The following is a 222,810-nucleotide window of genomic DNA, read 5'->3' as shown; positions in this document are numbered from 1 at the left end:
AAACCTCGATCTGGGTGCGTTCGACCGTCGGTTGCCGCCGATCGGAGGGCGCGTGGCTGATCACGCACGAGCACATCTCGCTGCCGATCGACATGGAGACCCTGCAGGCCTGGTTCCCGCCGGAGACGTGAGCGGCGCCAGGCCGGATCGGGCGGGGCGGCACGTGTCCCGCCCGATCCCGACGCCGTGGTGGTCACCGCCGGATCAAGACGACGTCGAGTTCCAGCCGCACCTTGGCGCCGACCATGACGCCGGTCGCGGCGTTCCAGTTCACGCCCCAGTCCCCGCGGCTGATCGTGACGCCGCCCCGGAGGCCGACCCGCCGGTCGTTCTCGGCGCCGGTCAGCTCGAAGCCCACCGTCACCGGCTTGGTCACGCCGCGGATGGTCAGGTCACCGGCGACGTCGAAGCCGGTCTCTCCGACCTGGTCCACCGCGGTCGAGGTGAACGTGATGACCGGGTGGTCGCCGGTACCCAGGAACTTGGCGCTCAGTTGTTCGTCGCGTCGTTCGTTCCGGGTCTGGATGCTCTTCGCCTGGATCACGAGCCGTGCACTGGATTTCGACGGGTCGTCACCGTCCAGGCGCGCACTTCCTTCGAACAGGTCGAACCGGCCGTGCACCCTGGTGCCCATCGTGTGCCGGGCGACGAACCCGATCCGCGTACCGGCGGTGTCGAGGACGTAGTCGCCGGTCAGCTCGCTCAACGTGGTCGTGGTCATGTCTGGTCGCTCCTCGCCGGTACGGTGTTCGGTTCGGTGGTACGACGAGGCACCCTCACCGGATGTGAGGAGGTTCCCGGAAGCGTCACAGTTCGTCGAAGGTCGTTCCGGCGCCGTGCTCGAACGCGGCGGCGAAGTCCTGCTCTCCCAGCGCTTGCCGGGTGGCCGCCGTGATCCGCTCGACGTCGCCTCGTTCGGCAGAGGGCAGGGGCGCTCCCGCGGATCCGCGCAACGCGGCGGCCATGCCGAGCAAGTGCGCGGCGTGGCCGTGGTGTCCCGCGAGGGCTTGCGCGCCGGCCAGGCCTTCCAGCGCGAGCGCGATCGCGCGCGGGTCCACTGTGGAGCGGGCGGCGCGGAAAGCGTCCAGGTGCAGGGCGAGCGCTTGCGCGGTGTCGCCGCGTTGCTCGGCGATGAAGCCGAGCTCGGCGAGAATAAGCGCGACGCCGGCGTCGCCGTCCCAGCGGCGGCACCAGTCGAGCCAGTTCCGCAGATGCTTCTCCGCCGCGTCGAGCCTGCCCTGCCTTCGGGCACCGAGACCGAGACCGACCTCGGCGTACTGGATACCCCGATGGTGCGACTGCTCGATGGCGAGCCGCATCGACCGGTGGTGCCAGTCGTCGGCGGCGGCGTAGTCGCCGTCCAGCAGGGCGATCCTGCCGAGCCCGGACAGCTCCCACGCGGCTTCGGTCCGCAGGCCGAGCTCCTCGGCGGTGCGCAGCCCGTCGCGGTGCAACCGGGCCGCCGTGCCGTAGTCACCGACGACTTCGGCCAGCACGGCGAGCACCTGGCCGGCCTTGAGGCGGCCCCAGTGGTCACCGAGTTCGCCGAAGACGGCCAGGCTCTCCCCGCCGAGCCGTTCGGCCACGCCGAGGTCACCCCGGGCGAGCGCGAGTGCCGCCCGCGTGCTCGACACCGCCGCGATCCCCCACCGGTCCTCGGTGGCGCGGAAGGCCGACAGCGACCGGTCGGCCAAGTCCTCGCTGGTGGCCGGGGCGCCGAAACCCGCCTGCGCGAACCCGAGGAACCATTCCATTCTGGCCAGGGTGGCCGGGTCGTCGATGCCGTCGCACAGCCGTCGCAGCTCCTCGGGTGACGGCGCCGGTGTGCCGGTGTCCCGGATCATCAGGGAGATTCCCGCGTGCCATACCCGAGCGATGGCCGAGGCGGCGCCACGGTCGACGTCGAGTCCCAGGACGAGTTCGAACGATCGGCGGGCTTCGCCGAGCCTGCCGCGGAGGAACCAGTACCAGCCCAGCGCGCCGACCAGCCGCAGGCCGAGCGCGACGTCGCCCTCGTCGACGACGGCGTCGAGCGCGCGGCGGAGGTTGGCGGTCTCGGCGTCCAGCGATGCCAGCCACCGTCGCTGTTGCCCGCCGCGCAAGTGCGGTTCTGCCTGTTCGGCCAGCTCCGTGTAGTAGCGGCTGTGCCACCGCCGCATTCGCGCCGCCTCGCCGCTTTCGCCGAGGCGTTCCCGGCAATACGCCGCGATCGATTCGAGCAGCCGGTACCTGGCACCCGAAGGAGTGTCGACCACGACGACCAGCGACCGGTCGACCAACCTCGCCAGCAGGTCCAGGACATCGTCCGGCCGCACGCCGTCTCCCGCGCACAAGGTTTCGGCGGCGGCGAGGGAACAGCTGTCGGCGTGGACGGCCAGGCGGCGCAACACGATCCGTTCCGCCTGGGTCAGCAGCTGCCAGCTCCAGTCGATCATCGCTTCGAGGGTGCGGTGGCGGGCCGGGCCGCGACGCCGTCCACCGGTCAGCAAGCGGAACCGGTCGTTCAGCCGGGTGGCGACTTCCCGCACGTCCAGTGCCCGTACACGAGTGGCGGCCAGCTCGATGGCGAGAGGGATGCCGTCGAGGTGGCGGCAGACGGCGGCGACCGCGTCGGCGTTGCCCGCGTCCAGCTCGAAACCCGGCGCGGCGGCGGAGGCGCGCGCCACGAACAACTCGACCGCGCTGGATCGCCGCAGGACGGACGGCGGCGTGCCGGGTTCGGGTAGTTCCAGCGGCGGCACGGGCCAGACCTGCTCCCCCTCGACGGCCAGCGGTTCCCTGCTGGTGGCCAGGATGTGCAGCCCCGGCGCGGCCGCCAGCAGCCGGCCTGCCAGGTCGGCGACCGGCTCGACGACGTGCTCGCAGTTGTCGAGCACCAGCAGCGATCGCCGGGTGCGCAGCGACGACGTGAGCCGGTCGATCAGCGGAAGCCGCTCACCCGTGGGCAATGGACCCGCCGGGGTGTCGTCGCGGAGATCGAGGACCCTCGCCACCAGATCGACCACCGCGGTGCCCGGGTCGCCGTCGTCGGCCCGGTCCAGTGCGCTCAGTTCGACCAGCCAGGTGCCGTCCGGGAAGGTGGCGGCCTGCCGCCGGGCGGTCTCCACCGCCAGCCGGGTCTTGCCGACGCCACCCGGCCCGGTGAGGGTCACCAGCCGGCCCGTGTCGAGCATCGATCGCACTACCGGCAGGGCTTCCGCGCGGCCGATCAAGGGCGTCAGCGGAGCCGGCAGGTTCGTCCGCGGTCTGGCCGGGTTCGCCGCGGGGACCAACGTGGGCGACTGCGCCAAGATCGCCTGGTGAAGCTCCGCCAGCTCAGGGCTGGGATCCACTCCGAGCTCCTCGGCCAGCCGCCGCCGCAGCGTGCGATAACCGGCCAGCGCCTCGCTCTGGCGGCCGGCGAGGTAGAGCGCGCGCATCTGCGCCGCCCGTAACCGTTCCCGCAAGGGGTGCGCCGTCACGAGGTCGCCCAGCTCGCTCGCCACCGCGGCGCCGTCACGATCGTCGGCGTCCAGCCTCGCCTCGGCCTGCTCCTCGATCGCGTACAGCCGCTGTTCCTCGAGACGTTGCGCGAGAGGGCCGGCGAAGTCGGTGTCCTCGAAGCCGGCGAAGGCGCGTCCCCGCCACAAACCCAGTGCCTCGGTCAGGACCGCCGCCCGGTCCGCCGGATCGCGGACGGTCCGCGCGCGGGCGAGCAGCGCCTGGAACCGGTGCATGTCCAGCGCGTCCTGGCCGGCACGCAGCAGATACCCGGGACGGCGCGACACCACGAGATCCCGGCCGCCCGGCTCGGCCTCCGCGAGCGCCCGCCGCAGCTGCCACACCCTGGTCTGCAGCGTGTTGGCGGGGTTGCCGGGAAGCGTGTCGCCCCACAGATCCGCGATGAGCCGGTCGGCCGACACCAGGCGGCCCTCGTTGGCCAGCAGGTCGGCGAGCAGAGCGCGGACCTTCGATTCCCGGATCGTGACCGGTGTCCCGTCCGCCGTCCACACCTCGAGCGGACCGAGCACCCCGAAACGCACGTCACCACAGTAACCCCGCCGGACCTAGACCAGACCTTGACCGGATCCAGTGCGGCTCACTTCAGGGTGCGAAGCGGAAGAACGAAGAAACAGAACGGAGTTTTCGTGAGTGAGCAAGATGCCCTCACCCCGGTGACGGTCGTCGGCCTCGGCGCCATGGGCAAAGCGCTCGCGGCGGCGTTGCTGAAGGCGGGCCACCGGACGACGGTGTGGAACCGGTCCGACGCCAAAGCCGACACCCTCGTCGCCGACGGAGCCGTGCGAGCGGGCTCGATCACCGACGCGATCACCGCCAGCCCGGTGGTCATCGTCTGCCTGCTCGACTACGGGGTCATGCACGAGGTGCTCGCCCCCGCCGCCGATGCCCTTTCCGGCCGCCTCTTGGTGAACCTCAGCAACGGGACCCCTGAGCAGGGCCGCGAGACCGCGGTCTGGGCTGCCGGGCACGGTGCCGAATACCTCGACGGCGGCATCATGGCCGTGCCGCCGATGATCGGCCACCCCGAGGCCCTCGTGCTCTACAGCGGCTCCAAACCCGCCTTCGAGCAGCACGAAGGCCTGCTCTGCCGGCTCGGCGACAGCCGGTACCTCGGCACCGATGCCGGGCTGGCGGCGCTTTACGACCTCGCCCTGCTCAGCGCGATGTACGGACAGGCCGCGGGCGCCCGGCACGCGCTCGCCCTCGTCGGCACGGAGCGGGCCGACCTGCCGGAATTCACCTCGTCACTGCTCATCCCCTGGCTCACCTCGATGACCATTGGACTGCCCGCGCTCGCCGAGCAGACCGACGCCGTCCGGGAAGCCGAGGACCCGGTGTCCCCGGAAAGCATGCAGGCGGTCGCCATCGCCAACATCGCCGAGGCCAGCGCCGGCCAGGGCGTCGACGGCGAACTGCTCTCCCACCTGCTCGTCCCGCTCCGTGACCTCATCGGCCACCGCGGCGCCGGGCACGATCTGCCGGGTCTGATCGAGCTGGCCAGGAAGGCGGCGCTGTGATGCCGGCGGGGAAATACGCGGGCAAGAAGGCCGTCGTCACCGGTGGGACACACGGTATGGGGCAGGCGGTCGTCACGGCGCTGCTCGACGGCGGTGCGGAGGTCGTGCTGACCGGACGCGACGAGCGGAACATCGAAACGGCGCGGACCGGACTCACGTCCCGCCCCGCCCACGTGGTCCGCTCCGACGCCACCAGCATGGCCGACATCGACGCCCTCGGCGCCTTCGTCGAGGAGAAGCTCGGCCGGGTCGACCTTCTGTTCGTCAATGTCGGCATCGCCAGGATGGAACCCTTCGAGCAGGTGACCGAAGCGTCCTACGACGAGAGCTTCGCCACCAACACCAAGGGCGCCTTCTTCACCACGCAACGGCTGGCCCCGCTGATCCGTGACGGCGGTTCGATCGTGTTCACCACCTCGATCGCCGACGAGGGCGGCGCCCCCGCCATGACCGTCTACTCCGGAGCGAAAGCCGCGGTCAGGGCGTTCGCCAAAGGGATCGCGAGCGAACTGCTGCCCAGGGGTATCCGGGTGAACACGCTCAGCCCCGGATTCATCGACACCCCGAGCATGGGCATCACCGGAGTGTCCGACCAGGACCGGGAAGGTTTCATGGCCGCGGGGGACGCGGCGACGCCCATGAAACGGCACGGAACGGTCGACGAGATCGCCGCGGCGGTGCTGTTCCTGGCCTTCGACGCGACCTTCACCACCGGCGCCCGATTGACCGTCGACGGCGGACTCGGGCAGGGCATCTCCGCCCCGCGGTGATCCACGGCGTGTGAAACCGGTGGCGCGGCCCGCCCGTAGGTTCCTATGGGCGGGCCGCGCCACCGGAGAAGTGTTTGTGTCCTTTGTGGAGGGTGGCGATCGTGTCGCCGGGCACGACACCGTGACGACTTTCCCCGAAAGCGAAAAACCACGCGTCCTCTCAGCCCTCTGAGCTGCGGCTTTCCGCCCCACTGAGGATCAACCGCCTCCGCCGGGGAGCTGGGTCATGACCAGCGTCCGCCGAGACCGCTCCCTCTGGATTCAATGCGGCTGCACCGGCTTGGTCGCCCTCCGTGTGGCCTACGCCGCCTACATCCACGGACGCCAATTCGCCCTTCGCTTCGGCGCCGACACGATGACCGCCTCTATCTGGCCGTTTATCGTCGACGGCCTTCTCACCACCGCGATCGTCGAACTCTGGAAACCCAGTCGCGACGGCTCCAACCGGTGCTCGGCCGTCGCCGCCTGCCCACCCCTTGCCCTGCTGGTGGACCATGCGCGCTCCGGGGGCGAGCAGGTCGAACGCGGCACGGCCCGCCTTCCCGCCGACACCATCGAGGACCGCTGTCACCGGGCCGCCCACGATGGTCGCCCCGTCGGTCAGGGCCACGGTGGCGCGGACGTTGTGGGCCGACTGCGCGAGCAAAGGCCCGAGCCCCTCGCCGAGCTTGTCGACGACTCCGGCCACCGCTTGCCCGGGAATCGCCGCGTCACCACGGTCCACGACGCACGCCTTCACGGCGATCCGGACCTGCCCTCGTCCCGGGCTGGGCGCGGGAACCCGCTCATAGACCGGTTTTCCCGGCTTGTATTGCCGTATCGCGTGCATGTTTCTCCTGAGAGCGGGCCCGTGCCGCCACATCGGCGTCGGAGCAGAAACCAAGACCGGTGCGCTTGAGGCACAGCAGACCGAGCAGACCGCCGTCGCCGTCCACCACGGCCAGCCTCCGCCGGCGGCCGCGCATCGCCAGCCACGTCGCGAGCAGATCGGCATCGGGGCCGACCACCCGGCCGGTCAGCCGTCCCGCGCGCCACGCGGGCATCCCACCGGGGAGGCCCGTGAGGTCCGGCCGTTCGACGACGCTCACCAGTACCGCGCCCGCGACGACCAGCGCCACGTGCACGTGGTCGTCGCGGAACAGTTCGCGTACCTGGGCGACGGTCGCCGTGTGATCGAGCAGCTTCGGCGCGCGGAGCATCGCCTCGGCCACGGTCGCGCCACCGAACCGGGTCACTCGGTGTCGTTCCATTCGGTGTCGGCGCGATCGGCCGCGGCGGTGCGTTCCCGGGCGATCTCCAGCGCCCTGCGAGCGGTTTCCTCGTCGGGGTACGGGCCGAGCAGGTCCACGCCACGCGACCGGCGGCCTCGTTCGACCTCACCGGTCCTCGTGTTGAAGTACCAGTCCTGCTCGGGTCCGGTTTCCTGGATCCAGTTCATCGATGCCTCTCAGCTGATTCAGGTGCCTGGCAGCCACGGCGGCTGCCAGGCGGGATAGCCCTCCACCAACGTGTCCGCCGTGGGCGGGCCCCACGTGCCGATCGCGTACGGTCGCGCGGGCGGCGGGTAGGCGAGGAGACTCCTGGCGGAAAGCCGTTCCACGACCGGCGCGAACAACGACGGTGGCAGCGCGAGGTAGTACAGCGGCCGCCGGACGTTCGCCAATTCCTCGGCAAGCGCCTCGTACAGGTCCGGGTCGTTCGCGTCACCGCCCACGTACGTCAGGCGGCGCACCAGGCGCGCGAAGACCGTTTCGTCGAAATATTCTCCGGATTTCTCGATCGCCTGCCGCGCCAGATCCCTCAGGTCCGAAGTGGACAACCCGCCGGAAGCGACACCTACCACGGGGCAGCGCAGCACTCCCCGACGTTCCAGCCGGTACAGCGCGGGTAACGTCATCTTCGCCGCGAGGTCGCCGGTGATCCCGAAGATCACGAGCGCTCCGGCCTTCCAGTCCCCCATCGCTTCAGTCCCGGCCGGCTGGAAGCGCGGGAGGGTCGGCCAGGAAACCGGCCGGTGGAACGAAGTACAGGCCGCCCGTGACCGCGGTGGACACGTCGAGGAGCTGATCCGGTTGCTCGGCGAGGAACATCCTGGTGAGCATCCGCTCCGTCACTCCCGGGTCGGCGGCGTATCCGCAGAAGTAGGTGCCGTACTCGTCGCGGGCGATGGACCCGAACGGCATGTTGTCCCGAAGGATCTTGCGTTCGGTCCCGTCGGGGCCTTCGATCGTGGTGAGCGCGACGTGGGAATCGACGGCCTTCTCCGCGTCCGCGATCTCGACATCGTCGGCCAGCTGCCTGCCCACCGCCCGGTCGCGTTCCTCGACCGGCTTGGCGGTCCACTTCGCCAGATCGTGCAGGTACTTCTGCACGATCAGATAGGAGCCGCCGGTGAAGCCGGGATCCTCGTCGGCGACGAGCGCGGCCACACCGGCGGCGTGGCCGACCGGGTTCTCCGTGCCGTCGACGTAGCCGAGCAGATCCCGGCGGTCGAAGTAGCGGAACCCGACCGTGTCGTCCTGGACCGAGACCGCGGTGTCGAGGCGGGCCACCACCCGGCGAGCAAGTTCGAAACACGGGTACAGCCGCGTCGCCCTGATGTGCAGGAAGAGGTCGCCGGGTGTGGATGGCGCCTGGTGCCTGGATCCGGACAGGGCGCGGAACGGATGAAGCAAGGCCGGGCGCTCACCGGTGAAGAGCCGGTCCCACGCCGCCGAGCCGATGCCCGCGACGCAGGTCAGATGTTCGTCCGGCAACGGGAACCCGACCGACCGGACCATCCCCGCCAGATCCGGTAGCAGGTCGTGTACGGCCGCCTCTCCCCCTGCCCCGATCGTCAGGGTGAGGAAGAGCGCGCTTTCGGTCAGCGGCGCGAGAACGGGTTGGGCCAGGTCTTCCGGTGTGCTCACAGCAGTCCCGCGTCTTCGGGGGTCACTTCGCAGGTGCGCTCGCGCTGCGTGGAATCGGAGACCTGGACCACCGTGCCGGTCCCGCAGCCGCGCCACGCGACCGCGACCCCTTGCGGCAGTTCGTAATCGGTGCCGATCGCGCCACGGGACGCGGTTTCGGCCGGGCCGACGTGGTAGGTCCGGATGTTCCCGGTGCTTTCCCCGTCGACCTTCGTCACCTCGTAGACGAAGATCGCGACCCGCTGGCCGACGGCGGGGAAATCGGGAGGCCACGGATTGTCGAACAGCCCGCCCTGCGGCGTGCCGATGGTCTTGGCGGTGATCGTGCGCTGCTCGCTCATGAGACTTCCCAGGATTCGATGAAAGGTTCGGGGTACGACAGGGGATCAGCGCTCGCCGAGCAGCACCGTGCCGGACCGGCGCGGCGAGCTCAGGCTCAGCGCTTGCAGGGCGGTCACCAGTTCGGCGACCTGCCGGGGCTCGGTCAGCGACCGATCGGTCAGCTCGCGGATCCGGCGCAGCCGGTACCGGACTGTGTTGGCGTGGCAGTGCAGAACCTGCGCCGCCCGTTCGGACGAGCCACCGACGGAGAAGTAGGCCTCCAGCGTCTCCAGCAGTACATCGCGTTCCTCCGCGGACAGGTCGAGTACCGCCCCGAAGACCTCGTCCGCGAGCCGTCGCCCTTCGTCCGGGTCGTAGGCGACGAACGCGGCGAGCGGGCTGGCGCTGAACGCGCGGGCCTCGCGCCGTTCCGGCTGGATGCCGGCGAGGGCCGCGCGGGCGAGATGGAGTGCGCGCGGGGTGTCGGTCAGCGACCGGTACAGCGGGCTGATACCGGTCCGGGCCCTGGCCACGTCCTGCAGTAGCGCCAGCAGCGCGTCGTACTGCTCCTCGCGCAGCGACACGACACCGGCCTGCTGCGTGGGCGTGAGGTGCCACGCCGAGACGATGCCGAGCCGCGCCAGTCGCCGCTCGATGCCGACCAGGCTCTCCTGAGCAAGGCTCAGTGTTTCGGCGGTGACCACCGCGAGCTTGCCGTCTAGCGAAAAGCCCAGTAGCCGTCCCGCTTCCCACGGCCCGGCGTCGAAGACCCGCTGGCCGGTGAACAATGCTTCGGCCAGCGCCGAACGCCGTCGTTGCTGGGCCGCGAGCAGCTCGGCACTCGTCGCCCGATAGGCCTCGGTGACCCGGACCGCGTGGCCGTCGGTGACCTGCCACAGCAGGCTCGCGACGTCGGCCAGCTCGTCCATGGCGCCTTCCGAGGCGGACGCGCGGGCGTGCCGCACCAGCAAGTCCCACAGCATCCCGCAGGCGACCCGGTACACCTGCAGTACTTCGGGCAGTGGGGCGCCCTGGTGTGCCCTGCGGGCACCGGTGTCCTCCGGAGCGGTCTGGTCGGGGTCTCCGGTCCCGGCCAGCGCGTCGACCATGAACCGCAGGTTCACCGCGATCGACCGGCGCAGGTCGGCGCGCGGCACGATCCTTTCGTCGCGGTAGAGCTCGATACGCTCGCGAACGGCCGCGCACACGTCGTCCACGAGCCGCGGCAGCCGGGCTTCGATCCAGTCGACGAGCGCGGCCGCGACGACGGACGATCCTTCGCGTACGGGATCGACCGGTGAATCGGCGTCGGTCACGCCGCTTCCTCGGTGTCGGGGTTCCTGCAGGTCACGGTGAGCTTGCCGTCGGCGAGGCCGAGCTGGATCACGGCGCCGTCCCCGACCTCCCCGCCGAGCAGTGCCCGTCCGATCCGGGTCTCCACTTCGCGGGCGAGGAACCGGCGCAACGGGCGCGCGCCGTAGACCGGGTCGAAACCCTGCTCCGCGATGTAGCGCAGGGTGTCCAGGGGCGCGGCCAGTGTCATCCGCCGCGCCGCCAGCCGCCCGCGCAGGTCGGCCAGCATCAGCTCCACGATCCGCTCGATCTCCGGTTCGGTGAGCGGGGTGAACAGCACGATGTCGTCGATCCGGTTCAGGAACTCCGGACGGAAGTGCCCGCGCAAGGCGGCCATGACGGCGTCACGCGCGTCGGGCTTGATCTCCCCGCCGGCGTCGACACCGTCCACGAGGAAGTGGGCGCCGATGTTGGAGGTCATGATGATGACCGTGTTGCGGAAGTCGACCGTGCGGCCCTGCGAGTCGGTGAGCCGTCCGTCGTCGAGGACCTGCAACAGCGTGTTGAACACGTCCGCGTGCGCCTTCTCGATCTCGTCGAGCAGGACGACCGAGTACGGCTTGCGGCGGACGGCTTCGGTGAGCTGGCCGCCCTCGTCGTGGCCGACGTACCCGGGCGGCGCGCCGATGAGCCGGGAGACCGTGTGCCGCTCCTGGTACTCGCTCATGTCGACGCGGACGATGTTGTCGTCGGTGTCGAACAGGCTCGCCGCGAGCGCCTTGGCCAGTTCGGTCTTCCCGACCCCGGTCGGGCCGAGGAACAGGAACGAGCCGATCGGGCGGCGCGGATCCTTGATCCCCGAGCGGGCGCGGATGATGGCGTCGGCGACCGCCCGCACCGCCTCGTCCTGCCCGATGACGCGTTCGTGGAGGAGGTCGTCCAGCCGCAGCAGTTTTTCCCGCTCGCCCTCCTGCAGCCTGCTGACCGGGATGCCGGTCCACCGTGACACCACGGCGGCGATCTCCTCCTCGGTCACGACCTCACGCAGCAGCCGCGTACCCGCCTGCCGGGCCGCCAGCAGCTCTTCTTCACCCACGAGCCGTCGTTCGAGCTCGGGCAGCTTGCCGTGCCGCAGTTGCGCGGCCAGGTCGAGGTCGTAGGCGCGTTCGGCGGCTTCGGCGTCGTGGCGGACTCGTTCGATCTCCTCACGCAAGGTCTGGACCTTGTTCAGGGCGGCGCGTTCGGCCTCCCATTGCGTGCGCATCCCGCCGGCTTCGGCGCGCAGATCGACCAGCTCGCGGCGCAGTTCTTCCAGCCGTGCCCCGCTCGCCGCGTCGTTTTCCTTGGCCAGTGCGGCTTCCTCGATCTCGCCGCGGGTCAGGCGGCGGCTCAGCTCGTCGAGTTCCGCGGGCATCGAATCGATTTCCGTGCGCAGCATCGCGCACGCCTCGTCCACCAGATCGATCGCCTTGTCCGGCAGGAACCGGTCCGAGATGTACCGGTGGGACAGCACGACAGCGGCGACCAGAGCGCTGTCCTGGATCTTGACGCCGTGGAACACCTCGAGTCGTTCCCTGAGCCCCCGGAGGATGGAGATGGCGTCTTCGACCGACGGCTCGTCCACCAGCACGGGCTGGAACCGGCGTTCGAGAGCCGCGTCCTTTTCGATGTACTTGCGGTACTCGTCGGCCGTCGTGGCGCCGATGAGGTGCAGTTCGCCGCGGGCGAGCATCGGCTTGAGCATGTTGCCCGCGTCCATCGCGCCTTCGGTGGCCCCGGCGCCGACGACCGTGTGCAGTTCGTCGACGAACAGCAGGATCCGGCCCTCGGCGGCCTTCACCTCGTTGAGCACCGCCTTGAAACGCTCTTCGAACTCGCCCCGGTACTTCGCCCCGGCCACCAGTGCGCCGAGGTCGAGGGAGAAGACCGTCTTGCCCTTCAGCCCCTCCGGCACGTCGCCGCGGTCGATCCGCTGCGCCAGTCCCTCGGCGATCGCGGTCTTGCCGACCCCCGGTTCACCGGTGAGCACGGGGTTGTTCTTCGTCTTGCGCGAGAGGATCTGGATCACGCGGCGGATCTCGGCGTCACGGCCGATGACCGGGTCGAGTTTGCCCGCCGCGGCGTCGGCCACGAGGTCGCGGCCGTACTTTTCCAAGGCCTCATAAGCGGATTCGGGCGTCGCGGAGGTGACGCGCTGGTTGCCGCGCACCTTCCGCAGCACCTCGAGAAACTTGTCCCGGGTCAGCCCGGCGGACCGCAACAGCCGTCCGGCGGCGCTCGTGGCGCCTTCCTCCACCAAGGCCGCGACGAGGTGCTCGACCGAGACGTAGTCGTCCTTGAGCCGTCCGGCCTCACGGTCGGCGGCGTCGAGCGCACGAGCGAGCCGGGCGGTCACGCGCGTCTCACCAGGGGCGGAGGCCTGCCCGGTGACCTTGGGACGGCGCGCGAGTTCGGCCTCGACTTCGCCGCGCAGCAGGGCCGGGTCCGCGCCTGCCTCGGTCAGCAACCGCGGGACGAGTCCGTCGGGCTGGTCGAGCAGGGCCAGCAGCAGATGCTCGCCGTCGACATCGGGGTGGCCGAGCCGCAGCGCGGCGGTCTGGGCGTCGTGCAGCGCTTCCTGGGATTTCTGGGTGAGCCTGTTCGGGTCCATGATCAGTCTCCGCTGCGTCGAGATCGGGTACGAAGGGCCGCCTCGAGTTCCGCGATGCGGTCGAGCAGGTCGGCGACGAGGCCGACGGCGGCGTAGTTGAGCGGCAATCCGGCACGCAGACGCCGGATCCGGGCCGCGGCCACGAGTTCTCCGGCCCGGAACCACAGTTCTCCGTCGCTGTCCGTGACGGGTTCGAACAGGCCGAGCGCGGTCAAGCGGCGGACCAGTTCCTCGGACAGCCCGGTCGCGTGCGCGAAGGTCTTCAGGTCGAGGTAGGCGGCGCCGGGGTGGCGCACCAGCGCGTAGGTGGTCATCGCCGGTCGGAGCTCCTCGGGTTGAATGCGGACACCGCGGCCAGCCGTTCGAACTGTTCCCGTTCCTCGTCGGTCAGCTCGGCCGGGACGACCACGGAGGCCTTGGCGTAGAGATCGCCCGCCGCGCCGCGGGGATGGGGAAGCCCGCGGCCGCGCAGCCGGAGCCTCCGCCCGGTCGACGTGCCCGGCGGCACCTTCAACTTCGCTTCCCCGCCGGGGATTTCGAGCGTCACGGTGGTTCCCAGTGCCGCTTCCCACGGCGACAGCGGGAGATCGACCGTCAGGTCCCGGCCGTCGACGCGGTACCGCCGATGCGGCGCGAGGTGCACGATCAGGTACAGGTCACCCGGCGGCGCGCCGTCCGTGCCGCGCCCACCCTGGCCGGCGAGCCGGATCCGCTGGCCGTCGGTGACACCGGCAGGGATGTCGACCTCGATCGTGCGCGGGCCCAGGGTGATCGACCGTTTGCCACCGTGGTGCGCGTCTTCGACGGTGAGTTCGATCGAGGCTTCCTGGTCCGCGCCGGGCATCGGACCGTGCCGCCGGGTCCGGCCGCCGAAGATCCCGCCGAGCAGGTCTTCGAGGTCGATGTCCTCGGCGCTCCCGAACGGGCTCCCCGTGGTGAACGGGCCACCGGACCTTGCCCGTGCCCACGTTTCCGGGTCCATCCCTTCGGGGACCTGCCGGAAATCCGGGCCGAACGCGTCGTAACGGCGGCGGGTCTCCGGCTCCGACAGCACGTCGTAGGCCTCGGAGATCTCCTTGAACCGGTCTTCGGCTCCGGGGTCCTTGTTGATGTCCGGGTGGTACTGCCGGGCCAGTTTCCGGTACGCACGCTGGATTTCCGCCTGGTCCGCGGTCCGGCCCACGCCCAGGACGGTGTAGAAGTCCTGCGCCATCAGTCCTGCCTCGCCACCACGACCGCGGCCGGGCGCAATTGGTTCGGCCCTTCGCCGTAGCCCGGCCGCACCACCTCGATGATCGTGCCCGCAGGCGCATCCCCCGCCTGGACGGTGCTCACCGCTTCGTGAGCGGACGGATCGAACGGCGTCCCGGCCTCGTCGGCGCGGCGGGAGAAGCCCAGCCGTGTCATGACGGCGTCGGCCAGCTCCCGGACGGCCCTGACCCCTTCGACGATCGAGGCTGGGTCGGCGTCCGCGTGCGCCAGCGCGATGTCCAGGTTGTCGAGTACCGGCAGCCACGCGGCCGCAGTCCGGATCCGCTCGATGTCGGCGAGCTGTTCGGCCTCGCGCGCCGTGCGTTTGCGGTAGTTGTCGAAATCCGCCGAGACACGCCGCACGTGGTCTTCCAGGCCCTTGATCTGTTCGCGCAGCGCCGTCTCGTCGACCTGGTCGTCGTGCGCGGTGTCCTCTGTCGTCATCGCGATCAGGACGTCGTGAACTCGGCGTCGACGACGTCGTCGTCACCGTCGGCGGGCGGCTTGGCTTCCCCGGGGGTGACCGCGGCGAGACCGTGGTACAGCTGCTGCAGTTCGGCGGTCAGCGACCGGAGCCGGTCGAGGCCGGCTTCCTGCTCGTTCTTCAGCAGCTCTCGCGCGTCCCCGACCAGCATCTCGGCGCGTGCCTTGTCGTGCACGGCCACGCTCTCGCCGAGCTCGGTCAGCCGTCGTTCGACCTGATAGGCGGCCTGGTCGAGCGTGTTGCGCGCGTCGACCAGCTCACGGAGCCGCGCGTCTTCGGCCCGGTGCTCCTCGGCGTCGGCCACCATCCGCTCGACTTCGGCACCGTCGAGATTGGAGCTCTCGCTGATGGTGATGCGCTGTTCGGCGCCGGTTTCCTTGTCCTGCGCGGAAACGTTGAGGATACCGTTGGCGTCGATGTCGTAGACGACCTCGATCTGCGGGACACCGCGCGGGGCGGGACGGATGTTCTCCAGCCGGAACCGGCCCAGCACCCGGTTGTCCGCGGCCTTCTCGCGTTCACCCTGCAGCACCACGACGTCCACGGCGGACTGGTCGTCCTCGGCGGTGCTGAACGTTTCCTTGCGCCGGGCCGGGATCGTGGTGTTGCGCTCGATGACCTTGGTCATCATGCCGCCGAGGGTCTCGATACCGAGCGACAGCGGCGTGACGTCGAGCAGCAGGACGTCCTTCGCCTCACCCTTGATGATCGCCGCCTGGACCGCCGCGCCCAGCGCGACCACCTCGTCCGGGTTCACCGTCATGTTCGGGTCCTTGCCGCCGGCCAGGCGGCGCACCAGTTCCTGCACCGCCGGGATCCGCGTGGATCCGCCGACCAGGATGACCTCGTCGATGTCGCTCGGCGAGAGCTTCGCGTCGGAGATCGCCTGCTCGACCGGGCCGCGGCACCGTTCGACTAGGTCCGCGGTGATCTGGTCGAACGTCGACCGCATGAGCGTGGTGTTGAGGTGTTTCGGCCCGGAGGCGTCCGCGGTGATGAACGGCAGGTTGATCGTCGTGCGGGTGACCGACGACAGCTCCTCCTTGGCCTTCGCCGCCGCTTCGAACAACCGCTGCAGGGCCTGGGGGTCCTTGCGCAGGTCGATCCCGTTGTCCCGCTCGAACTCGTCCGCGAGGTGGTCCACGACGCGCCGGTCGAAGTCGTCACCGCCCAGATGGGTGTCCCCCGCGGTGGACCGCACCTCCACGACACCGTCGCCGATGTCGAGCACGCTCACGTCGAACGTGCCGCCGCCGAGATCGAAGACCAGCACGGTCTCCTGCTGCTTCTTGTCCAGACCGTAGGCCAGCGCGGCGGCGGTGGGCTCGTTGATGATCCGCAGCACCTCGAGCCCGGCGATCCGGCCGGCGTCCTTGGTCGCCTGACGCTGTGCGTCGTTGAAGTACGCGGGCACGGTGATGACGGCCTCGGTCACCTTCTCACCGAGGAACTTCGATGCCTCGTCGACGAGCTTGCGAAGGACCAGCGCCGACACCTCTTCAGGGGCGTACCGCTTGCCGTGCACGTCGAAGCGGACCGCCCCGTCCGAGCCGGGGACGACGTCGAAGGCGACGGCGTCCAGCTCGCTCGAGACCTCGTCGTGGCGGCGCCCGACGAACCGCTTCGCCGAGGAGATCGTGCCCTTCGGGTTCAAGATCGCCTGACGGCGCGCCAGCTGGCCGACGAGCCGTTCACCCGAGTCGGTGTAGGCGACGACCGACGGCGTCGTCCGCGCGCCGTCGGCGTTGGCGATCACCACCGGCTGGCCGCCCTCCAGCACCGCGATCACCGAGTTGGTCGTCCCCAGGTCGATGCCTACCGCTTTCGCCACGGCGTGTTCCTTCCAGCGCAGTCGCTCACACGAATTCCCGTGTCGGGAACAGTGAATTCGTGACCGGTCTACTTGAGCCCCGATAAGGGCGTCAAGACGGAAAGATGTGCGCCTGAATTGCGACCAGGCATTTCCCGCCAGCGTTGTGGGACGCCACCAAAAAGTTTGTCATCCGGTCACAACGGGCCGTTCACAATTGTGCTCGGTGATGCCCGAATGCGCCTCTCGTGCTTGAATCAGAACCGGAACGAAGGCATGCCGAGAGGATGACGGTGACAGAGCGACAAGGGGACGGGCCGGACGGACGCGAGCCGGAGTTCAAGCCCTACCACCATCCGGCCGCGGGCTGGGGCGCGGCGAAGAGCGTGACGAAGTTACTCGTGCAGGAAAAGGAGCTGGTGGCGGGTCCGCAGGCGATCCTGCGGATGAATCACGAGAACGGCGGCTTCGACTGTCCCGGCTGCGCGTGGCCCGACGACACCAAGGGCCTCCATCTGGACATCTGCGAGAACGGGATCAAGCACGTCGCCTGGGAGATGACCCGGAAACGAGTCGGCCCGGAATTGTTCGCCGAGCACACGGTGTCCGAACTCCGGAAATGGAGTGACACCGAACTCGAGGCACACGGCAGACTGACCGAACCGATGCGCTATGACGCCGGAATCGATCGGTATGTCCCAATTTCCTGGCAGGAAGCGTTCGACCTCGTCGGCCGCACACTGCGCGATCTGGATTCACCGGATCAGGCGGCGTTCTACACCTCCGGAAGGCTCGGCAACGAGGCCACGTTCCTGTACCAGCTGTGGGTGCGGGAGTACGGCACGAACAACCTCCCCGACTGCTCGAACATGTGTCACGAGGCGAGCGGGAGGGCACTGCAGGCCGCGATCGGCACGGGTAAAGGGACGGTCGACATCCACGACTGGGAGGAGGCCGACGCGCTCTTCATCCTCGGGGTCAACGCCGCCTCGAACGCGCCGCGCATGCTCACCGCGCTGGCCGAGGCCTACCGCCGGGGCGCGCAGATCGTGCACGTCAATCCCCTGGTCGAGGCGGGAGCGACCCGCACGATCATCCCGCACGACTTCGCGAGGATGGCCACCTTCCGCGCCACCCCGACCTCGACCCTGAACCTGCAGCCGCGGATCGGCGGCGACATGGCCCTCCTGCGCGGGATGGCGAAGGCCCTGCTGAAGATGGCCGAGACCGACCCGGAGGCACTCGACACCGGGTTCCTCGCGGCGTATACGTCCGGTTTCGAGGAGTACCGCGCCGCCTGCCAGGAGATCTCGTGGGCCGAACTCGAGCGGCAGTCGGGCCTGACCGAGTCCCAGATCCGCGCCGCGGCCGGGGTCTACCGCTCGGCCGAGCGCTCGATCATCAGCTGGTGCCTCGGCGTGACCCAGCACGAACACGGCGTGGACACCGTGCGCGAGATCGTGAACCTGCTGCTGTTGCGCGGCAACCTCGGCCGCCCGGGCGCCGGGCCCTCGCCGGTACGGGGGCACAGCAACGTCCAGGGCAACCGGACGTGCGGCATCGACCATCGGCCGTCCGCCGACTTCCTCGACCGGCTCGCCGAGGTCTGCGGGATCACGCCGCCACGGCACCACGGGCTCGACACCGTGAACACGATCGAGGCGATGCACCGCGGTGACGTGAAGGTGTTCGTCGGCATGGGCGGCAACTTCGTGCTCGCCGCCCCGGACACGCCCTACACCGCGGCCGGGCTGGCGAAGTGCGAGCTGACCGTGCAAGTCAGCACGAAGCTCAACCGCAGCCATCTCGAACACGGGAAGCAGGCCCTCATCCTGCCCTGCCTCGGCCGCACGGAACGAGACCTCCAGGCGGCGGGGCCGCAGGCCACGTCGGTCGAGGACGCGATGAGCATGGTGCACCTCTCGGTCGGCAAGCGGACGCCGGCCTCGCCGTATCTCCTGTCCGAGCCCGCGATCATCGGCGGGATGGCGCGCGCGACGCTGCCGGACAGCGCGACACCGTGGGAGGACTACGTCGGCGACTACGACCGCATCCGCGACACGATGTCGCGAGCGCTGGACGGGTTCGAAGACTTCAACGAACGGGTGCGGCAGCCCCTCGGGTTCCGGCTCCACCAGGCGGCACGCGAACGGGTCTTCCACACGCCGTCGGGCAGGGCGGAGTTCTCCACCGCGGACGTTCCCGACGTGGTCCCCGCCCCGGGGACGCTCGCACTCGGCACGATGCGGTCGCACGATCAGTGGAACACCACGATCTACTCCGACAACGACCGCTACCGCGGTATCAAGAACCTGCGCACGCTGATCTTCCTGAACTCCGCGGACATGCGCGAGCGCGGTCTGTCCGAGTTCGACCCGGTCGACATCACGAGCACCGCCAAGGACGGCACCACCCGCTCGCTCAAGGGCTACCTCGCGGTGCCGTACGACATCCCGCCCGGCTGCGCCGCCGGGTACATGCCGGAGATGAACGTGTTGTGCGCGATCGGTGACTACAGCACCCAGAGCGATCAGCCGCTGATGAAGCATCTGAAGGTGACGGTCGAGCGTTCCCGATGAGACCCGATCCGCTCCGCCTGGACGACATCCGCCAGTACGAGGTCAGCGCGCGAGCCCACTCGGGATTCCCGTTGAGCAGCAAGGAGTTCGCGGGCGAGGCGAACGAGCAGGAGTGGAAGTTCTACGTCCACAGCACCGACACCGCGGTCGCGCTACGGGCGCGGCTGGCGATGGAAACCCCGGACGCGAGCTACGTCGTGGACGCCGTCGTGCGACACCGTTCACCGCTGAACCGTCCGTCCTGCAGGACTTCCTGAACGGCGAAGCGATGCCGACGCTGTACCCGTTCATCCGCGAGGAAGCGATCTGCTGGGCACCTACGACCCTCGCACCTCGCCGATCATCGTGGGCGCCGATGAACTCGACCCAGCCCCTCAGCCGACGAATCGAGGTTTCCCAGGACATGAACGACGACGAACCACCGCAGAGACAAATCGAAATACTGTCCACCTGGACCAGGTCTCTGCGCAGCGAGCTGGACCGGATGCGAGATATCAACTTGCGCTTGCGCCGGCAACTCTCCACCAGTATTACGGGATTGCAAGCCGACGAGGAAGAGAACAGACACAAGCATCTGTCTCTTCGGTTCGCGAACCTCTTGCAACAGTCCTGCCGTCGGCTGGTCGCGATCTCGCTCGCCGGCACAGGCGAACCCGCCGACGCCGAGCGGATCGCCATCGAACTGAGCCGGGTGGCCAGGATCCTGCTCTCCGAATCGGCATCACCTGCCGGATTGTGCCGTCACCTTGGCCTGGACCCCGGCACCTATGGGCCCGAGATCGGTGAACTCCTCGTTCGGATCGCCGCCGTCGCCGGCAGGCTGCCGAACGCACAGTGGGACTTCCAAGCGACCATCGGCGCACCACTCGACGCCCGACGGCAAGCACCCTGGGAAACCTGCGACCCCGGAGCACCGGTGAAGTTCGTCGTGACCCCTTCCTGGCGATCCGGCCACCGCGTTCACATCAGGCAGACCGTATACACCGACTGACCCTGTCATCGGAAACAAACATTTTTGTAGACGATATTCATCCCTGTGGATTTTCCTATACTGACACCATGTCCAACAAAACACCGCACGAAGAAGAAATCGAAAAAGAGGAAGAGCGAAGCGAGGAAGAGAAGCACCGGCTCGAAGAGGACGAGGAACGACGGCTCCGCTGACAGTCCTTCCCGGCATCCCCGAAGGAGAAGCACGATATCGCCTCGGTCGGCTCTCGCACGCATGTCGGCGCACCTGGGCCCCGCACCGGATGACTGGTCACACGCGTGCCGGGTCGCGATCGGCTTGCTCGTCCCCGGACTGGCCCTGGTTGTCCTCGGATATCCGGAGCTGATCATCTATGCCGTGTTCGGCTCCTTCACCGGGATGTACGGCCGGACCGGCACTCGCCGTTCCCGGCTGCGTCACCAGGCGCAAGCCGGAGCGGTCCTGTCGACCGCGGTGGGGATCGGGTCGTTCCTGTCCGGGAACCAGGCACAGCCATGGATCCTGGTCTCCACCGTGACCGCTTTCGCCTTCGCCGGTGCCCTCGTGACGACCCGCCTCGGCCTCACCCCGCGCGGTCCCTTCTTCGGCATCTTCGCGCTCGGCGCCACGGCCACGGTTCCGGCTCGGGTCCCACCCTTGGCCGCGCTGTCGATCTGCGCGGGCACCGTGGTGTTCTCCGTCCTCATCGGACTCACCGTGGCCGGACGTGCCCAGGGACCGATCGCCGCGCGCTGCCTCCGCGGCTGGTGCGGCCGGGGACGGCGACTGTCGTGCTCGTTCGTCCACGCCGTCCGGTACGCCCTCGCCGTCCTGACCGCGGGCGCCGCCGGCCTGTTGCTGGGTGTCGACCATGCCAACTGGGCCATGGCTTCCGCCGCGGTGCCGCTGGCGGTGGCGGACACCCGCAGCCTTCTTCACCCCGGCATCGGCAGCGTCGTCCACCGAAGCCTGCATCGCGTCGGAGGGACACTGGCCGGGCTGGTCGTCACCGCCGGGCTGCTCCAACTGCATCTCGGCACCACGTCACTCGCCGTCGTCGTGATGGTGCTGCTGTTCCCGACCGAGCTGTTCATGGCGCGGCACTACGGCCTGGCGTTGGGGTTCTTCACCCCGCTGATCATGGTGATGACCGAATTGGCCTCCCCCGCCGAGCCGGCGACGCTGCTCACCGCACGGCTCGTGGACACCTTGATCGGCGTCACCGCCGGGATCGCGGCCTCGGTCGTCGTCCGCGGGCCATGCCGATCGGCCGACGACGAGCTAAGGCTCACCGGTTTCCGCCGACGCCCCGTCGGCTGAGCCACCACGGGCGGGATCGAGGCTCAGAGCCTGCACCGCGGTCACCAGTTCCGCCACATCACGAGGGTCGGTCAACGACTTGCCGGTCAGCTCCCGGATCCGGCGCAACCGATACCGGACGGTGTTGGCGTGACAGTGCAGGACACCCCCGGCCCCGTCCGTCGAGCCGCCCTGATCGAAGTAGGCACGCAACGTCTCGAGCAGGACGTCGCGCTCCTCCGATGGCAGGTCGAGCACCACGCCGAAGACCTCGGCGGCCAGGCGGCGTCCCTCGTCGGGGTCGTAAGCGACGAACGCGGCGAGAGGACTGGAGCCAAAGGCTCGCACAGCGGGCTGTCCAGGCGGCAGACCGGCGAGCGCGGTCCGGGCGAGATGCAGCGCCCGCGGGGTCTCGGTCAACGACCGGTACAGCGGACTCACCCCGGTGCGAGCCACCGCGACGTCCTTCACGATCGACATCATCGTGTCGCGTTGCTCATCACGGAGCGAGATCACTCCTGCCTGCATCGTGGGAGTGAGCTGCCAGGCCGAGACCATCCCGGCCTCGGCGAGCCGCTGCTCGACACCGAGCAGGCTCTCCTCGGCCAGGCCCCGGGTCTCCGCGGCCACCACGGCCAGCTGCCCGTCCACAGCCAGGCCGAGCAACCGCCCGGCCTCCCACGCGCCGGCGTCGAACACCCGCTGACCGGTGAACAGGGCCGCGGCCAAAGCAGACCGACGCCGATGCTGCGCGATCAGCAACTCCGCGCTGGCCGCCCGATACGCCTCGGTCAGCCGCACGGCGTGCTCGTCGGCGACCCGCCACAAGAGGCTCGCCACGTCGACGAGACCGTCGGCCGCGTCCGGCCGGGTCATGTCCCTGACATGCTCGACCAGCAGGTCCCAGAGCATCGCGCAGCCGATCCGGTACACCTGCAGCACCTCCGGCAACGGCGCCCCCTGGCGCGCGCGACGGCGACCCGTCTCGCCCGGCGCCGCCTCCTCGATCGACCTGGCGGAGTCGCCCAGCGCGCCGACCATGAACCGCAGGTTGACCGCGATCGACCGATGCAGGTCGGCACGCGGCACGATTTTCTCGTCCCCATACAGGTCGATGCGCTCGCACACCGCGGCGAACACCTCGTCGATCAGCCGGGACAACCGGCTCTCGGCCCAGGCGACGAGTTCAGCGAACGCCGGGTCACTCATCGAAGCTTCCCGTCACCATCGCCAACCCCTCATCACCGAGCCTGTCATCACCGTGAGGGCAACCGTATTGCGCTATCCGAACGCGCGCCTCCCGGCATCCTGCCGACTCACCCACGCCGAGCCGGAAGGCGGAACCCGAGTTCGAGACTCGCGAGATGGTCCGTCACCCCGGTCGCCAGGCGCACGGCCGCGTAGTTGAGCGAGAACCCGGCGCGCAGCCGCTCGAAGCGAGCGACCGCGTACGACCTCGGCGACAGGAACCAGCGCCGCGCCAAGGCATCGTCCGCGAACGAATCCAGCCCCGGCAAGGGTGGGTCCGTCGGCCGTCGAACGAGATAGCGCGTCATGCGGACCTCCTCACCCGCATTTCGCCACACACGATTCTCGGAGGTCAAGACCGATCTTGGTCAGGTCGCGAGTTCCCTTTGCTTTTTGTGGCACAGCATCAACAATTCTGTTCACGGTGACATCGCGAACAGGATGGTGCACCACCGAACTCGATCACGTCAGATTGCCGCCACAGCGCTCATCGTCGCTCAGGAGAGACATCCGCTCGTGCGTTCCAGGCGAGAGCGGTCTCTGCCGAGACGACCTGACCTGCTGTCGGCGGCGGGAAATGGGTGCCGAGCACCAGGGTGCCGGTGTCGGCGAGTGAGGCGAGCAGTGAACGCCGGGTGGCCTCGGCGCGGACGGGATCGATGTCCACGCAGCTGCCGATGTCCGGCCGGGGGATCTGGACCGGATGGTGGAGGCTGTCGCCGGTGATCAAAGCGGTTTCGCCACCGCTGGCGAGCCGGACCGCAACGTGCCCAGGCGTATGACCGGGCGTCGGCACGAGCCGCACGCCGGGGGCCACGTCCACCCCGTCGGCGGGCACGTCGATCAGGTCCAGCAGCCCCGCGTCCTCGACGGGATGCACGGAGTCCCGGAACATCTGCCGCCGGGGCTCGTCCATGTCGTAGCCAGCCCAGAACTCCCGTTCCACGCGGGAGGTGAGGTACCGGGCGTTGGGGAAGGTCGGCACCCAGTCATCCGCCTCCAGCCGCGTGTTCCAGCCCACGTGGTCGGCGTGCAGATGGGTCAGCACCACCAAATCGACCGACTCCGGCGAAAACCCCGCGGCGGTGAGCTCGTCGAGGTAGCCGGTCCGCAGGTCGTGCCAAGCGGGGTTGGCTCGGCGCTTCCCGTTCCCGATCCCGGTGTCCACCAGGATCTTCAGGCCGCCCGCCGAGATCGCGAAGCTGTGGGTGGCCAAGCGCAGCGTGCCGTCGTCGTCGGCGAAATCGGGGCGTAGCCACCCGTACCCGGCCACGACCTCGGGCGTCGCGGTGGGCAGCAGCCAGGGGCCGGTCGCCGGCGGCAGCACCACCTCGTCCACGCGCCGCACGGTGAAGTCCCCCACGGTCCAGCAGGATCCGCCCATCTCTCCTCCATCTAAAAGCAACATATTTGCTTTAGCTGACTGTATGCCCTACTGTCGCTTAAAGCAAATATTTGGCTTTTGGAGTTGACATGCCCGAACTCGACCCTTCCGACGCGGCGAGCTTGGCCGCCCGCGCGGGGCTACCCCTGCCCGCCGACCGGCACGCCGACGTGGCCACCACCGCCAACCACATCCATTCCGTCATCTCGGTCCTGCGCGAGCTGGACTTCGAGGACACCGCGCCATACCGAAGGGAAGACCACGATGGAGCCGTATGAGCTGACCCTCGACGCCGCCGCGCACGCGATACGGAGACTGGAGCTGTCGCCGGTCGAACTCGTCGATTCGGTGCTGGAACGCCTGGCGCGGGCCGACCCTCGCCTCGGCGCCTACGTCACCGTGACCGCGGACTCCGCGCGCGAGTCGGCGCGCCGCGCCGAACAGGAGATCGCCGCCGGGATCCTGCACGGCCCCCTTCATGGGATCCCGATGGCGCTGAAAGATCTCATCGACGTCGCGGGGCTGCCGACCACGGGCAGTTCGCGCGTGCGGGCCGGGCACCGTGCCACCGCCGACAGCGCGGTCGCGGCCCGGCTCGCGGCGGCGGGCGCGGTGGTCGTCGGCAAGACCCACACCCACGAGTTCGCCTACGGCCTCGTCACGCCGCAGACGGTCAACGCCTGGGATCCCGGCCGCGTCGCGGGCGGGTCCAGCGGCGGATCGGCCGTCGCGGTCGCGTCGGGCACGGCGACGTTCGCACTGGGCACCGACACGGGTGGCTCGATTCGGACACCCGCGGCGCTGAACGGCGTGGTCGGGCTCAAACCGACGTTCGGCCTGGTGCCGCGCGACGGTGTGGTCTCGCTGTCGTGGTCGCTGGACCACGTCGGCCCGCTCACCCGCACGGTGACGGACGCGGGGCTCGTGCTGTCCGCGCTGACGGGCGGCAGACCGTACACAGTGGACACTGAGATCGCCGGTCTGCGCATCGGTGTTCCACGCAACCACTATTTCGACCGCGTCGACCCCGAGGTCGAGTCCACCGTGCGCGCGGCGATAACCCGGCTGGAGTCACTCGGAGCCCAGCTGGTCGAGGTCGAGATCCCCATGGCGCGCTACATCCAGGCGACCCAGTGGGGACTGATGGTCCCGGAGGCCACCGCCTACCACGAACGGACGCTGCGCACGACGCCGGAGCTGTACGGACCCGACGTGCGGATACTTCTCGAGGCGGGAGAACTCGTGTCCGCCGGCGACTACCTGCGTGCCCAGCGGGCGCAAACCCTGATGCGGCGGGAATGGCTGCGCCTGATGGAGTCCGTCGACATGATCGCCGCACCGGCCGTGCCGGTGACCGCGGTACCCATCGGGCAGCAAAGCGTGACTTGGCCGGACGGCGGCACGGAAAGCGTGGCCGACGCCTACGTACGACTGTCGGCTCCCGCCAACATCACCGGACTGCCTTCGCTGACGGTGCCTGCCGGCCGCGATAGCGCCCGGATGCCCATCGGCCTTCAGCTCATGGGCCGTCCGTACGCGGAGGACGTGCTGCTGCGCGCCGGCCGGGCCTACGAACGGTCAGCCCAGTTGGCGGAAGACCTGAGCACGTGCTCGACGGCTTAAGCTGGACGGCATGAGCCGCAGGTCGATGGTGCGTCCCGGAGGTCGCAGCGCCAGGGTCCAGGAATCGGTCCACGCGGCCGTGCGTGAGCTCGAGGCCGAGGCCGGGCGCGACGCGTTGTCCGTGCCTCAGATCGCCGCCAGGGCAGGGGTCACGCCCTCGACGATCTACCGCCGGTGGGGCGATCTCCGCGAGCTGCTTTCCGACGTCGCCGTGGCCCGCCTGAGGCCGGAGGCACCACCGGAGGACCGAGGCGCGCTCGTCGCGGACCTGGAGGCCTGGGCCGAACAGTTCCTCGACGAAATGTCCTCGCCGCCGGGACGCGCCTACATCCGCGACGCCCTGCTCGGTGACCCGGACGGCACCAACGCCGGCCAGTGCTCGGCATACGCGGCCGAGCAGATCGAAGTGATCCTCGCAAGGGCCGCCGAACGGGGCGAACAGGCGCCGGACGTGGAGACGGTGCTCGACCGCGCGGTCGCGCCGATGATGTACCGCATCCTGTTCCGACCGGGCGAACTCGGCCCCGAATACGCCCGGAAACTGGTGGCGACACTCTTCGGCGGGGCCACTGAGCGGACCTGACCAAGGATTTCGACCCGACGTGTGGCGACCGAACTCAATGAAATTCGCCAGTGTGATCTTCAAACAACCAGGTCGATCAGTGTCATCCCGGATCGTGAAGACGAGCTGCTGGACGCCGTCGGACGGTTCTTCGCCGACCCGCATCTTCGGACCTGACCGCACGTCCATTCTGGAAACCGACCTGGCCACAGTGGACGACACCGCCGTCCGGACACGCGCGGCAGGGCGTGCGCGGTCGTTCGGCGACGCGGCAGCAGCGCACGATCGAGGTGCCCGGCGCGGGGGCGAGATCGAACACGAGCCGATCCGGCGGGCGGCCCCCGTCGCCGTCGACGGTCCATTGTGGAACGCGCCGCCCACACCACGACGGCGAGCTCGTCCAGCAACAGAGCACGGTATTCGACCGGCATCGCCAGATGCGGCACCGGCCCGATCCCCTCGGCGCGCTGCACGCCACGGCAGAACCGGGGCCGAGCGGCCGTACTTCGGGTACACCGGCACCGGCGGCCTCAACCCCTACCGCGGTCTGCCCAGCACCACCCCGGCCCCGGCGGGATGGACTTCTTCCAGGCGGCCGACGGCCAGTGCCACGCGGTCTACCACTGGTGGAACCCATCCGGCTTGTAATGGCCCCGCCGCAGCGCGCGGCGGGGCCGCTGGAGTGTCACAGTCCTGAAAGTCGCGCTCGATGACATCACCTGCCTTTCACGCAGCCGTGCCGGACTCACGAACCGGGTACCGGAGGTGAACGCTGCCGCATCCAGCGCTCACCAACGTGGATCGCCGGACACGGACGCGCTGTCGGTGAACGCGCCGGCCGTGCGATCCGAGCGGCCCGTGATCGCTCGGACGGAGCTACGCCCCGCGAACGCCGAGGGGGAATGCGTGAGACATCGGCGAAAGAGGCCGCGATGATCGACTCGAACTCGGTGCGCAGCCACACCCGGTCCGCGTACACCAGCTCGGCGAACGCTTCGTTCACCGCTGTACGGCGGATACCGTGCCGCATGTCGATCACCCCCCGGAACGTCGTAGGGACCGAAGCCAGGTCAAGTCATCTCTGAAAAACTATGTAACCCGCCTTGCCGAGGATGTCAAGCCCGCATACTTGCGGCCCCGCGCGCGACGTGCTATGAGAGAATTAGCACTCGGGGGTCGAGAGTGCTAACGAACCACGCCTCTCCACAAGGACGGAAAGCATGACAGCTGTGATCGTTTTCAGCACCGTGGTCACGGGCATCGTCGCGATGGTCGCCGTCGCCGCCCGCAGACACCACCTGGACGATCTCACCCGCGACTGACACGGACTCCGCTCACGAACCGATGGAGCATTCATGGGGTTGAACAAAGTCTGGATACGCACTCTCAGCGATGGTCTTCTCCGTGCCGACCAGGTCATCGGGCTGACCGCGCACGCCACCCCGTCCATTCCCGGCAAATCCCCGCGCTGGCTGTTCGACGCCACCGTCGCGGTCCCCGCGGGCAGCGGCAACACCAGCGGCTGGGACGTCGGCATCCTGCATCGCACACTGATCCAGACACCCGTCGAACCGGTCGAGGCACCCGACGAACTCGCCCGCCTGCTGGCCCGCCTCGACGAGCCGGGCACGGCCGGGATCATCGAACCGATGGCCGACCGCATCGCGGACGGAGCCGGCCGGATTCGTTTCCGCTTCAGCTCCTTCGGCGATTCCTCGCCGGACACCACGGCGGCCGGACAGGAACACGAAGCGGCGAGCCGCCGTTGAAAAGAACGAAGGCACACGCTTTCGCCACGAAGAAGTGGCGATACGAGGAAGGAGGCAATTGTGATGTTGATGCGAACCGATCCGTTCCGTGAGCTGGACAGGCTCACCCAGCAGTTCCTGGGCGCCAACGGCACCGCTTCCCGCCAAGTGATGATGCCGATGGACGCCTACCGGTCCGGCAACGAATACGTGGTGGCGTTCGACCTGCCCGGCGTCTCGCCGGATTCGATCGAAATCGACGTGGAACGCAACGTACTGACGGTCAAGGCCGAACGCACCCTCGAACCGGGCGGGGACGCCGAGGTCCAGGTGGCCGAGAGGCCTCGCGGGGTGTTCAGCCGTCAACTGTTCCTGGGAGACACGCTGACGACCGACGACATCAGCGCGGATTACGACGTCGGGGTGCTTACCCTGCGCATCCCGATCGCCGAACAGGCCAAGCCACGCAAGATCGCCGTCACCAGTGGCGAAAAGGCCAAGCAGATCAAGCCCTGACCGTTCCCGAGTTCCACTCGACGCGGAGCGGCCCGCCCTTCCGCGGTGCGGGCCGCGCCCCCTCAGCGCAGGAGTACCGCGATGCTCGACGACGAAAAGCCCGTGGCGGACTTGGCCGACCAGCACCGGCTCGCCCACGCGGTGGACGGTGAGCCCGGCGAACACTTCGACGAGGAAATGGCCACGGCGTTCGACGCGAACCGGATACCGGAGGCCGATCCCGCCGACGTGGCCGACCAGCGACGTGGTGTTCCCGCGCTCGCGGACCGGGAACCCTGGCACTGACAGGGATTCAGGGGCAGGTGATGGATCATGACGGCCGATCCGTACACGGTGCTCGGGGTGGCTCGCGACGCGACCTCGGCCGATATCGCGACGGCGTATCGCCGTCTCGTTCGCAGGCTGCACCCCGATGGCCGGTTCCCGGATCCCGAGCGCCTCGCCGCCGTCCTGGCGGCCTACCGGACGCTTCGCGCCCAAGCGCCGCGGACGACCGGGTCGCGCGGCGTCGCCATTCCCGTCCGTGTCCACAAGCGACGGAGCGCGTCGCCCTACCTCCGATGGCGTCCAGGCTCCGATGACGGCGAGAAGCCGTGATCGAGCCTACGGTCGTCAGCCGGAGGGCAATGGAGTGCGTCGGCCACGGATCTTCCCCGATCTCGGCGTGAACGACCGTCGCCGTCGCCAGGACTGTCACCTCACCGGCGCGTCGGGCACCTCGGACCGAGGCGATCCGAAACGCCGGTCATGGCGCGGAAACGCAGCTCCACGTAGCGGGCACCCATGGGGACGCCGGGCCGTGCGAACCGGCGAGCTGGTCGTCGTCGGTGACTGCGGAGATCCTGCTGGCGGGGGCGAAGTCGCCGAGGAAGGCCCGATTCCGCCAGATGCCGAGTGTGTGCGAGCCGCCGTCGTTGAAATACCACGCCGCGAGCAGGCCGTTCGCGTTGATGCCCATCGCGGTGGTCCCCGGCGTCTTGCCAAGGACGGCACCGGTGTTCACGTCCCACTCGATGAGCTGCTCACCATGGGCCCATGACAAGCCGACGATCCGCTCGCCCTGGTATCGCTGGATGACGAGATCGCCGTACCCGGCCAGTTTCCGGCTGGAGCCGTCGGGCGACCACACCAGCCCTGGCTCGGTCACCACCCGGCCCGCGTCGTCGATGCCGACAGCTCGGCCGTCGGCGATGATCCGGTAGCTGCCGGGAGCATTCGCCGGCCAGAGGATGACCTGGTAGGGCACTCGTCCATCGCCGACGTACCCCACGATGTCACCGGACTCGTTGATGGCGGTGGCCGTGGCCCGCACCCCGGGCGGGCTCGGCAGGGTCTCGTAAACGCCGTCGTGGTAACGGAACCCCGTGCCGGCGCCGGCCGAGGACTGGTATCCCACGATCTCGCCGCGGCCGCTGATGGCGGAGAACTGGACCACCGCACCGTTCGGCGGCGGCGGCATTTCGGCGACCTCGCGGTGGTGCCACAGCACATTCACCCGCTTGTTCTCCTTCCACACCACCCCTGCCAGGTACCCGTTCGGCCCGGCGACGGCCACCGAGCCACCGCTGGCTCCGGCGGGGACCGGCAGGTCGGAGGCGACCCAGGTACAAGACGCGGCCGAGGGTGTGGCCGCCGAGGTGGCGGGGAGGGCGGTGGTGACGGCGAACGCGAGCGACGCACCGAGTACGGCGCTTAGTACGGCCTTACGCATGGAATACCCCTTGGAACACGGGAAGCGGTCTTCCGGAGCACGCGCGACTGGTCGCTGTGGTTGCCTTGGCGGACCGACGAGCGTGCGGGATGTTTCCGGTTCCCCCTCTCCGGCATCGTCCAGGCCGCCCGTCGAGTACAGATGCCCGGTGTTCTTCCTTCGAGCGCCGGGTCGTTCAGGACATTTTTCGTCCTGAACGACCCTTTCATGACACCTCGGAGATGGTGCGCGAGACGTGCGCGGCCGCGGCTCCGGGCACGCGGTGGCGCACGCCTACCACCACTGAAATATCCACGTATCGCGCTACGCGTTCTCCCTCGATTCTGGCCCCCTTGTGCTTCCGCACGAGGGGTGGCCTTTGCCGTAGCAGCCTCGTCCCCTCGGCCGAGCGGCATGGCCAGGACCGTCCACTGAGGACAAGAGGATCAGCGCCGCACGACAAAGAGGCGCTCGCGCGGCCCCGAAAGTGCCGTGCGAGCGCCTCGAATCGAACGAGCGTCAGCTCGCCGTGCGACGGAATCCCTTGAGCCGCAGGCTGTTCGTCACCACGAAGACCGAGCTGAACGCCATCGCGGCGCCGGCGATCATCGGGTTGAGCAGCCCCGCCGCGGCCAGTGGCAATGCCGCGACGTTGTAGGCGAAGGCCCAGAACAGGTTGCCCTTGATGGTGCGCAGGGTCCGCCGCGAGAGCCGGATCGCGTCCACCGCCGCCCGCAGGTCGCCGCGGACGAGGGTGAGGTCCGACGCCTCGATGGCGACGTCCGTCCCGGTGCCCATGGCCAGTCCGAGGTCGGCCTGTGCCAGCGCGGCCGCGTCGTTGACGCCGTCACCGACCATCGCGACCACCTTGCCCTCGCCCTGGAGCCGCTTGACGACGTCGACCTTGTCCTTGGGCAGGACCTCCGCGATCACCTCGGTGATCCCCACCTCCGCCGCCACCGCACGGGCCACGGCCTCGTTGTCCCCGGTCAGCAGGACCGGCGTGAGCCCGAGCGCCCGCAGCTGGGTGATGGCCTCGGCGGAAGTCGGCTTGACCGTGTCGGCGACGACGAGGACCGCGCGGGCCTTCCCGTCCCAGCCGACGACGATCGCGGTCCGGCCCGCCTTCTCTTCGGCGGCCTTCGCCTCGGCGAGAGCCTCCGGCAGATGGTGCGCCCATTCCTCCAGCAGCGCGCTGCGTCCGGCCAGCACCGCCTTGCCGTCGACGATCCCTTGCACACCAAGGCCCTCGACGTTCGTGAAGTCATCGACGGCTGGGAGTTCGCCGACCCGATCCCGCGCGCCTGCCACGATGGCCTGCGCGATCGGGTGTTCGGAAGCGTTCTCCAGCGCACCCGCGAGCCTCAACGCCTCGCCGGCATCGACGCCGTCGGCGACGTGGACCTCGACGAGCGCCATCCGTCCGGTGGTGACCGTGCCCGTCTTGTCGAGGACGACCGTGTCGACCGACCGGGTGGACTCCAGCACTTCCGGTCCCTTGATCAGGATACCGAGCTGCGCGCCCCGTCCGGTGCCGACCAGCAACGCGGTCGGGGTGGCCAGGCCGAGGGCGCACGGGCAGGCGATGATCAGCACGGCGACCGCCGCGGTGAACGCCGCCGCGACCGAACCACCGGCTCCGAGCCAGAACATCAAGGTGCCGACGGCGAGCGCGATCACGATCGGCACGAACACGCCCGACACCCGGTCGGCCAGCCGCTGGACCTGCGCCTTGCCGGTCTGTGCGTCTTCGACGAGCTTCGCCATCTGCGCCAGCTGCGTGTCCGCGCCGACCCGGGTCGCACGGACGACGAGCCTGCCGCCCGCGTTGACCGTCGCGCCGACCACGGCGTCACCGGGCCCGACCTCGACCGGGACGCTCTCCCCGGTCAGCATGCTCGCGTCGACGGCGGAACTGCCTTCGGTGATGACGCCGTCGGTGGCGATCTTCTCCCCCGGCCGCACGATGAACAGGTCGCCGACAGTCAGCCGATCGACCGGGACGCGTTCTTCCTTGCCGTTCCGGAGGACGGCGACGTCCTTCGCACCCAGCTCCAGCAGCGCCCGCAGGGCGGCACCGGCCCGGCGCTTGGACCGCGCCTCGAAGTACCGTCCGGCGAGGATGAACGTCGTCACCCCGGCGGCGACCTCGAGGTAGATGTTGCCGTCACCGGCCATCCGCTCCACGGTCAGCTCGAAGGCGTGCGTCATCCCCGGCGTTCCCGCGCTGCCGAACAGCAAGGCGTACAGCGACCACAGGAACGCCGCCAGCGTGCCCATCGAGATCAGCGTGTCCATGGTGGCGGCGCCGTGGCGCAGGTTCGCCCACGCCGCCTTGTGGAACGGCCACGCCGCCCACACCAGCACCGGCGCGGCCAGCGTCAGCGAAATCCATTGCCAGTAGGTGAACTGGAACGCGGGCACCATCGCCAGCAGGATCACCGGCACCGACAGCACCGCCGAACCGATCAGCCGCTGCCGCAACGGCGCGATCGGATCGGCCTCCTCGGCGGGCCCGTCCGCCTGCTCCTGCTTCGGCGGAGCGGGCAGGGCGGCCGCGTATCCGGCCGCCTCCACCTGCTCGATCAGCCGCTGGGGTTCGATGTCCCCGCTGTAGGTGACCTTCGCCTTCTCCGTGGCGTAATTGACCGTGGCGGTGACGCCGTCCAGCTTGTTCAGCTTCTTCTCGATGCGCATCGCGCACGACGCGCAGGTCATCCCGGTGATCGCGAGTTCGACCTCGGCCGTGGTGGCCTGGTCCAGATCGGAAGTCATCGTGGTCACTCCTTTCCGGCTCGCGGTCAGCCGTGTCCGCCGTGGCCGTCGTCGGCCGCCGGGGGTGGGGTCTGGTTCTGGGGCGCCGAAGCAGGTGTGCCGGCGGTGGCGACGGTGAACTCCGCGGTGCGGACCTTGCCTTGGTGCTGGAAGTCGAGGAACAGCCGGTACGTCCCCGCCGAGGGGACTTCGGCGAAGAAGGTCACCGTCGGGCCGGGCTTCGTGCGGCCATCTCCGGGTTCGCCGTCCGGGTGGACGTGCAGATACGCGAGGTCGCCACCGCGCAGCGCCACCAGGTGCCCGTAAGCGCCCAGGTACGGCTGCAGATCGGTCACCTCACGGCCGTCCTTGGTCACCGTCAAGGTCACCTTCGACGACTTGCCCGGTGCCAGGTCGCCGTCCAGGCGGACCTGGTAGCCATCGACGTCCGCGACGCGCGACGGCTGATATTCGGCGGGGGTGAAATCGCCGGCCACCGCGACGTCGGCACCGAGTGTCGTGGCCGAACCGCCCGCCGGCTTGAAATCGGCGAAAACGCGGTAGCTGCCCGCCTGAGGCAGGGCCAGCGGGACACTCCACACGCCGTCGGGCGCGAGTTCGGGATGCACGTGCTGGAAACCGGCGGTGTCACGGCGGACGACGATCAGGTGCATCCGCTTCTCGTGCTCGACGTCGTAAGCGGTGACCGGCGTGCCGCCAGGGCCGAGAATCGTGAAGGAGAAGGGTTGGGTCGTGCCCGCGGTGAGCGTCGTGGTGGTGGGCGTGAGGGTGTAGCCGCCCCTGGACGACGCGAGCCCGCCGGGCTCGTCGGTCGGCGCCGCCTCCGCGACGGTGCCGCTGTGAGCGTCCCCATGCCCGGTGTCCTCGCCACCGGGCAGGCCGGCAGCGCCGGCGAAAGGACCGACAGCGGTGCCTGCGCCCCAGGCGCCACCGGCGACCAGGGCGAGCGCCACACCGTAGGCGGAGAGCTTCGCAACTGTGTTCATCGTGAAGTCCTTAGTGCGGGGGCGATCCCCCGCGATCGGGAGCCGGGCCGCGGATCAGGCGGTCAGCTCGTATCCGGCTTCTTCGACGGCCGCACGGACATCCGCGACCTCGGGTTCCTGCGAGCTGGTCACGGTCACCGCGCCGGTGGGCAGATCCACCCGGACGCCGGTGACACCGTTGATCTTGCCGACCTCTTCGGTGACGGAACGGACGCAGTGGTCGCAGGTCATGCCGGTGACGGTGTAGGTGGTCTCGCTCATCGTGGTTCTCCTCCGATTTCGGTACGTGGTCTCAGGAACGAACCAGGCGGGCGATGACGTCGCTCGCCTCCTGGATCTTTTCGTCGGCCTCGGTGCCACCCTTGGCGATGGCGTCGGAAACGCAGTGCCTGAGGTGTTCGTCCATCAACCCCAGCGACACCGACTGCAACGCCTTCGTGGCCGCGGACACCTGCGTCAGGATGTCGATGCAGTACTTGTCCTCTTCGACCATCTTCTGCAGGCCCCGGATCTGACCCTCGATCCGCCGCAGCCGGGTCACGTATTCGTCCTTGCCTTGCGTGTATCCGTGCATCTCTCGTCCTCCTGGAACCGACTTTACATACCCTAGGGGGGTAGGGCAACTAACATACCCCCGTGACGTATGCCACCCCGTCTTGACCACATCCACCGCTACGAAGCCCCGAAACCCGCCTGCGAGTGCGGCTCCCGGCCGGGCATGATTGGGGCGTACGCGGAATCCCGACTCGAGGAGTGAGCGTGGTCGATCACGGCGACGACAAGGCGAGCCAGCTCAAACGCCTGCGACGCGTCGAGGGGCAGATCCGGGGCCTGCAGAAGATGGTCGAGGAAGACAAGTACTGCATCGACATCCTCACCCAGGTATCCGCGGCCACCCGCGCCCTGCAGTCGTTCTCCCTGGAACTCCTCGAGCGGCACATGGCAGGCTGCGTCGTCGAAGCCGCCGCGAAAGGCGGCGCCGAGGCGGACAGGAAGATCCGCGAAGCCTCCGAAGCGATCGCACGCCTGGTGCGCTCCTGACCCCTTCGACACAGCGAGCGGGCGGGTGACATCACGTCACCCGCCCGCTTCTCATTCCGCCCTGGTCGCCGTGAACCCGGTCCGGACATGGGCGCCGTCACAGAACGGTTTCTTCGCCGAATGCCCGCACCGACACAGCAGCTGGGTGCGTCCGGCCGGTTCGTATTCCCCGCCATCGTGGTCGACCAGCCGAATGGGCCCTTTCACCTGATACGGCCCATTGTTCACGACCTTGACGACGACAGCCGGTTCACCTTCGTTCTCGGCCATCGCCTTCAGCCGACCACCTCGTAGCCCGCCTCTTCGACCGCGGATCGCACCAGTTCCGCGTCGACCGGCCCCTCGCTCACGACGGTCACCTCGCCGGTCGCGATGTCCGCGTCCACCTCGCTGACCCCGGTGACACCGTTCACCGCCGTCGTCACCTTGGTCATGCAGCCCGAGCAGGTCATTCCCTTGACCGTGTACACGGTGGTGTCCATCAGCTCTCACCCTTCGGTTCGACAACTTCGTTCCGCGGCGATCCGATCGCCGTCACGTCACCACGATACATTACCCCCCTAGGGTATTAAAGTAGCTGTCGACTTTGCCCCACAACGAGGATTGACTTCGCTGATTGCGCACCGACGGTGGACAATGCCTCGGTCGCACGGGTTCTCAGGCCATGACGAACTGCCGGATCGAGGAGTTCTGGCAGATCGCGGCCCGCAGCGGTTCACTTCGTCCCACGGAACGAACTCCTGTCCGTCAAGGACGCGTTGCCGCGGCAAGGAACAGCGGACTGGCCACGAACAGGCGTCCGGCCTCGGCCCGTCGAGTTCGGCCGGCGATCCAGGTGTCGGCTCGGCCGCGATCGAGAGCGCCGACAGGACGGGCCGGGTCGGCGAACCGGGTCAGCATCGGCAGCATCGGTCCGTCGGCGAAGATCGCTCCGCACGTCGATCGTGACGTCGGCGAACCCACTGTCCAGCAAGAGATTGCGGTACCGACGAGCGGCCCGCATTGACCACGAACGGGGCCCGTGGGGCGACGTTCACAGAACGTTCTGAAGCGAAGGGGGTGCGTGGAAATGGGGCGCTCGCCTCCCCTGTTTCCACACACCCCTCACTCAAATCACCCAGGCCACCTTTTTGCTTACCCCACAATCCGCGCTACCGGGACGGCAGCCTCAGACAGTGCGGACGCAGGCGCACTGGCCCGCCGCGAGCGTGCCCACCGCGACCTTCGCGGCTTGCCGCGTGGCCATTTCGGTCCCGCCGGAAGCGACAGCCGTCGCGGCGCGACCTCGGGACTCGGCCTTCGTGGCGTCTGGCTGGACCGGCACCGCCGTACGTTCCCCGCTCTCGGCCTTCACCTCGCGCCGCCAGACCGCCAGTGCGGTGACCGCTCCGATCGCCGCGAGGCCCGCCAGCACGGTCCAGGTGGTCGTGAAGCCCGCGTTCGTGGCGACCCAGCCGGCGATGGGATAGGTGACCAGCCAGGCCAGATGGGACAGCGAGAACTGGGCGGCGAAGACCTCGGGAATGCCGGCGGGATCGACCGTCCGGCGAAGCACCCGGCCGGTCGGCGTGATGATCAGCGCCATCCCGCCGCCGATCGCCACCCAGATCACCCCGGTCGGAAGCGTCGCGGCGACGCCCGCCGCGGACATCGTCACCGCCGCGCCTGCCGCGAGCACCAGCACCGCGGCACCGGTGAGCATCACGGACCGGTCCGCCACCCGGTCCAGGACACGCGGGAGGACGACGGCGACCAGCAGCGTCCCCGTACCGGACGCGGCCAGCATCCAGGCTACGTCGGATTGGGTTCCGTCGAGCACGTCGCGGACGTAGTTCACGGTGTTGACGACCACGATGGAGCCGGCCGCGGCGACCACGAGGTTCAGTGCCATGACGCCGCGCAGACTCGGGGTGGCCGCGAACGTGCGGATCCCGGCCATGGCCCGATCCCAGGCGTTCGTGTGCGAGCTGGGGCGCGCGTTGGGGATGCGCGTGGACAGGACCAGCAGCGCGGACACCGCGAACCCGACGGAGGTGCCGAGGAACAGCAGGTTGAACGACATGAAGGTCAGCGCCACAGCCGCGAGCACGGGGCTCAACAGGCTCTCCATGGTGGAGGCCACCTGTGATGCCGACAGGGCGCGGGTGTAGTCGGCCTCCTTGGTCACGATGTCGGGGATGACCGCCTGAAAAGTCGGGGTGAAGGCCGCTGACGCGGTCTGGAGCACCCCGATGAGGACATAGATGTGCCACACCTCGGTGACGAACGGCAGCGCGATCACCACCAGCGCGCGCACCGCGTCGAGGATCGTGAGGAACAAGCGTCTGGGCAGCCGATCGACGTAGGCGGCCGCGAGCGGTGCGACGACGACGTAGGCGACCATCTTGATCGTCAGCGCGGTAGCGAGAACCGCACCGGCACGCGGACCCGCGAGCCCGTACGCGAGCAGCCCCAGCGCGACGGTGGCCAAGCCAGTACCGAACAATGCGATGATCTGCGCGCCGAACAGCCGCCGGTAGTCGCGAATCGCGAACAATCCCATGTCCGCCTCCTTCCAGACAGCTCCCCTAGATACCCCCCACGGGTATCTGATCGCACTTTTATATACAGGCACGGCGTATGAGTCAAGAGATGATCGACGCTCGGCCTCTATACCCCCAGGGGGTAGTGAGGGCTAGAACACATTGATCTCCGGCCGCGTCGGTGGCACTGTTCCTGACATCAGGCAAGACACCCCCTAGGGGTATATGGAAGGGGACAGCGATGAACACGGGAACGCACCACACTCACCACGCACACGGCCACCACGGACACGGCGGTGCGGGAGCCGTCGCCGAGGGGTTGCAGATCGCCAAGGACGGCTACGTCCTCGTTCCGGAAACACTGCGGCTGACGGCCGGGGAGGAGGTCGACTACCGATTCCGGATTCTCGGGAAGGACGGCGCTCCGCTGACCGCCTTCGCCGAGACCCACGAGAAGAAGATCCATCTGATCGTCGCCCGCCGGGACCTCACCGGGTTCTGGCACCTGCACCCCGCCGAGCTGGGCGACGGTGTTTGGACGGTCCGGCTGCACTTGCCGGAGGCGGGCGAGTACCGGGTGTTCGCGGACTTCTGGCCGGACGGGGCGGAAAAGGGACTCACACTCGGCGCGGACCTGGCCGTGGCGGGTGCCTACGAGCCGCGCCCGGTGCCCCAGCCGGCCGACGTGTTCGAGATCGACGGCTACGAGGTCGGCATCAAGGGCGAAGTGCGGCCCGAGGAAACCAGCCAGCTGGTGCTCGCGGTGCACCGCGACGGTGAACCGGTCACGGATCTGCAGCCCTACCTCGGCGCCTACGGGCACCTTGTCACGCTGCGGCTGGGAGACCTCGCATACGTCCACGTCCACCCGGACGGTGCCCCCGGCGACGGCGAAACGCGGCCGGGCCCGGAGATCGCCTTCCAGGCCCACGTTCCCGGCCCGGGAACCTACCGGCTGTTCCTGGACTTCAAACACGAGGACGTGGTCCGCACCGCCCAGTTCACCGTCGTCGCCGAGTAGCCCGGGGGCACGGCAGGTACTGAACCGCACCCGGACACCGACCGCGGGACGAACTACTCGAAGCCGACCTGGCCACAGTGGACGGCAGCGCCGCCCAAGAGCGTCGAGCCGGGCGATAACGCCAACTGGCCGAAGTGGCCCGGCGGCAGGACTCGGTTCCGCGACAAGCGCAAGACGGTGCCTGAACTGTCTCGAAGCGCTTCCGCATCTCCAGCTCGACTTGGCCAAGGCACCTCAGGCCCCGCTCCGCAGCCTCTTCGAGATCACCCAGCTCACCGTCGAGGTGCATGGCGTGGGTGACCACGTGAGCATCACCATCGAACTGCCGGTCGATCAGGTACCGGAAACAGCTGTAACAGCAGAAAGGATCACCGAAGCGGTGACTTCCACCGAAACGCCAAAAAGTCCCGACCGAATCGGTCGAGACTTTTTGGGTGGAAGCTGTACGTACCCCCGACGAGGTACGAGCAGCTTCCACCCAGGCTGATCTAGCCCCTGAGCTGCGACTTTCCGCCACCGTCGATGTTCCACGGCTCGGCCGCCGCCGTTCCGGAGGCCCCGCATGAGCACGCCTCGCCGGGATCTCTCCCTTTGGATCCAATGCGGCTGCACCGCACTGGTCGCCCTCGGCGCCGCATACGCCTCCTACATTCATGGACGCCAGTTCGCGCTCCGCTTCGGCGCCGACACGACGACCGCCTCCATCTGGCCACTCATCGTCGACGGCCTTCTCACCACCGCGACTGTCGAACTCTGGAAACCCAGTCCTGAAGGCTCCAATCGACGAGCTGCGTGGTCCGCGTTCGTCTTCGGCATCTCACTGTCCCTCTGTGCGAACATCGCTTCGGCTCCGGTGACGAGCAGCTTCGGTGTCGCCGTCGCCGCCTGCCCACCGCTCGCCCTGCTACTAGCCGTCGAACTTCTCAACCGCGCCCTCAAACGCCACCGCAGCAAACTCATCGATCCGATGTCCTCCCCTGGGGACTGCTTTCAAGCGAAGACTGAGATCACCGATACCCTCACGTCGGCGCCGGTCAGCCCCCTGCCGACGGCACCAGCTCAGAGAGAACACCTAGCCAAGCCCACTGCCGAACAACTGATGTGGGCCCATTACCAGCGCGAGCACTCCCTGGGCCGAACACCGACCGGCGCCGATCTGGACCGCATAGCCGGAACTCACAACTACGGACGCCGCATCCTCCGAAAATGGCGCCACGAAGGCACACTCCCGCACACCACTCCAGTCGAAGCCGAACCACATCGTCCGCGCGAAACACCCCACAGGGCCCAAACGACGACATCGCACAACCAACGTCCACACGCCGACGCTCCAGAACGAAAACTCGCCGAATCGGCGCGCTGAAGCCCGGCCTACGATCACCAGGGCATGACGACAACCAGACAGAACAAACCCACCAGTATGACCGCAAAGATCAGGTCAGGTCAGGTAGTGCCGTCCGCTCGCAAGTAGCAATGGTCGGGTTTGGCCCCACGAGAACGTGGTCGTCACCTTGCCGGGAGACTGCAGCTCTCGGAAGACGTCGGGTCTGGGTAACCGTCCGGAGCGCCTACCACCCGTTCACCGATGACGTGGACTTCGAAACGCCCGAGGTCGTAGCCTCCAGCTTCCCACGCCATGTCACTTGTCTCGACGCGCCACTCACGCCCGGTGACACGCTCCCGCACCAGCCAGCCCAGCCCGCCCACCTCCTTGACCTGCACGTCACGCGCGCTTGACCACGAACCTAGCACGACAGTAGAACACATGTTCGGATCCGGGTTCGGAAGGGCGGACCAACTGACGAACCCGGGTTGGGTGTGACGACAGGCGATAGTTGTCACTTGCCGGCGCTGATTGACACCAAGAGCGTCGGAGGTGCAGCTGGCTTGTCGATCGGGTTGGCGATGCTCGCGCGGGACGACGAGACCGTGTTCGTGCGGGTTATGACAACGGGGAGCCGGCTACCGCAGCTCGTTCGATCGCTTGGGTGTATCAGCGTGGGTCCAGCGTTCGGAGAGGAGCTCCTTGGCCGGCGGCTTGCCGGGCAGGGGCTCGGCGTGGTCTGCGCGGAGACCGTTCAGGGCGATCGCGATGATCCGTTTGCGTGCGTCGGTGGCCGCGGGGAGCAGATCGTCGCGGCCTTGTCGGCGAAGTTGATCAATCAGTGGTGATCTGCCTAGTTGCTCGACCAGGAGCGTGAGGTCAACGGCGGTGACTTCAGGGCGGAGCGCCCCGGACTCGTGTGCGCGGGCGACCAGCGCGTCCAGGCTCTGGTCGGCCTTGCGGGAGATGGCTCGCATCCGCTCGGTGATCTCGATGGTGCCGGCGATGGGCCCGAGCGAGCCCTGCCCGAACTCCACGCACGCGGAAACGAACTCCGCCAGCCCGGCCCATGGGTCGTCGTGGGCCAACCCCCGGTCGAGCGCCTCGGCCCACTGCTCCACGGCCAGCACGCTCAACTGCTGGAAGAGTTGTTCCTTGGTTGGGTACCTGCGGTAGAGGCTGCCGATGCCGACCCTCGCACGGGCGGCGATCGCGGCGACGGTGGCGTGTGCTCCGTCGGAGGCTAGTACCTCCCGCGCGGCTTCGAGCAGCACCCGGTCGTTGCGCTCGGCCTCCGCCTGCCGCGGGGCGCGCCGCTGACGTGACGTGCTCATGGCCACAGCCTAACCCAATTGCGGAGTGGTTCGCTCCGTTATAGTTTCAATCGGAGCGAATCACTCCGATTGAAGCTGGAAGGGAACCATGAGCAACGGGAAGATCGTTCTTGTCACCGGCGCGACCGGCCACCAGGGCGGCGCCACCGCGCGACACCTGCTCGGTCAAGGTTGGCAGGTGCACGCGTTCGTCCGGGATCCCGCCAAGCCGGCCGCGCGCCGGCTCCGGGACCAAGGTGCCGTCCTCGTCCCGGGAAACCTGGAGGACGCGGACTCACTGCGCACGGCAATGCGTGGCGTGTACGGCGTCTTCAGCGTCCAGGCGCTCGCCTACGAACCGAACACCCTCGCCGCCGAGGTCCGACAGGGCAAGACCGTGGCCGACATGGCCAAGGAGACCGGCGTGAAACACTTGGTCTACAGCTCCGTGGGAGGCGCCGAACGCGAGACCGGTATCGACCACTTCGAGAGCAAGGCCGAGGTCGAACGACACATCGAGAAGCTGGGGCTGCCCGCGACCATCCTGCGCCCGGTGTTCTTCATGGACAACCTGCTCCACTACGCCGACGCCGACGGCGAACGCGTCCTGCGACTGCCAGTGCTCCCTGACCGCCCGATGCAGATGATCGCCTCGGACGACATCGGCCGCATCGCCGCCCATGCCTTCGCCCACCCCAACGACTACCTCGGCGAACGGCTGGAGATCGCCGGCGACGAGCTGTCCTTCGAGCAAGTCGCCGGGATCTACCAACGGATCACCGGAATCCGCACCCGCCTCGACCCACAACCCATCGAGGAGCGCATGTTCGAATGGTTCGCCGACAGCGGCTACCAGGCCAACCTCGCCGACCTCCGCACCCGCTTCCCAGAACTGATCAGGTTCGAAACCTTCCTGTCAGGCAGCCTCGCCGACCGCCGCCTGCCAAACCGCGATCGAGTCGGCGACAACTAACGCCAGCAACCCACGTTTGGTGACAAGAAAGATCGGTATCGAGTGACAGCTACCGCCTGTTCTCTGCGACAGAATCCAAGGCCCATCAACTCGCTGGCGCCAACTATCGTCTGTTGTCACATCGGGTAGCGGGGACGCGGTGCTGGGTTCCCGCTACCCCACCACCGACGATTGCGAGGTCGCCATTGGATCGACGTCCGTGAGCCAGAGCATCTGCAGCTCACCCGCACCCAGCAATGGCGCCCACCAGGCAGCGGCCATCCCAAACGGTGAAGCCAACCTGCTAACTTTCCACCTCAGATACCAGCACCAGACACAGGGTGGCGAGTCGCTATGGCCGAGGACGAGCTGACCAGTCTGGCCGACCACCGCCGGCAGCGCTACGCGGTGCACACCGTGGCGCTGGACGATGGTGCCGTTCCGGGCGCAGCTTCGTTGTTCGACACTGCGTTGACGAATGGGTTGCTGGCAATCGTGGAGGCAGAGTGGCCCGGCGAGACCGCCAACGCACGTGGGTTCACGAAGCCAGCGAGCCAGCTCCTGACGTTGATCCGAGACAAGATCGGTTCGAACCGGTGGATTGTTACCACCCTGCCCGCGATGCCCTTCCCACCCGATGACCGCCCGACGCCGATAGAGGTAGACCTTGCGGTGCTAGAGCAAGCTGTGACCGACACGCAGAGTGTGCGCCACGGCAAAGCCGGCGGGGCCACAACCGTCCCGCTCGACGTGGTACGTGCCTTGCAGGAGCTGGACTTCCACGACGCCCTCAGCGTTCTCAGTGATGCCCGCATCGACCAAGTCGAGCTAGCCGAGGCCACCGCGGCCGCAGTCGAGTACGACCGCGTTGCGACTTACATCGAGCTCATCGGAGATGAGGAGCTTGCCCGACGTGCAGACCAAGCTTCGGACGCGCTGCCGTTCGACCCGAAAGAGCGCCACGACAGCGCCGGGATTGGCCTGTGCCCGATGTGCGGCCACGAAGCCCTGGTCATCTCGCATGTGCTCGAGTACGGCTCCGAGATCGGCACTTGCTTCGCGTGCTCTCATACTGTCACCGAAGCTTCCGTATCCGAAGAGGAATTCAGCGCCATGCTGCGATCGCACGGTCACGAATGATCCCCCGGCCGCAGATCCGGTATCGGTCCTGGAACTGCCGAAGGTCGCGGGATCACCATCAGCATGCGTTACGGCTGAAACCACTGCCTCAAACGCAGCTGACTACCAGACCGGCCGACCGTCGCTTTTCAACTCAAAACACCTTGGCTTGCGTCGTCATCTTCAGCCATGGTGACGTGCCATTCCGCACGGGCGAGGAGCTCGTCAAAGGTCACGACTTCGGGTTCGTGGAGCTGTCGCCGATACAGCTCGAAGGAGCGGATGCGGTCGCGATGATGCCCGCCGTCTTGTCCAAGAAGTTGGTCAAGGCTGCCGATGACCAGGAAAGCCCGGGGTTTGAGCATGTAGGTGAACCCACCTGGCACGTCCGAGCCATCGGGCGCGACGTCTTGGAGGCGTTCACCGATCTCATTCACCGCTCGATGCACCGTGCCCTGCACCTGTGCCACTCCACCGGCCAGCTCGTCGGAGGGCGGCCAGCACCCCGACCTGTACTCGCTGGCGGCCAACAATGCGGTGCGATGGGTCTTGATCTCGGCGAACACCATCGACTTGATCCGGCCGGACGTACGGAGCAGCGCGTCGGCCCGCTTGCCCACGCTGACGACCGATGCGCCGGCGACGACCTGTTCCAGCTTCTGGTCACTCCATGACGTGAGCAACTGGCTGGTGAGCGGCACTCCGAGTATCCACGGGTTGTCCTCGAAGAACCTTTGCCACACCGCCTCCCGCCGCCTCCCGGGTGTCTGCTCGACCTCGGCGTCGAAATAAGCGTCATCACTCAGCAGGCGCCGGAACTTCTGCAGCTGACCGCGGCGATGCGTCAATGCGATCACATCGCGTGCCGACTCATCGTCGGAGATCAACTGCCGCAGCCGCGACGGGTCTTCACGATAGACTCTCGCCAACGACTCCGGATTGGCGAACAGCTCCCGCACCAGGGAGTCATCAACCCGTACGGTCTGCTCGCCGTCGACCGGAATGCACTCAAGGGTGCGTAGCAACTCCACCAGCCGTCCCGCTTCCGGCTGCCTCAGGTTCAGCCTCGTCTCCACCTTTCCCTGACCTTTGGCCGGTACCCGCTGCACCCAGAGCTCACGGACGTTGCCCGCTTCCCGCGCGATCAGCAGCTTGACTTGGTACCGGCCGGCCGGAGACTCGGAGACCAGCCACTGCTCTCCAGCAAGTTCCGCGGTTGTCTCCGCCTCGGGATCGAACACCTTGTACACGAACCGGGCGGGTTGGCCGTTGTCTGCGGAGTTCGGCCGCAAGATCGGGAAGCTGGCCGACGCGTAGGTCCTACTGGGAAGCCTGCCCTGCGCGTATGTCGTCGCGTCGACGCCTTCGCCCCATGGGTCTCCATTCACGGTTCACACCCCGCTCCCTGCCCGGTCTCGAGTGACCTCTGGCGACCGCTAGACCGTCGCCCTCAGTGGTCGGCGGCCCACTACCCGCCGTTACGGCGGTTACCACACCGAGACCGAATAGCCGACAGCGGAGACCGGAGCTGCCACCGTCCGTGACGCGGCGAACAAGGGCCGTCACAGCCTTCGCTGCCGACCACACGGTCTCAGTCGAGTTACGAACTTGGATAGTAGCCACCCTTGTGTCGCAACCGGACACGACAGCCGTTCCTCAGCGCAGGGCTTACCACGATTCCCCCCGGCAGCAGCATAAATCAGCTTCCGAAAGTCCTACTAAGACACTTCGTTGCCCAGTGATCGATCGGGTTTCCTTCGGTAGCTTGGCTTGTTGCGAGGAGGTTACTTAGCCGTGCGCTTACCCATGCCGTGTTGACCTATACCCTATGGGGGCATACAGTCCCACTCACTCGAGTGACGCGTAAGTGCACCACCACAGGGCCGCGCTTGACGCTCGGCGGCATCTCCGGACGCTGCCGGACGGCACGCCGTGCGGCAGCGCCGCAGGCCCTCGTTCGTGAGGGAGACGCTATGCGAAAGTCACCAATCCACCTATCCCGAAGGACGTTCCTGTCCGCCGCCATCATCGCTTCGGTCGGCTCCGCGGCGGCGTGTTCAAGTACTGCGTCTGGCGACGTACTCCAAAAGCTGCGAAGCGGTGGCAAGATCCGGGTCGCACACACACAGGCGAATCCACCATGGAACTTCGTCGACGGATCGGGTGCCCCGGCGGGGTACGACGTCGACGTGGCGCACGACTTGGCTCGGCGACTAGGCGCCAGTGGCGTCGAGTTCGTGCAAGCCAGCTTTCAGACCTTCATCGAGGGTGTGAAGGCCGACCGGTTCGACATGGTCATCTCCGGGCAGACCATCACCGCCGAACGCAAACAGCAAGTCGACTTCTCGCGTCCCTACGCGGTCAACGGCATCTCGATCTTCGTCGCCGCCGGGAACACTTCGATCAGTTCACTTGCCGACCTGACGGGGAAAGCGGTCGCGGTGTCGGCGGGAACCACCCAGCACAAGTACGCCACGGAGAAGATCCAGGACGTACGCGTGAAGACCTACGACAACGCCACGCTCGGCCTCACGGACCTGTCCCGCGGCAACGCCGACGCCATGCTGGTCTCCCGCTTCCAGGGTGTCTACCTGGCGGGCAAGAACGGTCTGAACGTCCAGCCGGTCGGCCCTCTGCTCGAAAGCGAGGTCAACGGGATGTCCTTCCGGAAGGATTCCGCGGCCCTGAAGCAGGCTGTCGACAAGGTGATCGACGAGATGATCGCGGATGGGACGCTCACGCGGTTTTCCCAGCAGTGGCTGGGCGGTTTGGACATGGCGACCGAACTGAAGGCGCTGCCCGCAGGCTGAGGAGTTCGTCAACACGTGTGGTGAGGAGGAAATCGTGGACCTGCTGGCCGGCGCGTTCCCGATGTTGTTGCAGGGGCTGGGTGTCACTGTCCTGCTCGGCGTGGCATCTTTCGTTTTCGGATCCATTCTTGGCGCTCTGATCGCTCTCGCCCGGATTTCCGGTTTCCGGGCTCTAAGGGCTGTGGCGATCTCCTACGTCTCGGTGTTCAGGGGAACTCCTCTGCTGATCCAGATCATGTTGCTCTACTTCGGACTTCCGCAGCTCGGGATCCAGTTGGCACCGATCCCCTCCGCGATCCTGGCATTGACGTTGTTCTCCGCTGCCTACCTGAGTGAGAACTTCCGCGGCGGGATCCTTGGTGTCGACAAGGGACAGTGGGAAGCGTCGTCGTCGATCGGCATGCCGTACTGGCGGACGTTCCGGCGGATCGTCTTCCCACAGGCGATCAGGATCGCGACCCCTGCCGTGGGTAGCCGGTTCATCGCACTGATGAAGGACACGTCACTGGCATCCGCGGTCACCGTGGTCGAGCTGACGCGGGTCGCGGAAAGCGTAGGCAACGCCAGTTTCCGCTACATGGAAGCATTTCTGGTCGCGGCCTTGATGTACTGGATGATCAACACGGTGTTGTCCATCGGGCAGGGGATGCTCGAAAGGCGGCTGGGAAGGGCGTATTGAGCATGAGCGACTTCACGATCGAACTGACGGGCATCCGGAAGAGCTTCGGCGAACTCGACGTACTGCGCGACGTGAATCTCACCGTCGAACGAGGTGAGGTGATCGTGCTGATGGGCCCGTCCGGCTCGGGCAAGACCACACTGGTGCGGTGTATGAATCTCTTGGAGGAGCCCGATGCAGGCCACATACGGATCTGCGGATGCGAGTTCGAGTGCGGAACGCGCCGTGACCGGGGACGCAAGCGGCTGGAGCAACGGGCTCGCACGCACGCGGGGATGGTGTTCCAGCAGTTCAATCTCTTCCCGCACATGACGGCGCTGGGCAACGTGATCGAGGGGCCACGGCAGGTGCGGAAATTGTCCGAGGCTCAAGCGAAAGAACTAGGGGAAAGACTTCTGGATCGCGTGGGGCTGGCGGACAAGAGCGGCGAGTACCCGTCGCGACTTTCCGGCGGGCAGAAGCAGCGCGTCGCGATCGCCCGCGCGCTGGCCATGGAACCGGAGGTCGTGCTTTTCGACGAGCCTACCTCCGCGCTCGACCCGGAACTCCACGCCGAGGTCCTGGACGTCATCCAGAGCCTGGCTCGCGAGGGCATGACGATGGTGATTGTGACCCATGAGACGCATTTCGCACGGGAGGTCGCCGACCGGATCGTGTTCATGGACGGCGGGGTGATCGTCGAGGAGGCCACTCCGGACGTGTTCTTCACGCGACCGTTGCAGGAGCGAGCCAGGTCGTTCCTCCGTCTCGTTGATCATTCGGCAGTGATTTCGGCTCCGGCACCACGTCGCGGGGAGGAGGCGGTATGACGCGGGAAACGTTCGACGTGGAGTTGGCCCGCAAGGAGACACCGGGCTGCACTTCGGTGATCCACCTCAATAACGCGGGGTCATCGCTGATGCCCCAGCCCGTGCTTGACGTCGTGATCGATCATCTCCGCCTCGAATCCCGCATCGGTGGTTACGAGGCCGCGGCGGAGGCGGCCGACGACGTAAGCGGGGTGTACACGTCGGCCGCCCGCCTGCTCGGCTGCACGCCGCCGGAGCTCGCGGTCCTCGACAGCGCCACTCGCGCGTGGGACCTCGCGTTCTACTCGATCCCGTTCCAGCGTGGTGACCGGATCCTGACCAGCGAGGCCGAGTACGCCAGCAATTTCATCGCCTACCTGCAGGTGGCGCAACGGCACGGCGTTCAGGTGGAGGTCGTACCGAATGACGAGTCGGGACAGCTGTCCGTGACGCGCCTTCGCGAGCTGATGGACGACAGAGTCCGGCTCGTGTCGTTGACCCACGTGCCGACCAACGGCGGCCTGGTGAACCCGGCGGCCGAGGTCGGCAGGGTGACGCGCGAGGCCGGGGTCCTGTATCTGCTCGACGCGTGCCAGTCGGCGGGGCAGATGCCGCTCGACGTCGACATCCTCGGCTGCGACATGCTGTCCTTGACCGGGCGGAAGTACCTCCGCGGCCCGCGCGGTACCGGTCTGCTGTACGTCCGAGCCGACCGGCTCGACGAGCTGTGCCCTCCGATGCTCGACCTGCACGCCGCGACCTGGGTGACCCGCGGCGGCTACGAAGTCCGCCCAGGGGCACGGCGGTTCGAGTCGTGGGAGTGCAACTACGCGGCGAAGATCGGGCTCGGTGCCGCGATCGATTACGCCCTCGGCTGGGGGCTCACGAGCATTCGTGACCGGGTCTACCACTTGGCGGAAGAGCTGCGTGACCGCCTCGGCGCCATCCGCGGGATCGAGGTCAGGGACGTCGGCTCGGAGCGGTGCGGCATCACGTCCTTCACCGCGGACGGCCTGTCCGGCGAGGAGATCAAGGCGTTCATGGCGAGGCGGGGCATCAACGTGAGCATCTCGCGAGTGGCGTCGACACGCTGGGACATGGAGACGCGGGGGCTGGACGAAGTCGTCCGCGCGTCAGTCCACTACTACAACACGATCGAGGAGATCGACCAGTTCTGCCGGATACTCGCGGAAGCAGCTGACACCTGACATGTGACTCCGCTTCGACCTTGATCCAGCATGTGCCGTACCTATAGGGCGTGGATCCCGTGGCTAGTTGACAGGGCTGCGGCGTTCGAGGAAAACGGTGTCGTGCCAGACGCCGTCGCGCTGGGCGACGCGTTCGCGGATGCCGACGGTGCGATAACCGGCACTGTGGTGCAGGGCGATGCTGGCGCGGTTGTCGGTGAAGATCGAGGTCTGCAGGGTCCAGAGCCCGGCCGCGTCGGCCTCGGTGACTTGCTTGAAGAGCAAGGCTTTCCCGACCCCGTGACCGCGGTGGCTTTCGCCGACGTAGACCGACGTCTCGGCGACTCCCTGGTAACACTCTCGCTCCGAGACGGGAGTGACGGCGGTCCAGCCGGCGACCTCGCCGTCGGTCTCGGCGACCCACCGATGCCCGGGTAGCCATTTGGCATCGAGCGCTTTACGGCTGGGCACCTCGGTCTCGAAGGTGGCGAGCCCGGTTGCGATGCCTTCGCCGTAGATCCGGCGGACCGCGGTCCAATCGCCCGGTTCCAGGGCGCGGACGGAGACGTCGTCGGGCACGTTGTCCGGGCAGCATGGCCGCGGCGCGAGCATGCCCATGACGGCGTCGGCCGCGTGCGGGAGGCCACTGCAGCAGGCCTGATTAATCGTCACGACCGTAGCCGTGCCCTCTTTCCGCAAGTGGACGAAACCGACATCGGCCAGTTTTCGCACGTGATGCGAGCACGTGGACTGGCTGGTGCCGAGGATCTCCGTCAGCGCGCCCACGGTCAGGCCGCGGGGAGAGGTCGCGACGGCGTGCAGCAGTTTCACCCGCATCGGCTCGGCCAGGCAGGCGAACCACCCGGCGTACGTCGCGGCTTCGCGTTCGGGCAGGAGACCGGCGAGTGGCACGGGAACGACCGTCGTCATGCCACCCAGTATCGGCGAGAATCGATGGTTGCGTCAATCGACTCCCGTCGATACAGTCCCTCGCATCGCTTCAATCGAGATGGATCGATGAAAGGTATGGGGATGAACGAGCTGCCCGTCGTGGTGATCGGGGCCGGGCCGGTGGGGCTGGCGGCCGCCGCCGAGCTGGTGGAGCGGGGTTTCGAGTCGCTGGTTCTGGAGCGTGGTGCGCAAGCGGGTTCGGACGTGGCGGCGTGGCATCACGTGCGGTTGTTCTCGCCGTGGTCCGAACTCGTCGCCCCCGCGGCCGGGCGGCTGCTGGAGACGAGCGGTTGGGTCCGGCCGGACGGCGAGGCGTACCCGACGGGCTCGGACTGGGCAGGGCTGTATCTGCGTCCGCTGGCGGCGGCGCTCGGTGACCGGGTCCGCTTCGGCGCCGAGGTGATCGGCGTCGCCCGCCGGGGACGGGACCGGGTCGTGGACAGCGGCCGTGACGACGAGCCGTTCACCGTGCACGTCCGCGCCGCCGACGGCGCGGAGGAGCGGATCGCGGCTCGGGCCGTGATCGACGCGTCCGGCACGTGGTCGACGCCCAACCCGCTCGGCGGTGAAGGTCTCCCCGCTGTCGGTGAGCGTGCGGCGGCGGAGCGGATCGCTTACCGGGTCCCGAATCTGGGCGACGAAGCGGTGCGGGCGCGGTATGCGGGCAAGCACGTGGTGGTTGCCGGGAGCGGGCATTCGGCGCTGACCGCGCTGGTCGCCTTGTCCGGCCTCGCGAAGGACGGCACGCGGATCAGCTGGGTGTTGCGCCGCGGCGCGGTCGGCGACACCTTCGGCGGCGGCGAGGCCGATCAGCTTCCCGCGCGGGGCGCTCTCGGCCTGCGCGCCCGGGAAGCGGTGGACTCCGGACTGATCACGGTGGTGACCGGGTTCCGCACCGAGGTGGTCGAACGCGACACCGAGGGACGGCTGGCCCTGATCTCCGCCGGCGGGCAGCGGATCGAGCAAGTCGACGAGGTCGTGACCTTGTCCGGTTTCCGTCCCGACCTGACCTGGCTGTCGGAGATCCGGCTGGAGCTGGACTCGACACTGCAGGCGCCGGGCGCGCTCGCGCCGCTGATCGACCCGAACGTCCACTCGTGCGGAACCGTGTATCCCCACGGTGCCAAGGAACTCGCTCATCCAGAGAAGGACTTCTACCTGGCCGGGATGAAGAGCTACGGCCGGGCACCGACCTTCCTGGCGATGACCGGGTACGAGCAGGTTCGCAGCATCGCCGCCCAGCTCGCCGGTGACCATGAAGCCGCAGCACGGGTCGAACTGCGCATGGCCGAGACAGGAGTCTGCGGCGGTGCCGGATTGTTCGACGAACCGGCCGACGCACCGGCCACCGGCGGCTGCTGCGCGACACCGGAGCCGGAAATCCTAACGCTGTCCGCGCCCTCAGCCGCGGCGCGCTGACCGCTATGCCGATCGCGACCGCCGCGGCGTCGCCCGGGTTGACCACGTCCGGGTTACGCCGCGTGCTGGCCGTTCTCTGCGTCACCGAGATCACCAGCTGGGGCATCCTCTTCTACGCCTTCCCTGTGCTGGCACCGGAAATCAGCCAGACCACGGGCTGGTCGGCCACGTGGGTGGTCGCGGCCTTCTCGGCCGGGCAGGTCGTCGCCGCGTTGGCCGGCATCCCGGTCGGGCGGTGGCTCGACGCCCGGGGTCCCCGCTCGGTGATGACAGCCGGATCGGTCGTGGCGATCCCGGCGGTGGTGGCCGTCGCACTGGCGCAGAACCTGCTGTGGTTCACCGCGGCGTGGCTGCTGGCCGGGGTCGCGATGGGCGCGGTCCTGTACCCGCCCGCGTTCGCCGCCCTGACCCGCTGGTACGGGCAGCGGCGCGTGTTCGCCCTGACCGTGCTCACCCTGGCCGCGGGATTGGCGAGCACGGTTTTCGCGCCACTGACCGCGCTGCTCACCACGCACCTGCAGTGGCGGGACACCTACCTGGTCCTCGCCGCCGTGCTGGCCGTCGTCACCATCCCGGCACACCTGTGGGGCCTACGGGGCCCGTGGCCGCCCGCCGAGCCGCCGCCCGGCACCCATCCGGAGCACACCGATCCCGCGCGGATCACCCGGGGAATGCCGTTCCGGGGCTTGGTGATCGCGTTCAGCCTGGCGGCATTCGCCGTCTACGCCGGAGTGATCAACCTCGTACCACTGCTCGCCGAACGCGGCATCAGCGGCACGACAGCGGCGATCGCGCTCGGTCTCGGCGGCGCCGGCCAGGTCTTGGGACGGCTCGGCTACACCACACTCACCCGGCTGACCACGGTACGAGTCCGGACCGCGATCGTGTTCCTCGCCGCCGCCGCGACCACGGCCGTGCTCGGTCTGCTCACCACCACGGCCGGGCTGATCGTCGCCGCGGTCGTGGCCGGGATGGCGCGCGGGGTGTTCACGCTCCTGCAGGCCACCGCGGTGGCCGACCGCTGGGGCGCCACCCACTACGGACGCCTCAACGCGCTGCTGCAAGCACCGCTGATCATCACTGTCGCCCTCGCCCCCTGGGCCGGGGCGGCGATCGCGAGCGGCCTCGGCGGCTACTCGCCGACCTTCCTCGTGCTCGCCGCGGTCACCGTGGCCGCCGCGGTCCTCACTCTCGCGAGCACACCCCGACTTCTTCCTGGGAGAACCTCATGAACGACCACGACGCGCTCATCGTCGGCGGCGGCCAGGCCGGTCTCGCCGCCGCCCACGCCCTGCGCACCCGGGGCCTGCGCCCGGTGATCCTCGAGGCGGGTGCCGAGCCGGTCGGCTCCTGGCCCCGCTACTACGACTCGCTGACCCTCTTCTCACCCGCCCGCTACAGCAGCCTCCCCGGTCTGGCCTTCCCCGGCGACCCCGAGCGCTACCCGCGCCGCGACGAGGTTGTGGACTACCTCCGCCGCTACGCCTCGTGTCTGGACACCGACATCCGCACCGGCCACCACGTCGAGACCGTTACCCACGACGACGGCGTCTTCACCGTGCACGCCGCCGGCGAGCCCGCCCTCACCGCACCGATCCTTATCGCCGCGTCCGGCGGATTCTCCCGGCCATACCTTCCAGCACTGCCCGGCCTGGACACCTTCACCGGGGCTCTCCTGCACAGCAGCGAGTACCGCAGCCCGGAATCCTTCGCCGGGCAGCGCGTGGTCGTCGTCGGCGCGGGCAACTCCGCCGTCCAGATCGCCACCGAACTCGCCGCTCACGCCCGCGTCACTCTCGCCACCCGGGCACCGGTGAAATTCGCGCCGCAGCGTCCGTTTGGGAAGGACGTGCATTTCTGGTCCGCCGCCGTCGGGTTCGACCACCTGCCGATCGGGCATCTGCTGAAGAAACCCCTCACCTCACCGGTCAACGACCCCGGCATCTACAAAACCGCGATCCGCCAAGGACGACCGGACCAACGCCGCATGTTCACCACCGTCGACGGCGGCACCGTGGTATGGCCGGACGGGACACGCCAACACGTCGACACCATCCTGCTCGCCACCGGCTTCCGCCCTGGACTGTCATACCTGGAGGGACTCGGCGCGCTTGCACCCGATGACCGGCCGCTGCACGACCGCGGCCTGTCCACCACCCACCCCGGGCTGGCCTACGTCGGCCTGGAATGGCAACGCAGCTTCGCCTCCGCCACCCTGCGCGGCGTCGGCCGCGACGCCCACTACGCGACCAAACGTCTTCTGCCCACCGGCTCCTCGCCGCGGGCGAAGTGCTGCCAGTCCGCATCGGCGCGGTGACACCTCTGGTGTCGGCGGCTCGCACATGATGCGATTCCTTGATATCGAGGAGAGGACGCTGATCCGTGGGTGAGCCACTCATTCTGGTGATCGAGACCGCGGCAGGAACCGCGATCCGGCGTATCCCGGACGCCTCCCCGCTGCCGGACGCCGCACCCCAGGGATACGCGGCCGAGGACGCCGTCCGGGACGCCGCCGCGACATGGGGTTTACCGGACTTCGTGTTCCGGCCCGAACAGCAACGCACCGCCTCGGGAATACGGGAACTCGGAGACGGGCTGCTCCTGGTCGGCGATCAGGCGGCGGTGATTCAGTCCAAGAGCCGCGTCGATCCCACCGACACAACCGACCGCGAACTGTCCTGGCTGAACAAGAACGTGACGAAAGGGCTCAAGCAGGGCAGCGGAACCGTGCGGCGCCTCAAGCTCGCCGCCGCGGCGATGACCAACGCGCGCGGGCGGACCATCCAGGTGGCAGGCGAGGACTACGCGTGGCTGACGGTCGTGGTGATCGACCACGCGGACCCGCCTCGCGGCTATCTGCCTCCCCCGGCACTGACCGACGTTCCCGCGATCGTGATCCTCCGGCGGGACTGGGAGTTCCTGTTCGATCACCTGCGCTCCACCCGCGCGGTGCTGGCCTACCTCATGCGCGCGGCCAGCGGCGACGCCGTCAAACTCGGCCACGAACCGCGCCGCTACCACGAATACGCCCTCGCGGACATCGAGGCTGTTCCCGGGGCTGTGGATCCGGCGGTGGCCTCGCTGCTGAACGCGAAACCCTGGGAGATCATCTCCGTGGCCCGGGCGCCGCTGCATCCCGCCGGACACGACGAGCATGCGCCGCACGTCATGCTCCGCATGATCATGGAGGACGTGGCGGAGACTCCGATTCCGGAAGGACGAGACGCGGACCTACTGCTCATGCTCGCCGCCCTGGACGGTCTGCCGGTCGAGCACCGGACCGAACTCGGCCGCACCCTGATCAGGTTCATCGAGTCCGCGGCCCAGCACACCAAACCCGGCACCCTCATCCACAGCCGCACGGTCATCCCGTCCCCTGGCGACTTCACTCCCCTGCAGTTCGTGGTCGCCTCACGCCTTTCCGAGGAGGCGCGCGATGCCTTGATGATCCGGCTGCAGGTCCTGCACCACGACTACAGCACCGCCATCGGCGACTGGGAGCACTGCACGCTGGGCGTCATGCTCACACCCTCCACAGTGCCCGGAAGGCTGTGGGACACCAGCACAACGGCCCTCTGGGGAGACCAGGGACAGCCGCCCGAGGTGATCGAGGAGGCGCGGGCCATCATCAACGAAGCGGCGTCACGCGCAGCGTCCGCGGACGAGGATCACGATCCCGGAACGAGCCCCGGCGCGGACAGCAAGCCCGACAGCTGACTCAGCGTCTCGGTGCGCGGCCAGTAGTACACCCAAGTCCCCCGGCGCTCGCTGCCGACCAGCCCCGCCTCGCGCAAAACCTTCAAGTGATGGGAGATCGTCGGCCCGGTCAGGTCGAACGCCGCGGTCAGATCACACACGCAGCTCTCCCCCTGTGCAGAGGTGATCAGTGACAGCAGCCGCAGCCGCACGGGGTCGCCGAGCGCTTTGAACGCCTTGGCCAGGTCCACCGACTGCTCCGAGGTCAACGGCTCGGCCACCAGCGGCGCGCAGCAGCCCTGCTCGACCACCGGCAGCAGCTTCAGACCCGATTCAGACTTCGACACCTGTCTATATTGACATCCATCTAATCCACGAGCAAACTGACTCTACTGTTTCGATACTCATCTAGATAGAGGTTCTGATGATCACGCTTCTCCGTCGCCTGTTCACCAGCACGCCGACCGTCGAGTTCTGCGACTCGTGCATGCGGGTGTGCACCGGGCAGTGCCGCGCCGACACACTGCTCGACGCCGCCCGCGACCGTGCCCTGCAGCTGTCCTCGCGCTTCTGAATCCCTCCAACCACAAGGAGTTCCGTGATGAGCATCAACACGGCCGGCGGTTTCACCGGTGACCCGGCCGAGGCGTTCACCCCGCCGGCTTCGAGCGGCTGTTGCGGCACCACCCCGGCCACCCCGACCGCCTCGACGACGGCCACGAGCACCTGCTGCGGCACCACCGAGGCCGCGACCGCGACAGGATCGTGCTGCGACCCGGCCGCGAAGGCCGACGCCGTGGCCAGCGGCGCCGGTTGCTGTTCATGACGCCGACGGTGTCCGGCTCGCGGTTGAAGTCCACGGTCGCCGCGCTGGCCGACGACCGGTTCGCGGGCCGCCGGGTGGGGACGCCCGGCAGCCGTGCGGCCGGTCCCTGGCTCGCCGGGCAGCTGCGGGCGATCGGCGCGTCGGTCACCACCGACGAGTTCCCCGTGGCCGGTGTGCGGGAGCTGTATCGCACGCCTGAGTTCTCCTGGAGCGCAGGGTCGACGCATCGGCGAGGGGCGCACCGCCGGGACTTCGCCGAGCACCTCGTCTCGGCGGACCTGCCCGAACCTCGCACGGGTGAGCTCGCGTTCGCCGATTCCACTGGGTGGCGGGATAAGTGGGTGCTTGCGCCGGATCTGGGGGTTGCGGCGCGGGCACAGTTTGATGGCGCTGCGGGGTTGCTGGTGCCGCGCGGGACCGACGCCGAGGGCTGGATGCCGAAGATGATCGCCGGGCCGCCGGTGGGCGCTCTGCCGGTGATCGCCATGCGAACCGGTCTCCACGACGAGATGGCCCGTGCGGGGTCGGGCACGGTGACTGCCTCGATGCCGCTACGAACTGTCGAGGTGATCGGGTCGAACGTGCACGGCGTGCTCCGCGAACCCGCCGCCGGGTCGCCGGGTGTGCTGCTGACCGCGCACTTCGACGGCGTGGGCGACGACCCCCAGCAGCGGCTGCCCGCCGCCGCGGACAACGCCTCCGGGGTCGCCGTCGTCCTCGAAGCCGCCCGCCTGCTCGCGCCACTCCTGCCGGACCACCTCGGACTGGCGGTGAGCCTGCTCGACGGCGAGGAAGCCGGGGCGCGCGGAGCGGCGCACCACGCACCCAATGTCCGGTCCGGCACGTATGTGCTCAACGTCGACGGGGCCGCCCAGCTCGGCGACGGCGCCGCGGTCGAGGCCGGCGGGCCCGCGCACGGCTTGCTGGCCGCGCTCGACCAAGCCGGACGGGAGACCGGGGTCCCGTTGCGGGCCGGGGCAATGCCGTCGGACAACCGCCGCTACGCCGCCGCCGGGCTGCCCGCGATCGGGATCGGCATGGGAATGCCCGGCTACCAAACCCCGGCCGAAACCGCGGACCGCGTCGAGACCGAAACCCTGATCGCGGCTACCCGGCTCGTCGTCGCGACCGTGCTCCGGCTGACGCTCCACTCACGAGGGTTAACCGCGTTGCCTCACAAGGACGAATTACAACGCGAGGGGTGAGATTCGGGCCGTCCGCAGGACCGGAACAGCTGAGTGACCAGCGGCGATCACGTTCCTAGCGTGGAAGAGGTGGCAGCCCACCGGAGACTTCCCCGCAACCAATACGTGTGCCCGTCCTGCGGGAACCCACACATTCACGGATCCCAGCGTGGGAAAGACTGCCAGCGGTCGTCTCGCAGTTCGCCGGTGCGATCCACCTCTACGCGGGTCCCGGTCCACCGGCCAAGCTGGACATCGCCATACTCAGCGGTTCGGCACACGACGCCGAGGACATCGCCACGTCCCGCATCAGCGCCTCAGCCGCCACGAGTCGTCGCGCCGAAAGTCGAGCGCCGCCGGCGCGCCCGGGCGGAGCTGGGCCGCTTCCGGGCACACGTCGCCGATGACGTCGTGACTTACGCGTTCGATCAGGACGGTTTCTACGTCCGGGTCGCCGATCGCACGCTCGACAACCTCCCGTGGCTCTACAAGACCCGCCGCAAAGGCCACTTCCTCTGCCTCCGCCTCACCGAGCTCGCGACAGGTCTCGACCCGGGCACCTACGCCAAACTCACCCAGACCCCGATCCGTGACGGGCTGCTGCGGCTTCGGTTTCCGCGGTTCCTCGCCGACGTGCTGAGCTCCACCGCGGTGTTCGGCGTCAAGCAGATCCTCGGCGCGCTCCCGTACGGGCATCTGTCCACGACACTGAAGGTGATGATTCCGTTGGTGTGCCCCGATCTGGCCGTCTGCCCGGCCCGCGCGGAGGTGCTCAAGACCTACGGCTCGCCCGCGCTGGCCGACCAGCTGAAGACGATCGCCGCGAGCGCCGGGTGAGCGGTCATCCGCCGCCGGTGTCCAGCGTGGTCTGGATGTGGGCGACCGCGGCGCGCGCGGTCACGCCGACGCCGATAAGTGTGGACGACGCCGGACCGGTCCAATCGCCATAGCCAAGGAGATGCAGCCGAGGCTCGGCCACGGCACGGGTGCCCTCGGTCGGGATCCGGCCGCGAGCTGTCCGCAACCGCAACGGCGCGAGATGGCTCAGTGTGGGGCGGAAACCGGTGCACCAGATGATCGCGTCCGCATGCCGACGGGTGCCGTCCGTCCACACAGGACCGACGCCGTCGAGTCGTGCGAACATCTCGCGCGGCCGCAGCAGGCCAGCGTCGCGGGCCTCGCGGACCGGTGGGACGGCGACGATGTCACCCAGCCCGGCGACTCCCGCGGTGTCGGCCTGCCCGGTCTCCAGCGCTTGACGGCGCCGGGTGGCGACGTCGAAGAGGGCCTTGCCGTCGATGTGATCGGGCAGATACCGCGGCGGGCGGCGGGTGACCCAGGTCAGGTTCGCCACGCTGGCGAGGTCGGCGGCGATCTGTGCACCGGAGTTCCCGCCGCCGACCACCACGACATCCTGGCCCGCGAACTCGCCCGGGCCGCCGTAGTCGACGGTGTGCAGCTGCCGCCCGGTGAAACCGCCGGGCATGAGGGGCAGGAAGGGACGCCACCAGGTTCCGGTGGCGCTGATGACCGCCTCCGCCGCCCAATCCCCTACCTCGGTGCGGACCCGGAATCCGGTGCCGTCGCGGGACACGGCGGTCACCGTCTCCCCTCGGCGGACCGGGAGTTCGTAACGTTTCTCGTACGCGGCCAGGTAGTCGACAACGTGTTCGGCGGTCGGATACCCCGGCCCAGGGTAGGGCGGCATCGGCCAGCCCGGCAGGGAACTGTGCCGCGCCGGGGAAAACAGGCGCAGCGAGTCCCAGCCATGCAGCCAGGCGCCGCCCGGTTCGGGCTGGGCGTCGAGGATGACGAAGTCCAAGGCTGCGCGGCGTAGGTAGTAGCCCGCGGCGAGACCGGCCTGTCCCCCGCCGATCACCAATACCCGCGCGGCTCCGGTCATTCCGCGGGCGCTTTCGCGGTCCAGCGCTTGCGCAGCCAGAGACTCACGTAGACCAGGGCAACGAGCACCGGTACTTCGATCAGCGGGCCGACAACTCCGGCGAGCGCCTGCCCCGACGTCACGCCGAAGACGCCGATGGCGACGGCGATCGCGAGTTCGAAATTGTTGCCCGCGGCCGTGAACGCCAGCGTCGTGGTGCGCTCATAGGAGAGACCGGACGCCTTGCCCAGCAGGTAGCCGCCGATCCACATGATCGCGAAGTACACCAGCAGCGGCAGCGCGATCCGGGCGACGTCGAACGGCCGGGAGGTGATCGTGTCACCCTGCAATGCGAACAGGATCACGATGGTGAACAGCAGTCCGTAGAGCGCGATCGGGCCGATCTTCGGCAGGAACGTGCCTTCGTACCAGTCACGCCCCTTGGCCCGTTCCCCGACCCGGCGGGACAGGTAACCGGCGGCGAGCGGGATGCCGAGGAAGATGACCACGCTGAGCGCGATCTCCCACGGCGAGAAGTCGACACTCGTGGTGTCGAGACCCAGCCAGCCGGGCAGCAGGTCGAGGTAGAACCAACCGAGTACGCCGAACATGATCACCTGGAAGACCGAGTTCAGCGCGACCAGCACGGCCGCTGCCTCGCGGTCACCGCAGGCGAGGTCGTTCCAGATGATCACCATCGCGATACAGCGGGCGAGGCCCACGATGATTAGCCCGGTCCGGTATTCCGGCAGGTCCGGCAGCATCAGCCAGGCCAGGGCGAACATCAGCGCCGGACCGAGGATCCAGTTGAGCACCAGGGAAAGCACCATGGTGCGCTTGTCGCGGGTGACGGTGTCGAGCCGGTCGTAGCGGACCTTCGCCAGCACCGGGTACATCATCAGCAACAGCCCGAGCGCGATCGGCAGCGACACCTGTCCGATCTTCACCGCGTCCAGCACGCCCTGCAGGCCGGGGATCACGCTGCCCAGCAGCAGCCCGGCACCCATCGCGACGATGATCCAGACCGGCAGGAACCGGTCCAGAAAGGACAGTTTGTGCAGGACGTCGGTGTCGGCCGGGGCACCGGCCTTGTCGGCGGTTTCAGTCACGAGCGGGTCTCCAGAAGTGCGGGGAGGCAGAAGGTGAGGGTCAGGCGTCGAGGATTTCGGCGACCAGGCCACGGACCCGCCGGTCGATCTCGTCACGGATCGGGCGCACGGCCTCGACCCCCTGGCCGGCAGGGTCCTCCAGCGGCCAGTCCAGGTACCGCTTGCCCGGGAACACCGGGCAAGCGTCACCACATCCCATGGTGATTACCACATCGGAGGCTTTGACGTCCTCAGTGGACAGCTTGCTCGGCACCTCGGCGGTGATGTCCACTCCCCACTCCGCGAGCGCGGCCGCGGCGGCCGGGTTCACCTTCTCCGCGGGCTCCGAACCCGCCGAGCGGACGGCGATCCGGCCGAGCGAATAGTGCTGCAACAACGCGGCGGCCATCTGGGAGCGGCCAGCGTTGTGGACGCAGACGAACAGCACTTCCGGCGTGCGGGTCATGCCCGGTTTCCTTTCCTTGAAGGGATGTCAGTCGATGAGTTCGTCGAGCAAGTGCCGCACGCGGCGGCCGATGTCGTCCCGGATCCCGCGGACCACGCTCAGCGGCTGCCCCATCGGGTCGGGCACGTCCCAGTCCAGGTACCGCTTGCCCGGATACACCGGGCAAGCGTCTCCGCAGCCCATCGTGACCACGACGTCCGCGGCGCGGACGACCTCGTCGGTCAGCGGCTTCGGAAAGGCACCCGCGAGCTGAATGTCCAGCTCGCTCAGCGCCTCGGTGATCACCGGCGGGATCTCGCCCTGGGGCAGTGATCCGGCGGAGCGGACCATCACATGCCCGAACGCGTGGTGGTTGAGCAGCGCTGCGGCCAGCTGGGAACGGCCGACGTTGTGCACACACACGAACAGCACCTGCGGCGCGGTCACCATCGTGAGCCCGTCGACCTTGGCGAGGTCGACCAGCCGTTCCCGAGCGAAATGGGCGGTCAGCGTGGGCAGGTAGATCTTGACCGTCGCCGAGCGATCCAGCAGCCGGAAGGTCTCCTCGACGAAGCGTTCGACCGTCTCGCGGCCGAACGTTCCGTGAAACCGGTCGGTCAGCTCATCGGTGATCCGGTCGAGCTGATCCAGCACCTCACGGCCGGGCAGTCCCTCGGTCGCATGGGTCATGACGTCTCCTTACGAGACCTGGATCGACTTCTGTCAATGCAATTGAAGAGCTTGTATCGAGCTTTGTCAATCCAGCCGGTATGATGGACCGCGAGAAGCATCTGACGCGGAGGAGGGCACGTGGCGAGCGAGAACAGTCGCACCCGGAAGCCGGTCGCGGTCACGCTGCTCATGGCCGAACCCGCCGCGGTCGTCGCCCCCGGTAAGGCCGAAGCGGCCGCGAAGCTGTTCAAGGCGCTGTCCGACCCGGTGCGGATCCGCCTGCTGTCACTGGTCCGCTACTCCCCCGGCGGCGAGGCGTGTTTCTGCGACCTCGCCGAGGATTTCGACATGCCCCAGCCCTCGCTCAGCCATCACCTACGGGTGCTGGTCTCCGCCGGCATCCTCGAGCGGGAACGACGCGGTACCTGGAGCTGGTACTCCGTCGTCCCCGAGCCCCTCGAAACCTTGAGTGACCTGCTCCGCGCGGGTGGGCCGCTCGCCGACCGGCCCGCCCGCCTCACCGCCGCGGAACGCGACGCCAGATGCTGACCTGTTCAGGACCCAGCCGACCGAGGAGCCGCGTCTTTGAACCTGAGGCCACACCATTTCGTCCAGCGCGAACCAGCAGGGAACACTCTCGCGTTGACCTAATGAAACAGGCCAAGTCCAGAAGAAAGCGGCCCTATCGGTCTCGCCTTCAAAGGATGAGGAACGTGATCCCCCCGGCGGCGGCAGGGATCTCATCCGGCAAGGGACCGCTCCCCGGCCCGCACCTGAGTGTGTCCTCTGCCTGGCCGGGTGCGGCGGCGGCGTGGCGTCGTGGTCGGCGAGCCCCGGAGGACAACATCGTCCTTTCGCGTGCTTCCCTGGGAGGTTCATAGCGCAGGGCCTCACACTCCCGTACTGGAGAGGAGTGTGCGGCCCTGTGAAGTCAAGGCAATACAGGGCAGACGCGAGATTGGTCATGCCCGAGGTGCCCAGGATCGTCGAACGCTACACGCTCGTCGGTTGCCGGGCTATCAGGTGCCTTTCAGTGACCGGAGTGGTCGATCACGTTCTCGTTCGAGCAGTTGTTGACGTTGTTTCCAACCCAGTCGCCGAGGACCGGCACGACCGCGACTTCTTGCAGGCATACGGCCGAGGCGGTGAAGTTCCAGTTGTTGGCGGCGGTGACTCCGCCGCCTAAGACAGTGTCGACTGCGTCGAGCGTGGCATCCACAGGCCCCTCGGCCATGGCTGGTGCCGCAGGGCTCAAGGAGACTCCGAAAGCAAGGACCAATGGCATGACGAACTTGGCGGTTTTACGCATGGATTCCTTCCGAAACGTGCCGATTACCCTGAAGACATCGGCGAAGCGGGTACGAAAATGGAGTGCTCTCCGCCTCTAACGCCTGATCGTGTATCTACGAGTCGTTCTGCCTCATCCTGAGCGACGAGGGGCTTGGTGCTCGGACCAGACCGGTTGGCACGCATCTGGCTTGCGCGGAGAGCGTACGAACCACGTTCGGATGCAGCCTGGAGGCCGATCACCACCATTTCGTCCATCGCGACTCAGCAGGAACGACCGTCGCGTCGACCTGATGCGTGCAGGGATGCGGGCTCACCGGCCCGACCGCTCCGACCCGGGCCCAGAACGCGACAGCGACCAGGTCGCGCCCGATGGACGTCGTCCGGATCACCCAGCGCCGGCCATCGAAGAAGGCCTCGGCCCGCACGGACCGTGCGCCCCGGCATCCAGAAGGTGCTCGACTCAATCGACACCCCGGCGGCGATGCAGAACGCCCGCCTGGACCGCCTCGGCCGGACACTCGCGAGGTGACGACGCAATCGCGCTAACGCGTCACGGTGCCCGACTGCAACCGTGACCAGATCACTCCTTTGGCCGCTCACACGGTGACACCGCCAGAGTTACGTTGGGTAGTTCACGTGGACGGATCGGGGAGGTCCGATGACGCAGCTTCCGATGTTCGGCCAGCCACCGGACACACCCACCGCCAAACCGGCGGGCGACCAGGCGGTCACGTTGCAGGTCCTGGTCACTGTGAAGGCGGCACCCAACCCGTCCGAGAAGTACGGCGAAACGGTCTGTGTGGCCGGGCTCAGTCTCGACCCGGACCGCCCAGGCTGGATCCGCCTCTACCCGATCAACTTTCGGGAGCTCGGCCCCGATGCGAGCTTCGCGAAGTACGACGTCGTGTCGGTCGAGGCGGTACCGGCCAGGCAGGACAGCAGGCAGGAGAGCTGGCGACCGCGGATGCCCACCCTGAGGGTCGGGAAACACCTGACCAAGTGGTCGCACCGCCGCCCATGGATTGATCCAGCGATCAGCGAACAGACCACGATGTGTCGCCTCGTTCACGGCGCCACCATGAGCACACAATCGCTGGCCCTCATCCGCCCGAAGAGGATCACCGCCCTGCGGATAGCCCGACATCAGGGCTGGTCGAAGGCTCAGCAAGCCAAGATCGACACCTACGTCGGCCAGCTCGACCTGTTCGGCAACGAGGACCGGACGCCGCTACGGGCGCCGCGGTTCGCCGGCACCTACCACTACGAGTGCGAAGAGCGCGATTGCAACGGCCACAAACAGGGGTTCATCGACTGGGAGTTCGTCGCGTTCCAGATCCGGAACCTCCGCGGCATGAACGACGCCGACGCCGCCCAACTGCTCGAACAACGATTTTTACACGAGGTCTGCGGCCCTGACCGCGAGGTCGCCTTCTACGTCGGCAACGTCGCGGCGCATCCCCGGACATTCAGCGTCCTCGGCGTTTACTGGCCGCCGCGGTCAGTTCCGAGGTAGACGGCCGGCGATCTCCGCCAGCACGACGTCACGATGACACCGCCGCTGATCAGCTTCGAAGCACAGCACAGCGACTCGCTCGTCGGCAGACAGGCGAGCGAGTTCATCCAGGCTGGCTTGGGCCTCGGCGTTCTCCAGGAGCTCGACGTACCGATCCTTCGCCTGCTTGAGCTCGGTCTCGTCACCGGCGAAGCCGGCGCGATTCGTCTTGAGATTCCCGAGCTCGCGGCGGTGGTCGTACTCGATACCGGCCTCGGCCAGCGCGGCACGTAACGCCGTCTTACTGAAGCCCCTCTTGCGCGAAATCGGCGTCAGCCGGACATCGACCAGACGCGTCACACCACGCTGCACGAGCCCGTCGATGAACTCGGAGATCTCCTGCCCCTCGTATCCGACGCCGATGGCGCCGTCACGAAGCCGAGTCGCACTGCTGGTCATGCTCACACCCTTCCATGAGACCGGGTGCCAGACGACCCCAACCCCACTCCCTCCTGCTCGGACCGCTTGTCGCGAGCTCGCCCAGCACGCTACGGTAGATATACCCCCTATACGTATAGGAAGGAGTGCTTGTGTCATCCGACAAGTACTTCGAACGCGCGGGAGCGTCGATCGCCTACCAGTTCGAGGGATCAGGACCTCCGCTCGGCTACGCCCATGGCGTCCCGCTAAGCCGGAAAGCCGTACGAAGCTTGGAGCTGTTCGACTTCGACTCGCTGGGCGACGGTCGCAGCATGCTCGTCTACGACCAGCGCGGCCACGGCCAGTCGACGGGCCGCCCGATTCCAGAGGACTACCTTTTCGAGAACTTCGCGCAGGACTTGCTCGCGCTCCTCGATGCGCTGAAGATCGCCGAACCCATGGAATTCGCCGGATCATCGCTCGGGTGCGACACGGCCCTGCGTGCGGCCATCGCGGACCCGCACCGATTCCGGCGGCTCGTCCTGATGATCCCGCCCGTCGCCTGGACGCCTGAGGCCGAGCAGGCGAAGCAGTGGTACTTCGACAGCGCCGACAACATCGAAGAAGTCGGGGCCGCTCAATGGCGGCGGCAATGGGCGCAGGCCGAGCCACCGCCGATCTTCGCCGACTACCCGAATTACCGCTTCTCCCCCGACGTGTCGGACGAACTGCTTCCCTCGGTCCTAAGAGGTGTCGGAAGGTCAGACCTGCCCGCGCCCGAGGCGATCGCGACACTGACCCACCCGACGCTGATCCTTGCCTGGGACACCGATCCCCTGCACCCCGTGTCCACGGCCGAACGCCTGCACGAGCTCATCCCCGGATCCCAGCTGCACGTGTCGACGTCGGTGGCGGACATCAAGACCTGGACCGACCGCATCACCGAGTTCGTCACGGCCTGAGCGGGTGATGCTTCACCCAGCCGAGACGTCGTCGCTCCGCTAACCTCCGTAGTAGATCCCACGTCGAGCGAGGTGAGGCCGTGCTGGGTGCGATGGCAGCATTCGGTGCCGTGATCGTGCTCGCCGCCGCGGTCTACGGGTTCGCCAGGTTGATCAGGCTGGCACCGATGGTCCGAGACGTGCAGCCCTTTCTTTCCGGCGGTTCACCTGCCGAGCACGCCGTCTCGCGGTATCACGTGCGCTGGTACACGATCACGATGGTCTTCCTCGCGTTCGACATGGAGATGGTCTTCATGTACCCGTGGACGCTCGTCGTCGCCGAGGTCGGGACGCCCGCCGTCGTGGAGATGTTCCTGTTCCTCGCAGTTCTGGTCGCCGGAGTGTGGTACGCCTGGCGAGAAGGCGCGTTCCGATGGACGTGAGAAGCTGGTTGCTCCGGCGTACGCCGATACGTCCGCTGATCGTCACCACATTGGGTGGTACGGACGTGCGGCTCGCCGCCGAGCGCGCCGCACGGATCCGCGCCTGGCGGCCCGCTCTGAGTCCGGCTGAAGCCAATCTGCTGGTGGTCGCCGGGCCGGGTGATCCGCTGATGACCCCTTTCCTTGACTCGATGTGGAAGCAGATCCCTGCCCCCAAGGCGCGAATCCACCTCGATGAGCCAGCGGCGGTCGAAACAGGACTCGCCTCGGGCGTGGATCGGGTGCATTCAGCGGACGAACAGTCCGAGGCTGGGGTCGACACGGATCACGGCGGGCACGACCGGATCGAGGCCGGCACGATGGCCGAGCACGGCCACTCTCAGCCTGAGCACGAAGAGCACCAAAGCATGCACGGCACTCCGATGGCCCACCACGAGCACGCCGAACACATGGCGATGAGCCATGACCACGGCGGGCACGCCGGGCACGACATGAGCGGCATGGAGATGCCGGGAGGCATCCCGATGGCGGACCGCGCACCAGACCGGGACGAACTCAAGCTCGATCAGCTCACTGTCCCCTTAGGACCAGGGCTGCCCGCTTGGCCGGCCGGTCTGCTCATCCGGGCCAAGCTGCAGGGCGACGTGATCCAGGACGCCACGGTCAAGGTGCTCGGTGACGCCCCGGCGGGAGCGGAGCCGTTCTGGGCGAGCGCGAAACGACAGCCTGCGCGCCCGCTCGACAGCTGTGTACGCCTGTTGACTGTGGCAGGGTGGGAAGACGCGGCCGCCACCGCGGCGCGGTTGCGGGACGACATCCTCATGGAGAAGGACGTCCAGAGCGACGTCACGCGATGGGCACGCCGGGTTGGCCGTTCCCGGACACTGCGGTGGTCGTTGACCGGCCTCGGCCTTCTGGATGGTCCGCAGTGGACGGACTCGCCGCTGGAAGGTGACGCGTACGACCGGTTGATGCGATGGACATCGTCGAACTCGACGAAGGTGGACCCGGTCGTGATCTTGGACGCGCTGCCCCAGCTGCTGACCGGAGCCGAGTTCGCGACAGCACGGTTGATCGTCGCGAGTCTCGATCCCGACCTCGAGCGTCTGCGAGCGGCTGATGATTGACGAACTGCCCTGGTGGGGTGGCCTCGTATTGCCGCTCGCGCTGGGAGTCTTGATCGCCGCGGCGGCGTCCTGGGACTCGCTGCTGTCCGCGCGGGCAAGCGGCGCGAACGCCGGGTCGGCGCTCACGCTGCCATTCCGGGAGGCCGGTGGTCTGTTAGTCCAGCAGCGGCGTCACACGCTCGCGGCGGACACGGTGCTCTGGCGTGGTGGCGCGATCGCCCTCGTGGTGGCCGGAGTGCTCGCGTCACTGGTGACACCGCTCGGCAGATGGGCGGTGGCCGACCTCTCGATCGGGATCGTCTGGTTCAACGCGATGGAGGTCGTCGCCTGGGCGGCGGTGTGGCTGGTCGGCTGGGGTGCGAACTCGGCGTACGGCCTCATCGGCGGCTACCGGTTCATCGCGCAGGGACTGGCTTACGAACTGCCGCATATGTTCGCGTTGATCACCGCGGCGCTCGGCGCCGGTTCGTTGCGGGTGGCCGACGTCGTCGCCGCGCAGGACACGCTGTGGTTCGTCGTGTGGATGCCGATCGCGTTCGTCATCTACCTGCTCTCGGTGCTGGCGATGTCGTTTTGGGGTCCGTTCGACCAAGCGGTCGGCGCGGACATCGCGGGCGGGGCGATGGCGGAACTGTCCGGAGTGGACCGGTTGGTGTTCGGCGCAGGCCGGTGGCTTCTGCTGGTTTCCGGCGCCGCGTTCGCGGTACCGCTGTTCCTCGGCGGCGGGGCCGGACCCTTGCTGCCCTCGTGGTTGTGGACGCTGCTGAAAACCTTGGCCGTGCTCGGAGTGCTGGTGTGGGTCCGGCGCCGGGTCCCGACCGTGCGGATGGAGCGCTACGAGGAAGTCGCGTGGCTCGTGCTCATCCCGTTGACGCTGCTGCAGGCGCTCGTCGTCGCCATCGTAGTGATCGCCCGATGAGGAAGGAGCCCGGCTGAATGTGGACACAGATCGCCTTCTGGGTGTGCGCCGTCGGGGCCGTGGCCACCGGCGTGGCCGTGTTCCGGGTGGATTCGATGGCACGGGCAACGTTCGCCCTGCTCGCGTCATTCATCTTCGCCGCGGGAACGGTCTTTCTGCTGAACCTCGCCTACCTCGGGGTCCTGGTCATCCTGATGATGATCATGGAGATGGTCGTCATGGTCGTCTTCATGATCATGTACATGATGAATCCTGCCGGGCTGATGCCGATGACCATGGTGCACAACCAGAAAGGGTCGCTGGCCATCGCCGGAGGCGTGTTCGTGGCGCTCGTCGCGGGGATCTCGCTGGTCCGCTGGCCGTCGTCGGACGCCTCGCGCCCGGCCGATCCGACACGCGCGCTGGGTGAGGCGTTGATGGGCTCGAAGATGCTGGTGATGATGGTGATCGGGCTGTGCCTGTTCGCCACGATGGTCGCCACGGTCATCCTGGCCACGAACCGCGGCCGATACGACCGCTACGGCGATCGCCTCGACGCGAAGCATCCGGATGACCCGGTGCGAGGGGGCCTGAACCGGTGACCCTCGAAGTGTTTCTCTACCTGGCGGCTGCGCTGTTCAGCGTCGGCCTGTACGGCGCGCTGTCCCAGCAGTCGATCGTCATGATCATGATGGGTCTCGAGCTGATGGCCAACGCGGTGATCGTGGCAGGCGCGGCGTTCTGGTACTTCGTCTCGCCGACGCGACCTGACGGGCAGGTCGTCGTACTCGTCGCGGTCACGCTGATGGCGCTGGACATGGCGGTCGGGTTCGCGGTGACGACGGCGATCTTCCGGCGCCGGGACGTCGACATGACCGATTCCGCCGCGGATCTCAAGGGCTGAGCCGATGGTCCTGTGGCTGCTCGTAGCGCTTCCCCTGGTCGTCGGCGCTGTCCTCCTCGTCGCCGGTCACCCGGCGGACCGGCTAGCGCCTGTCCTCGGCGTCGGATCGGCGGCCCTGACAGCGGCGCTGGCGGTGGTCGCGGCGATCACCCGGCCGGACGTCGCGGCGCCGCTGCTCGCCGGGCTGCGTGTCGGCCTGGCCGTGGACGGGTTGTCGGCGGTCATGGTGATCACGGTGACCGTGGTCCTGGTGGCGGTGCTCGTGTTCGCGTCCGCCGAGTTCGGCGCCGAGGAGTCCCGCGCCCGATTCCATGGCCTGATGCTGGTCTTCGCGGGAGCGATGATCGTCACCGTCTGCGCCCGGGATCTCGTGGTGCTGCTGATGGCGTGGGAGGTCATGGGGGCGTGCTCATATGCCTTGATCGGCTTCTGGTGGCGCGAGAACCGCCGCGTCGGCTCGGGAACGATCGCGTTGCTGACCACCAGGTCGGCCGACCTCGGCCTGTATCTGGCGGCGGGCGCCGCGCTGGCAGGCGGGGTCGGAGGTCTCACGCTCGCCGGACTGCCTGAAGCGGCGGCCGGCTGGCGCGATGTCGTCGCGGCAGGGATCGTGCTGGCCGCGATCGGAAAGTCCGCCCAGCTTCCGTTCAGCTTCTGGCTTTCCCGAGCGATGGACGGTCCGAGCCCCGTCTCGGCTCTGCTGCACTCGGCGACCATGGTCGCCGCCGGGGCCTACCTGCTCGTGCGAGTGGAACCACTCCTGGCCACAGCCGGGTGGGCCGCGGACGTCGTCGCGTGGATCGGCGTCAGCACGGCGGTCGTGCTCGGTGCCGTGGCGCTCGTGCAGCGGGATCTCAAGCAGGTGCTCGCCGCGTCGACCTGTTCCCAGATCGGCTTCATGGTGCTCGCGGCAGGCGCCGGTGGACCGGCGGCGGGGACGGGTCAGCTCGTGACCCACGCCGCGACCAAATGCCTTCTCTTCCTCGGCGCGGGGGCCTGGCTGCTGGCACTGGACACCAAGGACCTCGACCGGCTCCGCGGCGCGGCACGGCGGTTCCCTTTCCTGGGCGCGGTGTTCACCATCGGAGCGCTGAGCCTGGCCGGGGTGCCGCCGCTGTCGATCTGGGTCAGCAAGGACGCGGTTCTCGCCTCGGCACTCGCCGACTCCCCCGCCCTGTACGTCGCCGGTTTGGCCGCCGCGCTGCTGAGCGGTGCCTACGTCGGCCGGGTGCTGGCGCTGCTGTGGCTGCCCACCGAGGCGGCTCCGATGACGCGGTTGCGTCCGCTGCTGCTCGCCCCGTTGCTTGTCCTCGCAGTGGCGGCCGTCCTGCTGGGTATCGGCGGACTGCCCGGTCCCGCCGCCTGGTTCGCTGGCCTCGTCGGCGGTCCACCCATGGCCGCGCCTCACGTCGTGGAGCTGCTGGTATCGGGTGTGGTCGCGGTGGTCGGCGTGGTCGCGGCGGGCATCTGGACACGGTCGCGGCCCATGCTGTCCGGGTCCCGAAACAGGGTGCTCGCGGAATGGCTGCGGCTGGAACGCGTGACCGGATTGGTGATCGCAAGGCCGACGATGCGGCTGGCGAGTGGCCTGGCGCGGTTCGACGATCACGTGGTCGACGGCGGCGTCCGGGCAGCCGCCGCGACGGGCACGGCACTCGGGCGGCTGGCGGACATCCGCGTCGAATGGTCGATCGAAGGCGCGGTCCGCGGTGTCGCTCGAACGGCCCGTGCACTGGGCAGGCTCGTGCCGAAGGCGCAGACCGGGCAGCTGCACCAGTACTACGCCCAGGCCGCGGTCGCACTGGGTGTCCTCGCCGTGCTGTTGATGATCCTGTGAAGAACGTGAGGTAGAGCGTGCTCAGCGTCGTGGTGTTCCTGCCGCTGGCAGCGGCGGTCGTCCTGTTCGCGGTACCGCGCGTCTCCGCCCGGTTCGCCCGCTGGTGGTGGGTCGGCGTCTCCGCGGTGGAGTTCGCGTTGATCGTGGCCCTCTGGGTGGCGGCACCGGTTTCCGACGGCTACGCCTACGAGGTCAACCTGCGCTGGATCCCCAGCGTCAGCTCCGGCTATCACATCGGGGTCGACGGGTTGAGCCTTCCGCTCATCGCCCTCACCGGCGGCCTCTTTCTCGCCTGCGCGGTCTACTCGCTGCGCCAGGACAAGCGTGTGCGCTCCTTCGCCGCGCTGTTCCTCTTCCTCGAGACGGCGAGCCTCGGCCTGTTCGTCGCGCTCGACCTGATCCTCTTCTTCGTCTACTTCGATCTGTCCATCGTGGCCATGTACTTCGTGATCGCGGGCTGGGGGCACCGCGACGCCGCACGCGCCGCGGTGAAGTTCTTCCTGTACACCTTCGTCGGCTCGCTGGCGCTCTTGGTCGGGTTCATCGCGCTGTACCTCACCGCGTCGCCGCATACTTTCGACATCGTCGAGCTGACCCGGCAGAACCCGCTCGCGGGCAGTGGGTGGGCCGCCGGGCTGATCCTGCTGGCGCTCGGGATCGGGTTCGCCATCAAGACCCCGACCGTGCCGTTCCACACCTGGCTTCCGCCGGCGCACACCGAAGCGCCCGCCGCGGGCTCGGCGATCCTGGCCGGGGTGCTGCTGAAGATGGGCACCTACGGCTTCGTGCGGATCGCCATGCCAATCCTGCCGGAGGCCTGGCGCCGCTACGCACTCGTCTTCGTCATCGTCGGTGTGGTCAGCGTCGTCTACGGAGCGCTGGTCGCGTTGGCACAGCGGGATTTCAAGCGAATGATCGCCTACACCTCGGTCAACCACATGGGATACATCGTCCTCGCGATCGGCGCGGCCGGTTTGGTCGCGGACTCGGCCGTCGAGGCCCGACAGCTGGCAGTGACCGGCGCGGTGACGCAGATGGTCAGCCACGGTCTCATCACCGGAGCGCTCTTCCTGCTCGCCGGTGTTCTGTACGAGCGCGGCGGCACCTACGACGTGGACCGCTACGGCGGGCTCGCGCGGACGGCTCCCCGGTTCGCCGGACTGACCGCCGTCGCCGCCTTCGCCTCCCTCGGGCTCCCCGGCTTCTCCGGATTCATCGCCGAATTCCAGATCTTCACCGGCTCGCTCGGTGCCGCACCGGTGGCCACGATCGTGGCGTTCCTCGGAATCCTGATCACCGCCGCGCTGTTCCTGCGCGCGTTCCAGAAGGTATTCCTCGGGCCGTCACAAACCGCTCCGGCAGCCGACCTGACCGTCCCGGAGGCGGTGTCGATCACGCCGCTGCTGGTGCTGACGGTCGTCATCGGGATCTTCCCCCGCTTCCTGCTCGACGCGATCGAACCCGTGTCCCGATCCGTCCTGAACCTCCTGGCCCGGTGAGCGCGCCGTGGAGATGATGGACGAAGACCCGTCGGCGCTGCTGCCCGAGATCATCCTGGCGGTGGCCGCCGTGGTCGCGCTGCTGCTCGGGTCGTACCTTCCGCGCGAGCGCCAGTGGCCGGTCCGGCTGCTCACCTTCCTTGCCTGCATCGGGGGTCTGATCGCCACGGGCCTGGCGTGGGCAAGCCCTGACCGGACGGTGTTCGGCGGCACATACGCCATCGACGTCGCCACCAACGCCGGACGCGCGATCGTCCTCGTCGCCGTGGTGCTGACCTTGGGCGTGAGCACGCACGAGTTCCGGTCATCGCCGCGGGAGAGCGAACTCTACGTACTCGTCCTGCTGGCCGCGCTGGGCACGGTCCTGCTGACCGGCGCTAACGATCTCCTGCTGCTGGTTTCCGCGTTTCTACTGGCCAGCATCCCGTTGTACGCGATGGCCGGGTTCGCCAAGGACGACACAGGCACCGAAGGGGCGCTCAAGTTCTATCTCCTCGGAGCGCTGCTCGGCATCACGATGCTGGCAGGTGCCACCCTGTTGTTCGGCGTAGGCGGTGCCACCGCCTACGCGGAGATCGCCAAGCCGCTGGCGTCGGCACCCGGCGCCGTGGTGGCGGTGGGTTTCGTTGGGGTGTTCGCCGGGCTGCTGTTCAAGATGGGTGCGGTCCCGGCGCATTTCTGGGTGCCCGACGTCACCGAGGGCACTAGGCCTCCGGTGGCGGCGTTCCTGACCACGGTGCCCAAGATCGGCGGTGTCATCGCCGCCTACCGGCTCGTCGCATCGGGTATGTCCGAGACCGCCGTCGACTGGCCGCTGCTGATCGCGATCGTGGCCGCGGTGACGATGACGCTGGGCAACCTCGCCGCGTTCTTCCAGCGGAACGTCCGGCGGCTGCTCGCGTACTCGACGATCAGCCAGGTCGGCTATCTGCTGATGGCCGCCGTCGTCGCGACGCGCAGCTCCCTGGCGCTGCCGGGGCTGCTGTTCTACGTCGGCGCCTACACCGTGACGAACCTCGGCGCGTTCGCCGTGGTGTGCGCCCTGCCGAAGGCACAGCTGATCGAGGACTACCGAGGGCTCGTGCGACGCCGGCCGTGGCTGGCGGCCAGCCTGGCGGTCTGCCTTCTCGGGCTGATCGGCACACCGCCGACGGCGGTCTTCGTCGGAAAACTGACCGTCTTCACCGCCGCGTTCGACGGCGGATTCGCCTGGCTGGTTGTCGTCGCGGCGGTCAACACTGTGGCGAGCGTCTTCTACTACCTCCGCTGGATCGCCCCCGCGATGCGATCCACAGGGGACACCGACGCACCTGCCGTCGACCGGTTGGCCGCGACCACCGCCTACGTCGCAACGATCACGTCGATTGCCCTCGGGCCACTGGCCGGAATCGTTCTAGGAGCGCTGCACGGCGAACTGGCCCTGCTCTGATCCGGCGAACGTGCCTCCGGCGACAAGGTCAACTAGGTTAGATAGTAGCCTTGCTCACGTTCCGGACGATGCGGCTCCGGAACACGTGATGCGGCGAGAAAGACCGGGGGAAGCTGTGGTTCCGTCAGGGGAAAATGCTGGAGAAACCACCACTCAACTCGAAGTCGAGCTCCCAGCGGGTACCGACCGGAATGTGCGCCCATGGTGGCGGCGCACTGCCACGATCATCGCGGCCGGAGTCCTCGGCGGACTAGCCGTGCTCTACGGCCTCGACATCGCGTTGACGGCAGGCGAGGTCCCACGCGGGACGTCAGTGAGTGGCGTTTCGATCGGCGGACTCACGCCGGCCGTCGCGGAGCAAACGCTCCGGAAGGCGATCGCGCCACGACTCTCCAAGCCGGTCCAGGTCGTGGTGGACGGCCGCGAGACCGCGTTCGTCCCGGACTCCGCGGGGGTGACTGTCGATTTCGCGGCCTCGGTCACCCAGGCGGGGACGCCACCCCTCAATCCCTGGACACGCTTCACCTCCTTGTTCTCCGGCGAGAGCTTCCCCGTCGTCGCGCGCGGCGACGACAAGGCGTTGAACGCGACCATCGACAAGCTGCGTACCGGCGTCGACCGCGCGCTCGTCGAGGGGAACGTTCGCTTCGAAGGGCCGACTCCCGTTCCCGTACTACCGAAGGAGGGCCGACGGCTGGATCCGGCGGCGTCGCGGCAGGCGTTGCTGAGCGGATGGGCCTCCGCGGACCGAATCGAGCTGCCGGTCGACACCGTCCGGCCGAAAGCAACCGCCGAGAGCGTGCGGGTGGCGATCGAGCAGGTGGCGGCGCCCGCGGTGTCCGGACCGGCGACCGTACAGGGAGACGGCCGAGAGTCCACAGTGTCCGCGTCGAACATCGCGGAGGCGCTGACGTTCACCCCGGCCGAGGACGGGAAGTTGGTGCCCAACCTTGACAAGGCGAAGCTCGGCGAGCTCGCCGAGCAGCTCGCCCCGACCGAAAAGCCCGGACAAGACGCGCGGATGACCTTCGAGGGCGACCGGCCTCAGGTCGTTCCCGCCAGCGAAGGGCGCGTGGTCGACTGGGACAAGACGTTGCCCGCCCTCCTCAAGGCCATCTCCAAGGACGGGAACCGGGCCGCGGTCGCCGAGTACCGGAACACCCAGGCACAGGTCACCACCGAGGAGATCGCCAAGCTCGGCATCAAGGAGGTCGTCGGAGAGTTCACGACCAGCGGTTTCGCTCGGGACTCCGGGGTCAACATCCGCGTGGTCGCCGAGAAGGTCAACGGCGCGATCGTCAAGCCGGGAAGCACGTTCAGCCTCAACGACTTCACGGGGCCGCGTGGCCGCGCGCAGGGCTACGTCGAAGCCGGCGTGATCGAAGAGGGCGTGCCCGCGCGCGCTGTCGGCGGCGGGATCTCGCAGTTCGCCACGACGCTCTACAACGCCTCGTACTTCGCCGGGATGACCGACGCCGGCCACAAGGAACACAGCTTCCACATCAGCCGCTACCCGGCCGCACGAGAGGCGACCGTCTTCCAGAATCCGGACGGCAGCAGCGTGATCGACCTGAAGTTCAAGAACGACGCACCGACCGGCGTGGCGATCCAGACGATCTGGACGAACTCGTCGATCACCGTGCGACTCTGGGGCACGAAGCACGTCGCCGTCGAATCGATCCCCGGCCCCAAGCACGGTTACACCAGCCCACCGACCGTCACCAAGTCGGCCGGCTCTTGCCGGCCTGCGAAGGGCAAGTCCGGGTTCACGACCTCGGATACGCGGGTGATCCGCGACCTGAGCGGCGCCGAGATCTCCCGGTCGACCCGCACTGTCCGCTACGAACCTGAGCCCGCCATCGTCTGCTCCGGCTCCGACTGAGGCCACGACAGGCCTGACCTCTCGCGTCCGTCCGAGTATCTACTATGCTACCTAGTAGTTACTCGGACGGAGGCCCCATGGTCGTCAAACCCGCTCCCATCGCGCTGCGACCCGGCTCGGAACGCACTGTGCCGCCGAAGGGCTCCGTTCTCCTTCGCCTGCTGCGCACGACCGATCACAAACAGCTGGGCATCATGTACCTGGTCACGTCGTTCGCGTTCTTCATGGTCGGCGGCGCACTCGCGATGCTGATGCGTAGCGAACTGGCCCGGCCGGGGATGCAGTTCCTGTCCAACGAGCAGTACAACCAGCTGTTCACCATGCACGGCACGATCATGCTGCTGCTGTACGCGACACCGAGCATCTTCGGGTTCGCGAACTTCATCCTGCCGCTGCAGATCGGCGCCCCGGACATGGCGTTCCCTCGCCTGAACTCGTTCTCGTACTGGCTCTACCTGTTCGGCAGCTTGCTCGTGATGTCCGGCTTCCTCACCCCGGGAGGTGCGGCCGACTTCGGCTGGTTCGCCTACACGCCACTGTCCAATGCCATCTACTCCCCCGGCGTCGGGGCCGACCTCTGGATCACCGGCCTCCTCGTCTCCGGGTTGGGCACCATCCTGGGCGCGGTCAACATGATCACCACCGTGGTATGCCTTCGTTGCCCCGGGATGACGATGTACCGGATGCCGATCTTCACCTGGAACATCCTGGTCACCAGCATCCTGATCCTGATCGCGTTCCCGATCCTGACCGCGGCCCTGTTCGGCTTGCTTGCCGACCGCAGGCTCGGCGCACACGTCTACGACCCGGCGAACGGCGGCGTGATCCTCTGGCAACACCTATTCTGGTTCTTCGGCCATCCAGAGGTCTACATCGTCGCGCTACCGTTCTTCGGGATCGTGTCGGAGATCCTTCCGGTCTTCAGCCGCAAACCCGTGTTCGGCTACAAAGGACTCATCTGGGCGACCATCGGTATCGCGGCCACCTCCGTTTCGGTATGGGCTCACCACATGTACGCGACCGGCTCGGTACTGCTGCCGTTCTTCTCCTTCATGACCTTCCTCGTCGCGGTCCCGACCGGCGTGAAGTTCTTCAACTGGATCGGCACGATGTGGAAGGGCCAGCTGACTTTCGAGACGCCGATGCTTTTCAGCGTCGGGTTCATGGTCACCTTCCTGTTCGGCGGGCTCACGGGGGTGCTGCTCGCGGCCCCCGCGATCGATTTCCAGGTCTCCGACAGCTACTTCGTCGTCGCGCACTTCCACTACGTGCTCTACGGCACGATCGTGTTCGCCACGTTCGCCGGGATCTACTTCTGGTTCCCGAAGATCACCGGCCGCATGATGGACGAGAAGCTCGGCAAGTGGCACTTCTGGACCACGTTCATCGGCTTCCACGCCACGTTCCTGGTGCAGCACTGGCTCGGCGCCGAAGGCATGCCGCGCCGGTACGCGGACTACCTGCAGTCCGACGGGTTCACCACGCTGAACACGATCTCCACGATCGGCGCGTACATCCTCGGTGCCTCGACGCTGCCGTTCATCTGGAACGTCTTCAAGAGCTACCGGTACGGCGAGATCGTCACGGTGGACGACCCGTGGGGCTACGGCAACTCGCTCGAATGGGCGACGTCCTGCCCGCCGCCGCGGCACAACTTCACCGAGCTGCCGCGGATCCGGTCCGAGCGGCCGGCGTTCGAGCTGCACTACCCGCACATGATGGAGCGCATCCACAAGGAGGGTGAGATCGGCTTCTTCGGGAAGCAGAAGGTCAACACCCACCGGGCGCCGTCCCAGGTGCTCACCGAGGCGGCCATGCCGGGTGACCACTCCAAGGACAACTCCAGCGAGTGACGGCTCGCCACGTCGCGAGGTGTCGCCGGAAAATCCATGTACTATCTAACTTCGTAGACCTCTGGACCGTGAGGGAGTCATGACACCTGCCGAGCACCTGCCGTTCCCGAACCGCCGGATGAGCCGGCGCGGATTTCTGGTGCTGGGCACCGGTACCGCCGCGGCTTTGGGTTTGTCCGCCTGTTCGTCCGGCGGCGGCACGCCTGCGCCGGCCAAGGTCGGACCGACCTCGCCACTGGTCGCCAGGGCCGAGCAGGCACGGCGTGCGGCGAACACCACCGTGACGACGGCGGACTTGACCGCGACGGTGGGCGAGGTCGACCTCGGCGGCGTACCGGTCAGGACGTGGACATACGGCGGAGAACTGCCTGGCAAGGAAATACGACTCAAACGGGGCGAGGTACTGAAAGCCAACCTCGGCAACCGGCTCCCGCAGCCGACGAGCATCCATTGGCACGGCCTCGCTCTCCGCAACGACATGGACGGCGTACCCGATGTCACGCAACAGGCCGTGGCGGCGAACGCGGACTTCTCCTACGAATTCACAGTGCCCGACGCGGGGACGTACTGGTTCCATCCGCACGTCGGCGTTCAACTCGATCGCGGGCTCTACGCCCCACTCATCGTCGAAGATCCGGCCGACGGCAAGGACTACGACGACGAACTGGTGATCGTGCTCGACGACTGGATCGACGGAACGGGCACCGATCCGGACGCGGTCCTGGACAATCTGAAGAAGAACGGCATGGCCATGGGTCACTCGATGCCGGGCATGTCGGAAATGGCCGGCATGCCGAAGTCGGATGTCCTCGGCGGCGACGCCGGAGACGTGGTCTACCCGCATATGCTGGCGAACGGCAGGCTCGCCACCGCCCCTCGTTCCTTTGACGGCAAGCCCGGGCAACGGATCCGGCTCCGGTTGATCAACGCAGGTGGGGACACGGTGTTCCGGGTCGGTGTTCCCGGTGTGCCGATGCGGGTCACCCACACCGACGGTTTCCCCGCGACCACCCGGAATCCGGCCGAGACGGTCCTGATCGGCATGGGAGAACGGGTCGACGCCGTGATCACGCTCCCGGACAAGGGCGTGCCCGTCATCGCCATCGCCGAAGGAAAGAACGCCTACGCCCAGATCCTTTTGCATTCCGGCGGCAGCAAAGCAGCGACAGCGAACGACGCCGCGGTCGCAGCCCTGAAAGCGCGGCCGGTGCAAAGCCTTGCCGACTTCCAGGCCACGCCTGAAGTCGCCCTGCCTGCCAAGAATCCGGACGTCGTCCACGACATGGTCCTGGCCGGGCCGGGCGCCAAGTACGACTGGACGATCAACGGCAAGCCCTTCAATCCCAACGACGGCCTGCCGATCCGGCAAGGGCAGCGGGTCCGGCTGCGCTTCGTGAACGACTCGGACATGTACCACCCGATGCACCTGCACGGCCACACGTTCCAAGTGCGCGGCCAGAACGATCTCGGCGCTCGCAAGGACACCGCGATCGTCCTCCCCCGCACGACCTTGGAAGTCGACTTCGACGCGAACAATCCCGGGCAGTGGCTCACGCACTGCCACAACATCTACCACGGCGAGGCCGGGATGATGGCCGTTGTGTCCTATGTGGAGTGAACGGACCCGTCGATGGACGGTCGCGGTGGTGGCCGCGGCGCTAAGCGCGCTCGCGGTCGGGGTGCCGACCGACGTCATCGACACGTCCTACTTCACCCGCATGACACCGATCCGCTGGTGGGAATACCCCGTATTGGCCCTGACCGCGGTCCTCACCGGGCTCTGGGTGTCCATTCCACGTCCCCAAAGCGACACCCGGGGGCGTGGCAGGGTGATCGGCTCGGTGACCGCCGCGGTGTTCGCCGTCGGATGCCCGGTGTGCAACAAGATCGTCGTGGGACTGCTCGGTGTTTCCGGTGCGCTCGGGTTGTGGGCACCCGTTCAGCCCGTACTCGCCGCACTGTCGGTGGTCGCCCTGGGCGCCGCCGTGGCGATTCGCTGGCGGCAGCGAGAGTGCACCACGGAAGCCTGCGCGCCGGGATTCACAACGGAGGCCAGCCCAGCCGGGCGAACCACGCCAGCATCCGGCTCATCAGCAGCGTCCAGCCACCCGTGAGCATCGCGATACCCATCGCCATCAGCAAAGCGCCACCGACAATCTCGATCTTCCTCGTATGCCTGCGCAGCCGGCCCAGGCCGCGTTGCCCCCGCACCACGCCGAACGCCACGAGCAGGAACGGCGCACACCGAGTCCCATCGAGTAGGCGAACAGCAGCAACGCGCCGGTACCGACAGTCGCCGTGCTCGCCGCGGTCGCGAGGATGGACGCGAGCACCGGCCCCACACAGGGTGTCCACCCCAGCCCGAACGCCACGCCCAGCACGGCCGCTCCGGCCGGACCGCCGCGCACACGACGCAGGTCGAACCGAAGTTCCCTGCGCAGCAAAGGAATCCGGACGACCCCCAGCATGAGCAGTCCCATCGCGATCACCAGCACGCCGCCGATGACCGTCAACGTCTGCTTCTGCTGTGCCAGCAGCAAACCCAGCGCCGAAGCCGTCATCCCGAGCACGACGAACACCGCGGTGAAGCCGAGGATGAACAACAACGAGGCGCCAGCGACACGACGTTTGCTCAGCGTAGTGGTCGTCCCGTCCACAGAGGACCGTCCGACTCCGGACATGTAGGACACATAGCCGGGTAGCAGCGGAAGCACGCACGGTGAAGTGCACGAGATGATCCCCGCCACAATGGCCAGCGACAGCGATGCGTACAACTCCACGTCAGAACCTGCCTGTCGGAACCCAGATGAGTGGTCGGCTCCAGCCGACTGTAATCTACTAGCAATGTTAGTAGAGCAGCAGGATGCCGTGGTGGCCGTGACGGATCTGGACGTCCGCGTCCACCGCAGTCCTGTCCTGCGCGGACTCGACCTCGTGGTGCGCCCCGGCGAAGTGTTCGGTGTCCTCGGCCCCAACGGCTCGGGAAAGAGCACGTTGCTGCGCGTCCTGGCCACCCTTCTGCGACCGGCCGGAGGGCTCGGAACCGTGCTCGGCGCGCGGCTCGGCACCCCGGAGGCCCAGGACGTCAGGCCGTCGATCGCGCTCGTCGGGCATCAGTCGGCGTTGCATCCGCTGCTGACGCTGGAAGAGAACCTGCGCTACCTGGCCACGCTGACCGGACGGCCGGAGCCGGCGGTCACCGCCGCGCTGGACCTGGTGGGTTTGGGCCAGGCGGCTCACCGGCGGGCGAACCAATGCTCACAGGGAATGCTCCGGCGCGCCGACCTCGCACGGGTCGTCCTGACCGCTCCGAAGCTGCTGCTGCTCGACGAACCCCACGCCGGTTTGGACCCCGCGTCGTTCGGGTTGGTCGATCTGGTGGTGCACCGGGTCCGTATCCGCGGCGGTGCGGCGGTCGTGGTCTCGCACGACATCCCGCGGCTGACGTCGCTGGCCGACCGGCTCGCTCTCCTCGAGGGCGGGCGGCTGGTTCCGTGCGTCCACGAGTTCGCACCGGAAGGTGAGCACCGATGACCACGCCGCTACGGCAAGCCCGTGCCGTCGCCCGCACCGAGTTGCGGATCGAGGGCCGGGCCGGTGAGACGCTCTGGGTGATCGCGCCGTTCGGGGCGGTGGCGCTATTGCTCGTGCCGCTGGCCGTCGGTGCCGACCGCCCGATGCTCGCGCAGCTCGGCCTGGGGATGTACTGGGTCGTGGTGCTGCTGTTCGGCCTGCTCGTCACCCTCCGGCAATCCACGACCGATTCACCGGAACACCTGGGGATGCTGCGGCTGGTAGGAGTCGTGCCGACGGCCCGGCTCGCGGGTCGCGCGGCCGCGACCACGGTCGCGCTGCTGGCTTTCGAGATGCTGTTGCTGCCCGCCTTGGTCGTGTTCTACCAGCCGCCGATGCGTGGCTGGGCGTGGCTGTCTGCCGTCTTGCCCGTCACCGCCGCGGGACTGGCCGCGCTCGGCACCCTCGCCGGCGCCGTCGTCCGTGGCCTGGCCGGGCGCGGCACGCTCGGCCCCCTGCTGGTCTGCCCGCTCGCGCTTCCGCTGCTGCTCGGCGCCACGGAAGTGATCAAGACGGCGGCCTACGGACGGAATCCGTGGCCCTGGCTCCTGCTGCTGGTCACCACCACCGCGATCGGCTGGCTCGGTCTGCTGCTGAGCGCGAACGCCTGTGAGGAGAACGCATGAACCCGCTCGGACGACGACTGCCGGTCGCCACCGTCGTCGTGCTCGCCGCTGGGCTGGCCGGCGCCGTACTCGCGCCGCCGGATCGCATCCAGGGCGAGTACCAGCGTTTGATGTACGTCCACGTTCCGACGGCGTGGACGGCCTATCTGTGCTTCGTGATCACCTTCGTGGCGAGCGGGCTGTGGTTGTGGCGGCGGAAGGAACGCTTCGACCGGCTCGCGGCCGCCAGCGCGGAGGTCGGCGTGCTGTTCACCGGGCTGACGATCGCGCTGGGTTCCTGGTGGGGAAAACCGGTCTGGGGTGTGTGGTGGACCTGGGATCCCCGGCTGATCACGACCGCGCTGATGTTCTTCGTCTACCTCGGCTATCTCGCGCTCCGGCGCGCGACGCTCGATCCTGTCGCGCGGGCACGGCGCGCGGCCGTGCTCGGTGCCGTCGCATTCGTGCAGGTGCCCATCGTGCACCTGTCGGTGGTGTGGTGGCGGGCTCTGCACCAGCCACCGACCGTCCTGAAACCGGGCGACCCGTCCATCGACCATCGCATGCTGTTGGTGCTGCTGGTCAACGTGCTCGGATTCACCCTGCTCGCGATAACTCTGCTGCGAGCCCGCACTCGCGTGTCCTCGTTGGAGGAGGACCTCGCCACCGCCCAAGCCACCGCCGACAACCGGCTAGCCGGTCTAGCGGTGGCCGCACCACGACTGGAAGGACCGGCGAACAATGTCTGAATGGGCCTGGGTGATCATCGGCTTCCTAGTCACCTTCGGCGTTCTCGTCGCGTACACGGTCAAGCTGGTCCAGCGGACCAGGGCCATCGAGCGCGAGTTGGGGCGTGACCGGTGAAGCGGTATCGGCTGCTCGCCGTTTCGGGAATCGGCGTCGTCGCGGTGCTCGTCGGCGTCCTCGTCTTCGGCAACCTGAACGGCAATCTCGTCTACTACCTCACGCCGAATGAGGCCTTGGCCAAGCATGCCGACTACGCCGAAGGCCGGCGTTTCCAGCTCGGCGGGTTCGTCCGGCCGGGAAGCGAGCGGCGCAAGGCCGACGGGCTCGCCTTCGTCGTGACCTCCGAGGTGCGCCCGGACAGCGCCGCGGTCGTCGTGCTGCATACCGGCCCGGTCGCGCAGCTTTTCCAGCCCGGCATCGGCGTGGTGGTCGAAGGCTCGTGGCGCGGCGGGGAATTCCTCTCGGACACCATGATCGTCAAGCACGACGAGAACTACCGTCCGCCGGATCCGACGCCGCAGCCGGGCCCTGGAGGTGCCCCCCGATGACGCAAGTAGTACCGGCCGCGGGCTGGGGCGGCGCGTTGCTCGGCCTGGCCGCCTCGCTTGTCCTCGCCCTGTACGGCTTCCGCGCGCAACACCGCCCTGGCACGGTGAGAATCGGTCAGTTACGGGCTGCCTCCTCGGTGATGGCCGGTGGCGCGGTTCTGTCCATGGCGGCTCTCGAAACCGCTCTGCTGACCGACAACTTCGCGATGTCGTACGTCGCGGAGACTCACGCGCGCGCGACCCCGCTGCTGTTCACGATCACCAGCGCGTGGTCCGGACTCGGCGGCAGTATCGTGCTGTGGACGCTGGTACTCGCCGGCTACATCTTCGTCGCGGGCCGAAAGCTCACCGGAGCCGACGACCGGCTCGGGACCGGTGCGCTCGGCGTCATGGGACTGGTCGCCGCTTTCTTCTTCGGGATGGTGACCACGGTCGCCAACCCGTTCAAGATCCTGGCCACCCCGCCCATCGACGGACCGGGCCCGAATCCCTTGCTGCGTAACGACATCATGGTGGCGATTCACCCGCCGCTGCTCTATCTCGGCTTCGTCGGCTTCACGGTGTCCTTCGCCTACGCGATGTCAGCGCTGATGCTCCGGCGGGGCGGTGTCGACTGGCTGGTGCGGACCCGGCGGGCGAATCTCGTGGCCTGGACCTTTCTGACCGCGGGCCTGATCGTGGGCGCCTGGTGGTCGTACGAGGTCCTCGGCTGGGGCGGCTACTGGGCGTGGGACCCGGTGGAGAACGCCGCGCTGATCCCCTGGCTGGTGGCCACGGCGTTCATCCACTCCTCCGTGGTGCAGGTCAAACGCGGAATGTTGCAGGCATGGAATTTCGTGCTGGCACTCGCGACGTTCGCGCTCACCATCCTCGGCACGTTCCTCACCCGCTCGTCGGTGGTCGCGTCGGTGCACTCGTTCACACAGTCCGGGGTCGGCCCTGCCTTGCTCGGATTCCTCGTCGTGGTGCTGGTCGCCGGATTCACGCTGTTCGCACTGCGCGGCGAGGACATCGCCACGCGAACACGATCCCTGCGACTCGGCAGTCGCGAGGGCATGTTCCTGGTGAACAACCTCTTGCTGTGCCTATTCGCCTTCGTCGTCCTGCTCGGCACGCTCTACCCGATTTTCGTAGAAGCCCTCAACGGCGGACAGGTGTCGGTGGGGCGGCCGTTCTTCGACCGGATGGCCGTGCCGCTGTCGTTCGCGTTGCTCTTGGCGATGGGCGCGGGACCGTTCACGCCCTACCGCTGGGCGACGCCGGGTCTACTGTGGACACGGTTACGCGTACCGCTTCTGCTCGGAAGCGCGGCAGCCGCGGTCGCGACAGCCGCAGGTCTCCGGTCGGTCGGCGCCGTCGCCGTGGTGCTCCTGGCGGTGACGATCGGCGCGGCGAGTATCCGGCAGCTGCTGGTCGCCTCGCCGAACCGGCGGCCGCGAGGGTTGTGGCGGCTGGTCACCGGACAGCGCGCCTACTGGGGCGGGCAGCTCGCGCACATCGGTGTCGCCGTCGTCGCCGTGGCGATCTCCGTCTCCGGCGCCACCACGAGCCGGGCCACCGTGACCCTCACGCCGGGAGGCACGGCGGAGTTCGCTGGCTACACCGTCACCCTCGACACCACCGAGCAGCACGTCGAGCCCGACCGGACGCTACGCGACGCACACCTCGTGTTCCGCGAAGACGGCCGAGTCGTATGGACGGCAGAGCCCCGGCTCGAGACCTTCGTGAACCAGCCACAGGCGGTCGGCACGCCGACCGTGTGGAGCACGGTGGGCCGGGACATCTACGTGGCGCTCGCCCAGCTCACGCCGCAGAGCGTGACGGTGAACCTGTACCGCTATCCGCTGATGTCGTGGCTCTGGGTCGGAGGGTTCATGATCGCCGTCGGCGGGCTCTGGGCGCTCACCGGACGGCGGCGTGGCCGCTTGGAGCACTCAGCGGCCGAGACGGCTCCCTCACAGGAGACGAAAGCCGATGCGTAGCCGAGTCGTGAGTCTCGCCTGCATCGCCGGCGTGCTCATCCTGCTGGGCATCGTGACAGCCCAGCTGATGAGCACCGGCGGCCGGGAAGACCGAGCCTACGAACTCGAGCAACGGCTGCGTTGCCCGGTGTGCAAGAGCGTCTCGATCGCCGAGTCACCCTCCGAAACCGCCACCGCGATGCGGCAGGTCGTGCAGGAGCAGGTCGCCGCAGGCCGCAGTGAGGAGGAAATCGTCGGCTTCTTCCGCTCCCGGTACGGCGACTGGGTTCTGCTCGACCCGCCCGCCCACGGCCCGACACTGCTGCTGTGGCTCCTGCCTGTGGCAGGCGTGCTTGCGGGCGCCGCTGGGCTCGGCATCTTCCTGCGACGTCGCCAAGTGGTCCTCGTCGTACCGGAGGACCAGCGCGATCGGATCGCACAAGCCCTGGAGCGAACACGTGACCGATACCGTCGTGAGGATCTCCTGTGACTCGTGAACGAGAACGCCTCGAGGAAGAGCGCGAGCAAGCGCTCCGGGATCTGCTGGCGCTGGAGGTGCAGATCCGCACCGGCGAGATCCCGGTCGAGGCCGGGCAACGGCTGCGCACGGAATACGAACGAGCCGCCGCGGACGCTATGGCCCGGCTCGACGGGCTCGAGAAGCCCAGTACCCGTACACCGTCCCGGCTCAGTGTCGCGCGGACGCTCGCCTACGTCGTCACCGTGCTGGTCGCGGGGCTCGCTGCGGCCGTCGTCCTCCCAGGGTCGGTGCAGCCAAGGCCGGCGAACGGGTTCGTGACCGGCAACGAGGTCACACAGAGCAGCACGGCCGCGGCGCCTTTGCCCGCCGGCGGCGATGCGGAGGGAACGGCCCTGTGGATGAGGGCCAACGTCGAACTGTTCGACCGTGACGATCCGGCCGCGGCACTCCGTACCCTCGAGCGACTCCAGACGCGGCCCGACCTGCTCCCGGACACCCGGCGGGATGTCGAAGCCCTGATCGCCACCGCCCGCCGTGAACTCGACAGGAGCGGCCGATGAGCACCGACTCCGCCGATCCTCGTACTTCGACGATGCGATGGCTACGCTGGGTGGCCCTCGCCGCCGCCATCGCCGCGGTCGCCGTCGGCGCGTTGCTCGGCACCCGGCTCGGCAAGGACCCGACACTGGTGGACACCCCGTTGATCGGCAAGCCCGCGCCTGAGCTCTCGTTGCCGTACCTGGAACGTGAGGGAGAGCTGGACCTCGCGTCGCTGCGCGGCAGGATCGTCGTCATCAACTTCTGGGCGTCGTGGTGCGTCCCCTGCCGTGAGGAGCAACCGACCCTCGTGGCAGCTGCGGACGCGTACGGCGAGGCGGGCGTGACCTTCGTCGGGATCAGCTATCAGGATCAGCGCAGACCCGCGATCGGGTTCCTCGACGAGCTCGGCCGCGGCAAGGGCTATCAGTACGTCACCGATCCTGGTTCCCGCGCTGCCATGGACTTCGGTGTCATCGGCATTCCGGAGACGTTCTTCATCGACCGGGCCGGGACCATCGTCGCCAAGATCACCGGGCCGACCGATCCCCCGCTGCTCGCCAGCACGCTCGACGACATCCAGGCGGGCCGCTGGCCGCGATCCCGCACGGACGGGCCCGTCCAGTCGGAGCCGTCCTAAACGACCACCGCCAGAATGGTCGCCGCCACGAGCACCAGCCCGCAGGCAGTCATCGTCACGGCACGTCCGGTCGCGGTTCGTGAATCGTTGCGCAACGGGAACAGCAGCTGCCGGGCGAAGGTGTAGGCCGCGACCGCACCGGCGAAGATCATCCCGCCGACCGCAGCCTCGCCACCGAGCACGAGAGTCAGGGTGACGATTCCGATCATCAGTGCGACGGCCGCCTCGACGAGCTGGACCGGGAGCCTGCGAACTCCCAATCTCCGATCGGAGGACCACAGGCCCCAACGGGAAGTCGTCGGCCGCCCCGCGCAGCATCCGGTGAGAAAGCAGCCAGGCCGGCCTACGGCCATACCGAGGAAGATGCCCGGAGACGTCAAGTCCAGGAGTCTCCCGATCGGGATGCCCACCACCATGGCGCCCAGCGCCACCACGGCCAGCGCGACGAGCAGAAAACCCTGAATACACGCACCGGAGTTCATGAACGTGCGAGGATGCCGTCGATGCAAGGCGAGGTACCAGGCCTTCGCCCCGACGAACCCGAGCGCACAGCCGATGAGTGAGACGGCGAGCACCCCCACGACGCCGTACCCGGAGCGAGCGACCAGGACCCCCTGGAGTACGAGCGCCACCACCGCGCCCAGTCCGACCAGCAGCGGCCAGGACAGCAACCGCACCCCAGGGCCCTGCCCGAGTACGCCCGGCCGCGCGACCACGTCGACGACCCGTCTCGGCAGGTGCCTCGACGTGGTTGAGCCTCGTCCCGTCGCCGTGTCCGGCCTCGCCGTGACTCGCCACGTGCCCGGGTTGACGCCCGGCACTTTCGTCGTGAGGGCCGTCCGTCCGCTACCCGGAATGATCTCGAGGCGTTCGATCACATCGAACCGGTCGCCAGGGCCCGGCTTACCAGTGACATCGGTCCTCACTCCGGTGAATCGGATTACGGCCGTGTAGGCATCACCGGAATCGGCGGCGTCGAACCAGTAGGTGGCCGCGACTCCGTGTGGCAGCACTTCCGCGGCGACGCCGTCCATGCAGCCCACTGCCGCTGCGCGACCTTGTCCTGTGCGCCCTCCAGCCTCGGTCGGATCGGTCTCGGGTTTGGTTTTGACAGCCGCTGGCGCGGATGGGGCCGGCCGGGGGCGGGCCAGTGCGGGCGGCAGGACGCCGTCGGTCCGCGCGGGCCCCGCCGAGCGGTGTGTCGGCCCCGTGCGCTGCACCGGGCGGGCTGCGGTCTTCGCCGACTTGTTCCGTGCCTTTTTGCCCACAGCGACGCACTCCCTCACGAGTCGAACCAACTACTATCATTTATAGTACTAACTCTTGTAGTGGTTCGTGCCAACGTTGCCTCGCCGTCGGAGAAACCCGGAAGCCAGCCGCTCCGACGTCCGGGACCTCACCCACAGGACCAGTGCGGCGGCAACAGCCCCGGTCGCCGCCGCGATCAGCACATGCTCACCCCAAGGCCCTAGCCGGTCGGCCATGGTGAGATCCCGTCGCAGCGGGACCGTGTCGATCAGCGTCGTCGCGGTGAATTGACCGGAGACTCGGGCAACCGTGCCGTCAGGCCGGATGATGGCGCTGACCCCGCTGGTCGCGGCGATCAGCACAGCGCGCCCGTGTTCGACCACCCGCAACCTCGCCATGGCGAGCTGCTGGTAGGTCATTTCGCTTCGTCCGTACCACGCGTTGTTGGTCGGCACGGCGAGCACTTCAGCCCCCGCACGGATGGCGTCGCGGCCCGCCTGGTCGTAGGCGACTTCGTAGCAGATCGATGCACCGACGACCGTCCCACCCAGCCGCAACGCCGCCGGAATCCCGGTTCCCGGCGAGATGTCTTCGCCACTATCGGCAAAGGGAGTGACCAGCCGGGCGATCTCCCGCGCGGGCATGTACTCCCCGAACGGCACCAACCGCTGTTTCGCGTAGCGTTGCCCAGATCCCTCGCCAGGTTGCCAGACCATGGCGATGTTCTGATTGCGTCCACCAGGCAGGCGTTCGAGTGCTCCGACGAGCACTGGAACACCAAGTTCGTTAACCAGTTCGCCGAGCCGGTCTTCATCTGCAGGTATCCGCACCGCGGTCTCGGGCCAGACGACCAGGTCAGGCTTCGGGACCTGGCCTGCGCGCACCTGTTCGGCCAGCCGTCGAAACTCGGCGAAATGGTTGTCACGCAGTACATCTCGCTCGCCGAGCAGGGCCAGTCCGCGATCCGGGGCATTGCCCTGCAGTACCGCGACCGTCCTGTCGCCCGCCTCCGCGTTGCCATCGACGCTCGCCCACGCCGCCATCCCGAGGACAACCGGCAGGACCACAGCCAGCCCGGGCGCGATGAGGACACGGCGAAATCGCCATCCGATCTCTCGGGCACGCAGCACAAGTCGTGACAGCCCGAAGCCACAGAGCACCACCGCGAATCCCACCAACGGTGCGCCACCGAAGGAAGCCAACGACAGAAAGATCCCTTCGGGCTGCGTGAACCCGATACGCCCCCAGGGGAATCCTCCGAACGGAAACCACATGCGCGGCGTCTCCATGGCTATGACCACCGCCGCCATCCAGCCGGTTCCCCACGGAAGGCGTTGAACTACCGCGGACAGCCCGCCCGCGACAGCGAAGTAGAGCCCCATCATCACCGACAACGCCAGCCAGGGCCACGGCCCGAAGTCCGCGCCGAGGAAATCCTGCAACCAGGACAGTTGCGGAACGAAGAACGCGAGTCCGAAAAGGAATCCACGACCGGCGCCTTGGCGGAACCGGCAACCGTGCAGGGTAATTCCGAACACGGCGAACGCCACCGGTGCCAACCACCACCAGATCCGGGGAGCCAAGCTGAGGTAGAGGAGCAATCCGGCGAGTACGGCCGGAACGCCTGAGCGCAGTGAGCACCGCAGCGTTCGAGCAAATCTCAGATCTCGTCGCCACACATAGTTATACTACCCTGCATAGTAGTTCGTTACGAGCACGGTTCTTCAGCCTTACTCACCGTTCGTCGCCGATGTCCGCCCCGCGATCTTTCAACCATCGCAGCGGATCCGCCTTTCGGCCACCAGGCTCCCAGACCTCGAAGTGCAGATGAGGCCCAGTGGAGATCCCTTTGTTCCCCACCTCGGCGATCACCTGTCCCGCCTCGACACGCTGCCCAACACGCACGCCGTAGTCGTTGATGTGACCGTAGACGGTGACCGTCCCGTCGTCATGCCGAATGCGAACCCACAACCCGAACCCGCTGGCAGGACCCGCGTCGACCACGGTTCCTCGCAGCGGAGTCCGGATGGGAGTGCCGATCTTGTTGGCTATGTCCAGCCCATAGTGGGTACTACCCCACCGCGGGCCGAAGTTCGAGGTGATCACGCCGGTCACTGGTGGATACACCTTCTTCCGTGCAGCCTCTTCGGCCTGCTTGCGAGCCGCTTCTTCCTTCGCCGATTTCTCGCGCGCCACCCTGTCCTGCCGGACGCGCTCGGCGGCCCGCAGGACCACGACTTCGTCGCGCTGAGGCCGCGCGACGACCGGCAACAACATTCCGGCCACGGAACTCCCGCCCCCGGTGGTCAGCGCCACGCCCCTCACGGGCTCCCGAGGAGACGAAACGCCACCATCGCTGATTCCGGTTTGCGTCGCGGCCGCCGCGGCGCCCGCGCTAAGCCCGAAGAGAAAGACTCCCGTCCGAAATACCATCCGCTTGCGGACTCCGGTTGCGGAGTGACTGCCGGCCACGAACACACCTCTCGGTCGGGAACAAGCTCACCGCCGCGGCACGCTACCACTATGCCGAATAGTAGGTAGCGAGCCATGTCACACATGGCGCGAATATGCCTGATGCGAGCACCAAAACCAGCCTCTTGCCACTTACCCCGCAGGGGTATACCCTGATTGCCCTGGATACCCTCCACCCGTATAGCGAGGAGGTAGTCATGACCACGCGACAGGCAACGTCGGCCGATCGGTCCACGGGGCACACCTCATCGGGCGACCGCACACTGAGTACACAGCGGGAGGACGTCGGCGCCGCCTTGCTCGGCCTGTGGATCGTCGTCGCCGTTTTCCTCGACGGCCGGGCGCACTGGCTCGGCTTGCCGGACTCCTTCTTCACTCCATGGCACGGAGCACTTTATGGCGGACTGACAGCGCTCGGCGGCTGGTTGGTCGTGATGGGCTGGCGACGGCGGACGGCTCTGGGGCTGGCCGCGGTCTTCGCGCCTCCCCGTGGGTACGGCTGGGCCCTGATCGGAGCGGCCGTGTTCGCGGCGGGTGGTGCCGCGGACATGATCTGGCATGAGATCTTCGGTATCGAGGCGGGCATCGACGCGCTGCTGAGCCCGTCGCACCTCCTGCTTTTCGCGGGCGCGAGCCTGCTCCTTTCAGGCCCAGTACTGGCCGCGCGGGCCAAGAAGAACAACCAGCCGAAGACACCGCTTCTGCCGGTCGTGGTGGCCGTTCTCGCGCTGTCGGCGGTGGCCGCGTTCGCGTTGAGCTTCCTGTCGGCGTTCCTCACCGATTCGCCCCTGCAAGCGGTGGGCGACTTCCCCGAAGGAACACCGGAACACGTCGCCACCGAATCGAGGGCAGTGGCCGGCCTGGGCAGCTTTGTCGTGACCTCATTGGTGATCGTGCTGCCGTTGGTCTACCTGCTCCGCACCTGGCGGCTGCCTTTCGGTGTCGTGACCGTGTTCGTGGTGGCGCACGCCGCCCTGGCGTCCACTGTGGTCGATTTCGGCTTCATCGGGTTCTGGTCCATCGGCGCGGCAGCGGCCGCGGGCCTCATCGCCGACACAACGCTGGCCATCATGCGTCGATCGGGGGCCTCCTCACGTGCCCTGGCCTTGGCGACGGCCGCCGCCATTCCCATCCTGCTGTGGTCGGCTTTGATGCTCACCTTGGAGTTGACGCGCGGCCTTCAGTGGTCTGCCGAACTGACCGGCGGCGTGGTCGTCGTGTCGGCGATGGTGTCGGTCGTGATAACCCTGCTCGGCGATCACCGAGGACTGGTCGCCACGACAAGGTAGGCGGTGCCCATCCAGCGGCGCAGGCCGCGCGTGACGGTGTCCGCGGGCAGTTCACGCCGGCGGGTCCACTTGCCCAGAAAGCGATCGAACGGCGGCACCGCCGGTGTCAGGTCGTAGTGGACGACGTCGACGGGACAAAGTCCGGCCTCTCGCATCCGCCGCCACAACCACCCTGCCGGGAGAGCTCGGATGCCGGACTTCGGCACACAGTGTCTTCGCCCGGACGAGCGTCCGAGCAAACCCTCGGCCCGGCCGAGCAGCCGAAGAAGCGGCCAGTACACGCCCCACTCGAACAACCGGTACGGGCTCAGCGGATTCAGCATGCTGACGAGAACCGTCCCGCCTGGACGCACAACGCGTTCGAGTTCCCGCAGGACGGCGACAGGGTCGCAGTATTCCAGCACTCCCATCGCGACCACGACATCGAAGCCGGCATCGGGGAACGGCAACGCTTCGGCCACGCCGACCACCAGTTCGACCTCGGCATCCGCTGTCTTCCCCGCGGCCTCGAGGATCATGGCAGGCGATCGGTCGACGGCGACGATCCGGAAATCACCTGGACGAGTGTCGAGCACACGCCGGACGAAGACTCCCGGGCCGCAGCCGACGTCGAGGAGGTCACCACCGGGACATCGGTCCATGACCTCGAACACGGCATGGAGTCTCGAAGAGAAGTACCGCTGGGCTGGCCCCGACGTCTGATGTGAGGCGGCGTAGGCGGCTGCGAATGACGGGTCATCGAACCGGGTGCGGATGTCCGCGCAGCCGGAGATGCTGTCCGGACCGGTATCTCGCGCCTGGTAGCGAACCTTCATTTCGGTCCTCCCCGCAGCAACAACTATCGTTGATAGTAGTAAAGCTACTACCGTCAATAGGAGCAATACAAGGCGCTCCGTTGCACGCTGCCTCGTTGCCACCAAGTGGTACGATCACACCTAGTAGACAGTGAAGGCAGGTCGCCACGGCGGGCAACAGGGAGGTCTTATGCGCGGTCTCGGCGATCTCGAGAGTGCGGTGATGGACATCCTGTGGCGTGCCGAAACCCCACTGAAGGTCCGTGAAGTGCTCGAGCAACTCGACACCGGCAAGGATCTCGCTTACACCACGGTGATGACAGTGCTCGACAACCTGCACCGCAAGCAGTGGGCGGAGCGCGAACGGCAAGGTAAGGCGTTCGCCTACCGGCCCGCGCAAAGCCGTGCTCAAGCCGCTGCGAAGTCGCTGCGGGAGGTCCTGAACGAGTCCGGCGACCCCGAGGCCGTTCTCCTCCACTTCGCCACGACGGTGTCACCCGAGGAATCAGCGGTACTGCGCAAGGGTTTGCGCAGAACGGCCCGCGAATGACCGCGGCTCTGGCACTCCTGGCGGGCGCGGGACTGACCGGCTGGCTCACGCCCGGTCTGCTGAACAGGATCGATCCGGCCCGGGCAGACCCGGTAGCGTTACTCGTCGCCTGGCTGCTGGCCGCCGTCGGCGTTCTTGCCGCGACCGTCACGGGCACCGTGCTACTGCTGTCTCCAGGCCACGGTGCCGGCACCACTGTGATGTCGATCGTCAGCGAATGCCTGGCGGCGATCTCCCATGGCACTCCCCCACGCGCCGAGGTCTTCGCGGGCCTGGCGGGAATCGTGCTCGTCTCGCTCTTGACCATCCGGTTCGCCGTCATCGTCGTGCAATTCGCTCGACGACGTGCTCGCACGCGCCGACAGCATCTCGAGACCCTGCAAATGGCCGCCCGCTGCGACGACCGGTGCCCCCGGACCTGGTGGCTGGACCACGATGAACCGATGGCGTTCAGTTACGCCTATCGCCAGGGGGTCATCGTCGCCACCGAAGGTCTCGAACGGCACCTGTCGGCCGCCGAGGTCGCCGCCGTACTCGCCCACGAGCGCGCGCATCTGCGCGGCAGGCATCATCACGTGATCACTTGGGTGGACGCACTCGCGAAGGCCCTGCCGTTCCTCCCGCTCTTCCGCCAGGCCCCTTCGGCCGTGCGCAAGCTCGTCGAGCTGGCCGCGGACGTCGCGGCGGTACGCGAACATGGCGCCGAAACGGTGCGGACGGCGCTGCTCAGCGTGGCCGGGCGCGGCACTCCGGACGGCACACTGGCCATGGGCGGCAGCGGCGTGGAGCTGCGGCTCGCCGCACTGGCGAACGGGAACGCACCCGCGGGACCGGTGAAGCGGGCTCTGACGTGCGTTCTCGCCGCGGCGACGATGACCACTCTCCCGATGATCACCGGGGCCGGCGTCCTGCTCTCGATCGCGGTCGTCGCTTGCCCGCTGACCGGGGTCTGAGCCCCTCGGTTTCAGGATCGCGCCACCGGCCACGACTGCATCAGCAGGTCGGCATTCCACTGCTGGCGAACCGACAACGCGGCCATCCCGGCAATGAGGATTACGACGACGACACGCCGCCATCGCCGCGGCAACCGGATCTCCAGCCAACGACCGGCGACCAACCCGGCTCCAGAGCGGACCAGCACGCAGACAACAGCGGCGGCAAGCGGGAAGACCAGCGGGTTGTAGCGGGCGGCAGCAGCCGTATCCCCAGTCAGCAAGAGGAAAGTCGCCCGAGTACCGCCACACAACGGGTCCATGATGCCCAGATAGTGCAAGGGTCCGTGAAGATCGACCGTCGGCACGCCGACCACGCGCAACGCCACTGCCCCCACCAAGAAGACGGCGGACGCGATGGTCAGTCCACGATGACGATCGCGATCCAGGGAAACCAGAACACGTCCGGTCACAGTCCTACCCAAGGAAGCGGAATCGGCAACGGGCGGGTGCGAACCTGGGGTACAGGAACCAAGTCCGCACCCGCCGCGCCGTAACGAGTGACCAGCAGGGAAACTCGCACGAGTGAGATACTAACCACGGTAGTACTCGATGCGCAATCCCGCCTCCACGTCATTCGCCCAGTCGATCGCGGGCCCACCCGTTGGCTACTAAGGTTTATAGTAGAGCACTGGACCGAGGCCCGAGGAGGCGCGATGGCCAACTTCTGCCCACTCGGCATCTCGGCGGCGGCCTACCTGATCGGCATCCTCGATGAGGCCGAACGTGTGGACTTCGAACGACACATCCGGTTTTGCCGGAGCTGCCGCCAGGAAGTCGATGACCTGACACCCGTCGTCCAGCTGCTCCAGGCCATGAAGGTCGACAACACAGCGAAGAAGCGAGCCCGGCCTGGCCGGAGCCCGTGAGCCTTTCCCTGAAACGGGGAACGCCACACCGGCGATCTACCTACTAAAGCCAGTAGTAGTGGCGCCGACAGGCGATCCGACCGGTAACGCGGGCGACAGCGAGGAGCGACAGTGACGGTCTTCGGCACCCATGTGCCCATTTCGGGCTGGACACTGGTCGCGCTGGTTGTCGGCTGGTTGGTCAGCGTGCCGCTGGCCAAGCAGCTCTCGGCCCGCACCGGCTGGGGCAGGAACGCCACCCTGACGACGCTCATGCTGCTCGCCGCCAGCCTGGCCATCACCCTGACTCCCGGCGAAGACTCGGGCGTCTACGAATTCCACCCTTGCCTGTCCATCGGCGACGCGGACCTGATCGACGGGCTCTTGCATTCCGGCGGCGGTCTCGGCGGCACTCTGCTCAACGCCCTGCTGCTGCTACCTCTGACCTGTGCTGCAACCCTGGCGACCGGGCGTGTGCTGCCGTTGTTGCTTTTCGCGTTCCTGCTTCCCGCGCTCATCGAGCCGTTGCAGACGCTGATCCCAGGCCGTTACTGCAGTCTGTCCGATCAGGCCGCCAACACGGTCGGCGCCGTGCTGGGCGTGGCGCTCGGCTACCTGCTGCTGCGACGAGCGAGCAGGGGTGGATCCGATGGCGCCACGCCCGAACAGTCCTCCGGTCAGGGCCGCCGAGAAGCGCGGTAGCCCAGTTCCTCGATCGCCTTGATCACGTCGTCGACGCTGCTTCGGTCCGCGTCCAGCTCGACGGTGCTGATCCCCTTTTTCACGGCCGTCTGCGTGCTCAGCACGCCGGGGAGGTCTTCCAGCGCGTCGTCGATGAGCAGGGCGCAGCTACCGCAGTGCATGCCGTCGACCTGGAAGATGAACTTCTCGGTTGATGCCATGGTGGACTCCTTGATCAGATGACGGTGATGACGCCGGTGTACATGCCCATGCCGCAGGCGTAGTCCAGCCGACCTGGCCGCAGGACACCTAGGTCGATCCGGGTCTCGCCCCTGACGGGCAGGATCTTCTGCTCGTCCCGGATGACGAACGACCGCACGCAGCCCTGCGCCCCTTCCGACTTGACCACCAGCGTGGTGGGTACCCCGGATTTCGCCTGAACGTTCTCCGGGCTGTAGGAACCGGTGTGCGCGGTGATCACCACGGTCTGCTTCCCGTCCACCGTGGACGCGGCTGCGGTGTCGGCAGCCTCACCCGAGCCGCCGACGGCCTGAGCGATGCGGCTGGCTGAGAGCGGTGATCCGGCCAGTTCCAAGCCTCCGTTGAGGGTGTAGAAGCCCATCGCCAACACCACGAGACCGGTCACCAAGGCGAGCCTGCCTTGCCACGCGGTCGCGGCCTTGCGGGCGGCGTAGCCGAGGATCGCGAACAATGGGCCGGTCCCGAGTACGAACACCGCCATCGTCGCCGCGCCGGCGAGCGCGCTGCCCGACGTCAGCGCGAGGGCTTCGACCGACAACGTCACCCCGCACGGAATGAGGACGGTGGCCAGGCCGAGCAGTGCCGGAGCCAGCGCGGCCTGCGACCGGGCCCGGTTCCGGACGATCTTCGTCCACGAGATCGGCGGTTCGACGACCACCCGGCGGAAGCCCGGCACGCCGAGCTGCGCCAGCCCGAAGACGATGATCAAGAGACCGGCGCCGATCTGGAGCCAGGTGCGGGCGCCGACGGACAGTTCGACGGCGCCGCCGACGGCTCCCAGGAGCGCTCCGAGCAGCGTGTGCGAAACCAGTTTCCCGGCGAGGAACCCGCCGACCGGCGCGAGGTCGTCACCGAGCTGGGCGCGCCAACCCTGTTGATCCACCTCTTGTCCGGACCGGGCTCGAGCGTTCCCGTGGTACTGCGTTCGCCCCTTGGCACGGCGAGCCGGCGTGGCCGGTGAGGCAGCCGCCGCCTTTTGGCGGGTGATCAGCCCGGTCAGCAGTCCACCTTGGACCGCGGCACAGGACACGCCACCGGCGAACAGACCGGTGACGAGGACAGCAGCAAGATTCATGCGAAAAGCCTCCTGCGAGGAAGTAGAGAGAAGCCGGTGAGCGCTAGCCCGGCACGGCGACCGGAGCGAGCGGTCAGCCGTGGTGCGGGCAGACTTCTCCTACGCGCGCAGAAGGCAGAGTTCCTCGAGCCGCGGGGCCCGAGACCAGACAGCGGGAACCACTACAACGCTTACTCGCCTGGAAGAAGCTGTCACCAGGCCCCGCAACCGTGAAGGCGGCAACGCGGCGACAGCCGCGACGACCGCAAAGAGGAAGGCAAGGCAGGTCGCCAGCGACCCGCCCAATCCCTGGTGGTCGAGCATTCCGCCGCTTTCGGCCGCACAAGGGCCGGTAGCCCGCATCTCCGTCGACGCTCCCTTGTGGCTCGCGGCCGCTACTGCGGAATCGCAGGCGATGGGCGTCTCCGCCTCGCTCATGCCGTGCGCCATCGGCATGGCCATGCCTTCGGTGCATTGCAAACCTGCCGCGAACGCGACTCCCGCAAGGACAGCCAGCACGGCGACCAGCCGCGCGAGCTGGCCTCGCACGGCTGTCGTCTGGCGGGCTGTCCGCGTCACGACGGCGATGATACGGAGGCCGGCCGTCAATTCCGTGTTCGACTCCCTCACGAGTTGCGTACACATCGACCACTTCGTCTCTGGACGTAGACAGAGTGTCTTGAAAAAGACTAGCGTGTGCGCTCGAATCCACCGAAGGGACGCTGCCGTGACCACACCACCCGACCGCCCGGACAATTCAGCCGACGCCGAACCTGCGGACCAGCCGGAGCCGAGGCCTCGGTGGGTACTCGCGGCCGCGGCGGTCGCGATCACGCTGCTCGTCGTCTTCGTGGTCCTGCACTTGGCCGGCCTCAATATCGGCGGACACCGATGACGCCGCGACTGCGCAAGTTGTCACTCACGGTCCACATCGCGACGTCGCTCGGCTGGCTCGGTGCCGTGGCGGCGTTCCTGGCACTCGCCATCGTCGGCCTGGCCACTGAAGACATCCAGTCCGCACGGGCGGCGTACCTCGCGACGGAGATGGTGTCGTGGCTCGTGATCGTGCCGCTGAGCTTCACCGCCCTGGTCTCGGGCCTGATCCAGTCCTGGGGAACCGCGTGGGGATTGCTACGGCACTACTGGGTGACGTTCAAGCTGCTGCTCACGACCTTGGCCACGATCGTCTTGCTGGTGCACACGCAGGTGATCGACCACGTCGCGGCCACCGCCGGCCAGGCCGCCTTGCCACTGGAGCCGTTGTCCGGCATGCGGATCCAGCTCGTCGTCGACGCCGCCGCCGCGATCCTGATCCTGCTCGCGACCACGGCTTTGGCCGTGTACAAACCACGAGGCCTGACGCGCTACGGGCAGCGCAAAGCAAGGCGCGCGTAGGCTGATCAAGTGCCCAAGATCTGGAGTGAGTCGATCGAAACGCACCGCCAGGCAGTGCGGGACGCGGCTTTGGACACCGCCGCCGCCCTGGTCGGAGAACGCGGGCTGACCGGCGTCACGATGTCGCACATCGCCGAGCGCGCCGGGATCGGCCGCGCGACGCTGTACAAGTACTTCTCCGACGTCGAGGCGATCCTGATCGCCTGGCACCAGCGCCAGATCACTCGTCACTTGAACCTGCTCACCGCGGCGAAGGAGCGCGCCACCGACCCGCTGGGACGGCTCACAGCGGTACTCGAGACCTATGCCCTGATCTCCCATGAACATCACGGCACGGCACTGGCGGCCTCGCTCCACCGAGGCGAGCACGTCCAACACGCCAGAGAGCATCTCCAGGGTTTCGTCGAGACACTGATCGCCGACGGGGCAGGATCCGGCGACCTTCGCGAAGACGTTCCACCCGCCGAGCTCGCCACCTTCTGCCTGCACGCGCTCACCGCGGCCGACGGGATGAAGTCGAAGGCCGCAGTCCGGCGACTTGTCCAGGTCACCCTGAGCGGGCTGCGTCGCCACCCGTGACAACCGCGGCAGGTAAAGACTTGCCAAAGAACTACTATTGCACTTAGTATGGGTAAAGTCAGAGCGCTCTTGTAGCGTTCCGTACCGCCCGCGTCGACCCTCCCCCTTGGCGACGCGTGTCGGCGGGTGCGGGGTCCCGCATGACTCCGCACCCGCATTTTTCTATCGCCGACACGATATGGTCGATCCGATTAATCGGAATTCCCACATGCCAGGACTCGGCTAATCGCGCGATTACGCTGCGTTCAAATAGAGTTCACTAGCAACTACCATGGGTAGTAGACTTAGGCGAGATCGAGTGAATTCTTCGCTACTAGTAGAACTAGTACGATTGAAGGTGGCAGACGGAAGTTCTTTGCTGATACGGTCCGATAACTGTGAGGGGCTATCCGACTACGCCGCGTCGCAGAGTGGGGCCAATGCTATGGCTCGTCACTCTGCTCTTTTGGCTTCTTTCGCTGCAGCTGGGCCAGTGTTTCCCGCAAGCACACGCCCACGCGGGTGAACATGGCACCACCAGCGCCGCGACGCATGCCCCACTGGCCGACGACTGCGAACCTGAGCACCACGCACACCGGCAACACACGACCACGGACGTCATTCACCGCGGTACTCGAGGAACGACAGATACGACATGGTCGGTAGTTCCCCTCGAGAATACGTTTACCGGATTATTCCGCTCACCGGTTCATTCCTCCGTCCGTGGAAGCCCGGGACGTGATCCGTGCCTAACCGGAAGCGCCTTGCTCATCAAGATCTGTGTCACGCGAACGTGATCGGACTGAACGACCCAGCCGACCCCGTTCCGTTCGACCGTCGCGCCCCGCGACGATTCACTGAAAGAGATCTCGATGAGGACACCCCTGTCCGCCAACGGCTCGACCGTGTCCGGGACCACCCTCCCCGGCCAGAGGACCATCACGCACGGCCGCAATCCGGCCAGTGCGGTCGGCAACACCCCGGTGCTGTGGATCGATGAACCGGATGCGGCGCCGGGCCGCGGTTTCTGGGCGAAGCTCGAAGGATTCAATCCCGGCGGGATGAAAGACCGCCCGGCCTTGCACATGATCGCCCGCGCACGGGAGCGGGGCGACCTGGCTCCGGGTGCGAGGATCGTGGAGTCGACCAGCGGCACGCTGGGACTCGGCCTCGCGCTCGCCGGAATCGTCTACGGCCACCCGGTCACCGTGGTCACCGACCCCGGTCTCGAACCGATCGTGCACCGGATGCTGGCCGCGCACGGCGCCCGTGTCGAGCTCGTCACCGCGCCGCACCCCACCGGCGGCTGGCAACAGGCCCGCCGGGACCGCGTGCAGCAGCTCCTGGCCGAAGAGCCCGGCGCGTACTGCCCCGACCAGTACAACAACCCCGACAACGTGGACGCCTACGAACCGCTCGCCCTGGAGCTGGTGGACCAGCTCGACCGTGTCGACGTCCTGGTGTGCTCAGTGGGCACCGGCGGCCACTCGGCCGGCGTCTCGCGTGTCCTGCGCGAGCACTACCCGCGGATGAAAGTCGTCGGCGTCGACACCATCGGTTCCACGATCTTCGGGCAGCCGGCGCGACCTCGATTGATGCGCGGGCTCGGCTCCAGCATCTACCCGCGCAATGTGGACTACCGCGGTTTCGACGAGGTCCATTGGGTAGCACCGGCCGAGGCGGTGTGGACCTGCCGTCGGCTCGCCGCATCCCACCACGCGACAGGCGGGTGGAGCGTCGGAGCGGTCGCACTCGTTGCCGGTTGGCTCGCGAGGACCGAAGCTGCCGACACGCGGATCGTCACGATCTTCCCCGACGGCCCCCACCGCTACTTCGACACCGTCTACAACGACGACTACTGCGCGGCGAACGGCCTGCTCGGCCAGACGCCCGCGGACGAGCCCGACGTCGTCGACGGTCCCTTCGACCAGGTCGTCGAACGGTGGACACGCTGCGCCCACGTCATCGACCCGTCCGAGGTGCGGGCGTGAAGGACCTGGTCGTCAAGTTCCGGTCGTTCGACCGGCCTTCCCAGCTGTTGATGCTGAACCAGTTCACCATCAACCTGGGCTTCTACATGCTGATGCCCTACCTCGCCGGGCACCTGTCCGCGGATCTCGCGCTGGCGGGCTGGGCCGTGGGCCTCATCCTTGGCGTGCGGAACTTCTCCCAGCAGGGCATGTTCCTGATCGGCGGCACCCTGGCCGACAGGCTCGGCTACAAACCGCTGATCGTCGCCGGATGTGCCCTGCGGACGGGCGGGTTCGCCCTGCTCGGCCTGGTCGATTCGGTTCCGGCACTGATCATCGCCTCGGCGGCCACCGGATTCGCGGGTGCGCTGTTCAATCCCGCGGTGCGGGCCTACCTCGCCGAAGACGCCGGTGAGGAGCGAAGGGTCGAAGCCTTCGCGTTGTTCAACGTGTTCTACCAGGCGGGCATCCTGCTGGGCCCGGTCGTCGGACTGGTACTGACGAGCTTCGCCTTCCAGGTCACGTGCCTCGTCGCCGCCGCGGTATTCGCGGTCCTGACCGTGCTGCAGATCCGGTCCCTGCCGCCACGTTCGCGTACCAAGAGCGACCCGGCCGCACGGACCTCGATCCGGCAGGACTGGGCGACCGCGTTCGGCAACCGCTCGTTCGTGCTGTTCTCGCTCGCGATGATCGGCTCATACGTCCTGTCGTTCCAGGTCTACCTCGCACTCCCCCTCGAAGCTCGCCAGGTCGGCGGCCCCGGAGTGGCGGGAACCACCCTGGTGGCGCTGCTGTTCGCGGTGTCCGGAGGGCTGGCGATCGCGGGACAGCTGCGGATCACCGCGTGGTGCAGGCGACGGTGGGGATCCGGCAAGTGCCTCGCCGTCGGCCTTCTTCTCATGGGAGCGGCGTTCCTCCCACCCATGCTCACCGCGGACGCGACGGCAGGTCCGGTCGCGTTGAGCTGGGCATCGCTGATTCTCTCCGCCGCCCTGCTCGCACTCGGGACCATCGTGGTCTTCCCGTTCGAAATGGACACGATCGTCGCCCTCTCCGGCGGCAAACTGGTGGCGACGCACTATGGGCTTTACAACACCGTGGTCGGCGTGGGCATCCTCCTCGGCAATTTGCTCACCGGCACCGCGTTGGACATCGCGAGAAATGCGGGTCTACCAGCGGCACCCTGGGCTGTCCTCGCCGTGATCGGAGCCGGTTGTGCCTGGTGCCTGCGTGCGCTCGACAAGGCCGAACGCCTCACCCCGGTGGCGGCGTGAATGCCGCGACCCCGCCGCATCCGCCGAAGCAGATAGGTAACCTTGGGTCATGACGGCGAGCGCGCTCAGCAGAACCCAGCAGGTCTTCCTGCTGGGCGTGCTCGCCTTTTGCCTCATGGCGATGCACCACCTCACGACGTCGACCGGCATGCCGGAGATGGCTCCGGCGGCGCAGGCCGCCGGCGTCGGGCACGGTGAAGGAACCGCCGCCACCGAGCAGGACGGCGACCATCCCACCTCGCCGCACGACGACCACGGCTTTCTGCACCTGTGCCTCGCCGTACTCGGTGCGATCGGTGCGCTGATCGCCGGTCTGGGGCTTCTTTTCCGCTTCCGCCGGTCCCATCCGGTGTACCGGGCGGCCGAACCGGCCGGCCCCCGCGCCCCGCCGCCACCGTCCAGACCTCCGGACCGGCCCGGCAGACTGATTTTGAACTCCTTGTGCGTATTGCGCGTGTGATGGACGGGTTTCCTCGTCGATCACACTCATTTCAGCAAGACAAACAAGGATGTATTCACCATGCGCAAAACACTGATCGTCAGCGGTGTCGCCATGGCCGCCGCGCTTGTTCTCGCGGGCTGCAGCGGCAACGACGCCGGAATGTCCGGCATGGACCACAACAACAACTCGTCGGCGGCTCCGTCGTCGGGACAGCAGGCCGGCCAGAACGCGGATGACATCGCCTTCGCCCAGCAGATGATCGAACACCACAGCCAGGCACTGGACATGTCCAAGCTGGTGCCGTCGCGCAGCACGAACCCCCAGGTCATCGACCTGGCGAAGCGCATCGAGAAGGCTCAGGACCCGGAAATCCAGCAAATGAAGGCGTGGCTGACCGCCTGGGGCGCGAGCCCCGCGGCGAGCTCGAGCATGCCCATGGACCACGGATCGATGTCGACGACCCCCAGCGCGCCGACTACCGGGATGGACCACGGCTCGATGTCCGGCATGATGACCGAGGCCGAAATGAAAGAACTCGAGCAGGCCAAGGGTGCCGACTTCGACAAGATGTGGCTCGGCATGATGATCCGGCACCACCAGGGCGCTGTCGACATGGCGAAGACCGAACTCGCCAAGGGTTCCAACGCCGACGCCAAGGCACTCGCCCAGAAGATCATCGACGCCCAAGAGGCCGAGATCCGCGAGATGCAGGGGCTGCTCCCGCAGGGCTGATTCATCGCCGCCGGGCGCTTTCCGCGCCCGGCGGCCGCCCGCCAGGTCTCGACGGGATCCCTCGCCAGTAGGTACTATTACATCTAGTACTACTTGCCGTAGATCTCTTCCGACTCAGACAACAGGTGATCGATGTCGCGTCATGCGCTCCGGATCGTCACACCGACCCGAAGCAACCTCGTGCAGCTCCTGCACTCATGGACACAGGAGCCTCGCGTCTTGCACATCGGCGCGGCAGGCGAGGACATGAAGGCAGCCCTCGCGAATGCGGGATTCCTGGTGACCGTCGCGACCAATGTGGACGATCTCGACATCACCTTGCCTGCCGGAACCTACTTCGACTCGATACTACTGAACTCGGAATCCTTGACAGGACGGGAAAGTCTACGTTCTCAGATTCTCTTGCTACGGAAGGCCGCCGAACACGTCACAGCGAACGGCGTTGTCCTCGTGGAAGTGCGCCCAGCGACGTCGCCGGCGCCAATCGAGCCGCGACACGGCGCGCACATCCACATCGCCGATGAGCTCGATCTGATCGCCGAGATGGCCGGACTGCGTCGCGTGCACCGCTCTCAGCTCATCGAAGACTCCCATGAAGAGATCCTGGCGAGTCTGTACCGGCGCAAGCCGTAGTGACCATCACATTCCGGCTTATCGCTACTCTATGCCACCTACCTAGTACTAAGTGAAATAGTGGACAAGTGCGGCTCGTTACCTTACGGTGACCCGCGGGCCTTCGGGGCGGTCCGTGACCAGGCTCGAAAACACGACAGGAGATCCAGCACCCGTGACACCGCACCGACGCCGTACGGCTTCACTGCGCGTCTTGACTGCCGCCGTTGTTCTCCCGCTCGGATTGAGCACGATCCCCGCGAGTGCGCAGCCGGCGCCGCCACCCGCCGAGGCGCAGGATCCGATGTCTCGCTACCAGCGCCTCGGCGCCGACGCAGCGAAGGCCGAAGAGGATTTCTCCGCCGCGCAGGATGACCTAGCCGCGCGAAAAGCCACAAGCGCCAAGGCTGACGCCGATCTCGCCGCCGCCAACTCGGCATTGGCGGAGGCGGAGGGCTCCATCACGAAGTTCCGGGGCGAGGTCGACAAACTCGTCGCCGCGAACTTCCAGGGAGCGTCTTCGGTCAACCAGCTCGCGGCGTTGCTCGACAGCGACAGCCGGACGGAGTTCCTGCAGAAGTCCGCGGCCATCTCTCTCTTGTCCGGGCAGAAGGCGGACGCGCTCGCCGGGCTGAGGACCGTGCTCGATCAGGCCGCCAAAGGCCGGGCACAGGCGGCAGAAGCCCAGAAACGTGCGAGCGAGGCGACAGCGGCCGCGCAGTGGGCGGTGGACCAGGTCACCAACCGGAAGGCCGACCTCGACCGGCAGATCAAGCAGGTTCGTCAGGCACTGGGAGCTCTTCCGGCGCAGGACAAGGCCAAACTCGGCAAGGTCCAGGACAGCGGTTCTTATCTCGGTCCGCCCGGAGCGGCGAACGACGCGCTGCAAGCCGCACTGTCCAAACGGGGCTCGCAGTACGAATGGGGTGCCACCGGCCCGGCCGAGTTCGACTGCTCCGGCCTGACTTCCTGGGCCTACCGCCAGGCGGGCGTCAACATCCCCCGCACCAGCCGCCAGCAGTACACAGCCGGAAAACCGGTCTCCCTCGACCAATTGCAGCCTGGCGACCTGCTGTTCTACGACGACGGAACCGGCAATCCCGGCGCCATCCACCACGTCGGCATGTTCGTGGGCAGCGGGAAGATGGTCGACGCGCCGACCGAAGGACAGCTCGTCGACGTCCGGTCCATGAAGGGTGACGGGCACCTGATCGGCGCGAGGCGCATAGTCGGCTGACCGGGGCAGGACGGTATCCTTCCTGCCAGGAGGTGTCATGCGTCGGTTGGGCGAGCTTGAAGCCACGGTGATGGACGTGCTGTGGCGCGGTTCGGAACCCATGCTGGTCCGCGAGGTGCTCGACGAGATCGCCAAAGAGCGGGAACTGGCGTACACCACGGTCATGACCGTGCTGGACAACCTGTACCGCAAGGAATGGGTCGTCCGCGAGATGGAAGGCCGCGCATACCGCTACCGAGCGGTCACCTCGCGTGAGGAATCGACCGCTCAGGCTCTTCGTGACGTGCTCGACTCGGCGAGCGACCCGGAATCGGTGCTGCTGCACTTCGCGCAGTCGGTCTCCGAAGAAGAGTCGGACATCCTGCGCCGCGCCTTGCGCCGAAAGCAGCGAAAGCGGTGATCGCCGCCGCCGCGCTTCTCCTCGGCGTCCTGATCGTCGGCTGGTGTTCCCCACCGGTCCTGGCGAGATTCGGGACGCCGCAGGGCAGCCCGGCGGCGGCGATCACGTGGTGGCTCATGACCGCGATCGGTCTGGTGGTCGGCACGGTCGGCGGAGTACTCCTTCTCGCTCTGCCCGGTCATGGCCCCGCGGATCAGATCACCCGCTTGATCGACGCCTGTCTGTCCACGATCAGTCATGACGGGATACCGTCCCTCGACCTGGTGGTCGGTGGTACGGCCGGAGTTCTGCTGACGTTCGCGCTCTTCCAGCTGCTCTTGTCCTCGATCAGGCGTCGACAGCGCCGCAACCAGCTGCATGAGCGGCATCTCGACGCATTGCGGCTGTCCGGATCCCGGTCATCGGATCGTGTCCGGACCTTGTGGCTGCCCCACGAGCACCCGATCGCCTACAGCCTGGGCGGACGTCGAGCCATGATCGTCGCGAGCGACGGATTGCGAACCCGGCTCACCCCCGCCGAGCTGCGAGCGGTCCTCGCCCACGAGAACGCTCACGTCCGTAGCCGTCACCACCTGCTCACCGGCTGCGCCGATGTACTGGGCAGGACGCTGCGCTTCATCCCGCTCATGCGCGAACTACCGAAAGCGATCAGCCTGTTCGTCGAATTGGCCGCCGACCGGACGGCGGCCGCGGAATGTGGGACCGGGCCGGTGCGGTCGGCGTTGCTCACCATCGGGGCCACTGGCGGGCCGAGGAAAGCGCTCGCGATGTCGGGCGGTGACACCTCTATCCGGATCAGCCGGCTCGAGGATCGTCAACGGCTGCCCGTGCGGTCCGGGGTGACCAGCATCATCGGCGGTGTCGCCTGCTTGACCGCCCCTGCAGTCATTGCCGTCGCCCTCATGGGGGCGTTCAGCCTCGCCTTCTGTTGATAGCTGGCTCAGCCGATCGGCAACAGGTCCGATAGCCCAGTACGCAGCAACAACCGGCGAATCGTCGCCGAGGGCCGGAATTGCAGGGCGACGCGGTCGGCGGCACAGCGCTTGTTGAAACCGATCAGGGTCGACAGGCCCGTGGAATCACAGAAGTCCACCGCGTTCAGATCGACGACCACACTGCTCGGCAGCGGATCAAGGGCCTGGCCGAGTTCCGCTCAGAGGAACTCGGTCGTCACAAGATCGAGGTCACCGGACACGGTGATGGTCACGTGCCCTGGAGCTGCGCTGGTGGTCGCCACCGACAGCGGCTCCATCCTGCCGCCACTGTCTCCGTCTGACACCGTCAACCTTCCTCTGTCCGCCTTCGAAAGTATGGCAAATCCAGGTGAAACGCCGCGTGGAGGGCAGACCTGGAAAGGTCTCGCCCTCCACGCGGTGGTACAGCCGGTCATCGCACGACCGCCGGGTCACCTCCGGCGACTTCGCTCGGCGCGCTCCGGGGGAAGCGCAGGGTGGCCATGGCCAGGAAGCCACCGGCGACCGCGATGCCCGCGGCCCCGAGGAACGCCGCCGAGTAGCCGCCGGTCAGCGCGACCGGGTCGCCGATCCGGCCCGCGCCGAACGACACCCCGACCGCGGTCATCGCGGCCAGGCCGAGTGCCGAACCGATCTGGTACGAGGTGTTCACGATCCCCGACGCCAGCCCGCCTTCCTCCGGCTTCGCGCTGGAGATCGCGGTGCCCAGCGACGGGATGAACGCCAGCGCCTGACCGAGCGCCGCGACCAGCGACGCGGGCAGGACGTCGACCAGGAAATTACCCGTCGGGCTGACGAACGACAGCCACACCAGCCCGGCGGCGAGCGCCCACAGGCCGCCGATGATCATCTTCTTCGGCCCGAAGCGGCCGATCAGCCGGGGCGCGACCGCGACCATCAGCACCACGATCAGCACGGTCATCGGCAGGAGCGCGGCCCCGCTGGCGAACGCCCCGTATCCCAGCACCTGCTGGAGGTACAGGTTCAGGAAGTACCACATCGGGATCCACGCCGCGCCGAGCAGGAACTGCGCGAGGTTCGCGCCGCCGAGATTCGGCGTCCGGAAGATCCCCAGCCGCACCAACGGAACCTGGCGCGACCGCTGGATCGCCACGAACACCGCGAGCAGCGCGACACCACCCACCAGCGCACCCCAGGTACCCGCCGAGCCCCAGCCCGCCTCCGGCGCCCGGACGACACCGAACACCGTCAGCCCGAGGCCAGCGGTCGCCGCGATGGCGCCGGCGACGTCGACCGAACCACGCCGGGCCGGGGCGGACGGCATCAGCCTGCCGGTGGCCACGATGGCGATCAGGGAGATCGGGACGTAGAGCCAGAAGATCCACGGCCACGACAACCACTCGGTGATCACACCACCGAGGAACACCCCCGCGGTACCGCCCGCGGGCGCGGCCGCACCGTAGAGCGCGAGCGCCTTGGTCAGCTCACGCGGCCGCGCGCCGAACAGCATCATCAGCAGGGTCAGCGCGGACGGCGCGATCAGCGCGGCACCGGCGCCTTGGAGGACCCGGCCGAGGAGTTCCACCCACGCGGTACCCGCGACCGCGGCGACCACGGAACCACCGAGGGTGACGACCCAGCCCGCGGTGAACATCTTCCGCGCGCCGAACAAATCCGAGAGACGTCCGCCGAGCAGCAGCAGCCCGGCTAACGCGATGACGTAGGCGTTGAACACCCAGGACAGGTCTCCCGGGGAGAACCCGAGGTCCTGCTGCATAGCGGGTAGAGCGACGCCGATGATCGAGGTGTCCATGATGACCATGAACTGGGCCAACGCGATGAGTCCCAGCGCCCACCACCGTCGTGGGTCCGGGGTTGTCTCCGCCATGACGACCGTCCTTTCGAGTCTCATTACCCCTAGGGGGTATTGCGGACATGAACTTAGACCGGTTCCTGGCGCCGCACAAGTACCCTTAGGGGGTATCAGTGTCGCGATCGTCACAGGCGTCGTTTCTTAGGCAAAACCCGTTGCGCGACAAAGAGTCGTCACGTAGAACATCGAAGACTTCATCAGAAGATCGCCAGGACGAGCCACGCTCTTGGTGAACGCGGAACCATCGACGCTGGACAGATACCCCATACGGGTATAAAGTTTCCGTGACCGACTGCCAGTAAAGGAGGAGCCGTGCAGCGTCTTCAGTCGCTCGATCCGGCCGACGCGCCGGCGAAGTCCGCCGAACTGCTCGGCGACATCGTCGAACGGCGTGGCTCGGCAGGTCCGATGGTGTCCGCGATGGCCAACTCCCCCGCGCTCCTTCAGGGCTATCTCGACTTCTCTCGGGCCATGAAGCGGGTCAAGATCCCGCGGCCGCTGAGCGAAAAGATCTCGCTCGCACTGCAGGAGTGGATCGGTTGCGCGTTGTGCCTGGACGCGCACACCCGCGCCGCGCTGAAAACCGGGCTCACCGAGGCCGACGTCGCCCTGGCCAGACAGGGCACCTCCACAGATCGGCGCGAGGCCGCGCTGATCGCGTATGCCGTGCGAGTTCTCGCCGAACCGGCGTCCCTCGGCGATGAAGACATCGCCGAGTTGCGTGAACACGGCTGGAGCGATCAGATCATCGCCGACACGGTGGGACTGGTGTCGCTCAACCTGCTGACCGGTTCCTTCAATCTCGTCGCAGGACTCGAACCCGCGCCTGCCGAGCAGTCCACAAAGGAGAAACACAACCATGTCGGTTGAGCACGACCACTCGCACCACGGACACCACCAGCACCACGGTGACCACAGTGGGCATGCGAGGAACGGGGGCCACGAACACCACCAGCAGGGCAAGGTCTCCTGGGGCATGGCGGCCTCGGCCACCCTGCACTGCCTCACCGGCTGCGCCATCGGCGAGGTGCTCGGCATGGTGATCGGCACCGCGCTGGGCTGGGGCAACGTCGCGACCATCGTGCTCGCCGTCGCGCTGGCGTTCGTCTTCGGTTACGCGCTGACCATGCGCGGCGTGCTGCGCGCGGGTGTCGGCTTCAAGCAGGCCCTCAAGGTCGCGCTCGCCGCCGACACCGTGTCGATCATCGTCATGGAGATCATCGACAACACCGTGATGATGGTGGTCCCCGGCGCGATGGACGCCGGACTCGCCAGCTGGCTGTTCTGGGGCGCGCTCGCCTTCGCCCTCTTCGTCGCGTTCCTGCTCACGACTCCGGTCAACAAGTGGCTCATCGGCCGCGGCGCCGGACACGCGGTGGTGCACGCCTACCACCACTAAGGTGTCCACAATGGAGATCACGTATCAAGGCCGCGATGACTGGCCGCTCTACGCGGTCTCCCTCGGTTCCGGGCCACCCCTTGTGCTTCTGCACGGGGGTGGCCCTGATCATCACAGCCTCATCCCGCTGGCCGAGCGGCTGGCGGACCGGCACACGATCATCCTCCCCGACGTGCGCGGATACGGCCGATCGGCCTGCACCGACCCGGCTCGGCACACCTGGACCCAGTACTCCGACGACGTCGCGGCGCTACTCGATCACCTCGGTTTTCAGCGCGCCGTAGTCGGTGGAACCGGGCTCGGGGCCACCATCACCCAGCGCACCTGCCTCGAACACCCCGGCCGCGTCCGCGCCGCCATCCTGATCAGCGTCGAAGACATCGAAGACGACGAAGCGAAGCAAGCCGAGATCGCGTTTATGGACGCCTTCGCCGAACGTGTCCGGACCGACGGCATCGAAGCGGCGTGGGCACCGGTCCTGCCCGAGCTCGCTCCCATCATCGGCACGCTCGTACGTGACGCCATCCCGCGCTCCGACCCCGCGAGCATCGCTGCTGCGGCCACCATCGGCCACGATCGCTCGTTCCACTCCGTCGACGAACTCGCCGCGATCACCACGCCCACCTTGGTCTTCCCGGGCATGGACCAGCGACATCCGACCGAGCTGGCGGAGAACGCCGCTCATGTCCTGCCCAACGGCCGTCTCGCGCCACTCTCCCTGTCGGACACGCTGCGCACCGCCGAAGACCTCGCCGACGCGTTCGCTCCAGCCATTCGCCGGTTCCTCGCCGAGCACCACCTCTACTAGGTGACATAGTGGTTCACGGGTTTATACCCACCACCTCGGGTACCCGAAGGTTGCCACGTGTTTCGCGAGGAAAGGAATCGTCATGACGCAGGCAGCCGAGATGCTCCGCACCTACCCGGCGGATCTAGGCAACGTGAACCGGGAAGCGCTGGCCAGGTGCATAGAAGCGTGCTTCGAGTGCGCCCAAACTTGTACGGCGTGCGCGGACGCATGTCTCAGCGAAAAGAGTGTCGCCGAGTTGGTCAAGTGCGTGCGCACGAATCTCGATTGCGCGGACATCTGCGCGACCACGGGACGGGTCTTGTCCCGGCACACGGGCTACGACGCGAAACTGACGCGGGCCATCGTCGAGGGATGTGCCGCCGCATGCAAAACGTGTGGTGACGAGTGCCAGGGACACGCGAGCAAGCACGAACACTGCCGCGTATGCGCCGAAGCGTGCCGTCGCTGCGAACAGGCCTGTCGTGACCTGATCAGCACCCTGAGCTGATCAACTTACTGTCCAGGGCCGACAAGAAGGCGCTCGCGCGGCACCGGAAGTGCCGCGCGAGCGCCTCGTTCGAGCGGGCGTCAGCTCGCCGTGCTGCGGAATCCCTTGAGCCGCAGGCTGTTCGTGACCACGAAGACCGAGCTGAACGCCATCGCGGCGCCGGCGATCATCGGGTTGAGCAGCCCCGCCGCGGCCAGTGGCAGCGCCGCGACGTTGTAGGCGAAGGCCCAGAACAGGTTGCCCTTGATGGTGCGCAGCGTCCGCCGCGAGAGCCGGATCGCGTCCACCGCCGCCCGCAGGTCACCGCGGACCAGGGTGAGATCCGACGCCTCGATGGCGACGTCCGTGCCGGTACCCATGGCCAGGCCGAGGTCGGCCTGTGCCAGCGCGGCCGCGTCGTTGACGCCGTCGCCCACCATCGCGACCACCTTGCCCTCGCCCTGCAGCCGCTTGACCACGTCGACCTTGTCCTTGGGCAGGACCTCCGCGATCACCTCGGTGATCCCCACCTCCGCGGCCACCGCGCGGGCCACGGCCTCGTTGTCCCCGGTGAGCAGGACCGGGGTCAGGCCGAGCGCCCGCAGCTGACCGATGGCTTCGGCCGAGGTCGGCTTCACGGTGTCCGCCACCACCAGGACCGCGCGGGCCGCGCCGTCCCAGCCGACGACGATCGCGGTCCGGCCCGCCTTCTCCTCGGCGGCCTTCGCCTCGGCGAGCTCCTCCGGCAGGTGGTGCGCCCAGTCCTCCAGCAGCGCGCTGCGTCCGGCCAGCACCGCCTTGCCGTCGACGATCCCTTGCACACCAAGGCCTTCGACGTTCGTGAACTCCTCGACGGCCGGGAGTTCGCCGACACGATCCCGCGCGCCGGCCACGATCGCCTGCGCGATCGGGTGCTCGGAAGCGTTCTCCAGCGCGCCCGCGAGCCGCAACGCCTCGTCGGCGTCGACGCCCTCGGCGACGTGGACCTCGACCAGCGACATCCGTCCGGTGGTGACGGTGCCGGTCTTGTCCAGCACCACGGTGTCGACCGCTCGGGTGGATTCGAGCACCTCCGGACCCTTGATCAGGATCCCGAGCTGCGCGCCCCGGCCGGTGCCCACGAGCAGCGCGGTCGGCGTCGCCAGACCCAGCGCGCAGGGGCAGGCGATGATCAGCACGGCCACCGCCGCGGTGAACGCCGCCGACGCCGTGCCGCCCGCACCCAGCCAGAACGTCAGGGTTCCGGCGGCGAGCGCGATCACGATCGGCACGAACACCGCCGAGACCCGGTCCGCCAGCCGCTGGACCTGCGCCTTGCCGGTCTGCGCGTCCTCCACGAGCTTCGCCATCTGCGCCAGCTGCGTGTCCGCGCCGACCCGGGTCGCGCGGACGACGAGCCTGCCGCCCGCGTTCACCGTCGCACCGACCACCGCGTCACCGGCACCGACCTCGACCGGGACGCTCTCCCCGGTCAGCATGCTCGCGTCGACCGCGGACGTGCCTTCGACGATGACGCCGTCGGTGGCCACTTTCTCCCCGGGCCGGACGACGAACTCGTCGCCCACGACCAGCTGGTCGACCGGGATGCGCTGTTCACGCCCGTCACGGAGCACCGCGACGTCCTTCGCGCCGAGTTCGAGCAGGGCCCGCAGCGCCGCTCCGGCCCGGCGCTTGGACCGCGCCTCGAAGTACCGTCCGGCGAGGATGAACGTCGTCACCCCGGCGGCGACCTCGAGGTAGATGTTGCCGTCCCCGGCCATCCGCTGGACGGTCAGCTCGAAAGCATGGGTCATCCCCGGTGTTCCCGCGCTGCCGAACAGCAAGGCGTACAGCGACCACAGGAACGCGGCGAGCGTGCCCATCGAGATCAGGGTGTCCATGGTGGCCGCGCCGTGCCGTAGGTTCGCCCACGCCGCCTTGTGGAACGGCCACGCCGCCCACACCAGCACCGGCGCGGCCAGCGTCAGCGAGATCCATTGCCAGTAGGTGAACTGCAGCGCGGGGACCATCGCCAGCAGGATCACCGGCACCGACAGCACCGCCGAACCGATCAGCCGCTGCCGCAACGGCGCGATCGGATCGGCCTCCTCACGAGGCTCATCCGAGGCGGTCGTCTTCTCCGGGGCGGGCACGGCGGCCGAGTATCCGGCCGCCTCCACCTGCTCGATCAACTTCTGCGGCTCGACGTCGACCGGGAAGGTGACTTTGGCTTTCTCGGTGGCGTAGTTGACAGTCGCGGTGACGCCGTCGAGCTTGTTGAGCTTCTTCTCGATACGCATCGCGCACGACGCGCAGGTCATCCCGGTGATCGCGAGTTCGACTTCGGTTGTCCGCGTCTGGTCCACGTCGGATGTCATCGTGCTCACTCCTTTTCGACGCTCGCGTCAGCCGTGTCCGCCGTGGCCGTCATCGGTCGGCGGTGGGGTGGGGTTCTGGGTTGTGGAGGGAGCCGGGACCGGGGCGGGGGTGCCCGTAGTGTCGACGGTGAACTCGGCGGTGCGGACCTTGCCCTGGTGCTGGAAGTCCAGGAACAGCCGGTACGTCCCCGCAGAGGGGACCTCGGCGAAGAAGGTCACCGTGGGGCCGGGTTTCGTGCGGCCGTCTCCGGGTTCACCGTCCGGGTGGACGTGCAGGTACGCGAGGTCGCCACCGCGCAGCGCCACCAAATGCCCGTACGCGCCCAGATACGGCTGCAGATCGGTCACCTCACGGCCGTCCTTGGTCACCGTCAGCGTCACCTTCGACGCCTTGCCCGGCGTCAGCTCGCCGTCCAGGCGGACCTGGTAGCCGTCGACATTCGCGACCCGCGACGGCCGGAACTCGACGGGTTCGAACTCCCCCGCCGCGGCGACGTCGACACCCAAGGTCGTGGCAGTCCCACCGGTCGGCTTGAAGTCCGCGAAGACGCGGTACGAGCCGGCCTGGGGAAGCGCGAGCGGCACCGTCCAGGAGCCGTCCGCCCCCATTTCGGGATGCACGTGCTGGAAACCCGCCGTGTCACGGCGGACGACGATCAGGTGCATCCGCTTCTCGTGCTCGACGTCGTAGCCGGTGACCGGCGCGCCGTCGGGCCCGAGGATCTTGAAAGAGAAGGGCTGGTTCGTCCCCGGCGTCAGCGTCGTGGTGGTGGGCGTGAGGGTGTAGCCGCCCCTGGACGACGCGAGCCCGCCGGGCTCGTCGGTCCGCGCCGCCTCCGCGACGGTGCCGCTGTGAGCGTCCCCATGCCCGGCGTCCTCGCCACCGGGAAGGCCGGCAGCGCCGGCGAAAGGACCGACAGCGGTGCCTGCGGCCCAGGCGCCACCGGCGACCAGGGCAAGCGCCACACCGTAGGCGGAGAGCTTCGCAACTGTGTTCATCGTGAAGTCCTTAGTGCGGGATGATCCCCGCCATCGGGAGCCGGACCGCGAATCAGGCGGTCAGCTCGTATCCGGCTTCTTCGACGGCCGCGCGCACATCCGCGACCGCGGGCTCCCGGGAGCCGGTCACGGTCACCGCGCCGGTGGGCAGATCCACCCGGACGTCGGTGACACCGTTGATCTTGCCGACCTCTTCGGTGACGGAACGGACGCAGTGGTCGCAGGTCATGCCGGTGACGGTGTAGGTGGTCTCGCTCATCGTGGTTCTCCTCCGATTTCGGTACGTGGTCTCAGGAACGGACCAGGCGGGCGATGACGTCGCTCGCCTCCTGGATCTTTTCGTCGGCCTCGGTGCCGCCCTTGGCGATGGCATCGGAAACGCAGTGCCTGAGGTGCTCGTCCATCAGCCCCAGCGACACCGACTGCAACGCCTTGGTGGCCGCGGACACCTGCGTCAGGATGTCGATGCAGTACTTGTCCTCTTCGACCATCCGCTGCAGACCCCGGATCTGACCCTCGATCCGCCGCAGCCGGGTCACGTATTCCTCTTTGCCTTGCGTGTATCCGTGCATCTCGACCTCCTGACTGGAACTCTACATACCCTAGGGGGGTAGGGCAACAGGCATACCCTGGTGACGTATGCCACGCCGCCTTCGGCCGCGTCCGCCTCACTGAAGCCCCGAAACCCGCCTGCGCGTGCGACTCCCGGCCGGGCATGATTGGGACGTCCGCGAATCCCGACTCGAGGAGTGAGCGTGGCCGATCACGGCGACGACAAGGAAAGCCAGCTCAAACGCCTGCGACGCGTCGAAGGGCAGATCCGCGGATTGCAGAAGATGGTCGAGGAGGACAAATACTGCATCGACGTCCTCACCCAGGTCTCCGCGGCGACCCGCGCCCTGCAATCGTTCTCCCTCGAACTCCTCGAGCAGCACATGGCGGGCTGCGTCGTAGCCGCCGCGGCGAAGGGCGGCCCCGAGGCGGACAGGAAGATCCGGGAAGCCTCCGAAGCGATCGCGCGCCTGGTGCGCTCCTGACCCGTCCACACAAACGAGCGGGCGGGTGACCTCACGTCACCCGCCCGCTTCTCATTCCGCCCTGGTCGCCGTGAACCCGGTCCGGACATGGGCTCCGTCGCAAAACGGCTTCTTCGCCGAATTACCGCACCGGCACAGCAAGTGCGTGCGGCCGGTCAGTTCGTATTCCTCACCTTCGTGGTCGACGAGCCGAACGGGCCCTTTCACCTGATACGGCCCGTTGTCCACGACCTTGATGACGGCGGTGGGTTCAGCCCCATTCGCCTCAGTCATCGCCGTCAGCCGACCACCTCATAGCCGGCTTCTTTGACCGCGGACCGCACCAGCTGCGCGTCGACCGGCCCCTCGCTCACGACGGTTACCTCGCCGGTCGCGATGTCCGCGTCCACTTCGCTGACCCCGGCGACACCGTTCACCGCCGTCGTCACCTTTGTCATGCAGCCCGAGCAAGTCATTCCCTTGACCGTGTACACGGTGGTGTCCATCAGCTCTCACCCTTCGGTTCGACATCTCGTTTCGCGGCGATCCCTCCGCCGTCACGCCGCCACACTAACATTACCCCCGTAGGGTATGCAAAGAAGTCGTTGCCCTTATCCCCCAACAAGGATTGGCCTCCCAAGTGCGCGCCGACGACGAGCAACGTCTCGACCCCACAGGTTCTCCGGTCATTTCCCACGAACAGGGACGCATGACGGGCCGTGTCCGACGAAGAAATCTGCTGCGCACGGCGGAACCACGACCTCGGCCAAGCCTCTAAACTGCCCTGGTGACCGCGGCCACCGAACTTCCCGCCGCGGTGCATGCCGCCCGTGGTGTCGTACTGGCCGTCGCAGCCGCAACCCTGGGTATGGCGGCTCAGGTCCTCGGCGATGGCACGGTTCCGAATGCCGGGATGGCCCTACTCATCGGCGGCTTGGCCGGTTCGGCCGGTCTCGCCGTGGCCGATCGCTGCCGAGGCGTCGTCGCGGCGATCGGCGCGCTGACGGCGGCGCAGCTCATCCTGCACGCCGTTCTGCTGGTGCCCTCACGCGTGACTCATTCGCATGTCGCGCCCGTTCTCATCGGTCTGAACCCGATGGTCGAGTTCAGCTCACACGTACTGGCGATCGTGTTGCTCGGGGTCTTGCTCACCCAAGCCGATACGGCCGTGCGGGCGCTATGCGGACTCGTATGGCGAACGATGCGCTGGGTGACGGCATCACTCACTCCGCCACGTGTCTTGCCCTGGACCCCACCCACTCGTGCGGTCGCGCCGAGTATCGCGACCGAAGTCCTCCTCCGTCGCTCACAGCCACGTCGCGGGCCACCAGCCACACGCTGAAGTACTCCCTACACCGTCGCTGCCACCAGCGCGCCTGCACTTATGCCGATCCGGATCGCAGTGTTCGAGCCTCCGCTCCACGCCCCGCATCGGACCACACCCGTGAAAGACTCAGCGAAAGGCTTCTCCATGCCCGGCAAACCAGCACCTGCCGACACGATCCGAAGACACTTCCCCACCTTCATCACCCGAGGCAAGCGGTTCGCTGTCACGGCAGAGGACATTCTCCAGCGCGCCTTGGTGGCAACTGGGCTCCGCCAGCCCGAATCGAGGATCTCCGCCGACGCCCAGAACTATTGGCGCCAGCCCTCCGGCCCCCGCTGGTCCGCCGACTCGCATTGGCGGGACTCATCGGCGTTTCGTGGCAACGACCTGTGGCAGAAGATCGGCCAGGAACACCTCGCCCTGTTCGAGGCAGGTGCTCGCATGACGGAGTTCGCCCGCCCCTGGAAGCGCGTCGTCGAATGGGGATGTGGCGGCGGCGCCAATGCCGTGCGCTTCGCTCCCCGTGCCGGTGAGTTCATCGGCGTCGACATCTCCACAGAGTCGCTCGCGGAATGCGGCAAGCAGGTCGCGAACGCCTGCGACACCCCGTTCCTGCCGGTGATCATCGAGGTGGCGGCGCCGGAAGCCGCGCTCGGCAAGATCGACGGCGAATGCGACGTGTTCCTGTCCTTCTACGTCTTCGAACTGATACCGACCCCGGAATACGGTGAGCGACTGCTATGCATCGCTCACGAACTCCTCGCACCGGGCGGGCTGGCCCTGATCCAGATCAAGTACGACGCCGGCACCTGGCGCACCAGACCTCGACGACGGTCCTACGCGAGAGGCCTGGCGGACATGACGACCTACCGAGTCGAGGAGTTCTGGCAGATCGCGGCCCGCTGCGGTTTCACCCCGGAAGCGGTTCATCTCGTCCCACGGAACGAACTCGACGAACGCTACGCGTATTTCTTCTTGTCCAAAAGGTGAACTCAGGTGCGGTCCATCGCGGGCTACACGATGGACCGCACCTGGTCGTCAAGGACGCGTGGCCGCGGCAAGGAACAGCGGAATAGCCACGAACAGGCGTCCGGCCTCGGCCCTGCGTTTTTGGTCGGCGATCCAGGTGCTGGCTTGGCCACGATCGACGGCGCCGGCAGCACAAGCCGACTCGGCGAACCCGGTCAGCATCGGCAGCATCAGCCCATCGGTGAAGATCGCGGTCCGCACGTCGATCGTGACGTCGGCGAACCCGCTGTCGAGCAGGAGATTGCGGTACCGACGCGCGGCGTGCGGGCTCGGGACCCCACCGGCGCGGGCATGGACGATCGTCCGCGTCAGTTCGGGGTCGCCGGAGTCGATGACGAAGGTGTCCCAATCCTGGCCGATGAGCACGATCCGGCCCCCGGGGGCCAGCACACGCCGCGCTTCGGTCACCGCGGCGGCGGGATCAGGGACGGCGTGGAACACCTTGTCCGCCCGATACCCCGCCACCGAACCGTCGTCCAGCGGCAACTCGCCGGCGCTGCCGAGACGGAACTCGTGTTCGGACCAGCGCCGACGGGCGACGGCGATCATCTGCGGATCCGGATCGATCCCGACCGCACGCATACCTCGGTCGCCGAGCTCGGCTACCGCGCGACCTGCGCCGCACCCGACGTCGGCAACCGCCTGTCCAGGAGCCAGAGCGAGGAGGTCGTAGGTGTCGGAGCGCAACTCGGCGGCGCCGGGCAGGTTGTCGACGACGTCCAGCATCCGTATCAAGGACTCGGTCGCGTCATCAGTGTGGGTGGTCTCGGGCTGTGTGCTCGTGTCGTTGGACATGACCGCCATGCTGCGACTTAATGGTGACATGAAGTCAAGCACGGCGGACTTGAGCATCGGCGAGGTCGCACAACGGTTCGGGCTGGCCACCCACGTGCTGCGGCACTGGGAGTCGATGGGCCTGCTCTCCCCCGCCAGAGCCACCGCGTCCCGCCGCCGCTACGGCTCCGACGACCTCTACCGGGTCGCGGTGATCCTCCGGGCGAAGGAAGCCGGGTTCGGCCTGGAGGACATCCGCGAGCTGTTCGACGCACGAGACCCGGCCACTAGGACCGGGCTCCTGCGCCGACATCGCACCGAGTTGGCCGCGCGGATCGCTGCGGCACAGGCCTCCCTGGAGCTGATCGACTGCGCCTCGGACTGCGACCACGAAGACATCGTCAGCTGCCCGCATTTCCAGGCCGTTGTTACCGCTCGGATCAGCCCGACATCCGCGCCGAACGCACGGGGTTGAAGCGCTCCGGTCGTTCGTCCGCTCGGAGCGGCCACGCACCTCGGCCACACTGACCAGAGTACTGGGGAATCTGGGGCGCCATCGCCGCCCTGGGCGACCCGATGATCTCCGGACGGCGAACTCAGATGGTGCGGACGCAGGCGCACTGGCCTGCCGCGAGCGTGCCCTCCGCAGCGTTCGCGGCTTCCCTCGTGGCGACCTCGGTCCCGCTGGAGGCGACAGCTGTCGCGGCGCGGCCTCCCGCTTCGGCCTTCCCGGTGTGTGACTGGACCGCCACTACCGTACGTTCGCCGCTCTCGGCCTTCACCTCGCGCCGCCAGACCGCCGGCGCGGTGACCGCTCCGATCGCCGCGAGGCCCGCCAGCACGGTCCACGCGGTCGTGAAGCCCGCGTTCGTGGCGACCCAGCCCGCGATGGGATAGGTGACCAGCCAGGCCAGGTGGGACAGCGAGAACTGGGCGGCGAAGACCTCGGGAATGCCGGCGGGATCGACCGTCCGGCGAAGCACCCGGCCGGTCGGCGTGATGATCAGCGCCATCCCGCCGCCGATCGCCACCCAGATCACCCCGGTCGGAAGTGTCGCGGCGACGCCCGCCGCGGACATCGTCACTGCCGCGCCTGCCGCGAGTACCAGTACCGCGGCACCGGTCAGCATCACGGACCGGTCCGCCACCCGGTCCAGGACACGCGGGAGGACGACGGCGACCAGCAGCGTCCCCGTACCGGACGCGGCCAGCATCCAGGCCACGTCGGATTGGGTTCCGTCGAGCACGTCGCGGACGTAGTTCACGGTGTTGACGACCACGATGGAGCCGACGGAGGCGACCACGAGGTTCAGTGCCATGACACCGCGCAGACTCGGAGTGGCCGCGAACGTGCGGATCCCCGACATGACCCGGTCCCAGGCGTTCGTGTGCGAGCTGGGGCGCGCGTTGGGGATGCGCGTGGACAGGACCAGCAGCGCGGACACCGCGAACCCGACGGAGGTGCCGAGGAACAGCAGGTTGAACGACATGAAGGTCAGCGCGACAGCCGCGAGCACGGGGCTCAACAGGCTCTCCATGGTGGAGGCCACCTGTGATGCCGACAGGGCTCGGGTGTAGTCGGCCTCCTTGGTCACGATGTCGGGGATGACCGCCTGAAAGGTCGGGGTGAACGCCGCCGACGCGGTCTGGAGCACGCCGATGAGGACGTAGATCTGCCACACCTCGGTGACGAACGGCAAGGCGATCACCACCAGCGCGCGCACCACGTCGAGGATGGTGAGGAACAAGCGCCTCGGCAGCCGATCGACGTAGGCGGCCGCGAGCGGTGCGACGACGACGTAGACGACCATCTTGATCGTCAGCGCGGTGGCGAGAACCGCACCGGCACGCGGACCCGCGAGCCCGTACGCGAGCAGCCCCAGTGCGACGGTGGCCAAACCGGTGCCGAACAACGCGATGATCTGCGCGCTGAACAGCCGCCGGTAGTCGCGTATCGCGAACAATCCCATGTCCGTCTCCTTCCAGGCAGCTCCCAGATACCCCCGGCGGGTATACACAGCGCACTGTTTATATAGGGACTGGGGGTATGAGTCAAGAGCCGATCGGCGCTCAGGCCGCAAATACCCCCTAGGGGTAGTGAGGGCTGAAACACATTGAACTTCGATCGCATTGGTGACACTGTTCCTGACATCGGACAAGACACCCCCCTGGGGTATGCGAAAGGGGATCACGATGAACACGGGAACGCACCACGCACACGGCCACCACGGACACGGCGGCGCGGGCGCCGTCGCGGAGGGGTTGCAGATCGCCAAGGACGGCTACGTCCTCGTTCCGGAGACACTTCGGCTGACAGCCGGGGAGGAGGTCGACTACCGGTTCCGGATTCTCGGGAAGGACGGCGCTCCGCTGACCGCCTTCGCCGAGACCCACGAGAAGAAGATCCATCTGATCGTCGCCCGCCGGGACCTCACCGGGTTCTGGCACCTGCACCCCGCCGAGCTGGGCGACGGTGTTTGGACAGTCCGGCTGAACCTGCCGGAGGCGGGTGAGTACCGGGTGTTCACGGACTTCTGGCCGGAGGGCGCGGACAAGGGACTCACGCTCGGCGCGGACCTGGCCGTGGCGGGCACCTACGAGCCGCGCCCGGTGCCGGAGCAGGCCACCGTCTTCGAGGTCGACGGCTACGAGATCGGCATCAAGGGTGACCTGCGGCCCGAGGAAACCAACCAGCTGGTGCTCGCGGTGCACCGCGACGGTGAACCGGTCACGGATCTGCAGCCCTACCTCGGCGCCTACGGGCACCTTGTCACGCTGCGACTGGGCGACCTCGCATACGTCCACGTCCACCCCGACGGCGCCCCCGGCGACGGCGAGACACAGCCGGGCCCGGAGATCGCCTTCCAGGCCCACGTTCCCGGCCCGGGAACCTACCGGCTGTTCCTGGACTTCAAACACGAGGACGTGGTCCGCACCGCCCAGTTCACCGTCGTCGCCGAGTAGCCCGCAGGGGTACGGCATGTTCTGTTGCCGCATTTGTCCACGCCGGTCCGTTTCCGCAGATGCCGTGGGCCGGTTCGGTCAGTGGTGATTCGTCGAACCGCCTCCGCTGAGCAGGTCCACGCCGACGACCTCGCCGCGGTGACCGAAGGCGAGCCATGCCTGCCCCCAGCCGTGCGCAGCGCCCCCTGGTCACCGTTCTGGCGGCTGGGGCTGCTGCGCATGTCGCCCGGCCGGCACGACGCCCTCACCGAATCACCGCCTGTCGAATGTTGCGCCCGGATCAGGGGCGGGTGAGGTCCGGCGCTGTCCCTGCTGCCCACGCCCGCTCCTGCGGCGGCGCGGGGCCACTGCGGGAGCGGGCGTGGCGGCATTCACGCGGTCTTCCCATAGCGGTAAGGACTCCTCCATTGAACACCGGAAAGTTTCCCGCACGCCCATTAGCACCAGCCGACGTTCCACCGGTCGATTTGGTATGACATGCCACCTCCCCAGAGAGTTGCCCAGATCTGAAGCCCACCGAAGTCGTGAATGTCGTATAGACCCTGCCCTTTGTTAGCGAACCGAAGGATCACACCGTGGTACCACAGCGGCGTGTTGTCCTGGATGATGCACTGGTAGCGCTCCTCGCGTGGGGACGCCGATACTTCAGTTCCACCAAATCCCACAGCGGCCGCACATACGAGACCAGCGATAAGAATTCTTGTCACGACAGACATGTTTCTCCTTGGATTCCCTCGCCTCCGAATGAAGGTGAGACCATGCCTATCGCGACGTATTCGGGTGAGTGCAAGGTAGATCCCGGGTGAGTCTGCCTTCACCGGGACCGAGCAGGGTTTCCACGAGTGCGGCGGATTCCTCTTCGAGGTCGACCTCGAGTGCACCCGCGATATCGACCAGCTTGTCCGCCGTGGCCTTTACGGCGGCAAGGTTTCCCGCTCGGTGCTCCACGTGAAGAAGGTCGCGATAGAGGAGTTCGCTCACTGGGTCGGCGAGGAGGCCTCGCAGGATCGCGCGCCGGCCCGCGGTTAGGTCACCGGCTTTCTGGCAGGTGTCGGCCAGAGCGTGGGCGACGTCGACGATGGCGTCGATCATTTCTCGCTGGTGCCAGGAGTTCCAAGCGTATCGGCCTGGGCCGATGTTGCTGAAGGGCATGCCGCTGACAAGTTCGAGCGCTGCTTCGAGGCGAGCCCGCTGATCTGGTCCGCCATGGTTCGGATCGGGCCTGGCGAGTTGCCGGAACTGATGCCAGTCACTGGTCATCGACTTCGACAGGCGGTAGCCACCTCCGTTGGCCTCGAGATTCGGGAGGTAGAGGTCGCCGTTTTCGTCGTGGCCGAGCCAGGTCCGCAGCCGGGAGATGTACCCCTGGCGGGTTGCCGCCGACCAGGGACGGGTGTCCGTCCCGAGCTGTCGCGAGATTTCGTCGGCGGTCGCGCCTGGGTGAAGGAGCAGGAACGCAGCGAGTTCCGTGAGCCGGTTGATCTTCTTGCCTTCGACCTTCGTCGGGTCGACGTTGTGCAATCCGACCGGTCCGAGGAGTCTCAGCTCGGGCCCAATTGCCGATCGCGGTTCGAATGGAACATCTGGATAGTCGTCTGCGGGCACCTGTTCGGCCTTGACCTCGGCAGTCAGTGTCGCGATGAGTTCTTCTGCCTGATCGACGGTCAGGCGCTGAAGCTCGACTTCGACGCCGAGGTCGTGGATCACCGTGGACTTCGCGGAAACATCGACCTTCCAGCCATCCGGGGCCGCCGCGCCCGCGGCAACCACAGCAGCAAGGCACTCATGCTGCTCCACGTCGAAAGGATCAGCGGACAGGATGACGGCCGTTGACAACTCCGCCCCGGAGAGCTCGTCCGCCGAATTGAAGTGACGGAAGCGCTCTGGATTGTTCGCGGCGGTTGAATGACCGAAGCCGACCATCGCCACGGGGACGGACTTGGACCAAGCAGACGTCGCCAGTTCCCAGGCCATGGCCAACAGGACAGGCTCGATTTCTTCCTCAGCGCCGTCGAGCGTGATCGTGCCGATCTCCGCGAGGTTGACCATGACAAGGTCACGGCGAGGATCGTGGCCGACGGTGACAAGCGCTGGATATGGTGCCGGCACGCTACCCAGCTCATTTACATCTAGCGACTCGGTGAAGGATTCGCTGTTTTCGTGCGGGTACAGGACCACACCACGGCTGCCTACGACCGCGGACCGGACGGCGGGCAGCGAGGTGCCCTCCTCGCGGGTGCGATAGGCGAGACTGCGTAGCGCGACGTCGAGAGCTTCGGCGGTGGCAGGTTCTTCGGATTTCCTGAGTGCGGTCTCCAGATCTGTGGGCGGTGGGCGGCGGATGCGTTGTCCAGGACGACGACGGCGTTGAGCGAGCATCCTGTGCCGCGCGAGCCTCGCCAGAACGCCGGCGGCAAGAAGCCCTCCGAGCCCGACGGCGACGAGGGGTACGACGCTGTCGTCGCTCTCAGGAGCGACCTCGACGGGCGCCGGAGCAGGGGGCGGCGCTGGCACTCGCTCCGGCAAAGGCGAAGTCGGTTCCGCGGGCCGGGCAGCTGGCGGTGCCGGCTCTGGCCCACAGCCAGGTGGAGCGATCTGAGCCGAAGTCGAGCCTCCAGACGCTGCTCCCCCACCGTGTGCAGGCGTTGCCGCTCCGGGAAGTTGGAGGACATCGCCGGGATAGATCCGATCCGGGTCGTCCAAGACCCGGCCGCCAGGCAGTGGCCGACCTCGGTTGAGTTCGAAGATCTCGACGTACCGGGACGCGGAGCCGAGGTGCTTCTGAGCGATCTGAGTCAGCGTGTCACCTGCGCCGACGACGACTTCGACGCACTGCGACTCGGTAGGCAGCGCGAGACGCCAACCGGGCTTGATCAAGTCGACGCTTCGGAGAGCCGCCCCGTCTGCCTGACGTCGGCCCCGGTTCAGATTGAAGATCTCCTGGTAGCGACTCTCGTCGCCGAGCTGCTCAGCCGCGATGCTCATCAGCGAGTCGCCGGGAACAACCGTGTACCCGTCGGCCACCGGAGGATCGGCGTCCTCCGCGGCCTGGGGGCTTCTCTGTTCGGAGACCTGCGGGGCGACGATGCTGGCCGGGGCAGCAGGCTGCGACGCCTCCGCAGCCGTCGTACCGACCACCAGACCGAAGAGGACACCGGCTACGAGTCGTTGAGCCCAGCGGAATCCGGGCAATCGCGGCGCTGCTACTCCATGCGCGAGTGCGACGCATTCGAGCACGACGGCGACGACGAGCTGCAACCAGGCGATCACCCCGGCCACCGCCACCACGAGCAGGAAGACCTGACCGGTGTCTCGCTCGGTGATCCAGCCGACGACATCGGGGAAGGCCGGCACGTGGTCTGGCAGGAATGCCGACTTGAACGTCCAAAGGAGGAGCGGTGGCCCGACGATGAGCAGAGCGAGTCCCATGACTCCGAGGAGGATTCGCACGAGCCTTCTCATAGCGATGCTCCCTATCCGTCGGAGACCAGATCGGCGGCGCCGTGGCCGCGCACGGAGAACTCGGATACTCCGATGATGCTGAGGAAGATGGTGGTTCTGGTGATCGTGGTGTCGACGACGATTCGGTTGCCCTGTACGGCAACGGTTCCGGCAGTGCCCGTCGCTGCTAGGTAGCGCTCTGCTTCGGCGACGGCTTGCTGCGGGTTGACGTCTGCGACCTGGCCGGTGGCAAGAGCCTGAACGCGGAGTGCCTGTCCAGCTGCACGCGCGGCTTCCTCGGCGACCGACGTCGCCTCGGAATGGGCTTGGGCCTTGCGACTGCCGTCCACCGCCCACCCGACCGCGATGATCAGGGCGATACTTAATCCGACCAGCCACACCGAGACGGACCCGCGTTCACCACGCAAGCGGATCATCGACGGGCTCCGTAGCGATCAATGGGTGATCGGAACTCGGAAGCAGCGAGTCGGGAACCCGGGATCATGAGATCGCCGAACGTGATCTCACAGCTGATGGTGGCGATCACGTAGCCGGTCTCGCCCAGCGGCTTGCCGAAGTCTCGAGCATCGACAGCAATGTTGAGGTTGTCGCAGTTCAAGCCCTGCTGAGCGATGACAGCTCGCGCCCGCGCCTCGGCTACCGACGCCGCAGCATGGCCGTCGCGGGCAAGGGAAGCCGCGCGTGCGGCAGAGCGAGCTGCCTCGTCCACCGCGGATTCCGCAGTGATGACCCGCATCCCGACCAGCGCGAGTCCGAAAAGGACGATCAGAGCCGACACGCCGATCACGACTTCGATGTTCACATCGCCGCGATCCCCACGCTTCATGGTGTCAACTGCTCGATCGGCCCAGACGCACGCTGGCTCACCGAGAACCGCGCGAACGGTATGAGCGAGGCGGCCTCGGCACTGACGATGACGGTGACGTTCCGGCCGTCGCTGGAGGCATCGGCGTTCACATTGGACAGCCAACTGCCGGTCACCCGGCTGACATAGTTCTGGGCGTGATGTTCAGCGGCCGCCAAGTCGACGGGCGGCAGCCGCTCGGCGTTGACGCCGTCCCGCGCCGCTTCCAAGGCCACGTTCCGTCCCAGGAAAAGCACAATGACTTGCAAGACTAACCACGTGACCAGGAGAAGTGCTCCCAGGCCGAGGATGGCCGACACGTTCTCGTCGCCGCGCTCGCCGGTCAGCTCGGCGGTGCGGCGCCGGAGGTTCATTGCCCTCCGATCAGTGGGAGCTTGCCGTTCACGAAGGCCGTGACCGCCCCGGCGATCGCGGTGGCCAGCACGAGGCCGAGTACTGCGTAAATGGCTTTGGTGATGTTCTCGTCGCCGCGCTCACCCTCACGGGCAAACTTCGCTCCGCGCTTCTGCAAGGCGGTTCCGATCGTGAGTACGGCGATCTGCAGGTGAGCCACCGCTGTTTTGAGCATGGACTTCTCCTCTGTTTCAGGTACCGAGCATCGTGAAGATGCCGGGGAAGGCGAGAAAGACGATGAACGCCAGGCCCATCACGGCGATCGGCATGTCCATCCGATCCGAACGGATCGACGAACCGGTCTTCTGGTCCGCCAGGCCTTGCTGGGCAATCGATGCCGCTTTCGACCGCAGGGTGTCGGCGATGCTCGCTCCGCCCTCGCTCGCGCTGGTGATGATGTGGCCGAGATCCCTGAGTTCACGGACACCCAGCTCGTCGGCGAGGCGCTCAAGACCCTCCCACGGCATCCGGCCGCGCAGCGACGCTTCGTTCATCGCCAGCCGGATCCTGTGGAACGCCCAGCCTTCACCCAACGAAGCCGGGTAGCGCATCGCTTCGACCGGGCCGCGGTCACCGAGACGCCCGAGCGCGACGAGGTGCGCGTAGGCGACCAGAGCCCCTCGGAACGCGGCCCGTGCTTTCTGGGCCTTAGAGCGCAGCAGGAGCCGCGGAAGCGTCCAGCCGAATGCCGCCGTGCACAGCGACATCAATCCTGTCAGGACAACGGGTGCCCCAGCGCCGACGACAGCAAGTACGACGCTCGTCAGCGGAACCGCCAGGGCTCCTGTGGACGCATAGCCGATGCGTTTCAGCATGAAGGACTCGCGTGTCTGGCCGACAAGGTCGAGATCTGCGGTTGGCGTCCTCGCTCCGCAGCGGTCGGCGACCCGGATCACGGCTCGTAAGGCCGGATTCAGCGACGAGCTGTCCGAAACGACAGGCGGACCGTTCAGGACATCGCTTAGCCGGAGACGTCCAGGCACGCATGCCGCGACGATCAGTGTCGTGCCACCGGCGATTCCCAGCGCCAGCAGGATGAGTTGGCCGAGCGTGCTCATGTCCGCCGCCGAGTCCGTGCGGAGAGGAACCGGGCTGCCGGCGGCTCGAGGCCCAACTGACGCAGCCATACCGCGGAGGCACCTACCAACCCGAGCACCACAGCCAGGACAACCTGCCCGACCGGCGTGGCATAGGCCGAGGTGTACATCGAGCTACCGAAGAGAGCGATCCCCACGAACATCGCCGCCCAGATGCCGAGCAGGACCCGCGCGGTAGACCTCCTCCGGGCCCGTTCGGACTCCGCGGTCCGGCGAGCGACGATGTCCTCGGCAACCTGGCGAGCGAGCGCACGCAGCAGGCCGGCGACCCCTGAACCTTGGCGGTATGCGACGCAGAGGCCGGCCACGGCGGCGTCTCCGATCTGGTCGTCGATGTCGTCGGCGAACTCGAGCAGGGCTTCCTGTACGTCCCAGGTCCGCAGGCGATGTGCCAGCGTGGTCAGCTCGCGGGCGAGGCACGTCGGCGCTTCGCGAGTGGAGCTCTGTATGGCGCTGACGAGTCCAGTGTTGCCCGCCGCCATGACGTCGCTGAGACGACGCAGCCAGCTTTCCAGGGCTTCTAGTCGCTCGATGCGCTGCTTGGCGATCGCTCCCGCTGAGAAGAGCCAGGGCAGGAAGACGATGAAGACCGTGATGGCCACCCCGGCGATCGGCCAGCCGGAGACGAGCCAGACCAGAGCGCCGGCTGACAGTGCGAGTGGTCCTCGCCAACGGAGGCCACGATGCCGCCGGAGTGCCTTTGGCTGGAAGATAAGCCTTCGCCGTTGGCCGACACCGAACGCTCCGGCGACGACGAGCGCCAGACCGCCGACGAGACCGACGCTGAGCAAAATCAGCACGAGTTCAGGCATGGGCCCACTCCCCATCGCTGCCACAGGTCAGCCAGTTCCGGTCGAACCCGGCGCGCTCGTAGTCCTCGATGTCGGTCGGCAGATTCCCGGTAGGAACCGACCGGCGACCTGCAGCACGTTGGAAGAGATATGTCCGCGCTGGTCGCCCATACTCACCGGCCTCGACGGAGACGATCTCGGCAACGTAGCGATCGAGGCTATTACCGTCAGCGACGAGCTCCACATGCACGATGAGATCGATCGCATGTGCCACGGTTTCGTGCGCCAGCTCGGGTGTCCATGCCGAGTTCCCCTCAAGGCAGAGGCGGGCCATTCGGTTGATGGCGTCCCCCGCGTTGCGGGCGTGCATGGTGGAGAGCGAGCCCGATCCGCCCGTCGAAAGCGCGTCGAGCATCGGGATGATCTCGCGACCGCGGACCTCGCCCACGATCGTGCGCGTGGTGTGCATGCGCAGCGACTGCCAGACCAAGTGCGACAGGTCGGCGACGGTACTGCCGGACCGCTCCGAATTGCCGATCCGTTCCTCGAACGCGACGACGGCCGGAAACCGATCGCGATGCCGGTGCAGGCCGAGTTCGAACTCGGTCTCCAGTGTCGCGAACCGTTCGTCCGGAGGGATCTCCCAGCAGAGGGCCCGCAGAAGCGTCGTCTTCCCCGCCCGCTGCCTGCCGCACACGACGATGTTCTTCTCCGCTCGCACCGCCGCGCGGAGGAGTGCGAGTTGCGCCGTCGAGATCATCCGCCGCTTGCGGAGGTCCGCCAGCCCGGTCTTGGACAGCCGATGCCGCCGGATGGAGACATGCGGACGGTCACTGACCTCGATCGTGGCGGCCAGGCGTTCCCCGCCCGGTAGCTCCATGTTCAGCAGCGGTGACGTGCTGTTGATGGACCGCTCGGTCCGGCCGTGACGGGCGGCAAGTCGCTGCAACCAGCGAAGCAAGGCATCGTCGGTCGGTGCGATCCGGGGTGCCCGCATGACCGTGCCGTCCGCGTAGGACAGCCAGACGGGCTCATTGCCGATGATGTCGATGTTCTCGACGCCTTCGTCCGCCAGCAACGGTTCCAACCGTCCCAGGCCGAACATCTCCGCCATCACTGCCTGCTTGACGAACCACTCCTTGCCGGGATCAAGGAACGGCCTGCCTCGGCCAGCCCACTCCTTGATCGCAGCCGAGAGGACTTCGTCGATCAGTTTTCCTGCGAGCGCACGCTCGAAACTTCCCGATTCCGGCTCGCTATGGCGTGCCATCTCTTCTTCGACCTGCTTCGCGAGAGCCTGTTGGACACGATCGACAAGCTCGTCCGCTCCCGCGAAGTCCTGCTCAACCAACATGGCGGTCCCCCTCGCCAGCAGAGGCGGCAGGCCGCGGAACGGAGGGCGGTGGCGGCCTCCGCACGAGCTCACGTCGTGGCCTCTCTTGCCTGGCGGGTGCCTGCTCGGGAATCGCCCGCCCTCGAAGCCTTCGCGACCGAGTGAAGGCTCGCTTGCCGATTTCGAAGCCGAGCTTCCGGGACGTCTCAAGCAACGACGAGGTCTCGAAGCGTTTTCCTGGCCTGAACGTGTCCGTGAACTGCGTGGCGGAGGACGGATCCCACGGCATCTCACCGACAACCGGCAGACCGAGTTTCGCGAACTGCCTCTCGATCTCCTTGAGTGGAAACCCAGTGGCAGCAGCCACAACAACGACCACCAAGCCGTCGTCCGCTGTACCGAGCAGGCCGATCTCCTCGCGAATCAAGTCCACAGAGGACGCCAGAGCTCGGAGCGAATGCCGGTCGTTGCGTACGACCAGCACCGTCAGGTCTGCGTTCCCCAGGACGGCATGCGGCATACCGCGAGAACGGAGCCGACCACAGTCTGCCAGGACGTCGACCGACTCCCAGGTCCGGAACGCCAGCGCCAGTCGCTGCCATTGCAGGCTTTCCGCGATCCGAGTCGTTTGCGGCCCAGGCAGGAGGAAGTGTCGTCCGGTGCCGTCCGGCAGCGTGATCGCCTGCTGCCACAACGCCTGCGGCAACGGCATCGTCCGCGCGGCCAGCATCGCCTCGAACATCCCTCGGTGGCCGAGCGAACCGCCCGGGTCGAACACCGCCAGCGCCTGGCCGCCGGACGGATCGCACTCCGCGGCGACGGCGTGGCGCGGCCAAGCCCACGTCAAGGCCAGCGTCGCGGCCGACGTTCCCGGACTTCCGCGTAGGGAAGTGAATGTGATCAGCATGGTTCGCTCAACTCCCCGGCAGCAGAACGATCGCGACCGTGCCCACGGATCCCTTGGTCGCGAGCTTCGGGCCCTGGTGCTCGGCCACGACGACGTCGACAACGCGGAGTCCGGTCTGATCCCGCTCCCCGACGCGGACGACCGTCCCTTGCACCGGTTCCCAGGTTTCGGTCACTGCGCCGCTCTGGCCGGAAGGAACGAGGAGAACAGGCTTCAACGGCTCCAGCGGAGTCGCCGGGAGCTGAGCCGGCTTGACGGCGATACCCAGCAGTTGCTCTCCCGGCCTTGGCGGGAGCTCTCCTTCAACGGCCTGCGCGGTCAGCACGCTCCCCGGCCAGAGATTCGTCGTGGCCTTCCGCCCGATGAACTGCGACCGGTCCTTCCACAGCACTGGCGTGAGGCCAGGATCAGGTCGGACCTGGACCTCCCGCACGGAGTTGTCGAGTACGACCTGCCCAAATCGGACAGGAGCAGCGACACCGACCGCGGCGATCGTCGTGTCGACGTTCCGGTAGATGAAGACGGTCCCGGTCGCGCACAGCGCAGCCAGTACGAGACCCACGAGGATCAGCAACTTCGAGGGGCGCCGTCGAAGTGGCCGGACCTCCGGCGCGAGCGGCGGCTTCTCGAGTTGAGCCGAGTCATTCATGGCCGTCCTCCCCGGAGTTCAGCGTGCGGATTTCGCGGACGGGCAACCTGGCACTCGATGTCAGGTCCATCGCCTCGGAATCGGACATCCCACCGCCGGACCAGCTGATCTCCCAGTGACCGGTCGCCGCGATCGAGAAGGCGCCGGAAGAGGCCCTCGTCAGGTAGACGTGCCCGCAGTCAGGTGACGCGAGACCAGCTCTGTCTTCGGTGAACGGCGTGCCTGGTCCAGCGCAAGCTTTCGTCGCTCCGTCGCCCATCGACCAGGAGATGCGGGCGAGCTTGGCAGTGGCCGTCACGCTGACGGTTCCGGCGGTTGCCGTCCGGGTGACCGGACCGGTGGTGGCCTCGCTTCGTGCGCTCCACATCCACACCGGAAAGCCGATCGTGGCTCCATATGGCGAACCGGCGGGCGGCGCCAGCCTGATGTCGGGCGCGGAGAGTCCCATCTGGTCGATCGCCTGTCGAGCGAGTTCGGCGGGCGAAACCTGCGGGGCAACGGGAGCCTCAGCTCCATTGGGCACGTAAGCCACCCGAGCGTCGCCGGGATACCCACCACCGGGCCCGCCGACGCCGCAGATCATCACGACCAGCCGCCCCTTCGACGGGTCCTTTCCCGCCCACATCGGGTCGCCGCCCGCCGGCTGGGGAATCGCCATCGGAACGCATTGCGGAGCAGGTCCGGCGCGCTTCCCCAAGCTGGCTGGTCCGGTCCCTGGCTGGCCTCCCTCGCGGCCCGGCCGGCCGGGATCCGTCGCACCGACCCAGCAGGTCCCGCGCACCCCTGAGGATTGGCAACCACCTAGGCCTGGCTCCGGGCCAGCCCACGCCGCCGCGGGGTTGACCATCGCGGTCACCAGCAGGGCCGAGCCGATCGTATTCGTCAGCATGGCTTCTCCAAGGCGGCTTCGACGACCTGGACCAGCCACCGGTCGTCCAGGCTGGCGTATCGGACTACCTCGGCACGGAACTCGTACCGCCGCGGCTGGTCCGGGTTGTCGAGAACCCGCCCCTGCTCGCCCGGCTTGTCGCTGACCAGATGGAGTCCAGCCCGATCCAGGCAGTCGGTGATCTTGACCCTCGGGTCGCGCTCGTCGAGCGACACCGCGGTCACCGCAGGGGAACGCCGATAGTTACCTTCCATATGCGACGGCACGGAGGCCAGGTTCTGGATTTCCGCGAGGTGACGCGTCAACTCTGGGTCGACGAGATACTCGCCCAGCGCTGAGCGCCAGTCCTTCGATTGCGGCGCCTTCTCCGCAGCGGTACTGACGCGCCAGTAGCCTTCGTAAGCATCAAGCGCTTTCTGCTTCGCCACGTCCTCAGCTGTCGGGACGTGGCTGGATGTCGGGGGTGCCGGAGGTGTGGCCGACGTGGCCGAGGGCGGGTTTCCAGTTTCGCTGCACGCGGCCGTGGTGGCCGCGAAGAGCAAGACGATCACGAACTTGGACTTCATTTCATGCTCCCCTGAGGCTGATGATCACGGACCCACTGGCCGCGGCCAGAGCCGGACCGATGTGCTCGGAATCGACGATCACGTCGACCACGACCGTCCCGTCAGAGTCAGGTGACCCGACTCCAGCGACCCTGGCGACGAACGCGTTTCCCGCCGACGGGAGCGAGTCACAGGGCAGCGGTTGCGGCAGAGGCGACACACAGACCCGCGCATGCGGCCAAAGGGGCTGACTCGGTCGGTTGCCGGCTTCGACCCGCAGGCCGACTACCTGAAATCCGGTTCCCGGCACGCCCTCCGGTATGAGGCTGGCCGCGGCGAGGAGCGTCCCCTTCTGAAGGCCGACGACGGGCGCGCGACCGATGACAGCGGCTCGGTCGGCCGCTCGGATGAAGCGGACGTCGTGGTCAGGGACCAGGTCGACAGCGGCTAGGTCTGCTTCGGTGAACGGCTGAGTCGCGCCGACATCCCTAGCGAGCACAAGCGCGGGCACCGTCCTGTCTCTGAGGACCGCGACGAGATGGACGATGACCAGAGCGAACCCCAGGGCGACGACCACCGTGGCGAGGTTGAGCCAACGCGACGAACTCTTCGACGGCGGCCTCGGATCGGACACACGTCGTCGAGCCTTCCTCAAGCGCTCGGTGAAATCGGTGACGGTCATCCTCCGACCTCGGCATCCAGGTCGGAGAGATCCACCTGCTCGATGACGCGCCGCCAGATCCGGCACTCGTCACACCAGACGTACCGGCTCAACAGTTCTTCATCTTCTTCGCCCGCGGGGAGCTTCGCTCGATCACCGCAGTCGAGAACGTATTCGGCTGACATCCGGCCTCCCTCCGTGGACCTATCTGAAGGCGAAGGCCGGCTGGAACTGCCCGAGGCGCTTGCGAGTTCCTCGAGCGAGGGGAGGTTGTCCAGCCGGCCTTCGTTTCTTTCTCCTGCGTCGCCAGGCAGTCCGTTCCTGGCAAATCAGGAATACCGCTTTCCGGTCCGGTGAGGGCAAGCTCAACACCGGGTGAGCCTTGGCTCATCAGGGGCTTTGTCACTCGTCCGGGTGTAGGAATAAGTAGAATTGCTCGCGCGCAAGCGGTAGTGAATCGTGTTAGCTGGTCGGTATGGACGGGTGGGAAATGCCGTACCGGCACAGCGTTCAGATCGCCTTGGATCTCTTGAGAGGCAGGTGGACCGTCGCCGTCTTGGCCGGGCTTGCTCGCGGCGAAACGCAGTTCAAGGAACTGCTGGCCGCGATCAACGACGTCGAAAAGCGCACCGACCGAGATCGCATGCTGTCGAATCGAGTACTGAGCGACACTCTTCAGCGCGCTCGCGAGGACGGTCTCATCGAACGGCACGCCGCATCGGGCAACTTCGCGACAGTCTCTTATGTACTCACCCCGACGGGACGCTCGCTGCTCCGCGCCGTCCGGCCGCTGGCCGAGTGGGCTCAGGTTTATCAAGCGGACCGCCAAGCTGACGGGGCCGACCGCCGAGGCGCTTAATACGCCCTGGCGGATGACGTCCGGCGAGGATCCGGGATCAACGAACGAACCCTGTCTCGGCCCGCGTCCTTCGCCGCGAAAAGGACGTTGTCCGCCGCCACGAGCACGTCGTTGAGGGTTGCACCCGCTTCCGGATAGGAAGCTACGCCAATTGAGACACTAAGGCGCAAATCACCCAATTCGCCATCGAACCTCATCCCGCGAACCGCCTCGCAGACGCGGTCCGCGATGCCGACCGAGGCCGCCGTATCAGCGCTCGGCAGCAGAACGACGAACTCTTCTCCTCCGAATCGCGCGGCGATGTCGTACGACCGAATGTTTTCGACGATCGCCTGTGCGATCTCGCGCAGGACCCTGTCTCCGGCAAGGTCTCCGTAGGTGTCGTTTACCGACTTGAACTTGTCGACATCGATCATCAGCACGCCGATCGGCGCATGATGATGCCGAGCTTTGGCCACCTCGTTCTCCGCGAGAGTCTTCCACGTCTCCGCGTTGAGCAAGCCGGTCTTCCTGTCCGTCGTCGCCGCGGCTTCGAGCTGCCGAACGAGAACGCTGCGCGTCAGCACATACAGCGGCAGCATGACGAAGACCAGCGCGAGCGGATGCCAGACCATCAACAACGTGACCAGGACGCCGACGCACAATGTCGCGAATTCGAGGCTGTTCTCGCTCCAGCTGCCGACCAGTGTCCCGACCGAACGCTTGCCAGGCGACAACGCGATCACCCCGGCGACCAATGCCGAGTTCACCAGCCAATAGCAGACGACCACCACGGCCAGACCCAACAGGGCGCCGTCGTCGATGCGTTCGAGGGCTTGGACAGACGGGAGCCAGCGGGCCACCGCGATGGCCGAACAACAGGAGATGACCACCGAACTCGCGCTGAACACCACCCGGTAAAGGCACATACCGGACACTCGACGCCAGCTGCGCCACCACATGTGCCCATAGAGGATGACCGCGATCGCCGCCGCCAAAGCCGGCGTGACCAGCAAGGCCGCCGCGAGTGTCCAGACCGAGCTCATGTTGACGTGCGGAGTATCTGAGAACCGGCGCCGCATCTGCTCGACAGCCCGGGTCACTTCCGCCGCGAGGAGACCGAGCACCACGAGGACACCGAACCGGAAGAGATCGGATCGGTTCACCGGCGTGAACCCGTCCAGCAGAAGCGTGAAGACGACCGCGACGATCTCGACTGCCAGAACGAAGGTGATCACCCGTCCCTGCAGCGACCAGAGCTTCCACCGTGTGACATTCCAAATACGTTCTGTATCACCGGAGGCCTCCCTGGTCACATTGGAGGCCCTGACCTGCATACTTGAGTCGCTTGCGTCCCCAGGCGGTCCTCCGGCGGACGCCGTCGTCGGGGTGTTCTCAGCGGGTGGGCCGTCCAGGCAGTCCGTTCGCTGGGAGGAGGGTTCATCGATGACCAACAAGGACTGGTGATCTCGCGCGTCCTCATTCGCTGCACCACGCTCGCTCCCGGCTCGCCGCCGGGAGCGGGTAAGGGCCCAGAGCACACTGATCCCCGCCGCCGCTCCGATCACGACAGCGCCCGCGGCGGCAACAGCTCTAAACGGCCCGAGCTGCTGGGCGGCCAGCCCGCCGCCCAGGATCGCGACGCCCTGCGAACACTGCAGGCACGTCGACATCCGACCCATCACTCCCCCGCGCCGAGCATCCGGCACCAGGTCGACCACGACGGTCTGCACCTGGATGAGGAAGGCGGTCGAGACGGCACCGGACGCTGCCCAAAGGACGATCGAAGTGACCACTCCCGGTTCGAAGACACAGGCGGCGAGAGGCAGGCCGGCCACCACCGCGAACAGCAACGCGGTGAGCGGCGTAGCGGGCAAGCGAAACCGCGTGGTGAGCCAGGCACCGATGGCGCTTCCCAGCGGGTCGGCAGCGAGCAGCAAGCCGATGCCGAAGGCGGAGATCCCCAGCGCGTGTCCGTACGGCACCGCCAAGCCCTCGGGCACGACGTAGACGCCCACCAGCAGGACCAGGGCGTAAAGCAGGAACCACGTTCGGGCAGGTGCTTGCGCCGGCTGCTCTTTCTCGATGTCGGTTCGGCTGACCGACCTCGACGACACGCCCTTGAGGATGATCACGGCGCTCAGCACGAAAGTGCCCGCATTCACCAGCATTCCAAGATGCGGTTCGATCAGCGTCAGCACGAGCCCGCCGGATCCGAAGGCGACCACCTGAGCGACCTGACCGGTGAACTGCCGCACTGCGAGCCCGGCCGGGAAGTCCTCGCGTCCGAGGACCTGCGGCAGTAACGCTGACTGCGCCGCTTTGAACGGGCCCGCCGCCGCGCTGAGCACCGCGACACACCCCCACAGCACAGGCAGCGGTAGCCCTGGCAGTGCCATCGCCGCAGCGAGGACCGCGCGAACGACGTCAGTGACAACCAGGACGGCTCGCCGAGGATAGCGGTCGGCGAGACCGGACAGCAGGAAGCCGCCGAGCACGGATGGGATGAAGGTCAAGGCGTACGTCAACGCGGTCAACGCCGCGGACGAGGTCTCCTTGAACACCAGCAACGACAACGCGACCCGGGCGATCTGGTCGCCGCCGATCGACAGCAGCTCGGCGACCCAAAGCGCCCGGAATTCCGGGTTCCGCAATGGCACGGCAAAGCCGGCACGGCGGCGCTCCGCCATATCCGTTCCCCCTACACGCAACTCCCAGGCGACAACTCAGCATGCGGTCGCGCAGTCACGCTCCCGCCGGACTGACCATGCCGGGTCGTTCGTCCCTCTCCCGAAACTCACGGTATGCCCGGAGTGTCGTCAGGTGACCACGATCAGCGACTTTTCGCCCGTTTGTAGTACCTGACTACCCAAGGTGATCAACTTGTGAGTTGCCTGGTCAGGGGAGCTTTCGAGCGACGATGACGCCGCCGCGGCACGAGATCGTGAACTCGCCGTACCGGTCGATATGCCGGACGAGCAGCTCTTGTGCACGGTCGATCGTCGCCTCGAACGGAACGCCGCCTTCGTCAGCCCAAGCCCGATACGAACGGAGGTGCGCAAGCACAGGATCGGGCTCGCGGACAGTGATCACACCGGGAAGGTCGACCGTGGTGACCTGCTCGAAGTACGGTTCGAGGAGGCGAGGCGCGTCTTCGAGCGCGAACCGTTCGCTGAGCGCCACCCGCCTCGGCCCGTTGTCGATGCCGAGGACGTCGCCGGCGGCCGCTGACCAGAGGTCGTCCAGCTCGCCCTTGTCGCTGTGCGCGTTCGTCGAGACGAACGCGAGGCCGCCGGGAACGAGCGCCCGGCGGATCTCTTCGAGCGCCGCAGGCAGGTCGGCGACGTGGTACAGCATGTGCAGCGCCAGGACGACGTCGAACCGTCCTGACACGAAGGGCAGCGCCGCCGCGTCCGCCGCTACGGTCGGCTGCGGCAGGGGCGCCAGGATTCCCGGCGAGATGTCAGCTCCGATGACGAGCGCCTGCGGACGCTCACGCCGGATGCGGTCGAGGAACTTCCCGTTCCCGCAGCCCAGGTCGAGCACGCTCGTCGCCGATGGCGGCAGATGTTCGAGGACGATGCCGGGCAGGTCGTAACGCGGCTGCTGCCAGCTGTACAGCGACTGCCGTGCGGCGAGATCGGCCTCGTCCTTGTACGCACTTCCAGCGAGCTTGGCACGGCTCGTCGTGTCCACGCCCTCAGGTCGCGACGTCACTTCGTGACCACCGTCGATCCCGGCGGAAGGGCGGGTGGCGGCGCGCAGAACTCCCGGATCTCGTTGCGCAGCCCTTTGGCGCGAGCCGTTGTGAGGTACTTCGTGGAGCTCAATCGATCTCCGATGTCGCGGGCCCTCTTGACGATGCTGGCCGTTCGACGCACCTGAGGCGCGGCGAGAACGGGAACCAGGAACGACTGCGTGGCGTCGAGATCGCCCAGGACCATATGTGCGCCAGCCAAGTCGAGGCGGGCAGCGAAGATGTCTCCCGCGGAACGATCGGCGGGGGCCGCCGCCTGATAGACGTCGAGCGCGAACTGCGACTTTCCGATGGCCTGTTTCGCTAGTGCCGGACTGCTCTTCAAGGTCAGCAGAGTGGTTCCGGCGTACACCGACTGCTTCGCCGCGGGAAAGGTGAAGACGCCGGAGTACTCGTCCATGGTCGCGTCGGCGCGCGCGGTCTCCGCGACATCAAGCGCGGTCAGCGTTCCCTGTTCGTCACCGCGTGCCGCGCAGGCCCGCGCTTCAAGACTCGCCAGACGAGCTCCAGTCGTTCCACGGGGCCGGAACAAAGCACCTTCCCGTGCCCGTTCGACAGCGTCCTCGAGCCGGTCATCCCAGTAGGCGATCAGGCTCTGGAGCGCCTTGATCCAGCCGAGCATGTCCTGATGTCCGGCGAGTTTGGCGTACAGCCACGCGGTCTGCGCGTGGATGTCGGCGGCGCGGTAGTCGCCGAGGTCTAGCGACACGTGTGCCTGCAAGCCGCCGAGCCTGCTCGCATGCAGATAGAGGTCACGAAGCTGGTTCGGGATCCGGTTGCTGTCGAGCAGCCGGAAGACCTCGTGCCGTAGCTCACGAATTTCAGCGAAAACGTCGACCAGCGGCCGGGAGATGTAAGCCGCGGCGATCCTGCGGATCTCGGAATCGAACTGCTCGACGGCCTCGTTCGTCGTTCCCGAAGACGCGATCATGCGCGCAGTCCGCGCGGCATCGCGTGCGTCCTCGGCGACTGCCTGCCGGCTGAGCTCAGCATCTTCAACCCCTTCTGGCGAACTGGTCAAGACCGTAACTCGCCCCGTGCGACGACGAACCTGTTGCTCCTCCTTGGCTTCACGCCAAAGCGCACACAGCCACCCTGCTGCACCAAGGGCCTGATCGAGCGCTTCGACGAGGTTCTGCGACGGAAGATTTCCACCGGCCCGCTCGGCCATGGAGACGTAGTTCCGGGTGTAGCCCACCCGCTCACCCAAGCCGGACTGACTCAGGTCGGCCGCGCCCCGGAGCCGCTTGATCTCCCCAGCGAGACGAGCTTGCGCCGTCTCGGCGGTGACACTCTCGTCGGCCATGTGGTCTCCGGCTCTACCAGGGGGTAAATGAGGGTAAATACCAAACGTAGCGACGTTACCCCGTTACGTAACTATACCGTCCACGCCAGAGTGGTGAAAGTCCAGGAAAACCACCCGCGTCCGGAGGTCAGCAATGACGACAACCGTCTGCAAGAACTCGATGCGCCGCCATTCGAAGCGCCGGACGCCGTTCTGGCCGACCAAATCGCGAGCCAACCGATCACAGGACCCTGAACCCGGCCAGTTGTATAGCTTGCTGACGCTGTATCTCGCCGTACACGCGCCTTTCCCCGACACCGACCCGCTCCACGGCCGATGCTCGTGCTGCGGACAGGTCTGGCCGTGCGTTTCCGTCCGGCTGGCCTACCGGCTTCGCGAAGGCTTCTAAGCGAACGCCGTCCAGGAGGCCGCCATGTCGATGTTCTGGTCCGTCAGCGCTGCCGCAGTCACCGTCTGCCTGATCTGGCTCATCGTCAGCCATATCAGAAGGCGCCGACGAATCCACCTGTTCCGAGGGCAGCCGTACTGGTCGGCTTTGGCGATCGTCGCCAGGGTCAGACGGCAGCGAAAGGATGAGGAAATCGAATGGCCTTCGGCCGAGCCTGAGGTGCTGAACGACGAGCCGACCGAAGTCATCGTTCTCCCGCCACAGCCACGGCCGTACCTGGAAGCCCTACTTCCGCTGTCACAGGGAACCAGGAGGCCGTAGGCGGCTTACCGAGAAGCTCGAACAAGACTTACCCATTCCCGTGACGACGCCGAGGCGGGTGACCCGGTCATGGAAGAACCACCATCGATCCGGTCATGGAACTGCGTGATCGTCGACAGCGACAGCCCTTTGGGCAAGGTCGCATCCGCGGTATGCGACCTGACCGCACATCTGCCCGACCCCGACGTCACGTTCCTCTGCTCAATCTGCTTCGGCCAGCAGTGGCCGTGCGAACGGTTTGACGTCGCGGCAAGGGAAGTGCTCGCCGCGCGGCTCTCGTTGGCAGCTCTCGTCCCTTCCGAACTCCATCACCGACTCTGGCCACAAAGTCCTCAGTGGCCGTGACCAAGCCCGACTTGAGAAAGTGATCCGTCGTGTTCAAATCGGCACCTCAACCAACCGCACGATCTAAGCGTGCCGAGGAGTCAACAGCCAAAAGCCGAGAGCTCGGTGCCGCGTTGCGGTGCGCACGAGAAGCTTCCAACTTGGCTCAAGTCGATATCAGCCGCCCATTCGGCTGGGGAGCTCCGAAGGTCTCGCGCTTGGAGAGCGGACAGCGCGGAGGCTCTCCTCTGGACATCGTCACCTACCTGGCAAAAGCCGGGACGGAACCGGCCGAGTTCGATCGCCTGAGGAAGTTGGCCGAGTCACCGGCCAACGGCTACGACCTCCAACGCCACCCGGAGAACATGCCCGATCTGCTCCCGACCTTCGACTTCCTGCACGCGAGCGCCAAGACCATGACGTTCTACGAACCACGGCGAATCCCTTCCTTGCTGCAGAGCGAGCAGTACGCGGAAGTGACGCTGCGACACAACCGGAACCCCAAGGATCCACTCGTGAAGGAAGCCGTGCAGGCACGGCTCGCGCGGCAGGAAGTACTCAAGGGTGCGAGGTATGGCTTCGACGCCACCTTCTACATTGACGAGATCGCTCTCCACGACCCGACGATGCACAGCGTCCTGGATGAACAACTCCTTCAGTTGGTGATCACCTCCACGGTCCCGCACTGCCACGTGCATATCATTCCCTCCGACAGCTTCGACGAAGACCTTCAAACGGCATTCGGTTTATTCAAGGACTACGACGACAACTCGGTCCTCGCCGTTCACACCGCCACTGCGATGTTGGTACTCGAAGAGGCCGAAGACATGGTGCCGTATCTGCGGAGGCTCAACGAACTCCGCGAGATTGCCCTGACCGAGAAGGAATCCACAGAAATGATCAACTCGGCAGTGCGCCTGTAAGAAATTGCACCACGTCTATTGACAGCCTTTCTGCTATAGACATTTCAACCGGAGCAACAACCTCTTCGCCAGCAGACCCGGCGAACCACTGTGGATCTGGGTATAGCCACTCGACTGTTCACGCGATACACGCGTACCACTAGCTACCCAAAAGTAGTTCACCCAGAGGGAGGCGTGATCCGAGGTCGACGGCAGCCCGCTGATGATGAGGAGGGATCGTCAAAGGACCAGCTCAGCAGGCGTCGGCCCCGCGACTCAACCACCCAGGACGCCTTGCGCAGCGCAGGTCTCGCCCACGTAGTCGACGGCGGATTCGCCTTCACCACACCTCGGCTCTTGTGGAAGTTCAGGGACGCCATCGGCGACGTCATGGCGAGCCATGTGTCGCCACAGACCGACCTGGCCGAGGTCACCGATGGGCTCTGGTACATCGAGCGTTGCATCCGCAAGGCTCTGCGAGACGCCGCAATCAATGAGCCCAACGTGAAGAATTGGCGCAAGAGCCTCCTTCACAAAAACACTGCCGCCACGGCGCTGGGACGTGCGCGCTCCGATGCCTACGTTGGTGCGCTCAGCGTGGCTGAACTACGTGATCCCATCGAGTGGCTGTCGCTCCCGGAACTACTCGAAGTCGTACGCTCGGACAGGTTCGGTGGGCTTTTCTGGGATAAGGTCTCATGGGATCGCTTCTCTCAACAGATCGTCCCTATCCGGAATCGCCTTTCCCATATGCGTCTGCTCAAGAAGGGTGACAAGGCAACAGTCCGCAAGTGGGCCAATCTACTCAAAGAAGCCGTGAAGTGAGTATCTTCCCGCAGCAGTCATCGCGATCAGCTGACATCACATGAACGCTCTAAAACCAGGTTTTCGTGTCCTGCCGACGACGTCGGCCTCGTGATTTGTGTGCAGGTACTCAGCTCCGACGTGGCTAGATACGCTCCGCGGGTAGCATGTCCGCGTCGAGTGGCCTGAACGACTCGACCAGCCCCTCACTTTCGATGTTGGCCTGGTCCGCGATTTACTCGCTCGGTCCGTTCGACGGCTTCGGCGAAGTCGCTGGTGCCGATGGTGCGGATGGCCTGTGCGAGCATGTTCTGTTCGGAGTGCTCCGGATAGATACTGCCTGGGGCCTCAACCATGTCGCGCGTGTCCGATGAGGGCGCCGGCCAGAACCGGATAAGGAACCGCTCGACTACTTGGGTGGTCCTCGCACCCGAGCCTTCGTCGTTCTGGCGCGACGCCTTGTCTGTGGCTTGCCGGACCTCGTGACGATCTCCGGTGTGCGCCCGAACCCGGTAAAGGCCGGGGCCGCCCAGTTCGAAGTGTCCGAGGGAGTGTTCCCTGATGGTGCGCCAGATGCTGAGCCTGCCCGTGGAGAACCAAGCCAGAGCCTCGCTGCTGCTAACCCAGTCCGGGCCGGGCTGTGGCGGTTCTCCGTCCCAGTACTCGAGGTCGTGGCGACGTTGCCGAAGTCACCCCAGCCGTCGCCGGCGAACGTGGGTTGCAGCATGAACGTGTTCGTGCGGATTTTGTAGTTCCCGATCGCCACGGCGATCCATTTCAAGGTGACTTCACCACTGAGCACGGTGCCACGATACGCTTTCGCCTTCAAGCCGTAGCGTTGGCACCAAAATAGGCGATGAAAAACGTGTCCCGTTGCAGTTTCCGCACGAGCGTCTTTCTTACACAACTCCAGGAGATAATGCGGAATCTCCTGCGCCGACATCGGCTCGTCGACCGACCGGTTCGCCAGGGCAGCGGTGGCAGCCTGAAACTCAGGGCTGGCCTGCTCCCGCGAAGGTTCGTTACCCTTCGCCGCGGCCGCCGCGAACCTGCCCTCCGCCGTAACAGGAAAGGTTTCCCCTGGTTGCAAGGGGTTTCCATCCAGCCCTGTGATGACTACCCGAAGCTGCGAACCAGACGCGCCGGCCGGTTGCGCAACGCTAGCCTCGGGCGCGCCGAGTACGATAGTGCCAGCGAGTGCAGCCACCACGCCGATTCTTCGACTTAATCGTCCTTGTCTCCCGTACACAAAATCACACCCGTCGGGGGCCACGCATCAATACGCAGTCATAGCGAAATGCGGATCGCCCAGCCCCCCTCGTATGGAATGAGCAAGGTCTGCCTATCGAGAACAGCCCCTGACCGTCAAGTATGAAGCCGAATTCAGCTACACATGCACTCGGGCAGCCCACTACGAGACACTTCCGTCCGGCATCCGGGCCAATAGCGTTCCTACATACGGACGCCAATCACAGTCTGCAGGCCGCTGCGGCGAAACGCTTGCATACTGGACCGCAAGTCCGGCGAGGGCCGCACGTATCCGCCGAGAAAGTTATTCCTTAGCGGTGCCCAGCATCTGATCAAGGGGCATGACCAGCCGCCTGCCGCCCTCGAGCCCCCAACGAAGACGTGGACGAGCCACAGCCTGAGCAAAGCGGCTAGGTCGCCTTCCTTGGCCGACCGCCGCCGGCGCCCTGCCCCGGCCGCACCTGCTCCCACGTCCGGATCTCCGCTTCGCGAGCAGGCGACCAGCCAGGTGTCCGACCGATGATGACGTCTGGCTCCGGAAATGGGTGGTCAGCGGCGTAGCGGCGCCGCCACAGGGCGACCGTTCGATGCGAGACCCCGAACCACTCCCCGATTTCGACCATTCCGAGGTATCGAAGGGTCAGCCCTTCGCCGGCCGGACGGCCATCTTCCACCCGATGGTTTTCGCCGCTCACCAGGCTGAAGCTAACAGGAACCTGCGCGTCCAACCCGGACCAGCGGCATCGCGGCATGTCTCGCCTCGAACCAACCTTGTTGACTAAGTGTGCAAAGTTTGCTTACCCTGACCTTGTTCACTTAGTAATCAAGGTTTTTGGGAGGCACGATGCGACACATCAACCCCAGATCATTGACTGTTCGGAAGCGGTTCGAGAGGCGTCACCATGGCCGAGCACGCTGACGCAGCTTGGTGCCCGCCCGAGCCGCGTGAGCTTCCCGCCTTGCGCGAGCATCTAGCCGAGTACCTCACGACCTTCGCCGCTCACCTGTTCACTTCGGCGCTGATACGCGAGGGGCGAGGGACGCTTCGCCCGGTCGGTGATCCGGACATCGGCGCCGAGCTGATGCTGGCGGACGAGTACCGGCGGCTCCATCAAGCGCGACTGTTCTACGTCACCAGCGACATCACGCCCCTCGTTCACCATGCCGCCCGGAATCTTCGGGACCGCTGGGACATCGAACCTCAGGACCTGCCCGCGCTGACCGGCTTCATGCTCTTCGCCGAACCGCTGGCAACCTACGCCAGAGAAGATGGCAAGGAAGTCGCCATCGTCGCCGTCTCCTGGGGAGAAACCACCCTCATCAGCCATCCCGACGGCGGGCTCTGGCTGACGTTCTGGAGCGCCACCGACTTCGCGGCGGTCATCGCCAAGTTCCGCGCGGTGGGCTTCCCGTCGGCCGAAGCGACCCGGCTAGCGCACACACAGAATGCGGAGCTGACCTGGGACAACGAGATCTACATGCCCTGGGGAGCTACCCAAGCCGTCGTCCCCGACGAGCCCGGCGGGCGATCCCTCGATCCCACCAAGGTCGCCGCCGCGAAGACGACGATCGACTGGCTACGCGTAGTCCACGCCGGATGGATCTTCTGCCAGCCGAACGGCTTCACGGAAGTAACCGACGAGCACCTCCCAAAGACGTTGCGGAAACGGTCCGCGCGAGCCGGTCACTCCACGGACCCGGTCCGAGTGCTCTCTGTCAGCCGAAAGACCCCTCCTCGACCGGCGCGGGCCTTCGAGCCGACCGGGCGCACCGTAGGTGTCCGCTTCCCCGTCGCGCCGTTTCTTCGAAGGCAGGCATACGGACCCAACCACTCGCTCCGACGCTGGAAAGTCGTGTCCGGCCACTGGCGCGGCCCGGCTGACGCACCCGTCCGGATCGGCAAGAAGGTCAACCTGGTCGACACTCCCCCATCTGGACAACAAGGCAGGAAATCATGATCGCAGTCAAACGAACGAACCCGACCGACGACGTCATGTCGGCGGCCCATCACTGTCTCGCGGCCGAGAACTTCTTCGCTCGTGCCAAAGAGCTTTATGACGAGTTCACAGAGGTTCCGCGGAAGCGGAAAGGCTTCCATCGTCGCCTGGCCAAGAAGCTGGAGAGGTCGTACAGGACCTATCTGGAGTGGGCACGTTTCCATCTTCAGATGGCAGAGGTTATTACGCAGGGCAGCAGCCTGGTGCTGACGTACAACCGCGCCTCGTCCACTTTGGATCCACGGCTTCTCGGTACGGACGTGGCCCACGAGGTGGTTTGCTGGGATGGATTCATCGGCGGACAGCCGCGCGACGGCCGGGAACGGTGGCTACCGAAGCCGGGCGCGGCTGACGCCGAATATTGAACCGGTCAGCTCACAGCAGGTCTTTGTAACCGAGGTCCGCGGCGACGTCCTCAACGAAGTCCTCACCTGGGACGCCGGGATGTTCGTTCTCCACATCCCAGGCCGCGTCGCCGACGGCTTCGCCACCTTCTTCCAGTGCGTCGACGACCATCTCGACCAACCCACGGGCCTGGTCATCATCGAGGTCGAAACGCTGGGCCGCGTTCGATGCGGCTTGTTCGAGGTCCTGGTCGTACCACGGAGGTTCGTACATCGGCGGGCTCCTTCGCTGGTGTATTGAGCCCTCAGAACATGGCGTTCTCCCCGTGCGTTCGATTCACGCAGCCAACGTCGCGCTCAGAACGGTGGAGGCCAGCATCGGCGGCGCGAGCGGCATCCGACCGTCGCGAAGACTCCAACGCTTCGTGAGCAGACCGACCCCGGCGACCAGCGCGGCCAGCAGGTAGGAACCGACGATCCCGGTCAGGAGCCACTTCCATCCCAGCAGGCCAAGGAGCATCCCCAAGCTCGGCGCCAGCTTGACGTCGCCGGGCCCTGGATCGCCGGTGAGGAGGAACGACACCATCAGCACGCCGCCCCACACCACAGCGCCAACGAGCGCCATGGTCAACGACCGCGCCGAATCGGTGATCAGCGCCCCGGTGACCAGCGTGATGGCCATCCCCGCGGTCAGGGGCGCGGTGAGCCGATCCGGTACCCGGTGTTCGACGACGTCGACAGCGGCGGCCGGCACGCCGATCATCGCGAGGAGGGCGCCTGCGGCGACCAGGCTGGGCGGCCAAACGGCGGCAGCCGCTCCGACCATGGCGGCTGCGGTCACGATCGCGACGTAGTGGGGACGCTTTGGCGCCGTCTTAATTGTGGCGCGGAACAGCAGTGCCGATACCGCAGCCAACCCAGCGCCGAGGGCGAACCCGACGGCGAGGCGCAGGTCGATGGTCATCGAGCGGTCGGCGCCCTCAGTTGGTCCATCCGATCATCGTCACATGGGCTCGGAGACTGCGGCCTTCACATCGCTCGACCGTGTGAACGTCGTGCCCCGTAGGCCGAACCGGATCTCGGCGCCGTACCAAGAGCCGGCTTCGTTCGAACGTGCACGGCGGTAGTGCCACCCCGGATGATTCGAGACCGCGAGCCCTCGGCGGCACTCGCAGGTGGTCACGCACCACCACCCGGGCCGCACACGCAAACCCGCCTGGCCCACGGGTGGGAAGTGGCCCGCGAGCGCCCCGGTCGCCTTCGTGATGATCTCGCCGAGTGAGGAGCCGCGAACAAGCAGCTGACCGTGCGCCTCGTGGTGTTCGGCGACCCATTCGACGTCGCACAGCTGAGGTTCTGAAGTCGCATTCATACCCGAGACAAGCCCCGGTGATCAGCGGCTTGATGCGGGAAAGCTCAGTCGTGGTCGAGCGCTTCGAGGCCTTCGCGCTCGCCAGCGGGGATCGTGGTCATCCAGGTGTCGAAGTCCTGCAGGACGGCGAGCCGGCTGGACCGCGCCGGCTGCACGGTCACCGTCGCGCCACCGACAAGGTCGAACCGGAGCAGCGGGCCGTCGCGCCATGCCGCGGTGATGTGGAGCGCCCGACGTCGGACATTCGCCGGGTCGAAGGCGGGTAGCCGCGTTTCCGGGTCTTGGACTGCCGCGCTCAGCGGCCGGATCCAGAAGAGGGTGGGCTCGTCCGTGTCCCGACGTACGTGCCTGGCCAGCGCGATCCGTTGGCCGCCGTCGATGACGAGTTCGGCGCCAGGCAGCAGGTCGTCGGCCCGCTTCTGTGCGCGGCCTGCGACCAGGTTTTCGAGGACGCGCTCGGCCTCGTCGAGGTCGATCTCACGGTTCACGGGTCATCTCTCCTTTCATACCTTCAGAACGTCGTCGATCGGCTTGCCGGCGATATGCGTGATGCCTTTGGCCGTGAACATGGTGTGGATCTCGTCCCGCTGCTTCTTGCTGTCGCAGAGGATTCTCGACGGTCCTTCAGCGCCCAGCAGATCGATTCCATCACCGAACATGACCTCGTTGGCGGGGCTGGAGAAGCCGGCGATCTTGAAGGGATCTCGCGTGGACGACGCGTACTTGCCGGCCTTGGAGGGATTGACGGCCCCGTAGGTGTCCGCGTTCGCGCCGTAGTAGTCCGCGCGGTGCATCAGCCGCTCGGGTTGGTCCCACACCAGCTTCGGGCCATCATGCGTCGGTGGCGTGCCCAGCACGCGCAGGAAGACGGAACTCGCTCCCCCGGTGAACTTGTCCTGATCTTCGCTCATGCCGACACCGCGGCTCACCCCCATCAACGTCCGGCGCTCGGTGGAGGCGAGCACACCGTTCGCAAGCATCGCTTTCAGCCCCGACGCCGACGTGGCGTGGACCAGAGCCTTGCCCTTGAACGCAGTGGTCAGCTTCGGCATCGAGTTGCCGACATCGAATCGGTTCCACGTCAGCCAGCCGCCGGACCGCCGGGGAGCCGGGTCGTAGCCCGCGGTGGCGGTGAGTGCATCCCCGGTCTGGTGCCCGGTCACCTTCGCTACGGCTTCGCGCAGAACCTTCACCTTCGTCGGTAGTGCCTGTGTGTGCGCGTCCAGCTGGATATCCTTGGCAAACCGCGCGAGCTGAGCGTCGTCCAGACCAACGGCGAGGTGAGCACGCTCATGGAAGAGCTCTTGGCGCGTCATCTCCTCGAGCTGATCGCCAGTCGCGATGGCTGCCTGCACCTCGGTCTTGCCTGTCAGGTTCTGTGCCTTGACGTTCGCGGCGAGGTAGCCGTATTCGCCTTCGGCTTGGGTCATGGGGCGGTTGGCTAGGTTGAGTTGCCCGAGCCGTTTGACCACGTCCGGCCCGTGCCCCTCACCTGCGGGCGCGATGACCTCGAGCCTGCCGCGCAAGGAGAACTCCGTCGTCTTCGGCGAGTTGACGCTGTAAGGCCGGTAGACGGCCTGGAATCCATCGCCGAGGTTGATCACGTACTCCTTGCCGGCGACCTTCTCCCACCGCGCCATTCCGTTCCAGCTGGCCTGGCCCGTCTCGGAGTCCAGGGTCGGCTTGATCCGGGTCGCGTCGCGCAGGAAACCGGCGACTCGGTGATCGCCATGGTCGCTCGCGAGCACAGGCATCGTCACGGTGACGGTCGCGACGCCTTCGTGCAGGTACGGGGTGACGTGCCCAACGTTCTTCGCTGCGGCGGCCGCTGCCTCGACGTCAGCCAGCTTCGCCGCGTAGTGCGCGAGCATCGCGGAGTCCGCCGGTCCCGGACTGTCACCGATATCCGTTGCCGCGGCAGCCATCGTCGCCTTCGCGTCACTGATCTTCTGTTCCGTTGTCGACGGGAGATTCCCGACGGAGAGATCTCCCGCTTTGATGTGGTGGTTCACGCTCTTCGCGGCCGCGATGATCTTGTCGGCGAGTTCGTGCTGCTCGTCGACGGGCAGCCGGCCATGGACGACCTGCTCGACCTGGACAGGCGCCGTCTCCTTGGTGACGTTGATGGCGTCAAGCAGTTTCTCTTCTGCCTCCTCGCTCACGAGTGCGTGCAGAACGGTGCGAGGACCTTCGGCGCTGGCATAGCTCACCAGGGTGGCACTCGATGCGTGCAGATCGGTCCCGCCCACCAGAATCGGCTCACCGAAGGGCTTACCGACGTCCGGCGTATCCGGGATAGGCGTCAGCGGTTGAGCGCCCGGTTCCGTGGAGCTGTCCGCTTCGGCCGGCGCATACGCATCAGCGGCGACCTCCTCCTCAGGAGGTTCCGGCTCTGCTGCTGCCGGGGTCGAAGGCGTGATCGAGTAGCTCGTGTGAGCCGTCTTGGAGTTGGTGCCCATCAGGTCTTCCCCGCGTGATGAAGTGCCGCGGCGTTCTCCAGCTTGAGCTCACCGAGGAAGAACTCTGCGAAGTCCTTGCGCAGCTTCTTCTTGCGCTCGACCGCGTAGTCGAGGAAGGCCTCAGCGACCTGTTTCGTGGTCACCGAGGTTTCGGCGATGCCATGCTGCTTGGCCGCCCTCGCGCGCATCGCCGGAGCCCACTTCATCTGCTTCTGCGCGGCGCCGGCGTAGGCCGCCGAACGCAGCAATCCGCGCCACTCCGCGTCTGGAACCGATTCGAGGTGCTTGATCATCGAGTGGGCGGCCGCGGGGTTGACCCGGACTCCTTTGGCGAGTTTGCCCGCCTTGAAGGCGTCGTACGCCTGGTGGTAGACGGCCGTCGTGTTGTTCGGCCGGAACGACATCGACAGCTTGTCCTGGCCGTAGAACTTGAACGACTGCCCGTGATCGATCGGGACGAGACCGCCCTCCCCGGTCCGGAGGACGTTGCCGGTGTGCGGATCGTGGTTTCCCAGAGCCCAACTTGCGACGTGCAGGCGGACGATGTCGTCGACGTCGGTCTGCGACCAAGTGGAGGGGTTGCCGGACATCTCGGTCGCGCCGACGAGCATCGGCTGCACGGAGGCCGGTTTTCCGTTGATCTTGGTGGCGAATACGGGGACCACAGGCAGACCTGCACGGTGAAGTGCTCGCGAGGTAGCGGCCTCAGCTGCGATGACCGCGCCGCCTCGTGGAGTCGCTTCTCCTTTCGCGAGCCAGGTTTTGCCGTCTGGCCCGGTGTGCAGCGTCTTCGGATGTGTGCCGCCGAGATGTGCGGGTTTGCCGGCACCGAAGTCCCAAGCCGCGACAGTGGACGGATCGACCGATTTCGGCAAGGCCGAGAGAGCGGCTTTGGTCTGCTTCAGTGCTGAGAGCATCTCGGCGTGCTGACGGCCGAACGCACTCCTCGGTGCCGCCAAGATCGGCGCCTTCGTGGCCTTGGGTGGCAATGGCTTCGTGCTGTTCTTGAGAGCCACCTTCTCTTGCAAGCTGTGCTTCAGCGACGCGACCGCTGCGGTGGATCCATCGGCTTGGTGGACCAGCATCGACTTGCAGAGAGACTTCGTCGCAGCTGCGGCTTGATCGGTTGAGAGGAGGCCAGTGGACACGACGAAGGCCCGCAGGTCCTTCAGTTCCTGTTGGTCCGCCCACGGCGCGATCTCGGTGTGCGCGACTTGGAGGGTCACGTTGTGCGCGAGTGTCGGCTCGACCGGTTTCCAACCGCCCATGTCCATGTAGGCGACGCCCGCCTGGTGCGAGTGGTCAAGGAACTTGGTCATCGCCGCGATGCCGCCTGGTTCGGCGAGGCTGGGCAGGTCACCGGCACCGAGCGCCCTTTGCAACTCGGCCATGTTGGCTTCGAACGTCACTTTCGTTGCTGCGCGCTCGACGGCGAGGTGCTCGAGGTCGAGCCGTTCCTGCTTCTCGGTCGACGCACGCAGCAGCTTCAGAACCTGGTGAGCGTTGAGTACCTTGGCCTGGAAAGGCGCGACCTGGTCATGGTCCTTCGCAGCTTGTATCGCGGCGGAGAGTTCATGTGGACCGATGTCAGTGAACGCTTGGTCGACTTGATGCTTCGCTGCGGAACGTATCGTCTCCAAGTCGTCCAGCGCGGGGTTGTGGGCGGTCGCCAGCTTGTTTTCCGCGGCGATGAGAGCCGCGACGAGGTCGGGATCAGCCCACGAGCCGTTGACCTTGGCCGCCTCGACGGCACCCGCAGCCGAGTTGATCGCTTCCTGCGCCGCCTGGACCTCGGCAGCGGTCGGCGTCCAGGATGTAAATCCCGGAGGTACGCTATGGCTTGGCGTAGCGACCAGGCTCGCGTCGAGTTGCTGCCACTGCTCCAGGGTCTTGCCACCGACTGTTTCGCCGGAGCACAAAGCCACGAATCGGTTGATAGCGACGCTCTGGATCGTCTGCTTTGTGATCGCGTCGTCCGGATAGGACGGGTCGAGCCAATGCACCAACGGATTTCCCGTAGTCTCGGACAGCCCCACCAGCCCTGGGTGCTTGAATCCGCGCGCTACCGCGAGCTCCTTGAGCTCGTCCTGGGTCATTCCGTTCAGGAACAGCTCGCACTGAGTGTGCAGGGCATCCTCGAACTCAGTTGGGTCACCGCTGAGTTTCGCGATTTCCGCTTGCGCCTCGTGGACCGCCTCCACGAACATCGCGTACCGTTCTTCGATGTCGTCGGGCAGGTCGAGCGTCGTCGGCTCGAAGGGGTTCTCGGGGTCAACTCCGTTGAGGGCGAAGCCTTCGACGACCGACAAGGCGATCTCGACATCAGTCCACTTCGGACCGTCCTCGAGTGGCAGCCCCTCCGAAGCTGAAGGGCCGACAGTGTAGGCCGCGTGCTTGGTTTTGGAATTCGTTCCCATGGAGACTCGCTCAGCCGGCGCTACCGAGCAGGTCGTCGAGCTGGAACTGGACAGCGGCAGCGAGATCAGGCGCCGAGGGGATGAGGTCGACGCGTGCGGCGGGTGCGGTGAGCGAGTTCTCCCAGATCTCCATGTGAGCGGGGAGGTCACCCATCGGGGTCGAGGCGATGCGTTCGCGCCAGGTGAGGCAGCGTTGATACTCCCGCGGGACCCATTCGATGTGCCGGTCGATCTGACCGTCGTCTCCCTGATCGATACCGAGCACCGCGACGACGGTCGTGGCAGCCCCGTATTCGGATGACCAGCCGAGCAGAATCCAGAGTGTCCGCTGCATCAGTTGCCTCCTTCGGGCAAGAGCGAAGCCAGGTATCGCACGGAACTGGCGAAGGCGTCCGGGATGCGGGCGTGCAGGTCCTTGCGCCCTTCCGGGGTCATCACGGCACCGTGGAGCGCGTACTGCGCCGGGTTCTGGCTGACGAGAATCAGCCTGGTGTCGAACAGCTCGACGGCGGTGGCGATGCGGTCTTGGCGGGACAGGCCGGTGATGATGACCGGGAGATCGTCCGGGATGTTCTCCGCGAGCCAGGTAAGGCCGGGCAATGCCCAGGTTTCCCAGTTCTTGTTCTCGCGCACGGTCTGGAGGTTGATCGCGATGGCGGGCGGTGCCGTGTCGGCGATCCACGCGGCGTACCGCTGTAGGTCCTCAAGCCGGAACCAGTAGAGGTTCGGGACGGCCGGCATACCGGCGTGGGCGAATTCCTCCGCGAGCAGCAGCGACCTGCGCATGTTGATCAGGTGTTCGGCGCGCGGCCAGTTGCCGTAGATCGAGTAGTTGGGGGCCAGCACGAGATCGAACTCGAGCTTCGCCAGCCGGTCGAGCAGCCGATCGCGGTGCCGTGCGGTCCAAAACGCCTCGACCAGCGGGTCCTCTCCGTACCCCGAGAGGACGATCAGCGTCGTGGCCGGGAGGCCTAGGACCTCGGCGGCCGTCACTTCTTGATCCCACCGCGGATAGATGGCGTGCGTCTGCGGAGAGAACACGCGGCGAAGCCCGACGGCGTAGGCGGGCCAGCCCAGCACGGCATCGAGGTCGCCGGCGCCGGATCCGTCGACCTGCGGGATGAAGGAGGGCAAGGCTTCGGGCAAGCTGCTGCGGAGGAAGACGTCGTCGAATTCGAGGGTCTCCCCGACATCGGCCATCCACGCCTTGATGTCGGTTCGGGAACCGCATCGAACCGGGCAGCTCGAGCACGCGGTTCCCGTCTGCGCGGTCTCTGCGCGTGCACAGCCGCAGTAGCTGCAGTCCGAGTTGCACCCGGAACAGAGTGGCGCGATCACCGCACCGGGCTCGGCGTCGGTGCCCGCGTACCAGGGGCAGCGCCTGCAGTCGCACCGCGCGGCCGGCGCAGTGGCGGTGGGCAGGCCGAGGAAGACGGACACGGGGATTCACTCCTTCCCGTCGAGCTGATCGGTCAGAAGACGGAGCGATGCCAGATCATGCGCGGAGAGGCGAGCACCGCGAGCCAGCGCGGCGGCCAGTACGCGAAGGCTGGCGAGGGTGTTGTCGACAAGTCGTTGTTCCACCAACGGAACCGGGTCAGCAGTCACCGGTGAGTCGGCGCGGAGCTTGTCGGCACGAGCGCTGTCTGCTTGTTCATGCAGGTGCTCTGCTTCGGCAAGAGCTTCCTCGGGAGTGACCGTCGGGTCGGCCGCAGTGGTCAAGGCCGAGCTCAGCAGCCGGGTCCGGTTGGTCTTCTTCACCGCGGCCCAGATGTCCTGTGCGGCCTGCGCTCGCCCGCGGTTGAGCTCGATGAACCGGATTCGGGTGTTGAGGCTGATCTTGGCCTCGTCCATCTCTTCGGCGATCTCGCGAGGCATCTCGGCGAACGCGCGCACCAGCTCGCGCGCCTTCCGCGGGGTCAGCTGCAGGCCGAGTCGGGACAACACCTGAGACCACGGCGCCGCGCATTTCTTGTCGGCGCCACGGATCCGCTCCATGGCGGAGAACCGGGCGATCGGGTCGTCGATGGCGTAGACGTCGGCGGGGACCTTGTAACCGTGTGCGATCAGCTTGCCCAGCAGCACCGCGCAGCGATCGAGGACGAGCGCGGCCGCCAGTTCGCCGGGGCGCAGGTTCTCGCGAGCGAGGTTCTCGACCAGCTGCCAGATCCGGCGTTCCTCATCGGACAGCGGTCCGGGACAGATGACCGCCGGGAGCGCGGTGAAGTGCGGGTTGTCCGGCTTGTGGACCGCGCCCCACCGGCAGGCCCTCAGACGCCGCTCCCCCGCCGTCAGCCTCATGGCGGGCGCCTTGTCACGGTGCGAATCGGCCTCGTCGGCGCGATCAACCGCCGCACTTGCTCGGTAGACACCATGCGGTGCCAGTAGAGGACTACGAGGGCCTCGCGCTTGAAGGGGTCGAGTCGCGGCATCGGTCACTCCACCGTCGACTCGGGTGCCGGCAGCTCGACGCCTGCGCCGCTCCCGCGGGAGGGAGGCCGCCCGCGTCGCGAACGAGGGGCCGGCTGGTTACCACGCAAGGCGTGAAGGATGCGGTCGTCGAGGTCCTCGAGTTCGTCGAGGACCTCGCCGATCGGCCTGCGGGTCAGATTCCGGTCGAGGCATCGGTCGACGTCGTCATTCCACTCGGGGTGGAAGTGATCGGCGAATTCGTCATCCACGTGGAGACCACGGATCTTGAACGGCGTGGTGCGCTGGCCACTGAGCGTCACGGTGACCACGTGGTGGAACTGCTCGAGCTCGGTGATCGTCGCAGGCTGGACGAGGCCTCCGTACTCACGGGCCACCGTCCGGGCGCCGTCGATCGCCGCGGCGCTGGTCATCAGGAGCGACTGGTTCTGCAGCAGCGCCCTGCGGGTCTCCGGCGCGAGCCGGTCGGGCATCTGGTTCATCGCGTGCAGCGCGACGCGGTACTTCCGCAGCTGTTCCAGGATCGCGGCGAGGTAGCCGCGCGACGCTCCGTCGACCGCGGCGAGCTCGTCGACGAAGGCGTCGCACCTGCGGCGCTGATCGACCGGAGTGTCCGCGCGCGAGCGGCCGGCGCGGAACAGGTCGTAGATCATGAACGAGGTGATCAGCTTGTTCGTCTCGCCGGTACCGGTGGTGCAAACGAAGACGATCTTCCCGGTGTCCATGGCCCGGCGGACGTTGTACGTCGTGACCGACGAGCCGAGGAAGGCGGACAACGTCGGGCTGGTGCGCAGGCGGTTGATGATGTTCGTGACGACCGTGGTCGCGTCCGGTGCGAGCTTCGTGAACGAGTCCGTCCAGTAGCGCCGGATGCTCGGCTTCAAGACGCGCAAGACCTCGTCGCGCCAGGAGTCGTCGTCGAGGAGCGTCGGGATCTGGAAGATCGTGGGCGCGCATTCGGCGGGCAGTCGCATCGCGAGATAGCAGAGCGCCTCGCACGCCTTGGTCAGGATCGACTTCGCCCTCGGCGCTGAATCTCCCCATCCCAGCGCTGTGGCGAACGAGGTGACGACGGCGTCGACGCGGTCCTCGATGTCTTCTTCGGAGAAGCCCTGCATGCTGAGCGGGTTCCAGCCGGGCAGCCGCTTGTCTCGGCCACGGACGTCGAGGTTGACCTCCCACAGCCGATTCCGCAGTTCAGGATCCGAAAGGTACGGTTTCGCGCGCTTCCAGCCGTCAGCATGCGGATCCAGGAACCAGACCCCGCCACCAAGCCGGGCGATCTCAATCGCCTGCGCGAGCGCTTCCTCGGTCTTGCCGAAGCCGGCCTTTCCGAACCGCGCCGAGAACAGCAACTCGCGGACCGGCACGCCGACGAGCCGGTCCTCGCCGTTGAGGTCGGTGACATAGCCGAGCCGCACCAATCCCGCGCCGGGCTTGTACCGCGGGATCTCCCTGGGAGCAGGCATGACCCAGCCACGGCTCCGGGCGATCACCGGCGACAGGCAACGACCGGATGGCGGCTTCAGCAGCGCCGCGATCTCGCTGGCCGTCACATAGGACCGACTGCGCGGCTTGGCCAAGCCGGTGTCGAAGCGCCGGTCGAAAAACCTGCGGATCAGGACCGTGTCCGCGCCGAAATGCCAGCCCAGCGCTCGCGGCCCTCGAGCTCGCCAGTAGTTGTCGCCGCGGTAGACGTCGAAGGCGCCGATCACGCTGCGCAGATGTGCCTCGGCTCGGCCGGGGATCTCCGAACGGCAGCGGATCAGCAGCTGGACCGCGAAGACCGGCTCGTCCGTGGCGAACTTGTTCGGTACCGGCGCCATCGTTCGCGACGCAGGCCGGCGAGCCCCGTGCGCCGTCGGCACGAACTCGCCGATGATCTCGACGGCGGCCTCAACGAGCGCTCCCGCTACCGTCCCTTCCTGCTTTGCGGTCTGACGAGCGAGGTGGCGGATCCTCGCGGGCGTCAGCGGAATCAGGTCGAGGCAGACGTCGACCGTCTCGCCGAGGTCGGGCCGGACGTCGCCGAGCGCGTTCGCCAGAGCCTGCAGCGGGTCATCCGGCCGGAGCGGCAGCGCCTTGAGCGCGAGGTGAGCCGGGCGCGCGAGAACCAACTCGGCGCGCGCCACATGTACCTGCGCTCCCTCAGCCGAAGGAGAAGTCTCCTCGCTTCGGCGTGCCCGGAGATCTCGCAAGAAGTTCATCGTGCTCCCCCGCCCGCACGGAGGTCACTTCGCCCTCGTCCGTGGTCCCGGGAGACATCTCCTCGGTCGTCCGCGTTGCGGCGGATTTCGACTTCCGGGTAGGTCAGCTTGTTGATCACGCCGGTGATCGACTCCCGGCCCTCCACGCTCATCGTCAGCTTCCCGAACACCTCATCGGTGCTGAACCGCACCCGGACACCGACCGCGGCCTTCGGCACCCAGCCGTGCACCGGGCGCACCCGGCCGAGCTGGTGCGCGAACGCCAGAACGCCCTGGAGCGACGGGTCGAACGTGGCGGTCGGGAGGAGGTCGTAACTGACTCTGGAGCGGAGGTGGTGGGAACGGAAGTGTCGGTGGAGGACGAAGACCGCGATCAAGATCGCGACCACCGCCGTGGTCACCCACCACAGCGCGGGCTCGCTGAGCACGTGGTGGAGATCGAGCGCCTTCGGCGCGCTGGTTCCCTGGATGGCCTGACGGCCATGGGGGAACAAGTCGGCATTCCGAACAGGACGTGCCCATGTGGTCTGACCAGCACCTCTGTCACCAGCCAACAAAATCGCGAACGAACGGCCGCCCGCTGGGTCGACCGCAACGCCTCGATGTACATGCAGCCCAATACTCATGCACAAGGCATGCGCGTGCGGCCACGTTTTCATGCAGGCGACGCCGCCTGCCAAGCGTTTGCCCTGCGGTCCGACCCACTTCCAGCAGCGGCTGAGGTACCCGTAGCGCCCGGATCGGCCCCTGTCGTCTTGTCGCCCTGCAAGCCACCTTCAGCCGGCACTGGGCGGCCAGTCTTGGGCAACCGTCAGATGCGGTCGTGTGGGCAGGCTCGATTCGCGCTGTGTGACAATAGGACGTGTCACACGATCCCGCGAGCGGCAAGATCCTTCAGGCTGCCTACAAGGTCGACTGGCCCGGCTATTCGATGCCGCCCTCCGAGCAATGGTACCGATCCGACGACGTGCCCGAGGCGTTCAGGATCCTGGTGGCCGCCTCCAACCAAAAGGAAGGGCGGGATGCCTACAACAGGATGCTGTTCGCCATCGGCAACAACCACGCCGGATGCCTCTATCCGGCCGCCGTCCCGGCCGTTCCACTACTTATTCGTGTAGTTCGCGAGCTGCGGGGCTGGCCGCGCTGGTCTGCCCTGGAAATCCTCATCGAATGCCTGACATTCGGGGTAGACCGTGAGGAGTTCATCGATCCCTCAGGCTCGACGATCCGCACCAAAGACGCGATCGTCGCTGCCGTGCGCAGTGCCCGTGAAGATATCCAACGTTTAGCACGGGACCAGGTCGTCGCCCCGACCTCCACGTCAGCACAGGACCTACTAGAGCAGTTGGACGACGAACCGTTGGCATCAGAGTAGCCGACGCATGCCGGTTCGAGTAACTACCTCAGCCTCGATAAACTGCACAAGGTGAGATAAGCGCAAATCAGTGGCTAGCGCATTAGGCGACTACCGCCTGCATATTCATCCAAAACAATTTCGTCTATTCGAACTTCGGAGCCCGAATAGGGCGCGTTGATCATCTTTTTGTCGCCGACGTAGATACCCACATGATGGATAAGTCCAGGGCTATAGAAAACTAGGTCTCCCGGATACAGAGAATGCAGCCCAGCTTCCTTCGGCACACGTGTTCCTAAAACGAACTGTGCTCGGCTGTTGTGTGGCAAGGTGATGCCGACCTTGGCGTAAGCGAAGAGGACGAGACCGCTGCAGTCGAAGCCGATCTTGTTGTAGTCGCCGTGCCGGTCCGCGACGCCGCCGTCCCGGATCCCGCGGCTCGGCCCGGCAGCCGTACCGCCGCCCCAGGCGTACGGCACGCCGAGCTGTGACATTGCCGCGTCAATGACCGCCTTCGCTGCTCCAGAGGCGTTGACCGGCGGTTGGAGTTCAACCGCGTCGTAGCGCTCGATGTTGGCGAGCACTTGGGCCACGTAGGCCTGACTGGCGTTGTATCGGAGGAGCGCTGCCCGGAGTTGCCCTTGGTTCTTGAGGTCCCGGGGACCGATTCCGCAGAGATAGGCAGCCGCGCCGAGAGCGGCGTCGAAGGCGTTGTGCGGGTTGCGGACGCCGTCGTCGTTGCCGTCTTGTTCGACGCTGGCCCAGGTGGTCGTGAGGAACTGAAACGGGCCGACGGCGCGAGCGAAGGTTCCGTCGGGATTTCGGATAGGAGTGCGGTTGCCTCCAACGCCGCTGCCGTCGAGAGGCGGGCCGAGGATCGGTGGGCTGATGTCCCCGTTGGGCGCGATTGTCCGGCCGGACGCGTGGCGGGATTCGACTTCGGCGATGCCTGCGAGGATCGTCCAGCGCATCCCGGCACAGGCGGGCCTGATACCGCCGATGCGCTGAGCCGCCTGATGGTAGGCGGTGAGCATGATGTCCGGGATGCCGGGCACGTGTCCTGGCGTCGAGCTTGATCCGTCTGCTCCCCCGGCGATGACGACGATGATCAGGACGGCGACGAGCACGCAGGCAGTGGCAGGCCCGAACAGGAGAAAGAGAGCGAGGCAGCCCCATCGTTTCGGATGTTCGCGGACCTCGTTGCGGACATGCTCGGCGACGTGGAGGGCGAGCAGCGGGTTCATGACCGGTGCTCGTTCAACCGGCTACGCAGGCGTTGCGACCACGTCGGCGTGATCGGCAGCATCCCGGGCGGCAGCGGTGTCGGCTCCGGGCTCTGGCTGCGTGGAGTTCTCGGTGCTCTGCTGTCGGGAGCGGGAGCCGCGAGGTCGGTCCCGGTGAACTCGGGAGTGGCCGAAATCCTGGCGGGCTGAGGCGCAACCGGCGACTCGCCAGATGAACGGCGGTTACCGAAAACCGACGCCGCGGTGGTCGCGACATTCACCAGCGGGCTTGCGGCGGCGCCGATGTTTCCGGCGTAGGTAGAGGCGTAGGCCTTCACTGCGCCCGCTTTGCGCCCAAGCGCTGCCTTGGCGGCGGTGCCCCGTGTGGTGAGGGCGGTGTGCGCGCGATTGGCGGCGGCAGGCCAGGACACCGGGGCACCCAGGGTGAAGGAGACGGCCTTGCTGCCAGCCTTCCCGCCGACTTTGCTCGCGGTCACCAGCCGGTTCTTCAAGTCGTTCGCTGGCGCGATGGCTTCGGTGAAGGCGCCGGCGCCGGTCTTGATCGTGCGGCTGATCCGGTGCGGTCCAGGCTCGACGATGGGCGAGGGCATGGATTTCGGCCCGCTACGTGGCCTGCCGAGTCGCTGGACACCGGTGTTGACGCTGGACCGGATCCGCTGCAGGTTCGCCATGAGCCTTTTGCGGAACAGGAAGCCGGAGAAGACGACGATGTCGATGACGGCGAACTTGACCAGTTGCGGGCCGAGGTCGGCGAGCATGAGCGAGCGCAGGAGAACGGTCATGACGGCGATGAAGAACATGCCCATCAGGAGCTTGGCGATCGTTCCGGCGATCGAGCTGATGCGGTAGGCCAGCTGGTGCTGCAGTTGCGGGATCAGGGCTGCGATCAGGGCGAGGCTGAGCAGGAGGCCTTCGAAGAGCAGGAAGTACGGGGCAAGGATCTGGATCGCGTTGAGGCAGATGGTGAGGATCGCGAACAGGATCATCGCGACGGCGTACAGCCAGGCACCGAGCATGCGGTCGCCGTCGGCGACTTCGTTGTATTTGCCGTACTCGCTAGGGCATCCGGCCAGCTCGCGGGCCGGTGTGCTGTCTTTGCCGGACCAGGGGCCCTGGTCGAGGATCTGTTTGATCGAGTACTGGCAGGCGCCGGTGCCCTGTTTGCCGGAGACCGGCGTCCCGTAGTTGAGGGTCTCCCAGGGCGCGATGAGCAGGTTGTCGATGAGGGCTTGCCCGATCGGCGCCGCGGGGTTTCCGGTGCCGCCGGGTTGCTTGCCCATGATCACTGCGCTGACGTCGGTGCCGAGTTCTCGGCTGAGGCTGAGCACTCCCCCGTCGCCGACGAGGAAGTCGACGGGGTGCGTGATGATCGCGATGGCCAGGACGTTGATCGCGATCGTGGACACGGTCTCGCGCCAGGCTCGTGTGGTGAGACCGCGCATGAACAGCAGCCCGAGGTAGCAGGTCGCGACGAGCAGGGCCAGTTCTCGAAGTTTCAAGCCTCCGATTACGGTGGTCTGCCAGATCTTCTCGAGGTCCTGTGCGGGTGCCTTGATCCAGCCGACGACGCCGGCGGTCATGGACCATTCGGTGAACCAGACGGAGAAGCCGAGCGCGTACTTGCCCACGGCGAAGCCCATGTTCGCCAGCCAGAGCCAGATCGTCGGCATGGGATTGCTGACCAGCCACGGCAGATTGGCGAAGAGGTCGTAGTTGCGCAGGTCGCGGCCGTAGCCGTCGTCGATGGTGAACATGCCCTTGAGGTGAGCGGCGTGCCCGGGGTCGTCCTGCAAGGGCAGGGTCGGCGCATCCGGATCGGGCCGATCCAAGGTCGGTGGAGTCGGCTGCGGAGCGCGCGGATCAGGAACGACGAGACACAGCGGGTACGGCTGGCACGGCCGCGGTTCGTTCGGTGGCAGCGGCACGACTTGAGCGGTGGCTGGTGCGGCGTTGCCGAGCAGTAGGACGAGCATGATGGTGGCGAACGCGAGAGGTTTCGCGGCACGCGCGTTGAGCGTCATGAACGTCTCCCGAGATCGCACCGGTGGTGCCCGAGACATGGCGCGTACCAGCGGGTTTGATTCAGGGGCGCCGGACGGTGGGCGTAGTGAGAACGGCTTGAGGCAGCGTCCGATAGGGCTGAGTCAGAATCTTGACCTTGCCGACCCGTCCGGCGTGATCGCGGACCAGGAACTCCCCGGCGCGCGCTTGGCGTTCTTCTTCGCCGCCCGCGGGATTGAGCGGTGAGAGGTCTTTGGTGACGATCTCCTGGTACCGGCTGTCGGCGGGATCGACGCCGAGCCACGCGAGCCCGTGTCGAGCGAGACCGCTGTCGCGGTGCCGGCCAAGCATCCGGACGGCGATCAGGCCGCGGAGGACTTCGTCACCGAGGTCGCTTTCGGAGTGCGAGCCGAAGGCAGCGTCTGCGCCGTGCTTGCGCCCATCTCGGACGAACTCCAAGGCGATCTGCTGTCCCTCGGGAGTGCCGGTGACGTTGTAAGCCTCATCGCAGATGAATTGGCCCCACCGCTGGGTTCCGAAGCAGATCTCCTTGGCGATCGCGGCGATCAGCAGATGGAAGGCACGGCCGAACAGTTTCCGCGGCGGGATACGGGCGGCCATGCGCTCGTTGCTCATCTCCAGGGTGTTCGGGAGCGGGACTTCGTTGGTGCAGAAGACCACCATGTCGGCACCGAGCACGTCGACGGGCTCAAGGTCGGGATCGAAGATCGGCCGGGTGATCGGGTCACGGCGAAGGCGCCGTAGTCGGTCGGCGAGACCTCGAGACGCCGGATCCGCAGCGCCATGGTCGGTGAGGACGTCGATGAGGCCGTTGCTGGACGCGGTCGGCGAGCCGCTGACCTGGTCGAGGGCGCGGCCGAGCGCGTCGCGTTCGGCCGAGTTCGACTCCAGGTCCAGCCAGGAGGCGAAGAAGGTCTCGGCGATGCCGGTGCTGGACTTCGTCTTGCCGCGGAAGACCCGCAGGGGATCGCAGGAGTGGCGGAGTTCGGCGTTCGCGGCACGTTCGCTGTCGAGCGTGGGGTCGATGATGTCGACCACCTGGCAGTTGCCCGGGAGCGCTTTCGCGACCGGCTCCCATTCGCGGCTCCGAGTGCGGTCTATGGCGATCACGCGACCGTCGAGCATCAGCCGGACGACGGCGGCGATGTTCTTCAGTACGACCGATTTCCCGGAGCCGAGTTCGCCGATCACCGCGACGCCTCCGGACGAGTCGTGGGTCGGGCCGTAGGTCGGGTCGAGCAGGAACGGGGTGATCGCGCCGCCGTCCAGGACCATGCCGAACAACGCGCCGCTCGGATCGCCGAACTCGGCGGACGACATCGGGAGCAGCATCGCGCAGTCGCTGGCGAGGAGGTTCTGGCTGCATTCCCGCACAACGAGCGGCGTCCGATAGCCGGGGAGCAGCGCCTGATAGAGCTGCTTCTGTCCACCGAGCGGCCTCTCCCACTTGTACTCGCCGCCCAAGAACATCTGCCGCAACATTTTGGCCCGTGCGTCGCACTCGCCGGCGGTGGCACCCCACACGCACGCGACGACGCCGACCTCGAGTTCGATCTCGGTGGTGCTCGCGCCGAGGCGGGCGTTCTTGTGCTGGATCTCCTCCTGAGCGGAGTGAACGTCGGCAGGGACGCCCGCGGTGTCTCCGCCGTGTTCGTCGTCCTGGCTCATCAGGTCACGGGTGCGGCGCCGGTTGGCCGCGCGAGCCTCGTCGTTCGTCTTTGCCGCGATGCGGAGGGCGTAGTCGACTCCGAAGCCGATGTTCGCCAGCCGCGACAAGATCTCGTGCCCGGGGAAGCTGAAAGCGCGGGGCATCTCCGCGAGCACGAGAAAGGCCTGATAGCTCTCGATGAGCCCTTCGTCGTCCGGCGTGACGCACTTGAGGAACCGCTTGTTCAAGACCTGCAGCGGGTTTCCCAGGCGCTTGCCTTCGTCGCTGCGGGCGCCTTCGTCGAACACGGTCCCGCGCAACGTCACCAGCCGAGCACGGCTCCGGCCACGGGACAGCGTCGCGCCGGAGTTGTGCACGGTCGACGCGCGTTCGAGCTGAGGCTCGCGAACGCCCCGGACCGGAGCGCGGCTCAACCACCACAGCAGCTCGGCTTCCGTCGCGGGACGAAGCGGAATCGCGCCACCGAGCTCGTGCTCGATGACGCGTGCCAGGTCCTGCGCCTCAACGACGGCTTGAGCCGACGCGGGTCGCGGCGGAAGGCCGAGTCCCGCGCTCAGTGCCGCTCCTGCGGCTCGCAGCAGGGTGCGGCCTCCGTCGCGCCAGCCACTGCCGGCGAGGGGTTTGGCGATCCAATAGCTGCGGCCTAGCACGTCGAGGTCGTCGAGCTGGTCCCAGGCGTTGTGCACCGTTTCCGCCCAGTGCGGGTTCTCGTCGAGGTCGATACCGCCGAGACAGCGCCGAATGATCGCGTGCGGCTGGACCTGTTCACACAGCGACGCCAGCATCACCTCGCCGCGCAAGGACTTCATCAACGTGACGGTGCGGCTGTAGAGCTCATGCAGCTGCTTTCCCGTCGAACGAGCACTTTCCCTCGGATGTGCCCGCCACACCGCCCAAACCGACGCATCCGCGCAGAACACCAGGTTGCCGCTGATGTCCTGGATCTGGTTCTCCATCACCGGGCTCCGGCGAGCAGCCGCTGCAGGGACGACTTGGGCGCAGGGTTATCCACAGGCCATTGAACCTTGTCCACAGCGTGCAGGTGGAACCGCGGCGCGCACGACACCGGCCGCTCCGGCCGATAGGACCGGCCCGCCAGCATTCCCGAAGATGGCGCGAGCAGATGCGCCAAGAGCCCGATCAGCCAGCTAGCCGGTGTCCGCGACTCGATCCGCGCGCGGCGAACCGCGATCGCGAACAGCGGCACGCCCCAGCGCGCCGGGCCGAGCCAGTCCAGCAGCGGCAGCTTCCAGACGACCAGCAGAAGAACGAGGAAGACCACGCCCTGAGTGAGCGTGTACGGGCCGCCAGGCAGATATCCACCGTCCCGGCCCGGCATCCGCCCGAACATCCGTGGAAACCGGCGCGACCTCGTGTACGACCGTCCAATAAGGACATCCCCGCGCGCGCGTTGCGCGGTCATTTGGTGAACCAGGCGCCGAACATGCCCGAGACGCCATCGAGGTTGAGCAGGATACCGAGGAAGACCGCGGCGATCACGCCGTACTTGATCGAGCGGGTGAAGTTGCCCCGTGTCCCGATCAGCAGGCCGATGCCACCCACGACGGCCGCGAGCAGGATCAGGCGGCGGACCGCCTGGTCACCCCAGGCGAGATTGGTATCGATCCAGGTCTTGACGTCGGCTGCGAGTACGATGGTCGACATCTCTTCTCCTATTCGCCAGGCAGTTTCGAGGGCGTCGCCGATGTCCCGGCGAGCAGCGGTGCCGGGTCGATCCGGTTGACTTCCCAACGACCTGCCCGCGCGGCGAGGGTGATGGCGTAGTCGATCGTGGTGACCTGCCCAAGTGCGTCGTATCCCCAGGCTCGAACGGTTGCGTGAACCTCGGTTCCGTCCAGCGGCCGGGCCGCCTGGCCGGGCTCGAACGACTCGTGAGTACGCAGCTCCAGCAGCTGGACCTCGGCGTACAGCGGTGGAGCGATCGCGCCGATATTCGTCCCTGGCGCGATGTAGCGGTTCAGCTCCCCTCGGCCGACGAGGTACGCGACGAGAAAGCCGTGCACTGATTGACCGATCGGTCCGGTCAACTCTGCGATCTCTGGGTAGCCGAGTTCGACCGCATCGAGCGTGCGCGGGCACGCCATTGGCGCCGGAAGCGACGCTGCGACATAGCCACCAGTACCTCCGACGAGGCTGACCTCGGCGCAGAGCAGCCTCGCTCGGTGCCGGCCGTCGGGTTGCTGAACCAAGATGTTGGCCGCGACCACCACCGACCACGCGCCCGGCCGCTGCGACACGACCGACAACGTGCTGGTGTCGACCGGGATCTGTGTGCCGACCGCACGAGTCGACTTCATCCCGCCCGGGTAGAAGGTCTCCAACCCAGCAGAGTCGTCACGATTGGCCGACAGCCACGACCGGACATACATCTCCGCCCAACCCTGCGGCTCGCCGGCCTCGAGCAGGCGCTCAGAGCTCGGGACGTCAGACGGTGCGTTTGGACGCAGCACCACCAGGCCCACGACCACGGCCAATGGGCTCGCGACGATCACGCACCACCCAAGTAGCCTGCCGATCCGCCGAGCCGCGGTGTGGACAACGGACTCCAGCTGAGCATCGGGAATCGCCTGTGCGATTCGGCCCTCGCGACGCTTCTTCACCGCGCCTCGATCCCCAGCACCTGATGCAGGCGTTTGCGCAACTCTCGATCGTCAGAACCGGCGAGCGCGTCGAAGGCGTCACAGGCCGGGAAACCGACCTCATCGAGGAAACGCCGGAGCTCGTCGTACAACTGCCGATCGACCATCGTCGACTCAAGGCGCCGCCCCAGATCCCTCGCCCGAACACGAGCGTGGGCAATGAGCAGTTCACCGGGGGCGAGGTCGGCATGGGGTCCGGTCACGGAAGCTCCCTGAGGTCTAGCGGGTTGCGGTGCTCAAGACACGCCCAGCCCCGCCGACCTTTGATTCATCCGCGGCCGGAGCGCTGCCATTCACGACCAGCCTCGGCCAACGCGCCGAGCGCTCGATTCCGCCGCCGCGTCGCCGTCGGCTGGCTCACGCCGAACAGCGTCCCGAGCTGCCGGTCGGTCGCGACTCCGTCCCGGCCCATCTGCTCTCCGAAGTACCGAGCGGTCAGGATCGCCGCTTCCTGTTCGTCGAGCCACCGCTGCTCAACCGCCCAGGCCAGCAGCTCCAGCAACTCCTCAGACGCGGTCTTCTCAGCCGGTATCTCAGCCAGCGGCTGAGACACCGCACCGTCGTCCATGGTCACGACCTCGGCGGAGACTTGAGTGATATCGACACCGAGTGCGCGAAGCGCGGCCCTTTGAGTGTCGAAGACCAGGTTGGCCGCGACGTGGTGCCGTCGCCGAAGTGGGTAACAGCGAATCTGCTCCCACAAGTGACCGATGACCGCGGACTGGACATCAGCGTTGGCCTCGTTCGCCGAGACTCCGCCTCCGGTGACACCGCGACGGGCTCCGAAAGTGCCGATCACCGCCCGGCTCGCCCGGATGACCCGTCCGACGACGCGGGGCACTGCGGGCGACATGGCGTTCAGCACGACTTCCCCAGCGACGACACCTTCGGCTCCGGCGAGCGCGGCCCGCTGCAACAGCGCGTACAGAACTTCGTCGTGGCGCGCGTAGTCACGGCTGGCGAGGACTTCCGAAAGCCGCTCGTGAGAACCGACGTCTTCCAGCGCGGGGTCTTGCGCTGACCAGGAACTCAGAGCGGTGTCGAATCGCGAGCGCGACTTCGGGTGAGCGAACTGACGTTGAAGCGCGGTAAGCGGGCTGGAGGTGGCGGACATCGTGGTGGCCCCTTCGAGCGGCGACAAGATCGCCACGAGGCTCGAAACCACCCCTCGCCCACTTCCTGGCCCAGATGCTTGCCCCTGCCGTGGAGCAAGTGGATCACCACCCGATCGGGGCACCCGCTGCACAGGATTGGGCACGAGACCATTCGGGTAACGGGCTTCCAATCGAGACTTGGAGCACGCCCTCGAGACGAAAGCCGGGCAGGTCTCGTCACTTCCCTCACCGATCGAGACCAGGTCTCACACGGTCTCGATCGCCCACTGTGGGCCCGAGACCGCACGCCGGTTGACCCGCGACATCCGCGCTGAATGGAACCGAGCACCCAAGTACATGTCTCTGTCGATCTCATTGGATTCGTCGCCCTTCGTGCGACGTGTCTCGCCGACAGCTGAGCACGTCTCGGCAGAACTGGGGCGGGTACGACATGGACAGTGCCGGCAACTTCGACCTTCCAACACCACGCGAGCCGTTCGAAGCGTCGTTCGAGCAGCCGGTTTGGTGCTACGATCAAGCACTCAAATCTGGCGATCGCCGATATTCTGCTTACGTCGCAATGGTTTCCGCCACCGAAGGCGATCGTCTCCGCAGGCAGCTCAACTCCTTGATCGGCGAGTTGCTCCACTGGGCCGCGCACCAACCCGGCTCGGCGACCTCCGAGGACGAAACATCGACATGACCACCTTCGAGCAAGAGGCTGGAAACCCTCCAGCGCCCGGCCGCTTCGTCTCTGGCCCCTCCGGCCTCTCCGACTACGCGGTTTCGCCACTGGGCATGCCCGGAGCCTTGCTCCGCGATGAAGTACGCGTCGCGTTCCTGGGGCGAACGTCCACCGAAGACCTGCAAGACCCGCGCCAATCGATGCTGCGCCAGCTGGCCAACTGCAAGTCGGCGTTACCCGAGTCCTGGGTTATCGTCGCGCACTTCTACGACGTCGAATCCGGCCGCATGGAGCTCGGGGACCGGGGGCGCGGGGCGGACTACGACCGCTTCGACATCCCTGTCCCGCGCGCAGGCGGAATCGCGGACTTGCTCATACAGGCGCCGAGCCGCACACGAACGTTCGACGTAGTGATCTGCGAGGGCATCAGCCGCGTGGCGCGCAGGGCCTTCGAGGGCCTGTCGGTCGAGCGGGAACTCGAGCGGGCGGACGTTCCGCTGTTCGCGTCGAACGAACCGATCACGCTCTCCGGCAGCCGCGCTCAGCGCGTCCTCCAGCGCCGCATCAATCAGTCCATCGCCGAGTACGAGGTCCTGAACACGCTCGAACAGTCGTGGGGCGGGCTGTGCACGCACGTGCGAGACGGCTGGAACATCGGCAAGCCGCCGTACGGCTACAAGGCCAAGGTCGTCCCTCACCCGAGCCCCGCGAAAGCCGAGAAGGGCAAGACCAAGTCTCGTCTCGAACCGGACGGCATACGCGCCGAGACTGTGACCCAGATCGCTCTGTGGCGATACCATGAAGGTCTCGGCTACAACACCATCGCGGACCGTCTCAACGCCGACCTCGAGCGCTACCCGCCGCCGACCGCGCCGAGCAAGTCTCGCACCCGCGGCGCCTGGAGCAAGAGCTCCGTAGCCGGGATCCTGCAGAACCCCAAGTACACGGGCTATCAAGTGTTCAACCGACGCGCCACCACGTCGAAGCGAGGCAAGGTAAACGAGCCGTTCAAGTGGGTGTGGTCACCGAAGCCGGTCCACGAGCCCTTGATCGCGAAGTGGATGTTCGACGAGCTCACCAGCCGCCTCGAAGCTCGGCGAGGGTCGCGTGCGGACGCCCAACCGAACGCCAACCCCAGGGCCGAGCGCGCCTACCTCTTCCGCGGCATGGTCTTCCATAGCTGCGGACGGCGCATGGCTGGTGACGCAAAACACAACCGGCTCTTCTACTACCTGTGCTGGCCGGGCAAGAACAACCGCGGCGCCTCCGGACCTCACGCCGGTCTCCCGGCAGCTATCCGGCTCCGCGAGGACGAACTACTCGAAGCCGTTTCAGCTTTCTACGCCGACCGGCTCTTCAGTCCAGCCAGGAGAGGCATCATCGAAGCTGATCTGGCCACTGTGGACGACAGTGCTGCTCAGGAGCGCCGAGCAGAACGGGAACGCCTTCAACGTCAACTGGCAGATGTGGCCCGTCGGCAAGACTCCGTTCTGCGCCAGGCTCAGGACGGCGCACCGGACGACCCGTTCGCCAAGGCGCTCCGGCAGAACTACAACAAGCTGGAGGAAGACAAGTCCGCGGCACTGGCCGCGCTCGCTCATCTCGACGCCGAGGACAAGACACAGCCGACGAAGCCCACCTCATCAGACCTGAACCGCCTCGAAGGGCTCCCGCACCTCCAGGTCAATCTGGCCAAGGCGCCTCAGGCCCTGCTACGCCAACTCTTCGAAATCACCCAGCTCACGGTGAAGGTCCATGGTGCGGGTGACCAGGTGACGATTACCATCAAACTGCCGGTCGAACAGCTACCGGACACAGCGGTAACCGCAGAAAGGATCAACGACGTGATGAGCTCCACCGAAATGCAAAAAGTCCCGACCGCAACGGTCGAGACTTCTTGGGTGGAAGCTGCGCGTACCCCCGATGGGATTCGAACCCACGCTACCGGCGTGAGAGGCCGGCGTCCTAGGCCGCTAGACGACGGGGGCTAGGAACTTCCTCCTTCAGAAGGAGGTTTTCAGTTGTTCACCTGCTGTGTTGCTGTGGAGAAACTTACCAGACCGGGTTTCCCGCCTTCGCAGGGGGGTCACTCTGTGTTTCACTCCGGAGAGTTCTCCAGCTGGGGTACCAGGACTCGAACCTAGACTAACTGGACCAGAACCAGTCGTGCTGCCAATTACACCATACCCCAGTGAGGTACCGTTCCGATCTTGACCGGCTCGGTGCCGCACGAGAAAGAATACTAGAGCACGCTGTTCCGCACCGTGAAAGCGGGGGTCTCCATAGCGCGCTGAGCGGGGACGCCGAGCTTCGCGAACTCGGAAACCAGCAGCTCAGGCAGCTCGTCGAGGCCGGAGATGGTGTGCACCCCCGCCGGGGCGCGCTCGGCGATGCCGTCCCGGTCGAGCCAGACGGCGCCCAGGCCGGCGTCGCGTGCGCCGATGGCGTCGGTGTCGAGCTTGTCGCCGACGTGGACCGCCTGGGCCGGGTCGCAGCCGAGGCCGAGGCAGACCGAGTGGAACATCGCCGGGTCGGGTTTGGCTACTCCGAGTTCACCGGCGATGGCCACGTGATCGAAGAACCGGGCGAGCCCGAGGTCGGCGATCTTCTTGCGCTGATGCGCGCCGGAGGCGTTCGTGACGGCGGCGACGAGGACGCCCGCGGCCCTCAACCATTCCAGGCAAGGCAGGACATCTTCGAACAATTGCCACGAACGGGTGAGAATTTCACGACGACGTCTTTCGAAGCCCTTGACCTGGTCTTCGTCGGCCAAAATGCCGATCTCGGCCAGGAAACATTCAGTACGCTTGTGATGCATGGTCGCGTAATCGATTTCGCCCGCCACCACCAGCGCGACATGCTCTTCGGTGATGAGATCCCACAGCGGCCAAAGGTCGTTCTGGCCGGTGAGCGCGCTCAGGCTGAGCCGGATCGCCGCCGTGCAGTCGATCAACGTGTCATCGATGTCGAGGCACACCAACCGTAACTCCGGCGGCTCCCACGGCGCTCCGTCCGGAGCGTCCGGCGTGGTTCGTGACGGGGTCCGGGGCACGAGAGCGAAATCCACCAAGTGAGGCTAGGGCACTCAGCGCGATCGCGACTCTGCCGATGAGGTGATAAAGGCTCGTCTGTTCCGGCGCGGGCACTCTACTCCCAGTTGGTGAGATGTCGTGTTTTAGTTACCGGCCAACGGCTAACGCGGGCGGCCGGGTGAAATGCGGACCCGGCGCACCCGGCCAGATTCGCGGCGCGCACACCCTGTGACGACAACGAAATCCTTATCCGGCTTCGAGTCGCGGACCGTCCACAAGGGCGTTTCCGCGATCGCCGTCCTTCCGGGACTTTTCGCCACCCTCTTGGCGTCCTTTGTGGACGGTCAGCCCGGCACCCGGACCGGTGAGACCCCGGTCATAGCCCGAACGGCGTATCCGCCCGGATGGCGCTTGACGCGCCGGTCGGGCAGGTGCATGCTGAGCTTATTCAACAAGTGATGAATAAGGGTTTCGAAGGGGTGGGACGGATGAGCGAACGCACGAACTGCGTGGTCGTCGGCGGTGGCCCCGCGGGCATGGTCGCCGGATTGCTGCTGGCCAGGGCCGGGGTCGAGGTCACGGTGCTGGAGAAGCACAAGGACTTCCTGAGGGACTTCCGCGGCGACACCGTGCACCCGTCGACGTTGACGTTGCTCGACGAGCTGGGTCTCGGGGAGAAGTTCCTGAACCTGCCGCACAGCGAGATCTCCTACGCCGGTTTCCCGGCCGAGGACGGCACGATGATGCGCCTGGCCGACCTGACCCGCCTGAAGGTGGCGCACCCGTACATCGCCATGGTCCCGCAGTGGGATTTCCTGGATCTGCTCGCCGACGCCGGCGCGAAGGAGCCCACGTTCACGTTGCGGCAGAGCACGGAGATGACCGGGCTGATCTTCGAACAGGGCCGGGTGAGCGGGGTCCGCTACCGCGACGCCGACGGCGAGACCGGCGAACTACGCGCCGACCTGGTGATCGCCGCCGACGGGCGCTGGTCGCTGGCCCGCCGCGAGGCCGGGCTGATGACGAAGGACTACCCCATCCCGTTCGACGCGTGGTGGTTCCGGATCTCGCGGCGGGACGGCGAGCAGGAGGGCATGCTGACCCCGAAGATGCGGGATCGCCGCTTCGCCGTGCCGCTCCCGCGCAAGGGCTACTTCCAGATCGCCTACCTCAGCCCCAAGGGCGGCGACCTCCGCGAGAAGGGCATCGAAGCGTTCCGGGAGAACGTGGCCGCCATCCTCCCCGAACTGGCCGACCGCGTGGACGAGCTGAAGACGACCGACGACGTCAAATTCCTCGACGTCAAGATGAATCTGCTTCGGAAGTGGCATGTCGACGGGCTGCTGTGCATCGGTGACGCGGCGCACGCGATGTCGCCGGTCGGCGGGGTCGGCATCAACCTCGCGGTGCAGGACGCGGTCGCGGCCGCCACCCTGCTCGCCGCACCGCTGCGCCGGGGAAGGCCGTCGGTGGCGGAGCTGGCGAAGGTCCGCAAGCGCCGTCTCGCGCCGACGATGCTGGTGCAGGGACTTCAGCGGATGCTGCACAAGAACGTCATGAAGCCGGTCATGGAGGGCAGGCGCAACGGTCCGCCCGCGGTGATGGTGAAGCTGTTCGGCCGGTTCCCCGTGCTGTCCTACGTCCCCGCGCGGCTGCTGGGCCTGGGGCTGCGGCCCGAGCACGCCCCGGCCTTCGCGCGACGGTCGATGGAGCCGGCCGGGAGCTGACCGATCCCGAACGCGTGAACGGGCCGGTCCTTGCGAAAGGACCGGCCCGTTCATCGCGCGCTAGACGTCCTGGACCGGGTTGGTCAGCGTGCCGATGCCTTCGATGGTGATCGAGACCGACTGGCCGTCCTCGATCGGGCCGACGCCCTCGGGCGTGCCGGTCAGGATGACGTCGCCGGGCAGCAGGGTCATCACGCCGGACACGAACTCGACCAGCTCGGGGATCTTGTGCACCAGGTCCGACGTCCGGCCGTCCTGTTTGAGGACACCGTCCACCTCGGACTTGAGCGCGAGATCGGCCGCGTCGAGCGAGGTCTCGATCCACGGGCCCAGCGGGCAGAAGGTGTCGAATCCCTTCGCCCGGCCCCACTGGCCGTCGGCCTTCTGCAGGTCACGCGCGCTGACGTCGTTCGCCACGGTGTAGCCGAGGATCGCGCTCGCCGCGCGGGCGGCGGGCACGTTCTTGACCGGCTGGCCGATGACGATCGCCAGTTCGCCCTCGAAGTCGACGCGGCCGACGCCGCGCGGACGGCGGATGGGCGCGTTCGGGCCGATCACCGTGGTCGACGGCTTGATGAACAGCATCGGGTCCTGCGGGACCTCGTTGCCGAACTCGGCCGCGTGCTTGGCGTAGTTCCGGCCGACCGCGATCACCTTCGACGGCAGGATCGGCGCGAGCAGCCGGACGTCGGCGAGCGGCCAGCGCTTGCCGGTGAAGTTGGGGTTGCCGAAGGGGTGCTCGGCGATTTCCAGTACCTGGGCGTCGTCGCCGTCCCCTTCGATCGAAGCGAACGCGACACCACCGGGATGAGCAATTCGGGCTAGACGCACTCCCCCACTGTACGACTCCTCACGCCGGGCCCTCCCTGAGGGACTTGTGCACAAGCGCGTCGCACAACGCCAGCCAGCTCGCTTCGACGATGTTGCCGTGCACGCCGACGGTGGTCCACTCGCGCTCGCCGTCGCTGGTCTCGACGAGCACGCGGGTGACGGCGGCGGCGCCGGGGTGGCCGGGCAGGATCCGCACCTTGTAGTCGGCCAGCTCCACACTGTCCAACCAGGACAGATGCGGGCTGAGCGCCTCGCGCAGGGCGGCGTCGAGCGCGTGCACGGGGCCGTTGCCCTCGGCGGTCGCGATCACCCGCTGCCCGGCGACGTGCACCTTCACCGTGGCCTCGGACACGACCTCGCCGTCGGACCGGTGGTCGAGCACGACCCGGTACGACTCGAGTTCGAACGGCGGTTCGTCGAGGACGTCGCTCTGCGGGCCGTCGACCTCCCGCCGCAGCAGCAGTTCCAGTGAAGCGTCCGCGGCCTCGAAGGACCAGCCTTCGGATTCGAGCCGCTTCACCTTCTTCACGGCGCTCGTCAGCGCCTCGGGCTGGCCGGCAAGGTCGACCCCGAGCTCACGTCCCTTGAGCTCCAGGCTGGCCCTGCCGGCCATCTCGGTGACCAGTACCCGCATGTCATTGCCGACATAAGCTGGATCGATGTGGTTGTACAGCAACGGATCCACCTTGATCGCGCTCGCGTGCAGTCCCGCCTTGTGGGCGAAGGCCGACGCCCCTACGTAAGCCTGGTGGGTGTAGGGGGCGATGTTCGCGATTTCGGCAAGGGCATGGGAGACCCGGGTGAGCTCGGCGGCGCCTCCGGTCGGGAGCACCTCCATACCGAGCTTGGTCACCAGATTTCCCGTCACGGCGAACAGATCGGCGTTACCCGCCCGTTCGCCGTAACCATTGGCGGTGCACTGGACGTGCGTCACGCCGGCCTGCACGGCGGCGACGGAATTCGCCACCGCGCAGGAAGTGTCGTCCTGGCAATGGATTCCGAGCCGGAATCCGGTCCTTTCCTTGACCTCGCGGACGGTTTCCGCGAGGCCCAGCGGCAGCTGGCCGCCGTTGGTGTCGCACAGCACGGCGACGTCGGCGCCCGCGTTCACTCCCGCGTCGAGCACCTTCAAGGCGGTGTCCGGGGAGAACGCGTAGCCGTCGAAAAAGTGTTCCGCGTCAAGGAAGACGCGACGTCCTTCGCCGACGAGGAACGCGACGGTGTCGCGCACCATCTCGCACGCCTCGTCGACATCGACCCGAAGCGCGCGTTCGATGTGCCGCAGGTCCGATTTGGCCACCAGGGTGACCACCGGCGCCTGGGAATCGAGCAGCGCCCGCACCTGCTGGTCCTGCTCGGCCTTGGCACCCGCCTTCCGCGTCGCGCCGAAGGCGACGAGCGCGGCGTGGCGCAGTTTCAGTTCGCCCGAAGCCGCGCGGGCGAAGAATTCCGTGTCCTTGGGCAGCGCGCCCGGCCATCCGCCTTCGATGAACCCGACCCCGAGATCGTCGAGCAGCCTCGCCACCGCCAGCTTGTCCGTGACGGAATAGGAGATCCCCTCGCGCTGCGCGCCGTCGCGCAACGTCGTGTCGTACAGGTGGAAGGCGTCGCCGAGCGGCGTATCGGCGGGCTCCTTGCGGGTCACGGGAATCTCCTCGTGGTGGGGCAAAACGTGTTCAGGCAACAAAAAAACCTCCCGCATGGGTGCGAGAGGTTGCGCGCCGGGGGCTCTTGTGGAGCTGTTATCCGGCGCGCTCGGCGATAATGATGGTGCAGGAGGTCACGGACGCATCATGGCACACGCCCCGGCGGGCGTCCACAAGCCGGGCGAAAGATTCCACACTCCGGGACGCGCTCCCGGGCCGCCGGCGTTGCGAAAGCCACTTTCGCAACGTTGAAGGTTGCGAAAGTGGCTTTCGCAACGTCGCGGAGCGATGTCCCATCGGCTGTGTCGCGAAAGCCACTTTCGGGACACCAGGCGTCGCGAAAGTGGCTTTCGCGACACACCCCCAGGTCGCCAGGCCCCGAAGTACGTGAAGGCCCCCTTCACTGCGTCCAGCGCAATGAAGGGGGCCTTCACGTACTTCCAAGAACTACTGAGTGACCGGGCGCACGTTCGACGACACCAGGGCCGCCAGCCGGTCACCGATCGCGTGCGTCGCACCGGGCGACGCCTGGTCGCGGGTCGCGAGGTCGAAGGCCACCGAGGCCTCGATCCGCCGCGCCGCCTCCTTCTGTCCCAAGTGGTCCAGCAGCAGCGACACCGACAGCACCGCGGCGGTCGGGTCGGCGAGACCCTGGCCCGCGATGTCCGGCGCGCTGCCGTGCACCGGCTCGAACATGCTCGGGTTCCGCCGGGTGATGTCGAGGTTCCCGCTCGCCGCCAGCCCGATGCCACCGGTCACGGCCGCGGCCAGGTCGGTGATGATGTCGCCGAACAGGTTGTCGGTCACCACGACGTCGAAACGGGACGGGTCGGTCACCAGGTGGATGGTCGCGGCGTCCACATGGGAGTAGGCGACGGTCACCTCCGGGTGCTCCAGCGAGACCTCTTCGACGATCCGCGACCACAGCGAACCCGCGTACTCCAGCACGTTCGTCTTGTGCAGGAGCGTCAGGTGCTTGCGCGGCCGCGCCTCGGCACGGTTGAACGCGTCGGTCACCACGCGCCGGACGCCGAACGCCGTGTTGACGCTGACCTCCGTCGCGATCTCGTTCTCGGTGTCCTTGCGCAGCAGGCCACCGTTGCCCGCGTACGGGCCTTCGGTGCCTTCACGCACGACGACCATGTCGATCTCGCCCGCCTCGGCGAGCGGTCCGCGCACCCCCGGGTACAACCGGGCGGGACGCAGGTTCACGTGGTGGTCGAGCTCGAACCGGAGGCGCAGCAACAGCCCGCGCTCCAGGATGCCGCTCGGCACCGTCGGGTCGCCCACCGCGCCCAGCAGGATCGCGTCGTGCTGACGGAGTTCACCGAGTACCGACTCCGGGAGCAGCTCGCCGGTGGAGTGCCACCGGGCGGCGCCGAGGTCGTAGTTCGTGATCTCCGCAGTCGGTACGACCTCACCGAGCACCTTGAGCGCCTCGGAGACCACTTCGGGCCCGATCCCGTCTCCTGGGATCACCGCGAGCCGCATCCACACACCTCCGTAGACCAGGCCACCGGCAGTCCGGATGGCCCATCCGCAAGAAAACGCCAGCAGCGGAAGGTTACCGGCCGTAGCCCGGTAGCCGTAGCCGCACCACCCTTATGCCGGAATCTCCCACAGAGCGAGACAGCCGAAAGGGTGAAAACGAGAAGGGACGCCCTGGCGGAAAGCATGCCGCCAGGGCGTCCCTCACCTCATCGAACGCGGATTACCGCACTACCGCGTCAGCCCACACCGATCGGCTGACGTCCGGTGTGCCGACCACCGTTGCCCGGCCGGTCGACACCGGAGTTTCCACCACCGGCGTTCGCCTGGATCTTCACCACGTTCGCCCGGTTGCCCGAGGCGTTGTGGTGCTCGATCGCCAGCAGGCCCAGCACGGTGTCCTGCGCGGCCGCGTTGCGGTTGACCACCAGCGCCGTGCCCGGCTTCGCGACGTAGCCCAGCGCGGAGTCGCCGCCGCCCTGGACGGTGTACGCGGGAGCCAAGGCGTCGAACGAAAGCGGCGTGCCGACGTAGTCGATCGTCGACGAGTCCGCACCCGGCGCCGCGTAGAACCCGGAGGTCCCGACGGTGTAGCTGATCTTGTGCGACGCGGCGTTCGGGTCGATGCCCAGTGCCGCGATGCTCACCGGCAGCACGACGACGTTGGTGTCGTACACGTTCGTGTCGACGTCGCCGAGCTGGCCGTTGATCGGCTGGATGTCCACCTGCGGGAAGCCCGGCTTCAGCGCCACGGTGACCGCCACGAGGACGTCGGTGGACGTCACCTTGGTCACATAGGTCTCGAAGTCCGGCTGCCCGTCGCCCGTGGTGTCGATGTCCACGAACGGCGAGGTGTTGCTGCCCAGGTTGGCCAGGTCGCTCCAGGTGGTGAGACCGAAGGCCAGCAACGCGTTCTCCGGCTCGCCCTGCGCCTTGGCCAGCGGGGCCGTCGACGCCGCGCCGATGTAGCGCAGGTCGGCGCCCTTGGCCGTCTGGTTCAGGGTGCAGTCGGTGGTGACGTCGCCGTCGCACTCGGGCAGCTGCGGGGATTCCGCCTGCAGTTCGAGCACGCTGATCAGCGAGCGGTACCGCTGCGGGCCGGTGCCCTGGTCCACGCCCTTGCCGGTCAGGTTCAGCACGGCCTGGGTCTGGCCGGCGCCGAAGTTGACGTTGCCCGGGGTGTTGATGGACGAGACGGGCTTCGGCGCGGAGTACACCGCGAGCCGCAGCGGAACGGTCGTACCGCTCTTCGGGGTGAACGCGATCCGGCCGGAGGCGTCCGCCACGAACTGCCGAGCGAGGCCGACCTGCGTCGCCGCCATGGTCGGGTCCATGACCTTGCGGAGCGCCTTGGGGTCGGCGATCTTCAGGGTCACCTTCACCAGCGCGATACCGCGCGGGCTCAGCTTCACCGTCGGCTTGTCCACTGTGTACTCGACACCGGGGAGCGAGTTCACGGCTTCGTAGCCCACCGAGTACTCGACCGGCTTGATGCCCTTGTTGACCACCTTGACCGTCTTGGTCAGGGTGACCGGGCCGCCCGCTTCGACGACGCCGAAGTTGACCGAGACGAAGCCGGGGTTGTCGACGACGTAGGCCAGGACCTGGTTGTCCAGCGCGGCCTTCGCGTCGATCCGGCCGCTGCCGACGCGCTGCGGCCCGTAAACGCGGCCCGAAGCGTCACGGATGTCGTGGCCGGCGGTGTTGATCACCGAGGCCTTGACCTCTTCGACCGACCAGTCCGGGTGCGCCTGACGGATCAGGGCGGTGATACCCGAGGTGTGCGGAGCCGCCATCGAGGTCCCGGAGATGACCAGGCGACCGGCCCCGCTGCCGCTCAGCGCGGACGCGATCGAGTCACCGGGCGCCGCGACCTCCGGCTTGACGGCCGGGCCGCGCCCGCCACGCGAGGTGAACGAGCTCGGGGTGTCCACAATGGACTGATCGGTGGTCGGCACGGACACGCGGCCCTTGCCGGTCATGCGGACCTGCAGCGTGCCCGCGGCCACCGCGGGACGGACCGAGGCGGTCGCGCTGCCGGTCAGCTGGAACGTCGGCAGGGCCGCGTTGCCCGCGATACCGGCCGTGAAGTGTTCCAGCGTCGAGGAGAACAGCGCGCCCTTGGCACCGGCGGCCTGCGCGTTGTTCGAACGGGCGCCGGAACCGCAGGCGCGGGTCGCGTCGTTGTCGTCCCATTCGAGGAACACGATCTTGCCCGCGGCCTTGGCCTTGTCGGCTTCGGAGTACGGCTTGCAGCCCGCGGCGTTGTCCGCCGACAGCGTGACCACCGGCGCGGTGACGTCGAGCGTGTCGTAGGCCGCGTAGTTCTGGCTGAACTGGCCGGTCTTCGCGCCCTTCACACCGTCGGGAGCGACGGCTTCGACGGCGTCGCGAAGGACGGACGCGTCACGGCTGCTGGCGACGGTCAGCGCCTCGGGCGTGTTGCCCGGCGCGCCGCCGACGTCGTTGAGGTCGCCGCCGTTGCCCGCGGAGAACACCGGGACGACGTTGTTCGCGGCGATCTTGCGCACGAACAGCGAGTCCGGGTCGTCCGGGGTGGCGAAGTCGCCGCCCAGCGACAGGTTGACCACGTCGAGGTGGTCGGTGAAGTCGCCGTCGCCGTCCGGGTCGAGCGACCAGTCGAGCGCCTGCGAGGTGACGTTGGTAGAGCCGTCGCAGCCGAAGACCTTGATGGCGTACAGCAGGGCCTTGGGCGCGGTGCCCGGGCCGATCTGCATCGCTTCGATCTTCTTCTTGTTCAGCTTCTTGTAGTCACCGGTGAAGGTCTTGCCCGCTTCGTCCACACCGAATCCGGCGACCGTGCCCGCGACGTGCGTGCCGTGGTGGCCGCACGAGATCGGGTTGGGGTCCGGCTTCGGGGTGTTGAGGGCCGGGTCGTCGCTGCCCGAGTCGTAGGCGTCGCCGACCAGGTCGATCCCGCCGACGACCTTGTCGGTCGGGAAGGCGGGGGTGGCCTGGTCGCGGTTGATCGCCTTGTACGCCTCGGCCGTGCCCGGCCCGCCGAAGGTGGCGTGGGTGTAGTCGATGCCGTCGTCGATCACGCCGACGCGGATGCCGTCGCCGTAGCGGCCGGTCTGCTGCCAGGAGGCGAGCGTGTTGGTCAGCTGGACCGCGCTGGAGTTCGTGCGGGTCTTCGGCACGACCTTCTTGACCGAGACGACGTCCGGCCGCTTCGCCAGCTCGCGGATCTTCGCCGCGTCGGCCGTGACGACCGCGCCGGCGACCGCGTTGGCGGTCTGCGTGACCAGCTGGGTGCCGGCGTCGGCGGCCTTGAGCTGCCCGACGACGGAGTTCACCGTCGCGGCGGCGTCGGCCTTGGCGTCCTTCGCGGCCTTCTTCGCCTTTTCCTTGCCCGCGCCCTTGTTCTGCTCGGCGTTGAAGGCGTCGACGGCGGGCTGCTTGGCCAGCTCGACGAAGGCGGTGATCTTGCCCTGGGCGGCCTTGAGCTTCGGCTCGACCTTCCCCTGGAATCCGTTACGGTCGATCTTCGCCGGCGTGACGCCGTCCGCGAGAGGGACATCCTGCGCGGCCGCGGACGCCCCGGTCACGGACGTCACGAGCAACGCGGCGAAGACCGCGGCCGACGAGCGGATCGCCCATCGGGGTACGCGGGATCTGTTCATGAGTACGTGCCCTCACTCGAGGCCTGGACTCGGAACCTGCCTGCCGCTCGAACACACCCCCGACGGTGAGCCCCGGCGCCGCGCCGTGCCCTTGACGACGCGATGGTTCGGCCTCGCCGGAAGAACCTATCCGGGGACCAGCCCGACTTCAGTAGGCATTTTTCACCGTTATTGAATCTTGCTCTGCGATCCCGCGAACCCCGCACATACAACGACCGCGGTTGGTCGACTAATTGCGGAATGCGCGTGAAGGCCCCCTTCCCTCGGCTGAGCCGAGGGAAGGGGGCCTTCACGCGTAATGGGAGGTCAGCCGAAGTTGACCGCGCGGATCGTGTGCGCGCCCACGGTGGCGCCGATCGGCTCCAGCAGGTGCGAGTCCACGGAACGGTCCACGCGCAGCAGCATGACCGCGTCCGCGCCGTCGGTGGTCTGGCTGATCTGCGCGGCCTCGATGTTGAGGCCCGCCTCGCCGAGCAGCGTGCCGACGCGGCCCATGATGCCCGGGCGGTCCGGGTACTCGAGCAGCAGCACGTTGCCCTCGGCGCGCAGGTCGAAGTGGCGGCCGTTGACCTCGACCAGCTTCTCGACCTCGTCCTTGCCGGTGACCGAACCGGACACCGAAAGGGTCGAGCCGTCGGCGTGGACCGCGCGGACGGTGACCAGGCTGCGGAATTTGGGGCTTTCGGTCTCGGTGACCAGATCGACCTGGACGCCCAGCTCTTCGGCCACGCGCGGCGCGTTCACGAAGGTGACCTGGTCCTCGACGACGCCGGAGAACACGCCGCGCTCGGCGGCGAGCGGCAGCACGCTGACGTCCTCGGCGGCCAGCTCGCCCTTGACCACGACGGTGACCGAGGCCGGGGCCTTCGGGTTGAGCGCGGTCAGCACGGTGCCGAGCTTCTGGGTGAGCGAGAGGTACGGCCGGACGTGCTCGCCGACCGTGCCGCCGCCCGCGACGTTCACCGCGTCGGGCACGAAGTCGCCGCGCAGCGCGAGCAGCACGGACTTCGCGACGTCGGTGCCCGCGCGGTCCTGCGCTTCGGCGGTCGAGGCGCCGAGGTGCGGGGTGACGACGACGTTCGGCAGGCCGAACAGCGGGCTCTCGGTGGTGGGCTCGGTGACGAACACGTCGATACCGGCGCCGCCGACGTGGCCGGAGCTGACCGCGTCCGCCAGCGCCTGCTCGTCGATCAGGCCACCGCGCGCGGCGTTGACGATGATGACGCCCTGCTTGGTCTTCTTGAGCGCCTCGGCGCCGATCAGGCCCTTGGTCTCCGGGGTCTTCGGCAGGTGGATGGAGATCGCGTCGGCGCGCTCCAGCAGTTCGTCCAGCGTGACCAGCTCGATGCCGAGCTGCGCGGCGCGGGCGGCCGAGACGTAGGGGTCGTAGGCGATGAGCTTGGTGTCGAAGGCGGCGAGCCGCTGCGCGAACAGCTGGCCGATCTTGCCGAGGCCGACCACGCCGATGGTCTTGCCCTGGATCTCGACGCCGGAGTAGGCGCTGCGCTTCCACGCGCCGCCCTGGAGGCTCTGGTCCGCGGCCGGGACCCGGCGGGCGACGGCGAGCAGCAGCGCGACGGCGTGTTCGGCGGCGGAGACGATGTTCGACGTCGGCGCGTTGACCACCAGGACACCGCGTTCGGTGGCGGCGGGGACCTCGACGTTGTCCAGCCCGACGCCGGCGCGGGCGACGACCTTGAGCGAGGTGGTGGCACCGAGGACCTCGGCGTCGACCTTCGTCGCGGACCGCACGAGCAGCGCGTCCGCCGTCTTCACGGCCTCGAGCAGCGCGGGGCGGTCCGTGCCGTCCACATGCTGGACCTCGACCTCGTCGGAGAAGACGCTCAACACGGAGGGGGCGAGCTTCTCGGCGATGAGGACGACGGGCTTGTTCGGCTTGGTCACGATACGGCTCCCACTATCTGGTCTGTGCCTGCGACTCACTATTGGTCGGTCACGCCGTTGTGCCCGGTTGCGCCGCAGTTTAGACCTGGTGACAGGGGATTGTTAACTCGCCCGTAATCCCGCGAAAACGAGATCGAGGAGGCGTTCGAGCCCCTTGTCACCCGAAAGGTGTTCGCTGGCCCAGGAAAGCGCGTGCAGCATCACCAGGATTTCGGGCACTGTGACGTCCGCCCGGAGCTCCCCCGCGGCCTTCGCCCTTTCCACCAGGTGGGACACCTGGTCCCGCATCGCGTGACAGGAGGCGTAGAGCGGCGAGGTCTCGTCGTTGAGGACGTCGACCATCAGTTCGGGTAGTCCGCGGTAGCGCGCCGACTGTTCACCCATCCCGGCGAGCCAGGCCTTCAGCGCGTTCAGCGGTTCCGGGGAGTGCAGGAGTTCGCGGGCCGCGGCGGCCTGCGCGTCGAAGCCTTCGCGAAGCACCGTCTCGACGAGGGCTTCGCGCGTCGGGAAATGCCGGTAGAGCGTCCCGATGCCGACACCGGCCCTGCGGGCGATCTCTTCCAATGACGCCTCGACCCCATGCGCGGCGAAGGCACGCCTCGCCTCTTCGAGGAGGCGCTCGTAGTTGCGCCGGGCGTCCGCCCGCAGCGGCTTCTTCTCGGTGTCCATCGCGCTCCCGAGCCTAGTCTCGACAAATCGGAGGCAGCCTCCGTATAGTCGGCGGCGTAAGCGGAGGCTGCCTCATGTTAGCTGGGGAGACGAGAGAATGACCTTGATCGAAGAAACCCGGGAGCGGCTGGGCCCGGTGGGTGTCTGGCTGCCGGTCGGCATGTTCACGCCGACACCGGACGAGGAACGGCGGGCGGTGCAACGCCTGGAGGAGCTGGGTTACCGCTCCGTGTGGGGCGGCGAGGGGCCGGGGAACCGGGAGTTGTTCGCGTACAGCGCCATCACGCTCGCCGCCACCGAACGGGTGGTGGTCGGCACCGGGATCGCGAACATCTGGTCACGGCCCGCGTACACCGCCCACAGCGGCGGACGGACGCTCGCGCAGGCCTTCCCGGGCCGGTTCGTGCTCGGCGTGGGGATCGGGCACTCCTATCAGGCGGAGAAGGCGGGCTCGGATTACCGGCCGCTCGAACAGACCCGCGACTACCTCACGGCCATGTCCGCGGCTGCGGAAGAATTCCCTTCACCGGTACCGTTCCCGCGTGTCCTAGCCGCGGTCGGGCCGAAGATGCTCGAACTCGCGCGGGATCTGGCGGACGGCGCTCATCCGTTCGCCCAGCCTTTCGAACACACGCCGTACGCCCGCGAGATCCTCGGCCGGGACAAGCTGCTCATCCCCACCCATTCGGTGCTGCTCGGCGACCGCGAACAGGCGCGGGCGAGCGTGACGAGGGACATCGGGCTGATGAAGCAGTACGACATCCAGCACTACTTCAAGGGCTGGAAACGGCTCGGCTACACCGACGCCGACATCGACGGCGTCAGCGACCGGCTCGTGGACGGGCTGATCGCGTGGGGCGACGAGGAACGGATCGCCGGGCGGATCAAGGAACTCGTGGACGCCGGCGCGGACACCGTGCTCCTCCATCCCGCCGGTGACGATCTTCAGTCCATAGTGGATCAGCTGGAACGGCTGGCCCCGGCACTGACGGCGGTGACCCGATGAGCGTCGGCATCTGGACGTTCTCGTTCGACGGCAAGGAAATCGGCGAGGTCCGCGAGGCGGCCGCGGAGGTCGAGGAACTCGGCTTCGACACGCTGTGGTTCGGGGAGTACCTGGGCCGGGAGGCGTTCACGCAGGCGGGGCTGCTGCTGGCGGCGACGTCGCGGCTGACCGTCGCCACCGGTATCGCGCGCTTCTCCCATCGGGCACCCGTCGCGGCGGCGGCCGCCGAACGGACCCTCGCCGAGGCCTATCCGGGCCGGTTCGTCCTCGGGCTGGGCGGTCACCTGCCGGGCGCGAAACCACTGGAGGCGATGCGCGGCTATCTCGACGAAATGGACGCGGTCGAACTGTCCACACCGGACTCCCCACGCCGGCGCGTGCTGGCCGCCCTGGGCCCGAAGATGCTCGCCTTGGCCGCGGAACGCACCGATGGGGCGCATTCGTACTTCGTCCCAGTCGAGCACACGGCGCTGGCGCGGGAAGCCATCGGGCCCTCGGCCTTCCTCGCCGTCGAGCAGGCCGTCGTCCTGGGATCGGACCGGGAGATCGCGCGGCGGCACGTGTCGACGTACCTGGGCCTGGCCGCCCACCATCGGGCGAATCTGCGGCGGTTCGGGTTCACAGAGGAGGACTACGGCTCCGACAAGCTCGTGGACGCGCTGGTCGCCGTCGGGGAGGACGCGATCTCCGCGCGCGTCCAGGCGCATCTGGACGCGGGCGCGGACCACGTCTGCCTGCAGGTCCTGACCGGGGACGACCGGATCCCGCTGGCCGAATGGCGGGTTCTGTCGGGGGTCGGGGGTAGCGTGCGGGAGCGTGACGTCACCGGCTGAACTCGCCTTCGAAAAGGCACGGGAACTGATCGACGCGCGGGACCTCGCCGGGCTCGCGCGCCTGATCGGCGACCTGCCCACGCTCGTCCACGCCCACGGGCAGAACGGGAACGACCTGCTCGGCATGGCCGCCGCGACCTGCGACGAGCGGCTGTGCCGGATCCTGCTCGACCACGGCGCCGATCCGGCTTCGGCCAACGTGCACGGCTGGACGGCGTTGCACCAGGCCGGGTACGCCGGGCTGCCGCTGCTGGTCTCGATGCTGCTCGACGCGGGCGCGCCGGTCGACGTCCCGGCCCGGGGCGACGGCGGCACGCCGCTGGTGGTCGCGCTGTTCTGGGGCCATCGCGAGGCGGCGGAACTGCTGGCCTCGCGCAGCGTCTCCCCCGGCAACCTGCGCGTCGCCGCCGGGCTCGGCCGGGCGGACCTGCTCGACGAGCTGCTCGCGCCGGACGGCACGCTCTCCCCCGCGGCCGGCGCGCATCGCGAATTCCACCGCCCGCACAGCGGTTTCCCGGAATGGCGGCCGAGCGACGACCCGGCCGAGGTCGTCGACGAAGCGCTGTCGTGGGCTGCACGGAACGACCGGTCCGACGCGATGCGGACCCTGGTGGCGAGGGGCGCCCGGGTGGACGCCGACGTGTACCGCGGCACGGCGCTGACCTGGGCGGCCGCTCAGGGAAAGGCGTCGGCGATCAGGACCTTGGCGGAGCTCGGTGCTTCGGTGAACCGCCAGGGCACCTTCGGCGGGCTCTCGCACGGAGAAGGTGTCACGGCGCTGCACCTCTCCGTGCAGGGCGGGCATGTCGACGCGGTGCGGGCCTTGCTGGAGGTGGGGGCGGATCCTTCGCTCAAGGATTCGCTGTACTCGTCGTCGGCCTTGGGGTGGGCCGAGCATTTCGAGCAGACGGAGATCGCGGCGGTGCTGCGGGGCTCCTGATCGCGCGCCCGGCATGTGGGCACCCGCCCGCGCGAGTGTCGCGAAAGCCACTTTCGAGACGTCTGGCGTCGCGAAAGTGGCTTTCGCGACATCCGGGGGAGGATCCGCCGCCACCTGCCGCCGCCGCGTTGCGAAAGTGGCTTTCGCAACCTCCGCGGCAGGCGGCACGAACGGCTGTCCCGATCCTGACGACGCTTGGCCCACCGGAACCTCGCCGCAAGTACGACGCTCGCCGAACAATGGACCCCATGCGAGCGATCAGCCAGAACCGCCTCGGCGGCCCCGAAGTCCTCGAACTCGTCGACGTCGAAAGGCCCGTCCCCGGCCCGACCCAGATCCTGGTCCGGGTGCACGCCGCCGGCGTCAACCCGGTCGACTGGAAGACCCGCGAGACCGGCGGTATCGGCCCGATGGGCGATCCGCCGTTCATCCTCGGCTGGGACGTGTCCGGCGTCGTCGAGGAGGCCGGCGCGGGCGCGTCCCTGTTCTCCCCCGGCGACGAGGTCTTCGGCATGCCGTCGTTCCCGTTCCAGGCCGGCGCGTATGCCGAGTACGTCGCCGCGCCGAGCCGTCACTTCGCGCGTAAACCGTCCACTTTGGACCACCTGCACGCGGCCGCGGTCCCGCTCGCGGGGCTGACCGTCTGGCAGAGCCTCGTCGACACGGCGGACATCCAGCCGGGGCAACGGGTTCTGATCCACGCGGCGGCGGGCGGGGTCGGGCATCTCGCGGTCCAGATCGCCAAGGCGCGCGGCGCGTACGTGATCGGGACGGCCAGCGCGGCCAAGCACGAGTTCCTCCGCGGTCTCGGCGCGGACGAGCTCATCGACTACCGCACGACGGACTTCGCCGACGAGGTCCGCGACGTCGACGTCGTCCTCGACACGATCGGCCTGGAGTACGGGCCGCGGTCGCTCAAGACGCTCCGCCGCGGCGGCAGGCTCGTCCAGCTCACCCGCACGAACGACGAGCGGATGCCGGAACTGGCCGAGGCCGCCGGAGTCACCGCCGGGTTCACCCTCGCCGAGCCGGACCGCGCCGGGCTGCTCGCGCTGGCCGAACTCGTCGACAGCGGACGCCTCAAGCCGACCGTCGACACGGTGTTCCCACTGGAAGAGGCAGCGAAGGCCCAAGAACTCGTCGCCGCGGGGAAGACCACGGGGAAGGTCGTGCTGTCCGTCGCCGAGTGACCGGTGGACAAGTGGAGTCTGCAGTCCGTATCGCCCCAGGCGGACCACACCCCGCGAGGCCTTCGGCGGCGGGATGAACGTGCGCATGAACAGGGCGGATGTCCTGATTCACGGGACGACCGACCCGGAGGTGATCGTCGCCGAGTATCGCAATGTCGGCGAAGCGCTGGGCACCGCGAAATCCTTCGACATCGCCGATATCCAAATCCTCCACGTGCGCGACGATCTGTTCGCGCGGCTCTGGGCGGCCAGCGCGGCGGACTCCATCCGAGTGATCAGCCGGCCGGGTGGCAACGGCCTCGTCAGCGAGCGCGTGAACCCGGTGGCGAGTCCGGATCCGCCGGATCCCGCCATGAGGGAGGAACCGATGACGAGCATCCGGTCGAAAGCGCGTGGAGCAGTCTCGGCGGCGGTGATGGCGATCGCCGCGGGGGCGCTGGTCTCGATGGCACCGGCCGCATCCGCGTCGACCCAGGCCATCCCACCCGACTGCAGCGTGTGGCGGAGCACGGGCTCCTGGGCGGTTTCGTCGAAGTGCACCCAGCGCGCGCACCGAGCCGCGGCGGAGTGCCGTACCTACACCCAGCCCACGTACCGGTGGTACTTCGGCGCGTGGGCGAACAGGAACGAGGTGTCCACGGTGAACTGTCCGCAGGACACCACGGGTCTCCGACGGATGAGCGTGGATTACCCGGACTGATCACGGGCGAAGGCCTCAGGACAGGCCGAATGTCCACAGTCGACGGTCGTCGGCTGTGGACATCTCGGGCCGGCAGGCTAATCGCGGGCTTCCAGCAGGCCCGCCGCCCGCGCGGTCCGCTGATACAGCACATAGCGCCCGTCTCTGACCTTGGTGACGAGGCGTGCGCGGTGCAGCGCGCCGAGATGGTAGGACACGGTGCCGGGGGTGTATCCGAGCCGGCCGGCGAGTTCCGCCGTGGACCGGGCGGTTTCGAGGTCCGCCAGTATGGCCGCGCGGGCGTTGCCGACCACTTGCGCGAGGTTTCCCGGCCTGCGGTCCCGGCCGGTTCCGACTCGCTGGGCGGGGTAATAGAGGACAAGCTGGCCGGGGGTGTCGACTTGGATGATGACGTCGGGCCAGTTGAGCACTCCGGGTGCGAGGACCAGGTCCCGGCCGGCGCCGTCGATCTCGCCGTCCCACGTCTTCTCGATGGTGACCGCGTCGCCGGACCAGGCGATGTCGGGGTGGAGCGTTCCGAGCATCCGGCCGACGCCGTGGGTGGCGATGCCCGTCGCGCGATGGGCGATGTCCTGATCGATGATCGAGCGCAGGTCGGGCCAGCCCTCGGAGAGGGTGTCCCGCCAGAACCGGGCGAGACCGTTGGCGAGGCGTCGCTGCATCCGTCCCGATTCGGCGATCCGGCGGGTCTCGGCCTCCAGCGGCCTGCTCCAGTGGGTCCGGGTGTAGTGGAAGACCTGGCTTTCGAGGTCGTCCTGCGCGACCGCCTCGATCCGCGCGATCTGTTCGTCGAGCAGGTCACGGCGCTGCGTGTCCGTGCCCGGCTGCGGGGTGAGCAGATCGGGTGTGTAGGTGTCGCCGTCGCGCGGCAACAGATCCGCGAGCAGGGCGACGTCCGGATGGGCGAGTGAAGCGCGGGCGAGTGGCCCGGGGTCGCCGAACACCGGGTGCCGTCCTGACGCGGCGGTGAGTTTCAGCCACGCCAGGGATTCCGCTGCGGGGGACGGTGAAAACCGTGTCCTGGACACCGTGTCGGCGTCGACACGCAACGTGAGCACCACGTCGACGGTAGCAGTCTTCGCGACGGATTTGAACGGGCTCGAATCCTTTCCGATGCGAGGTCCATCCGGGGTTGAGTGGTGTCACCGAACAAACGAACCTGGGAGTGATCGTCCATGGTGAGATCGACGAAAGCGAAGAGCCGTATGAGGAAGGTCGGTGCCGCCGTCGCCGCGGTCGCGTCGGCGGGCGGGATGGTCTTCGCGGCGCCACCCGCCACTGCCTCCGTCGCCGCTTACCCCACCAGCACGTTCCGGATCGAGGTGGGCGCGAGCTACTACAAAGGCACGGTCACCTGGTACAACCGGTCGGTCGGCGTCAACGGGGCGTTCAAGGCCTCCGGTTGCCGCCGGGTCTACGCGGAGGCCAGGGCCGGATCGACGTGGCTGGGCTGGCAGAGCTCCAGCACCTGGTGCGACGAATCCGGACCGGCGCCCCTCACCGTCAGCGCGGACATCGACGGCGGGGCCAACAAGGTCTACGTCTGGATGACCACCGAGAACTACCACGAAGGCCTCGAATACTTCACCTGCTTCCGCAGTTTGAGCGCTTGCTCCGGTCCTTTCGTGGGAACGCCGCCGGACAACTGACCGACCGGGTCCACACCGAGAAGCACCGACAAGGAGGGTCCACTTGAACATCCGTTCCCTGGCCACGGCAGCGGTTTTCGCACTGATCGCCTGCCTGCTGGCCGCCACCCCCGCGCAAGCGGCGACATCGGTCACCTTCACCCCGCAAACGATCTCGGTACCCAAGCTCCCGGAAACGGGTGTCGTGCACAGCGTCACTCCCGTGGGCACCGTTTCGCTGGACATGACCGCCACGCAGACCGCTTACGTGGTCTCGAAGATGCGGGTCAACGACGCCACCATCCGCAGCCTCTTCGACAACGAGATCGTCTGCCGGGGCCCGGGCGGCTGGAGCAAGAACATGGTGATCGGGCAGAACGTCTACGACAGGAACTCGGGCTCCCCGAACCAGGACGTGACGCTCTACACCCGCTTCCTCGTCCACCCCGGCGTCGCGGGAACGGTCACCTGCACCGCGAACGTGCGGGGCAACTCGCTCAGCCCGACCAGTGACGCCACCTACCGCTTGGTCAGCGGGTACCTCACGTTCGCCGACACCTCGGTCACCAATGCCACCGACGGGCAACCGGTGCAGTCCAGCGTGAGCACGGGAGTCCGTGGTCTCCACGCCGATTCCCGCGAGGTGCGGGAGCCCACGACCGGCTACTTCACCCTCCCCTCGACCGTGCAGGGCCTCAACGTGGTGGGCGACGTCGAGCTGCAGGTCTGCCTACGGGGCATCACCTGCGACAAATACAAGTCCACGCAGGTGAAGTTCACGCTTTTCGTCAACCAGTGGAAGGCGGACGGCACACTCTGCAAGAGCGACAGCAGCATCCAGGTCACGCATGAGGTGCCGTACTGGGTGCACCACAAATACGTGCCGCTCAACAAAGCGGACTTCACCGTGAGCAAGGCACCGGGCTGCGTCCCCCGGTTCAACGCCTACGTCAAGGCCGAGTGGCTGGGCGGCGAGGCCGCCGGCATCCAGGGAACGGCCACCGGACTCACCGACTCGGAAGGCTCGGCCACCACGCACGACTCCGACATGAGCCACGCGTACGTCCTGCCTTATTGATCGGACTGGGCAGGCAGGTCGAATTCGCCGTCCCGCACGCCTTTCACGAAGGCGTCCCATTCGGTCGGCGTGAAGACGAGGATGTGGCCGTCCGGATCCGAGGCTTGGCGCATCGCGGTGTAGGTGACGCCGTCGGTGTGCGGGACCAGCGCGTACTCGGCGCGGTCTTCGAGGTTGGCGCCTTCGGGTTCCGCCCGGATCCACACCGCGTCGCTCAGGTCCAGATCGGGCCTGACATGAGCCTTGTCGTCCACCGGCTGCTCACTCATGGTGTCCACGCTATCGCTTTCCGATGCGCAAAACGAAGGGGCCCTTCGCGATGAAGGGCCCCTTCGTGGTGACGACTAGGCGGTCTCGGTGATCGGCCGGTCCACCCACGACATCAGGTCGCGCAGCTTCTTGCCGGTCTCCTCGATCGGGTGCTGGTTGCCCTGCTCCTCGAGCTTGGTGAAGTTCGGCCGTCCGGCCTCGTCCTCGGCGACCCATTCGCGGGCGAACGTGCCGTCCTGGATCTCGCCGAGGATCTTCTTCATCTCCTCCTTGACCGCCGGCGAGATGACGCGCGGGCCGCGGGTCAGGTCGCCGTACTCGGCGGTGTCGGAGATCGAGTAGCGCTGACGCGCGATGCCGCCCTCGTACATGAGGTCGACGATCAGCTTCAGCTCGTGCAGCACCTCGAAGTAGGCGATCTCCGGGGCGTAGCCGGCCTCGGTGAGCACCTCGAAACCGGTCTGCACCAGCGCGGAGGCGCCACCGCAGAGGACGGCCTGCTCGCCGAAGAGGTCGGTCTCGGTCTCCTCGGTGAAGGTCGTCTTGATGACACCGGCGCGGGCGCCACCGATGGCGGCCGCGTAGGAGAGCGCGAGCGCCTGCGCGTTGCCGGAGGCGTCCTGCTCGACCGCGATGAGCGCCGGGACGCCCTTGCCGTCGACGAACTGGCGGCGGACCAGGTGGCCCGGGCCCTTCGGCGCGACCATGGCGACGTCGACGTTCGACGGCGGCTTGATCAGGTCGTAGCGGATGTTGAAGCCGTGGCCGAAGAACAGCGCGTCGCCGTCCTTGAGGTTCGGCGCGATGTCCTGCTCGTAGATGAAGCGCTGCTTCGTGTCCGGCGCGAGGATCATGATCAGGTCGGCTTCGGCGCTGGCCTCGGCCGGGGTGAGCACGCGGAGACCCTGCTCCTCGGCCTTGGCCCGCGACTTCGAGCCCTCGGGCAGGCCGATGCGGACGTCGACGCCGGAGTCGCGCAGGCTCAGCGAGTGCGCGTGGCCCTGGCTGCCGTAGCCGATCACGGCGACCTTGCGACCCTGGATGATCGAAAGGTCCGCGTCGTCGTCGTAAAAGATTTCCACTGCCATGAGGGGTACTACTTCCTTTCCTGACTTACAAAGATTTCTAGCGGGCGGAGGTGGCGGTGATGGACCGGGCGCCCCGGCCGACCGCGACCATTCCGGACTGGACCAGTTCGCGGATGCCATAGGGCTCCAGCATCCGCAGCAGGGCACCGATCTTGTCCGACGTCCCGGTGGCTTCGACGGTGAGCGCCTCGGGCGACACGTCCACCACCTTCGCGCGGAAGAGCTGCACCGTTTCGAGGACCTGGCTGCGCACGGTGTTGTCGGCCCGGACCTTGACGAGCAGCAGTTCACGCTGCACGGCTGTGGACTTTTCCAGTTCCACGATCTTGATGACGTTGACCAGCTTGTTGAGCTGTTTGGTCACCTGTTCGAGCGGTAGCTCCTCAACGGCGACCACGATCGTCATCCGGGACACCTCGGGATTCTCCGTGGGCCCGACGGCGAGGGATTCGATGTTGAAACCACGCCGGGAGAACAGTCCGGAAACCCGCGCGAGGACACCGGGCTTGTTCTCGACCAGAACGCTCAGGGTGTGCACGCTCATCGGGCGTCTCCTTCTGTCGCGGCGTTCAGCTCCGCCTCGGCGGCGACCTCGTCGTCGTCGAAGAGCGGGCGGATCCCGCGCACGGCCATGATTTCGTCGTTACCGGTGCCCGCGGCCACCATGGGCCACACCTGGGCATCCTTCCCCACCACGAAATCGATCACGACGGGGCGGTCGTTGATCTCCATGGCGCGCCGGATGGTGGCGTCGACGTCCTCCTTGGTCTCGCAGCGGAGCCCGGCGCAGCCGAGCGCCTCCGCGAGGAGGGTGAAGTCGGGGATGCGGTGCTTGTGGGTACCGAGATCGGTGTTGGAGTACCGCTCGGAGTAGAAGAGGTTCTGCCACTGGCGGACCATGCCGAGGTTGCCGTTGTTGATGACGGCGACCTTGATCGGCGCGCCTTCGATGGCGCAGGTGGCCAGTTCCTGGTTCGTCATCTGGAAACAGCCGTCGCCGTCGATGGCCCAGACCTGCTTGTCCGGCACGCCGAACTTGGCGCCCATCGCGGCGGGGACGGCGAAGCCCATCGTGCCGAGACCGCCGGAGTTGATCCAGGTGCGCGGGTTCTCGTACTTCACGAACTGCGCGGCCCACATCTGGTGCTGGCCGACGCCCGCGGTGTAGACCGCGTCCGGGCCGACGAGCGAACCGATGCGCTCGATGACGTACTGCGGCGAAAGCGTCCCGTCCTCGGGCCACTCGTAACCGGCCGGGTAGTCGTCGCGCCAGGCGCTCGCCTGCGTCCACCAGTCCTTCAGGTCCGGCTTCGCGGACTTGTCGGTCTCGGCGCGGACGGCCTCGATCAGCTCGGTGATGATCTCCGCGCAGTCGCCGACGATCGGCACGTCCGCCTTGCGGTTCTTGGAGATCTCGGCGGGGTCGATGTCGGCGTGGACGACGGCGGCGTCCGGCGCGAACGAGGACAGCTGCCCGGTGACGCGGTCGTCGAAGCGGGCGCCGAGGGCGATCAGCAGATCCGCCCGCTGCATCGCGGCGACCGCGGCGACCGAACCGTGCATGCCCGGCATACCGAGGTGCTGCGGGTGCGAGTCGGGGAACGCGCCGCGCGCCATCAGCGTGGTGACGACGGGGATCCCGGTCAGCTCGGCCAATTCCATCAGCTGACGCGAGGCGTCGGCCTTGACCACGCCACCGCCGACGTAAAGGACCGGGCGCCGCGACTTGCTGATCAGCCGCGCGGCCTCGCGGACCTGCTTGCCGTGCGGGCGCAGCGTCGGCCGGTAGCCCGGCAGCCGCATCTCCGTCGGCCAGGAGAAGGAGGTCATCTCCTGCAGGACGTCCTTGGGGATGTCCACCAGGACCGGGCCGGGGCGGCCGGTCGAGGCGAGGTGGAAGGCCTCCGCGATGGTGCGCGGGATGTCGGCCGGGTCGGTCACCAGGAAGTTGTGCTTGGTGATCGGCATCGTGATGCCGCAGATGTCGGCTTCCTGGAAGGCGTCCGTGCCGATCAGCGCGCGGGACTGCTGCCCGGTGATGGCGACGACCGGGACCGAGTCCATGTTCGCGTCGGCCAGCGGGGTGACCAGGTTGGTCGCGCCGGGACCCGAGGTGGCCATGCACACCCCGACCTTGCCGGTGGCCTGCGCGTACCCGGTGGCGGCGTGGCCGGCGCCCTGTTCGTGGCGGACCAGGACGTGGCGGACCTTCGTCGAGTCGAGCAGCGGGTCGTACGCCGGGAGAATGGTGCCGCCCGGAATACCGAACACGACCTCCGCGCCCACCGCTTCGAGCGAGCGGACGAGCGACTGCGCGCCCGTGACCCGCACCGGGGTCCCGGCGGGCGGCGCCGGCTTGGGTCGGGCACCGGTGGTACCGGCGTTCGCATCAGCTCGCGAGGTGGCACTAGTCATCGCTGTTTGCCTCGTCTTGTCTAGTCACTCGTTCGGGTATTCATTGGCTGGTCGGGCAAGTGAAATTGTTCCAGGCAACAAAAAACCCCCGCCGACCGGAGTGGTCGCACGAGGGTCGCGCGTCGACGCAGCGGAGACTTCCCTAAGCGTCGACGCGCTTGGGAAGTACGAGGCCGGTCTGCGTTGTCACGAGAGTGAAGCTAGCCGGTCGCCGTCAAGAGTGTCAACTCTGCGGGACGGCGATTCCGCATGCTGGACACCTCCGCCGCGTCGCGCGACCCGCGTTCGGGGCGTTCGAGGCGGCGGTGCACCATCTTTGACGTGGCAGAAGAAAAGCAGCAGGAACAGGCGAACGAGGCTCCCAAAGCCGTCTTCAAGATTCCGAACACGGCGTTGCTGGCGATCGCTTTCCTCGTCGTCTGTGTGACGCCTGTCGCGTTCGGCGAAGTGCCGTATCTCCAGTGGCTCTACATCTTCCCGATCGCGCTCGCGGTGTTCGTCATCCGGACGCGCACGACGGCGACGGCCAAGGGGCTGGAGGTCCGCACGATGTTCGGGCGGAAGGATCTGCCGTGGACCTCGCTCAAGGGCCTCGCCATCACCGACAAGGCGAAGGTGCAGGCGGTACTTAAGGACGAGTCGAAGGTCCCCCTTCCCGCCGTGCGCACCCGTCATCTTCCGGTGATTTCGCTGGTCAGCGCGGGCCGCATGGCCGATCCCTCCGGGCTGACCGACGACATCGGCAAGGCGCCGGAGAAGACCGACGATTCCGGGGAGTAGGATTGGTAGGACCAGTTTGGCGCTCGTTCGCCCTGGTCCCCATCCCGAACCTTGGAGTCAGCCGTGCCTCAACTCCGTTCCCGGACCACCACCCACGGCCGCAACGCGGCGGGCGCCCGCTCGCTCTGGCGCGCCACGGGAATGACCGACAGCGACTTCGGCAAGCCGATCGTCGCCATCGCGAACTCCTACACCCAGTTCGTGCCGGGGCACGTGCACCTCAAGGACCTCGGCGAGATCGTGGCCGGCGCGGTGAAGGAGGCGGGCGGGGTCGCCCGCGAGTTCCACACGATCGCCGTCGACGACGGGATCGCCATGGGGCACAGCGGAATGCTGTACTCGCTGCCCTCGCGCGAGATCATCGCCGACTCCGTCGAGTACATGGTGAACGCCCACCAGGCCGACGCGCTGGTCTGCATCTCCAACTGCGACAAGATCACCCCGGGCATGCTGAACGCCGCCATGCGGCTGAACATCCCGGTGGTGTTCGTCTCGGGTGGGCCGATGGAGGCCGGGAAGGCCGTGGTCGTCGGCGGGGTCGCGCAGGCACCGACCGACCTGATCACCGCGATCGCCGCGTCGGCCAGCAGCGAGGTCGACGAGGACGGGCTGTCCATTGTGGAACGCTCGGCCTGCCCGACCTGCGGCTCGTGCTCGGGCATGTTCACCGCGAACTCGATGAACTGCCTCACCGAGGCGCTCGGGCTCTCCCTGCCGGGCAACGGTTCCACCCTCGCCACGCACGCCGCCCGCAAGGCGCTCTTCGAGGATGCCGGGCGCACGGTCGTCGAGCTGTGCAAGCGCTGGTATGAGCAGGACGACGAGTCCGCGCTCCCGCGGTCGATCGCGACGAAGAAGGCGTTCGAGAACGCGATGGCCCTCGACATGGCGATGGGCGGTTCGACCAACACGGTGCTGCACATCCTCGCCGCCGCGCAGGAGGGCGAGGTCGACTTCACCATCGACGACATCGACGCCATCGGCCGCCGCGTGCCGTGCCTGTCGAAGGTCGCGCCGAACTCGGACTACCACATGGAGGACGTCCACCGCGCGGGCGGAATCCCGGCCATCCTCGGCGAGCTGTACCGCGGCGGCCTGCTGAACACCGACGTCCACTCCGTGCACTCGCCGGATCTCGAATCGTGGCTGTCCACTTGGGACATCCGCTCGAAGGAGCCGTCGGCGCGCGCGATCGAGCTGTTCCACGCGGCGCCGGGCGGGGTCCGCACCACGGAGGCGTTCTCGACCGAGAACCGGTGGTCCTCTTTGGACACCGACGCCGCGGACGGCTGCATCCACGACGTCGAGCACGCGTACACGAAGGACGGTGGGCTCGCGATCCTGCGCGGGAATCTCGCCGAGAACGGCGCCGTCATCAAGTCGGCGGGTATCGACGAGGAACTGTGGCACTTCGAGGGCCCGGCCCGGGTGCTGGAAAGCCAGGAGGAGGCGGTTTCCGCCATCCTCAAGAAGGAGATCCAGCCCGGTGAGGTGCTGGTGATCCGCTACGAAGGCCCGGCGGGCGGCCCCGGTATGCAGGAGATGCTGCACCCGACGGCGTTCCTCAAGGGCTCGGGGCTGGGCAAGAAGTGCGCGCTGATCACCGACGGCCGGTTCTCCGGCGGTTCGTCGGGCATCTCGGTCGGGCACATCTCGCCCGAGGCCGCCGCGGGCGGCACGATCGGCCTGGTCCAGAACGGCGACCGGATCCTGCTCGACGTCCACGAGCGGCGGCTCGAACTGCTCGTCGACGAGGACGTCCTCGCCGAGCGGCGCGCGAAGATGGAGGCGAGCGAGCGTCCGTGGCAGCCGGTCTCGCGGGACCGGAAGGTCACCGCCGCGCTGCGCGCCTACGCGCGGATGGCGACCTCGGCCGACACCGGCGCCGTTCGCGACCCCAACAAGTAGCACGCATTGAGAGGACTAAATGCGCACCGGGCGCATTTAGTCCTCTCGATGCGAGACGTCAGCGGCAGAGGACGATCACCACGACCGAAGCGGCCGCGGCGAGCAGAAGCCCGATCAGCCCGAACGAGAGCGGCCGCTTCCGCCACGGGGTGTTGACGTCCAGCGCGATCCGCCCGGAACCCGCGAGCAGCACGGTCAGCGAGGCCGCGGCCAGCAGGAGTTCGAACTCGAAGCCCTGGCCCTGTTTCTGGAAGAACCCGCCGCCGAACTTGACGTAGACGATGTTCGCGCAGACCCCGAGCAGCGCGGCGGCACCGATCGGGGTGAACAGGCCCACCAGCACGAGCGCGCCGCCGACCACCTCGCTGATCCCGGTGATCCACGAAAGCAGCGTGGTCTGGCTGGTGTAGCCGAAGCCGCCGAGCACCTTGGCGAAACCGCCGACCCCGGGTCCGCCGAAGGCACCGAAGAGATGCTGGAGCCCGTGCGCGCCCATCGTCACGCCGAGCACCACTCGCAGGACGAGCAGACCGAGATCGATCCCGCCCCTGGTCTCCACCGGGGCCGGGCCGTTGTCGGGTTCGGCCACGTCCGAGATCATGCTGGTCTGGTAGTCATCGCTCACGCGCGAAGGGTAAGGGAAACCGGCCCGTCAGGCGACCGAACCGCCGGAGCGGCTCAGAACAGGGTCGCGGGTTCGATCGGTTCGGGCTCGGGCAGCGGGTCGAGACCGGGCACCAGGGCACGCACGTCGTCGTGGAACCGGCGAGCGAGCGCCGGGGCGTCGTCGTTGTCGGGCGTGTGTACGAAGATCGTCGGCGACCGGCCCTCCCGCAGCCATCCCGCGACCACCTCCGTCCACGGTTCCCATCCCCGCGCGGTCTCCTCGGCCGAATCCCGGCCGAGGTACCGCACGATCGGCCGGTCGGTCAGCGCCCGCGTCCGCCGCGGCAGCCGGGGTTTCTTGGCCCAGGCGTCCTGTTCGGCCTCGCTGACCGGCGGGCTGGAAAAGAACACCGTGGTGTCGAACGGCACCCACTCGGCGTCCGCGCCGGCGAGTGTCCCCTCCAGCAGCGAGGTCGCTTCGGTGTAGAACGCCGGGTGCCGCACCTCCACGGCACGCCGGAGGCCGGCGGGAAGACGGCGCAGGAAGCGGCCGAGCGCGTCGGCGTCCGGCGGGCCGAACGAGCCGGGCAGCTGGGTCCACAGGACCGCCCGGTCGCCGAGGGGTTCGATCGCGTCCAGGAACGCCCGCATCTCGGTCTCGACGCCGGCGAGGCGCTTCTCGTGCGTGACGACCTTGGGCAGCTTGACCACGAACCGGAAGCCGGGACCGGTCTGCCGCGCCCACGTCTCGACGGTTTCCCTCGCGGGGGTCGCGTAGAACGTCGTGTTGCCCTCGACCGCGTTGCACCAGCCGGCGTACGCCCGCAGGCGCTCCCCCGACGGCAGCGACCGCGGGACGAAGCGCCCGGCCCACGCCTTGTGCGTCCACATCGCGCAGCCGACATGAAGATTCGCCACGATGCTCAGTATTCGCCGTGGACCAGGTTCTTCGGCAGCTCCCCACCCAGATAGCGGCTCAATTCCCGGGCCACCACCGCGTAGGCGCGCTGCCGCCGCCCGCTCACCGAGCCCGCGACGTGCGGTGTCAGCAGCAGTCCCGGGCAGTCCCACAGCGGGTGTCCGTCGGGCAGCGGCTCCGGGTCGGTCACGTCGAGCGCGGCGCGCAGCCGTCCCGACGTGAGTTCCGCGACGAGCGCGTCGGTGACCACGACGGGGCCCCGCGCGACGTTCACGAGGATCGCGTCGTCCGGCATCGCGGCCAGGAACTCCGCGTCGACCATGCCCCGCGTGTGCTGCGTGAGCGGCACCATGAGCACGGTGACGTCGTGATCGGGCAGCAGGGCGGGGAGTTCGTCGGTGCCGTGGACACCTTCGCGAGCGCTCGCGCCCACCATCGTGCAGCGCACGTCGAAGGTCTCCAGCCGCCGGCGCAGATGCCTGCCGAGGTCGCCCGCGCCGATGATGAGGACCCGCTTGCCTTGCAGGGTGTCGGTGGTCCGGCGTTCCCAGTGCTTCCGGCGCAGGCCCTCGGCGAAGCCGTCGAGACCGCGGTAGATCGCCAGGAGGACCGCGACGACCCATTCGGCCGAGCTTCCGCCGTGCGCGCCGCGGCAGGTCGAAAGCAGGACACCGTCGGGCACCTTGCCGATCCAGTCCTCGGCTCCCGCCGCCAGCAGCTGCACGAGTTTGACGTTCGGCAGTTCGCGCCAGAGCTCGTCGCTGGGCCCGTCACCGGTCACGAGGACCTCGGCCTCGGCGGCTTCGGGCGGCACCGGCTCGCCGTGGCGGTACACCACCGGACGCACGCCGTCGATCTCCGAAAGCGCGGCCACTCCCACTTCGTCGGGCACGAGAACGGTCACTGTCATGATCACCACGGTATCCAGAGGCTCTTACCCGCGGCTCACGTACGCCCACCTAGGCTTGCCCCGTGCGTACCCGGTACCGGCGGAAATGGACCGCGCCGCTGGCCATGCTGGTCTGCGGCGCGCTGATGCTCTCCGGTTGCGCCGAATTCGACAACACCGCCGCCGGGCAGAAGTTCACCCCGGTCAACCCGCCGTCCCCCGAGGTCCCGCCGCAGGTCGGGCCCGGCGGTGCGGCAGGCGACCCCGGCCCCGGCCGTGGCAACGGGCCGAACCAGACGCCGTCGCCGGTCCCGCCGCCGCAGGGGTGCAAGGACTTCGACAAGGCCGTCATCGCGACCTGCCTGGACACCGTCGCCGCCGTGGCCGCGATCCCCGGCGACGGCACCGCGCCCAGCGCGCTCGCGGGCGAACGCAAGAGCGGCCGGATCGTGCTCGCCATCGCGGAGAAGGACCCGGCCGCCTGGGCGACCGTCCCCGTGGACGGCTCGGGCGACGGCGGCCTCACCTCGCTCGCCCTCTCCCCGGGCTTCGCCGAAGACCAGCTCGTCTTCGCCTACATCACCACCCCGACCGACAACCGGGTCGTCCGGCTGGCGAAGGGCCAGGCGCCGAAACCGGTGCTGACCGGCATCCCCAAGGGCGCCACCGGCAACCGCGGCGCGATCGGCACCGACGCCAAGGGCGCGCTCCTGGTCGCCACCGGCGACGCGGGCAACCCCGGGCTGGCGGCCGATCCGGCGTCGCTGGCCGGGAAGGTACTGCGCATCGACACGTCGGGCAAACCCGCGGCGGGCAACCCCACGCCGGGTTCGGCGGTCTTCTCGACCGGCGTGCACTCCCCCGGCGGGATCTGCCGCGACCAGACCGGCTCCCGCGTATGGCTGACCGACCGGCTGGCCGACAAGGACGTCCTGTACCGGCTTCGCGGCGGCCAGCCGCTGACCACCCCGGCCTGGAGCTGGACCGACCGGCCCGGTGTGGCGGGCTGCGCGGATTTCGTCGGCGCCACCGGCTATCTCACGATCACCACGTCGATCGCGGGCAACCTGCAGAACCTGCCGGTCACCCCGGACGGCGCGGTGACCGGCAAGCCGAACGTATTCATGGACGGCAAGGTCGGCAAGCCGCCGAAGACCTTCGGCAGGCTGTCCGCGATGAGCATGGTCAATCCGCAGATCGCGCTCGCCGGGACGGTCAACAAGGACGGTGGCACCCCGGTTTCGAGCGACGACCGCGTCGTCATCATCACCCCGTCGGCCGCCTCCGGCGGGGGTGGCAAGGACTGAGTGCCTCCCGGGGCGCGGCGCGATCCTTACCTGGACGGCCTCGGCTGGGCAGGCGGGGTGAACCGGGTGAACAACGGCGGCATCGCCTTTTCCTTGGCCAGCGGGTCGAACAGTTCCGGCACGAGCCGATAGGCGGGTCCGAGATCGGTCGCGGCGGCGGTGAGCCGTCGCGGCTCGGTCGACGGCCAGTGGCCGGTGTCGGCCCGGGACGACAGGGTGCGCAGCAGGACGATCTCCTCGGCCGCGTTGAACGAACAGTGGCCGCCACGGCTGATGTAGGTCTGCCGCAGCAGGCCGGGATCGCCGTTGCGCCGGACCTGGTCGCCGTACCACCGGGCCTGTCCCGCGACCGCGCCGCCGTCGCCGGTGGTGTGCGCGGTCAGCACGGGTGAGGGCGTGGTGCCGCGCGCCACGGCGTAGCGGTCCAGGTAGGCCTCCGCCTGCGGATCCGCCGAAATCCGCGGGGCCGCGGCGAGCCGGTCCAGGTCGGCCCCCAGATCCACGCCGCCCGCCCGGTACGCGTGCCGGACCAGGTCGAGCCCGGTGGACCGGGCGAGCTGACGCCGATAGTCGATCCCGGTGTTCGACGACGGGTTCCCGCCCGCCCGGCCCTCGATTTCGGGACGCGCGTCCGGCCCGTAGCCGTACAGGTAGGCCCCGGTGACCCACAGCGCCTGCTGGGCGAGGCGGTCGGCGGGCGCCGCCGGCTCGGGTTCGTGCGCGAGCGCCCAGCCGGGGATGGTGCCCAGCGCGCCGGCCAACGCGATCCGCGCCCGGCCCGCTTCGGTCTTCTGAGCTTCGGCCACCACTGCTTCCAGCGCCGCCTGCGCGGCCTCCGGATCACGAGGCCGGACCAGGTCGATGTCCGCGCCAGGCGCCAACAAGGTCTTGAGCGCGAAGAGCATGTCGAGCGCGCTGTTCCAGGTGCCCTTCGTGTCGTACTCGCCGCACTGCGCCAGGACACCGTCGAACCGGCCCGGATTGTTCTCGGCCAGCTTCACCGAGATCACGGCGCCCATGGACATCCCGCTGGTGAGCGTCCGCCGTGGTCTGCCCACGGTCGCCTGGAACCAGTCCAGCAGCGCGATCTGATCGGTCAAGGCTTCTTCGATCGCGTGCCCGAAGACACCCTTGTAGTTCGACGCGGCCAGCGCGTAACCGTGCTCGAGCAGCCAGGTCTCGGTCTCGGGTCTGGTGGCCAGCCAGATCCGCTCCGGCTTCCCCCACTTCTCCACATAGAGCCCGTGGCTGTAGAGGACCAGCGTGCCGTTCCAGCGTTTCGGGACTTTGACCAGGTAGTCGGCACCATTGATCGCGCCTTCGTGGGTGCGCCAGCCCTCTTCGGCGGACGCCGGCGTGGCGGTGAACAGCGCGCCGAGGAGGAATGCGACGAGCACGGTGACAAGGGTCCTGCGTGGTGAAGTCATGCGGCAAAAATAGGTGACCAAATGGTCACATGTCAAGGGTGGTATTCGGCCCTCCGCCCGCACATCCCATAACCGTCCTCTTTGGACGGGCTCATGACGCGGACGCCCGACCGTTCGAGATGACTCGCGTCCCCGTTCGCGAGCGCCTTCAACTGCTCACCGGTCAGCTCGGCGGCGGCCAGCGCGCCCGTCCGCCAGCGCGACGTCCACGCGCCGACCTTCGGCGCGACCAGTGCGACGGCCGCGCGATGGAAATCCCTCAGCGGACCGGGATCTCCCGCGACGAGCGCGTCCCGGATCGGCAGATAGCCCTCGACCGCGAGATCGCGGCGGCGGCGGGCCGCGTCGGCGTCCTCGGGCATCGCGGCGGCCTCCGCGTACGCGTCCGGGTCGGCGAGGAGCGGCGGCGGGAAGGTGAAGACGGCGTCACCCGCTTCGGGGAGCCCGCTGTTCTGCATGAGCACGGTGATCCGCAACCCGTCGCGCTGCACCATCCGGTGGACCGTGCCGGGCGCGAACCACGCGACGACCCCGGCTTCGAGTTCGGTCTCCCGGTAGCCGCCGACGTCGAGCGTCTGCACCGCGCCGCGTCCGCCCGTGACGACGTAGGCCTCGGTGCAGGCGAGATGCAGATGCGGACTGCCGCCGCACACGCCGTCGGCGGCCTCCCATTCGTAGGCGCACAGATGAGACAGGCCGATACCGCCGGGCAAGGGGAACACGGTGAGCTCCTCGGATGTCGTGCGTTTCCAGGTCGTGCCCGACGCGCTCGCGATCCCAGGCGCCGTCGGCGATCACCATACGACCGGACGAACCCAGTACGACTTATAAACAGAAAGCGCTTTCTTACACAACCCCACGCATTGAGAGGACTAAACGGGAAGACGGGGGCTCAGGGACGCCGGGTGCGGGTTTCCGCGCGCAGGAACCGGACGTCGAGGAACGCGACGACGACGGAGACGACAGCCGCCACCAGGCCGAGGTAGCGGCCGAGCCCGGTCCCGATCTCGATACCGGCGGCGGAGAAGATCCCGCGCTGATCGGCATCGAACTGCCAGTCGAGGGTGGTCCAGCCGAGCACCATCAGCAGCAGCGCGCCGACGGCCGCCATCAGCCACAGATGCGGCAGGCCCGCGCGGCGGACGGCGTCGACGCGGCCGAACAGCACGACGGCCAAGCCGGGCAGGAACAGGAGGAAGAGCGGGGCCCAGGCGAGAAAACCCGCGTGCCACGCGTCGCGCGTGACGTCGTCGGCGGGCAACGTCGTCAGCGCGTCTTCGATCTCCGGGCGCGAGGCGGTCAGCGTCGTCCACGGAAGGAACAAGGCCACCAGCGCGAGCAACCCGGCCGCGAGGCCGAGCCACTCACGCCAGGTGACCTTCTTCAGAGCGAGCTCAGGCACCGACTCGCTCGACGATCAGTTCGCGCACGCGTTTGGCGTCGGCCTGGCCCTTGGTGGCCTTCATGACCGCGCCGACGATCGCCCCGGCCGCGGCCACCTTGCCGCCGCGGATCTTCTCGGCGACGTCGGGCTGCGCGGCCAGCGCCTCGTCGACCGCCGCGATGAGCGCGGAGTCGTCGGAGACGACCTTCAGGCCGCGCTTCTCGACGACCTCGGACGGCGAACCCTCGCCGGCGAGCACGCCCTGCACGACCTCCTTGGCCAGCTTGTTGGTCAGCTCGCCGGCGTTGACCAGCGCGATGACCTCGGCCAGCTGCGCCGGGGTGATCGCCAGCTCGGCCAGCTCGATCTCGCGGGAGTTGGCCTCCTGCGCCAGCGTGTTGACCCACCAGCTGCGGGCCTCGTCCGGCGTCGCGCCCGCCTCGACGGTGGCGGCGACCAGATCGACCGCGCCGACGTTGAGCAGGTCGCGCAGCGCCTCGTCGGTCAGGTTCCACTCGCGCTGGATGCGCTTGCGGCGCTCCGACGGCATCTCCGGCAGCGTCTTGCGCAGCTCCTCGACCCATTCGCGCGACGGCGCGATCGGGACCAGGTCGGGCTCCGGGAAGTACCGGTAGTCCTCGGCGGTCTCCTTGGTGCGGCCCGGCGACGTGGTGCCGTCGGCCTCCTGGAAGTGCCGCGTCTCCTGCTTGATCGAACCGCCCTCGGCGAGGATCGCCGCCTGGCGGGTCATCTCGTAGCGCACGGCGCGCTCGACGCTGCGCAGCGAGTTGACGTTCTTGGTCTCGGTGCGCGTGCCGAATTCGGTCGCGTCCTTGGCCATCAGCGAGACGTTCGCGTCGCAGCGCAGGGAACCCTGGTCCATGCGGACGTCGGAGACGTCCAGCGCGCGCAGCAGATCCCGCAGGGCGCTCACGTACGCGCGGGCGACCTCGGGGGCGCGGCCGCCGGTGTGCTCGATCGGCTTGGTGACGATCTCGATCAGCGGCACGCCGGCGCGGTTGTAGTCGAGCAGCGAGTGCTCGGCGCCGTGGATGCGACCGGTGGCGCCGCCGACGTGCAGCGACTTGCCGGTGTCCTCCTCCATGTGCGCGCGCTCGATCTCCACGCGTACGACCTCGCCGTCGTCCAGCGTCACGTCGAGGTAGCCGTTGAAGGCGATCGGCTCGTCGTACTGCGAGGTCTGGAAGTTCTTCGGCATGTCCGGGTAGAAGTAGTTCTTCCGGGCGAACCGGCACCATTCCGCGATCTCGCAGTTGAGCGCGAGACCGATGCGGATCGCGCCCTCGACCGCCTTGCCGTTCACGACCGGCAGCGAACCGGGCAGGCCGAGACAGGTCGGGCACACCTTGGTGTTCGGCTCGCCGCCGAACTCGTTGGCGCAGCCGCAGAACATCTTGGTGTTCGTGTTCAGCTCGACGTGCACCTCGAGGCCCAGCACCGGGTCGAACCGCTCGATGACGTCGGCGTAGTCCATCAACTCAACCACGGCGGTCACTTCTTGCCTCCCAGCTCCGGAACTTCGTGCACCAGCGAGCCACCGTTGGCGGCGTCGCGCGCGACCTCGTAGGCGGCGCCGACGCGGTACAGCCGGTCGTCGGCCATCGCGGGGGCCATGATCTGGAGGCCGACCGGCAGGCCGTCCTCGTGCGACAGTCCACTCGGGACACTCATCGCGGCGTTGCCCGCGAGGTTCGACGGAATGGTGCAGAGGTCCGCCAGGTACATCGCCATCGGGTCGTCGACGCGCTCGCCGATCTTGAACGCGGTGGTCGGCGTGGTCGGCGAGACCAGCACGTCCACCTTTTCGTATGCGGCTTCGAAGTCGCGCGTGATGAGCGTGCGCACCTTCTGCGCCGAGCCGTAGTAGGCGTCGTAGTAACCCGAGGAAAGCGCGTACGTGCCGAGCATGATGCGGCGCTTGACCTCGGGGCCGAAACCCTTCTCGCGGGTCAGCGACATGACCTCTTCGGCGCTGTGCTCGCCGTCGTCGGACACGCGCAGGCCGTAGCGCATGGCGTCGAACCGGGCGAGGTTCGACGAGCACTCGCTCGGCGCGATCAGGTAGTACGCGGGCAGCGCGTAGGTGAAGTTCGGGCACGAGACCTCGACGACCTCGGCGCCGAGCGCGCGCAGCTGCTCGACGGCGGCCTCGAAGGACCGCAGCACGCCCGGCTGGTAGCCGTCGCCGGCGAATTCCTTGACCACGCCGACGCGGACGCCCTTGAGGTCGCCGGTCAGGCCCTGGCGGGCCGCGGCGACCACCGGCGGGACCGGCGCGTCGATCGAGGTCGAGTCCATCGGGTCGTACCCGGCGATGACCTCGTGCAGCAGCGCGGCGTCGAGCACCGTCCGCGCGCAGGGACCGGCCTGGTCGAGCGACGACGAGAAGGCGACGAGACCGTAGCGGGAGACACCGCCGTACGTCGGCTTCACGCCGACGGTGCCGGTGACCGCGCCGGGCTGGCGGATCGAGCCACCGGTGTCGGTGCCGATCGCGATCGCGGCCTCGAACGCCGCGATGGACGCCGAGGAGCCACCGCCGGAACCGCCGGGGATACGGGCGTGGTCCCACGGGTTGTGCGTCGGGCCGAACGCGGAGTTCTCCGTGGAGGAGCCCATCGCGAACTCGTCCATGTTGGTCTTGCCGAGCACCACGACACCGGCCTCGCGCAGCTTGCGCGTCACGGTGGCGTCGTACGGCGGGAGCCAGTTCTCCAGGGTCTTCGAACCGACCGTGGTCGGGATGCCCTTGGTGGTCAGCACGTCCTTGAGCGCCAGCGGGACACCGGCGAGCGCGGACTTCGGCGCGTTGCCCGCGGCGACGTCGGCGTCCACCGCGCGGGCCGCGTCGAGCGCGCCTTCGGTGTCGACGTGCAGGAACGCGTGGATGTGGTCGTCGACCTCGGCGATCCGGTCCAGGTGGGCCTGCGTGACCTCGACGGCCGAGACCTCACGGGACTGGATCTTCTCCGCCAGCTCGGCGGCGGTCAGCTTGATGAGTGCCGTGGCATGCGGGGCACCCGCACCCGGTCGGCGATCATCCGCCGCTTCGCGATTGTCGCGCATGTTCGCCTCCGTCACTGTTCTTCTCCCAGAATCCGCGGCACCCGGAAACGACCCTCTTCGCTGGCCGGCGCACCGGCCAGCGCCTGCTGCTGGGTCAGCCCCGGTCGGACCGTGTCCTCACGGAACACGTTGGTCAGAGGCACGGCGTGCGACGTGGGCGGGACGTCCTCGCCTGCGACCTCGCTCACCTTGGCCACCGAGTCCAGGATCTGGTCGAGCTGGCCTGCGAAGACGTCCAGCTCCTCTTCGGTGACGGCAAGCCTGGCCAGCTTGGCGAGGTGCGCGACCTCGTCGCGGGAAATGTTGGGCACGCGGGTGACTCCCGGGGTGTGCTGTGCGGGTTCTGTCGGAAGCTGCAAGTCTATGGTGGCGGCGTCGGCGGACTCGACTGGGTTATGCCGCGGCCTGCGCTCCCATGTCGGGTAAGGAGTGCCTGGTTCGTTATCCCGCGCCCCGGACGTCGGTCCCCATTACCTCGTCCGGTCTGTCACAATCGGCGCCCGGCGTAGCGCGTTCCACGGCGAGGCTGGGACGCCTGAGGCGAGAGGGGCGCGTGTGTCGTTCCTGATCCGGGTCCAATTACCGGACACCCCGGGGACCCTCGGCGCGGTCGCCACCGCGCTCGGCACCGTCGGCGCCGACATCCTGAGCGTGGACGTGGTCGAACGCGGCGGCGGTGTCGCCGTCGACGACCTCGTCGTCGAAATCCCGTCCGGCAGGCTGCCGGACGCGCTCATCACCGCCGCCGAAAGCGTCGACGGGGTCGAGGTCGACGCCGTCCGCCCGTACGCCGGGGTGCTGGACACCCATCGCGAGCTCGAACTGGTCGAGGAGATCGCCGCGACGCCCGCTACGGGGCTGGAGATCCTCGCCGAAGGCGTGCCACGGATCATCCGGGCGGGCTGGGCCGTCGTCGTCGAACACGCCGAGGCCGGCGCTGTCCGGCTCGCGTCGTCCAACGCCGCGCCCGAGACGCCGATCACCGACCTGCCGTGGCTGCCGCTGGAACGCGCCACCATCCTCGACGCCGAGGAGGCCTGGGTGCCGGAGACGTGGAAGGAACTGGGGACCGAACTCGCGGCGACGCCGCTGGGGAAGCCCGGGAAGGCGCTGCTGGTCGCCCGTCCGGGCGGGCCGAACTTCCGGGCGGCGGAGGTGGCGCGTTTGGCGCACTTCGCGGGGATCGTCGCCGTCGTGCTGGACAGCTGACCTTCGAGTTTCGCTCACTGGATGTCATGAAAGGGCCGTTCAGAACATTTTCGGCCTGAACGGCCCCTCTTTCATGACATCCGCGAAGGGGTCAGCTCACGAGTCGAAGATCGCCTCGGCGCAAGCGCGGGACAGCTTCGCTCAGTCAGCGTTACTCGCGGGACTCGAGCCACTTGCGGTCCGGGGGATCATCGCGCATCTCGCCCAGGTCCGCTTCCCAGCCCGCCCCTTCCAGCGCGAGGATGTCGGCGGTGGTGATCGCCGTCGCCGAATTCATCAAAGCTTCAGACCGTAGGCGATCAGGGTGATCCCGGGATGCGGCTCCCAGTCCCGCTCGGGCAGCCGCACGAAGCCGAGCCGCTCGTAGAGCCGGTGCGCCCGCTCCATCGTGACCAGGCTGCACAGCACCACCCTCGCCACGCCGAGTTCCCGCGCCCGCGCGATGACCGACCTGGTCAGCGCCTCGCCGATGCCGCGTCCGGTCGCCGAGGGCAGCACGCCCAGCATCCGGAACTCCAGTTCGCCCTCGTGGGACAGCTCGGCGAACTCGGTGCCCGGCAGGGCGATGGTGACCGTGCCGACGAGCGTGCCGTCCGAGTCCACCGCGACCAGGAGTTCGGCCAGCTCCGCCCGCTTGGCGGCGTCGACGAGCTCCGCGGCGTAGCCGACGCCGTCGACCAGGCTTCGCTCCGCGGAGTACGCGGCCAGCGTGAGCTCCCCGACCGCCGTGAGCTCCTCGGGGCGGGCGGGCCGGATCTCCAGGTCACTCACCGGCGCCCTCCTCGGTCGGCAGCGCGAGCTCGGCCGCGGCCTCGGGGCCGCTTTCGAGCAGCACGCGGAAGCCGTTCTCGTCGAGCACCGGCACCTTCAGCTGGACGGCCTTGTCGTACTTCGTGCCCGGAGCGTCCCCGACGACGACGAACGCCGTCTTCTTCGACACCGAACCGGCCGCCTTCCCGCCGCGGGCCATGATGTATTCCTTGGCCTCGTCGCGGGAGTAGTCGTTCAGCGAACCGGTGACGACGATGGACAGGCCTTCGAGGTTGCGCGGGATGGACTCGTCGCGCTCCTCCTCCATCCGGACGCCCGCCGCGCGCCACTTCTCGACGATCTCGCGATGCCAGTCGACCTCGAACCACTCCTTCGCCGCGCGGGCGATGGTCGGGCCGACGCCGTCGACGCTGGAGAGCTCCTCCTCCGAGGCGTTCTCGATCCGTTCCAGCGAACCGAATTCCCGTGCGAGCGCCTGCGCCGCCGTCGGGCCGACATGCCGGATCGACAGGCCGACGATGACCTTCCACAGTGGACGGTCCTTCACCGTCTCCAGGTTGTCCAGCAGCTTGCGCCCGTTGGCCGACAGCTCCCCAGCCTTGGTGCGGAACAGCTCGACCTGGAGCAGTTTTTCCTCGTCCAGATCGAAGATGTCTCCCTCGTCGTGCACGACACCGGCGTCCAGGATCGCGACCGCGGCCTCGTAACCGAGCACCTCGATGTCGAACGCGCCCCGGCCGCCGAGATGGAACAGCCGCTCACGCAGCTGCGCCGGGCAGGACCGCGAATTCGGGCAACGGATGTCGATGTCGCCCTCCTTCTGGTACGCCAGCTCGGTGTCGCAGTTGGGGCAGCGCAACGGCATCACGAACTCGCGCTCCTCACCGGTGCGCGCGTCGGCGACCGGGCCGAGCACCTCGGGGATGACGTCGCCCGCCTTGCGGATGACGACCTTGTCCCCGATCAGCACGCCCTTGCGTTTGACCTCTTCCTGGTTGTGCAGCGTCGCCATCGCCACCGTGGACCCGGCCACCTTCACCGGCTCCATCACCGCGAACGGAGTGACCCGCCCGGTGCGGCCGACGTTGACCTGGATGTCCAGCAGGGTCGTGATCGCCTCTTCCGGCGGGTACTTGTACGCGATCGCCCAGCGCGGAGCCCGCGATGTCGTGCCGAGACGGCGTTGCAGCGCGACCTCGTCGACCTTGATGACGACGCCGTCGATCTCGTGCTCGGCGTCGTGGCGGTGCTCGCCCCAGTATTCGATGTGGTCCAGCAGTTCCTTGCCCGAACCGAGCACCTTGCTGTGCGGCGAGACCGGCAGGCCCCACGCGGCGAGCGCGTCGTACGCCTCGGACTGCCGCTTCGGTTCGAAGCCCTCGCGTTTGCCGAGACCGTGGCAGATCAGCCGGAGGTTGCGGGACTTCGTGATCTTGGGGTCCTTCTGCCGCAACGACCCGGCCGCGGTGTTGCGCGGGTTCGCGTACGGATCCCTGCCCGCCTCGACCATCTTCGCGTTCAGCGCCAGGAAGTCCTCGACGCGGAAGTACACCTCACCGCGGACCTCGACCAGCGCGGGCACCGGGAACTCGTCCGTCCCGGTAAGCCGCTCGGGCACCTGCTCCAGCGTGCGGACGTTGAGCGTGACGTCCTCGCCGGTGCGGCCGTCGCCCCTGGTCAGCGCGCGGGTGAGGCGGCCGTTCTCGTACAGCAGGTTGATCGCGAGCCCGTCGATCTTCAGCTCGGCGAGGTACTTCGTCGCGCCGATCTCCTTCTGGACGCGCTCGACCCAGGCCTCGAACTCGCCGGTGTCGAAGACGTTGTCCAGGCTGAGCATGCGCTCGAGATGGTCGTGCGCGACGAACTCGGTGGAGAACGTGCCGCCGACGTTCTGCGTCGGCGACTCCGGCGTCACCAGCCCCGGGTGCTCGTCCTCGATGGCCTGGAGCTCGTTGAGCAGCTCGTCGAACTGGCCGTCGGACACGATCGGTGAATCCAGCACGTAGTACCGGAACTGGTGACCGCGGATCTCCTCCGCCAGTTCGGCATGCCTTTCACGGACGTCGGCGGGCACGTCCGTGACGTCCTGTGCGGGCTCGGGGTTTTCGGGAAGTTCGCTGCTCACGGGGGTAACCCTAGTCGGGGGTACCGACATTTCCGGACAGCCCGCCGACGATTTCGCGTAGTTCCAGCAGGGTCAGCTGCCCGTCCTGGGCCTCGGTCACCAGCTCGACCTTCCCGAGGCGTTCGGCCGCTACCCGCTCACCCAGCGTGGCGTCCAGCGGCAGGAAGGTCATGGTCGTCCGGGTCTCCGGCGCGAGCTCGTCGATCAGCGGATGGAACACGGTCACGTCCACCCGACCGGCCGATTCGTCCACCTTCGCGGTCACCCGCACGTCGGCGAGCGCGATCCGGGTCTCGCCGAGGTTGACGGTGACCTCACTCGGATCGGGGACCGGCGGCACCGAGTCGTGGTACTCCCAGATGGCGTCCTCCGGCGGCGCCGCGGCCTTCCACGCGTCGGTGTACGGGCGCAGTTCCGGATCCTCCTGGCCGGTCAGCACCAGCGAGTAGATCGCCCGGTGCCCACGATCGAGGGAAAAGTGCAGCCGGGGGTGCAGCGCCTCGACGATGGTGCAGAGGTCGTGTTCCACCCGATGCGGTTCACGATCGCCGAGCGCGGCACTGACCTCGGGCAGGAGCGCGAACCAGGCCTCCCAGAACTTCTCCGCCGCGGCGGCCGCGTCCTCGGGGACCGGCTGCTCCGGCCAGGCGGTGCGGGGGTCGGGAACGTCCTCGGTCTTGCGGGAGCGGCGGAACAAACGCATGACGGGCACGCTACCGCGCCGCTCACCAGCCTTCAGGCGGTTCGGTGAAAGCCTTGCCGGCCTCCCGGCTGAGGGTGAGCGCGCGGCGCATCCAGTCGGGGGTGGCGCCCGCCAGACCGCACGCCGGGGTCGGCACGACCCGTTCGGCGAGGATCTCGCGGCGGAAGCCCAGCCGGTCGACGAGTTTGAACACGGGCGTGACCACGTCGCGCAGCTCCACCGGGACACCGGGGTCGGTCGTGGGGACGAGGCCGAGCATCAGCGTCGTGCCGGAATCCAGCGCCTCGCCGATCTCGTCCAGCTGCGCGGGCGAAGCGCCCTTCAGCAGGGTGAAATCGAAGGCGATCGCCTGCGCCCCCGCCGCGCGCAGCAACGGGATCGGCGGCTTTTCGGCGCAACAGTGGACCGCGACCGGCTGGCCGGTGACGCGTTCCGCCCCGGAGATCACCGTCGACAGCAGCTCGCGCGCCTCCGGGGCGGGCACGGCGGGAACGGTGCCGTAGCCGGACGCCGTCGGGAGGTCGCCGGCGAGGACCGCGGGCAGCGACGGTTCGTCGAACTGGATCACCACCGGCGCGCCGATCCGCGACTTCAGTTCCGCGACGTGCTCCGCCAGTCCGTCGAGCAGCGAGGCGGCGAAATCGCGCAGCGCGCCCTTGTCGGTGAGGATCCGGTGCCCGCGCGGGAGCTCGACGTTCGCGGCGAGCGTCCACGGCCCGGCGACCTGGATCTTGAAGGCGGGCGGCGCGGCGCCCGCCTTCTCCCGCGCCTCCTGGACGGCGTCGAGGTCCCAGTTCATCAGGTCGACGGCGCGGCGGTGGTCGTGCCCCGGTCGGGCGGCGACCCGGTAACCGCTCGGCACCACCTCGACCGCGAGATCGACCAGCAGCGCCGCCGTCCGGCCGATCATGTCGGCACCGACGCCACGGGCGGGAAGTTCGGGCATACAGGGGAATTCGGGCAGTTCGCCGAACACGATCGAAGCGGCCTCGACCGGATCGGTGCCGGGAAGGGAACCGATCGCGGTGGCCGCGCCAGGGGGCCAAGGTCGTTCGTTCACACCCGGATTCTCCCCTTGGTCCGAGTGTGCGGGGAGGCGGGGCACGGGAGGACACGGACATTCGACGCAATTGCCGTCGACGAGCCCGAGACGGCACTGAGCGCATTACGCTGACCTGCCATGACGAGCTCTCCACAGCCCGCCGGCTGGTATCCCGACCAGCAGAACCCCCGGGTGTACCGGTGGTGGGACGGGCAGGCCTGGACCGCGAACACGCGGCCGTCGCACGACGCCGAGATGATCGAGCTGGACGTCGAAGGCGCGCACGATCCCGCCAAGATCCGGGCGCAGGCGGCGAGGGGCACCCAAGGCCGCGGCGGCGGTGCCGTCGGCGGCGGGACGCTGTTCTCCGAACCCGTGCTGGTGGTCAACCAGCGCGCGAAACTCATCGAGATGGCCAACGAGTTCGGGGTGTTCGACCAGAACGGCAACCGCCTCGGCGGCGTCGTCCAGGTCGGGCAGAGCACGCTGAAGAAGGCCATCCGGCTGCTCACGAACTACGACCAGTTCCTGACCCACCGCTTCGAGATCCGCGACGCGAACCACAGCACCGTGCTGAAGGTGACGAGGCCGGCGAAGGTGTTCAAATCCCGGTTCCTGGTGACGAAGGCCGACGACTCCCCGATCGGCGAGATCGTGCAGGAGAACGTCTTCGGCAAGATCCGGCTGGGGTTCGTGGTCGACGGGCGGAAGGTCGGCGGGATCTTCGCGGAGAACTGGCGGGCGTGGAACTTCGCGATCAAGGACGAGGCGGACGTCGAGATCGCGCGGATCACGAAGACCTGGGGCGGTTTCGTGAAGGCCGCGTTCACCACCGCCGACAACTACGTCGTCGAGATCCACCGGCCGCTGCGGGATCCGCTGGCTTCGATGGTGGTGGCCTCGGCGCTGACCATCGACACCGCGCTGAAGCAGGACGACAAGGGCTGAGCTGTCTCCCGCGAGTGACCGGGGTCTCACACTCCTGAAGTGGACACCCGGCTTCCGGCGGCACAAAGTGGAGTGACTGAGGCGGCACGCTGGAGTGCGTCCGGGACGGAGGGTCACCATGGAGCCGTTGCCCGAAGACGGCGAACGGGACTGGGCCGAGCCAGGCGTCTACACGGTCACGCCCGGGGTCCACCGGATCCCGCTTCCCCTGCCGCACGACGCGTTGCGCGCGGTCAACGTCTACGTCGTCACCGACGGGACCCGCCTGGTCCTCGTGGATTCGGGGTGGGCGCTGGAGCCGGCCCGCGAGCGGCTCGCGCGCGGGTTGAAGGCGCTCGGCGCCGATCTCGGCGACATCGACGAATTCCTGATCACCCACGTGCACCGCGATCACTACACCCTCGCCGTCGAACTGCGCCGCGAATTCGGCGGCACGCTCGGGCTCGGGAAACGGGAGGAGCCGTCGCTGGTCCGCTCCGGCGATCCGGACCGCTTCCCGATGGAGGCGCAGGTCAGCCTGCTCGAACGCTGCGGCGCGGGGCCGGTCGTGGAGGAACTCGCCAAGGCCTTCGGCGGTGTCCGGCACACCGAGGCACATCTGTGGGAACAGCCCGACGAGTGGCTCGTCCCCGGCAAACGCCCGATCGTGCCCGGCCGCGAATTCGACATCGTGCACACGCCCGGCCACACGGACGGGCATGTCGTCTTCGTCGACGACGAAGCCGGGCTGGTGTTCTCCGGCGACCACGTGCTGCCGCACATCACGCCGTCCATCGGCTTCCAGCCGGTGCCCACGGAGCTGCCGCTGAGCGACTACCTCGACTCCCTGCGCCTGGTTCGCGAGATGCCGGACCGGCGCATGCTCCCCGCGCACGGGCCGGTCACCGGCAGCGTCCACGCCCGCGTCGACGAACTGCTGGAGCACCACCGGGACCGGCTCGAAGTCATGGGCGCCGAGATCACCGCGGACGTCACGACCGCGTACGAGGTCGCGCTGCGGCTGGGCTGGACGCGAAGGCAGCGCAAGCTTCCCGACATGGACCCGTTCAACCAGATGCTCGCCGTGCTCGAGACCGGCTCGCATCTGGATCTGCTGGTGGCCCAAGGGAAACTCACCGCGGCCGAGACCGACGGGGTGCGACACTACGCCTCATGATCATCCGTGAAGCGCGACGGGAAGACGTCGCGGCGATCGTCGGGATGCTCGCCGACGACCAGATCGGCAGCACCCGGGACTCCGCCGAAGACCTGGCGCCGTACCTGGCGGCCTTCGAGCAGATCGACGCCGATCCGGCGCACCTGCTGATCGTCGCCGACGACGACGGGGAGGCCGTCGGCACGCTCCAGTTGTCGATCATCCCCGGCCTGGCGAGGAAAGGCGCGCTGCGCGGGCAGATCGAGGCCGTGCGGGTGCGGACGAGCCATCGCGGCTCCGGCCTCGGTGGCGAGCTGATGCGGTGGGCGATCGACGAATCGCGGCGGCGGGGCTGCGCCCTCGTCCAGCTGACGTCGGACGTGAAACGCGAGGACGCGCACCGGTTCTACGAACGCCTCGGTTTCGAGGCCACGCACACCGGCTTCAAGCTGAAGTTCTAGTCCCCCGCCGCATTTGGTCCTCTCGATGCGGCGGCCGGCGGTATGGCACCCCACCGTGTCGCGAAAGTGGCTTTCGCGACACGCCTTCGAGCGGGATATCGAGGGGCCATGAGCACGCGCCCACAGCATTTCGTCCTCTGGATGCGGTAGTTGCACGCGCAAGGAACGCATCCAGAGGACGAAATGCGGGACGGGGCTAGCGAGTCCCCGAGATCTTCGCGCTGCCGAGCACGAGGTCGCCTTCGGCGGCATCGGTGCGGTACAACACGACGACCTGCCCCGGAGCGACGCCGCGCAGCGGCTCGCGCAGCTGGATGGTCACCGAGTCACCGGAAGCCTCCGCGACGGCCTCGACGATCCCGCCGTGCGCGCGCACCTGGACGACGCATTCGGTCGGGCCGTCCAGCGGCCGCTCGCTCGGCCAGATCGGGCGGTCCGCCTCGATCACGTTCACGCCGAGATCCCGCGCGGAACCGACCTTCACCGTGCCCGAAACCGGCTCCAGCGAGAGCACGTAGCGCGGCCGCCCGTCCGGCGCCGGCGCCTCGATGCCGAGCCCCTTGCGCTGCCCGACGGTGAAGCCGTGCACGCCGGTGTGCTCGCCGAGCACGGCGCCGGTCTCGGCGTCGACGAGCTGCCCGGGACGCTGGCCGAGCCGCTTCTCCAGGAAGCTCTTCGTGTCCCCGTCCGGGATGAAGCAGATGTCGTGGCTGTCCGGCTTCTTCGCCACCGAAAGACCACGGCTCGCGGCCTCGGCGCGCACGTCGGTCTTCCACGAGTCGCCCAGCGGGAACAGCGAATGCCGCAGCTGCTCCGGAGTGAGCGAGGCCAGCACGTACGACTGGTCCTTGCCCGTGTCGACGCTGCGCCGCAGCTCCGGCACACCGTCCACAAGGGACAGACGGGCGTAGTGCCCGGTGGCGACGGCGTCGAAGCCGAGCGCCATCGCCTTGTCCAGCAGCGCCTCGAACTTGATCTTCTCGTTGCAGGTGACGCACGGGTTCGGCGTCCGGCCCGCGGCGTACTCACCGACGAAGGTCTCGATGACCTCCTCGGTGAACCGCTCGGCGAAGTCCCAGATGTAGAAAGGGATGCCGAGGATGTCGGCCGCGCGCCGCGCGTCGCCGGAGTCCTCGATCGTGCAGCAGCCGCGGGATCCGGTGCGCAGCGTGCCGGGCTTCGCCGACAGCGCCAGGTGCACGCCGACGACCTCGTGCCCGGCGTCCACGGCGCGCGCGGCGGCCACCGCCGAGTCCACTCCCCCGCTCATCGCGGCCAGTACGCGCATCTTCCTCACACCTCTTGCTTCTGCGTCTGCTTGCGCATTCCGGCGAGCCCCGCCTGCCTCGCCCTGTCGACGACGCCCGCGATCTCCCTCGAAACCGCTTCAACGTCTTCCGGTGCCGAGGTATGCCCGAACGAGAACCGCAGCGACCCGCGCGCGGCCGCGGGTTCGGCACCCATGGCCAGCAGCACGTGGCTCGGCTGCGCGACACCCGCCGTGCACGCCGAACCGGTGGAACATTCGATGCCCTTGGCGTCCAGGAGCATCAACAGGCTGTCACCCGCGCAACCGGGGAAGGTGAAGTGGGCGTGCGTGGGCAGCCGATCGCCCTCGCCGCCGTTGAGCACCACGTCCGCCACCTCGCGCCGGACGGCCTCGATCAGGTCGTCCCGCAGCTCGGCGACGCGTTTGGCGTACTCCTCGCGGCCGTCGACCGCGACCTTCACCGCCGTCGCGAACGCGATCACCGCGGGGACGTCGAGCGTGCCCGAACGCACGGCGCGCTCCTGGCCGCCGCCGTGCAGGACCGGCACGCACGCGGTGTCGCGGCCGAGCAGCAGCGCGCCGACGCCGTACGGGCCGCCCAGCTTGTGCGCGGTGAGGGTCAGCGCCGCGGCGCCGCTTTCGGTGAAGTCGACCGGTACCGCGCCGACGGCCTGGACGGCGTCGGTGTGCAGCGGGATCTCGTGCCCGGCGCAGACGGCGGCGAGCTCGGCGACCGGGTTGATCGTGCCGACCTCGTTGTTCGCCCACATCACGGTGGCCAGCGCGACCGTCTCGGGGCTGTCGCCGATCGCGGTGCGCAGCGACTCGGGGGTGACCCGGCCCGCCTGGTCGACCTCGACCCAGGTGATCTCGGCGCCCGCGTGCTGCTCCAGCCATTCGACGGACTCGAGGACGGCGTGGTGCTCGACGGTGCTGCACAGCACCCTGTTCCGCTTCGGGTCCTCGCCGTTGCGGGCCCAGAAGATGCCCTTGACCGCGAGGTTGTCGCTCTCCGTGCCACCGGCGGTGAAGATCACCTCGGACGGCCGGGCGCCCAGCGCCTCCGCGATCACCTCGCGGGCTTCTTCGACCCGGCGGCGCGCCCGGCGTCCCGACGAATGCAGCGCGGAGGCGTTGCCCACTGTGGACAGCGCCTCGGACATCGCCGCTACGGCTTCGGGCAACATCGGGGTGGTCGCCGCGTGGTCGAGATAGGTCATCGCTACACCAGGGTAGCCCGCTCCGGGGCGTGACCAAGCCCACCCTGGTCAGCGGGTGGCGGCGCTCATATCCGACGGCCACCGGCCGGTCAGCCGCACCCCCAGCAACGCGATGCCGGTCAGCACCACCGAAAGCACCAGGATCGCCACCGAAGGCTCCTTCGCCGACGCCAGCGAAGCGAGCAGGACACCGCCCAAACCGATGGTCAGAGCCGATCCGACCCAGTCGCCGAGCTGCAGCGCCGACGTGTTGAACCCGCGCTCGGCCTCCGGCGAGTAGCGGAGCAGCAGTACCGAGATCGCGGGCATCGCGATCCCCATCCCGGAGCCGCCGACGGCCGACGCCACGAACGCCATCCAGCCGGGGAACGAGGGCAGCGGGACGAAGACGAAGATCGCCAGACCGGCCGCGACCAGCGCGAACCCGGTCCGCAGCGACGCTTCGCGCGACCAGTCGAGCATGCGGCCCTGGAGCATCGACCCCGCCGACCAGCCCAGCGCGGTCACCGTCAGCGGCAGCCCGGCCAGCGCGGGGCTGTAGCCGTGGACCTCGGTCATCGTGAGCGGCAGATAGGCCTCCATCCCGGCGTACGCGCCCGCGATCAGCGCGCGCGAAGCGATCACTGTCGGCAACCCCGGGCGCGACGTCAGCGTCCCGGCGGGCAGGAGTTTGCGGAGCGCGTACGCGAGCGCGGCCAGGCCGGCGCCGCCGTAGGCCAGCGCCGCGAGGGACGGATGCTGCGCCGCCCAGGTGAGCGCGGCGACACCGAGGGCGGCGATCACCGCGGGCACGACGCCCGCCCGCCTGGCGGATTCGCCGGGTACGTGGGACGGCAGCTTGCGCGTGACGACGACCAGCAGCGCGAGCCCGATCCCGGTGAGCGGGATCAGCCCGAGGAACACCCAGCGCCAGCCGACGCTCACGGTCACCACGCCCGCGATCGAAGGACCGATCACCGCCGGCAGCACCCACGCGGCGGCGTTGGCGGCGTAGATCACCGGGCGTTCGCGGTCGCTGAAGGTGAGCGCGATCAGCAGCGACACCGAGACCAGCAGGAGGCCGGAACCGAAGCCCTGCAATCCCCTGCCGAGCAGGAGCAGCGGCATGTCGTGCGCGAGTCCCGCGACGAGCAGCCCGGCGGCGAACAACGCGGTACCGGCGAGCAGCGCGGGCGCCGGGCCCTTGCGGTCGCCGAGGCGTCCGGAAAGGACGGTCGCGACCACGCTGGCGACCAGGAACGTGGTGAACGGCCAGGCGTACAGCGCGAGGCCGTCGAGATCGGCCACCATCGTCGGCATCGCGGTGGCGACGCCCATGCTCTCGAACGCGATGAGCGTGACCATGAGCAGCAGTCCGATGGTGGTCACGCGGTGTTCAGGTGTCCAGAGCACACCCTTCGGCTTGGCCTCGTCCCCAGTGATCGTCATACGACGAGCCTGCAACCTCCAGCCCGGTGGAGGTCAAGCTCAAGACACCGACTCCAGACGCAGCTCACGCGCCAGCACCGCGGCCTCGCCGCGCGACGTGACCTCCAGCTTCCCCAAGATCTTCCGCACGTGGAACTTCACCGTGTGCTCGGTCAGCGCCAGCTCTTCGGCGATCTGCCGGTTGCGTTTCCCGCGCGCGATCCCGGCGAGGACTTCGAGTTCGCGCGGGTTGAGCCGGTCGAGCGGGCGCAGTTCCGGCGTCTCCTGGACGCCCAGCGGCAGGACCGCGGTGATCGTGGCGCCCCAATCGGGTACGGCGTCGACCTCCCACCGGCCGCCGAGCGGGGTGATCCGCTCGGTCAGGCCGGTGGCGGGCACGGCGCGGGCGACGTCCGGGCCGTCGTCGCGCACGGTGACCCGGAGGTGCTGCCCGTCGATCCGCCAGGACGCCCGGACCCGGCCGGCGCCCCGCTCCAGCGCGGCGAGCACGAGGCCGCGCGAGACCGTGCGCGCGGTGTGCGCGATGTCCTGCGGGAGCGGCCGTTCGTCGTCCGGCCCGGCGAGGTCGACGGTCACGTCGTCGTGGCGCACCAACGGAGCCAGCTGCGTGACGAGGGTGCCGAACGCCTCCGACGCCGGCTCAGCCGAGAGTTCCTGATCGCGGTCGGCGATCGAGCGCAGTTCGACCAGCGCGGTCGCGGCGAGATCGGTCGCGGTCTGCCGGGCGGCGGCGTCGCCGAGCTTGCGGGACCGCAGCACCGCGAGCAGCGACGTCAACGTGGTCGCGTGCGTCTGCCCCAGATCGGTGATCGCCCGCGCCCGCGCGGTGGCCGCCGCGATGTTGCTCTCCAGGACGGCGGGCTCGGGGTCGGTGGCGCGCTGGGCGGCGTTCACGCTGACGATGTCCCACAGCTTCGCGACGAAGTCGAGCGCGCTGCCCGACGGCTCGTCCTCGGTGGGGACGAGCGCGATCATCGCGCCCTTGCCGATCACCGGCGCCGAGGTCAGGACGACGAGTTTCCGGCGTTTCCCGCCGAGTGTCCCTTCGGCCACCACCGCCTTGCCCGGGACGCCGAGCGCGGCGAGCCGCTGAAGTTCGGCGCTCGTGACCGCGCCGGTGATCGCCGGATCGCCGTGGACCTTGATCGGCAGGCGGGAGCAGTCACCGGTCTCCATCGCGGCGGCGCGGTGCGGCAGCACGGCCGCGGCCGTCGCGGAGAAGCGCGGCAGGAGTTCGGGGCGCGGAGCGGCGAGCATGTACTCGACCTGGCTCAGCACGTGCAGCGGGTCCATGACCCCACAGTAAGCGCGTTCCGGCGCGGGGACGCTGCTCTCCCGGCTAGTGAACACTGCTCGTCCGGCTGGTTCGGGCGAGGCCCGGGCGCCGGTTGACTGATCGCAGCGAAGAAATCCGATGAGGAGTGAACATGCGAGCGATCACCATCACCCAGTACGGCGAAGCGGATGTCCTGCAGGCGGCCGAGGTTCCGCTGCCGGAGCCCGGCCAGGGTCAGGTGCGGGTCGCGGTCAAGGCCGCGGGCGTCAACCCGATCGACTGGAAGATCAGGTCCGGCGCGATGGCGGAGGTCCGCCCGGTCGACTTCCCGCACATCCTCGGCCTGGAACTGGCTGGCGTCGTGGACGCGGTGGGCGAAGGCGCCGATTTCGCCGTCGGTGACGAGGTCTTCGGCTGGTCCGACACCGGCGCTTACGCGGAGTACGCGCTGGCGACCACCGTCATCCGCAAGCCCGCGGGCCTTTCGTGGGCGGAGGCCGCCTCGCTGCCCATCGTCGGTGAGACGGCGTTGCGGGTGCTGGGCGAACTCGAGGTCAAGCCGGGCGAGACGGTGGTGATCCACGGCGCGAGCGGTCAGGTCGGCCGGATCGCGACGCAGGCCGCGGTCGCGCTGGGCGCCACGGTCGTCGGGCTCGCCGGGGCTTCGTCACTCGACGAGGTGAAGGAGCTCGGCGGGGTGCCGGTGCGGTACGGCGACGGCTGGGTGCCGCGGGTCCGTTCGGTCGCGCCGGACGGCGTCGACGCGGTGTTCGACGCGGCGGGCTTCGGTGTCCTGGCCGAGTCCGTCGACCTGCTCGGCTCACCCGACCGGCTGATCACCATCGCGGACCCGGCGGCTTACGCACAGGGGCTGAAGTTCTCGGCGAGCGGCTCGCAAACCCAGGCCGTGCTGGAGGATCTGGTCGCGCGGGAGCTGAAGCTGAAGCTGGGGTCGAGTTACGCGCTCGCCGATGCCGCCGAAGCGCACCGCGAGAGCGCGACCGGTCACGCGGGCGGGAAGATCACGCTGGCCCTGTCCTGAACCTCGTGAGTGGTAAGGACGGTTCTAACCGTCCTTACCACTCACGAGACCAGACACCTTCGTGACCTCCACTGCCGCCGGAACCGCTGCCGCGCGCCGCCGCCGCTGCACCGGGATCTGCACCCGCCCGAGCGCCGCCTGCACCGCGGATTCCGCCAGCAGGGCCAGTTCCCGCCGGTCCGCGGCGCGGCCCGGCGCGATCTCCGGGCACACGTGCACCTCCAGCACCAGACCGCGCAGTGCCGCGACCCGCCGCAGCGAGGCGATGAGCGACTCCGGCCCGATGAACGCCGGCTGGGTCGTCTCCCGCCCGTCGGCGAGCCGGAACCGCAGCGCGAGCGGCCGCACCGGGACCCCGCCGTCGATCGCGGCCTGGAAGGTCGCCGGGCGGAACCGGCCCGAGCCGAGACCGCACCAGGTGGTGCCTTCCGGCGTCACGCTCACGAGTGATCCGCCGCGCATCGCGTCGGCGAGTTCGTCCATCGTCGCGGGCAGGCTCCGCAGGTTCTCCCGGTCGAGGAAGATGCTGCCGCCGCGGCGCACCAGCAGGCCGAGCACCGGCCAGGCGCCGACCTCCTTCTTGGCGAGCGCCCGCATCGGCTGGACGGCGTTGACCGCGATGATGTCCAGCCACGAGATGTGGTTGTTCACCACGAGCGCGCCACGGCCGGGCACGGCACGGAACCGCTCGTCGCCGAGCACGCGCAGCTTCACCCCGAAGGATTTCAAGATCCCGACGAAGAGCAGGCGCACCAGCCGTTCCCGGGGCATACCGCGCAGCACGAGCACCAGCGGCGCCGACAGGAAGGCGCCGAAGATGACGCCGATCGCCGCGGTGAACCGCAGGACGCGCCGGCCGAACGCCACCGTCGGCGCCCCTTCGCTCAGGCAGCCGTCGCCGCACGGCGACTTCGGCATCCAGGCGTGGGTCATCCCTGCACTCCCAGGAAGTACTTGAGGTATCGCTCGTCGACGTTGTGCAGATCCAGCAGGACGAAGAAGTCCGCGACACCGAAATCCGCGTCGAGCGCGGGCGGGCCGTAGATCTTCGCACCCAGGCGGGTGTAGCCCTTGATGAGCGGCGGGAGGATCGCGCGGGCGGGCCGCTCGACACCCTCGGTCCGCCACGGGTTGAGCGGCGTCACCCGAAGGGATTCATCCGCGTAGTGCTTGGCGCGCAGGACATCCCAGACGCCCGCCGCGTAGGCTCCGCCGTCGGTCAGCGGCACGGAGGCGCAGCCCGCGAGATACCGGTGGCCCGCCAGCAGCATGTAGCGCCCGATCCCCGCCCAGACGAGGCTCACCACGGCGCCGCTGCGGTGATCGGGATGCACGCACGAACGCCCCGTCTCGACCAGCGAAGGCCGCAGCGAATCGAGCGCGGTGAGATCGAATTCGCTGTCGGAGTAAAGCTTTCCCGCCCGCGCGGCCCGATCGGGCGGCAGCATCCGGTACGTGCCCACGATCTCGCCGGTGTTGTCGTCCCGCACCACGAGGTGGTCGCAGAACTCGTCGAAGTAGTCGACGTCGAGCCCGGGTTCGAGGGAATTGAGCGTCGCCCCCATTTCCTCGGCGAACACCTGATGGCGAAGGCGTTGCGCGGCAACGACTTCTTCGTTCCCGTTCGCCACGAGAAGGGAGTAACGCGGCGCATCGGCCGGGAGTTCGACACCTGCCTGGTCAGTACTGACGAGGAGCTGTGACGTCGTCATGACCCAGGTCTACCCCTCAGGGGGTACCAACGACAATGCGCCCGATGGCCGAATAGTGCACGTTCAGTTAATTGCGGGTTCTCAGGGTTCTCTCAGGCTGGAAGATCACTTTCGGATCACAGAAAAGGGACCGCCCGGGAAATAAATCCCGGACGGTCCCGCTCCTAACGAAGGACTCAGCCCTTGCGCTTCTGGACCTCTTCGGTCAGCTGCGGCGCGACGTTGAACAGGTCGCCCACCACACCGAAGTCGGCGATCTCGAAGATCGGCGCCTCGGCGTCCTTGTTGACCGCGATGATGGTCTTCGAGGTCTGCATACCCGCGCGGTGCTGGATCGCGCCGGAGATGCCGAGCGCGATGTACAGCTGCGGCGAGACCGTCTTACCGGTCTGGCCGACCTGGAACTGCGCCGGGTAGTAGCCCGAGTCGACGGCGGCGCGGGAAGCACCGACGGCGGCACCGAGCGAGTCGGCGAGCGCCTCGACGACGTCGAACTTGTCGGCCGAGCCGACACCGCGCCCACCGGAGACGACGACCGAGGCCTCGGTCAGCTCCGGCCGGTCACCGCCGACGATCGGCTCGACGCCGGTGATCCTGGCGGACTTCGCCGGGTCACCCGCGGGGACCTCGACGGTCTCCTCGGCGGCGGCACCCTCGGCCGGAGTCGCCTCGACCGCGCCCGGGCGGACCGAGATGACCGGGATGCCCTTGGTGGACTTGGACTTCACCGAGAACGCGCCACCGAAGATGGACTGGTCGACGCTGCCGTCGCCGTTCACGCCGACGGCGTCGTACAGCAGACCGGAGCCGAGGCGGACCGCGACCCGGGCGGACACCTCCTTGCCCTCGGCGCTGGCCGCGACGAGCACGGCGGCCGGGGAGGTCCGCTCCGCGAGCGCGGCGAGGACGTCCACCTTCGGGGTGACCAGGAAGCCGGTGGCGTTGTCGCCCTCGGCGACGTACACCTTGGCGGCGCCGTGGGCGGCGAGGGCTTCCTTCGCCTTGGCGGCGGTGCCGGTCGGGCCGACGACGACCGCGGACGGCTCACCCAGTTCACGAGCGGCGGTCAGCAGCTCGAGCGTGACCTTCTTGACTTCACCGTCGACGTGGTCGACGAGGACGAGTACTTCAGCCATTTCCCTATTCCTCCTCGAAACCTGTCTCAGATGAGCTTCTGCGCGACCAGGTAGGCGGCCACCTTGCTGCCGCCGTCACCCTCGTCCTCGACGCGCTCGCCGGCGGTGCGCGGCGGCTTCGGGGAGGCTTCGAGCACGGACGACCAGGCGTTGCCGAGGCCGACCTCGCCGGCGTCGACGCCGAGGTCCGCGACGGTCAGCGTCTCGACCGGCTTCTTCTTCGCGGCCATGATGCCCTTGAAGGAGGGGTAGCGCGGCTCGTTGATCTTCTCGCCGACGCTCACCACCGCGGGCAGGTTCGCCTCGAGGTGCGTGACGCCGTCCTCGGTGTAGCGGTCGGCCTTGATCGAGGTGCCCTCGACGGTCAGCTCGTTCACGTGGGTCAGCTGCGGCAGGCCGAGCAGCTCGGCGATGATCGCCGGCACGGCGCCACCGCGGCCGTCGGAGGCCTCGTTACCGGTGATGACCAGGTCGAAGCCTTCGACCTTCGAGATCGCGGCGGCGAGCACCTTGGCGGTGGCGATCGCGTCGGAGCCGTGCAGGGCCTCGTCGGAGACGTGGATGGCCTTGTCGGCACCCATGGACAGCGCCTTGCGGATCGCGTCGGTCGCGCGGTCGGGACCCACCGAGACGACGGTGACCTCGCCCTCGCCGGCTTCCTTGATCTTCAGGGCTTCTTCGACGGCCTTCTCGTTGATCTCGTCGAGCACGGCGTCGGCGGATTCGCGGTCAAGAGTGTTGTCGGCACCGGAGAGCTTCCGCTCCGAGTAGGTGTCCGGTACCTGCTTGACCAGGACAACGATGTTCGTCATGGGTCTACTTCGACCTCC

General features: G+C 67.7%; 235 protein-coding genes, 2 tRNA genes and 1 pseudogene (1 of these 238 cut by a window edge). 109 read left to right on the top strand and 129 right to left on the bottom strand.

What is annotated here, in order from left to right:
• Positions 1-131 carry the final stretch of a YybH family protein gene (locus NQK81_RS35635; protein WP_257484993.1) on the top strand. Its footprint begins 298 nt before the window's first position, so only the last 131 of its 429 coding nucleotides appear in the window; its start codon lies off the left edge, out of view; it ends in the stop codon at positions 129-131.
• A gap of 62 nt (positions 132-193) precedes the next feature.
• On the opposite strand, the gene NQK81_RS35630 is transcribed toward NQK81_RS35635, so the two are convergent.
• Both NQK81_RS35630 and NQK81_RS35625 read right to left on the bottom strand, forming a co-directional pair.
• Entirely contained in the window at positions 194-721 is a 528-nt protein-coding gene (locus NQK81_RS35630) for a YceI family protein (protein ID WP_257484992.1), read from the bottom strand.
• Between the two features lie 85 nt (positions 722-806).
• A complete protein-coding gene (locus NQK81_RS35625; RefSeq protein WP_257484991.1) occupies positions 807-4,022 on the bottom strand; it encodes an ATP-binding protein in 3,216 nt (1,071 codons plus the stop codon).
• Positions 4,023-4,127: 105 nt separating this feature from the next.
• Here NQK81_RS35625 and NQK81_RS35620 point away from each other — a divergent pair, with 105 nt between their 5' ends.
• Together NQK81_RS35620 and NQK81_RS35615 are read left to right on the top strand one after the other, a co-directional pair.
• Positions 4,128-5,018, top strand: coding sequence for an NAD(P)-binding domain-containing protein (locus NQK81_RS35620; RefSeq protein WP_257484990.1), 891 nt, complete (start codon positions 4,128-4,130; stop codon positions 5,016-5,018).
• Positions 5,018-5,788, top strand: a complete 771-nt coding sequence (locus tag NQK81_RS35615; protein WP_257484989.1) for an SDR family oxidoreductase — start codon at positions 5,018-5,020, stop codon at positions 5,786-5,788. Before NQK81_RS35620 ends, NQK81_RS35615 begins: the two co-directional genes overlap by 1 nt.
• Before the next feature lie 160 nt (positions 5,789-5,948).
• On the opposite strand, the gene NQK81_RS45480 is transcribed toward NQK81_RS35615, so the two are convergent.
• From NQK81_RS45480 to dnaK, 12 genes are read right to left on the bottom strand one after another with little or no spacing between them, the layout of a single operon-like run.
• Complete coding sequence (locus tag NQK81_RS45480) at positions 5,949-6,617, bottom strand: MDR/zinc-dependent alcohol dehydrogenase-like family protein (RefSeq protein ID WP_371878826.1); 669 nt, start codon at positions 6,615-6,617, stop codon at positions 5,949-5,951.
• Positions 6,574-7,023: a CBS domain-containing protein gene (locus NQK81_RS35605; protein WP_257484988.1), complete on the bottom strand. Its 450-nt coding sequence runs from the start codon at positions 7,021-7,023 to the stop codon at positions 6,574-6,576. Before NQK81_RS35605 ends, NQK81_RS45480 begins: the two co-directional genes overlap by 44 nt.
• The gene (locus NQK81_RS35600; RefSeq protein ID WP_257484987.1) at positions 7,020-7,226 is read right to left on the bottom strand and encodes a hypothetical protein; all 207 of its coding nucleotides are present in this window, start codon (positions 7,224-7,226) and stop codon (positions 7,020-7,022) included. The genes NQK81_RS35605 and NQK81_RS35600 overlap by 4 nt, the downstream gene beginning before the upstream one ends.
• A gap of 18 nt (positions 7,227-7,244) precedes the next feature.
• Positions 7,245-7,748, bottom strand: a complete 504-nt coding sequence (locus NQK81_RS35595) for a hypothetical protein (RefSeq protein WP_257484986.1) — start codon at positions 7,746-7,748, stop codon at positions 7,245-7,247.
• Between the two features lie 4 nt (positions 7,749-7,752).
• Positions 7,753-8,697 (bottom strand): Dyp-type peroxidase, encoded by a 945-nt coding sequence (locus NQK81_RS35590; RefSeq protein WP_257484985.1) that lies wholly within the window; start codon positions 8,695-8,697, stop codon positions 7,753-7,755.
• Positions 8,694-9,038, bottom strand: a complete 345-nt coding sequence (locus tag NQK81_RS35585; protein WP_257484984.1) for a hypothetical protein — start codon at positions 9,036-9,038, stop codon at positions 8,694-8,696. The genes NQK81_RS35590 and NQK81_RS35585 overlap by 4 nt, the downstream gene beginning before the upstream one ends.
• Before the next feature lie 45 nt (positions 9,039-9,083).
• The gene (locus NQK81_RS35580) at positions 9,084-10,334 is read right to left on the bottom strand and encodes a PucR family transcriptional regulator (RefSeq protein WP_257484983.1); all 1,251 of its coding nucleotides are present in this window, start codon (positions 10,332-10,334) and stop codon (positions 9,084-9,086) included.
• Positions 10,331-12,961 carry an ATP-dependent chaperone ClpB gene (gene clpB / locus NQK81_RS35575; protein WP_257484982.1) on the bottom strand — a complete coding sequence of 877 codons (2,631 nt, stop codon included), beginning with the start codon at positions 12,959-12,961 and terminating at the stop codon, positions 10,331-10,333. The genes NQK81_RS35580 and clpB overlap by 4 nt, the downstream gene beginning before the upstream one ends.
• A 2-nt stretch (positions 12,962-12,963) precedes the next feature.
• The gene (locus NQK81_RS35570; protein WP_257484981.1) at positions 12,964-13,275 is read right to left on the bottom strand and encodes a chaperone modulator CbpM; all 312 of its coding nucleotides are present in this window, start codon (positions 13,273-13,275) and stop codon (positions 12,964-12,966) included.
• Positions 13,272-14,174, bottom strand: a complete 903-nt coding sequence (locus tag NQK81_RS35565; RefSeq protein ID WP_257484980.1) for a DnaJ C-terminal domain-containing protein — start codon at positions 14,172-14,174, stop codon at positions 13,272-13,274. The genes NQK81_RS35570 and NQK81_RS35565 overlap by 4 nt, the downstream gene beginning before the upstream one ends.
• Complete coding sequence (locus tag NQK81_RS35560; RefSeq protein ID WP_257484979.1) at positions 14,174-14,656, bottom strand: nucleotide exchange factor GrpE; 483 nt, start codon at positions 14,654-14,656, stop codon at positions 14,174-14,176. The genes NQK81_RS35565 and NQK81_RS35560 overlap by 1 nt, the downstream gene beginning before the upstream one ends.
• Before the next feature lie 5 nt (positions 14,657-14,661).
• Positions 14,662-16,527, bottom strand: a complete 1,866-nt coding sequence (gene dnaK / locus NQK81_RS35555; protein WP_257484978.1) for a molecular chaperone DnaK — start codon at positions 16,525-16,527, stop codon at positions 14,662-14,664.
• Between the two features lie 272 nt (positions 16,528-16,799).
• Between dnaK and NQK81_RS35550 the strand changes: the two genes are divergently transcribed.
• The 4 genes from NQK81_RS35550 (at position 16,800) to NQK81_RS35535 (ending at position 21,375) form a co-directional block, all read left to right on the top strand.
• A complete protein-coding gene (locus tag NQK81_RS35550; protein WP_257484977.1) occupies positions 16,800-19,085 on the top strand; it encodes an FdhF/YdeP family oxidoreductase in 2,286 nt (761 codons plus the stop codon).
• Positions 19,082-19,342 (top strand): hypothetical protein, encoded by a 261-nt coding sequence (locus NQK81_RS35545; protein ID WP_257484976.1) that lies wholly within the window; start codon positions 19,082-19,084, stop codon positions 19,340-19,342. The genes NQK81_RS35550 and NQK81_RS35545 overlap by 4 nt, the downstream gene beginning before the upstream one ends.
• 146 nt (positions 19,343-19,488) lie before the next feature.
• Positions 19,489-20,076, top strand: coding sequence for a hypothetical protein (locus tag NQK81_RS35540; RefSeq protein WP_257484975.1), 588 nt, complete (start codon positions 19,489-19,491; stop codon positions 20,074-20,076).
• 234 nt (positions 20,077-20,310) lie between these two features.
• On the top strand, positions 20,311-21,375 hold the full coding sequence (locus NQK81_RS35535) for an FUSC family protein (RefSeq protein WP_257484974.1): 1,065 nt from the start codon (positions 20,311-20,313) through the stop codon (positions 21,373-21,375).
• Here NQK81_RS35535 and NQK81_RS35530 read toward each other — a convergent pair.
• The 3 genes from NQK81_RS35530 to NQK81_RS35520 all read right to left on the bottom strand — a co-directional run bounded on the left by NQK81_RS35530 (position 21,337) and on the right by NQK81_RS35520 (position 23,986).
• The gene (locus NQK81_RS35530; protein ID WP_257484973.1) at positions 21,337-22,563 is read right to left on the bottom strand and encodes a PucR family transcriptional regulator; all 1,227 of its coding nucleotides are present in this window, start codon (positions 22,561-22,563) and stop codon (positions 21,337-21,339) included. The genes NQK81_RS35535 and NQK81_RS35530 overlap by 39 nt on opposite strands.
• A 107-nt stretch (positions 22,564-22,670) precedes the next feature.
• A complete protein-coding gene (locus tag NQK81_RS35525) occupies positions 22,671-22,910 on the bottom strand; it encodes a hypothetical protein (protein ID WP_257484972.1) in 240 nt (79 codons plus the stop codon).
• A 179-nt stretch (positions 22,911-23,089) separates the two neighbouring features.
• A complete protein-coding gene (locus NQK81_RS35520) occupies positions 23,090-23,986 on the bottom strand; it encodes an MBL fold metallo-hydrolase (protein WP_257484971.1) in 897 nt (298 codons plus the stop codon).
• An 89-nt stretch (positions 23,987-24,075) separates the two neighbouring features.
• On the opposite strand from NQK81_RS35520, the gene NQK81_RS35515 reads away from it, so the two are divergent.
• The 8 genes from NQK81_RS35515 (at position 24,076) to NQK81_RS35475 (ending at position 29,032) form a co-directional block, all read left to right on the top strand.
• The gene (locus NQK81_RS35515) at positions 24,076-24,264 is read left to right on the top strand and encodes a hypothetical protein (RefSeq protein ID WP_257484970.1); all 189 of its coding nucleotides are present in this window, start codon (positions 24,076-24,078) and stop codon (positions 24,262-24,264) included.
• Positions 24,251-25,609: an amidase gene (locus tag NQK81_RS35510; RefSeq protein WP_257484969.1), complete on the top strand. Its 1,359-nt coding sequence runs from the start codon at positions 24,251-24,253 to the stop codon at positions 25,607-25,609. Before NQK81_RS35515 ends, NQK81_RS35510 begins: the two co-directional genes overlap by 14 nt.
• A gap of 10 nt (positions 25,610-25,619) precedes the next feature.
• Entirely contained in the window at positions 25,620-26,192 is a 573-nt protein-coding gene (locus NQK81_RS35505) for a TetR/AcrR family transcriptional regulator (protein ID WP_257484968.1), read from the top strand.
• A 21-nt stretch (positions 26,193-26,213) separates the two neighbouring features.
• A complete protein-coding gene (locus NQK81_RS35500) occupies positions 26,214-26,348 on the top strand; it encodes a hypothetical protein (RefSeq protein WP_257489994.1) in 135 nt (44 codons plus the stop codon).
• 1,178 nt (positions 26,349-27,526) lie between these two features.
• Positions 27,527-27,940, top strand: a complete 414-nt coding sequence (locus NQK81_RS35490; RefSeq protein WP_257484967.1) for a hypothetical protein — start codon at positions 27,527-27,529, stop codon at positions 27,938-27,940.
• Between the two features lie 63 nt (positions 27,941-28,003).
• Positions 28,004-28,435, top strand: coding sequence for an Hsp20/alpha crystallin family protein (locus tag NQK81_RS35485; protein WP_257484966.1), 432 nt, complete (start codon positions 28,004-28,006; stop codon positions 28,433-28,435).
• An 81-nt stretch (positions 28,436-28,516) separates the two neighbouring features.
• Positions 28,517-28,720, top strand: coding sequence for an Rv3202a family protein (locus NQK81_RS35480; RefSeq protein ID WP_257484965.1), 204 nt, complete (start codon positions 28,517-28,519; stop codon positions 28,718-28,720).
• A 27-nt stretch (positions 28,721-28,747) separates the two neighbouring features.
• Entirely contained in the window at positions 28,748-29,032 is a 285-nt protein-coding gene (locus tag NQK81_RS35475; RefSeq protein ID WP_257484964.1) for a J domain-containing protein, read from the top strand.
• Between the two features lie 148 nt (positions 29,033-29,180).
• On the opposite strand, the gene NQK81_RS35470 is transcribed toward NQK81_RS35475, so the two are convergent.
• From NQK81_RS35470 to NQK81_RS35450, 5 genes are all read right to left on the bottom strand, one after another.
• Complete coding sequence (locus NQK81_RS35470; RefSeq protein ID WP_257484963.1) at positions 29,181-30,146, bottom strand: hypothetical protein; 966 nt, start codon at positions 30,144-30,146, stop codon at positions 29,181-29,183.
• Positions 30,147-30,644: 498 nt separating this feature from the next.
• On the bottom strand, positions 30,645-32,900 hold the full coding sequence (locus NQK81_RS35465; protein WP_257484962.1) for a heavy metal translocating P-type ATPase: 2,256 nt from the start codon (positions 32,898-32,900) through the stop codon (positions 30,645-30,647).
• 26 nt (positions 32,901-32,926) lie between these two features.
• The gene (locus NQK81_RS35460) at positions 32,927-33,886 is read right to left on the bottom strand and encodes a DUF8832 domain-containing protein (protein WP_257484961.1); all 960 of its coding nucleotides are present in this window, start codon (positions 33,884-33,886) and stop codon (positions 32,927-32,929) included.
• A 54-nt stretch (positions 33,887-33,940) separates the two neighbouring features.
• Positions 33,941-34,147 carry a heavy-metal-associated domain-containing protein gene (locus tag NQK81_RS35455; RefSeq protein WP_257484960.1) on the bottom strand — a complete coding sequence of 69 codons (207 nt, stop codon included), beginning with the start codon at positions 34,145-34,147 and terminating at the stop codon, positions 33,941-33,943.
• Positions 34,148-34,178: 31 nt separating this feature from the next.
• The gene (locus NQK81_RS35450; RefSeq protein ID WP_257484959.1) at positions 34,179-34,460 is read right to left on the bottom strand and encodes a metal-sensitive transcriptional regulator; all 282 of its coding nucleotides are present in this window, start codon (positions 34,458-34,460) and stop codon (positions 34,179-34,181) included.
• A gap of 185 nt (positions 34,461-34,645) precedes the next feature.
• On the opposite strand from NQK81_RS35450, the gene NQK81_RS35445 reads away from it, so the two are divergent.
• On the top strand, positions 34,646-34,927 hold the full coding sequence (locus NQK81_RS35445; RefSeq protein ID WP_257484958.1) for a metal-sensitive transcriptional regulator: 282 nt from the start codon (positions 34,646-34,648) through the stop codon (positions 34,925-34,927).
• 51 nt (positions 34,928-34,978) lie between these two features.
• Here NQK81_RS35445 and NQK81_RS35440 read toward each other — a convergent pair whose 3' ends face one another.
• The 3 genes from NQK81_RS35440 to NQK81_RS35430 form a co-directional block, all read right to left on the bottom strand.
• A complete protein-coding gene (locus NQK81_RS35440) occupies positions 34,979-35,197 on the bottom strand; it encodes a CDGSH iron-sulfur domain-containing protein (RefSeq protein WP_257484957.1) in 219 nt (72 codons plus the stop codon).
• Between the two features lie 5 nt (positions 35,198-35,202).
• A complete protein-coding gene (locus NQK81_RS35435; protein WP_257484956.1) occupies positions 35,203-35,409 on the bottom strand; it encodes a heavy-metal-associated domain-containing protein in 207 nt (68 codons plus the stop codon).
• A gap of 686 nt (positions 35,410-36,095) precedes the next feature.
• Positions 36,096-37,469 carry an MFS transporter gene (locus NQK81_RS35430; protein WP_257484955.1) on the bottom strand — a complete coding sequence of 458 codons (1,374 nt, stop codon included), beginning with the start codon at positions 37,467-37,469 and terminating at the stop codon, positions 36,096-36,098.
• A gap of 221 nt (positions 37,470-37,690) precedes the next feature.
• Here NQK81_RS35430 and NQK81_RS35425 point away from each other — a divergent pair, with 221 nt between their 5' ends.
• Together NQK81_RS35425 and NQK81_RS35420 are read left to right on the top strand one after the other, a co-directional pair.
• The gene (locus NQK81_RS35425) at positions 37,691-38,470 is read left to right on the top strand and encodes a DUF8832 domain-containing protein (protein ID WP_257484954.1); all 780 of its coding nucleotides are present in this window, start codon (positions 37,691-37,693) and stop codon (positions 38,468-38,470) included.
• Between the two features lie 562 nt (positions 38,471-39,032).
• Positions 39,033-39,833 (top strand): DUF2637 domain-containing protein, encoded by an 801-nt coding sequence (locus NQK81_RS35420; protein ID WP_257484953.1) that lies wholly within the window; start codon positions 39,033-39,035, stop codon positions 39,831-39,833.
• A 599-nt stretch (positions 39,834-40,432) separates the two neighbouring features.
• Here NQK81_RS35420 and NQK81_RS35415 read toward each other — a convergent pair.
• On the bottom strand, positions 40,433-41,128 hold the full coding sequence (locus tag NQK81_RS35415) for a TetR/AcrR family transcriptional regulator (RefSeq protein ID WP_257484952.1): 696 nt from the start codon (positions 41,126-41,128) through the stop codon (positions 40,433-40,435).
• 88 nt (positions 41,129-41,216) lie between these two features.
• Between NQK81_RS35415 and NQK81_RS35410 the strand changes: the two genes are divergently transcribed.
• Together NQK81_RS35410 and NQK81_RS35405 are read left to right on the top strand one after the other, a co-directional pair.
• A complete protein-coding gene (locus NQK81_RS35410) occupies positions 41,217-42,080 on the top strand; it encodes an NmrA/HSCARG family protein (RefSeq protein WP_257484951.1) in 864 nt (287 codons plus the stop codon).
• Positions 42,081-42,413: 333 nt separating this feature from the next.
• Positions 42,414-43,199 (top strand): hypothetical protein, encoded by a 786-nt coding sequence (locus tag NQK81_RS35405; protein ID WP_257484950.1) that lies wholly within the window; start codon positions 42,414-42,416, stop codon positions 43,197-43,199.
• A 128-nt stretch (positions 43,200-43,327) separates the two neighbouring features.
• Here NQK81_RS35405 and NQK81_RS35400 read toward each other — a convergent pair whose 3' ends face one another.
• Complete coding sequence (locus NQK81_RS35400) at positions 43,328-44,566, bottom strand: Shedu immune nuclease family protein (RefSeq protein ID WP_257484949.1); 1,239 nt, start codon at positions 44,564-44,566, stop codon at positions 43,328-43,330.
• Positions 44,567-45,151: 585 nt separating this feature from the next.
• Here NQK81_RS35400 and NQK81_RS35395 point away from each other — a divergent pair.
• The 4 genes from NQK81_RS35395 to NQK81_RS35380 are packed head-to-tail and all read left to right on the top strand — an operon-like array spanning position 45,152 to position 48,663.
• Entirely contained in the window at positions 45,152-45,988 is an 837-nt protein-coding gene (locus NQK81_RS35395; RefSeq protein WP_257484948.1) for a transporter substrate-binding domain-containing protein, read from the top strand.
• Between the two features lie 34 nt (positions 45,989-46,022).
• Positions 46,023-46,667 (top strand): amino acid ABC transporter permease, encoded by a 645-nt coding sequence (locus NQK81_RS35390; RefSeq protein WP_192742873.1) that lies wholly within the window; start codon positions 46,023-46,025, stop codon positions 46,665-46,667.
• Between the two features lie 2 nt (positions 46,668-46,669).
• Complete coding sequence (locus tag NQK81_RS35385; RefSeq protein ID WP_257484947.1) at positions 46,670-47,476, top strand: amino acid ABC transporter ATP-binding protein; 807 nt, start codon at positions 46,670-46,672, stop codon at positions 47,474-47,476.
• Positions 47,473-48,663 carry an aminotransferase class V-fold PLP-dependent enzyme gene (locus NQK81_RS35380; protein WP_257484946.1) on the top strand — a complete coding sequence of 397 codons (1,191 nt, stop codon included), beginning with the start codon at positions 47,473-47,475 and terminating at the stop codon, positions 48,661-48,663. The genes NQK81_RS35385 and NQK81_RS35380 overlap by 4 nt, the downstream gene beginning before the upstream one ends.
• Before the next feature lie 63 nt (positions 48,664-48,726).
• On the opposite strand, the gene NQK81_RS35375 is transcribed toward NQK81_RS35380, so the two are convergent.
• A complete protein-coding gene (locus tag NQK81_RS35375; protein ID WP_257484945.1) occupies positions 48,727-49,572 on the bottom strand; it encodes a helix-turn-helix domain-containing GNAT family N-acetyltransferase in 846 nt (281 codons plus the stop codon).
• A gap of 102 nt (positions 49,573-49,674) precedes the next feature.
• On the opposite strand from NQK81_RS35375, the gene NQK81_RS35370 reads away from it, so the two are divergent.
• The 4 genes from NQK81_RS35370 (at position 49,675) to NQK81_RS35355 (ending at position 54,729) form a co-directional block, all read left to right on the top strand.
• Positions 49,675-51,012, top strand: coding sequence for an FAD-dependent oxidoreductase (locus NQK81_RS35370; protein ID WP_257484944.1), 1,338 nt, complete (start codon positions 49,675-49,677; stop codon positions 51,010-51,012).
• A 5-nt stretch (positions 51,013-51,017) separates the two neighbouring features.
• Positions 51,018-52,244, top strand: a complete 1,227-nt coding sequence (locus tag NQK81_RS35365; protein ID WP_257484943.1) for an MFS transporter — start codon at positions 51,018-51,020, stop codon at positions 52,242-52,244.
• Entirely contained in the window at positions 52,241-53,329 is a 1,089-nt protein-coding gene (locus NQK81_RS35360; RefSeq protein ID WP_257484942.1) for a flavin-containing monooxygenase, read from the top strand. Before NQK81_RS35365 ends, NQK81_RS35360 begins: the two co-directional genes overlap by 4 nt.
• Before the next feature lie 65 nt (positions 53,330-53,394).
• Positions 53,395-54,729 (top strand): hypothetical protein, encoded by a 1,335-nt coding sequence (locus NQK81_RS35355; protein ID WP_257484940.1) that lies wholly within the window; start codon positions 53,395-53,397, stop codon positions 54,727-54,729.
• On the opposite strand, the gene NQK81_RS35350 is transcribed toward NQK81_RS35355, so the two are convergent.
• The gene (locus tag NQK81_RS35350; protein ID WP_257484939.1) at positions 54,681-55,055 is read right to left on the bottom strand and encodes an ArsR/SmtB family transcription factor; all 375 of its coding nucleotides are present in this window, start codon (positions 55,053-55,055) and stop codon (positions 54,681-54,683) included. The genes NQK81_RS35355 and NQK81_RS35350 overlap by 49 nt on opposite strands.
• A 77-nt stretch (positions 55,056-55,132) precedes the next feature.
• Here NQK81_RS35350 and NQK81_RS35345 point away from each other — a divergent pair, with 77 nt between their 5' ends.
• The 4 genes from NQK81_RS35345 (at position 55,133) to NQK81_RS35330 (ending at position 57,555) form a co-directional block, all read left to right on the top strand.
• Positions 55,133-55,282 carry a hypothetical protein gene (locus NQK81_RS35345; protein WP_257484938.1) on the top strand — a complete coding sequence of 50 codons (150 nt, stop codon included), beginning with the start codon at positions 55,133-55,135 and terminating at the stop codon, positions 55,280-55,282.
• A gap of 27 nt (positions 55,283-55,309) precedes the next feature.
• A complete protein-coding gene (locus NQK81_RS35340) occupies positions 55,310-55,534 on the top strand; it encodes a hypothetical protein (protein WP_257484937.1) in 225 nt (74 codons plus the stop codon).
• Positions 55,531-56,739, top strand: coding sequence for a M28 family peptidase (locus NQK81_RS35335; protein WP_257484936.1), 1,209 nt, complete (start codon positions 55,531-55,533; stop codon positions 56,737-56,739). Before NQK81_RS35340 ends, NQK81_RS35335 begins: the two co-directional genes overlap by 4 nt.
• Positions 56,740-57,129: 390 nt before the next feature.
• On the top strand, positions 57,130-57,555 hold the full coding sequence (locus NQK81_RS35330) for a hypothetical protein (RefSeq protein WP_257484935.1): 426 nt from the start codon (positions 57,130-57,132) through the stop codon (positions 57,553-57,555).
• A gap of 4 nt (positions 57,556-57,559) precedes the next feature.
• On the opposite strand, the gene NQK81_RS35325 is transcribed toward NQK81_RS35330, so the two are convergent.
• The 4 genes from NQK81_RS35325 to NQK81_RS35310 are packed head-to-tail and all read right to left on the bottom strand — an operon-like array spanning position 57,560 to position 60,823.
• A complete protein-coding gene (locus NQK81_RS35325) occupies positions 57,560-58,621 on the bottom strand; it encodes an ArsO family NAD(P)H-dependent flavin-containing monooxygenase (protein ID WP_257484934.1) in 1,062 nt (353 codons plus the stop codon).
• On the bottom strand, positions 58,618-59,709 hold the full coding sequence (gene arsB / locus NQK81_RS35320; protein ID WP_306856004.1) for an ACR3 family arsenite efflux transporter: 1,092 nt from the start codon (positions 59,707-59,709) through the stop codon (positions 58,618-58,620). Before arsB ends, NQK81_RS35325 begins: the two co-directional genes overlap by 4 nt.
• 40 nt (positions 59,710-59,749) lie before the next feature.
• Positions 59,750-60,154 (bottom strand): arsenate reductase ArsC, encoded by a 405-nt coding sequence (locus tag NQK81_RS35315; RefSeq protein WP_257484933.1) that lies wholly within the window; start codon positions 60,152-60,154, stop codon positions 59,750-59,752.
• Positions 60,155-60,181: 27 nt separating this feature from the next.
• Entirely contained in the window at positions 60,182-60,823 is a 642-nt protein-coding gene (locus tag NQK81_RS35310; protein ID WP_257484932.1) for an arsenate-mycothiol transferase ArsC, read from the bottom strand.
• Between the two features lie 120 nt (positions 60,824-60,943).
• Here NQK81_RS35310 and NQK81_RS35305 point away from each other — a divergent pair, with 120 nt between their 5' ends.
• The gene (locus NQK81_RS35305) at positions 60,944-61,354 is read left to right on the top strand and encodes an ArsR/SmtB family transcription factor (protein ID WP_257484931.1); all 411 of its coding nucleotides are present in this window, start codon (positions 60,944-60,946) and stop codon (positions 61,352-61,354) included.
• Positions 61,355-61,835: 481 nt separating this feature from the next.
• On the opposite strand, the gene NQK81_RS35300 is transcribed toward NQK81_RS35305, so the two are convergent.
• Together NQK81_RS35300 and NQK81_RS35295 are read right to left on the bottom strand one after the other, a co-directional pair.
• Entirely contained in the window at positions 61,836-62,114 is a 279-nt protein-coding gene (locus tag NQK81_RS35300) for a hypothetical protein (RefSeq protein WP_257484930.1), read from the bottom strand.
• Between the two features lie 217 nt (positions 62,115-62,331).
• Positions 62,332-62,520 carry a hypothetical protein gene (locus NQK81_RS35295; RefSeq protein WP_257484929.1) on the bottom strand — a complete coding sequence of 63 codons (189 nt, stop codon included), beginning with the start codon at positions 62,518-62,520 and terminating at the stop codon, positions 62,332-62,334.
• Positions 62,521-62,753: 233 nt separating this feature from the next.
• On the opposite strand from NQK81_RS35295, the gene NQK81_RS35290 reads away from it, so the two are divergent.
• Positions 62,754-63,608 carry a DUF8757 domain-containing protein gene (locus NQK81_RS35290; RefSeq protein WP_257484928.1) on the top strand — a complete coding sequence of 285 codons (855 nt, stop codon included), beginning with the start codon at positions 62,754-62,756 and terminating at the stop codon, positions 63,606-63,608.
• On the opposite strand, the gene NQK81_RS35285 is transcribed toward NQK81_RS35290, so the two are convergent.
• Complete coding sequence (locus NQK81_RS35285; RefSeq protein WP_257484927.1) at positions 63,594-64,046, bottom strand: DUF488 domain-containing protein; 453 nt, start codon at positions 64,044-64,046, stop codon at positions 63,594-63,596. The genes NQK81_RS35290 and NQK81_RS35285 overlap by 15 nt on opposite strands.
• A 131-nt stretch (positions 64,047-64,177) precedes the next feature.
• Here NQK81_RS35285 and NQK81_RS35280 point away from each other — a divergent pair, with 131 nt between their 5' ends.
• The 13 genes from NQK81_RS35280 to NQK81_RS35220 all read left to right on the top strand — a co-directional run bounded on the left by NQK81_RS35280 (position 64,178) and on the right by NQK81_RS35220 (position 78,934).
• Positions 64,178-64,969, top strand: a complete 792-nt coding sequence (locus NQK81_RS35280; protein WP_257484926.1) for an alpha/beta fold hydrolase — start codon at positions 64,178-64,180, stop codon at positions 64,967-64,969.
• A 92-nt stretch (positions 64,970-65,061) separates the two neighbouring features.
• Positions 65,062-65,391 carry an NADH-quinone oxidoreductase subunit A gene (locus NQK81_RS35275; protein ID WP_257484925.1) on the top strand — a complete coding sequence of 110 codons (330 nt, stop codon included), beginning with the start codon at positions 65,062-65,064 and terminating at the stop codon, positions 65,389-65,391.
• Positions 65,382-66,518 (top strand): hypothetical protein, encoded by a 1,137-nt coding sequence (locus NQK81_RS35270; protein ID WP_257484924.1) that lies wholly within the window; start codon positions 65,382-65,384, stop codon positions 66,516-66,518. Before NQK81_RS35275 ends, NQK81_RS35270 begins: the two co-directional genes overlap by 10 nt.
• Positions 66,511-67,437, top strand: a complete 927-nt coding sequence (locus tag NQK81_RS35265; RefSeq protein WP_257484923.1) for a complex I subunit 1 family protein — start codon at positions 66,511-66,513, stop codon at positions 67,435-67,437. The genes NQK81_RS35270 and NQK81_RS35265 overlap by 8 nt, the downstream gene beginning before the upstream one ends.
• Before the next feature lie 17 nt (positions 67,438-67,454).
• Positions 67,455-68,018 (top strand): NADH-quinone oxidoreductase subunit J, encoded by a 564-nt coding sequence (locus tag NQK81_RS35260; protein ID WP_257484922.1) that lies wholly within the window; start codon positions 67,455-67,457, stop codon positions 68,016-68,018.
• Positions 68,015-68,320 carry an NADH-quinone oxidoreductase subunit NuoK gene (gene nuoK / locus NQK81_RS35255; protein WP_072026770.1) on the top strand — a complete coding sequence of 102 codons (306 nt, stop codon included), beginning with the start codon at positions 68,015-68,017 and terminating at the stop codon, positions 68,318-68,320. Before NQK81_RS35260 ends, nuoK begins: the two co-directional genes overlap by 4 nt.
• 4 nt (positions 68,321-68,324) lie before the next feature.
• A complete protein-coding gene (locus tag NQK81_RS35250) occupies positions 68,325-70,157 on the top strand; it encodes an NADH-quinone oxidoreductase subunit 5 family protein (RefSeq protein WP_257484921.1) in 1,833 nt (610 codons plus the stop codon).
• Between the two features lie 17 nt (positions 70,158-70,174).
• Positions 70,175-71,656, top strand: coding sequence for a complex I subunit 4 family protein (locus tag NQK81_RS35245; RefSeq protein ID WP_257484920.1), 1,482 nt, complete (start codon positions 70,175-70,177; stop codon positions 71,654-71,656).
• 13 nt (positions 71,657-71,669) lie between these two features.
• Positions 71,670-73,085 carry an NADH-quinone oxidoreductase subunit N gene (locus NQK81_RS35240; RefSeq protein ID WP_306856071.1) on the top strand — a complete coding sequence of 472 codons (1,416 nt, stop codon included), beginning with the start codon at positions 71,670-71,672 and terminating at the stop codon, positions 73,083-73,085.
• Positions 73,086-73,278: 193 nt separating this feature from the next.
• Positions 73,279-74,967 carry a VanW family protein gene (locus NQK81_RS35235; protein WP_257484919.1) on the top strand — a complete coding sequence of 563 codons (1,689 nt, stop codon included), beginning with the start codon at positions 73,279-73,281 and terminating at the stop codon, positions 74,965-74,967.
• Between the two features lie 77 nt (positions 74,968-75,044).
• A complete protein-coding gene (ctaD, locus tag NQK81_RS35230) occupies positions 75,045-76,820 on the top strand; it encodes an aa3-type cytochrome oxidase subunit I (protein WP_257484918.1) in 1,776 nt (591 codons plus the stop codon).
• 79 nt (positions 76,821-76,899) lie between these two features.
• Positions 76,900-78,438 (top strand): multicopper oxidase family protein, encoded by a 1,539-nt coding sequence (locus NQK81_RS35225; protein ID WP_257484917.1) that lies wholly within the window; start codon positions 76,900-76,902, stop codon positions 78,436-78,438.
• Between the two features lie 28 nt (positions 78,439-78,466).
• Complete coding sequence (locus NQK81_RS35220) at positions 78,467-78,934, top strand: hypothetical protein (protein ID WP_257484916.1); 468 nt, start codon at positions 78,467-78,469, stop codon at positions 78,932-78,934.
• A gap of 21 nt (positions 78,935-78,955) precedes the next feature.
• On the opposite strand, the gene NQK81_RS35215 is transcribed toward NQK81_RS35220, so the two are convergent.
• Positions 78,956-79,600 carry a cytochrome c biogenesis CcdA family protein gene (locus NQK81_RS35215; RefSeq protein ID WP_257484915.1) on the bottom strand — a complete coding sequence of 215 codons (645 nt, stop codon included), beginning with the start codon at positions 79,598-79,600 and terminating at the stop codon, positions 78,956-78,958.
• 64 nt (positions 79,601-79,664) lie between these two features.
• Here NQK81_RS35215 and NQK81_RS35210 point away from each other — a divergent pair, with 64 nt between their 5' ends.
• Genes NQK81_RS35210 through NQK81_RS35170 form a run of 9 tightly spaced genes read left to right on the top strand, consistent with a single transcriptional unit; the run spans position 79,665 to position 85,912 of the window.
• Positions 79,665-80,354: an ATP-binding cassette domain-containing protein gene (locus NQK81_RS35210; protein ID WP_306856003.1), complete on the top strand. Its 690-nt coding sequence runs from the start codon at positions 79,665-79,667 to the stop codon at positions 80,352-80,354.
• A complete protein-coding gene (locus NQK81_RS35205) occupies positions 80,351-81,019 on the top strand; it encodes a heme exporter protein CcmB (protein ID WP_257484914.1) in 669 nt (222 codons plus the stop codon). Before NQK81_RS35210 ends, NQK81_RS35205 begins: the two co-directional genes overlap by 4 nt.
• Positions 81,016-81,747 (top strand): cytochrome c biogenesis protein CcsA, encoded by a 732-nt coding sequence (ccsA, locus tag NQK81_RS35200; RefSeq protein WP_257484913.1) that lies wholly within the window; start codon positions 81,016-81,018, stop codon positions 81,745-81,747. Before NQK81_RS35205 ends, ccsA begins: the two co-directional genes overlap by 4 nt.
• A complete protein-coding gene (locus tag NQK81_RS35195) occupies positions 81,740-81,862 on the top strand; it encodes a hypothetical protein (protein WP_257484912.1) in 123 nt (40 codons plus the stop codon). The genes ccsA and NQK81_RS35195 overlap by 8 nt, the downstream gene beginning before the upstream one ends.
• Positions 81,859-82,293 (top strand): cytochrome c maturation protein CcmE, encoded by a 435-nt coding sequence (locus NQK81_RS35190; protein ID WP_257484911.1) that lies wholly within the window; start codon positions 81,859-81,861, stop codon positions 82,291-82,293. The genes NQK81_RS35195 and NQK81_RS35190 overlap by 4 nt, the downstream gene beginning before the upstream one ends.
• Positions 82,290-84,275, top strand: a complete 1,986-nt coding sequence (locus NQK81_RS35185) for a heme lyase CcmF/NrfE family subunit (RefSeq protein ID WP_257484910.1) — start codon at positions 82,290-82,292, stop codon at positions 84,273-84,275. Before NQK81_RS35190 ends, NQK81_RS35185 begins: the two co-directional genes overlap by 4 nt.
• Entirely contained in the window at positions 84,268-84,744 is a 477-nt protein-coding gene (locus NQK81_RS35180; RefSeq protein WP_192742903.1) for a cytochrome c-type biogenesis protein, read from the top strand. Before NQK81_RS35185 ends, NQK81_RS35180 begins: the two co-directional genes overlap by 8 nt.
• Positions 84,741-85,295 carry a hypothetical protein gene (locus NQK81_RS35175; RefSeq protein WP_257484909.1) on the top strand — a complete coding sequence of 185 codons (555 nt, stop codon included), beginning with the start codon at positions 84,741-84,743 and terminating at the stop codon, positions 85,293-85,295. The genes NQK81_RS35180 and NQK81_RS35175 overlap by 4 nt, the downstream gene beginning before the upstream one ends.
• Complete coding sequence (locus tag NQK81_RS35170; protein WP_257484908.1) at positions 85,292-85,912, top strand: TlpA family protein disulfide reductase; 621 nt, start codon at positions 85,292-85,294, stop codon at positions 85,910-85,912. Before NQK81_RS35175 ends, NQK81_RS35170 begins: the two co-directional genes overlap by 4 nt.
• Here the strand turns inward: NQK81_RS35170 and NQK81_RS35165 are convergent.
• From NQK81_RS35165 to NQK81_RS35155, 3 genes are all read right to left on the bottom strand, one after another.
• Positions 85,909-86,628: a prolipoprotein diacylglyceryl transferase family protein gene (locus tag NQK81_RS35165; protein ID WP_257484907.1), complete on the bottom strand. Its 720-nt coding sequence runs from the start codon at positions 86,626-86,628 to the stop codon at positions 85,909-85,911. The two genes, NQK81_RS35170 and NQK81_RS35165, sit on opposite strands and share 4 nt — an antisense overlap.
• 600 nt (positions 86,629-87,228) lie before the next feature.
• Positions 87,229-88,710, bottom strand: a complete 1,482-nt coding sequence (gene lnt, locus NQK81_RS35160; protein ID WP_257484906.1) for an apolipoprotein N-acyltransferase — start codon at positions 88,708-88,710, stop codon at positions 87,229-87,231.
• A gap of 184 nt (positions 88,711-88,894) precedes the next feature.
• The gene (locus NQK81_RS35155) at positions 88,895-89,476 is read right to left on the bottom strand and encodes a M23 family metallopeptidase (protein WP_306856002.1); all 582 of its coding nucleotides are present in this window, start codon (positions 89,474-89,476) and stop codon (positions 88,895-88,897) included.
• A 251-nt stretch (positions 89,477-89,727) separates the two neighbouring features.
• Here NQK81_RS35155 and NQK81_RS35150 point away from each other — a divergent pair, with 251 nt between their 5' ends.
• Positions 89,728-90,921, top strand: coding sequence for a hypothetical protein (locus NQK81_RS35150; protein ID WP_257484905.1), 1,194 nt, complete (start codon positions 89,728-89,730; stop codon positions 90,919-90,921).
• Here the strand turns inward: NQK81_RS35150 and NQK81_RS35145 are convergent.
• A complete protein-coding gene (locus NQK81_RS35145) occupies positions 90,891-91,574 on the bottom strand; it encodes a class I SAM-dependent methyltransferase (RefSeq protein ID WP_257484904.1) in 684 nt (227 codons plus the stop codon). The genes NQK81_RS35150 and NQK81_RS35145 overlap by 31 nt on opposite strands.
• Before the next feature lie 331 nt (positions 91,575-91,905).
• Between NQK81_RS35145 and NQK81_RS35140 the strand changes: the two genes are divergently transcribed.
• Positions 91,906-92,265, top strand: a complete 360-nt coding sequence (locus NQK81_RS35140) for a BlaI/MecI/CopY family transcriptional regulator (protein ID WP_257484903.1) — start codon at positions 91,906-91,908, stop codon at positions 92,263-92,265.
• Complete coding sequence (locus tag NQK81_RS35135; RefSeq protein WP_257484902.1) at positions 92,262-93,218, top strand: M56 family metallopeptidase; 957 nt, start codon at positions 92,262-92,264, stop codon at positions 93,216-93,218. The genes NQK81_RS35140 and NQK81_RS35135 overlap by 4 nt, the downstream gene beginning before the upstream one ends.
• Positions 93,219-93,229: 11 nt before the next feature.
• Here the strand turns inward: NQK81_RS35135 and NQK81_RS35130 are convergent, their stop codons facing one another.
• Positions 93,230-93,670 carry a DUF2752 domain-containing protein gene (locus tag NQK81_RS35130; RefSeq protein ID WP_257484901.1) on the bottom strand — a complete coding sequence of 147 codons (441 nt, stop codon included), beginning with the start codon at positions 93,668-93,670 and terminating at the stop codon, positions 93,230-93,232.
• A gap of 243 nt (positions 93,671-93,913) precedes the next feature.
• Here NQK81_RS35130 and NQK81_RS35125 point away from each other — a divergent pair, with 243 nt between their 5' ends.
• The gene (locus tag NQK81_RS35125) at positions 93,914-94,126 is read left to right on the top strand and encodes a zf-HC2 domain-containing protein (protein WP_257484900.1); all 213 of its coding nucleotides are present in this window, start codon (positions 93,914-93,916) and stop codon (positions 94,124-94,126) included.
• A gap of 111 nt (positions 94,127-94,237) precedes the next feature.
• Positions 94,238-94,807 (top strand): VanZ family protein, encoded by a 570-nt coding sequence (locus NQK81_RS35120; protein ID WP_257484899.1) that lies wholly within the window; start codon positions 94,238-94,240, stop codon positions 94,805-94,807.
• Here the strand turns inward: NQK81_RS35120 and NQK81_RS35115 are convergent.
• From NQK81_RS35115 to NQK81_RS35105, 3 genes are all read right to left on the bottom strand, one after another.
• Positions 94,783-95,007 (bottom strand): heavy-metal-associated domain-containing protein, encoded by a 225-nt coding sequence (locus tag NQK81_RS35115; RefSeq protein ID WP_257484898.1) that lies wholly within the window; start codon positions 95,005-95,007, stop codon positions 94,783-94,785. The genes NQK81_RS35120 and NQK81_RS35115 overlap by 25 nt on opposite strands.
• Before the next feature lie 14 nt (positions 95,008-95,021).
• Positions 95,022-96,122, bottom strand: coding sequence for a sulfite exporter TauE/SafE family protein (locus NQK81_RS35110; RefSeq protein ID WP_257484897.1), 1,101 nt, complete (start codon positions 96,120-96,122; stop codon positions 95,022-95,024).
• Between the two features lie 99 nt (positions 96,123-96,221).
• Positions 96,222-96,680, bottom strand: a complete 459-nt coding sequence (locus NQK81_RS35105) for a DUF6153 family protein (protein ID WP_257484896.1) — start codon at positions 96,678-96,680, stop codon at positions 96,222-96,224.
• Positions 96,681-96,828: 148 nt separating this feature from the next.
• On the opposite strand from NQK81_RS35105, the gene NQK81_RS35100 reads away from it, so the two are divergent.
• From NQK81_RS35100 to NQK81_RS35050, 12 genes are all read left to right on the top strand, one after another.
• Positions 96,829-96,996, top strand: coding sequence for a hypothetical protein (locus NQK81_RS35100; RefSeq protein WP_257484895.1), 168 nt, complete (start codon positions 96,829-96,831; stop codon positions 96,994-96,996).
• The gene (locus NQK81_RS35095) at positions 96,993-97,496 is read left to right on the top strand and encodes a DUF2269 domain-containing protein (protein WP_257484894.1); all 504 of its coding nucleotides are present in this window, start codon (positions 96,993-96,995) and stop codon (positions 97,494-97,496) included. The genes NQK81_RS35100 and NQK81_RS35095 overlap by 4 nt, the downstream gene beginning before the upstream one ends.
• Positions 97,497-97,505: 9 nt before the next feature.
• The gene (locus NQK81_RS35090; protein WP_257484893.1) at positions 97,506-98,075 is read left to right on the top strand and encodes a TetR/AcrR family transcriptional regulator; all 570 of its coding nucleotides are present in this window, start codon (positions 97,506-97,508) and stop codon (positions 98,073-98,075) included.
• Positions 98,076-98,494: 419 nt separating this feature from the next.
• On the top strand, positions 98,495-98,851 hold the full coding sequence (locus NQK81_RS45595) for a hypothetical protein (RefSeq protein ID WP_503827233.1): 357 nt from the start codon (positions 98,495-98,497) through the stop codon (positions 98,849-98,851).
• A 75-nt stretch (positions 98,852-98,926) separates the two neighbouring features.
• On the top strand, positions 98,927-100,045 hold the full coding sequence (locus NQK81_RS35085; protein WP_257484892.1) for a PLP-dependent cysteine synthase family protein: 1,119 nt from the start codon (positions 98,927-98,929) through the stop codon (positions 100,043-100,045).
• Positions 100,042-101,298, top strand: a complete 1,257-nt coding sequence (locus tag NQK81_RS35080) for an MDR family MFS transporter (RefSeq protein ID WP_257484891.1) — start codon at positions 100,042-100,044, stop codon at positions 101,296-101,298. The genes NQK81_RS35085 and NQK81_RS35080 overlap by 4 nt, the downstream gene beginning before the upstream one ends.
• Positions 101,299-101,347: 49 nt before the next feature.
• Positions 101,348-101,758 (top strand): DUF6153 family protein, encoded by a 411-nt coding sequence (locus tag NQK81_RS35075; protein WP_257484890.1) that lies wholly within the window; start codon positions 101,348-101,350, stop codon positions 101,756-101,758.
• 60 nt (positions 101,759-101,818) lie between these two features.
• Positions 101,819-102,472, top strand: a complete 654-nt coding sequence (locus NQK81_RS35070) for a DUF305 domain-containing protein (RefSeq protein WP_257484889.1) — start codon at positions 101,819-101,821, stop codon at positions 102,470-102,472.
• A 219-nt stretch (positions 102,473-102,691) separates the two neighbouring features.
• Positions 102,692-103,105 (top strand): hypothetical protein, encoded by a 414-nt coding sequence (locus NQK81_RS35065; RefSeq protein WP_257484888.1) that lies wholly within the window; start codon positions 102,692-102,694, stop codon positions 103,103-103,105.
• 193 nt (positions 103,106-103,298) lie between these two features.
• Entirely contained in the window at positions 103,299-104,321 is a 1,023-nt protein-coding gene (locus NQK81_RS35060) for a C40 family peptidase (protein ID WP_257484887.1), read from the top strand.
• A gap of 37 nt (positions 104,322-104,358) precedes the next feature.
• Positions 104,359-104,721 (top strand): BlaI/MecI/CopY family transcriptional regulator, encoded by a 363-nt coding sequence (locus tag NQK81_RS35055; RefSeq protein ID WP_257484886.1) that lies wholly within the window; start codon positions 104,359-104,361, stop codon positions 104,719-104,721.
• Positions 104,718-105,653 (top strand): M56 family metallopeptidase, encoded by a 936-nt coding sequence (locus tag NQK81_RS35050; protein WP_257484885.1) that lies wholly within the window; start codon positions 104,718-104,720, stop codon positions 105,651-105,653. The genes NQK81_RS35055 and NQK81_RS35050 overlap by 4 nt, the downstream gene beginning before the upstream one ends.
• Before the next feature lie 8 nt (positions 105,654-105,661).
• Here the strand turns inward: NQK81_RS35050 and NQK81_RS35045 are convergent, their stop codons facing one another.
• The 3 genes from NQK81_RS35045 to NQK81_RS35035 all read right to left on the bottom strand — a co-directional run bounded on the left by NQK81_RS35045 (position 105,662) and on the right by NQK81_RS35035 (position 107,544).
• Positions 105,662-105,835, bottom strand: coding sequence for an STAS domain-containing protein (locus NQK81_RS35045; protein WP_257484884.1), 174 nt, complete (start codon positions 105,833-105,835; stop codon positions 105,662-105,664).
• 39 nt (positions 105,836-105,874) lie between these two features.
• Entirely contained in the window at positions 105,875-106,000 is a 126-nt protein-coding gene (locus NQK81_RS35040) for a hypothetical protein (RefSeq protein WP_257484883.1), read from the bottom strand.
• 107 nt (positions 106,001-106,107) lie between these two features.
• The gene (locus tag NQK81_RS35035) at positions 106,108-107,544 is read right to left on the bottom strand and encodes an MFS transporter (protein WP_257484882.1); all 1,437 of its coding nucleotides are present in this window, start codon (positions 107,542-107,544) and stop codon (positions 106,108-106,110) included.
• 297 nt (positions 107,545-107,841) lie between these two features.
• On the opposite strand from NQK81_RS35035, the gene NQK81_RS35030 reads away from it, so the two are divergent.
• From NQK81_RS35030 to NQK81_RS45475, 4 genes are all read left to right on the top strand, one after another.
• The gene (locus NQK81_RS35030) at positions 107,842-108,399 is read left to right on the top strand and encodes a carboxymuconolactone decarboxylase family protein (RefSeq protein WP_257484881.1); all 558 of its coding nucleotides are present in this window, start codon (positions 107,842-107,844) and stop codon (positions 108,397-108,399) included.
• Positions 108,389-108,928 carry a DUF4396 domain-containing protein gene (locus tag NQK81_RS35025; protein WP_257484880.1) on the top strand — a complete coding sequence of 180 codons (540 nt, stop codon included), beginning with the start codon at positions 108,389-108,391 and terminating at the stop codon, positions 108,926-108,928. Before NQK81_RS35030 ends, NQK81_RS35025 begins: the two co-directional genes overlap by 11 nt.
• Before the next feature lie 10 nt (positions 108,929-108,938).
• Positions 108,939-109,736 carry an alpha/beta fold hydrolase gene (locus NQK81_RS35020; RefSeq protein WP_257484879.1) on the top strand — a complete coding sequence of 266 codons (798 nt, stop codon included), beginning with the start codon at positions 108,939-108,941 and terminating at the stop codon, positions 109,734-109,736.
• 82 nt (positions 109,737-109,818) lie between these two features.
• Positions 109,819-110,226, top strand: a complete 408-nt coding sequence (locus NQK81_RS45475; protein WP_257484878.1) for a four-helix bundle copper-binding protein — start codon at positions 109,819-109,821, stop codon at positions 110,224-110,226.
• An 80-nt stretch (positions 110,227-110,306) separates the two neighbouring features.
• On the opposite strand, the gene NQK81_RS35010 is transcribed toward NQK81_RS45475, so the two are convergent.
• The 4 genes from NQK81_RS35010 to NQK81_RS34995 are packed head-to-tail and all read right to left on the bottom strand — an operon-like array spanning position 110,307 to position 114,133.
• Positions 110,307-112,562 carry a heavy metal translocating P-type ATPase gene (locus tag NQK81_RS35010; RefSeq protein ID WP_257484877.1) on the bottom strand — a complete coding sequence of 752 codons (2,256 nt, stop codon included), beginning with the start codon at positions 112,560-112,562 and terminating at the stop codon, positions 110,307-110,309.
• A gap of 27 nt (positions 112,563-112,589) precedes the next feature.
• Entirely contained in the window at positions 112,590-113,561 is a 972-nt protein-coding gene (locus tag NQK81_RS35005; protein ID WP_257484876.1) for a DUF8832 domain-containing protein, read from the bottom strand.
• A gap of 52 nt (positions 113,562-113,613) precedes the next feature.
• On the bottom strand, positions 113,614-113,820 hold the full coding sequence (locus NQK81_RS35000) for a heavy-metal-associated domain-containing protein (protein WP_257484875.1): 207 nt from the start codon (positions 113,818-113,820) through the stop codon (positions 113,614-113,616).
• Between the two features lie 31 nt (positions 113,821-113,851).
• On the bottom strand, positions 113,852-114,133 hold the full coding sequence (locus tag NQK81_RS34995) for a metal-sensitive transcriptional regulator (protein ID WP_257484874.1): 282 nt from the start codon (positions 114,131-114,133) through the stop codon (positions 113,852-113,854).
• 183 nt (positions 114,134-114,316) lie between these two features.
• On the opposite strand from NQK81_RS34995, the gene NQK81_RS34990 reads away from it, so the two are divergent.
• Positions 114,317-114,598: a metal-sensitive transcriptional regulator gene (locus NQK81_RS34990; protein WP_257484873.1), complete on the top strand. Its 282-nt coding sequence runs from the start codon at positions 114,317-114,319 to the stop codon at positions 114,596-114,598.
• Between the two features lie 51 nt (positions 114,599-114,649).
• Here NQK81_RS34990 and NQK81_RS34985 read toward each other — a convergent pair whose 3' ends face one another.
• Positions 114,650-114,871, bottom strand: coding sequence for a CDGSH iron-sulfur domain-containing protein (locus NQK81_RS34985; RefSeq protein WP_257484872.1), 222 nt, complete (start codon positions 114,869-114,871; stop codon positions 114,650-114,652).
• 5 nt (positions 114,872-114,876) lie between these two features.
• Positions 114,877-115,083 carry a heavy-metal-associated domain-containing protein gene (locus NQK81_RS34980; RefSeq protein ID WP_257484871.1) on the bottom strand — a complete coding sequence of 69 codons (207 nt, stop codon included), beginning with the start codon at positions 115,081-115,083 and terminating at the stop codon, positions 114,877-114,879.
• 281 nt (positions 115,084-115,364) lie between these two features.
• On the opposite strand from NQK81_RS34980, the gene NQK81_RS34975 reads away from it, so the two are divergent.
• Entirely contained in the window at positions 115,365-115,919 is a 555-nt protein-coding gene (locus NQK81_RS34975; RefSeq protein WP_257484870.1) for a hypothetical protein, read from the top strand.
• Between the two features lie 42 nt (positions 115,920-115,961).
• Complete coding sequence (locus NQK81_RS34970) at positions 115,962-116,894, top strand: class I SAM-dependent methyltransferase (RefSeq protein ID WP_257484869.1); 933 nt, start codon at positions 115,962-115,964, stop codon at positions 116,892-116,894.
• Between the two features lie 48 nt (positions 116,895-116,942).
• Here the strand turns inward: NQK81_RS34970 and NQK81_RS34965 are convergent, their stop codons facing one another.
• Positions 116,943-117,728: a methyltransferase domain-containing protein gene (locus NQK81_RS34965; RefSeq protein ID WP_257484868.1), complete on the bottom strand. Its 786-nt coding sequence runs from the start codon at positions 117,726-117,728 to the stop codon at positions 116,943-116,945.
• Between the two features lie 28 nt (positions 117,729-117,756).
• On the opposite strand from NQK81_RS34965, the gene NQK81_RS34960 reads away from it, so the two are divergent.
• Entirely contained in the window at positions 117,757-118,182 is a 426-nt protein-coding gene (locus NQK81_RS34960; RefSeq protein ID WP_257484867.1) for a MerR family transcriptional regulator, read from the top strand.
• A gap of 121 nt (positions 118,183-118,303) precedes the next feature.
• On the opposite strand, the gene NQK81_RS34955 is transcribed toward NQK81_RS34960, so the two are convergent.
• Complete coding sequence (locus tag NQK81_RS34955) at positions 118,304-119,677, bottom strand: MFS transporter (RefSeq protein WP_257484866.1); 1,374 nt, start codon at positions 119,675-119,677, stop codon at positions 118,304-118,306.
• A 223-nt stretch (positions 119,678-119,900) separates the two neighbouring features.
• Here NQK81_RS34955 and NQK81_RS34950 point away from each other — a divergent pair, with 223 nt between their 5' ends.
• The gene (locus NQK81_RS34950; protein WP_257484865.1) at positions 119,901-120,671 is read left to right on the top strand and encodes a DUF8832 domain-containing protein; all 771 of its coding nucleotides are present in this window, start codon (positions 119,901-119,903) and stop codon (positions 120,669-120,671) included.
• A gap of 81 nt (positions 120,672-120,752) precedes the next feature.
• Positions 120,753-120,965, top strand: coding sequence for a hypothetical protein (locus NQK81_RS34945; protein ID WP_257484864.1), 213 nt, complete (start codon positions 120,753-120,755; stop codon positions 120,963-120,965).
• Positions 120,966-121,433: 468 nt separating this feature from the next.
• Here NQK81_RS34945 and NQK81_RS34940 read toward each other — a convergent pair whose 3' ends face one another.
• The 14 genes from NQK81_RS34940 to NQK81_RS34875 form a co-directional block, all read right to left on the bottom strand.
• The gene (locus NQK81_RS34940) at positions 121,434-124,100 is read right to left on the bottom strand and encodes a LysM peptidoglycan-binding domain-containing protein (protein WP_257484863.1); all 2,667 of its coding nucleotides are present in this window, start codon (positions 124,098-124,100) and stop codon (positions 121,434-121,436) included.
• Positions 124,101-124,144: 44 nt separating this feature from the next.
• Complete coding sequence (locus NQK81_RS34935; RefSeq protein WP_257484862.1) at positions 124,145-124,549, bottom strand: pilus assembly protein TadG-related protein; 405 nt, start codon at positions 124,547-124,549, stop codon at positions 124,145-124,147.
• Entirely contained in the window at positions 124,546-124,959 is a 414-nt protein-coding gene (locus NQK81_RS34930) for a hypothetical protein (RefSeq protein WP_257484861.1), read from the bottom strand. The genes NQK81_RS34935 and NQK81_RS34930 overlap by 4 nt, the downstream gene beginning before the upstream one ends.
• Positions 124,956-125,351 carry a hypothetical protein gene (locus NQK81_RS34925; RefSeq protein WP_192742948.1) on the bottom strand — a complete coding sequence of 132 codons (396 nt, stop codon included), beginning with the start codon at positions 125,349-125,351 and terminating at the stop codon, positions 124,956-124,958. The genes NQK81_RS34930 and NQK81_RS34925 overlap by 4 nt, the downstream gene beginning before the upstream one ends.
• A complete protein-coding gene (locus tag NQK81_RS34920) occupies positions 125,348-125,566 on the bottom strand; it encodes a hypothetical protein (RefSeq protein WP_257484860.1) in 219 nt (72 codons plus the stop codon). Before NQK81_RS34920 ends, NQK81_RS34925 begins: the two co-directional genes overlap by 4 nt.
• A 16-nt stretch (positions 125,567-125,582) precedes the next feature.
• Complete coding sequence (locus NQK81_RS34915) at positions 125,583-126,449, bottom strand: type II secretion system F family protein (RefSeq protein WP_257484859.1); 867 nt, start codon at positions 126,447-126,449, stop codon at positions 125,583-125,585.
• The gene (locus NQK81_RS34910; protein ID WP_257484858.1) at positions 126,446-127,300 is read right to left on the bottom strand and encodes a type II secretion system F family protein; all 855 of its coding nucleotides are present in this window, start codon (positions 127,298-127,300) and stop codon (positions 126,446-126,448) included. The genes NQK81_RS34915 and NQK81_RS34910 overlap by 4 nt, the downstream gene beginning before the upstream one ends.
• Positions 127,293-128,633, bottom strand: a complete 1,341-nt coding sequence (locus tag NQK81_RS34905; RefSeq protein ID WP_257484857.1) for a TadA family conjugal transfer-associated ATPase — start codon at positions 128,631-128,633, stop codon at positions 127,293-127,295. Before NQK81_RS34905 ends, NQK81_RS34910 begins: the two co-directional genes overlap by 8 nt.
• Entirely contained in the window at positions 128,623-129,519 is an 897-nt protein-coding gene (locus NQK81_RS34900) for a CpaE/TadZ family protein (RefSeq protein WP_257484856.1), read from the bottom strand. The genes NQK81_RS34905 and NQK81_RS34900 overlap by 11 nt, the downstream gene beginning before the upstream one ends.
• 7 nt (positions 129,520-129,526) lie before the next feature.
• Positions 129,527-130,168: a flagellar biosynthesis protein FlgA gene (locus tag NQK81_RS34895; RefSeq protein ID WP_257484855.1), complete on the bottom strand. Its 642-nt coding sequence runs from the start codon at positions 130,166-130,168 to the stop codon at positions 129,527-129,529.
• Positions 130,161-130,826: a hypothetical protein gene (locus NQK81_RS34890; protein ID WP_257484854.1), complete on the bottom strand. Its 666-nt coding sequence runs from the start codon at positions 130,824-130,826 to the stop codon at positions 130,161-130,163. Before NQK81_RS34890 ends, NQK81_RS34895 begins: the two co-directional genes overlap by 8 nt.
• A 224-nt stretch (positions 130,827-131,050) precedes the next feature.
• Entirely contained in the window at positions 131,051-131,623 is a 573-nt protein-coding gene (locus NQK81_RS34885; RefSeq protein ID WP_225949296.1) for a hypothetical protein, read from the bottom strand.
• Position 131,624: 1 nt separating this feature from the next.
• Positions 131,625-132,284, bottom strand: a complete 660-nt coding sequence (locus NQK81_RS34880; protein WP_257484853.1) for a hypothetical protein — start codon at positions 132,282-132,284, stop codon at positions 131,625-131,627.
• Positions 132,281-132,448 carry a hypothetical protein gene (locus NQK81_RS34875; RefSeq protein WP_257484852.1) on the bottom strand — a complete coding sequence of 56 codons (168 nt, stop codon included), beginning with the start codon at positions 132,446-132,448 and terminating at the stop codon, positions 132,281-132,283. The genes NQK81_RS34880 and NQK81_RS34875 overlap by 4 nt, the downstream gene beginning before the upstream one ends.
• 290 nt (positions 132,449-132,738) lie before the next feature.
• Between NQK81_RS34875 and NQK81_RS34870 the strand changes: the two genes are divergently transcribed.
• Positions 132,739-133,122: a winged helix-turn-helix transcriptional regulator gene (locus tag NQK81_RS34870; protein ID WP_257484851.1), complete on the top strand. Its 384-nt coding sequence runs from the start codon at positions 132,739-132,741 to the stop codon at positions 133,120-133,122.
• On the opposite strand, the gene NQK81_RS34865 is transcribed toward NQK81_RS34870, so the two are convergent.
• The 3 genes from NQK81_RS34865 to NQK81_RS34855 all read right to left on the bottom strand — a co-directional run bounded on the left by NQK81_RS34865 (position 133,119) and on the right by NQK81_RS34855 (position 138,164).
• On the bottom strand, positions 133,119-135,791 hold the full coding sequence (locus NQK81_RS34865) for an MFS transporter (protein ID WP_257484850.1): 2,673 nt from the start codon (positions 135,789-135,791) through the stop codon (positions 133,119-133,121). The genes NQK81_RS34870 and NQK81_RS34865 overlap by 4 nt on opposite strands.
• A 208-nt stretch (positions 135,792-135,999) precedes the next feature.
• A complete protein-coding gene (locus NQK81_RS34860; RefSeq protein ID WP_257484849.1) occupies positions 136,000-136,818 on the bottom strand; it encodes a class I SAM-dependent methyltransferase in 819 nt (272 codons plus the stop codon).
• Entirely contained in the window at positions 136,815-138,164 is a 1,350-nt protein-coding gene (locus NQK81_RS34855; RefSeq protein ID WP_257484848.1) for a helix-turn-helix domain-containing protein, read from the bottom strand. The genes NQK81_RS34860 and NQK81_RS34855 overlap by 4 nt, the downstream gene beginning before the upstream one ends.
• Before the next feature lie 90 nt (positions 138,165-138,254).
• On the opposite strand from NQK81_RS34855, the gene NQK81_RS34850 reads away from it, so the two are divergent.
• Positions 138,255-138,398: a hypothetical protein gene (locus NQK81_RS34850; RefSeq protein WP_257484847.1), complete on the top strand. Its 144-nt coding sequence runs from the start codon at positions 138,255-138,257 to the stop codon at positions 138,396-138,398.
• Between the two features lie 150 nt (positions 138,399-138,548).
• Here the strand turns inward: NQK81_RS34850 and NQK81_RS34845 are convergent, their stop codons facing one another.
• Positions 138,549-138,800, bottom strand: a complete 252-nt coding sequence (locus tag NQK81_RS34845; RefSeq protein WP_192742958.1) for a hypothetical protein — start codon at positions 138,798-138,800, stop codon at positions 138,549-138,551.
• Positions 138,801-138,978: 178 nt separating this feature from the next.
• Between NQK81_RS34845 and NQK81_RS34840 the strand changes: the two genes are divergently transcribed.
• The 5 genes from NQK81_RS34840 (at position 138,979) to NQK81_RS34820 (ending at position 144,513) form a co-directional block, all read left to right on the top strand.
• A complete protein-coding gene (locus NQK81_RS34840; protein WP_192742959.1) occupies positions 138,979-139,218 on the top strand; it encodes a hypothetical protein in 240 nt (79 codons plus the stop codon).
• 140 nt (positions 139,219-139,358) lie between these two features.
• Positions 139,359-140,120, top strand: coding sequence for a DUF5753 domain-containing protein (locus NQK81_RS34835; RefSeq protein ID WP_257484846.1), 762 nt, complete (start codon positions 139,359-139,361; stop codon positions 140,118-140,120).
• 273 nt (positions 140,121-140,393) lie between these two features.
• Positions 140,394-140,924 carry a hypothetical protein gene (locus NQK81_RS34830; RefSeq protein ID WP_257484845.1) on the top strand — a complete coding sequence of 177 codons (531 nt, stop codon included), beginning with the start codon at positions 140,394-140,396 and terminating at the stop codon, positions 140,922-140,924.
• 2,129 nt (positions 140,925-143,053) lie between these two features.
• On the top strand, positions 143,054-144,109 hold the full coding sequence (locus NQK81_RS34825; RefSeq protein ID WP_257484844.1) for a hypothetical protein: 1,056 nt from the start codon (positions 143,054-143,056) through the stop codon (positions 144,107-144,109).
• Positions 144,106-144,513 carry a hypothetical protein gene (locus tag NQK81_RS34820; protein WP_257484843.1) on the top strand — a complete coding sequence of 136 codons (408 nt, stop codon included), beginning with the start codon at positions 144,106-144,108 and terminating at the stop codon, positions 144,511-144,513. Before NQK81_RS34825 ends, NQK81_RS34820 begins: the two co-directional genes overlap by 4 nt.
• A gap of 10 nt (positions 144,514-144,523) precedes the next feature.
• On the opposite strand, the gene NQK81_RS34815 is transcribed toward NQK81_RS34820, so the two are convergent.
• The 10 genes from NQK81_RS34815 to NQK81_RS34770 all read right to left on the bottom strand — a co-directional run bounded on the left by NQK81_RS34815 (position 144,524) and on the right by NQK81_RS34770 (position 155,871).
• Positions 144,524-144,766 carry a hypothetical protein gene (locus tag NQK81_RS34815; protein ID WP_257484842.1) on the bottom strand — a complete coding sequence of 81 codons (243 nt, stop codon included), beginning with the start codon at positions 144,764-144,766 and terminating at the stop codon, positions 144,524-144,526.
• Positions 144,767-144,829: 63 nt separating this feature from the next.
• Entirely contained in the window at positions 144,830-145,456 is a 627-nt protein-coding gene (locus NQK81_RS34810; protein WP_257484841.1) for a prepilin peptidase, read from the bottom strand.
• Between the two features lie 452 nt (positions 145,457-145,908).
• The gene (locus NQK81_RS34805) at positions 145,909-146,352 is read right to left on the bottom strand and encodes a hypothetical protein (RefSeq protein ID WP_257484840.1); all 444 of its coding nucleotides are present in this window, start codon (positions 146,350-146,352) and stop codon (positions 145,909-145,911) included.
• Positions 146,353-146,367: 15 nt separating this feature from the next.
• The gene (locus tag NQK81_RS34800; RefSeq protein ID WP_257484839.1) at positions 146,368-148,323 is read right to left on the bottom strand and encodes a hypothetical protein; all 1,956 of its coding nucleotides are present in this window, start codon (positions 148,321-148,323) and stop codon (positions 146,368-146,370) included.
• Positions 148,323-150,740: a hypothetical protein gene (locus tag NQK81_RS34795; protein ID WP_257484838.1), complete on the bottom strand. Its 2,418-nt coding sequence runs from the start codon at positions 150,738-150,740 to the stop codon at positions 148,323-148,325. Before NQK81_RS34795 ends, NQK81_RS34800 begins: the two co-directional genes overlap by 1 nt.
• A gap of 10 nt (positions 150,741-150,750) precedes the next feature.
• On the bottom strand, positions 150,751-151,074 hold the full coding sequence (locus tag NQK81_RS34790) for a hypothetical protein (protein WP_257484837.1): 324 nt from the start codon (positions 151,072-151,074) through the stop codon (positions 150,751-150,753).
• Positions 151,074-151,940, bottom strand: coding sequence for a DUF4417 domain-containing protein (locus NQK81_RS34785; RefSeq protein WP_257484836.1), 867 nt, complete (start codon positions 151,938-151,940; stop codon positions 151,074-151,076). Before NQK81_RS34785 ends, NQK81_RS34790 begins: the two co-directional genes overlap by 1 nt.
• 246 nt (positions 151,941-152,186) lie before the next feature.
• A complete protein-coding gene (locus NQK81_RS34780; RefSeq protein WP_257484835.1) occupies positions 152,187-153,041 on the bottom strand; it encodes a ParB/RepB/Spo0J family partition protein in 855 nt (284 codons plus the stop codon).
• 134 nt (positions 153,042-153,175) lie between these two features.
• Positions 153,176-155,302 carry a type IV secretory system conjugative DNA transfer family protein gene (locus tag NQK81_RS34775; protein ID WP_257484834.1) on the bottom strand — a complete coding sequence of 709 codons (2,127 nt, stop codon included), beginning with the start codon at positions 155,300-155,302 and terminating at the stop codon, positions 153,176-153,178.
• Between the two features lie 71 nt (positions 155,303-155,373).
• A complete protein-coding gene (locus NQK81_RS34770) occupies positions 155,374-155,871 on the bottom strand; it encodes a hypothetical protein (RefSeq protein WP_257484833.1) in 498 nt (165 codons plus the stop codon).
• Between the two features lie 368 nt (positions 155,872-156,239).
• Between NQK81_RS34770 and NQK81_RS34765 the strand changes: the two genes are divergently transcribed.
• Positions 156,240-156,752, top strand: coding sequence for a hypothetical protein (locus NQK81_RS34765; protein WP_257484832.1), 513 nt, complete (start codon positions 156,240-156,242; stop codon positions 156,750-156,752).
• Between the two features lie 74 nt (positions 156,753-156,826).
• Here NQK81_RS34765 and NQK81_RS34760 read toward each other — a convergent pair whose 3' ends face one another.
• The 8 genes from NQK81_RS34760 to NQK81_RS34725 form a co-directional block, all read right to left on the bottom strand.
• Positions 156,827-157,975 (bottom strand): C40 family peptidase, encoded by a 1,149-nt coding sequence (locus NQK81_RS34760; RefSeq protein ID WP_257484831.1) that lies wholly within the window; start codon positions 157,973-157,975, stop codon positions 156,827-156,829.
• A complete protein-coding gene (locus tag NQK81_RS34755; RefSeq protein WP_257484830.1) occupies positions 157,972-159,996 on the bottom strand; it encodes a hypothetical protein in 2,025 nt (674 codons plus the stop codon). Before NQK81_RS34755 ends, NQK81_RS34760 begins: the two co-directional genes overlap by 4 nt.
• 61 nt (positions 159,997-160,057) lie before the next feature.
• Positions 160,058-162,622, bottom strand: a complete 2,565-nt coding sequence (locus NQK81_RS34750) for an ATP-binding protein (protein WP_257484829.1) — start codon at positions 162,620-162,622, stop codon at positions 160,058-160,060.
• Positions 162,622-163,005, bottom strand: coding sequence for a hypothetical protein (locus NQK81_RS34745; protein ID WP_257484828.1), 384 nt, complete (start codon positions 163,003-163,005; stop codon positions 162,622-162,624). The genes NQK81_RS34750 and NQK81_RS34745 overlap by 1 nt, the downstream gene beginning before the upstream one ends.
• Before the next feature lie 80 nt (positions 163,006-163,085).
• Positions 163,086-163,331 (bottom strand): hypothetical protein, encoded by a 246-nt coding sequence (locus tag NQK81_RS34740; RefSeq protein WP_192742980.1) that lies wholly within the window; start codon positions 163,329-163,331, stop codon positions 163,086-163,088.
• Between the two features lie 8 nt (positions 163,332-163,339).
• Positions 163,340-164,287 (bottom strand): conjugal transfer protein, encoded by a 948-nt coding sequence (locus NQK81_RS34735; protein ID WP_257484827.1) that lies wholly within the window; start codon positions 164,285-164,287, stop codon positions 163,340-163,342.
• A complete protein-coding gene (locus NQK81_RS34730) occupies positions 164,284-164,529 on the bottom strand; it encodes a hypothetical protein (RefSeq protein WP_257484826.1) in 246 nt (81 codons plus the stop codon). The genes NQK81_RS34735 and NQK81_RS34730 overlap by 4 nt, the downstream gene beginning before the upstream one ends.
• 65 nt (positions 164,530-164,594) lie before the next feature.
• Positions 164,595-165,440, bottom strand: a complete 846-nt coding sequence (locus tag NQK81_RS34725) for a helix-turn-helix domain-containing protein (protein ID WP_257484825.1) — start codon at positions 165,438-165,440, stop codon at positions 164,595-164,597.
• A 431-nt stretch (positions 165,441-165,871) separates the two neighbouring features.
• Between NQK81_RS34725 and NQK81_RS34720 the strand changes: the two genes are divergently transcribed.
• Together NQK81_RS34720 and NQK81_RS34715 are read left to right on the top strand one after the other, a co-directional pair.
• Positions 165,872-166,123, top strand: a complete 252-nt coding sequence (locus tag NQK81_RS34720) for a hypothetical protein (protein ID WP_257484824.1) — start codon at positions 165,872-165,874, stop codon at positions 166,121-166,123.
• Positions 166,120-167,139: pseudogene (locus NQK81_RS34715) on the top strand (recombinase family protein); the annotation flags it as partial. The gene NQK81_RS34720 and the pseudogene NQK81_RS34715, both read left to right, overlap by 4 nt.
• Before the next feature lie 297 nt (positions 167,140-167,436).
• Here NQK81_RS34715 and NQK81_RS34710 read toward each other — a convergent pair.
• The 4 genes from NQK81_RS34710 to NQK81_RS34695 all read right to left on the bottom strand — a co-directional run bounded on the left by NQK81_RS34710 (position 167,437) and on the right by NQK81_RS34695 (position 169,082).
• Positions 167,437-167,706: a hypothetical protein gene (locus tag NQK81_RS34710; RefSeq protein ID WP_257484823.1), complete on the bottom strand. Its 270-nt coding sequence runs from the start codon at positions 167,704-167,706 to the stop codon at positions 167,437-167,439.
• Positions 167,707-168,020: 314 nt separating this feature from the next.
• Positions 168,021-168,093 (bottom strand) — tRNA-Glu (locus tag NQK81_RS34705).
• A gap of 131 nt (positions 168,094-168,224) precedes the next feature.
• Positions 168,225-168,296: transfer RNA gene (locus tag NQK81_RS34700), tRNA-Gln, on the bottom strand.
• A gap of 51 nt (positions 168,297-168,347) precedes the next feature.
• The gene (locus NQK81_RS34695) at positions 168,348-169,082 is read right to left on the bottom strand and encodes an HAD family hydrolase (protein ID WP_257489910.1); all 735 of its coding nucleotides are present in this window, start codon (positions 169,080-169,082) and stop codon (positions 168,348-168,350) included.
• Between the two features lie 543 nt (positions 169,083-169,625).
• On the opposite strand from NQK81_RS34695, the gene NQK81_RS34690 reads away from it, so the two are divergent.
• Positions 169,626-170,864 (top strand): FAD-dependent oxidoreductase, encoded by a 1,239-nt coding sequence (locus tag NQK81_RS34690; protein ID WP_257484822.1) that lies wholly within the window; start codon positions 169,626-169,628, stop codon positions 170,862-170,864.
• A 60-nt stretch (positions 170,865-170,924) separates the two neighbouring features.
• Here the strand turns inward: NQK81_RS34690 and NQK81_RS34685 are convergent, their stop codons facing one another.
• The 6 genes from NQK81_RS34685 to NQK81_RS34660 all read right to left on the bottom strand — a co-directional run bounded on the left by NQK81_RS34685 (position 170,925) and on the right by NQK81_RS34660 (position 181,047).
• Positions 170,925-171,695 (bottom strand): fumarylacetoacetate hydrolase family protein, encoded by a 771-nt coding sequence (locus NQK81_RS34685; protein ID WP_126734482.1) that lies wholly within the window; start codon positions 171,693-171,695, stop codon positions 170,925-170,927.
• Positions 171,696-171,714: 19 nt separating this feature from the next.
• A complete protein-coding gene (gene cimA, locus NQK81_RS34680) occupies positions 171,715-173,340 on the bottom strand; it encodes a citramalate synthase (protein WP_257484821.1) in 1,626 nt (541 codons plus the stop codon).
• A gap of 448 nt (positions 173,341-173,788) precedes the next feature.
• Positions 173,789-174,832, bottom strand: coding sequence for a 3-isopropylmalate dehydrogenase (locus tag NQK81_RS34675; RefSeq protein WP_007031599.1), 1,044 nt, complete (start codon positions 174,830-174,832; stop codon positions 173,789-173,791).
• Between the two features lie 236 nt (positions 174,833-175,068).
• Complete coding sequence (locus tag NQK81_RS34670; RefSeq protein ID WP_257484820.1) at positions 175,069-178,473, bottom strand: S8 family peptidase; 3,405 nt, start codon at positions 178,471-178,473, stop codon at positions 175,069-175,071.
• A 306-nt stretch (positions 178,474-178,779) separates the two neighbouring features.
• Positions 178,780-180,378, bottom strand: coding sequence for a phosphoglycerate dehydrogenase (gene serA, locus NQK81_RS34665; RefSeq protein WP_219149318.1), 1,599 nt, complete (start codon positions 180,376-180,378; stop codon positions 178,780-178,782).
• Between the two features lie 102 nt (positions 180,379-180,480).
• Positions 180,481-181,047: a TetR/AcrR family transcriptional regulator gene (locus NQK81_RS34660; RefSeq protein ID WP_257484819.1), complete on the bottom strand. Its 567-nt coding sequence runs from the start codon at positions 181,045-181,047 to the stop codon at positions 180,481-180,483.
• 97 nt (positions 181,048-181,144) lie between these two features.
• On the opposite strand from NQK81_RS34660, the gene NQK81_RS34655 reads away from it, so the two are divergent.
• The 5 genes from NQK81_RS34655 to NQK81_RS34635 all read left to right on the top strand — a co-directional run bounded on the left by NQK81_RS34655 (position 181,145) and on the right by NQK81_RS34635 (position 185,716).
• The gene (locus NQK81_RS34655; RefSeq protein ID WP_257484818.1) at positions 181,145-182,053 is read left to right on the top strand and encodes a TIGR03620 family F420-dependent LLM class oxidoreductase; all 909 of its coding nucleotides are present in this window, start codon (positions 181,145-181,147) and stop codon (positions 182,051-182,053) included.
• Positions 182,050-182,886 carry a TIGR03620 family F420-dependent LLM class oxidoreductase gene (locus NQK81_RS34650; RefSeq protein WP_257484817.1) on the top strand — a complete coding sequence of 279 codons (837 nt, stop codon included), beginning with the start codon at positions 182,050-182,052 and terminating at the stop codon, positions 182,884-182,886. Before NQK81_RS34655 ends, NQK81_RS34650 begins: the two co-directional genes overlap by 4 nt.
• A complete protein-coding gene (locus NQK81_RS34645) occupies positions 182,870-183,826 on the top strand; it encodes an ankyrin repeat domain-containing protein (protein WP_257484816.1) in 957 nt (318 codons plus the stop codon). The genes NQK81_RS34650 and NQK81_RS34645 overlap by 17 nt, the downstream gene beginning before the upstream one ends.
• 248 nt (positions 183,827-184,074) lie before the next feature.
• On the top strand, positions 184,075-185,016 hold the full coding sequence (locus tag NQK81_RS34640; protein ID WP_257484815.1) for an NADP-dependent oxidoreductase: 942 nt from the start codon (positions 184,075-184,077) through the stop codon (positions 185,014-185,016).
• An 85-nt stretch (positions 185,017-185,101) separates the two neighbouring features.
• Positions 185,102-185,716 (top strand): hypothetical protein, encoded by a 615-nt coding sequence (locus tag NQK81_RS34635; RefSeq protein ID WP_257484814.1) that lies wholly within the window; start codon positions 185,102-185,104, stop codon positions 185,714-185,716.
• A 77-nt stretch (positions 185,717-185,793) separates the two neighbouring features.
• Here NQK81_RS34635 and NQK81_RS34630 read toward each other — a convergent pair whose 3' ends face one another.
• Positions 185,794-186,774 (bottom strand): ArsR/SmtB family transcription factor, encoded by a 981-nt coding sequence (locus NQK81_RS34630; protein WP_257484813.1) that lies wholly within the window; start codon positions 186,772-186,774, stop codon positions 185,794-185,796.
• 147 nt (positions 186,775-186,921) lie between these two features.
• Here NQK81_RS34630 and NQK81_RS34625 point away from each other — a divergent pair, with 147 nt between their 5' ends.
• Complete coding sequence (locus NQK81_RS34625; RefSeq protein ID WP_257484812.1) at positions 186,922-187,365, top strand: hypothetical protein; 444 nt, start codon at positions 186,922-186,924, stop codon at positions 187,363-187,365.
• Between the two features lie 43 nt (positions 187,366-187,408).
• Complete coding sequence (locus NQK81_RS34620) at positions 187,409-188,422, top strand: hypothetical protein (RefSeq protein WP_126734494.1); 1,014 nt, start codon at positions 187,409-187,411, stop codon at positions 188,420-188,422.
• Here NQK81_RS34620 and NQK81_RS34615 read toward each other — a convergent pair.
• The 4 genes from NQK81_RS34615 to NQK81_RS34600 all read right to left on the bottom strand — a co-directional run bounded on the left by NQK81_RS34615 (position 188,416) and on the right by NQK81_RS34600 (position 192,195).
• Positions 188,416-188,691: a DUF397 domain-containing protein gene (locus tag NQK81_RS34615; RefSeq protein WP_257484811.1), complete on the bottom strand. Its 276-nt coding sequence runs from the start codon at positions 188,689-188,691 to the stop codon at positions 188,416-188,418. The two genes, NQK81_RS34620 and NQK81_RS34615, sit on opposite strands and share 7 nt — an antisense overlap.
• Positions 188,692-188,766: 75 nt before the next feature.
• Complete coding sequence (gene ilvC / locus NQK81_RS34610) at positions 188,767-189,780, bottom strand: ketol-acid reductoisomerase (protein ID WP_016336537.1); 1,014 nt, start codon at positions 189,778-189,780, stop codon at positions 188,767-188,769.
• Between the two features lie 37 nt (positions 189,781-189,817).
• Complete coding sequence (ilvN, locus tag NQK81_RS34605) at positions 189,818-190,324, bottom strand: acetolactate synthase small subunit (RefSeq protein ID WP_034315713.1); 507 nt, start codon at positions 190,322-190,324, stop codon at positions 189,818-189,820.
• Positions 190,321-192,195, bottom strand: coding sequence for an acetolactate synthase large subunit (locus NQK81_RS34600; RefSeq protein ID WP_257484810.1), 1,875 nt, complete (start codon positions 192,193-192,195; stop codon positions 190,321-190,323). Before NQK81_RS34600 ends, ilvN begins: the two co-directional genes overlap by 4 nt.
• Positions 192,196-192,516: 321 nt before the next feature.
• On the opposite strand from NQK81_RS34600, the gene NQK81_RS34595 reads away from it, so the two are divergent.
• Positions 192,517-192,975: a PH domain-containing protein gene (locus tag NQK81_RS34595; RefSeq protein ID WP_257484809.1), complete on the top strand. Its 459-nt coding sequence runs from the start codon at positions 192,517-192,519 to the stop codon at positions 192,973-192,975.
• Between the two features lie 63 nt (positions 192,976-193,038).
• Positions 193,039-194,883: a dihydroxy-acid dehydratase gene (ilvD, locus tag NQK81_RS34590; protein WP_257484808.1), complete on the top strand. Its 1,845-nt coding sequence runs from the start codon at positions 193,039-193,041 to the stop codon at positions 194,881-194,883.
• 58 nt (positions 194,884-194,941) lie between these two features.
• Here the strand turns inward: ilvD and NQK81_RS34585 are convergent, their stop codons facing one another.
• The 3 genes from NQK81_RS34585 to NQK81_RS34575 form a co-directional block, all read right to left on the bottom strand.
• Positions 194,942-195,484 carry a DoxX family protein gene (locus NQK81_RS34585; RefSeq protein WP_257489909.1) on the bottom strand — a complete coding sequence of 181 codons (543 nt, stop codon included), beginning with the start codon at positions 195,482-195,484 and terminating at the stop codon, positions 194,942-194,944.
• 77 nt (positions 195,485-195,561) lie between these two features.
• Positions 195,562-196,380 carry a DUF72 domain-containing protein gene (locus NQK81_RS34580; RefSeq protein ID WP_257489908.1) on the bottom strand — a complete coding sequence of 273 codons (819 nt, stop codon included), beginning with the start codon at positions 196,378-196,380 and terminating at the stop codon, positions 195,562-195,564.
• Between the two features lie 32 nt (positions 196,381-196,412).
• Positions 196,413-197,318, bottom strand: coding sequence for a 2-hydroxyacid dehydrogenase (locus tag NQK81_RS34575; RefSeq protein WP_257484807.1), 906 nt, complete (start codon positions 197,316-197,318; stop codon positions 196,413-196,415).
• Positions 197,319-197,380: 62 nt separating this feature from the next.
• On the opposite strand from NQK81_RS34575, the gene NQK81_RS34570 reads away from it, so the two are divergent.
• On the top strand, positions 197,381-198,604 hold the full coding sequence (locus tag NQK81_RS34570; protein WP_257484806.1) for a PQQ-dependent sugar dehydrogenase: 1,224 nt from the start codon (positions 197,381-197,383) through the stop codon (positions 198,602-198,604).
• Positions 198,605-198,630: 26 nt separating this feature from the next.
• Here the strand turns inward: NQK81_RS34570 and NQK81_RS34565 are convergent, their stop codons facing one another.
• The 6 genes from NQK81_RS34565 to gatC all read right to left on the bottom strand — a co-directional run bounded on the left by NQK81_RS34565 (position 198,631) and on the right by gatC (position 204,813).
• On the bottom strand, positions 198,631-200,031 hold the full coding sequence (locus NQK81_RS34565; RefSeq protein ID WP_257484805.1) for a DUF6351 family protein: 1,401 nt from the start codon (positions 200,029-200,031) through the stop codon (positions 198,631-198,633).
• Between the two features lie 32 nt (positions 200,032-200,063).
• On the bottom strand, positions 200,064-200,753 hold the full coding sequence (locus NQK81_RS34560) for a cupin domain-containing protein (protein ID WP_257484804.1): 690 nt from the start codon (positions 200,751-200,753) through the stop codon (positions 200,064-200,066).
• 170 nt (positions 200,754-200,923) lie between these two features.
• Positions 200,924-201,433 (bottom strand): hypothetical protein, encoded by a 510-nt coding sequence (locus tag NQK81_RS34555; RefSeq protein ID WP_257484803.1) that lies wholly within the window; start codon positions 201,431-201,433, stop codon positions 200,924-200,926.
• Complete coding sequence (gatB, locus tag NQK81_RS34550) at positions 201,426-202,931, bottom strand: Asp-tRNA(Asn)/Glu-tRNA(Gln) amidotransferase subunit GatB (protein ID WP_126734503.1); 1,506 nt, start codon at positions 202,929-202,931, stop codon at positions 201,426-201,428. The genes NQK81_RS34555 and gatB overlap by 8 nt, the downstream gene beginning before the upstream one ends.
• Positions 202,928-204,502, bottom strand: a complete 1,575-nt coding sequence (gene gatA, locus NQK81_RS34545) for an Asp-tRNA(Asn)/Glu-tRNA(Gln) amidotransferase subunit GatA (protein WP_257484802.1) — start codon at positions 204,500-204,502, stop codon at positions 202,928-202,930. Before gatA ends, gatB begins: the two co-directional genes overlap by 4 nt.
• An 11-nt stretch (positions 204,503-204,513) precedes the next feature.
• Complete coding sequence (gene gatC, locus NQK81_RS34540) at positions 204,514-204,813, bottom strand: Asp-tRNA(Asn)/Glu-tRNA(Gln) amidotransferase subunit GatC (RefSeq protein WP_005162012.1); 300 nt, start codon at positions 204,811-204,813, stop codon at positions 204,514-204,516.
• A gap of 244 nt (positions 204,814-205,057) precedes the next feature.
• On the opposite strand from gatC, the gene NQK81_RS34535 reads away from it, so the two are divergent.
• The gene (locus NQK81_RS34535; RefSeq protein ID WP_126734505.1) at positions 205,058-205,711 is read left to right on the top strand and encodes an ACT domain-containing protein; all 654 of its coding nucleotides are present in this window, start codon (positions 205,058-205,060) and stop codon (positions 205,709-205,711) included.
• A 151-nt stretch (positions 205,712-205,862) separates the two neighbouring features.
• Here NQK81_RS34535 and NQK81_RS34530 read toward each other — a convergent pair whose 3' ends face one another.
• Genes NQK81_RS34530 through NQK81_RS34510 form a run of 5 tightly spaced genes read right to left on the bottom strand, consistent with a single transcriptional unit; the run spans position 205,863 to position 210,370 of the window.
• Positions 205,863-205,988 (bottom strand): hypothetical protein, encoded by a 126-nt coding sequence (locus tag NQK81_RS34530; RefSeq protein WP_257484801.1) that lies wholly within the window; start codon positions 205,986-205,988, stop codon positions 205,863-205,865.
• Positions 205,988-206,482 carry a GNAT family N-acetyltransferase gene (locus NQK81_RS34525; RefSeq protein ID WP_257484800.1) on the bottom strand — a complete coding sequence of 165 codons (495 nt, stop codon included), beginning with the start codon at positions 206,480-206,482 and terminating at the stop codon, positions 205,988-205,990. Before NQK81_RS34525 ends, NQK81_RS34530 begins: the two co-directional genes overlap by 1 nt.
• Positions 206,475-208,607, bottom strand: coding sequence for an NAD-dependent DNA ligase LigA (gene ligA / locus NQK81_RS34520; RefSeq protein ID WP_257484799.1), 2,133 nt, complete (start codon positions 208,605-208,607; stop codon positions 206,475-206,477). Before ligA ends, NQK81_RS34525 begins: the two co-directional genes overlap by 8 nt.
• Before the next feature lie 10 nt (positions 208,608-208,617).
• Positions 208,618-209,310 (bottom strand): hypothetical protein, encoded by a 693-nt coding sequence (locus NQK81_RS34515; protein ID WP_257484798.1) that lies wholly within the window; start codon positions 209,308-209,310, stop codon positions 208,618-208,620.
• Between the two features lie 22 nt (positions 209,311-209,332).
• Positions 209,333-210,370, bottom strand: coding sequence for a methionine synthase (locus NQK81_RS34510; RefSeq protein WP_257484797.1), 1,038 nt, complete (start codon positions 210,368-210,370; stop codon positions 209,333-209,335).
• A 120-nt stretch (positions 210,371-210,490) separates the two neighbouring features.
• On the opposite strand from NQK81_RS34510, the gene NQK81_RS34505 reads away from it, so the two are divergent.
• The 3 genes from NQK81_RS34505 to NQK81_RS34495 all read left to right on the top strand — a co-directional run bounded on the left by NQK81_RS34505 (position 210,491) and on the right by NQK81_RS34495 (position 212,896).
• Positions 210,491-211,300 (top strand): LURP-one-related family protein, encoded by an 810-nt coding sequence (locus NQK81_RS34505; RefSeq protein WP_192743014.1) that lies wholly within the window; start codon positions 210,491-210,493, stop codon positions 211,298-211,300.
• Positions 211,301-211,418: 118 nt separating this feature from the next.
• Positions 211,419-212,456 carry an MBL fold metallo-hydrolase gene (locus NQK81_RS34500; RefSeq protein ID WP_257484796.1) on the top strand — a complete coding sequence of 346 codons (1,038 nt, stop codon included), beginning with the start codon at positions 211,419-211,421 and terminating at the stop codon, positions 212,454-212,456.
• Positions 212,453-212,896, top strand: a complete 444-nt coding sequence (locus NQK81_RS34495) for a GNAT family N-acetyltransferase (RefSeq protein WP_257484795.1) — start codon at positions 212,453-212,455, stop codon at positions 212,894-212,896. The genes NQK81_RS34500 and NQK81_RS34495 overlap by 4 nt, the downstream gene beginning before the upstream one ends.
• Before the next feature lie 196 nt (positions 212,897-213,092).
• Here NQK81_RS34495 and mnmA read toward each other — a convergent pair whose 3' ends face one another.
• The 4 genes from mnmA to NQK81_RS34475 are packed head-to-tail and all read right to left on the bottom strand — an operon-like array spanning position 213,093 to position 218,107.
• Positions 213,093-214,184: a tRNA 2-thiouridine(34) synthase MnmA gene (gene mnmA, locus NQK81_RS34490; RefSeq protein ID WP_126734513.1), complete on the bottom strand. Its 1,092-nt coding sequence runs from the start codon at positions 214,182-214,184 to the stop codon at positions 213,093-213,095.
• Positions 214,185-214,189: 5 nt separating this feature from the next.
• The gene (locus NQK81_RS34485; protein WP_257484794.1) at positions 214,190-215,386 is read right to left on the bottom strand and encodes a cysteine desulfurase family protein; all 1,197 of its coding nucleotides are present in this window, start codon (positions 215,384-215,386) and stop codon (positions 214,190-214,192) included.
• Positions 215,387-215,434: 48 nt separating this feature from the next.
• Entirely contained in the window at positions 215,435-216,814 is a 1,380-nt protein-coding gene (locus tag NQK81_RS34480; RefSeq protein WP_257484793.1) for an MFS transporter, read from the bottom strand.
• A gap of 39 nt (positions 216,815-216,853) precedes the next feature.
• Entirely contained in the window at positions 216,854-218,107 is a 1,254-nt protein-coding gene (locus NQK81_RS34475) for a helix-turn-helix transcriptional regulator (protein WP_257484792.1), read from the bottom strand.
• Between the two features lie 134 nt (positions 218,108-218,241).
• Between NQK81_RS34475 and NQK81_RS34470 the strand changes: the two genes are divergently transcribed.
• Positions 218,242-219,132 (top strand): NADP-dependent oxidoreductase, encoded by an 891-nt coding sequence (locus NQK81_RS34470; protein ID WP_257484791.1) that lies wholly within the window; start codon positions 218,242-218,244, stop codon positions 219,130-219,132.
• Between the two features lie 24 nt (positions 219,133-219,156).
• On the opposite strand, the gene NQK81_RS34465 is transcribed toward NQK81_RS34470, so the two are convergent.
• From NQK81_RS34465 to NQK81_RS34450, 4 genes are all read right to left on the bottom strand, one after another.
• A complete protein-coding gene (locus NQK81_RS34465; protein ID WP_257484790.1) occupies positions 219,157-220,065 on the bottom strand; it encodes a lysophospholipid acyltransferase family protein in 909 nt (302 codons plus the stop codon).
• Positions 220,062-220,844, bottom strand: coding sequence for a GNAT family N-acetyltransferase (locus tag NQK81_RS34460; RefSeq protein WP_257484789.1), 783 nt, complete (start codon positions 220,842-220,844; stop codon positions 220,062-220,064). Before NQK81_RS34460 ends, NQK81_RS34465 begins: the two co-directional genes overlap by 4 nt.
• A gap of 176 nt (positions 220,845-221,020) precedes the next feature.
• The gene (locus tag NQK81_RS34455; RefSeq protein WP_257484788.1) at positions 221,021-221,980 is read right to left on the bottom strand and encodes an electron transfer flavoprotein subunit alpha/FixB family protein; all 960 of its coding nucleotides are present in this window, start codon (positions 221,978-221,980) and stop codon (positions 221,021-221,023) included.
• 26 nt (positions 221,981-222,006) lie between these two features.
• On the bottom strand, positions 222,007-222,792 hold the full coding sequence (locus tag NQK81_RS34450; RefSeq protein WP_126734521.1) for an electron transfer flavoprotein subunit beta/FixA family protein: 786 nt from the start codon (positions 222,790-222,792) through the stop codon (positions 222,007-222,009).
• Positions 222,793-222,810 lie beyond the last annotated feature (18 nt).

Source organism: Amycolatopsis roodepoortensis, from assembly GCF_024628825.1.
Lineage (GTDB): Bacteria > Actinomycetota > Actinomycetes > Mycobacteriales > Pseudonocardiaceae > Amycolatopsis > Amycolatopsis roodepoortensis.
The sequence above is the reverse complement of the archived record's forward strand: the minus strand, read 5'-3'. Positions and strand labels throughout refer to the sequence as shown.

Bases quoted from the DNA above. Each gene is read 5' to 3' on its own strand.
- NQK81_RS34875 (WP_257484852.1), bottom strand. From the start codon at position 132,448: ATGTCAGCCGAATACGTTCTCGACTGCGGTGATCGAGCGAAGCTCCCC.
- NQK81_RS34480 (WP_257484793.1), bottom strand. From the start codon at position 216,814: ATGACGATCACTGGGGACGAGGCCAAGCCGAAGGGTGTGCTCTGGACA.
- NQK81_RS35435 (WP_257484956.1), bottom strand. From the start codon at position 35,409: ATGGACACCACCGTGTACACGGTCAAGGGAATGACCTGCTCGGGCTGC.
- NQK81_RS34585 (WP_257489909.1), bottom strand. From the start codon at position 195,484: ATGATCTCGGACGTGGCCGAACCCGACAACGGCCCGGCCCCGGTGGAG.
- NQK81_RS35225 (WP_257484917.1), top strand. From the start codon at position 76,900: ATGACACCTGCCGAGCACCTGCCGTTCCCGAACCGCCGGATGAGCCGG.
- NQK81_RS35005 (WP_257484876.1), bottom strand. From the start codon at position 113,561: ATGAACACAGTTGCGAAGCTCTCCGCCTACGGTGTGGCGCTTGCCCTG.
- NQK81_RS35545 (WP_257484976.1), top strand. From the start codon at position 19,082: ATGAGACCCGATCCGCTCCGCCTGGACGACATCCGCCAGTACGAGGTC.
- NQK81_RS34575 (WP_257484807.1), bottom strand. From the start codon at position 197,318: ATGACAGTGACCGTTCTCGTGCCCGACGAAGTGGGAGTGGCCGCGCTT.
- NQK81_RS34640 (WP_257484815.1), top strand. From the start codon at position 184,075: ATGCGAGCGATCAGCCAGAACCGCCTCGGCGGCCCCGAAGTCCTCGAA.
- NQK81_RS34750 (WP_257484829.1), bottom strand. From the start codon at position 162,622: ATGGAGAACCAGATCCAGGACATCAGCGGCAACCTGGTGTTCTGCGCG.
- NQK81_RS34925 (WP_192742948.1), bottom strand. From the start codon at position 125,351: ATGAACCTCCGGCGCCGCACCGCCGAGCTGACCGGCGAGCGCGGCGAC.
- NQK81_RS34950 (WP_257484865.1), top strand. From the start codon at position 119,901: ATGAACACGGGAACGCACCACGCACACGGCCACCACGGACACGGCGGC.
- NQK81_RS35010 (WP_257484877.1), bottom strand. From the start codon at position 112,562: ATGACATCCGACGTGGACCAGACGCGGACAACCGAAGTCGAACTCGCG.
- NQK81_RS34935 (WP_257484862.1), bottom strand. From the start codon at position 124,549: ATGATCCGCTTGCGTGGTGAACGCGGGTCCGTCTCGGTGTGGCTGGTC.
- NQK81_RS34655 (WP_257484818.1), top strand. From the start codon at position 181,145: ATGACCTTGATCGAAGAAACCCGGGAGCGGCTGGGCCCGGTGGGTGTC.
- NQK81_RS35365 (WP_257484943.1), top strand. From the start codon at position 51,018: ATGCCGATCGCGACCGCCGCGGCGTCGCCCGGGTTGACCACGTCCGGG.
- NQK81_RS35340 (WP_257484937.1), top strand. From the start codon at position 55,310: ATGAGCATCAACACGGCCGGCGGTTTCACCGGTGACCCGGCCGAGGCG.
- NQK81_RS34930 (WP_257484861.1), bottom strand. From the start codon at position 124,959: ATGAAGCGTGGGGATCGCGGCGATGTGAACATCGAAGTCGTGATCGGC.
- NQK81_RS45595 (WP_503827233.1), top strand. From the start codon at position 98,495: ATGCTATGGCTCGTCACTCTGCTCTTTTGGCTTCTTTCGCTGCAGCTG.
- NQK81_RS34905 (WP_257484857.1), bottom strand. From the start codon at position 128,633: ATGTTGGTTGAGCAGGACTTCGCGGGAGCGGACGAGCTTGTCGATCGT.
- NQK81_RS35205 (WP_257484914.1), top strand. From the start codon at position 80,351: ATGACCACGCCGCTACGGCAAGCCCGTGCCGTCGCCCGCACCGAGTTG.
- NQK81_RS34910 (WP_257484858.1), bottom strand. From the start codon at position 127,300: ATGCCTGAACTCGTGCTGATTTTGCTCAGCGTCGGTCTCGTCGGCGGT.
- NQK81_RS34740 (WP_192742980.1), bottom strand. From the start codon at position 163,331: ATGTCGACCATCGTACTCGCAGCCGACGTCAAGACCTGGATCGATACC.
- NQK81_RS35290 (WP_257484928.1), top strand. From the start codon at position 62,754: ATGACGCAGCTTCCGATGTTCGGCCAGCCACCGGACACACCCACCGCC.
- NQK81_RS34820 (WP_257484843.1), top strand. From the start codon at position 144,106: ATGATCGCAGTCAAACGAACGAACCCGACCGACGACGTCATGTCGGCG.
- NQK81_RS35240 (WP_306856071.1), top strand. From the start codon at position 71,670: ATGATGGACGAAGACCCGTCGGCGCTGCTGCCCGAGATCATCCTGGCG.
- NQK81_RS34845 (WP_192742958.1), bottom strand. From the start codon at position 138,800: ATGACTTCGGTCGGCTCGTCGTTCAGCACCTCAGGCTCGGCCGAAGGC.
- NQK81_RS35405 (WP_257484950.1), top strand. From the start codon at position 42,414: ATGGCCGAGGACGAGCTGACCAGTCTGGCCGACCACCGCCGGCAGCGC.
- NQK81_RS35170 (WP_257484908.1), top strand. From the start codon at position 85,292: ATGAGCACCGACTCCGCCGATCCTCGTACTTCGACGATGCGATGGCTA.
- NQK81_RS35450 (WP_257484959.1), bottom strand. From the start codon at position 34,460: ATGCACGGATACACGCAAGGCAAGGACGAATACGTGACCCGGCTGCGG.
- NQK81_RS35360 (WP_257484942.1), top strand. From the start codon at position 52,241: ATGAACGACCACGACGCGCTCATCGTCGGCGGCGGCCAGGCCGGTCTC.
- NQK81_RS34495 (WP_257484795.1), top strand. From the start codon at position 212,453: ATGATCATCCGTGAAGCGCGACGGGAAGACGTCGCGGCGATCGTCGGG.
- NQK81_RS34660 (WP_257484819.1), bottom strand. From the start codon at position 181,047: ATGGACACCGAGAAGAAGCCGCTGCGGGCGGACGCCCGGCGCAACTAC.
- NQK81_RS35115 (WP_257484898.1), bottom strand. From the start codon at position 95,007: ATGGCATCAACCGAGAAGTTCATCTTCCAGGTCGACGGCATGCACTGC.
- NQK81_RS35430 (WP_257484955.1), bottom strand. From the start codon at position 37,469: ATGGGATTGTTCGCGATTCGCGACTACCGGCGGCTGTTCGGCGCGCAG.
- ilvC (WP_016336537.1), bottom strand. From the start codon at position 189,780: ATGGCAGTGGAAATCTTTTACGACGACGACGCGGACCTTTCGATCATC.
- NQK81_RS35265 (WP_257484923.1), top strand. From the start codon at position 66,511: ATGATTGACGAACTGCCCTGGTGGGGTGGCCTCGTATTGCCGCTCGCG.
- NQK81_RS35135 (WP_257484902.1), top strand. From the start codon at position 92,262: ATGACCGCGGCTCTGGCACTCCTGGCGGGCGCGGGACTGACCGGCTGG.
- NQK81_RS35585 (WP_257484984.1), bottom strand. From the start codon at position 9,038: ATGAGCGAGCAGCGCACGATCACCGCCAAGACCATCGGCACGCCGCAG.
- NQK81_RS35095 (WP_257484894.1), top strand. From the start codon at position 96,993: ATGACGCCGCGACTGCGCAAGTTGTCACTCACGGTCCACATCGCGACG.
- NQK81_RS35070 (WP_257484889.1), top strand. From the start codon at position 101,819: ATGCGCAAAACACTGATCGTCAGCGGTGTCGCCATGGCCGCCGCGCTT.
- NQK81_RS35460 (WP_257484961.1), bottom strand. From the start codon at position 33,886: ATGAACACAGTTGCGAAGCTCTCCGCCTACGGTGTGGCGCTCGCCCTG.
- NQK81_RS35185 (WP_257484910.1), top strand. From the start codon at position 82,290: ATGACGCAAGTAGTACCGGCCGCGGGCTGGGGCGGCGCGTTGCTCGGC.
- NQK81_RS35270 (WP_257484924.1), top strand. From the start codon at position 65,382: ATGGACGTGAGAAGCTGGTTGCTCCGGCGTACGCCGATACGTCCGCTG.
- gatA (WP_257484802.1), bottom strand. From the start codon at position 204,502: ATGCGCGACAATCGCGAAGCGGCGGATGATCGCCGACCGGGTGCGGGT.
- NQK81_RS34965 (WP_257484868.1), bottom strand. From the start codon at position 117,728: ATGTCCAACGACACGAGCACACAGCCCGAGACCACCCACACTGATGAC.
- NQK81_RS35480 (WP_257484965.1), top strand. From the start codon at position 28,517: ATGCTCGACGACGAAAAGCCCGTGGCGGACTTGGCCGACCAGCACCGG.
- NQK81_RS35385 (WP_257484947.1), top strand. From the start codon at position 46,670: ATGAGCGACTTCACGATCGAACTGACGGGCATCCGGAAGAGCTTCGGC.
- NQK81_RS34745 (WP_257484828.1), bottom strand. From the start codon at position 163,005: ATGCCGGGCCGGGACGGTGGATATCTGCCTGGCGGCCCGTACACGCTC.
- NQK81_RS35325 (WP_257484934.1), bottom strand. From the start codon at position 58,621: ATGACCGGAGCCGCGCGGGTATTGGTGATCGGCGGGGGACAGGCCGGT.
- NQK81_RS34720 (WP_257484824.1), top strand. From the start codon at position 165,872: ATGGACAGTGCCGGCAACTTCGACCTTCCAACACCACGCGAGCCGTTC.
- NQK81_RS34815 (WP_257484842.1), bottom strand. From the start codon at position 144,766: ATGTACGAACCTCCGTGGTACGACCAGGACCTCGAACAAGCCGCATCG.
- NQK81_RS35565 (WP_257484980.1), bottom strand. From the start codon at position 14,174: ATGGCGCAGGACTTCTACACCGTCCTGGGCGTGGGCCGGACCGCGGAC.
- NQK81_RS34465 (WP_257484790.1), bottom strand. From the start codon at position 220,065: ATGACCCACGCCTGGATGCCGAAGTCGCCGTGCGGCGACGGCTGCCTG.
- NQK81_RS35455 (WP_257484960.1), bottom strand. From the start codon at position 34,147: ATGAGCGAGACCACCTACACCGTCACCGGCATGACCTGCGACCACTGC.
- NQK81_RS35315 (WP_257484933.1), bottom strand. From the start codon at position 60,154: ATGACCCGCACGCCGGAAGTGCTGTTCGTCTGCGTCCACAACGCTGGC.
- NQK81_RS34470 (WP_257484791.1), top strand. From the start codon at position 218,242: ATGCGAGCGATCACCATCACCCAGTACGGCGAAGCGGATGTCCTGCAG.
- NQK81_RS34505 (WP_192743014.1), top strand. From the start codon at position 210,491: ATGACGAGCTCTCCACAGCCCGCCGGCTGGTATCCCGACCAGCAGAAC.
- NQK81_RS35260 (WP_257484922.1), top strand. From the start codon at position 67,455: ATGTGGACACAGATCGCCTTCTGGGTGTGCGCCGTCGGGGCCGTGGCC.
- NQK81_RS34810 (WP_257484841.1), bottom strand. From the start codon at position 145,456: ATGACCATCGACCTGCGCCTCGCCGTCGGGTTCGCCCTCGGCGCTGGG.
- NQK81_RS35140 (WP_257484903.1), top strand. From the start codon at position 91,906: ATGCGCGGTCTCGGCGATCTCGAGAGTGCGGTGATGGACATCCTGTGG.
- NQK81_RS35420 (WP_257484953.1), top strand. From the start codon at position 39,033: ATGAGCACGCCTCGCCGGGATCTCTCCCTTTGGATCCAATGCGGCTGC.
- NQK81_RS34995 (WP_257484874.1), bottom strand. From the start codon at position 114,133: ATGCACGGATACACGCAAGGCAAAGAGGAATACGTGACCCGGCTGCGG.
- NQK81_RS34800 (WP_257484839.1), bottom strand. From the start codon at position 148,323: ATGGGCACCAACTCCAAGACGGCTCACACGAGCTACTCGATCACGCCT.
- ccsA (WP_257484913.1), top strand. From the start codon at position 81,016: ATGAACCCGCTCGGACGACGACTGCCGGTCGCCACCGTCGTCGTGCTC.
- NQK81_RS45475 (WP_257484878.1), top strand. From the start codon at position 109,819: ATGACGCAGGCAGCCGAGATGCTCCGCACCTACCCGGCGGATCTAGGC.
- NQK81_RS34755 (WP_257484830.1), bottom strand. From the start codon at position 159,996: ATGACGCTCAACGCGCGTGCCGCGAAACCTCTCGCGTTCGCCACCATC.
- NQK81_RS35395 (WP_257484948.1), top strand. From the start codon at position 45,152: ATGCGAAAGTCACCAATCCACCTATCCCGAAGGACGTTCCTGTCCGCC.
- NQK81_RS34615 (WP_257484811.1), bottom strand. From the start codon at position 188,691: ATGAGTGAGCAGCCGGTGGACGACAAGGCTCATGTCAGGCCCGATCTG.
- NQK81_RS35275 (WP_257484925.1), top strand. From the start codon at position 65,062: ATGGCAGCATTCGGTGCCGTGATCGTGCTCGCCGCCGCGGTCTACGGG.
- NQK81_RS34455 (WP_257484788.1), bottom strand. From the start codon at position 221,980: ATGGCTGAAGTACTCGTCCTCGTCGACCACGTCGACGGTGAAGTCAAG.
- NQK81_RS35490 (WP_257484967.1), top strand. From the start codon at position 27,527: ATGGGGTTGAACAAAGTCTGGATACGCACTCTCAGCGATGGTCTTCTC.
- NQK81_RS34855 (WP_257484848.1), bottom strand. From the start codon at position 138,164: ATGGCCGACGAGAGTGTCACCGCCGAGACGGCGCAAGCTCGTCTCGCT.
- NQK81_RS34565 (WP_257484805.1), bottom strand. From the start codon at position 200,031: ATGACTTCACCACGCAGGACCCTTGTCACCGTGCTCGTCGCATTCCTC.
- NQK81_RS35335 (WP_257484936.1), top strand. From the start codon at position 55,531: ATGACGCCGACGGTGTCCGGCTCGCGGTTGAAGTCCACGGTCGCCGCG.
- ctaD (WP_257484918.1), top strand. From the start codon at position 75,045: ATGGTCGTCAAACCCGCTCCCATCGCGCTGCGACCCGGCTCGGAACGC.
- NQK81_RS35475 (WP_257484964.1), top strand. From the start codon at position 28,748: ATGACGGCCGATCCGTACACGGTGCTCGGGGTGGCTCGCGACGCGACC.
- NQK81_RS34825 (WP_257484844.1), top strand. From the start codon at position 143,054: ATGGCCGAGCACGCTGACGCAGCTTGGTGCCCGCCCGAGCCGCGTGAG.
- NQK81_RS34500 (WP_257484796.1), top strand. From the start codon at position 211,419: ATGGAGCCGTTGCCCGAAGACGGCGAACGGGACTGGGCCGAGCCAGGC.
- NQK81_RS34895 (WP_257484855.1), bottom strand. From the start codon at position 130,168: ATGAATGACTCGGCTCAACTCGAGAAGCCGCCGCTCGCGCCGGAGGTC.
- NQK81_RS35595 (WP_257484986.1), bottom strand. From the start codon at position 7,748: ATGGGGGACTGGAAGGCCGGAGCGCTCGTGATCTTCGGGATCACCGGC.
- NQK81_RS35615 (WP_257484989.1), top strand. From the start codon at position 5,018: ATGCCGGCGGGGAAATACGCGGGCAAGAAGGCCGTCGTCACCGGTGGG.
- NQK81_RS34600 (WP_257484810.1), bottom strand. From the start codon at position 192,195: ATGACTAGTGCCACCTCGCGAGCTGATGCGAACGCCGGTACCACCGGT.
- NQK81_RS34530 (WP_257484801.1), bottom strand. From the start codon at position 205,988: ATGAATTCGGCGACGGCGATCACCACCGCCGACATCCTCGCGCTGGAA.
- NQK81_RS35370 (WP_257484944.1), top strand. From the start codon at position 49,675: ATGAACGAGCTGCCCGTCGTGGTGATCGGGGCCGGGCCGGTGGGGCTG.
- NQK81_RS35440 (WP_257484957.1), bottom strand. From the start codon at position 35,197: ATGGCCGAGAACGAAGGTGAACCGGCTGTCGTCGTCAAGGTCGTGAAC.
- NQK81_RS34650 (WP_257484817.1), top strand. From the start codon at position 182,050: ATGAGCGTCGGCATCTGGACGTTCTCGTTCGACGGCAAGGAAATCGGC.
- NQK81_RS34780 (WP_257484835.1), bottom strand. From the start codon at position 153,041: ATGAGGCTGACGGCGGGGGAGCGGCGTCTGAGGGCCTGCCGGTGGGGC.
- NQK81_RS35085 (WP_257484892.1), top strand. From the start codon at position 98,927: ATGAGGACACCCCTGTCCGCCAACGGCTCGACCGTGTCCGGGACCACC.
- NQK81_RS45480 (WP_371878826.1), bottom strand. From the start codon at position 6,617: ATGCACGCGATACGGCAATACAAGCCGGGAAAACCGGTCTATGAGCGG.
- NQK81_RS34955 (WP_257484866.1), bottom strand. From the start codon at position 119,677: ATGGGATTGTTCGCGATACGCGACTACCGGCGGCTGTTCAGCGCGCAG.
- NQK81_RS35530 (WP_257484973.1), bottom strand. From the start codon at position 22,563: ATGAGTGACCCGGCGTTCGCTGAACTCGTCGCCTGGGCCGAGAGCCGG.
- NQK81_RS34515 (WP_257484798.1), bottom strand. From the start codon at position 209,310: ATGCGTTTGTTCCGCCGCTCCCGCAAGACCGAGGACGTTCCCGACCCC.
- NQK81_RS35300 (WP_257484930.1), bottom strand. From the start codon at position 62,114: ATGCGTAAAACCGCCAAGTTCGTCATGCCATTGGTCCTTGCTTTCGGA.
- NQK81_RS35425 (WP_257484954.1), top strand. From the start codon at position 37,691: ATGAACACGGGAACGCACCACACTCACCACGCACACGGCCACCACGGA.
- mnmA (WP_126734513.1), bottom strand. From the start codon at position 214,184: ATGCGCGTACTGGCCGCGATGAGCGGGGGAGTGGACTCGGCGGTGGCC.
- NQK81_RS34635 (WP_257484814.1), top strand. From the start codon at position 185,102: ATGAACAGGGCGGATGTCCTGATTCACGGGACGACCGACCCGGAGGTG.
- ilvN (WP_034315713.1), bottom strand. From the start codon at position 190,324: ATGAGCGTGCACACCCTGAGCGTTCTGGTCGAGAACAAGCCCGGTGTC.
- NQK81_RS34920 (WP_257484860.1), bottom strand. From the start codon at position 125,566: ATGCTCAAAACAGCGGTGGCTCACCTGCAGATCGCCGTACTCACGATC.
- NQK81_RS35410 (WP_257484951.1), top strand. From the start codon at position 41,217: ATGAGCAACGGGAAGATCGTTCTTGTCACCGGCGCGACCGGCCACCAG.
- NQK81_RS35630 (WP_257484992.1), bottom strand. From the start codon at position 721: ATGACCACGACCACGTTGAGCGAGCTGACCGGCGACTACGTCCTCGAC.
- NQK81_RS34970 (WP_257484869.1), top strand. From the start codon at position 115,962: ATGCCGATCCGGATCGCAGTGTTCGAGCCTCCGCTCCACGCCCCGCAT.
- NQK81_RS35125 (WP_257484900.1), top strand. From the start codon at position 93,914: ATGGCCAACTTCTGCCCACTCGGCATCTCGGCGGCGGCCTACCTGATC.
- NQK81_RS34880 (WP_257484853.1), bottom strand. From the start codon at position 132,284: ATGACCGTCACCGATTTCACCGAGCGCTTGAGGAAGGCTCGACGACGT.
- NQK81_RS35485 (WP_257484966.1), top strand. From the start codon at position 28,004: ATGTTGATGCGAACCGATCCGTTCCGTGAGCTGGACAGGCTCACCCAG.
- NQK81_RS34790 (WP_257484837.1), bottom strand. From the start codon at position 151,074: ATGCAGCGGACACTCTGGATTCTGCTCGGCTGGTCATCCGAATACGGG.
- NQK81_RS35600 (WP_257484987.1), bottom strand. From the start codon at position 7,226: ATGAACTGGATCCAGGAAACCGGACCCGAGCAGGACTGGTACTTCAAC.
- NQK81_RS35075 (WP_257484890.1), top strand. From the start codon at position 101,348: ATGACGGCGAGCGCGCTCAGCAGAACCCAGCAGGTCTTCCTGCTGGGC.
- NQK81_RS34985 (WP_257484872.1), bottom strand. From the start codon at position 114,871: ATGACTGAGGCGAATGGGGCTGAACCCACCGCCGTCATCAAGGTCGTG.
- NQK81_RS34885 (WP_225949296.1), bottom strand. From the start codon at position 131,623: ATGAAGTCCAAGTTCGTGATCGTCTTGCTCTTCGCGGCCACCACGGCC.
- NQK81_RS35415 (WP_257484952.1), bottom strand. From the start codon at position 41,128: ATGAGCACGTCACGTCAGCGGCGCGCCCCGCGGCAGGCGGAGGCCGAG.
- NQK81_RS34940 (WP_257484863.1), bottom strand. From the start codon at position 124,100: ATGGGACTCGCTCTGCTCATCGTCGGGCCACCGCTCCTCCTTTGGACG.
- NQK81_RS35465 (WP_257484962.1), bottom strand. From the start codon at position 32,900: ATGACTTCCGATCTGGACCAGGCCACCACGGCCGAGGTCGAACTCGCG.
- NQK81_RS34915 (WP_257484859.1), bottom strand. From the start codon at position 126,449: ATGAGCACGCTCGGCCAACTCATCCTGCTGGCGCTGGGAATCGCCGGT.
- NQK81_RS34485 (WP_257484794.1), bottom strand. From the start codon at position 215,386: ATGACCTATCTCGACCACGCGGCGACCACCCCGATGTTGCCCGAAGCC.
- NQK81_RS35515 (WP_257484970.1), top strand. From the start codon at position 24,076: ATGCCCGAACTCGACCCTTCCGACGCGGCGAGCTTGGCCGCCCGCGCG.
- NQK81_RS34900 (WP_257484856.1), bottom strand. From the start codon at position 129,519: ATGCTGATCACATTCACTTCCCTACGCGGAAGTCCGGGAACGTCGGCC.
- NQK81_RS35505 (WP_257484968.1), top strand. From the start codon at position 25,620: ATGAGCCGCAGGTCGATGGTGCGTCCCGGAGGTCGCAGCGCCAGGGTC.
- NQK81_RS35560 (WP_257484979.1), bottom strand. From the start codon at position 14,656: ATGACGACAGAGGACACCGCGCACGACGACCAGGTCGACGAGACGGCG.
- NQK81_RS34710 (WP_257484823.1), bottom strand. From the start codon at position 167,706: ATGAGCGAGCGCGGCCAGTGCCGCGGACTTGTCTTCCTCCAGCTTGTT.
- NQK81_RS35510 (WP_257484969.1), top strand. From the start codon at position 24,251: ATGGAGCCGTATGAGCTGACCCTCGACGCCGCCGCGCACGCGATACGG.
- NQK81_RS35110 (WP_257484897.1), bottom strand. From the start codon at position 96,122: ATGAATCTTGCTGCTGTCCTCGTCACCGGTCTGTTCGCCGGTGGCGTG.
- NQK81_RS35345 (WP_257484938.1), top strand. From the start codon at position 55,133: ATGATCACGCTTCTCCGTCGCCTGTTCACCAGCACGCCGACCGTCGAG.
- NQK81_RS34460 (WP_257484789.1), bottom strand. From the start codon at position 220,844: ATGACGACGTCACAGCTCCTCGTCAGTACTGACCAGGCAGGTGTCGAA.
- NQK81_RS35540 (WP_257484975.1), top strand. From the start codon at position 19,489: ATGAACGACGACGAACCACCGCAGAGACAAATCGAAATACTGTCCACC.
- NQK81_RS34980 (WP_257484871.1), bottom strand. From the start codon at position 115,083: ATGGACACCACCGTGTACACGGTCAAGGGAATGACTTGCTCGGGCTGC.
- NQK81_RS35380 (WP_257484946.1), top strand. From the start codon at position 47,473: ATGACGCGGGAAACGTTCGACGTGGAGTTGGCCCGCAAGGAGACACCG.
- NQK81_RS34760 (WP_257484831.1), bottom strand. From the start codon at position 157,975: ATGAACCCGCTGCTCGCCCTCCACGTCGCCGAGCATGTCCGCAACGAG.
- NQK81_RS35020 (WP_257484879.1), top strand. From the start codon at position 108,939: ATGGAGATCACGTATCAAGGCCGCGATGACTGGCCGCTCTACGCGGTC.
- NQK81_RS34870 (WP_257484851.1), top strand. From the start codon at position 132,739: ATGGACGGGTGGGAAATGCCGTACCGGCACAGCGTTCAGATCGCCTTG.
- NQK81_RS34690 (WP_257484822.1), top strand. From the start codon at position 169,626: ATGAGCGAACGCACGAACTGCGTGGTCGTCGGCGGTGGCCCCGCGGGC.
- NQK81_RS35000 (WP_257484875.1), bottom strand. From the start codon at position 113,820: ATGAGCGAGACCACCTACACCGTCACCGGCATGACCTGCGACCACTGC.
- NQK81_RS34580 (WP_257489908.1), bottom strand. From the start codon at position 196,380: ATGTGGACGCACAAGGCGTGGGCCGGGCGCTTCGTCCCGCGGTCGCTG.
- NQK81_RS35375 (WP_257484945.1), bottom strand. From the start codon at position 49,572: ATGACGACGGTCGTTCCCGTGCCACTCGCCGGTCTCCTGCCCGAACGC.
- NQK81_RS35150 (WP_257484905.1), top strand. From the start codon at position 89,728: ATGCCTGATGCGAGCACCAAAACCAGCCTCTTGCCACTTACCCCGCAG.
- NQK81_RS34625 (WP_257484812.1), top strand. From the start codon at position 186,922: ATGAGGAAGGTCGGTGCCGCCGTCGCCGCGGTCGCGTCGGCGGGCGGG.
- NQK81_RS35520 (WP_257484971.1), bottom strand. From the start codon at position 23,986: ATGGGCGGATCCTGCTGGACCGTGGGGGACTTCACCGTGCGGCGCGTG.
- NQK81_RS35055 (WP_257484886.1), top strand. From the start codon at position 104,359: ATGCGTCGGTTGGGCGAGCTTGAAGCCACGGTGATGGACGTGCTGTGG.
- NQK81_RS34675 (WP_007031599.1), bottom strand. From the start codon at position 174,832: ATGCGGCTCGCGGTGATCCCAGGAGACGGGATCGGGCCCGAAGTGGTC.
- NQK81_RS35310 (WP_257484932.1), bottom strand. From the start codon at position 60,823: ATGACCCATGCGACCGAGGGACTGCCCGGCCGTGAGGTGCTGGATCAG.
- NQK81_RS34670 (WP_257484820.1), bottom strand. From the start codon at position 178,473: ATGAACAGATCCCGCGTACCCCGATGGGCGATCCGCTCGTCGGCCGCG.
- NQK81_RS35470 (WP_257484963.1), bottom strand. From the start codon at position 30,146: ATGCGTAAGGCCGTACTAAGCGCCGTACTCGGTGCGTCGCTCGCGTTC.
- NQK81_RS34785 (WP_257484836.1), bottom strand. From the start codon at position 151,940: ATGGCCGATGTCGGGGAGACCCTCGAATTCGACGACGTCTTCCTCCGC.
- NQK81_RS35180 (WP_192742903.1), top strand. From the start codon at position 84,268: ATGCGTAGCCGAGTCGTGAGTCTCGCCTGCATCGCCGGCGTGCTCATC.
- NQK81_RS35535 (WP_257484974.1), top strand. From the start codon at position 20,311: ATGTCGGCGCACCTGGGCCCCGCACCGGATGACTGGTCACACGCGTGC.
- NQK81_RS34960 (WP_257484867.1), top strand. From the start codon at position 117,757: ATGAAGTCAAGCACGGCGGACTTGAGCATCGGCGAGGTCGCACAACGG.
- NQK81_RS35250 (WP_257484921.1), top strand. From the start codon at position 68,325: ATGGTCCTGTGGCTGCTCGTAGCGCTTCCCCTGGTCGTCGGCGCTGTC.
- NQK81_RS34865 (WP_257484850.1), bottom strand. From the start codon at position 135,791: ATGGCGGAGCGCCGCCGTGCCGGCTTTGCCGTGCCATTGCGGAACCCG.
- NQK81_RS34890 (WP_257484854.1), bottom strand. From the start codon at position 130,826: ATGGCGATTCCCCAGCCGGCGGGCGGCGACCCGATGTGGGCGGGAAAG.
- clpB (WP_257484982.1), bottom strand. From the start codon at position 12,961: ATGGACCCGAACAGGCTCACCCAGAAATCCCAGGAAGCGCTGCACGAC.
- NQK81_RS34795 (WP_257484838.1), bottom strand. From the start codon at position 150,740: ATGGGAACGAATTCCAAAACCAAGCACGCGGCCTACACTGTCGGCCCT.
- NQK81_RS35285 (WP_257484927.1), bottom strand. From the start codon at position 64,046: ATGACCAGCAGTGCGACTCGGCTTCGTGACGGCGCCATCGGCGTCGGA.
- NQK81_RS35210 (WP_306856003.1), top strand. From the start codon at position 79,665: ATGTTAGTAGAGCAGCAGGATGCCGTGGTGGCCGTGACGGATCTGGAC.
- NQK81_RS35195 (WP_257484912.1), top strand. From the start codon at position 81,740: ATGTCTGAATGGGCCTGGGTGATCATCGGCTTCCTAGTCACCTTCGGC.
- NQK81_RS35525 (WP_257484972.1), bottom strand. From the start codon at position 22,910: ATGACGCGCTATCTCGTTCGACGGCCGACGGACCCACCCTTGCCGGGG.
- NQK81_RS35035 (WP_257484882.1), bottom strand. From the start codon at position 107,544: ATGGCGGAGACAACCCCGGACCCACGACGGTGGTGGGCGCTGGGACTC.
- NQK81_RS34450 (WP_126734521.1), bottom strand. From the start codon at position 222,792: ATGACGAACATCGTTGTCCTGGTCAAGCAGGTACCGGACACCTACTCG.
- NQK81_RS34725 (WP_257484825.1), bottom strand. From the start codon at position 165,440: ATGTCCGCCACCTCCAGCCCGCTTACCGCGCTTCAACGTCAGTTCGCT.
- NQK81_RS35025 (WP_257484880.1), top strand. From the start codon at position 108,389: ATGTCGGTTGAGCACGACCACTCGCACCACGGACACCACCAGCACCAC.
- NQK81_RS34475 (WP_257484792.1), bottom strand. From the start codon at position 218,107: ATGGACCCGCTGCACGTGCTGAGCCAGGTCGAGTACATGCTCGCCGCT.
- NQK81_RS35570 (WP_257484981.1), bottom strand. From the start codon at position 13,275: ATGACCACCTACGCGCTGGTGCGCCACCCCGGCGCCGCCTACCTCGAC.